General features: G+C 45.4%; 200 protein-coding genes, 4 tRNA genes and 8 pseudogenes (1 of these 212 only partly in view). 138 read left to right on the forward strand and 74 right to left on the reverse strand.

The window, feature by feature from the left end:
- A protein-coding gene (lon, locus tag GWP43_RS02960) for an endopeptidase La (RefSeq protein WP_230977992.1) crosses the window boundary here: on the reverse strand, positions 1-746 show its 5' end (the start). The gene continues 1,690 nt to the left of window position 1, outside the view; only the first 746 of its 2,436 coding nucleotides appear in the window; its start codon is at positions 744-746; its stop codon lies off the left edge, out of view.
- Positions 747-809: 63 nt separating this feature from the next.
- Here lon and GWP43_RS02965 point away from each other — a divergent pair, with 63 nt between their 5' ends.
- From GWP43_RS02965 to GWP43_RS02975, 3 genes are read left to right on the forward strand one after another with little or no spacing between them, the layout of a single operon-like run.
- The gene (locus GWP43_RS02965) at positions 810-1,565 is read left to right on the forward strand and encodes a ParA family protein (protein ID WP_162662597.1); all 756 of its coding nucleotides are present in this window, start codon (positions 810-812) and stop codon (positions 1,563-1,565) included.
- Positions 1,558-2,604, forward strand: coding sequence for a ParB/RepB/Spo0J family partition protein (locus tag GWP43_RS02970; protein WP_230977994.1), 1,047 nt, complete (start codon positions 1,558-1,560; stop codon positions 2,602-2,604). Before GWP43_RS02965 ends, GWP43_RS02970 begins: the two co-directional genes overlap by 8 nt.
- Before the next feature lie 22 nt (positions 2,605-2,626).
- Positions 2,627-3,742, forward strand: a complete 1,116-nt coding sequence (locus GWP43_RS02975; RefSeq protein ID WP_162662599.1) for an Mbeg1-like protein — start codon at positions 2,627-2,629, stop codon at positions 3,740-3,742.
- A 102-nt stretch (positions 3,743-3,844) separates the two neighbouring features.
- Here GWP43_RS02975 and GWP43_RS02980 read toward each other — a convergent pair whose 3' ends face one another.
- On the reverse strand, positions 3,845-5,281 hold the full coding sequence (locus GWP43_RS02980; protein WP_162662601.1) for a sodium:solute symporter family protein: 1,437 nt from the start codon (positions 5,279-5,281) through the stop codon (positions 3,845-3,847).
- A 277-nt stretch (positions 5,282-5,558) separates the two neighbouring features.
- Here GWP43_RS02980 and rny point away from each other — a divergent pair, with 277 nt between their 5' ends.
- Complete coding sequence (rny, locus tag GWP43_RS02985) at positions 5,559-7,100, forward strand: ribonuclease Y (RefSeq protein WP_203232439.1); 1,542 nt, start codon at positions 5,559-5,561, stop codon at positions 7,098-7,100.
- A gap of 288 nt (positions 7,101-7,388) precedes the next feature.
- Here the strand turns inward: rny and GWP43_RS02990 are convergent, their stop codons facing one another.
- From GWP43_RS02990 to GWP43_RS03035, 10 genes are all read right to left on the reverse strand, one after another.
- Complete coding sequence (locus GWP43_RS02990) at positions 7,389-7,952, reverse strand: hypothetical protein (protein WP_162662603.1); 564 nt, start codon at positions 7,950-7,952, stop codon at positions 7,389-7,391.
- An 86-nt stretch (positions 7,953-8,038) separates the two neighbouring features.
- On the reverse strand, positions 8,039-8,644 hold the full coding sequence (locus GWP43_RS02995; RefSeq protein ID WP_162662605.1) for a hypothetical protein: 606 nt from the start codon (positions 8,642-8,644) through the stop codon (positions 8,039-8,041).
- Positions 8,645-8,874: 230 nt separating this feature from the next.
- Positions 8,875-9,819 carry an SNARE-associated domain-containing protein gene (locus GWP43_RS03000; protein WP_162662607.1) on the reverse strand — a complete coding sequence of 315 codons (945 nt, stop codon included), beginning with the start codon at positions 9,817-9,819 and terminating at the stop codon, positions 8,875-8,877.
- A 110-nt stretch (positions 9,820-9,929) separates the two neighbouring features.
- Positions 9,930-10,226, reverse strand: a complete 297-nt coding sequence (locus tag GWP43_RS03005; RefSeq protein WP_162662609.1) for a Txe/YoeB family addiction module toxin — start codon at positions 10,224-10,226, stop codon at positions 9,930-9,932.
- Positions 10,227-10,478, reverse strand: a complete 252-nt coding sequence (locus GWP43_RS03010) for a type II toxin-antitoxin system Phd/YefM family antitoxin (protein ID WP_162662611.1) — start codon at positions 10,476-10,478, stop codon at positions 10,227-10,229.
- Between the two features lie 89 nt (positions 10,479-10,567).
- Positions 10,568-10,933: a hypothetical protein gene (locus GWP43_RS03015; RefSeq protein WP_162662613.1), complete on the reverse strand. Its 366-nt coding sequence runs from the start codon at positions 10,931-10,933 to the stop codon at positions 10,568-10,570.
- Between the two features lie 14 nt (positions 10,934-10,947).
- Positions 10,948-11,115 carry a type II toxin-antitoxin system PemK/MazF family toxin gene (locus GWP43_RS03020; RefSeq protein WP_230977996.1) on the reverse strand — a complete coding sequence of 56 codons (168 nt, stop codon included), beginning with the start codon at positions 11,113-11,115 and terminating at the stop codon, positions 10,948-10,950.
- Positions 11,102-11,299, reverse strand: coding sequence for a hypothetical protein (locus GWP43_RS03025; protein ID WP_016522332.1), 198 nt, complete (start codon positions 11,297-11,299; stop codon positions 11,102-11,104). Before GWP43_RS03025 ends, GWP43_RS03020 begins: the two co-directional genes overlap by 14 nt.
- A gap of 152 nt (positions 11,300-11,451) precedes the next feature.
- Positions 11,452-11,982, reverse strand: a complete 531-nt coding sequence (locus tag GWP43_RS03030; RefSeq protein ID WP_230977997.1) for a GyrI-like domain-containing protein — start codon at positions 11,980-11,982, stop codon at positions 11,452-11,454.
- A 158-nt stretch (positions 11,983-12,140) separates the two neighbouring features.
- Entirely contained in the window at positions 12,141-12,914 is a 774-nt protein-coding gene (locus GWP43_RS03035) for a hypothetical protein (protein ID WP_162662615.1), read from the reverse strand.
- A 578-nt stretch (positions 12,915-13,492) separates the two neighbouring features.
- Here GWP43_RS03035 and GWP43_RS03040 point away from each other — a divergent pair.
- The 9 genes from GWP43_RS03040 to fusA all read left to right on the forward strand — a co-directional run bounded on the left by GWP43_RS03040 (position 13,493) and on the right by fusA (position 25,720).
- Positions 13,493-14,842, forward strand: a complete 1,350-nt coding sequence (locus GWP43_RS03040) for an acetate kinase (protein WP_162662617.1) — start codon at positions 13,493-13,495, stop codon at positions 14,840-14,842.
- A gap of 520 nt (positions 14,843-15,362) precedes the next feature.
- Positions 15,363-16,586, forward strand: coding sequence for a leucine-rich repeat domain-containing protein (locus tag GWP43_RS03045; RefSeq protein ID WP_162662619.1), 1,224 nt, complete (start codon positions 15,363-15,365; stop codon positions 16,584-16,586).
- Positions 16,587-16,825: 239 nt separating this feature from the next.
- Positions 16,826-17,107 (forward strand): type II toxin-antitoxin system RelE/ParE family toxin, encoded by a 282-nt coding sequence (locus tag GWP43_RS03050; protein ID WP_162662621.1) that lies wholly within the window; start codon positions 16,826-16,828, stop codon positions 17,105-17,107.
- A complete protein-coding gene (locus tag GWP43_RS03055; protein ID WP_006189792.1) occupies positions 17,082-17,405 on the forward strand; it encodes a HigA family addiction module antitoxin in 324 nt (107 codons plus the stop codon). The genes GWP43_RS03050 and GWP43_RS03055 overlap by 26 nt, the downstream gene beginning before the upstream one ends.
- Positions 17,406-17,920: 515 nt before the next feature.
- On the forward strand, positions 17,921-18,478 hold the full coding sequence (locus GWP43_RS03060) for a GNAT family N-acetyltransferase (protein ID WP_162662623.1): 558 nt from the start codon (positions 17,921-17,923) through the stop codon (positions 18,476-18,478).
- Positions 18,479-18,674: 196 nt separating this feature from the next.
- A complete protein-coding gene (serS, locus tag GWP43_RS03065) occupies positions 18,675-19,949 on the forward strand; it encodes a serine--tRNA ligase (protein ID WP_162662625.1) in 1,275 nt (424 codons plus the stop codon).
- Positions 19,950-20,030: 81 nt separating this feature from the next.
- The gene (gene secG / locus GWP43_RS03070; protein ID WP_162662626.1) at positions 20,031-20,429 is read left to right on the forward strand and encodes a preprotein translocase subunit SecG; all 399 of its coding nucleotides are present in this window, start codon (positions 20,031-20,033) and stop codon (positions 20,427-20,429) included.
- Positions 20,430-20,557: 128 nt separating this feature from the next.
- Positions 20,558-23,575, forward strand: coding sequence for a ligand-binding sensor domain-containing protein (locus GWP43_RS03075; protein WP_162662628.1), 3,018 nt, complete (start codon positions 20,558-20,560; stop codon positions 23,573-23,575).
- Between the two features lie 93 nt (positions 23,576-23,668).
- Positions 23,669-25,720 (forward strand): elongation factor G, encoded by a 2,052-nt coding sequence (fusA, locus tag GWP43_RS03080; RefSeq protein WP_162664722.1) that lies wholly within the window; start codon positions 23,669-23,671, stop codon positions 25,718-25,720.
- 15 nt (positions 25,721-25,735) lie between these two features.
- Here the strand turns inward: fusA and GWP43_RS03085 are convergent, their stop codons facing one another.
- The gene (locus GWP43_RS03085; RefSeq protein ID WP_162662630.1) at positions 25,736-26,815 is read right to left on the reverse strand and encodes a 6-phosphofructokinase; all 1,080 of its coding nucleotides are present in this window, start codon (positions 26,813-26,815) and stop codon (positions 25,736-25,738) included.
- Positions 26,816-26,893: 78 nt separating this feature from the next.
- Here GWP43_RS03085 and hisS point away from each other — a divergent pair, with 78 nt between their 5' ends.
- The 6 genes from hisS (at position 26,894) to GWP43_RS03115 (ending at position 35,746) form a co-directional block, all read left to right on the forward strand.
- The gene (gene hisS / locus GWP43_RS03090; RefSeq protein ID WP_162662632.1) at positions 26,894-28,267 is read left to right on the forward strand and encodes a histidine--tRNA ligase; all 1,374 of its coding nucleotides are present in this window, start codon (positions 26,894-26,896) and stop codon (positions 28,265-28,267) included.
- Positions 28,264-30,669: a 30S ribosomal protein S1 gene (gene rpsA / locus GWP43_RS03095; RefSeq protein ID WP_162662633.1), complete on the forward strand. Its 2,406-nt coding sequence runs from the start codon at positions 28,264-28,266 to the stop codon at positions 30,667-30,669. Before hisS ends, rpsA begins: the two co-directional genes overlap by 4 nt.
- Positions 30,670-30,689: 20 nt before the next feature.
- Positions 30,690-32,159, forward strand: coding sequence for a sigma 54-interacting transcriptional regulator (locus tag GWP43_RS03100; protein WP_162662635.1), 1,470 nt, complete (start codon positions 30,690-30,692; stop codon positions 32,157-32,159).
- A 12-nt stretch (positions 32,160-32,171) separates the two neighbouring features.
- Positions 32,172-32,843: a tetratricopeptide repeat protein gene (locus GWP43_RS03105; RefSeq protein WP_162662636.1), complete on the forward strand. Its 672-nt coding sequence runs from the start codon at positions 32,172-32,174 to the stop codon at positions 32,841-32,843.
- 91 nt (positions 32,844-32,934) lie between these two features.
- Positions 32,935-33,585: a hypothetical protein gene (locus GWP43_RS03110; protein ID WP_230977998.1), complete on the forward strand. Its 651-nt coding sequence runs from the start codon at positions 32,935-32,937 to the stop codon at positions 33,583-33,585.
- A gap of 67 nt (positions 33,586-33,652) precedes the next feature.
- On the forward strand, positions 33,653-35,746 hold the full coding sequence (locus GWP43_RS03115; RefSeq protein WP_162662640.1) for a methyl-accepting chemotaxis protein: 2,094 nt from the start codon (positions 33,653-33,655) through the stop codon (positions 35,744-35,746).
- 102 nt (positions 35,747-35,848) lie between these two features.
- Here the strand turns inward: GWP43_RS03115 and GWP43_RS03120 are convergent, their stop codons facing one another.
- Together GWP43_RS03120 and GWP43_RS03125 are read right to left on the reverse strand one after the other, a co-directional pair.
- Entirely contained in the window at positions 35,849-36,706 is an 858-nt protein-coding gene (locus GWP43_RS03120) for a methyl-accepting chemotaxis protein (protein ID WP_162662641.1), read from the reverse strand.
- An 11-nt stretch (positions 36,707-36,717) separates the two neighbouring features.
- Positions 36,718-37,497, reverse strand: coding sequence for an oxygen-binding di-iron domain-containing protein (locus GWP43_RS03125; protein ID WP_162662643.1), 780 nt, complete (start codon positions 37,495-37,497; stop codon positions 36,718-36,720).
- Between the two features lie 258 nt (positions 37,498-37,755).
- On the opposite strand from GWP43_RS03125, the gene GWP43_RS03130 reads away from it, so the two are divergent.
- The 14 genes from GWP43_RS03130 to GWP43_RS03195 all read left to right on the forward strand — a co-directional run bounded on the left by GWP43_RS03130 (position 37,756) and on the right by GWP43_RS03195 (position 53,745).
- The gene (locus GWP43_RS03130; RefSeq protein ID WP_162662645.1) at positions 37,756-40,470 is read left to right on the forward strand and encodes an efflux RND transporter permease subunit; all 2,715 of its coding nucleotides are present in this window, start codon (positions 37,756-37,758) and stop codon (positions 40,468-40,470) included.
- Positions 40,471-40,506: 36 nt separating this feature from the next.
- The gene (locus tag GWP43_RS03135; protein ID WP_230978140.1) at positions 40,507-41,268 is read left to right on the forward strand and encodes an outer membrane lipoprotein-sorting protein; all 762 of its coding nucleotides are present in this window, start codon (positions 40,507-40,509) and stop codon (positions 41,266-41,268) included.
- Between the two features lie 139 nt (positions 41,269-41,407).
- A complete protein-coding gene (locus GWP43_RS03140; RefSeq protein ID WP_162662649.1) occupies positions 41,408-43,294 on the forward strand; it encodes a hypothetical protein in 1,887 nt (628 codons plus the stop codon).
- Between the two features lie 117 nt (positions 43,295-43,411).
- Positions 43,412-44,959: a hypothetical protein gene (locus GWP43_RS03145; RefSeq protein ID WP_162662651.1), complete on the forward strand. Its 1,548-nt coding sequence runs from the start codon at positions 43,412-43,414 to the stop codon at positions 44,957-44,959.
- Positions 44,960-45,385: 426 nt separating this feature from the next.
- Positions 45,386-45,880, forward strand: coding sequence for a hypothetical protein (locus tag GWP43_RS03150; protein WP_162662653.1), 495 nt, complete (start codon positions 45,386-45,388; stop codon positions 45,878-45,880).
- 170 nt (positions 45,881-46,050) lie between these two features.
- On the forward strand, positions 46,051-47,928 hold the full coding sequence (gene flgK / locus GWP43_RS03155; protein ID WP_162662655.1) for a flagellar hook-associated protein FlgK: 1,878 nt from the start codon (positions 46,051-46,053) through the stop codon (positions 47,926-47,928).
- A 119-nt stretch (positions 47,929-48,047) separates the two neighbouring features.
- Positions 48,048-48,185, forward strand: coding sequence for a hypothetical protein (locus GWP43_RS03160; RefSeq protein WP_162662657.1), 138 nt, complete (start codon positions 48,048-48,050; stop codon positions 48,183-48,185).
- Entirely contained in the window at positions 48,172-49,416 is a 1,245-nt protein-coding gene (locus tag GWP43_RS03165; RefSeq protein WP_162662658.1) for a flagellar hook-associated protein 3, read from the forward strand. The genes GWP43_RS03160 and GWP43_RS03165 overlap by 14 nt, the downstream gene beginning before the upstream one ends.
- 70 nt (positions 49,417-49,486) lie before the next feature.
- On the forward strand, positions 49,487-49,933 hold the full coding sequence (gene fliW / locus GWP43_RS03170; protein WP_162662660.1) for a flagellar assembly protein FliW: 447 nt from the start codon (positions 49,487-49,489) through the stop codon (positions 49,931-49,933).
- Positions 49,927-50,148 carry a carbon storage regulator CsrA gene (gene csrA / locus GWP43_RS03175; protein WP_006188992.1) on the forward strand — a complete coding sequence of 74 codons (222 nt, stop codon included), beginning with the start codon at positions 49,927-49,929 and terminating at the stop codon, positions 50,146-50,148. Before fliW ends, csrA begins: the two co-directional genes overlap by 7 nt.
- Before the next feature lie 282 nt (positions 50,149-50,430).
- Positions 50,431-51,246, forward strand: coding sequence for a flagellar basal-body rod protein FlgF (flgF, locus tag GWP43_RS03180; protein ID WP_162662662.1), 816 nt, complete (start codon positions 50,431-50,433; stop codon positions 51,244-51,246).
- 14 nt (positions 51,247-51,260) lie between these two features.
- Positions 51,261-52,055 (forward strand): flagellar basal-body rod protein FlgG, encoded by a 795-nt coding sequence (flgG, locus tag GWP43_RS03185; RefSeq protein WP_016524140.1) that lies wholly within the window; start codon positions 51,261-51,263, stop codon positions 52,053-52,055.
- 126 nt (positions 52,056-52,181) lie between these two features.
- Positions 52,182-52,706, forward strand: a complete 525-nt coding sequence (locus GWP43_RS03190; RefSeq protein WP_162662664.1) for a rod-binding protein — start codon at positions 52,182-52,184, stop codon at positions 52,704-52,706.
- 181 nt (positions 52,707-52,887) lie between these two features.
- Positions 52,888-53,745, forward strand: coding sequence for a class I SAM-dependent methyltransferase (locus GWP43_RS03195; RefSeq protein WP_162662666.1), 858 nt, complete (start codon positions 52,888-52,890; stop codon positions 53,743-53,745).
- 56 nt (positions 53,746-53,801) lie between these two features.
- On the opposite strand, the gene GWP43_RS03200 is transcribed toward GWP43_RS03195, so the two are convergent.
- The 3 genes from GWP43_RS03200 to GWP43_RS03210 all read right to left on the reverse strand — a co-directional run bounded on the left by GWP43_RS03200 (position 53,802) and on the right by GWP43_RS03210 (position 57,024).
- Positions 53,802-54,941, reverse strand: coding sequence for an ABC transporter substrate-binding protein (locus GWP43_RS03200; protein WP_162662668.1), 1,140 nt, complete (start codon positions 54,939-54,941; stop codon positions 53,802-53,804).
- Between the two features lie 209 nt (positions 54,942-55,150).
- Positions 55,151-55,984 (reverse strand): ABC transporter ATP-binding protein, encoded by an 834-nt coding sequence (locus tag GWP43_RS03205; RefSeq protein WP_162662670.1) that lies wholly within the window; start codon positions 55,982-55,984, stop codon positions 55,151-55,153.
- Positions 55,981-57,024 (reverse strand): FecCD family ABC transporter permease, encoded by a 1,044-nt coding sequence (locus tag GWP43_RS03210; protein ID WP_230977999.1) that lies wholly within the window; start codon positions 57,022-57,024, stop codon positions 55,981-55,983. The genes GWP43_RS03205 and GWP43_RS03210 overlap by 4 nt, the downstream gene beginning before the upstream one ends.
- A gap of 62 nt (positions 57,025-57,086) precedes the next feature.
- Here GWP43_RS03210 and GWP43_RS03215 point away from each other — a divergent pair, with 62 nt between their 5' ends.
- The 3 genes from GWP43_RS03215 to GWP43_RS03225 are packed head-to-tail and all read left to right on the forward strand — an operon-like array spanning position 57,087 to position 59,470.
- Complete coding sequence (locus GWP43_RS03215) at positions 57,087-57,776, forward strand: Crp/Fnr family transcriptional regulator (protein WP_162662672.1); 690 nt, start codon at positions 57,087-57,089, stop codon at positions 57,774-57,776.
- An 18-nt stretch (positions 57,777-57,794) separates the two neighbouring features.
- Positions 57,795-58,649 (forward strand): Rossmann-like domain-containing protein, encoded by an 855-nt coding sequence (locus GWP43_RS03220; RefSeq protein ID WP_162662674.1) that lies wholly within the window; start codon positions 57,795-57,797, stop codon positions 58,647-58,649.
- 50 nt (positions 58,650-58,699) lie between these two features.
- On the forward strand, positions 58,700-59,470 hold the full coding sequence (locus GWP43_RS03225; RefSeq protein ID WP_203232440.1) for a class I SAM-dependent methyltransferase: 771 nt from the start codon (positions 58,700-58,702) through the stop codon (positions 59,468-59,470).
- 33 nt (positions 59,471-59,503) lie between these two features.
- Here the strand turns inward: GWP43_RS03225 and GWP43_RS03230 are convergent, their stop codons facing one another.
- The 3 genes from GWP43_RS03230 to def are packed head-to-tail and all read right to left on the reverse strand — an operon-like array spanning position 59,504 to position 62,019.
- Positions 59,504-60,505, reverse strand: coding sequence for a PASTA domain-containing protein (locus GWP43_RS03230; protein WP_162662675.1), 1,002 nt, complete (start codon positions 60,503-60,505; stop codon positions 59,504-59,506).
- A gap of 15 nt (positions 60,506-60,520) precedes the next feature.
- Positions 60,521-61,498, reverse strand: a complete 978-nt coding sequence (gene fmt, locus GWP43_RS03235; RefSeq protein WP_162662677.1) for a methionyl-tRNA formyltransferase — start codon at positions 61,496-61,498, stop codon at positions 60,521-60,523.
- Positions 61,498-62,019: a peptide deformylase gene (def, locus tag GWP43_RS03240; protein WP_162662679.1), complete on the reverse strand. Its 522-nt coding sequence runs from the start codon at positions 62,017-62,019 to the stop codon at positions 61,498-61,500. The genes fmt and def overlap by 1 nt, the downstream gene beginning before the upstream one ends.
- A 133-nt stretch (positions 62,020-62,152) precedes the next feature.
- On the opposite strand from def, the gene GWP43_RS03245 reads away from it, so the two are divergent.
- Together GWP43_RS03245 and GWP43_RS03250 are read left to right on the forward strand one after the other, a co-directional pair.
- A tRNA-His gene (locus GWP43_RS03245) sits at positions 62,153-62,224 on the forward strand.
- Between the two features lie 65 nt (positions 62,225-62,289).
- Positions 62,290-62,363: transfer RNA gene (locus tag GWP43_RS03250), tRNA-Arg, on the forward strand.
- Between the two features lie 36 nt (positions 62,364-62,399).
- Here the strand turns inward: GWP43_RS03250 and GWP43_RS03255 are convergent.
- Positions 62,400-63,377 (reverse strand): GNAT family N-acetyltransferase, encoded by a 978-nt coding sequence (locus GWP43_RS03255; protein WP_162662681.1) that lies wholly within the window; start codon positions 63,375-63,377, stop codon positions 62,400-62,402.
- A 113-nt stretch (positions 63,378-63,490) separates the two neighbouring features.
- On the opposite strand from GWP43_RS03255, the gene eno reads away from it, so the two are divergent.
- From eno to GWP43_RS03270, 3 genes are all read left to right on the forward strand, one after another.
- On the forward strand, positions 63,491-64,789 hold the full coding sequence (eno, locus tag GWP43_RS03260; RefSeq protein ID WP_162662683.1) for a phosphopyruvate hydratase: 1,299 nt from the start codon (positions 63,491-63,493) through the stop codon (positions 64,787-64,789).
- A gap of 102 nt (positions 64,790-64,891) precedes the next feature.
- Positions 64,892-65,272, forward strand: coding sequence for a RidA family protein (locus GWP43_RS03265; RefSeq protein ID WP_162662684.1), 381 nt, complete (start codon positions 64,892-64,894; stop codon positions 65,270-65,272).
- A complete protein-coding gene (locus GWP43_RS03270; protein ID WP_230978000.1) occupies positions 65,265-66,422 on the forward strand; it encodes a DUF8086 family protein in 1,158 nt (385 codons plus the stop codon). Before GWP43_RS03265 ends, GWP43_RS03270 begins: the two co-directional genes overlap by 8 nt.
- 104 nt (positions 66,423-66,526) lie before the next feature.
- On the opposite strand, the gene GWP43_RS03275 is transcribed toward GWP43_RS03270, so the two are convergent.
- Both GWP43_RS03275 and GWP43_RS03280 read right to left on the reverse strand, forming a co-directional pair.
- Complete coding sequence (locus tag GWP43_RS03275) at positions 66,527-67,564, reverse strand: Gx transporter family protein (RefSeq protein WP_162662686.1); 1,038 nt, start codon at positions 67,562-67,564, stop codon at positions 66,527-66,529.
- A 12-nt stretch (positions 67,565-67,576) separates the two neighbouring features.
- Positions 67,577-68,095 (reverse strand): FKBP-type peptidyl-prolyl cis-trans isomerase, encoded by a 519-nt coding sequence (locus tag GWP43_RS03280; RefSeq protein WP_162664726.1) that lies wholly within the window; start codon positions 68,093-68,095, stop codon positions 67,577-67,579.
- Positions 68,096-68,331: 236 nt separating this feature from the next.
- Between GWP43_RS03280 and rplU the strand changes: the two genes are divergently transcribed.
- From rplU to GWP43_RS03380, 20 genes and pseudogenes are all read left to right on the forward strand, one after another.
- On the forward strand, positions 68,332-68,646 hold the full coding sequence (gene rplU / locus GWP43_RS03285) for a 50S ribosomal protein L21 (protein WP_016522145.1): 315 nt from the start codon (positions 68,332-68,334) through the stop codon (positions 68,644-68,646).
- 7 nt (positions 68,647-68,653) lie between these two features.
- Positions 68,654-68,977 (forward strand): ribosomal-processing cysteine protease Prp, encoded by a 324-nt coding sequence (locus GWP43_RS03290; RefSeq protein WP_162662687.1) that lies wholly within the window; start codon positions 68,654-68,656, stop codon positions 68,975-68,977.
- Positions 68,978-69,012: 35 nt separating this feature from the next.
- Positions 69,013-69,264: a 50S ribosomal protein L27 gene (gene rpmA, locus GWP43_RS03295; RefSeq protein WP_006187878.1), complete on the forward strand. Its 252-nt coding sequence runs from the start codon at positions 69,013-69,015 to the stop codon at positions 69,262-69,264.
- A 228-nt stretch (positions 69,265-69,492) separates the two neighbouring features.
- Positions 69,493-70,512: pseudogene (gene obgE / locus GWP43_RS03300) on the forward strand (GTPase ObgE); the annotation flags it as partial.
- Between the two features lie 311 nt (positions 70,513-70,823).
- A complete protein-coding gene (nadD, locus tag GWP43_RS03305) occupies positions 70,824-71,414 on the forward strand; it encodes a nicotinate (nicotinamide) nucleotide adenylyltransferase (protein ID WP_162662691.1) in 591 nt (196 codons plus the stop codon).
- Positions 71,407-72,063 carry a bis(5'-nucleosyl)-tetraphosphatase (symmetrical) YqeK gene (gene yqeK, locus GWP43_RS03310; protein ID WP_162662693.1) on the forward strand — a complete coding sequence of 219 codons (657 nt, stop codon included), beginning with the start codon at positions 71,407-71,409 and terminating at the stop codon, positions 72,061-72,063. Before nadD ends, yqeK begins: the two co-directional genes overlap by 8 nt.
- A complete protein-coding gene (locus GWP43_RS03315; protein WP_162662695.1) occupies positions 72,060-73,244 on the forward strand; it encodes an LCP family protein in 1,185 nt (394 codons plus the stop codon). The genes yqeK and GWP43_RS03315 overlap by 4 nt, the downstream gene beginning before the upstream one ends.
- 21 nt (positions 73,245-73,265) lie before the next feature.
- On the forward strand, positions 73,266-73,616 hold the full coding sequence (rsfS, locus tag GWP43_RS03320; RefSeq protein ID WP_016522139.1) for a ribosome silencing factor: 351 nt from the start codon (positions 73,266-73,268) through the stop codon (positions 73,614-73,616).
- 229 nt (positions 73,617-73,845) lie between these two features.
- Positions 73,846-75,303: a HEAT repeat domain-containing protein gene (locus GWP43_RS03325; protein WP_162662697.1), complete on the forward strand. Its 1,458-nt coding sequence runs from the start codon at positions 73,846-73,848 to the stop codon at positions 75,301-75,303.
- 135 nt (positions 75,304-75,438) lie between these two features.
- Positions 75,439-75,888, forward strand: coding sequence for a ribosome maturation factor RimP (rimP, locus tag GWP43_RS03330; RefSeq protein ID WP_162662699.1), 450 nt, complete (start codon positions 75,439-75,441; stop codon positions 75,886-75,888).
- Between the two features lie 9 nt (positions 75,889-75,897).
- Positions 75,898-77,358 carry a transcription termination factor NusA gene (gene nusA / locus GWP43_RS03335; protein ID WP_162662701.1) on the forward strand — a complete coding sequence of 487 codons (1,461 nt, stop codon included), beginning with the start codon at positions 75,898-75,900 and terminating at the stop codon, positions 77,356-77,358.
- A 7-nt stretch (positions 77,359-77,365) separates the two neighbouring features.
- On the forward strand, positions 77,366-80,080 hold the full coding sequence (infB, locus tag GWP43_RS03340; protein ID WP_162662702.1) for a translation initiation factor IF-2: 2,715 nt from the start codon (positions 77,366-77,368) through the stop codon (positions 80,078-80,080).
- Complete coding sequence (gene rbfA, locus GWP43_RS03345; protein ID WP_162662704.1) at positions 80,077-80,454, forward strand: 30S ribosome-binding factor RbfA; 378 nt, start codon at positions 80,077-80,079, stop codon at positions 80,452-80,454. Before infB ends, rbfA begins: the two co-directional genes overlap by 4 nt.
- Positions 80,441-81,526, forward strand: coding sequence for a tRNA pseudouridine(55) synthase TruB (gene truB, locus GWP43_RS03350; RefSeq protein WP_162662706.1), 1,086 nt, complete (start codon positions 80,441-80,443; stop codon positions 81,524-81,526). The genes rbfA and truB overlap by 14 nt, the downstream gene beginning before the upstream one ends.
- A 61-nt stretch (positions 81,527-81,587) precedes the next feature.
- The gene (locus tag GWP43_RS03355) at positions 81,588-82,412 is read left to right on the forward strand and encodes an FAD synthetase family protein (protein ID WP_162662708.1); all 825 of its coding nucleotides are present in this window, start codon (positions 81,588-81,590) and stop codon (positions 82,410-82,412) included.
- A gap of 3 nt (positions 82,413-82,415) precedes the next feature.
- Complete coding sequence (gene rpsO, locus GWP43_RS03360; RefSeq protein WP_162662710.1) at positions 82,416-82,685, forward strand: 30S ribosomal protein S15; 270 nt, start codon at positions 82,416-82,418, stop codon at positions 82,683-82,685.
- 169 nt (positions 82,686-82,854) lie between these two features.
- Positions 82,855-84,958: pseudogene (gene pnp, locus GWP43_RS03365) on the forward strand (polyribonucleotide nucleotidyltransferase).
- A 35-nt stretch (positions 84,959-84,993) separates the two neighbouring features.
- A complete protein-coding gene (gene dut, locus GWP43_RS03370; protein WP_162662712.1) occupies positions 84,994-85,449 on the forward strand; it encodes a dUTP diphosphatase in 456 nt (151 codons plus the stop codon).
- A 30-nt stretch (positions 85,450-85,479) separates the two neighbouring features.
- Positions 85,480-86,589, forward strand: coding sequence for an LptF/LptG family permease (locus tag GWP43_RS03375; protein ID WP_230978001.1), 1,110 nt, complete (start codon positions 85,480-85,482; stop codon positions 86,587-86,589).
- Complete coding sequence (locus GWP43_RS03380; RefSeq protein ID WP_230978002.1) at positions 86,586-87,641, forward strand: LptF/LptG family permease; 1,056 nt, start codon at positions 86,586-86,588, stop codon at positions 87,639-87,641. The genes GWP43_RS03375 and GWP43_RS03380 overlap by 4 nt, the downstream gene beginning before the upstream one ends.
- A gap of 134 nt (positions 87,642-87,775) precedes the next feature.
- Here the strand turns inward: GWP43_RS03380 and GWP43_RS03385 are convergent, their stop codons facing one another.
- The 6 genes from GWP43_RS03385 to GWP43_RS03410 form a co-directional block, all read right to left on the reverse strand.
- The gene (locus GWP43_RS03385) at positions 87,776-89,860 is read right to left on the reverse strand and encodes a methyl-accepting chemotaxis protein (protein WP_414162725.1); all 2,085 of its coding nucleotides are present in this window, start codon (positions 89,858-89,860) and stop codon (positions 87,776-87,778) included.
- 250 nt (positions 89,861-90,110) lie between these two features.
- Complete coding sequence (locus GWP43_RS03390; RefSeq protein ID WP_162662716.1) at positions 90,111-90,836, reverse strand: transporter associated domain-containing protein; 726 nt, start codon at positions 90,834-90,836, stop codon at positions 90,111-90,113.
- 51 nt (positions 90,837-90,887) lie between these two features.
- Positions 90,888-91,361: a flagellar biosynthesis protein FlgN gene (locus GWP43_RS03395; RefSeq protein ID WP_162662718.1), complete on the reverse strand. Its 474-nt coding sequence runs from the start codon at positions 91,359-91,361 to the stop codon at positions 90,888-90,890.
- Positions 91,362-91,365: 4 nt separating this feature from the next.
- Positions 91,366-91,812, reverse strand: a complete 447-nt coding sequence (gene fliS, locus GWP43_RS03400) for a flagellar export chaperone FliS (protein ID WP_162662720.1) — start codon at positions 91,810-91,812, stop codon at positions 91,366-91,368.
- 134 nt (positions 91,813-91,946) lie between these two features.
- Positions 91,947-94,079, reverse strand: a complete 2,133-nt coding sequence (locus GWP43_RS03405) for a methyl-accepting chemotaxis protein (protein WP_162662722.1) — start codon at positions 94,077-94,079, stop codon at positions 91,947-91,949.
- Positions 94,080-94,222: 143 nt separating this feature from the next.
- Positions 94,223-94,294 (reverse strand) — tRNA-Gly (locus GWP43_RS03410).
- 88 nt (positions 94,295-94,382) lie between these two features.
- Here GWP43_RS03410 and GWP43_RS03415 point away from each other — a divergent pair.
- Positions 94,383-95,045, forward strand: coding sequence for an HAD family hydrolase (locus tag GWP43_RS03415; RefSeq protein ID WP_162664728.1), 663 nt, complete (start codon positions 94,383-94,385; stop codon positions 95,043-95,045).
- On the opposite strand, the gene GWP43_RS03420 is transcribed toward GWP43_RS03415, so the two are convergent.
- The gene (locus GWP43_RS03420; RefSeq protein WP_414162726.1) at positions 95,046-95,903 is read right to left on the reverse strand and encodes a DMT family transporter; all 858 of its coding nucleotides are present in this window, start codon (positions 95,901-95,903) and stop codon (positions 95,046-95,048) included. It lies immediately after the preceding gene.
- A gap of 301 nt (positions 95,904-96,204) precedes the next feature.
- On the opposite strand from GWP43_RS03420, the gene GWP43_RS03425 reads away from it, so the two are divergent.
- The 8 genes and pseudogenes from GWP43_RS03425 (at position 96,205) to GWP43_RS03460 (ending at position 108,146) form a co-directional block, all read left to right on the forward strand.
- Positions 96,205-97,461 (forward strand): DUF3798 domain-containing protein, encoded by a 1,257-nt coding sequence (locus tag GWP43_RS03425; RefSeq protein WP_162662726.1) that lies wholly within the window; start codon positions 96,205-96,207, stop codon positions 97,459-97,461.
- Between the two features lie 193 nt (positions 97,462-97,654).
- Positions 97,655-99,237, forward strand: a pseudogene (locus tag GWP43_RS03430) (sugar ABC transporter ATP-binding protein).
- Positions 99,238-100,278 (forward strand): ABC transporter permease subunit, encoded by a 1,041-nt coding sequence (locus GWP43_RS03435; protein ID WP_162662728.1) that lies wholly within the window; start codon positions 99,238-99,240, stop codon positions 100,276-100,278.
- 3 nt (positions 100,279-100,281) lie between these two features.
- Positions 100,282-101,409, forward strand: a complete 1,128-nt coding sequence (locus tag GWP43_RS03440; protein ID WP_162662729.1) for an ABC transporter permease subunit — start codon at positions 100,282-100,284, stop codon at positions 101,407-101,409.
- Positions 101,409-101,810, forward strand: a complete 402-nt coding sequence (locus GWP43_RS03445; protein WP_162662731.1) for a DUF6672 family protein — start codon at positions 101,409-101,411, stop codon at positions 101,808-101,810. Before GWP43_RS03440 ends, GWP43_RS03445 begins: the two co-directional genes overlap by 1 nt.
- A 93-nt stretch (positions 101,811-101,903) precedes the next feature.
- A pseudogene (gene dnaE / locus GWP43_RS03450) lies at positions 101,904-105,336 on the forward strand (DNA polymerase III subunit alpha).
- A gap of 377 nt (positions 105,337-105,713) precedes the next feature.
- Positions 105,714-106,304, forward strand: coding sequence for a YggT family protein (locus GWP43_RS03455; protein WP_162662732.1), 591 nt, complete (start codon positions 105,714-105,716; stop codon positions 106,302-106,304).
- A gap of 84 nt (positions 106,305-106,388) precedes the next feature.
- Positions 106,389-108,146: an ATP-binding protein gene (locus GWP43_RS03460; protein WP_162662734.1), complete on the forward strand. Its 1,758-nt coding sequence runs from the start codon at positions 106,389-106,391 to the stop codon at positions 108,144-108,146.
- Positions 108,147-108,237: 91 nt separating this feature from the next.
- On the opposite strand, the gene GWP43_RS03465 is transcribed toward GWP43_RS03460, so the two are convergent.
- The 6 genes from GWP43_RS03465 to GWP43_RS03490 all read right to left on the reverse strand — a co-directional run bounded on the left by GWP43_RS03465 (position 108,238) and on the right by GWP43_RS03490 (position 115,204).
- Entirely contained in the window at positions 108,238-108,816 is a 579-nt protein-coding gene (locus tag GWP43_RS03465; RefSeq protein WP_162662736.1) for a hypothetical protein, read from the reverse strand.
- Between the two features lie 327 nt (positions 108,817-109,143).
- Positions 109,144-110,886 (reverse strand): ABC transporter permease subunit, encoded by a 1,743-nt coding sequence (locus GWP43_RS03470; RefSeq protein ID WP_162662737.1) that lies wholly within the window; start codon positions 110,884-110,886, stop codon positions 109,144-109,146.
- A gap of 57 nt (positions 110,887-110,943) precedes the next feature.
- The gene (locus GWP43_RS03475; RefSeq protein WP_162662739.1) at positions 110,944-112,437 is read right to left on the reverse strand and encodes a sugar ABC transporter ATP-binding protein; all 1,494 of its coding nucleotides are present in this window, start codon (positions 112,435-112,437) and stop codon (positions 110,944-110,946) included.
- Positions 112,438-112,661: 224 nt separating this feature from the next.
- Positions 112,662-113,255, reverse strand: coding sequence for an Rpn family recombination-promoting nuclease/putative transposase (locus GWP43_RS03480; RefSeq protein WP_230978004.1), 594 nt, complete (start codon positions 113,253-113,255; stop codon positions 112,662-112,664).
- Positions 113,252-113,689: a PD-(D/E)XK nuclease family transposase gene (locus tag GWP43_RS14465; protein ID WP_230978005.1), complete on the reverse strand. Its 438-nt coding sequence runs from the start codon at positions 113,687-113,689 to the stop codon at positions 113,252-113,254. Before GWP43_RS14465 ends, GWP43_RS03480 begins: the two co-directional genes overlap by 4 nt.
- 303 nt (positions 113,690-113,992) lie before the next feature.
- A complete protein-coding gene (locus GWP43_RS03490; protein ID WP_162662741.1) occupies positions 113,993-115,204 on the reverse strand; it encodes a substrate-binding domain-containing protein in 1,212 nt (403 codons plus the stop codon).
- 657 nt (positions 115,205-115,861) lie between these two features.
- Here GWP43_RS03490 and GWP43_RS03495 point away from each other — a divergent pair.
- Together GWP43_RS03495 and recG are read left to right on the forward strand one after the other, a co-directional pair.
- A complete protein-coding gene (locus GWP43_RS03495; RefSeq protein ID WP_162662743.1) occupies positions 115,862-117,805 on the forward strand; it encodes a right-handed parallel beta-helix repeat-containing protein in 1,944 nt (647 codons plus the stop codon).
- A gap of 224 nt (positions 117,806-118,029) precedes the next feature.
- Entirely contained in the window at positions 118,030-120,189 is a 2,160-nt protein-coding gene (recG, locus tag GWP43_RS03500) for an ATP-dependent DNA helicase RecG (protein ID WP_162662745.1), read from the forward strand.
- Between the two features lie 80 nt (positions 120,190-120,269).
- On the opposite strand, the gene GWP43_RS03505 is transcribed toward recG, so the two are convergent.
- The 3 genes from GWP43_RS03505 to GWP43_RS03515 form a co-directional block, all read right to left on the reverse strand.
- On the reverse strand, positions 120,270-121,463 hold the full coding sequence (locus tag GWP43_RS03505; protein WP_162662746.1) for a ZinT/AdcA family metal-binding protein: 1,194 nt from the start codon (positions 121,461-121,463) through the stop codon (positions 120,270-120,272).
- A gap of 84 nt (positions 121,464-121,547) precedes the next feature.
- On the reverse strand, positions 121,548-122,792 hold the full coding sequence (locus GWP43_RS03510) for a peptidase U32 family protein (protein WP_162664730.1): 1,245 nt from the start codon (positions 122,790-122,792) through the stop codon (positions 121,548-121,550).
- Between the two features lie 2 nt (positions 122,793-122,794).
- Complete coding sequence (locus GWP43_RS03515; RefSeq protein ID WP_162662748.1) at positions 122,795-123,700, reverse strand: alpha/beta hydrolase; 906 nt, start codon at positions 123,698-123,700, stop codon at positions 122,795-122,797.
- 247 nt (positions 123,701-123,947) lie between these two features.
- Between GWP43_RS03515 and GWP43_RS15365 the strand changes: the two genes are divergently transcribed.
- The 7 genes and pseudogenes from GWP43_RS15365 to GWP43_RS03540 all read left to right on the forward strand — a co-directional run bounded on the left by GWP43_RS15365 (position 123,948) and on the right by GWP43_RS03540 (position 129,948).
- Positions 123,948-124,688, forward strand: a complete 741-nt coding sequence (locus GWP43_RS15365; RefSeq protein ID WP_330997094.1) for a peptide ABC transporter substrate-binding protein — start codon at positions 123,948-123,950, stop codon at positions 124,686-124,688.
- Entirely contained in the window at positions 124,598-124,786 is a 189-nt protein-coding gene (locus tag GWP43_RS15370) for an ABC transporter substrate-binding protein (protein WP_330997095.1), read from the forward strand. The genes GWP43_RS15365 and GWP43_RS15370 overlap by 91 nt, the downstream gene beginning before the upstream one ends.
- Positions 124,722-125,552 carry a peptide ABC transporter substrate-binding protein gene (locus tag GWP43_RS15375; RefSeq protein WP_330997096.1) on the forward strand — a complete coding sequence of 277 codons (831 nt, stop codon included), beginning with the start codon at positions 124,722-124,724 and terminating at the stop codon, positions 125,550-125,552. The genes GWP43_RS15370 and GWP43_RS15375 overlap by 65 nt, the downstream gene beginning before the upstream one ends.
- A gap of 272 nt (positions 125,553-125,824) precedes the next feature.
- A pseudogene (oppB, locus tag GWP43_RS03525) lies at positions 125,825-126,756 on the forward strand (oligopeptide ABC transporter permease OppB).
- A 7-nt stretch (positions 126,757-126,763) separates the two neighbouring features.
- Positions 126,764-127,864, forward strand: a complete 1,101-nt coding sequence (locus GWP43_RS03530) for an ABC transporter permease (protein ID WP_162662750.1) — start codon at positions 126,764-126,766, stop codon at positions 127,862-127,864.
- A gap of 2 nt (positions 127,865-127,866) precedes the next feature.
- On the forward strand, positions 127,867-128,925 hold the full coding sequence (locus tag GWP43_RS03535) for an ABC transporter ATP-binding protein (RefSeq protein WP_162662752.1): 1,059 nt from the start codon (positions 127,867-127,869) through the stop codon (positions 128,923-128,925).
- 12 nt (positions 128,926-128,937) lie between these two features.
- Entirely contained in the window at positions 128,938-129,948 is a 1,011-nt protein-coding gene (locus GWP43_RS03540; RefSeq protein ID WP_162662754.1) for an ABC transporter ATP-binding protein, read from the forward strand.
- 388 nt (positions 129,949-130,336) lie between these two features.
- Here the strand turns inward: GWP43_RS03540 and sppA are convergent, their stop codons facing one another.
- Both sppA and GWP43_RS03550 read right to left on the reverse strand, forming a co-directional pair.
- Positions 130,337-132,160: a signal peptide peptidase SppA gene (sppA, locus tag GWP43_RS03545; protein WP_162662756.1), complete on the reverse strand. Its 1,824-nt coding sequence runs from the start codon at positions 132,158-132,160 to the stop codon at positions 130,337-130,339.
- A gap of 153 nt (positions 132,161-132,313) precedes the next feature.
- A tRNA-Leu gene (locus tag GWP43_RS03550) sits at positions 132,314-132,397 on the reverse strand.
- 79 nt (positions 132,398-132,476) lie between these two features.
- On the opposite strand from GWP43_RS03550, the gene GWP43_RS03555 reads away from it, so the two are divergent.
- Genes GWP43_RS03555 through GWP43_RS03570 form a run of 4 tightly spaced genes read left to right on the forward strand, consistent with a single transcriptional unit; the run spans position 132,477 to position 134,503 of the window.
- Positions 132,477-132,959, forward strand: a complete 483-nt coding sequence (locus GWP43_RS03555) for a flagellar basal body-associated FliL family protein (protein ID WP_162662758.1) — start codon at positions 132,477-132,479, stop codon at positions 132,957-132,959.
- Between the two features lie 24 nt (positions 132,960-132,983).
- A complete protein-coding gene (locus GWP43_RS03560; protein ID WP_162662760.1) occupies positions 132,984-133,355 on the forward strand; it encodes a hypothetical protein in 372 nt (123 codons plus the stop codon).
- A gap of 3 nt (positions 133,356-133,358) precedes the next feature.
- A complete protein-coding gene (locus tag GWP43_RS03565; protein ID WP_162662762.1) occupies positions 133,359-134,006 on the forward strand; it encodes an RNA polymerase sigma factor in 648 nt (215 codons plus the stop codon).
- Between the two features lie 20 nt (positions 134,007-134,026).
- Positions 134,027-134,503 (forward strand): hypothetical protein, encoded by a 477-nt coding sequence (locus GWP43_RS03570; RefSeq protein ID WP_162662764.1) that lies wholly within the window; start codon positions 134,027-134,029, stop codon positions 134,501-134,503.
- Between the two features lie 131 nt (positions 134,504-134,634).
- On the opposite strand, the gene GWP43_RS03575 is transcribed toward GWP43_RS03570, so the two are convergent.
- The 3 genes from GWP43_RS03575 to rpmB all read right to left on the reverse strand — a co-directional run bounded on the left by GWP43_RS03575 (position 134,635) and on the right by rpmB (position 136,603).
- Positions 134,635-135,603 (reverse strand): HoxN/HupN/NixA family nickel/cobalt transporter, encoded by a 969-nt coding sequence (locus tag GWP43_RS03575; RefSeq protein ID WP_230978006.1) that lies wholly within the window; start codon positions 135,601-135,603, stop codon positions 134,635-134,637.
- 10 nt (positions 135,604-135,613) lie between these two features.
- The gene (locus tag GWP43_RS03580; protein ID WP_162662768.1) at positions 135,614-136,270 is read right to left on the reverse strand and encodes a DUF1007 family protein; all 657 of its coding nucleotides are present in this window, start codon (positions 136,268-136,270) and stop codon (positions 135,614-135,616) included.
- Positions 136,271-136,411: 141 nt separating this feature from the next.
- The gene (rpmB, locus tag GWP43_RS03585) at positions 136,412-136,603 is read right to left on the reverse strand and encodes a 50S ribosomal protein L28 (protein ID WP_006189625.1); all 192 of its coding nucleotides are present in this window, start codon (positions 136,601-136,603) and stop codon (positions 136,412-136,414) included.
- Positions 136,604-136,771: 168 nt separating this feature from the next.
- Between rpmB and GWP43_RS14470 the strand changes: the two genes are divergently transcribed.
- Entirely contained in the window at positions 136,772-136,936 is a 165-nt protein-coding gene (locus GWP43_RS14470) for a hypothetical protein (protein ID WP_230978007.1), read from the forward strand.
- Positions 136,937-137,349: 413 nt separating this feature from the next.
- Positions 137,350-137,967, forward strand: a complete 618-nt coding sequence (locus tag GWP43_RS14475; protein WP_330997105.1) for an integrase catalytic domain-containing protein — start codon at positions 137,350-137,352, stop codon at positions 137,965-137,967.
- Between the two features lie 45 nt (positions 137,968-138,012).
- Here GWP43_RS14475 and GWP43_RS03595 read toward each other — a convergent pair whose 3' ends face one another.
- Positions 138,013-139,026: a DHH family phosphoesterase gene (locus GWP43_RS03595; RefSeq protein WP_162662770.1), complete on the reverse strand. Its 1,014-nt coding sequence runs from the start codon at positions 139,024-139,026 to the stop codon at positions 138,013-138,015.
- 107 nt (positions 139,027-139,133) lie between these two features.
- A complete protein-coding gene (locus GWP43_RS03600) occupies positions 139,134-139,553 on the reverse strand; it encodes a hypothetical protein (protein ID WP_162662772.1) in 420 nt (139 codons plus the stop codon).
- A gap of 122 nt (positions 139,554-139,675) precedes the next feature.
- Here GWP43_RS03600 and GWP43_RS03605 point away from each other — a divergent pair, with 122 nt between their 5' ends.
- On the forward strand, positions 139,676-140,566 hold the full coding sequence (locus GWP43_RS03605; RefSeq protein ID WP_162662774.1) for an RluA family pseudouridine synthase: 891 nt from the start codon (positions 139,676-139,678) through the stop codon (positions 140,564-140,566).
- A gap of 19 nt (positions 140,567-140,585) precedes the next feature.
- On the opposite strand, the gene uvrC is transcribed toward GWP43_RS03605, so the two are convergent.
- Positions 140,586-142,664 carry an excinuclease ABC subunit UvrC gene (gene uvrC, locus GWP43_RS03610; protein WP_162662776.1) on the reverse strand — a complete coding sequence of 693 codons (2,079 nt, stop codon included), beginning with the start codon at positions 142,662-142,664 and terminating at the stop codon, positions 140,586-140,588.
- Positions 142,665-142,839: 175 nt separating this feature from the next.
- On the opposite strand from uvrC, the gene GWP43_RS03615 reads away from it, so the two are divergent.
- The 3 genes from GWP43_RS03615 to GWP43_RS03625 all read left to right on the forward strand — a co-directional run bounded on the left by GWP43_RS03615 (position 142,840) and on the right by GWP43_RS03625 (position 144,678).
- Positions 142,840-143,235: an Rpn family recombination-promoting nuclease/putative transposase gene (locus GWP43_RS03615; RefSeq protein WP_230978009.1), complete on the forward strand. Its 396-nt coding sequence runs from the start codon at positions 142,840-142,842 to the stop codon at positions 143,233-143,235.
- Positions 143,236-143,402: 167 nt separating this feature from the next.
- Complete coding sequence (locus GWP43_RS03620; RefSeq protein ID WP_203232441.1) at positions 143,403-143,711, forward strand: hypothetical protein; 309 nt, start codon at positions 143,403-143,405, stop codon at positions 143,709-143,711.
- Between the two features lie 97 nt (positions 143,712-143,808).
- Complete coding sequence (locus tag GWP43_RS03625) at positions 143,809-144,678, forward strand: alpha/beta hydrolase family protein (RefSeq protein WP_162662778.1); 870 nt, start codon at positions 143,809-143,811, stop codon at positions 144,676-144,678.
- Positions 144,679-144,848: 170 nt separating this feature from the next.
- On the opposite strand, the gene GWP43_RS03630 is transcribed toward GWP43_RS03625, so the two are convergent.
- Positions 144,849-146,120 carry a glucose-1-phosphate adenylyltransferase gene (locus GWP43_RS03630; RefSeq protein WP_162662780.1) on the reverse strand — a complete coding sequence of 424 codons (1,272 nt, stop codon included), beginning with the start codon at positions 146,118-146,120 and terminating at the stop codon, positions 144,849-144,851.
- A gap of 512 nt (positions 146,121-146,632) precedes the next feature.
- Between GWP43_RS03630 and GWP43_RS03635 the strand changes: the two genes are divergently transcribed.
- From GWP43_RS03635 to GWP43_RS03645, 3 genes are all read left to right on the forward strand, one after another.
- Positions 146,633-153,070 (forward strand): hypothetical protein, encoded by a 6,438-nt coding sequence (locus tag GWP43_RS03635; RefSeq protein ID WP_162662782.1) that lies wholly within the window; start codon positions 146,633-146,635, stop codon positions 153,068-153,070.
- A 337-nt stretch (positions 153,071-153,407) separates the two neighbouring features.
- Entirely contained in the window at positions 153,408-153,752 is a 345-nt protein-coding gene (locus tag GWP43_RS03640; protein WP_162662784.1) for a hypothetical protein, read from the forward strand.
- A 199-nt stretch (positions 153,753-153,951) separates the two neighbouring features.
- Complete coding sequence (locus tag GWP43_RS03645; RefSeq protein WP_162662786.1) at positions 153,952-154,206, forward strand: DUF3800 domain-containing protein; 255 nt, start codon at positions 153,952-153,954, stop codon at positions 154,204-154,206.
- 2 nt (positions 154,207-154,208) lie between these two features.
- On the opposite strand, the gene GWP43_RS03650 is transcribed toward GWP43_RS03645, so the two are convergent.
- From GWP43_RS03650 to rpiB, 10 genes are all read right to left on the reverse strand, one after another.
- Complete coding sequence (locus GWP43_RS03650) at positions 154,209-155,009, reverse strand: class I SAM-dependent methyltransferase (RefSeq protein ID WP_162662788.1); 801 nt, start codon at positions 155,007-155,009, stop codon at positions 154,209-154,211.
- 9 nt (positions 155,010-155,018) lie between these two features.
- On the reverse strand, positions 155,019-155,360 hold the full coding sequence (locus tag GWP43_RS03655; RefSeq protein WP_162662790.1) for a PadR family transcriptional regulator: 342 nt from the start codon (positions 155,358-155,360) through the stop codon (positions 155,019-155,021).
- Between the two features lie 72 nt (positions 155,361-155,432).
- The gene (locus tag GWP43_RS03660; protein ID WP_162662792.1) at positions 155,433-155,693 is read right to left on the reverse strand and encodes a Txe/YoeB family addiction module toxin; all 261 of its coding nucleotides are present in this window, start codon (positions 155,691-155,693) and stop codon (positions 155,433-155,435) included.
- Positions 155,686-155,943 (reverse strand): type II toxin-antitoxin system Phd/YefM family antitoxin, encoded by a 258-nt coding sequence (locus GWP43_RS03665; protein WP_162662793.1) that lies wholly within the window; start codon positions 155,941-155,943, stop codon positions 155,686-155,688. The genes GWP43_RS03660 and GWP43_RS03665 overlap by 8 nt, the downstream gene beginning before the upstream one ends.
- 49 nt (positions 155,944-155,992) lie before the next feature.
- Positions 155,993-157,879 carry an ABC transporter ATP-binding protein gene (locus tag GWP43_RS03670; RefSeq protein WP_230978010.1) on the reverse strand — a complete coding sequence of 629 codons (1,887 nt, stop codon included), beginning with the start codon at positions 157,877-157,879 and terminating at the stop codon, positions 155,993-155,995.
- Positions 157,876-158,700, reverse strand: a complete 825-nt coding sequence (locus GWP43_RS03675) for an ABC transporter permease (protein ID WP_162662795.1) — start codon at positions 158,698-158,700, stop codon at positions 157,876-157,878. The genes GWP43_RS03670 and GWP43_RS03675 overlap by 4 nt, the downstream gene beginning before the upstream one ends.
- On the reverse strand, positions 158,697-159,650 hold the full coding sequence (locus GWP43_RS03680) for an ABC transporter permease (RefSeq protein WP_162662797.1): 954 nt from the start codon (positions 159,648-159,650) through the stop codon (positions 158,697-158,699). Before GWP43_RS03680 ends, GWP43_RS03675 begins: the two co-directional genes overlap by 4 nt.
- 35 nt (positions 159,651-159,685) lie before the next feature.
- The gene (locus GWP43_RS03685) at positions 159,686-161,002 is read right to left on the reverse strand and encodes an ABC transporter substrate-binding protein (protein ID WP_230978011.1); all 1,317 of its coding nucleotides are present in this window, start codon (positions 161,000-161,002) and stop codon (positions 159,686-159,688) included.
- 662 nt (positions 161,003-161,664) lie between these two features.
- On the reverse strand, positions 161,665-162,834 hold the full coding sequence (locus GWP43_RS03690) for an ATP-binding protein (RefSeq protein ID WP_162662798.1): 1,170 nt from the start codon (positions 162,832-162,834) through the stop codon (positions 161,665-161,667).
- Between the two features lie 435 nt (positions 162,835-163,269).
- Positions 163,270-163,722, reverse strand: coding sequence for a ribose 5-phosphate isomerase B (rpiB, locus tag GWP43_RS03695; RefSeq protein ID WP_044015656.1), 453 nt, complete (start codon positions 163,720-163,722; stop codon positions 163,270-163,272).
- Between the two features lie 276 nt (positions 163,723-163,998).
- Between rpiB and GWP43_RS03700 the strand changes: the two genes are divergently transcribed.
- The 5 genes from GWP43_RS03700 (at position 163,999) to GWP43_RS03720 (ending at position 169,793) form a co-directional block, all read left to right on the forward strand.
- Entirely contained in the window at positions 163,999-164,607 is a 609-nt protein-coding gene (locus tag GWP43_RS03700) for a TetR/AcrR family transcriptional regulator (protein ID WP_162662800.1), read from the forward strand.
- Between the two features lie 123 nt (positions 164,608-164,730).
- Positions 164,731-166,476 carry an ABC transporter ATP-binding protein gene (locus GWP43_RS03705; RefSeq protein ID WP_162662802.1) on the forward strand — a complete coding sequence of 582 codons (1,746 nt, stop codon included), beginning with the start codon at positions 164,731-164,733 and terminating at the stop codon, positions 166,474-166,476.
- Positions 166,469-168,208: an ABC transporter ATP-binding protein gene (locus GWP43_RS03710; protein WP_162662803.1), complete on the forward strand. Its 1,740-nt coding sequence runs from the start codon at positions 166,469-166,471 to the stop codon at positions 168,206-168,208. Before GWP43_RS03705 ends, GWP43_RS03710 begins: the two co-directional genes overlap by 8 nt.
- Before the next feature lie 575 nt (positions 168,209-168,783).
- Complete coding sequence (locus GWP43_RS03715) at positions 168,784-169,443, forward strand: hypothetical protein (protein ID WP_162662805.1); 660 nt, start codon at positions 168,784-168,786, stop codon at positions 169,441-169,443.
- Between the two features lie 137 nt (positions 169,444-169,580).
- Positions 169,581-169,793, forward strand: coding sequence for a Txe/YoeB family addiction module toxin (locus GWP43_RS03720; RefSeq protein ID WP_162662807.1), 213 nt, complete (start codon positions 169,581-169,583; stop codon positions 169,791-169,793).
- 69 nt (positions 169,794-169,862) lie between these two features.
- Here the strand turns inward: GWP43_RS03720 and GWP43_RS03725 are convergent, their stop codons facing one another.
- Positions 169,863-171,476 carry an ATP-binding protein gene (locus tag GWP43_RS03725; protein WP_162662809.1) on the reverse strand — a complete coding sequence of 538 codons (1,614 nt, stop codon included), beginning with the start codon at positions 171,474-171,476 and terminating at the stop codon, positions 169,863-169,865.
- 206 nt (positions 171,477-171,682) lie between these two features.
- On the opposite strand from GWP43_RS03725, the gene GWP43_RS03730 reads away from it, so the two are divergent.
- The 4 genes and pseudogenes from GWP43_RS03730 to GWP43_RS14480 all read left to right on the forward strand — a co-directional run.
- A complete protein-coding gene (locus GWP43_RS03730) occupies positions 171,683-171,895 on the forward strand; it encodes an AbrB/MazE/SpoVT family DNA-binding domain-containing protein (protein WP_162662810.1) in 213 nt (70 codons plus the stop codon).
- Positions 171,888-172,631: an ABC transporter ATP-binding protein gene (locus tag GWP43_RS03735; protein ID WP_162662812.1), complete on the forward strand. Its 744-nt coding sequence runs from the start codon at positions 171,888-171,890 to the stop codon at positions 172,629-172,631. Before GWP43_RS03730 ends, GWP43_RS03735 begins: the two co-directional genes overlap by 8 nt.
- On the forward strand, positions 172,631-173,281 hold the full coding sequence (locus GWP43_RS03740; RefSeq protein ID WP_162662814.1) for an ABC-2 transporter permease: 651 nt from the start codon (positions 172,631-172,633) through the stop codon (positions 173,279-173,281). Before GWP43_RS03735 ends, GWP43_RS03740 begins: the two co-directional genes overlap by 1 nt.
- A gap of 62 nt (positions 173,282-173,343) precedes the next feature.
- Positions 173,344-173,655, forward strand: a pseudogene (locus GWP43_RS14480) (hypothetical protein); the annotation flags it as partial.
- A 2-nt stretch (positions 173,656-173,657) separates the two neighbouring features.
- On the opposite strand, the gene GWP43_RS03750 reads toward GWP43_RS14480, so the two are convergent.
- Positions 173,658-175,154 (reverse strand): carboxylesterase family protein, encoded by a 1,497-nt coding sequence (locus GWP43_RS03750; protein WP_162662816.1) that lies wholly within the window; start codon positions 175,152-175,154, stop codon positions 173,658-173,660.
- Positions 175,155-175,604: 450 nt separating this feature from the next.
- On the opposite strand from GWP43_RS03750, the gene GWP43_RS14485 reads away from it, so the two are divergent.
- From GWP43_RS14485 to GWP43_RS03770, 4 genes are read left to right on the forward strand one after another with little or no spacing between them, the layout of a single operon-like run.
- The gene (locus tag GWP43_RS14485) at positions 175,605-175,814 is read left to right on the forward strand and encodes a DUF1722 domain-containing protein (protein WP_414162727.1); all 210 of its coding nucleotides are present in this window, start codon (positions 175,605-175,607) and stop codon (positions 175,812-175,814) included.
- Positions 175,807-176,151: a TIGR02328 family protein gene (locus tag GWP43_RS03760; protein ID WP_230978144.1), complete on the forward strand. Its 345-nt coding sequence runs from the start codon at positions 175,807-175,809 to the stop codon at positions 176,149-176,151. Before GWP43_RS14485 ends, GWP43_RS03760 begins: the two co-directional genes overlap by 8 nt.
- 4 nt (positions 176,152-176,155) lie before the next feature.
- A complete protein-coding gene (locus tag GWP43_RS03765; RefSeq protein ID WP_230978013.1) occupies positions 176,156-176,572 on the forward strand; it encodes a hypothetical protein in 417 nt (138 codons plus the stop codon).
- Positions 176,573-176,621: 49 nt separating this feature from the next.
- Positions 176,622-177,161 carry a GrpB family protein gene (locus GWP43_RS03770; RefSeq protein ID WP_203232442.1) on the forward strand — a complete coding sequence of 180 codons (540 nt, stop codon included), beginning with the start codon at positions 176,622-176,624 and terminating at the stop codon, positions 177,159-177,161.
- A gap of 33 nt (positions 177,162-177,194) precedes the next feature.
- Here GWP43_RS03770 and GWP43_RS03775 read toward each other — a convergent pair whose 3' ends face one another.
- On the reverse strand, positions 177,195-178,817 hold the full coding sequence (locus GWP43_RS03775; RefSeq protein ID WP_162662818.1) for an ATP-binding protein: 1,623 nt from the start codon (positions 178,815-178,817) through the stop codon (positions 177,195-177,197).
- Between the two features lie 216 nt (positions 178,818-179,033).
- Here GWP43_RS03775 and GWP43_RS15380 point away from each other — a divergent pair.
- The 4 genes and pseudogenes from GWP43_RS15380 to GWP43_RS03795 form a co-directional block, all read left to right on the forward strand.
- Positions 179,034-179,105 (forward strand): annotated as a pseudogene (locus GWP43_RS15380) (pyrimidine dimer DNA glycosylase/endonuclease V); the annotation flags it as partial.
- Positions 179,106-179,175: 70 nt separating this feature from the next.
- Positions 179,176-179,514, forward strand: a complete 339-nt coding sequence (locus GWP43_RS03785) for a hypothetical protein (RefSeq protein WP_162662820.1) — start codon at positions 179,176-179,178, stop codon at positions 179,512-179,514.
- A 155-nt stretch (positions 179,515-179,669) separates the two neighbouring features.
- Complete coding sequence (locus GWP43_RS03790) at positions 179,670-179,861, forward strand: hypothetical protein (protein ID WP_016523493.1); 192 nt, start codon at positions 179,670-179,672, stop codon at positions 179,859-179,861.
- 3 nt (positions 179,862-179,864) lie between these two features.
- The gene (locus GWP43_RS03795) at positions 179,865-180,554 is read left to right on the forward strand and encodes a flavodoxin family protein (RefSeq protein WP_162662821.1); all 690 of its coding nucleotides are present in this window, start codon (positions 179,865-179,867) and stop codon (positions 180,552-180,554) included.
- A 256-nt stretch (positions 180,555-180,810) separates the two neighbouring features.
- On the opposite strand, the gene GWP43_RS03805 is transcribed toward GWP43_RS03795, so the two are convergent.
- Both GWP43_RS03805 and GWP43_RS03810 read right to left on the reverse strand, forming a co-directional pair.
- Complete coding sequence (locus tag GWP43_RS03805) at positions 180,811-181,596, reverse strand: protein-ADP-ribose hydrolase (protein WP_162662823.1); 786 nt, start codon at positions 181,594-181,596, stop codon at positions 180,811-180,813.
- Positions 181,597-181,660: 64 nt separating this feature from the next.
- A complete protein-coding gene (locus GWP43_RS03810; protein ID WP_162662825.1) occupies positions 181,661-182,944 on the reverse strand; it encodes a hypothetical protein in 1,284 nt (427 codons plus the stop codon).
- 265 nt (positions 182,945-183,209) lie between these two features.
- On the opposite strand from GWP43_RS03810, the gene GWP43_RS03815 reads away from it, so the two are divergent.
- The 26 genes and pseudogenes from GWP43_RS03815 to GWP43_RS03935 all read left to right on the forward strand — a co-directional run bounded on the left by GWP43_RS03815 (position 183,210) and on the right by GWP43_RS03935 (position 214,426).
- Positions 183,210-184,175 (forward strand): hypothetical protein, encoded by a 966-nt coding sequence (locus GWP43_RS03815; RefSeq protein ID WP_230978014.1) that lies wholly within the window; start codon positions 183,210-183,212, stop codon positions 184,173-184,175.
- On the forward strand, positions 184,129-184,545 hold the full coding sequence (locus GWP43_RS14495; protein ID WP_230978015.1) for a flagellar hook-length control protein FliK: 417 nt from the start codon (positions 184,129-184,131) through the stop codon (positions 184,543-184,545). The genes GWP43_RS03815 and GWP43_RS14495 overlap by 47 nt, the downstream gene beginning before the upstream one ends.
- A gap of 16 nt (positions 184,546-184,561) precedes the next feature.
- Positions 184,562-185,041 (forward strand): flagellar hook assembly protein FlgD, encoded by a 480-nt coding sequence (gene flgD, locus GWP43_RS03820; protein WP_162662827.1) that lies wholly within the window; start codon positions 184,562-184,564, stop codon positions 185,039-185,041.
- A 30-nt stretch (positions 185,042-185,071) separates the two neighbouring features.
- Positions 185,072-186,463: a flagellar hook protein FlgE gene (gene flgE, locus GWP43_RS03825; RefSeq protein WP_162662829.1), complete on the forward strand. Its 1,392-nt coding sequence runs from the start codon at positions 185,072-185,074 to the stop codon at positions 186,461-186,463.
- Positions 186,464-186,486: 23 nt separating this feature from the next.
- Entirely contained in the window at positions 186,487-186,684 is a 198-nt protein-coding gene (locus GWP43_RS03830) for a flagellar FlbD family protein (protein ID WP_162662830.1), read from the forward strand.
- A gap of 17 nt (positions 186,685-186,701) precedes the next feature.
- Positions 186,702-187,482 (forward strand): annotated as a pseudogene (locus GWP43_RS03835) (motility protein A).
- A gap of 3 nt (positions 187,483-187,485) precedes the next feature.
- A complete protein-coding gene (motB, locus tag GWP43_RS03840; protein ID WP_162662832.1) occupies positions 187,486-188,202 on the forward strand; it encodes a flagellar motor protein MotB in 717 nt (238 codons plus the stop codon).
- 42 nt (positions 188,203-188,244) lie between these two features.
- Positions 188,245-188,796: a flagellar basal body-associated FliL family protein gene (locus GWP43_RS03845; protein WP_162662834.1), complete on the forward strand. Its 552-nt coding sequence runs from the start codon at positions 188,245-188,247 to the stop codon at positions 188,794-188,796.
- A 7-nt stretch (positions 188,797-188,803) separates the two neighbouring features.
- Entirely contained in the window at positions 188,804-189,838 is a 1,035-nt protein-coding gene (fliM, locus tag GWP43_RS03850) for a flagellar motor switch protein FliM (protein ID WP_016523505.1), read from the forward strand.
- Complete coding sequence (gene fliN / locus GWP43_RS03855; RefSeq protein ID WP_162662836.1) at positions 189,831-190,967, forward strand: flagellar motor switch protein FliN; 1,137 nt, start codon at positions 189,831-189,833, stop codon at positions 190,965-190,967. Before fliM ends, fliN begins: the two co-directional genes overlap by 8 nt.
- Before the next feature lie 85 nt (positions 190,968-191,052).
- Entirely contained in the window at positions 191,053-191,730 is a 678-nt protein-coding gene (locus tag GWP43_RS03860) for a flagellar biosynthetic protein FliO (RefSeq protein WP_162662838.1), read from the forward strand.
- Complete coding sequence (gene fliP / locus GWP43_RS03865; protein ID WP_162662840.1) at positions 191,727-192,536, forward strand: flagellar type III secretion system pore protein FliP; 810 nt, start codon at positions 191,727-191,729, stop codon at positions 192,534-192,536. The genes GWP43_RS03860 and fliP overlap by 4 nt, the downstream gene beginning before the upstream one ends.
- A 70-nt stretch (positions 192,537-192,606) precedes the next feature.
- Positions 192,607-192,879, forward strand: a complete 273-nt coding sequence (gene fliQ / locus GWP43_RS03870) for a flagellar biosynthesis protein FliQ (protein WP_162662842.1) — start codon at positions 192,607-192,609, stop codon at positions 192,877-192,879.
- A gap of 23 nt (positions 192,880-192,902) precedes the next feature.
- Positions 192,903-193,703, forward strand: coding sequence for a flagellar biosynthetic protein FliR (gene fliR, locus GWP43_RS03875; RefSeq protein ID WP_162662843.1), 801 nt, complete (start codon positions 192,903-192,905; stop codon positions 193,701-193,703).
- A gap of 1 nt (position 193,704) precedes the next feature.
- Complete coding sequence (gene flhB / locus GWP43_RS03880) at positions 193,705-194,856, forward strand: flagellar biosynthesis protein FlhB (RefSeq protein WP_162662845.1); 1,152 nt, start codon at positions 193,705-193,707, stop codon at positions 194,854-194,856.
- Positions 194,857-194,858: 2 nt separating this feature from the next.
- Positions 194,859-196,961 carry a flagellar biosynthesis protein FlhA gene (flhA, locus tag GWP43_RS03885; protein WP_162662847.1) on the forward strand — a complete coding sequence of 701 codons (2,103 nt, stop codon included), beginning with the start codon at positions 194,859-194,861 and terminating at the stop codon, positions 196,959-196,961.
- Positions 196,961-198,283, forward strand: coding sequence for a flagellar biosynthesis GTPase FlhF (gene flhF, locus GWP43_RS03890; RefSeq protein WP_162662849.1), 1,323 nt, complete (start codon positions 196,961-196,963; stop codon positions 198,281-198,283). The genes flhA and flhF overlap by 1 nt, the downstream gene beginning before the upstream one ends.
- Before the next feature lie 75 nt (positions 198,284-198,358).
- On the forward strand, positions 198,359-199,258 hold the full coding sequence (locus GWP43_RS03895) for a MinD/ParA family protein (protein WP_162662850.1): 900 nt from the start codon (positions 198,359-198,361) through the stop codon (positions 199,256-199,258).
- Between the two features lie 71 nt (positions 199,259-199,329).
- Positions 199,330-200,700, forward strand: a complete 1,371-nt coding sequence (locus GWP43_RS03900; protein ID WP_162664732.1) for an MATE family efflux transporter — start codon at positions 199,330-199,332, stop codon at positions 200,698-200,700.
- A gap of 319 nt (positions 200,701-201,019) precedes the next feature.
- On the forward strand, positions 201,020-202,864 hold the full coding sequence (locus GWP43_RS03905) for a hypothetical protein (protein ID WP_162662852.1): 1,845 nt from the start codon (positions 201,020-201,022) through the stop codon (positions 202,862-202,864).
- On the forward strand, positions 202,851-204,707 hold the full coding sequence (locus GWP43_RS03910) for an RNB domain-containing ribonuclease (RefSeq protein ID WP_162662854.1): 1,857 nt from the start codon (positions 202,851-202,853) through the stop codon (positions 204,705-204,707). The genes GWP43_RS03905 and GWP43_RS03910 overlap by 14 nt, the downstream gene beginning before the upstream one ends.
- 213 nt (positions 204,708-204,920) lie before the next feature.
- Entirely contained in the window at positions 204,921-206,234 is a 1,314-nt protein-coding gene (locus GWP43_RS03915; protein ID WP_162662856.1) for a M18 family aminopeptidase, read from the forward strand.
- A 148-nt stretch (positions 206,235-206,382) separates the two neighbouring features.
- The gene (flcA, locus tag GWP43_RS03920) at positions 206,383-210,039 is read left to right on the forward strand and encodes a periplasmic flagellar collar protein FlcA (RefSeq protein WP_162662858.1); all 3,657 of its coding nucleotides are present in this window, start codon (positions 206,383-206,385) and stop codon (positions 210,037-210,039) included.
- A gap of 3 nt (positions 210,040-210,042) precedes the next feature.
- Positions 210,043-210,951: an XdhC family protein gene (locus GWP43_RS03925; protein WP_162662860.1), complete on the forward strand. Its 909-nt coding sequence runs from the start codon at positions 210,043-210,045 to the stop codon at positions 210,949-210,951.
- A gap of 164 nt (positions 210,952-211,115) precedes the next feature.
- Complete coding sequence (locus tag GWP43_RS03930; protein WP_162662862.1) at positions 211,116-213,818, forward strand: valine--tRNA ligase; 2,703 nt, start codon at positions 211,116-211,118, stop codon at positions 213,816-213,818.
- 23 nt (positions 213,819-213,841) lie between these two features.
- Positions 213,842-214,426, forward strand: coding sequence for a hypothetical protein (locus GWP43_RS03935; RefSeq protein WP_162662864.1), 585 nt, complete (start codon positions 213,842-213,844; stop codon positions 214,424-214,426).
- A 67-nt stretch (positions 214,427-214,493) separates the two neighbouring features.
- On the opposite strand, the gene GWP43_RS03940 is transcribed toward GWP43_RS03935, so the two are convergent.
- The 5 genes from GWP43_RS03940 to GWP43_RS03960 all read right to left on the reverse strand — a co-directional run bounded on the left by GWP43_RS03940 (position 214,494) and on the right by GWP43_RS03960 (position 221,773).
- Complete coding sequence (locus GWP43_RS03940; protein ID WP_162662866.1) at positions 214,494-214,748, reverse strand: hypothetical protein; 255 nt, start codon at positions 214,746-214,748, stop codon at positions 214,494-214,496.
- Between the two features lie 128 nt (positions 214,749-214,876).
- Positions 214,877-216,523, reverse strand: a complete 1,647-nt coding sequence (locus GWP43_RS03945; RefSeq protein ID WP_162662868.1) for a GGDEF domain-containing protein — start codon at positions 216,521-216,523, stop codon at positions 214,877-214,879.
- Positions 216,520-218,022 (reverse strand): motility associated factor glycosyltransferase family protein, encoded by a 1,503-nt coding sequence (locus GWP43_RS03950; protein WP_162662870.1) that lies wholly within the window; start codon positions 218,020-218,022, stop codon positions 216,520-216,522. Before GWP43_RS03950 ends, GWP43_RS03945 begins: the two co-directional genes overlap by 4 nt.
- Positions 218,019-219,473, reverse strand: a complete 1,455-nt coding sequence (locus tag GWP43_RS03955; protein WP_162662872.1) for a 6-hydroxymethylpterin diphosphokinase MptE-like protein — start codon at positions 219,471-219,473, stop codon at positions 218,019-218,021. Before GWP43_RS03955 ends, GWP43_RS03950 begins: the two co-directional genes overlap by 4 nt.
- A gap of 56 nt (positions 219,474-219,529) precedes the next feature.
- On the reverse strand, positions 219,530-221,773 hold the full coding sequence (locus GWP43_RS03960) for a hypothetical protein (protein WP_162662874.1): 2,244 nt from the start codon (positions 221,771-221,773) through the stop codon (positions 219,530-219,532).
- Between the two features lie 280 nt (positions 221,774-222,053).
- On the opposite strand from GWP43_RS03960, the gene GWP43_RS03965 reads away from it, so the two are divergent.
- Positions 222,054-222,431: a septum formation initiator family protein gene (locus GWP43_RS03965; RefSeq protein ID WP_230978017.1), complete on the forward strand. Its 378-nt coding sequence runs from the start codon at positions 222,054-222,056 to the stop codon at positions 222,429-222,431.
- Positions 222,406-222,960 (forward strand): L-threonylcarbamoyladenylate synthase, encoded by a 555-nt coding sequence (locus GWP43_RS03970; RefSeq protein WP_162662879.1) that lies wholly within the window; start codon positions 222,406-222,408, stop codon positions 222,958-222,960. Before GWP43_RS03965 ends, GWP43_RS03970 begins: the two co-directional genes overlap by 26 nt.
- Positions 222,961-223,018: 58 nt before the next feature.
- On the opposite strand, the gene GWP43_RS03975 is transcribed toward GWP43_RS03970, so the two are convergent.
- From GWP43_RS03975 to GWP43_RS03990, 4 genes are read right to left on the reverse strand one after another with little or no spacing between them, the layout of a single operon-like run.
- Positions 223,019-223,933, reverse strand: coding sequence for a tyrosine-type recombinase/integrase (locus tag GWP43_RS03975; RefSeq protein WP_162662881.1), 915 nt, complete (start codon positions 223,931-223,933; stop codon positions 223,019-223,021).
- A 3-nt stretch (positions 223,934-223,936) separates the two neighbouring features.
- Positions 223,937-226,066, reverse strand: coding sequence for a type I DNA topoisomerase (gene topA / locus GWP43_RS03980; protein ID WP_162662883.1), 2,130 nt, complete (start codon positions 226,064-226,066; stop codon positions 223,937-223,939).
- A complete protein-coding gene (gene dprA, locus GWP43_RS03985) occupies positions 226,067-227,020 on the reverse strand; it encodes a DNA-processing protein DprA (RefSeq protein WP_162662885.1) in 954 nt (317 codons plus the stop codon).
- A gap of 52 nt (positions 227,021-227,072) precedes the next feature.
- Positions 227,073-227,792: a tetratricopeptide repeat protein gene (locus tag GWP43_RS03990; protein ID WP_162662886.1), complete on the reverse strand. Its 720-nt coding sequence runs from the start codon at positions 227,790-227,792 to the stop codon at positions 227,073-227,075.
- A gap of 376 nt (positions 227,793-228,168) precedes the next feature.
- Here GWP43_RS03990 and GWP43_RS03995 point away from each other — a divergent pair, with 376 nt between their 5' ends.
- Positions 228,169-229,425: a cation:proton antiporter gene (locus GWP43_RS03995; protein ID WP_162662888.1), complete on the forward strand. Its 1,257-nt coding sequence runs from the start codon at positions 228,169-228,171 to the stop codon at positions 229,423-229,425.
- Positions 229,426-229,504: 79 nt separating this feature from the next.
- Here GWP43_RS03995 and alr read toward each other — a convergent pair whose 3' ends face one another.
- On the reverse strand, positions 229,505-230,632 hold the full coding sequence (gene alr, locus GWP43_RS04000; RefSeq protein ID WP_162662890.1) for an alanine racemase: 1,128 nt from the start codon (positions 230,630-230,632) through the stop codon (positions 229,505-229,507).
- Positions 230,633-230,686 lie beyond the last annotated feature (54 nt).

Below are 230,686 nucleotides of genomic sequence, written 5' to 3' on the forward strand. Positions count from 1 at the left end.
TTCAGATCGGCTTGAATCTTCCGCTGGACATCCAGCAATTCCTTTTCTTTTTTGATATGCACAAAGACCTTTTCCATCCGTTCGCGGACGTTGATCGTTTCCAGTATTTTTTGCTGATCCTCTTTCGGGATGTTTAAAATGCTGGCAGTAAAGTCCGCAATCTTTCCCGGATGGTCGATGTTGACGATGTTGAGCCGCATCTCTTCCGTAAAAAGCGGGTTATTTTCGGAAAGTTCTTTCATCTCTCCGATAAGCCCGCGGAGCATCGCCTTTACCTCAACCGTATTCTCTTCCTCATCTTCGAGGTACTGAACCGCTACGACAATCGGTTTTTTCTCGTTGACAACTTTGCGGATTTTGAACCGCTTTAAGGTTGAAATAAGAATATTGATCCCGCCGTCAGGCAGGTTGATTTTTTTGATAATCCTCGCCGCAGCTCCGATTTGGTATACATCAGAGGCACCCGGATCTTCCGTCTCGTTTTTTAACAGCGAGAGCCCGATAAAACCGGTACTGCCGTACGCTTCTTCGACAGAGCGGATATCATCGGCGTCGTTTATCAAAAGCGGGGTAAAAATCCCCGGATAAATAGGCCGGCCGTTCAGCGGAATAAGATTGATTTTTTTAGGCAAAAGTTCTTCGATTGGAATAACCGCCTTTGCGTCTTGTTGAGTTGACGTATCTGCCGCGTTCGGCGTATCTAAAGTCTTTGAAGTATCTGAATTCATAGCTTTAAATATCGTCATTATTCAGCGAAAAGTCAATAAATGGCCTTTTATCTCTTTAGAAAATGCGGTATACTGACCCTCATGGGGAAAAGTATCGTTTTTGTTAATCAAAAAGGCGGGGTAGGGAAGACCACTTCAGCCGTCAATATCGGCGCATACTTTGCACAGGCAGGGAAGAAAACGCTGCTTGTGGACTTTGATCCGCAGGGAAATATGTCGTCGGGCGTCGGTATTTCCAAAAAGCAGCCGAGTATTTATGATGCAATTGCCGGAAAAATTCCTATCCAAAAAACGGTCAGACCGACGGCGGTTAAGGACTTGTATGCAATCCCTGCCGATATCAATTTATCGGGTGCGACCATCGAACTGGTTGATCAGCAATCTCGAGAATTTTTTCTCCGTGACAATCTCGCGCTCCTTAAAGAAGAATACGAATATATTTTAATTGATTGCCCTCCGTCATTGGGGATTTTAACGCTGAACGGACTCGCCGCTGCGGATGAGGTATTTATTCCGCTGCAGTGTGAGTATTTTGCGCTTGAGGGCTTAACGCTCCTTTTGCAAACCGTTAAAAGAGTACAGGAAAAAATCAATCCCCGCCTTAAAATCGGCGGTATCTTTTTCACGATGTACGATTCCCGTACAAAGCTCGCGCAGGAAGTTGTGCAGCAGGTTACCGCCTATTTTAAAGACCGCGTATGCAGCACGATTATTCCGCGTAACGTCCGCCTCTCCGAAGCGCCCTCCCACGGGCTTCCCATCTGCAAGTATGACGATTCCTGTATCGGCGCCCGCAGCTATGCAAAACTCGCTCAGGAGGTGCTTGACCGTGCCTAAAGCTGCATTAGGTAAAGGACTCGACTCCTTACTTTCTCCCGACATTACGGATTTGTATTCAAACGATGCTGCTGCACAATCTTCGGATGTACAACCAAGTACCGGACAGTCCGGCGCAGGGCAATCAAACGATGGCCAGCCGTTTGAGAGACACTCGAACAATAAACAAACGAACAACGGACAAACGGGAGTGGTGCAGCTGTCCGATACGCAAGACCATACTGCGGTTTCTGCTCCGGTTGAGCTTGACCCCGCGCTATTAAAACCCAATCCGTTTCAGCCCCGTCGCACCTTTAACGAAGAGAGTTTGCAGGAGCTTGCCGCTTCCATCAAAGAACACGGGATTATTCAGCCGATTATCGCGGAAAAAAACGGCGATGAATACTATATTATTGCGGGAGAGCGGAGAACGAGGGCGGCGCTTTTAGCGGGGCTTACACGGGTTCCGGTTATCTTCCGTGAATTTGAAAATAGCAAAAAGCTTGAAATTGCGCTTATCGAAAATATCCAGCGGGAAAACCTCAATCCGATTGAAGAGGCGAAGGCATATCAGGAGATTATGCAGCTGTCCAACCTCAATCAGGAGGAGACCGCCAAGCGGGTAGGGAAGAGCCGATCGGCTGTTGCCAATGCGATGCGGCTTTTACAGCTGCCCGACGAAATGCAGACAGCGCTGGAAAAAGGCTCCATCACCGCAGGTCATGCACGGGCAATTCTCTCTCTTATCAATCCGGCGGATCAAACGCTGCTGTTTACCCGCATTACGGAGCAGTCGCTTTCGGTGCGTGAAGCGGAAATGCAGGCAGCTCAGTTGAAAAACGGCAGCCGCGCCGGACAGAAAAACACGGCACCGCAGCCGGTAAGTCGGCTGGAAGCGGACGATGCGCAGCTTGCAGTCAAAGATATTGAGCAGCAATTTATCGATGCGCTGGGCACAAAGGTGGAAATTAAAGGCGACCTTGAAAAAGGCATCGTGCATATTTCATACTTTTCGCAGGCGGATCTTGATGCGCTATATAATAAAATTGCTGCAAAATAATATTGCAGGAACATAACATCCGATGGCAAACCTTTCCGATTATGTAGTTTGGCGGGGCGATCTTCCCTTTGAAGTGCGCCCGTTCAATGCGGTAGATACGCTGGTTCTGTGTCAACTTTCTTACCTTAACTTTTCCGATATTGTCCCAGCCCAATTTGACGGCGGTATTACGCTGCGGGAAGCTGCCCGTATCTATGCCGCAGATTCTACGCGCGGAACTCCCGAAGAGTTCGGTGTGTTAATCAACCCGCTCACCGCCGATTTACTTAAAGCCGCTGGGGAAACGGAGCGCTTCGGCTCCATTCTTTTAAAAGGCTTTGTGAATGAGATTGACCGCAGTGCGGATAAGCAGTTTGCAGCGATTACCGCCCTGCTTCCAACGGGGTGCATCTGTGTTGTCTATCGGGGTACGGACGATAGTATAATCGGATGGAAAGAAGACTGCCTTTTGAGCCTTTCCGCCCCCATTCCCTCTCACGCTGCAGCAGCGGATTATCTTTCGGCGGCTGCGGAAGCTGCCGTTGTGTGCGGTACCGAAAAGCTTTACATTGCGGGGCATTCCAAGGGCGGAAACCTTGCGCTCTATGCGGCCGGGAGTGCCGCCGCTTCGGTACGGGAGCGGATTGAGCGGGTGTTCTGTTTTGACAGCCCCGGCTTTGCCTTTGATATTGAACAGCGGAGCGGATTTCAAGCGATTATCCCTAAAACCGCCTCTTTTATTCCGCAGTCGTCCGTTGTCGGTGTGCTGTTATCCTATCTGCCGCATTATACCGTTATTGAAAGCGCCGAAACCAACACTTTTTGGCAGCATGATGCATTTTCTTGGCAAATTAAACGGGATGAGTTTGTAACCTATCAGCAAGGGCGGACAAAGGAAAGCTATTTTGCGGAAAAAACCATGCAAGAATGGCTTTCTCATCTTAACGATACCGAGCGGAAAGAATTTATCGAAACGTTGTTTGCCGTTCTATTCGGCACCGGTGCGGAAACGCTCAGTGAATTAACGGCTAATGGACTGGGTCATTCGCTGCATATTTTAAAAGAGCTGCATACGGTAGATTCCGAGCGGCGGAGAGAGCTGTTTGCCGTTATTAAAGCATTCTTCGGGGCGGTTTATACGCATTTTCCCTATCCGTAAGCCTTTATTCGTGCGAGGGGTTAATACCCCGATGCTTTGCTGATGCGACATCTTCTATCCTGAAGGATGCAAAGCAAATCTAACCGAGTTTTTTCGGATGTCCTAGCCGTTTTCTTCCGCTAAATCAAGGCTTTCAGTATTCGGTTTGAATATCTTACTGCAGATAATAAAGCAGATAAAGCTGAGTGCCAATCCCGGAATGATGGGGTCAAGGCCGAAAAGTGAGGTCTTTGTTTGCTCCAGGATGATGACGACAATACTTCCGGCAATGAGCGAGGCGATAGCGCCGATGTTTGACGCCTGCTTCCAATAGTGTCCCATAACATACGGGAAAAAAGCGCCTGCCGCCCGCAGTGTAAACGAGAATAGCAGCAGTTTAATGATGCTGCCGGTGTTAAACAGTGCAATGAGCATACCGAATATGCCGACTATCAGCATAGTGATTTGCGTAACGCGCATAACTTCTTTGTTTGTCGCATTCGGTTTGATGTAAATTTTGTAAATATCGTTTCCGAATATGGAACCGGCGCCCAGTAAGTCAGAGTCGGCACTCGACATCGTTGCAGAAATAATACCGGAAAAGAGAAGTCCGACAATCAATGCAGGCATTGTTGCCATCGCCAAATGCGGCAGCGCGTATTTCAGTCCTTGGCTCAGTATGATATCTCCGTCTATTTTTTTCATATTGATAAGCGCCAACGTAATGATACCGAGAAGCGTCGGAATGAAGGCATATACAAAGTTCAGTATTGCGGAAATGATTGAGCCCTGTACGGCAGCTTTTTCATCACGGGCGGCATAATAGCGAGAAACCGCTTCTTGCCCCACCGAAAACGATGCAATATACATAACGATCATCGAAATAATCGCGCCGATACCGATTCCCTTAAACGGATTGAATGTGTCGGGCGGAACATTTGCCGCAACTGCTTGCATACCGCCTGCAAGATTGAGAGAGAACGGCAGTGCAAGTGCCATACCGATGATAATCAAGAACACCTGCACAAAGTCGGTAATGGTAACGCTCCATAAACCTCCCATAATCGAATACGCGGTAACGACAATGGCAACAATGATGACCGCTACGGGATAATTGATATTCAGCATAAAAGAAACGATTGTGGCCGAAGCGATAAACTGAGAGGCCGTCAAACCGATCAATGGTAAAATCATAATAATTGCGGTAATGAGTCCTGCCGAACCGCTGTAGCGGCGTCTAAAGTATTCGGGTACGGTTTTAACCATTGTCCGGCGCAGACGGGGTGCGAATACGGCAAGCACGATATACGCAATACCCATCGTTGCAACATACCAAAATGCGCTCAATCCCCAGTTGGTGAAGGACTTCTCAGCCACACCGAGCGAGCTTCCTCCTCCGATTTCCGTCGCGGTTAATGTTCCCGCCATTAAAATCGGCCCCAGCCGCCTTCCGGCTACCATAAAATCTTCATTCGTTTTAATCTTTTTTGAAGATATCCAGCCGATAAAAAGCATCAATAAAAGATATGCGACGACAATGACCAATACCATCGTATTCATGATTCCTCCTATTTACAGACGTCTCGGCAAGTTAACTCACATTCTTAAAACGTCATAAATATATACTACTATAGTTTTTTATAATCCGCTACATTGATATTCGAGGTTTTACATATTAAACCTGCCCGGAAACTTCCGTTTCTGAACAGGGTACCTCTTCAGCCTCTTAACGTATCAATTACTTATTAGTTATCACTAAACAAGAAAATTATTGACATTTTGAGGTATTCAGTATAAAGTTTAAGATGACAGTTATCTACTGTTATAAGGAGCAAACATGTCTGGAATCATGATGGTGATCGTGTGTATTGCTCTCGTAATTATCGGTTTAATTCTTGGATGGACGATTCGCTGGCTGTATGCCAGATTTCAACTATCTGCTTCTGAACAGCGTGCAGAGCGGGTTTTACAGGAGGCTATAAAAGAGGCTGAAGCTCAAAAGAAGGATATCCTTCTTGAGGCAAAAGAACAACTTATTCGGGAAAGAAATCAACAAGAACGAGAGAACCGCGAACGGAGAAGCGACCTTCAACGGATGGAACGCCGCTTAACCCAAAAAGAAGAGCAGCTGGATAAACGGCTGGAATTGGCAGAAAAAAATGAAAAGCAACTCGTTGAGCGGGAGGATGCGCTTGACGAACGTGAAAAAGTCTTGGATGGGGAGGAAGAACGGTATAAGGAAGAGCTGGAGCGGATTTCCGGTTTAACACAGGCGCAGGCCAAGGATTTAATTATCCAGAGCCTTGCAAATGAGGCGAAGAAGGATGCGCAGGTTCTTATCAATAGAATAGAAGAAGAAGCGAACCTTACCGCTGAAAAAAAAGCGCGTGATATCTTGGTTACAACCATTCAGCGGCTGACTACGGAGACAACAAGCGATATAACCGTTTCTACGGTGAGCTTGCCGAGTGATGAAATGAAGGGGCGGATTATCGGGCGTGAGGGGCGCAATATACGTGCGCTGGAAACCTTGACCGGTGTCGATATTATTATCGATGATACGCCCGAGGCGGTGGTTATTTCCTGTTTTGATCCGGTGCGGAAAGAAATTGCCCGTATCGCATTGGAGCGGCTTATCCTAGATGGCCGGATTCACCCTGCGCGAATTGAAGAAATCGTACAGAAGGTTACGCGCGAAATTTCGCAAACCGTGTATGAAGAAGGGGAAAAAGTGCTCTTTGACCTCGGTATTCACGATATGGGACAGGAAATGGTGCGTGCGCTCGGCCGCCTGCATTTTAGAACGAGCTACGGACAGAACGTATTGCAGCATTCCAAAGAGGTTGCTATTTTGGCAGGTACGCTTGCCGCAGAAATCGGCGCGAATGTGGAAATCGCAAAACGCGGCGGTTTACTGCATGATATCGGTAAGGGTGCCGAAGCGGATTCCGACAAGAACCATGCCGAAGTCGGTATGGAGATGACGCGGAAGATGAGCCTCGATCCGCGTATCGTCAATGCGGTCGGTTCGCACCATAATGATATTGAGCCGTCCTGTGTGGAATCCGTACTGGTACAGATTGCCGATGCTATTTCCGCCGCACGGCCGGGCGCCCGCCGCGAAACGATGGACAATTACGTCAGACGGCTTGAAAACCTTGAAGCAATTGCAGAAGGGTTCCAAGGCGTTGAGAAAGCGTATGCAATCCAAGCAGGCCGTGAGCTGCGGGTATTGGTAAACAATGAAAAGATACCCGATCAAGAAGTAAAGGCCTTGGGCAGGGATATTGCGAAAAAGATTGAAAACGATTTGAAGTATCCTGGCCGTATTCGGGTAACGCTCATCCGCGAAACACGTATTATCGAATACGCACGATAGCGGAAATGTTCGGTAAAGCAATTCCATTTACCGGTAATTGGTAATGAGTAGTAAAAAGCCGTCCTTAATAGGGCGGCTTTTTTATTTACTACATAAGTTCTATATAAAGTTTAATCATAAAACCCGTAATAACTATATGACCAATAATAACAATAATAAAATTAATTATTTTGTAGTTTAAGCTCGATTGGAAGTATTTTTCAACGAAATATAAAAAGTGATGTCAGAGTTGTTCGGATTATATACCCCGCAAATTGTGCTTGAGCGCCTATTTTTTGCTTCAAATAATTACAAATCCTTAGCGTCGTGGAAATTTTCTACATAAATTTGAAGATGTATCTCTTTGCTTTCTAATGTTTTCACAAAGATATCATATACCTGCAAATTTCTAAGTTTAGCAAAAGTATTCGTATCCGGTTCTTCTGCAGTTCCTGCCATTTCTGAATCTAAATCCTTTTCGCCAAGTGTATTAAGCAAGGTGGAGAACTTTACTTGATTCTTCTTAACTTGTTTATTCAGTTTGTTGAGTGAAGATTCTTTTACGGTAAATAATGTAACCATATAAGCTACTTCATTATTACTCGCATCCAAGGCTTGTACCATAGAAGTGCATTTCATTCCTGTTATTTCAAATTTTTTTCCTGCCGCAGATGTTATTACAATATCAGCTTTTCCTTGAGGTACGATATTGGTTTGCAATGCTGTTACCCCTGTTCCTTTTGCAACCACGCCTCCCAAATACATTGCAACATCATCATTCACTTCCGTAAGCATTTTTTCAGGTTCATACTCATTGGAAAAACCATAGTTTCCGATAACTACCAATACTAATAATAAAAAAAATTTTCTCATTTTTTCTCCTCCGCGCCGTAAGTGTCAACCTAACATTATTTTAAACCGCATTGCATGAAAGTACAATATCGGCTTTGGAAACGGTGTTAGACGTTTTGTTCTTTAGTAATAATCCATTTATTTTTTGCTTTTGAAGCAACATAGCCTTTTGGCAATATATACATTACTTCATACAATGGATATTTAATAATTATTTCTTCTAATGCCACAACTCTAGCATCTTCAGTATTCAATTGTCTGCCAGATAAAAATTGCCAAGATTCATCTTCATTAGAATATACTACTAATTTTATTTTTTCATTATTTTCGAGAACATATTTATCTGTAAAAGTTATCGAACTTTTTGTTTGTAAAAATTTCCATTCTTTTTTATCGATAATGAAATTATATGTATTAATTAGTAGAATCAGCAAAATCATCCAATAAAGATTATATAGGATGCAAATTGCTTTGTTGCTAAATAATTGACCCTTTAAAATAAAAGAAATTATATTAAGAATAACATAAATTACAATTAAATATATAGAGACTTTATAACTAAAATATTCTCTTTTCTTATTTTTCCATAAATTATTTAAAAGCATTTCATAAATTTCAATATTTTCGTGCGTGAATTCATCAGTCTTTTGAATATTAGATTTTTTTCTTGCATCTAAATTCTTTTTACTCACTTTATTGCACAATATTGTCACACATAATCCAACACATATTAAAACAAACGAAATCAATAGGTAATTTATTGAGGATAACAAATTATGATCTTTAATAAAATAATACATTTTTACCCCTTAACTTTCAGCACAGTGCGTATAACATTCGCTTAATCTGCACTTGCGGTCTGTCTGTAATGTCAGGTTGAAGCGGCGCAAAGCTGCGGAAAGCAACTTTTGTGACAAAGGTTTTATCGGCTTTGAAAACCTTGTTATGCTTTTTTTATTTTTACCTTGCCAGTTGATTTTAATAACTGAATCATATTTAGTAAAATACAAATACCACACAAAAACAACGATAAATATATATTTGTAAGTAATTCTCTTTTGACTTCAGGTTCTCTTACTGATTCAAAAGAAAGCTTTACAATTTCAAATATTGGATACCCTTTTATTTCTGGAAGCTTTAATACTTCTTTTATAATAACAGCAATATAACTTAAATATACTCCAACAGCCGTATATACCAAACTTATTAAAGAAATTATAAGTACACCCATCTTGTTCATTTTGCCTTTTGCCCAAACATAGCCTTTTTGTGAAAGATAAAAATATATTAAACCTGACGCACCTGCGATTCTACCTAACAAAAATAAAATGAATGTTACTAATATTCCAGGAATAGAAAAAACTATTGCTGCTATTGAACCTTGAAGATAATTATTTGGTTGGAGCCTAAAATCTTCATACGCATTGTTAATTTTAGTTTCTAATCTTTTTGTACAAGAAGAACACATTGGAACCGGAATACCATCAACATCAAATATATTAAGTCCATCTGTTGCTGTACAGTTATCTCCACTGCATTTTGATTTTTCTTGTGGGTATTTTTGTTTAATATACCCAGTTATGTCATCGATTACTTCTTTTATTTTTGAAATTTTGAAAGGTAAAAAATATTCTGTAAATACAATATGAACATCAAAAGACTGATCGTCAAAAAAATCTATACTTTTTGCATATCCTTTCCTTTTCCAAGATAAAATTTTCTTTTTATCATCTTCATTTAATTCAATTGGAAATATGAAATTCACATTTTTCTGATTCGCCCCATCTGCAAACATAACATATGTATTATTTATAAATCCATAAAAATATGTTCCGTTATTTTTGAATCCAAATTCTTTGCCCAATTTTTTTAAACCTGGAAAAACCATCCTATTCCCCCTTTTTCTGAAAACCACGCCTATAGCGTGTGAGCATAACATTTGCTTAACCTGCATTTGCGGCTTGTCCGCAATGTCAGCTTTGAAAACGGTGTTATGTGTTATTTCAAATTCTCATAGTGTGACCACATTCTAATAATTTTTACTGTGCCCTCATATTCAATACTATCTTCTACCATTTTTCCAACATAAACTTGATAGACAAATCTATGCTGAATATTTAATCTTCTGGAAAAAAGACCTGACAGATTTCCTACCAAAGCTTCATATGGTGGTGGATTTTGAAAAGGATATTTTCTAACAATTTCTATCAGTTCTTTGGCTTTACTATCCAGTTTTGCTGATTTCAAATTCTGTATATCCTTTATAGCTTGTTTTTCATATACAATTTTATACATTTACCACTCTACATCTTTCTCTGAAACACATTCGCTTAATGGAGTTTCAATTCCACTTTTAAGAGAATCATACATTCCTGGAATCGAGTTTAAATATAAAGTCTCCTGAATCGCATTCCAATCATCTTCGCCAATTAATACAGCATTTTTTCCTTTACTATTTGTAAGAGTAATTGGTTCTGAATTGAAATTTACATTTGCAATAAGCTGAAAAAGCTTTGCCCTCGCTTGAGTTACGTTCATCGCATGCATATAAGACCTCTATCATTAGTATAATGTACACTATTACGTACGTCAATATACTTTTTGTCTATTCTTTAATGTTAAAAACCGAAGTTTCATTAAAATTCAAAGGAATATATCTTTGATGAAATATAATTTCCACTATCATCGAATTTAATTGATAAATAGGTAAAAGGCATTCCAAGGGTAAAAATAGATCCTTGCTTTAAGAAATATGACAATTCATTATCTTGAGTGTATTCCATTTCAACGGCTGTAGTTCCAAGTAACTCTAAAACTTTTTCCTTATTTAGCCTTTTCTTTTCTAATATTTGAATTAAATCATCAGACATTTCAAATCTATGACTTACTTTATCCCATTTATTTTTATCAAATTTAGTTTTTTTATTTGATATATAAAAGATACACAATGAGGCAATAAAAAATACAATTACTGATAAAACAATTTTATTCTTTTTTTCCATAATTCAATAGATAATCAAACGCCGCCACTGGCATTGTACACATAACAAGGAATTACCACAACTGTATTCAGATCTTTTATTCCGAGCAAATCATTTTGCATTACGACGGCAGGACGTATTTTTGACGGCAAGCTGCCTACCGGCTGCCCAAAATCAATTGTCCATATCTCACCATGTGTCATTTTTTAATTCCTCCCACATAGTGTTCATTGAACTTCGGGCAATATCATTTTCCATTTCGGTATAATTTTCTTCATTCCGTTTTGTTTTCAAAGACTCGAGCATTTTCCCCATTAAAATAATTGTCTGTTCATAGGAAAGAGAAAGCACTTGTTCCGTAAAATCTGCGTAAGCGGTATCTGACATATCGCACCTCCAACTTTCATTATACCATATTTCAAACAATTTTTCACAAAATTATGCTTTTTTTATCGGATGCCTAATGACCGTTTTCCATTTTTTAGGAGAACTTTTTCTGGGGTCTGAAAGATAAATTTCATGATGCAACCGTTTTTCCGTCATATCGTTTTCATATCCATTGATCGAATGAAATCATCCATAATTTTTACGCTTGTCGGTTCATCGTCATAAGAACCGTTATGCATTATCTGAACGCACAAGCCTTCTTCAATCGATAGAAATTCCGCAGAGGAGCAATCGATTTTTTTCTTTTCAGCAGCAGTCTTTACAGCCCAATCAAAATCTTTTTTTGTAACAAAATCTGGAATACGAATTACCGAAATCCAATTGAAGCTTGATTTGTCTGAATAGTCTACGCCGTCTATCCCGGTCTGCCACCAAAAACCTTCCAACGGAGGAACAACATATTCAAAAAATTCGTTAATTTTATAATCAGTCTTGTAACTCATTTTTAGAGTATACGCTACCGCATATAATACTCCAACTACCCGCTGATAAGCGCCGCCTGCTTCATTTGGATTTCCTTTTCCCCTAACTGCAATATAATTCATTTTTGGAACTGTTACAATTTCTGGTTTATTTTTGGGAAGATAAAATTCCCGGTATTCTTTCTTGAAATCAAATGCCATTCTTTTCTCCATAATAGCTGCCCGAAGGGCAGTCCACATAACAACTACTTAAACGGTTTTGCGGCTTGACCGCAAAATCCGTTTTGAAGTTTTGTTATGTGATGTTTCAAAATGGACATACTGTATCCGTCAAATAATATAGATCAATGGAATATACATTACAGCAAATCCTCATATCTTATATATCCGCCATAAGGATTTTCGTAAATAATTTTACTAATACAATCGTTCTTATCAAAAATAAAGAACATATCTATTCCATTATCGTGATAGTCAACAGAACAGCGGTAACGTCCGTCAGAATTAACGTAAAGGTCATTCCCTAAAATTTTAAAAAGAGCTTCTTTCTTCATTCCGACTTTTATACCATATAGAAGTTCAAAGTACCTTGTATCAATCTCAAATTCTCTATGATTAAAATATATCTGACCATTATACTTTTCGTATTCTGTTATTATAGAATCAAATCTTTTTATAAGCATATTGATTCTTGCATACTCCAAAGTATACGAATAACTGTCTGCCCGTTTGATTGTTATTTCTTTTCTATTACCAAACTCTTTCTGATACACGCATTTAAAACTATCATCTGACCGGTTATATGAGAATAATGTCAGATACACTTCTCCGTCTAACGGATGGTGGTATTTTACTTTAAAATCTAATTCTGTAATCCAATATGCATTTATCCAAACATTTTCATTTTCTGAAATACATGCCCAATAATCTAAAATACCATCAACAAATTTACCGAACCCTGAATATGAATAAATGTTTATAATTGAATTTTTATCTTTTTTCCCCACTATTTCAGCATTAAGACCGGGACATCTTCTTAATCGTACTCCATTATCAATTACCAATCCTTGTCTATTTTGGGCAAATACGCTGAAATTCAAAATCAAACACAAAAAAAGGATAGCTTTTTTCATTTTTTTTACTCCGCATTTATTTTCTGTGCTCCAGTGCGAGCAGTCCACATAACATTGTTTCAGCCCTTCCTCATAATATCATAAAAACTACTCGTTCGCAATCTAAACTGTTACAAGATAAGAAATTAAATCTTTCTTCCATAGTACCCACCGGAACACATCATCAACAGCCAGATTAGGCCTATCTTCGCTAAATAGAATAAAGACAAATCGCATTCAATCTATAGGATACATAATTAATAATACGCTCGGTACCAAAAGTACAAATTGATAATCTTGCTATGATGTTTGATGGCGAGAAGATGAAATTACACTCCACCTCACCATAAGATTATGTTCGGCATAGAGGTTAAATACTCAGACCAGATATTTATCATATCCATCGCAAGTCACATCTAAAGAAAACTTCTAAAACATGAAGTTTTTAGCAGTTCCCAATACTTTCTTAGAATATATCTTCCTTTTTGACATTCCCCCGATTTCGCTATATACTGAAATCATCATAGATGATAGCGATTCTCTTAAAGAGAGAATATCTATCGGTATTCTACATTTATTATTTCATGATAGGAGTTTTTATGATTATTTTGACATTGAACTGCGGCAGTTCTTCGGTAAAGTATCAGGTGTATGATTGGGACAATAAAAGTGTCCTCGCATCGGGTGTTGTAGAGCGGGTAACCCAACCCGGCAGCGTGATTACCCACGAGGCAAGAGGAAAAGACAAGTATGTGCTGGAAAGTCCTTGTCCAACCCACACGGATGCGGTTCAGCTCATCATTAAAACGTTGACGCATTCGTCCGTAGGTGTTATCACCGATATGAATGTGATTAAGGCTGTCGGGCACCGTGTAACCCATGGCGGAGATAAGTTTATCAAATCGGTTATCGTAACCCCCGAAATTCTCAATACGTTCCGCGAAGTACAGGATTTAGGCCCGCTCCACAACCCTGCCAATATCATGGGTATCGAGGCTGCTCAGAAGATTTTACCGAATGTCCCGCACTGCGCGATTATCGACACGGCATGGCATCAGACGATGCCCGAGACCAGCTTTATGTATGCTATTCCGCATGAATGGTATGAAAAATACTATGCCCGCCGCTACGGATTCCACGGTACCAGCTTTTTATACACAGCAAAGCGGGCGTCCGTCATTCTTGGAAAAAAGCCTGAGGATACCAATATCGTCATCGCCCATATTGGGAACGGCGCTTCGATGTGCTGCGTTAAGCAGGGCAAGAGTTTCGATACCTCGATGGGACTGACACCCTTGGAAGGCTTAGTCATGGGAACCCGCTCCGGCGATTGCGACCCGGCGCTTCCCTTCTATATTATGCGAAAAACCGGCATGACACCGGCGGAAATGGATACTGCCTTGAACAAGAAATCAGGCTTACTCGGTGTTACCGGACAATATGTTGACCGCCGCGATGTTTCAGAAGCTATGGGGGAAGGCGATAAACGGGCACGGCTTGCCTTTAATATGGAAGTATATCGCTTGCAAAAATATTTTGGCGCCTATATTGCTGCGCTTGGTCAAAAACCGGATGCAATCGTCTTCACTGCCGGTGTAGGAGAATTCGGCTTTGACACCCGGCTCGCCGTCTGCGAAGGCTTAACCCATCTCGGTATCAAGATTGATCCCAAAAAGAATGCGCTTGCCCGCACCCGCAATGCAGAAACCTGCATCAGTGCTGATGACTCGCCGGTAAAGATATTTGTTATCCCCACCGACGAAGAGCTCGTTATGACGGAAGACGCATATGCATTGATGAAGGGAACCTACGACGTGCATACCAAGTTCACCTATTCATTCCAATCGCCCGACTATGTCAACAAGGCTCGTGCGGAAGGCTTAAAAAAAGACCTTGAAAAAAAACCGGAGCTTGCAAACATCGTCGTAAAGATTCCGGGCGCACGGTAAACATGGGGCTGTCTAAAAATTTCAGTTTTTGGACAGCTTCCTTAGATTTAGATACGATGTTTAAAATTAAGTCGTTGCTGTATAAAGACTTAATTTTAAATTCGTCGGAGATGTTTCGAAACTAACCAACTTTTGGGACATCCCCATTGTTTCTGACCTACATCCGTGCATGTCGGGAGTTGAAGTTTCGCCTGATGCGTTTATCCTCGGCCGGACGAAAGGCTTACAGCTGATGTGAGGTCGTCGGACATCTCTAAAAAGCTAACCGAGCTTTTAGAGATGTCCATAAACCTTATATCTCGTCTAGGATTGCGTACAGGTACCCGCATCAGGCCGTGTTCTTCCCTCACTCCCCTTGTCTGCAACCATAGTTCTTTTTACATAACCAAGGTTCTTTTTTATTGGAATCGCTTTTTGTATAGAAGATTTTTGATATTATATTCTAATTTCCGCTTCGTTGTCGAGCAGTGTGTATACTGAGTACTGCTCAACGCGTCCAAATCTTTAGGAGGATATATTAATGGATAAAAATGGAAGGACGAACCTGTTTTTAGGCTGGGCAGCGGTGCTGATGCTTGCCGCATCGGTTTTATTTACCGCCTGTCCCAATGCAACAAAGACACCGGAGTCGCCTACACCGATGCCTGAGTACACACCCGTCGCTTACGACAAACTTGCAGAATACCTTGCAAATACTGCTTCAACCACAGAGATAAACAAAATCGAAGTAACCGGTCTTGAGGCAGAGCACTTAAAAGGGGATGATTTCGGATATTCCCCTAAACCGAGTCCGCTCGGAGCAATCCTGCAAGCCCACCCGACTAAAAAGGTTGCACTTAAATTAGGCGGAAGCGTATCAGCTCTTATGGATATGCCCTTCTGCTTTTACGGCTGCAAAAGCCTTGTAAGAGTAACGGCAATACCGAAAGGTGTTAAGGATATGACTGGCTGCTTTGACTCATGTACAAGCCTTACGCAGGCGCCGGTACTGCCGGAAAGCGTTACGAAGGTGACTGGCTGCTTTGACTCATGTACAAGCCTTACGCAGGCGCCGGTACTGCCGGAAAGCGTTACGAAGATGACCGGCTGCTTTCGAGACTGTACAAGCCTTACAAAGGCGCCTGCGATACCGAAAGGCGTTGACGATATGAAAAGTTGCTTTGCCTCATGCATAAATCTTACGCAAGCACCGGCAATACCGGAAGGCGTTAAGGATATGAGCTACTGCTTTCAAAACTGTACAAGTCTTACAAAGGCTCCGGCATCAATACCGGCAAGTGTTGAAAATATGAGTCAATGCTTTGAAAACTGCACAAGTCTTACAGAGGCTCCTGCATCAATACCGGCAAGTGTTAAAGATATGAGCCAATGCTTTCAAAAATGCACAAGTCTTACGCAGGGACCGGCAATATCGGAAGGCGTTGAGGACATGAAAGCCTGCTTTTGGGGCTGCACAAGTCTTACGGAGGTTCCGGCAATACCGGCAAGCGTTACGGAGATGTCAGGCTGCTTTCTCGACTGTGAAGTGCTTACCTCCGTTACGCTTAAATGCAATTATGGTGACGGTAAGTTTGTCAGTGCATTCAAGAGCTGCATTGCCCTCGGCGAAAAGAGCATAAAAGTACCGCAAGCGTATTACGGCAACTACACTACAGCTAAAGCGCTCCATAGTATGGTTGTTCCCGGCACTACCGAAGCCGAAAAAAAAGCAAAGTTTGAAGGGCTGACGCAGCTTAATCCTTAATTCAATGCATAATGGATAATTCCTTTAATTGATAATTGGTAATGGGTAATCGATGTTGGCGGCAGAAGCCAATTATTACCCATTACAAATTGCAAAATTATTTCCATCCCCTTCGCCCCATCCTATCTTCTTTAAACAACGAGCTTAGTCATCTATTTAAGAAAAAGCAAACTGCACTTTTGTATTTTAATATTGGTTTCTTCTTGACAATTACTTCTGTTTAGCATTAGTATAGAAGTATGATAAGAAGTTTTGATGATATAGAAACAGAAGCAATATGCAAAGGTAATAAAAGTAAAAAGTTACCGATGACAATTCAGAATGTTGCAAGAAGAAAACTTCGAATGATTGAAGCTGCAAAAGTGGTAGAAGATTTAAGGATTCCTCTGGGAAATCGTTTAGAAAAACTTGTTGGGAATTTAGACGGATTTTATTCAATCAGAATAAATGATCAATGGAGAATTATATTTAAGTTTGAAAATGGAGGTGCAGAAAATGTTAGAATCACAGATTATCACTGATGAAGATGAAAAATTACCCAATATTCATCCAGGGGAAATTCTTAAAGAAGATTTTTTAGATGCGATGAACATTTCTGCATATCGTCTGGCAAAAGAAATCAATGTTCCTGAAACAAGAATCTCCGAAATAATTCACGGAAAGCGTTCAATTACTGCGGATACCGCTATCAGATTTTCAAAATTCTTTGGAACGACAGCAGAATTCTGGCTCAATCTTCAGAATTTGTATGATTTAGAAGAAGAAAACAATAATCACTCCCGAGAATTTGAAACAATAAAAATGCACGCATATGCATAAATTGTCTAACATCCGCTTCAACGCTGACAAACGGGATTATGCCCATTTGCAGATTAAGCGAATGTTAGCAGCCGAATATGACTATGATACGTTGAGGATTTTCAGTAGCGGCAGGGATAAATAAGTGTTTTTGCAAATAAACTTTACGTAAGTCTTTTAAAAATAGGTGGAGCAGACGCTAGAAGCCTAGCCGAAATAAAACGGATGCACGCCACAGAATGTACGTCCTGTACATTCTGTGGCTACGAGTTTAGCCTTACGTCTAAACTCATTACTGATTTACTCCCCCGTCATCCGTGGCGGTTCTGATACGGTGAGCATTTTCAGAAGCGGCACGGATAAATAAGTGCTTTTGAAAATAAATTTTTCGTAAGCCGTTTGAAAATAGACGATGCAGATACGAGGCGCGAGCACAAATTAACCGCAGGCGTATCTATGATACGTTGAGGATTAATTTGTGCGCAGCAACGAAGTAGATGCGCCGTATATTTTCAAACGGAGAAAAGGAGACTCGTATGTACATAAAAAAATTGATAGGCACCCAATGCTATCTTGCGCCGCTCAATATTGAAGATGCCGAACAGTATGCCGTTTGGCTCAACGATATGGAAGTGACCGAAAATCTGCAATTAATTTCGTCGATTATTCCTGTCGATGGAGAAAGAGAGCTTCTAAAAAAGCTCGCTCAAGATCACAATTACGGTATCATCGACAAAAAGACTAATGAACTGATTGGCAATGTAGGCTTTATCGACATCAATCACCTTCACCGGACGGCGGAAATCGGTATCTTCATCGGCAATAAGGGCTATTGGGGTAAGGGATACGGGCGAGAAGCGCTGTCGCTGCTGCTGGATTACGCTTTTAAAAAGCTCAACTTGCATAATATTCTATTACGAGTGTATGACTTTAATCGGCGTGCCGTTGCCTGCTACGAAAAAGTCGGCTTTAAAAAAATCGGAGAAATCCGCGACGGTTTAACCCGAAATATGGAATATCACAATATCATCCTGATGGATATTCTACCTGCAGATTTTTACGAAGCAAATCCGCAGTATAAAGTTGAAAAATAAGGAAACGCTTGCATAAAGTGTCGGAACTTCATAAAATACCGGAGTAACTTCAGCGGCCACAATAAGGCTGCCTTGTTATCCGTCGAGTTTCGGCAAAGCCGAAACATCGCTTATTAAACATGTGCGCTTTTCGCGCACTAATTCAACAGTTTCCAAAATACACATTTTATTCAACTGTTGAATTTTAAGGAATACCATGCTTGACTATCGATTTATCAAAAATAATTTGGAAGCGGTTAAACAAAATATTATTAACCGTGCGATGCATGCCGATGCGGAAGCTGCCGTCCGCCTCTTTGACGAGCGAACTGAGATGGTAACTGCGTTGCAAGGGCTTCAGGCAAAACGAAATGAAAACTCCCTTGCAATGAAAAAGGCAAAGGACGCCGCAGAACGAAATGCGCTTATCGAAACGGGTAAGGCGATCAAGGCTGAAATTGCAGCTGCCGAAGCAGCATTAAAAGAAAAGGAAGCGGCGCTTGATGCGGCCATGATGCAGATTCCGAATATGGCGCACCCTGATGCTCCGATCGGCAAAGAAGATACGGAGAACTGCGAAGTAAAGCGAGTTGGTACCGTTCCTCAGTTCGATTTTGAGCCTAAGGATCACGTACAACTGGCGGAAGCGCTCGACTTAATCGACTTTGATGCTGCGACAAAGGTCTCCGGTGTAAAGTTTTACTACCTCAAAAATGAAGCAGTGTTTTTGGAACAGGCGCTGGTACTGTATGGCCTGAATATTTTGCGCAAGCACGGATTTACCCCGTTTATTACCCCGGATGTCGCAAAAGAAGAAATTCTCCGCGGTATCGGTTTTAATCCGCGCGGAAGCGAATCGAATGTCTATACTATAGAAGACGAAGGTACCTGCCTTGTCGCCACGGCGGAAATTACGCTTGGTGGCTATCATGCGGACGAAATACTCGAAAAAGCAAAGCTCCCGTTGATGTATTGCGGACTTTCGCACTGTTTTCGGCGCGAGGCTGGAGCTGCGGGGCAGTTCTCCAAGGGATTATACCGCGTACACCAATTTACCAAGCTGGAGATGTTCGTATACTGCACCCCCGAAGAATCGGATGCCATTCACGAAAAACTCCGTCTTATCGAAGAAGAAATCTTTACCGGTTTAGGCATTGCGTTCCGCGTTGTCGACACCTGTACCGGAGACCTCGGCGCTCCCGCCTATCGTAAATGGGATTTGGAAGCATGGATGCCCGGGCGCAACGGCGGGGAATGGGGAGAAGTTACCTCTACCTCAAACTGTACCGACTATCAGGCGCGCCGCCTCAATGTACGGTTTAAAGACGATGACGGAAAAAATAAATATGTGCATATGCTGAACGGTACGGCGATTGCCGTGTCCCGTGCGCTTGTCGCCATCATAGAAAATTATCAGCAGAAGGATGGCAGTATCAAAATTCCCGAAGTACTGGTGCCCTATTGCGGATTTGACGTCATCAAAAAGAGATAGGAGCGTTTGCAAAGTCTTGCATAAACCTCTCTATTTTTATATAATGCGTGATAATTTACTAAATTTCTGGAGTATCTGTCTATGAGCGGAGTGAGCATTGCATTATTGGTATTTTTCATTATAGTTGCTTTTTTAATTGTGGGGTTGGTATTATTACAGAATGAAGAAGGAGACAGCTTAGGCGGTCTTTTTTCGGGTGGATCGAATTCCGCATTCGGCTCACGTTCCGGCAACATTCTGACAAGGGCAACGTATACCCTGATAACACTTTTCTTTGTCGTTACCTTTTTCCTTGCATGGCTGAACAAAAGTCCCGGCGATTCCGGCTTGCAGCAAGACGCTCAAATACAGCAGGCGGAAACAGCAACGGAATGGTGGAAAGAGAAAGATTCCGATTCCGGCAAAACCGATACTACGGAAAATACCGAAACCGATCCTCGATCTTCCGAAGAGGCGGCAGCTAATAATACGTCTCATTAAAAAGAACTGTTGTATTTAATAACTGTTTTTGTTTTTTGGAATATGAATCGAAATAAGTTGCGGCGAGATGAATATATCTCTATTTCATTCTAGGATTGTTCCTCTATAAAAGGAGCGTACAGGTAGGCATGAAATATTTTATTACATTCGTTAGCACACTTTTTTTAATGGCCGGTTTAGTATTCTGTGCGGATATAACACCACTCTCATTCTATACCGAACCGGTGCTATTCCCCTTTAACGAAGTTGTCGGCATTGCAGAAGACAGCCATGATTGTCTGTACTTTGCTACCCGTTCTGGTCTTATTAAGTATAACGGGATTACGTCCGAAAAATATGAACACCTGCCTTTTGATAATACTACGATCCGTTCAAGTCAGATTCAGACAGCCTATATGGACGCCGATGACATACTTTGGCTTGGCACATACAACGGATTAGAGCGTTTCGATATTAAAAATGGAACAATCACCCATTTTCCTGTCAGCGATGATGTGATTACAGCGGTTTTTCGCGATTCAAAGCGGCACTTATGGATAGGGACAATTAATGGATTATATTTTTGCCGCGATGGAGGCTGTAAGAACTTTACCCCTTTCAATAACCATCAATATAACTCTTTTATCGGGAACAACACCATCAGATCAATCAGCGAGGACTCTCGCGGTGTCATTTACGCCTCAACGTATGACGGGGTGTGGCAATACAATGAAACAGAGAGGTCTTTTGAGCCGTGCAGCCTCATACCTGAGGGATGTCCCGGAAAAAACGGTGTTGTTTACCATTTTATCGAAGACATCAGCGGCGTATATTGGCTTTCCGTTTGGGGAGTTGGACTTATCCGTATTGTACCGGACAAAAATAAATATGAAATCTATTCGCTACCGGATGCGCGAATATATACACTCTATAATAATTTTATTACCGACGATTACATTGCGGTAGGTACGTGGGGCGGCGGTCTGTACGTCATCAATAAAAAGACAAAAGAAGTAACCCCATATAAAGCTAATCAGAACCTGGCGGGGGCTCTGACCAATAATGTCGTATATTCACTTTTTATAAACAAATACAATATGCTCTTTGTCGGGACCGCTGATGCGCTCAATATAGCGGATTTGAGCCGCCTTTCAGGCGATATTGCCGTACCGCTCTATGACGAAGGTGCTGCAAGTCAAAAAAAGTTATCGCATCTTGACGATACAATCTCTTGTTTAGCATCCAGTACGAACTATATTTGGGCGGCTTCCAATAACATCCTTGTTCGATACGACCTTGATCAGTTGGAACCGGAAGAGTTCCCGTTCATAGTGAGTAAAGATCAAGTAAACGGTGTGATTATTTATTCTATCAGTGTTATCAGCGATACGGAAGCTTGGATAGGTACTAATAAAGGCCTGTACTTCTTTGATTCAAATACGGCTTCATTTACGCCGATTTCTTTATATAACGGCAGAATATCCGATACTTCAAGTTTTTTGGTGCGTTCTGTTTATCAAGACGCTGATGATACGCTCTGGATCGGTACGTACGGTGCGGGGCTTGTCCATTTTTCACCCATAAAGGGAATACTTTCACAATACCGTCATTCAGACGTTCCCCGTTCGTTAAGTAACGATATTATCTTTTTTACCAATCGAGACAGTCGCGGTACACTGTGGGTAGGTACAAATAGAGGTCTTTGTCGATATGTATCGGAGACAGACGATTTTATTTCGTACCTGTACGACGTAAATAAGCCTACGGGAATTTCTGCCAATCGTATTGATTCTTTTTGCGAAGATTCAAGAGGATTTCTATGGTTTGGCACAAACGACGGCGGTATTTGCCGGTTCGATCCAAAAACAGAACTCTTCCATACCTATACAAAAAGTATCGGTCTCTCCTCTAACCGGATCATCGGTATTACCGATGCGGATGACGGATTTCTATGGATAACAGCACTCAAATATTTAAATTTATTCGATATAGCACATGAAACGGCTCAAGCATATAATATCACCAATATACGCCGATATGGTTATTTCTCATGTGCGCCCATTGCTTTAAAAGACAAGGGATTGTTTTTCTTCGGCACCGATAAGGGTATATTAAAAATATCTCAAGAAAAGCTCTATGCATTCAGACTCCAGTTTGCGCCCATTAAAATACGAGCATTGACTGCAGACGGCCAGTCAATTAACCTTTATACAAGAAAGCAATCAATTACCTTCAGTTACAAAACAAAGGATATTAAAATTTCGTTTGCAGCGCCCTACTTTTCTCAGCATAAAAAGCCAATCGCTGCCTACAAATTGGTAGGCTTTGATAAAGATTGGGTTGTTGCTTCAGATAGGGATTTTGTACGATACACTAACCTTTCCCCCGGTTCGTATACGTTCTTAGTAAAAAATGTAGCAGAGGGACAAGATGCCGTACACGACAGCATTTCGTTCACCATACGGCAGAGTTTTCTTATTTCTCCCGTTATGATTTGGTTTTATATAGTCGTAGTATCTGTGATTGTTTTCCTAGCATATAAGATTCATAAGTTGTATTGGTTGCAGCGATATACCGATCTGCTCGAAGAAAAACAACTAGTGCTCATACAAGATAACTTTACCCTCAAAGAGCTTTCCCTGCTCGATCACTTAACCGGAATAGGCAATCGCCGGTATATCGATATGCTCGGTTTAAAAATATGGCAAATGGCGATAGAGCATAATGTTCCGATAGCGGTTATGATGTTCGATATCGACTTTTTTAAAAATTATAATGATCGCTTCGGCCATCAAGCAGGTGACGAACTGCTGCGTTTGATTGGAGCAGATTTAAAAAAGCGCATTAGAACGGAGACAGACTTGATAGGTCGGTATGGCGGAGAAGAATTCTTGATTGTAATGTATAATTTGCCTCCTGAAAAGGCGATTCATATTGCGGAAGGAATCAGAAAAACAATAGAAACAATGCATGGGCGGTACGCCACAGAAATGGTAGGACAGGCAACTATCAGTATCGGAGTCTTTGCGGGGAAACCTACCGAAAAAGATACTTTTGAACAAATGATCCATAAAGCGGATTGCGCCCTCTATCGCGCAAAACAGACGGGAAGAAATAAAGTTGTATTTTATGATACGACGATGGATCAGATAACAGACTGTAACTGACATACCGGCTATCCCTGATGCGGCTCGATCGAAATAGTGCTCACAGAATATTGGAATATTAAAAAGGAGCAGTGTGTGTGTAACCTTACTACTATGCGAAATATCGGCATCATGGCGCATATCGATGCCGGAAAAACAACGACAACCGAACGTATTCTTTTTTATACCGGAAAAATTCACCGTATCGGAGAAATCGATGACGGGGCTGCGGCAATGGACTGGATGCAGCAGGAACAAGACCGAGGTATCACCATTCAAAGTGCCGCAACGACAACCTATTGGCGTAATCACCAAATCAATATTATTGACACTCCGGGGCACGTCGACTTTACTGCTGAGGTGGAGCGCTCCTTGCGCGTACTCGACGGTGCAGTTGCCGTACTCTGCGCGGTAGGGTGGGTACAGCCGCAGACGGAAACGGTGTGGCGGCAGGCGGATCATTACCATGTACCGCGCATCTGCTTTGTAAACAAAATGGATAGAATCGGCGCCGATTTTTTTGCGGCGATGGAGGATGTTAAAGAAAAATTCAGCTGTACGGTGATGCCGCTAGAAATTCCCATCGGCAGCGCGGAAAGTTTTGAAGGAGTTATCGATCTTATAACAATGGAAGAAATCCGCTGGGATGCGGACACCGAAGGCGAAAAATTTACTCGCAGCCCGCTTTCCGACCAATACCGTGCGGAGGCTGAAAAATATCGTGAAAAAATGCTGGATGTTGTTTCCGCCTACTCTGATGCGGTAACGGATTTAATACTTGAGGGAGAACCCATTCCGGCAGAATTGATCAAAAAAGAAATTCGAGCGGCGGTACTCCGGCGTGATTATATTCCATTTTTGTGCGGAGCTTCGCGGCGCAATATCGGTATTCAGCCGCTCATCGACGCAATTGTGGACTATCTGCCCGCACCCGACGAAGTTGCTCCTGCCGAAGGAATACAGGTCAAAAAAGGTACAGCGGTTTCCGTTCCCTGTAAAAGCGGCGGTGTGCCGCTTGGTTTAGTCTTTAAGATTCAATACGATCGAGAGGCCGGTGCGCTCTGCTATGTCCGTATGTATTCGGGAAAGGTAAAATCCGGTGATCAGATATATAATGTCGGCAAGAAAAAACGGGAGCGGATCGGCCGTATCCTGCGGATGCACTCCAATAAATCCGAGCCGATGGATAGCGTGGAAGCAGGAGATATTGCCGTATTTGTCGGGCTCAAATTGGCGCAAACGGGCGATACGCTCGGCAGCGAAGGGATGCCGATACTCCTTGAATCCATGCAGTTTCCCGAACCGGTTATCTCCGTAGCCATCGAACCGAAAAGTCTTTCGGAAAGCGATAAACTCAAAGAAACACTCGCGATTCTATCACGGGAAGATCCCACCTTTATAAGCCGTGAGGATGCGGAGACGGGACAGCTGATTATCTCCGGTATGGGTGAACTGCACTTGGATGTTCTTACAACCCGTATGCTGCAGGACTTTAAGGTGGAAGCCCGTATCGGCAAGCCTCAGGTAACCTACCGCGAATCCGTTACACAAACGGTAGAACACACCGAGCGATTCAGCAAGGTGCTGGCCGGTAAAGAGCAGGCGGCACAGCTCACGCTCCGTGTAGAGCCGCTTGAACGAGGTTCGGGGAATAGCTTTAAGAACACGGTTAAGGTCTCGACGGGCGGCACTCCGCAGGCGCATTCCCTCCCTGAAGATATTATCGAGGCGGTGGAGCACGCGATCCGCGGCGCCTTTAATTCGGGTATTCAATACGGCTATCCGTGCGTAGACATCGGCGTAACGCTCATCGATGCCGAATACGACGAGCTGACTGCGACAACCTTTGCGTTTGAAGCCGCCGCTGCGATGGGCTTTGACGAGGCGTGCCGAAAAGCCGCTCCCGAACTGCTTGAGCCGGTGATGAATGTTGATATTCTCTGTCCTAAGGAATTTGTCGGAGATGCGATGAGTCAGATGACGCAGCGCGGCGGCATGGTACTCGGCATGGATTCGAAGCCGAATATCGATGTCATTCATGCACAAGCGCCGATGGCGAAACTCTTCGGCTTTTCTACCGATTTACGCTCCGTTACGCAGGGACGCGCCTCTTTTACGATGAGCTTTAGTCATTTTGAAATTAAAAAAGGCGGCCTCGGCAGCTAACCGACCAACAACCGGTTAACCGGCAAAGCAGGTGCCGACATCCCACGCGGCGCGAATCATCGGGTGGTCTTCCGGTACTTTCTTGACCTTATCGGCGACCTTACTGAGGGGTACGGCGGTGATTCCCCCCTGTTGCAGAGCTGTCATAACGCCGTACCGTTCCTCTGCGGCGAACTCGGCAGCAGCAGCGCCGAAGCGCGTTGCCAATATACGGTCATAGCCGGAGGGGGTACCGCCCCTCTGCAAATAGCCGAGCACCGTAACCCGCGCATCGGCACCGGTAGCCGCTTCTATCTCCCCTGCGACCCGATATCCGATCGAACCGACCATAGATTTACGTGCTTCCTTTAAGGCTTTTTTGTTCATATCCTTTTCGCTAAACGATACGGCACCTTCGGCAACAGCAATTACGGAAAAATGTTTTCCTTTTTTACGGCGTTCCAGTAAGTGCTCGGCTATTGCTTCAATCCGGTAGGGGATTTCGGGGATGATAATAACATCGCTGCCGCCGGCAATACCCGCGTAGAGCGCAAGCCATCCCGCCTTATGTCCCATAATTTCTATCACCATAATACGGTTATGACTCGCCGCCGTCGTATGCAGCCGGTCAATAGCATCCGTTGCAATATCAAGCGCGGTGTGGAAGCCGAAGCTCATATCATTATGCACAATATCGTTGTCGATGGTTTTCGGAATACCGATGATATTCAGTCCTTCATTTGCGAGCATATCGGCAGTAGTCTGCGAGCCATTGCCGCCGAGGACGGCGAGACAGTCTAAACGTAAGTCTTTGTAATTTTTTTTAATACAATCAACCGCCCCGCTGCCGTCCGCATTACGCCAACCGCGGTCTTTAAACGGTTTTTCACGGGAAGCCCCCAAAATAGTCCCTCCGCGCGCGAGGATGCCGGAAAGATCTTGCTCCGTCAATATATGATACTTATTTTCGATGAGGCCGCGGTACCCTTGCTCAATACCAACCACTTCCATTCCGTAACGGTTCATCGCTGTCCGAGCTAAAGCTCTGATAGCGGCGTTTAAGCCGGGAGCATCGCCCCCCGATGTTAAAATGCCGAGGCGTTTATGTGCAGTCATATTAAAAGAATACCCTGCTTTCCCCGCTTATGCAAGTGCGCACTGGTAACAGGTATAAAAATTCGCTATACTGAAAAAATGAGTGAATTGATACAACCGAAAGTTCTTAAAGGATTTAGAGATTTTTTACCGCGCGACGAAATACGGCGGGCACTTTTAATCGAAACCGTTACCAATGTATTTAGAAATGCAGGGTTCGTACCCATCGACACCCCTGCTTTGGAATATTCCGAAGTGCTGTTGCGCAAAAGCAACGGGGAAACCGAAAAGCAAGTATTCCGTTTTAACGATAACGGCGGACGCGACATTGCACTCCGTTTTGACCTGACCGTTCCCTTTGCCCGCTTTATTGCGGAGCACTACAGCGAATTATATTTTCCGTTTAAGCGATATCATATTGCAAAAGTCTGGCGCGGCGAAAAACCGCAGGCGGGACGTTACCGCGAGTTTATTCAATGCGATTTTGACAGCGTCGGTTCAGACTGTGCTTATACCGATTTTGAAATCCTGAAAATTATGTATAACGCCCTCAAAGCGCTCGGCGTTACAAACTTCCGTATTCATATTTCGCACCGCGGCATATTCAACCGGTTTTTGGACAGGCTGGAGCTAAAGGATAAAAGCGAAGACATCCTCCGCATTGTCGATAAATTAGCAAAAATCGGCAAAGAAGCAGTAATCGAACAACTCGCGGAAATTGCCGGAGCTGAAAAGACTGAAAAAATCGTGCAATACGGCAGCAGGCTTTCGGCAGACAGCGATTTTGAAACAATCCTCGCGCATATAGAAGCACTTGCGGGAGGCGCTGCCCCCGATACCGGCCGCTTACGGGACGTATATCAGCTCCTATGCGACGCAGGTATCGCGGACAGCTTTGTGCTTGACCCCTCCATTACACGCGGCCTTGACTACTACACCGGCATTGTGTACGAAACCTTTTTAACCGACCTTCCGCAGCTCGGGTCGGTTTGCTCCGGCGGCCGCTACGACAATTTAACGGGACTCTACATGAAAGATACGGTGAGCGGGGTCGGCGCTTCGATCGGACTTGACCGTCTCCTCGCAGGATTGGAGCAGCTCGGCATCGGCTCCAAAGAGGCCTGTTTTATCGATGCAATCGTATTTTACGAAAAAGGCAACTTCATTCGACGAAACAGTGCAGCGGCGAGTTATCTGGAACAATGTGGCTGCCGCGTAGAGGTCTTCCCCGAACCTAAGAAGATACAGCAGCAGTACGGCTATGCCGAAAAGAAAGGCATCGACTGGGGCCTTTTTATCGAGCCGCTGCCGGAAGGTTCCGATAGCAACAGCGAACCGGATGGGGTCTCCGTTTCTCTGGCACTGCAGAACTGTGCCGAAATGCCGGTGCGTCTTAAACACCTGCCGAGCCGTACGGAAACCAATCTGTTATTAAAAGATGTTCCGGCATCTCTAAAAGGTGGTAAAAAATGATTGTTGCAATAGACGGCCCTGCAGGTTCGGGCAAAAGCACCGTTGCAAAGATGATTGCGGCGGATTTGGGCTTCACCTTTATGAACACCGGCAGCTTTTACCGTGCAATGGCACTCGCAGTACTCCGTTCATTAGGCGGAGACGAAAGCGGCGCCGGTGCGAAGAAGCCGGATTTGGAAAACGAAGCAAAGTGGACGGATTTTGCAAAAACCGTCTCGCTTGAATATAAGCGGGATGGAATGTATTTAGATGGCCGCTGCGTGGAACCATATCTTCGCAGTGATGCCGTCGAATCGATAGTCGCCGCTCTCTCCGCGATTGTGCCTATCCGGCACCTTATCAACAAAAAAATCCGTGCCGCTGCAGCAAAACTCAACATCGTCTGCGAAGGCAGGGATATGACCACCGTGGTATTCCCTAATGCCGAATGCAAGGTATACCTCGACGCCTCCGTAGATGCCCGAACACGGCGCCGTTTTGAACAAGGTACCAGCAGCCTTTCTGAAGCCGAAATACGGAAAAATATCGAAGAGCGGGACGCTATCGACCGGAATAAAAAAGAGGGCAGTTTAAAAATTGCCGAAGATGCTTTCTATTTAGATACATCGGACTTGACCATAATGCAGGTTTGTGAGAAAATAAAAGACAAAATACACGATAAAGGGTTATTTATGGAACAAAAGGAAGTGGCAATGGATGCAGTTACAAATTCCGATCAGAGCATCCAAACACAATTACCAGAGGAGTATTTAAATTTTGAATCTCCTGAAGTCGGAACATTAAAAGAAGGCCGTATTATTGCGATAACCGATGATTCGGTTTTTATTGACGTTGGTGGTAAATCAGAGGGACGTGTTGCACGCGAAGAATTTACCGAAGAGCCTCAAATCGGCGATACCGTACAGGTATACATTGAAAAGACAGAGGCGACGGACGGTAAGCTGATTATCTCCAAGCAAAAAGCAGACCGCAGCATTTTACGCAAAGAGCTGCAAAATGCATACCGAAACAAAACTCCTGTAACAGGTACCATCATAAAGCTCGTAAACAAGAGCGGATACGATGTAGATCTCGGTGCGAACATGATTGCATTCTTGCCGATCAGTCAGGCTGCCGCCCAGAAAGTAGATAAGCCTGAATCCCTATTAGGCGAAAAGGGAACTTTCTATATCGAAAAGATGGTTTTTGACCGCAAGGGGAACAGAGATAATATTGTAGTTAATAGAAGAAAATATCTTGAAGATACTCTCGAAAAAAATCGCGAAGCGTTTTTTGAAAATACCAATATCGGAGACGTTGTAAAAGGAACAGTCAAGAGCTTTACCAGTTTCGGAGCCTTTATCGACCTCGGCGGTTTTGACGGTTTGCTTCATATTAATGATATGAGCTGGGGACACGTTACCCGGCCGAAAGATTTTGTAAAAAAGGGTCAGGAAATCGATTTAAAAGTTATCAGACTTGATCCCACCGAAAAACGTATCAATCTTTCATTAAAGCATTTCACCCCCGATCCGTGGCTTGAATTTGAAGATAAATTCCAAGTAAACGATATTGTAAAGGGACATGTTACAAAGATTACCGATTTCGGAGCTTTTGTAGAATTATCGGAAGGTATCGAAGGTCTTGTACACATCAGCGAATTCAGCTGGGTAAAAAAGGTAAGCAAACCGAGCGACATGGTTAAAATCGGTGATGAAGTTGAATGTATGATCCTCGGTTACGATATCCAAGCAGGACGCGTCTCCCTCGGCTTAAAGCAGGTAACGGCAAACCCGTGGGATAATATCGATGAACGCTATCCTGTTGGAACCCGCTTAACCCGCAAAGTGGTTAAATTAACCAATGCCGGTGCGTTTATCGAGCTTGAAGAAGGGATTGACGGCTTCTTGCATGTCGACGATCTTTCGTGGACAAAACGGGTACGCCATCCGAACAGTGAGCTTCAGGCAGGTCAAGATCTCGAAGTAATTGTTATCGAATGCAATCCTGCCGAACACCGAGTTCGCCTTGGTGTAAAGCAGCTAAGTGATGATCCCTGGAAGACCTTTGCAGAGGCATATAAACCCGGTTCAACCGTCGAAGGCGAAGTTACCTCGGTAACCGACTTCGGCATATTCGTAAAAGTACCCGGCGGTATCGAAGGTCTTATTCACAAGCAAAATCTTGTAGAAAATCGTGAAGATAATCCCGACGAAGTATTAAAGAAATATGCCGTCGGCGACAAGGTAAAAGCGGCTGTCCTTGACGTAAATGTTAAAGATAAGAAAACGGCTTTTTCCATCCGCGACTATAAGAAACGTCTTCAGCAAGAAGAGCTTTCCCGCTATATGTCTACCAAACAGGAAGACGGCGAAGGCTCCTTTACGTTGGGCGATTTAATGAAGAATAAAGCATCGGAATAGTGTTGCCGTGAGGGCAGCGTATGTATATCTCAGGCCGTATTTTACCCGAAAGATTAGCTGCTCTCATCAACACACCCTTATTCACCCGCGGTGCTTTGGCTTCGGGTGATACCTTGCTCGAACTTATTCTCCGTTCGACTATGCAAGCAGTGGGCAGTACCGCTGCTTCTCTTTTTTTAGCGGATGAAACACTCCAAAATGCCCGGACGATTGCCTATATATGCGATGACACCTTTTATTGCATTGACGCAAAAAGAGCATTACCGGCAGCAGCGGCATGGGTGTTACGACAAAACGAACCGTTAAGAATGAATACGCCCGATACGGAAAGCCGCTTTACCTCAAACGGTATGGATGAAACTCCTTATTCGGCATCGGGATTTATTGCAGTACCGCTACGTATAGAGGATTTCCGTATAGGAATACTTGAAGCAGTGGATAAAAAAGATGGAGGAAATTTTTCAGAGGCCGATCTTTCGTTATTGAGCCTTATAGCCGGATACGCTGCACCGGTTTATCGTACTTCGTGTGCATACCGACTCTATGTGGATACTGTAAAATACACGGAACAGCGAACAGACCGTGAAGCGAAAGAAACTCCCTTTATAGCGGCCAGTCCGGTAATGCGGGAAAAACTCGCACTCTGTAAACAGCTGGCATTTTCCGATATACCGGTATTTATTATAGGGGAAAACGGAGTAGGAAAGACATCTGTTGCAAAGCAGTTGCATATTTACAGCCGTCGAGCGGATTATCCCTTTATTCGTGTGAATTGTGCCGAACCGGCAGAGGAGCTACTTGCACACCGCTTATTCGGTGCTAAGTCGGACAGCACAGATGTTTCCGATGAAAGCTGTTTTAAACAAGCGGAAGGAGGAACGTTGTTCCTTGATGAAGCAGCCGCCATTCCGCTTTCACTCCAAAAGAGGCTTTTAGACAGGATTTTACAGCTTGAACAAAGCAGCGGAAACATACGGTTGATTGCCTCAACATCCCGCGATATCGAGCAGTTAACCCGCGAAGGAGATTTCCTGTCGGAACTATACGGTAAATTAAACGTATTGCCGCTGTATATACCGCCGCTGCGGCAACGCAAAGAAGATATAGATGCACTCGCTCGGTTTTTTTTGCACCAAGCGGCGCAGGAAATGCGGAAGCCGTTTATTGATTTTTCGCCGGATGCTCACGAAGCGTTACAACAAGCGGAATGGAAGGGAAATATACGGGAGCTAAAAAATACTGTAGAATACGGGTGCTTAAACGGATGTCCGCCGCTTGTTACCGCTGAATATTTATTTCCCCGCTCTACTGTCGCAGTGTCGGCCGGAGACGTTGGCGGCCTTAAATCTGCAACGGATGCGTTTAAGCGGACATATATCAGAACGGTACTTGAAACAACCGGCGGAAATCAAACGGCGGCGGCTTCAATACTCAAAATTCAAAGAACATATCTTTCACGATTGATGAAAGAATTAAACATAAAAAATTAACGGGAGACATATATGACAGAACAAAACGATCAAACGCTTTCTTTTTCGGAACGCTGCGGACAATTTTTAACTCAACATCGGAAACCGATTGTCATTATACTGGGAGTAATTTGTGCCGTTGTCGCTGTCGCTTTGATTGCGTCGGCAATGACGACACGTGCCGCAAAAAGTGCATCCGTAGAAACGGAAGCAATTATCTCCGAATGGGCTGATTTACGGGATAAAAATGCTGAAGATATGACGGCAAAGGAAGATGCCCTTGCCGAAAAATTGGGAAAACAGGCCGTAGCAAACGGCCACACGTATGCCGCATTTCGGGCGTATACGACTCTCGGAGAAATCTATGTGCTCCGCAAGGATTGGGAAAAAGCGCTCGCCTTTTACCAAAAGGCAGGAGAGGCGCTGCCGAAAGCTTATACCGCCGGTATTGCCTATTTTAATGCAGCAGTCTGTGCAGATGAATTACAGCAGCACGATAAAGCATTGGAACTGTATACCTTATCAGCAGCCTTAGAGGACTTTCCGCTGAAGCCCCGAGCATTATTTAACATCGGACGGCTTGAAGAAAGCCTTGCTCATCCGGATAAGGCGATTGAAGCATATACAAAACTTACGGAAGCCTACCCCGATAACGATTGGACACTGCTTGCAAAATCGCGGATTATTGCACTTTCCATCAATTAGCGGGAAGGTACTATAAGGGATTATGCCGCTGTTACGGCTTTTATATCAGCGATACACTTTTCTTTTTTTCTGTTTTACTGGCCTGTTCATAATGGCCTGCGGTATTCCAAGTTTTATCTATCTTGAAAAGCCGCAACGTTCAGGGCATAATCCCAGTAATCTGACCGCCCTAAATGATCGATATTGTGAGTTCAAAACTGCAGATTCTGCAAATACAGCACATGCAGCGGGGTACATTAAGGGAACGGAAATTTACTACCGCATCTATGAACGAAAAAATGACTGCGAAAACGACCGTAGTAGAATCGACCAATATAATGATGATAACCCATTCACAGCAGCAGAGTATTTGGAAAACACTAAGAAATACTATCGCCTAGCGGCGACCGGTATATATACACGCCCGTTGATTGGTACATATCCATCCGATGCCTCTGTTCGTTTCCGTTTACAAGACTACGGCTCACCGGTTAGCGATCCTGCACAGCTTACCGTAAACGGAATTCAACAGGGTATACCGCAAAGGGATGACAGAATTCCCCATGCCAAACGCACCTTTAATAAAGACAATATTACCGTAGGTGATGACGATGTACAGCAGGCTTCCGTATCGGGAGGAACAGAAACATACTGGTGTGTAAATTTTTATGCTGTCAGCTATGGATACACGGCAACGTTTAGTACGCTCCACAGTGCATTGGAATATCTAGGATACATTTTAATAGAGAAAAAAAATCCGTAAAATACTCAATAAGTGCTGATATTTTAACGATATATAAAATATGAGATTAAAATATTAAGGAATGATTATGCTCAAGAGATTTCCGCTTAAAGCACGCTTGTCACTCACTTTCGGTTTATTATTCACCGTTTCAATGGTAACTATTAATTTTATTTCTGTTCGCAGCTCCCGCCTTGCGCTCGAGCGGCAAGCAGCTTCCCATTTAATAACGCTTGCAGAAAATCAAGCTACGATATTTGAGCAAACATATATTGAAAAATTTAGGATACAAATGGAAACATTAGCTCGGGGATCGGTAGTTTCAAATCCAAACACTCCCCTGTCCGAAAAAATAGAAATTTTAAAAAGTGAGGCAGAAATAGCTAAGAAAGACGGATGCTTGCGGATGATTGTAACCGACGCCCAAGGGAATGCTTATAGAACTGATGGTACGACAGCAAATGCTAAGAATTTTGAATGGTTCCAAAAGAGCATACAAGGAGAATTTTTCCTCAGTACGCCATACCCTTCGTATAAAGACGGATCGCTTGTTTGCACTATAGCGGCGCCCATTTACGGAAGAGATAAAGCAATCATCGGTACAATTGCAACCGTATACGATGGGCTCAAAATATATGAGACAATACGGAATATAAAAATTGGAGAGAGCGGTGAAGTCTATATCTTGGACAAAGACGGTGTTACTATTGCCGACCATGATGTCGCACTTATTTATTCACAAGAAAACGCATACGTAAAATCTCAATCGGATAAAGAACTTGAAAGTATAGGCCGTTTTGAGCATACAGCGGTTCAATCGACAACTTCCGGCTCCGGATCTTATAAATATAAAGGGGCGATAAAAGATGCCGCTTATGCAAAGATATCTACGACGGGATGGACGCTTATTACGACGGATTACCGGCAAAAATATATGGTTGCTATTAGGCTTATTATCATTATCGATACGATATTGGTGACCTTGGTTGTTTGCATTATTTTTGTCGTGTCGTTGGGACTTTCCCGAGCGCTACAGAAAACGGCTACTGCCCTAAAAGAGATAGCGCAGGGAACGGGAGACTTAACGGTTTCACTACCGGTAAAGGGAAAAGACGAGCTTACCGATATAGCACGATATTTTAATGAAACAATCGGAAAAATTGCCGATGCAATCCGCTCGATAGAAGCGAATACAGCTGACATGGAAGTAACCGGCACCAATCTTGCAGATAATATGCTTGAAACGGCAAGCGCAATACGGCAAATTACGGCAACGACAGAAACGGTAAAAGAGAAAATGATCAACCAAGCAGCAAGCGTTACCGAAACGGCGGCAACCGTTGAAGAGATTATTAGAACAATCAAGCAATTAAATAGCAGTATCGAAACGCAGGTAGGCAGCGTCGCACAATCTTCGTCTTCAATAGAGCAGATGGTTGCAAATATTGCTTCGATCGGTCAAACACTCGGGAAAACCGATCAAATTATCAAAAACTTTGTTTCGGCTACGGGAGACGGGAAAGCAGCCTTAGTAACTTCTAATGCCGTAACACAGAAGATTGCCGAAGAATCCGGTTCGTTAATGGAAGCCTCTAATGTTATTCAACATATCGCCTCGCAGACCAACCTGCTTGCAATGAATGCCGCAATCGAGGCTGCCCATGCGGGAGAAGCCGGAAAAGGGTTTGCTGTTGTCGCCGATGAAATCCGTAAGCTTTCGGAAGATTCTGCAATGCAGGGAAAGACAATTACAGCAACGCTTAAATCCTTAACTGCGGAAATCGAAACACTGTCCACTTCGTCTAAAATTGTCGAAGGGAAATTCAATTTGATTTTTGAATTGGCGGAACAAGTAAAATCGATGAGCAATCTTTTAACAGCAGCAATGAAAGAGCAAGAACACGGTAGTAAAGAGATTTTATCGGCTATTAAAAACATTAACATCGTAACAACCGAAGTACAAGCCGGCTCAGAAGAAATGCTGAAAGGCGGAGAAGGTGCTGCACACGAAATGCATACACTCGACGAATTAACACGCATTATCACCAATAGTATGAACGAAATGGCTTCCGGCGCCGTGCAAATTAACAACGCTGTACAAGAAGTTAATACGATGACGCAGAAGAATCGAGAAAGTATCGCAAGGCTCGCAAACGAAGTGGGAAAATTTAAGGTCAAATAGGGGATATTTTCCTTTTTTCTCGATAAAAAGATAATACGTTTCAGTACGCCTAAGAATGGACATGGATATTCATTTTTGAGCGAGAACGGAGTAACGTTTCCTCTATTCTTTTTTCTGCAATAAGGTACCTAAATGCTGATGACTGGTCTGTACGACATCCAGTATTGCCCCTGTCTCTTTTAGAAACTCGTTGATAGCCTTAAGCGAGTTGAAGCCTTCGTGTATACTGCCATCTTGCTCTTTAATCGAAGATGAGATTTCTGCTAACGAAAAACCTGCTGCATCCAAGGTTTCCGAATTTTTATCGTAATTGGCAAGAATACCGGTAAAAGATTTTTGAAATTCCGAAAAGAGCGAAATAAAAAGAGACATACTTTCACTGATGCTCTTTACCGATGACTGCAATTCTGCCATTTTCGTTTCGATCATCTTGGCGAAGGTACCGGTTTGGGTAGAAAGATTTCGTACTTCATTTGCAATAATTCTAAAACCGTCACCGGCTTTGCCTGCGTGAGCGGCTTCGATTGAAGCATTAATAGCCAAAATACCGGTTTTTACCGAAATGTTTTGGATGTCAGAGACCATCGCTTTAACTTCTCCGGTGTGTTCCTTGAGTGTTTCAAACGAGGCAGCTGTTATTTGTGCCGTGGATGCCGCTTCATCGATTTCATCAAGTCGTTTATGGATTTCTTTTTGCAGCGTTTTTCTGCTGCCGAGCGCCGTATCCAGCAGATTATCAACACGAACAGCATTCGCAGCAGAAGAACTACTCTCTTTTTGAATTTCTTCAAAGACCGAAAGGATAGTTTCAAACCGTTCTTCCAGCTGCTCCATCGAGCTTTTGATAATTTGAAACGAATGCTGCGTTACAAAGTCTAAGACAACACCTTTGTTGTATTTAACGACAATTTTATCTACTAAATCGGTAAAATTTTGAAGCGCTTCTTGTTCTTCTACCATATAGTCATTTCCTAAAATAACCGGTCAAGATAATCTATGCCGCATTGCAAATGAGAAAGCCAATCTAAGAAGAGCTCTACCTTATCATCGGTGTAAACAGCTCCGTGCTGAGGCGCAATAACAGACGGGTTCAATAGTCGCACTGCTTCAACCCAGCGCTTGACAATCTTATTGGCTGCCATATATCTAACGTGGAAGGGTTCGATCAATGGGATATGCTTTTGGAAATCGTCGATAAAGAGCGTTTCGTCTTCTTCTTTTTCAAATACGGCGGCGCCAATATCACCGCTAAACAAGATACGAGAACGTTCGTCAAAGAGCGAAAACTGTCCCGGCGAATGCATAAAATGGGAAGGTACACATCGCAGCTTATTGCCGGAAGTCAAAGAAATGCTCATACCCTTGTCAGGAATGCCGGTCATACGCGAAACGTCAACAATGCCGAAGTGAGGCATGAAACGGAGCCAAAGAGAAGAAATATAAATCTGTGCCTGTGTAATACCAAGCCACAGGGCAATGCCGGAAGATACATCGGGATCTTGATGAGAGAAAAAGATGATGTCGATTTTATCTACTGATATAAACCTACTGACGGCGGTTACTACCTGCGAGAAAAGATGCACCCCACCCGGATCCAGTAGGATTCCGCGACCGTTATCGATGATCAAGTACTGCATGGTCTGTACGGCGCCCTTCCGGTATTTTGTTTCGCCGCCCAGCCAGATAAACTTATGATTCTCATCTTCGTAAAGAATCTTGCCTTGCACACGTACATTTGCATCAGATGTCATTATTTTCCTACTACCTCGTATCTAAAGACTGTATTCAACATATACTTGCAGTATATCGATAAATCAAATGAGAGGCAAGTCAAGTGGAGAATGATCCCTAATATTAGCAGTTTATCAGTAGATGAATGATCCCGTATGGTATACGACGTTTACTTTTTTTTGAAAATGATATTGACGATTACGGATAATTCAGTAAATTCTATAAGAAGGCATAATAAAATTAACATAAACAAAAAAATACGCCGGAAGGTTACAAATATGAAATATGGAGAGAGGTATGCGTATACGGTAATAGCGGTTATTGCAGTTGTTACCGTATTTTTCGGCTTTATGATTCCGAAAATCAACATGGATAATGAGTTACGTCATTTCTTCCCGGAAGAGCATCCGTCGAATATCAGGTTCAAACAGTTAACAAAGGACTTTGGCGATCAATATGCGATGGATATCGTGCTGGAAACTAATGAAGATACTATTCTTCGCCCTGATTATATCGCTGCAATTAAAAATATCTCCGAAGAGCTTGCGTTACTCGATAATGTCGTAAAGGTACGGTCTTTAACCGATATCGAGTTTATTACCGCTATGGACGGCGCCCTTGTTGTAGAACCATTACTCCCCGAACGGTTTTCGGGAACTGCGGCGGAAATTCAAGCGATAAAGCAGAAAATTTTTGAATGGCCGCACGCCTACCTCGGTACGATTATTTCGGATAGTTTTAAAGGCGTGCAGATTGTCGTAACTATCGCCTCAACGAGTACGCCTACCGAAGTCAGTACGCTCTATAATAATACGGTAGAGATAGTCAAGCGGAATTTGCAAACGGTAAACGGGGTATCGTATAAAATTGCCGGTGATCCGGTACTTGCCGAACATGCAAAGCTTTTTATGTATGCGGATTTACGCAATCTTATCCCGCTGATCACTGCAGTGGTATTACTCTGTCTGTTTTTATCTTTTAAGAATATTGAAGGAACTATTCTGCCGCTGCTTGCGGTGCTTATCAGTACGGTATGGACGATCGGCACGATGGCTCTTATCGGAGAACCGTTGACTATCGTTTCGAGCTGCTTGCCGGTACTGCTGATCGCCGTCGGCTCCGCTTACGGTATTCACATTGTCAATCATTATTATCAGCATCTTGAAACGGAGCCGCCGATCCCCTCACAGGAACGCCATCGCGCCATCGTCGCTGAATCGCTGAAAGGAGTTCGTGCGCCGGTACTGCTTGCAGGTATTACGACAATCGCAGGGTTTATATCCACCATCACCAGCCCGATAAAACCGCTAAAATCCTTTGCAACGTTCAGCGCTTACGGTATTGTAATCGAATTGGTTATAGCATTTCTACTTATCCCTGCATTGTTGATCCTGAAACCCATGAGTCTTGTGCAAAAACAGCAAAAAAAGATGCAGATGCATTCGACAAAGCAAAATGCGCGGCTTGCCGCATTGGGGATAAAGATAGACGAAAAAGGGATGATGCATAGGATTTATCTCTTTTTTAACCGACATCGGGCGGGGTTTATCATCATGCTGCTTGTCATTATCAATCTTTCGATCTGGGGCATCTATCAGTTAAATATTGAGTCGGCTTTTTTGGAGTATTTCCTTAAAAACTCCGAAATACGGGAAGGTGTTTCTTACATCGACAGTCATTATGTCGGCTCTACGGGGTTTAGTCTGGTGATCGACGGTAAAAAGAAAGGTGCGCTTTGCGATCCGGAAATTTTAAAACAAATGGACGGGCTTTCAGGTTTCCTCACGGATAACTACGCCGATATCGGCACGATATTATCGTTTTCCGATTTTATTAAGCGGCTTAATCAGGTGATGCATAAAGATATGCAAACCGAATATTCCGCGACCGCCGAATCCGCCGACAAAGGTTCGCAATCCGGCGAGAGCTTCTTTTCGGATGCCGGAAGTTTCTTTGCCGATTCCGATACCGAACAAGGCAGCAGAATACCGGCTGAGTCTTCACCGGATAGTCTTGCGGTTCAGACTGTATCACGCGCGGCCGACACTTCACCTTCTTTTGCTGCACGGTATCGCGGAAAGGCATTGACAGCCGATGACGTGATGGAGCTTTTTATCGCCGCGTATGCGCAATCGGGAGGAAAGGACGTTACACTCCCCGAATTTATAGCCGCACTGCAAAAGGAACTGAACTACAACGGAGCTGCTTACGATGAAATTCCCTACGACGTTTCAAAATATCCGGTTGCTAATCGTGAGGAATTAAAAAACTTAATTTCGCAATATCTTCTATTGTATTCAGGTTCGCTTGATGATTTGGTGGATGAGCAGCTGGAGCCGTCAAAGACCCGTATGCAGATAATGATGCGCGTTCACGACACCGGTAAGATAAAAGCGGTTATCGATGCTGCGACGCAGTATGCGCAGCAGCATTTTCCCGAAGGCTACACGTTGGAAGCCTCCGGCCTTGGGGAGCTTGAAACTGCAATGACCTCGATGATTATCGGTAGTCAGATATCCAGTTTGCTGCTTGCCATTGTGATTGTGTTTTGCATTTTGTCCCTGTATTACCGTTCTCCGTTTGCAGGGCTTATCGGTGCGGTTCCACTCGGCGTTTCCATTCTGATGAACTTTGGCATTATGGGACTTACCGGTATTAACCTCGATATGGTAACCAGTCTGGTGGCAGCGATTGCCATCGGGATCGGCATCGACTATACCGTTCACTTTATGAATAACTATCATAAGGAGCGGCTAAGAACGGACGATTTAACCGCCGTAACGGTCAATACGTTACAGCTTTCGGGAAAAGCCATTATGGTCAACGCCGCATCGGTCGGGTTCGGCTTTGTCGTGCTGTGCTTTTCCCGCTTTGTGGTGTTGCGGTTTGTCGGGTTTCTAGTCGCGGTTGTTATGCTGACCGGCTCCGTCGCAGCTATGACGATTTTGCCGATGCTGCTCAACATATTTAAACCGCGTTTTATGGCTAAATAGATAGGAGGTGTGAAGATGACACACTTAATAAGAAAGATGGTGTTGATACCGTTGCTCGCTGCCGGTATTGCTGGGGTGCTTGCTGCCGAAGACGGCAAAAGTGTCGTACAAAAGTCGCTCGATGTGCCGCGCCCGCGGTTTACCCATAGCGCCGTAAAAATGGAATTGATCGATTCAAATAATTCCGTCGACGAACGTATGATCGAAGAATGGGCAAAGGATCCCGGAGACAAAACCGGCGCGGCGCTGATTATATTCCGACAGCCTGCTTCGGTAAAGGATACGCGCTTTTTGCAAATTGTGAATAAAGACCGTGCCAACGACAAGTGGATCTATATGCCTGCGCTGCGCACTACCCGCCGTATCGCTTCTGCTGACGGAGCAAAGTCCTTTATGGGCACCGATGCTAGTTATGACGATCTGGAAACGCGCAAAATCGACGAAGATACGCACGAACTGCTTGGAACCGAAACGGTCGGCCCGTATACCTGTTATAAAGTTGAATCAACACCGGTTAATGTAAAGTCAAGCCAGTACCTTAAACGGATTTCATACATCGATCAAGAAACATCCATACCGGTTAAAATCGAAATGTACGATAAAAAAGGCGCACTGCTGAAAGTCTTGGAGATCGAGAAGATCGAAAAACAGGGAGACTATCGGATTCCTATGCAGGGGAAAATGACAAACGTACAGACGAAACATACCACCCGCATCACCATCCTCAAGCTCGAACTGGACAAACCGATCAACGATAAAATGTTTACGCAGAATTTCTTAAACACGGGGAAACTGTAATATAATTGGTAATTCATAATTTGTGATGGGTAATTACGTATTACAAATTGCCAATTACAAATTGATTACGCATTACCAATTATCCATTGAATTGCCGCAGGAGTCCGTCGCTGATGCGATGAATACGGAGAGGTGCGTTATGAAGAAAAAGTATTTGATGTGTGCACTGGTTTCAATTGCGCTGCTGAGAGCGTTGGCTGCACAGGCCTCTTTTTTTGATGATGGGGGCGGAATAGTCCCTGATTCTGCGGAAACAAATTTCAGTTCAGCGGAAACGGATACGAACGGCGTAATGAATTCCGCTTCGATGAGTAAATCGGAGAAAATACTGGAATGGCACGGCTTTGCCAAACTGGATGCGCGGCTTTGGGTACATCCCGATGTAAAGCGCGCTGATGCAATCCCCGTGTTCGGATTGACGGTAAGTCATAGCAGCCCTAAAACGGAGTTGTCCGCCGATTTGCAGTTGAATGTGCGGACAGTAAAGGATTATCCGCTCGATATCCTCAATGAACTGACGATGCGCGCTTATTTAGGCGACTGCGTGCTGTCCGCCGGAAAACTGAAGCTCGTGTGGGGCAAGGGCGATATGATTCACGTGCTCGACGTATTCAATGCGAACGACCTTACCGACTTTACCATCCCCGCCTATATAGACCGCAGAATAGGCGAACCGATGGTGCATTTTGCCTATAATGCCCCGATTCCGCTGCGGCTTGAACTTGCATGGGCTCCGTCTATGACACCCGACCGTATTGCGTTGTCCGGCCCGTGGGTACCGCCTCAGCTGTACCGAGCAAAGCAGAGTGCGCACAATTATCTATTAGGGGCTATAAACGATTCAACTTCGGCTTTTTCACTCTTTTTTGATGAAACAAAACTACAACAAGCGCTTCATGATCCTATTTCAAAGATACTGAAAGAAAATATCCCCGATTCGATTACCATTGATATGAAAGATATTGTAGGGAAACTTAATGAAAGCGCTTTACTTGAGGGCATTACTATTGGAAAAAAAAGTATAAAAAAATTGTTGGAAAATCTTGCAAAACAGAAAATCACCATACCGACTACGGAAATCATTGAAAGGTTTTTGCCTCCCAAACCGGACGGCACCCCCTATACTGAAGCGGAATTGAAAGCGGCGCTGCAAGGGGAGCCGTTTTTAACACAGGCAACAGCCTTTATAGCGAAACAGATCGCCGACACAGCAAAAAAAGCGGAGACGGAATTTATTGCAAGTCTAAAAACAGCCGATGCGGTTATCGGGAGTTTCCGATTTGATGAATTTGTGAAAATCGGCATGAATGCCTTTTTACCCGATATGCATAACATCAAATATGGGCAGTACGGTATACGACTTTCCGGTTCGGCGGGGCCGGTGGATATGGCGGGGCAGTATTATTTCGGACACTATAAGACGCCGTCGATTGACGTAGACGCTATGGTCGCCAATGCGCTTGCCGGAAAAAGCCTTGCCGATTGCGTACACTACGATCCTGTACATATCTTCGGCATCGATCTGGGAACGGCAATCGCAATGTTCAATTTAAAGTCTGAATTTGCCTACTACATGACAGGTGATTTTAAAGGTACCGACCCTGCAGTGCATAACAACAGCATTCAGTGGGTGATGGGATTTGACGTCGATATCCCCTTGAATAACATCAATGTTAATATCCAAAACCTCGGCGCATGGACGCTCGGCTTCAAAAAAGTGAAAGAAAATAATGAGAACGGGAAATTCGACATGGATTGGAATACGGCGGGAAAATCAACCAACAATAAGTTGATCGTCAACATTTCCGATTCGTGGCTGCATGAAAATCTCACCGATTCCCTTACCTGTATCTGGGGCATAGAACATAACGATTTCGTCATAATACCTAAATTGCGCTACCGTATTAAAGATGAACTGTACGTAGAAGGAACAGGCGCTTACATTTATGCCGCAAATAAAAAGAGCGAGTTTTCAAACTGGAAAAACAATCATTTTGTCCAAGCAAGTCTTGAGTATCGATTTTGAAAACTAATTAATTTTTTAGAGATGATATGCTGACACTTTGTAGAAAAAGAGGTATAGTAGGGCGCCCCAGAAATAGAGATTTCTATTATAACGGTGTTTTTTAAAGGAGTATACGGTATGAAACACGGTAAATTATTTGTCTTTAGCCTTATGATTCTTATTTTTATAATATCGTGCGGCAATAAAGACGCAAAGAATATCATAAGCATTAAAAACGCGTCAGCTGAAAAGCTTATCAATTCATTTACGAAATTTGAAAACAATTTTATGCTGCGCAGTGATATTGCCGACAACGGCTATGAACAATTAAATTTTTTTCTTACCGATTATGATATACAGGGGCCGAAAGTCGAAAAGTTTTTGCAATCGGCAGCACCGTTCATTGATTCGGTTATCGAAAATAAAATCGGTGTAACGAGCCGCTTTATAAACGATAAAAAGGCACAAGCATTTAAGTTTTCTTATGCATTCAATAATATTTTACAAAACGAAGAAAAAACCGATGTCATCAATATCGTTATGGGACAAAAAAATATTGAAGCGGCGAGTCCTTCGATATTCAATAAAGCCTTTTCTATTCCTGCACAAGACCTCGGAAAAGCGCTTGCGCTTATTGCCCCTAAAGAAGTTCCTGCAAACCTCAATATCGATTTGACCTATAATACACTCAGAACATTTACTTCCATTCAACCGGATAAGGCGTCGCAAAAGCGTTATGATAAGGCTCAAGGTATTCTCTATAAGCATGCGGTTATCACACGGAATGGCGATACATATTCCATCGTATTCAATAATGATGATATCGTTAAATTCATCCCGGCTCTGGTAAATGCGGTAAAAAACGATAACAGGATAAAAGCTCTCTGGAATTTTTATGAAAACCTTTTTGAAAAAGAATTTAAAGAGATCGAAGAAAAATTCAATACGGAAATAAAAGACAAGATTAAGGAGTGCTCTTTTACAGAAGAATTGATTGTTAAAGACAATCTAGTCATAAAGGATATATGCACCGTCAGTACCAAAGGTAAAGAAATTGTACATCTTGAGACCGGTATTAAAAATTATGAAAACCCGATTGACGGTATGACGTATACGCTCAATATTACCGATCCTAAACTTATCGATAAAGATACAAAAGCGGATATAATATCTTTTGTATTTGCTACCGAAGGTACTATTACCGATACGACAGCCAAAATCGATTATTCGGCATCTATGTCCGTTACAAACGATACCGAAAAATCCTCCCTTTCGGATATTGATATGCATTACTATTTTTATGCCGATACAACGAAGCAGAACGATAACTTTAAAATAGGAATGGATGCAACCGCATATAACGGTCTTGATGGTAAGGACAAAGGTACAAAACAAGTCCTTATGAATATTGCAATGCAGGCATTAGGAACCGTTGAAAAAGCACCGGATATCATTATTTATAAAGTCGACACCATCGGCATGGACTTGAAGACACCGGATACGGAGCAGTATACCGTGCAACTTGAAACCGATGCATCGGTTATATACAGTAAAAATATCCTTGAAGATATTGTGATACCTAACGATACGGTTAAAGTGCTTGAGACAAAGGTCAATGAGTGGCAAGCCATTAAAGACGAAATTACCGCGAACCTCAACGCACTTTCAACCCTCCTCAATCTATAGGGCATCTCTAGTTTTTTAGAGATTCCCTATAAAACACACCTCACACCACGTGCACGAAATTTTCTCCAAAATTTCGTGCATTTTTTTTCTTCGATAAAAGAGGCAAACGCATCAGATGAATAAAGCAACTGCCACAATTATTCTGCGGGCAATGCACCAAAATGTCTGATGCGTTTCCTTCCTTCTGCGTGAAATTTTATCCAAAATTTCACGCACTTTATTCTCTAAAAGAGGCAAACGCATCAGATGAATAAAGCAACTGCCACAGAATAATTGAGGTTGCGAGACCATTTGAATCGCAAAGCGATTCAACTCTGGTTGAACGACCTCAATTATTCTATGGGGGTATAAAAACGTCTGATGCGTTTCCCGATTGTCCTCAAGGTTTTCCGCTAAATTCCGACACTGTAGCAGAAGGGGTATCAGATGGACAAAGTATCCGCTGCAGGGAAAATCGAACAAGTCTTACAGCAGCAAATTAACGTGATGAAAGAAGTATATGCATATCAAAAAGAGCTTTCCGACTCCGTGCGGAACCGCTCATGGGAAGGCATTGAACGCTGCGTGTTGAAAAGTACGCAGGCTTCCAATGAGTTTTTACGGCTTGATAAGCAGTGTTTTTTGCTTCTTAATCAGCTTGATCCGTATAACGAAGAGGTGAGTGATTTTTATGGCTATATTGCATCACTGCCTGCAGAAAATCAAAAAAAGCTATCGTATTTATATCGCCGCCTGCAACAGCAGGTGCAGCTCTCAAAAACTGCAAACGATACGCTTGACGCTTACGTTACTCATGTACAGACGCTGGTACAAGATATGATGGATGCCGCTGAAATCGGTACGAGAACAGCATTTTATACCCGTACCGGTGCGCCGAGCCAATCAAATTACAGCAGTTTGGTTATCGATACGGTATTTTAACGGATAGTATTCAAGAAGGCGAGATAAAAAGCGCTGTCTGAAATAGCGCCATCGCTTTTTATCTCAAGTTTGCGTTGCAAACTCGATTATTTTACGAATGCGCTGATGCGCACGGCTAAAACCTTTTTTGGAAATTTAAATTTCCTGTAAAAGTTTTTATGGGAGAAAAAATGTCTACATTTGCTTCGATTGAATTGGGAAAACGCAGTTTTTTTGCACACCAGCAGTCTATTCAAACAGCCGGTCATAACATATCGAACTCATCCACGGAAGGATATACCCGTCAGCGTGTTCAGCTTGATTCTTACGAGCCGCTGTACCGTCCCGATCTTTCACGGGCGGAAACTCCCGGACAAATCGGACAGGGTGTTGCTGTCAGCTCCATTACCCGCCTGCGCGACGAGTTATTGGATCAGCGGATTGTCGCCCAAACCGATAAGCAGGGATACTGGGAGACACGCGATTCCTACATCTATATGCTGGAACAGCTGTATAACGAGCCGGAGGATACTTCCGTACGGACACGGCTCGATCAATTTTGGGATTCATGGCAGGAGCTGTCAGTCTATCCCGAATCGACGGCGGCGCGCAGTGCGGTTGCAACCCGCGCAAAAACGCTGACCGATGCCGTGCACCACCAGTATCGGGGATTGCAGGGCATCCGCGATATGATCAACGGCGACATTGAAGCGCGGGTTAAGCAGGTAAACTCCTTTACCCGGCAGATTGCGGCGCTCAATGAAGAAATCGTAAAAGTCAAAGCGATGGGCGATAATCCCAACGACTTGATGGATAAGCGCGATGTTTTAACCGAAAAACTTGCCGACCTTATCTCCATCTCTGTAGAGAAGGTAGATGCCGACGAATCCTATATCATTTATTCGGATGGTATGGAGTTGGTACAGGGGCGAACATTCCGTACTTTCGGGCTTAAAAGCGGTACCGCAAACGAAGGGTATGCCAATGTCGTATGGGAAGACTCCGGCAATCTTGCACACTTCGGCGGCGGCAGGCTGGCTGCTCTTATCGAACTGCGCGACGGAGATGTCCGCGACGAAATCAATAAACTCGATACAATGGCGATGAACTTTGTCGACCTGGTTAACGACATTCATCGCAATGCAATGGGCTTAAACGGAAAAACCGGTATTGATTTTTTCAAAGAACAATATTTTATCAACAATACGGTCGGTAATTTCGACCGGAACGGCGACGGTGAATATGATTCTTCATATATCTTCCGTTTGACCGGCGCATATAGTCTTGATCCGCGCGAACAAATCGGATTGGAAGGGACGATCACCCTTTCCGCAGGAACGGGAACGGTTCAAGTACCCTACGCTTCCACCGATATGGTCGCCGACCTTGTAGACCGCATCAATCGTTCCGGGGCAGAAGTCGTCGCGTATCTCGACCAAAACAACAAACTCGTGCTCAAGGGGACGGCGGCGCAGGATACCGAAAATCCCGACTTTGTTATCAGACACGTTGAAGATTCAGGACGCTTTTTAGCGGGATACGCCGGTGTGCTTACCGGCAGCGGTGCAGAAAACGCCTACGACTGGCAGCAGCCCGATGCGGTGAACGTACTGTCGCAGGAAGGCGCACAGTATGCCGTTTCCCCCATTGCGCACCCCTCCGGCTGGATGGAAATCAATCCGGTTGTGGTAAGCGATTTACAGAATATCGCCGCCGGTTACCCCAGTCCTGAAGGTATCCCCTACCCCGGAGACAACCGCGCTGCCGTCGCGATCGCGAAGATACGGAATACGCCGGTTATGGTCGGCAACACTCGCACCTTCGATGAATTCTTCGCCGAAGCTGTTACCGATATGGGCTTAAAGGGTGAACAGTCCGAGCTTGCGTTGAATACGCAAACCGCTATCGGCAAGGAACTCCGTGATATGCGCGACTCGATTTCCGGTGTCAACATCGACGAAGAATTGGCGGATATTATTAAATTCCAGCACGGCTACAATGCGACTGCTCGTTTTGTCGCTACCGTCAACGAGATGCTCGATACCATTATCAACAGAATGGGTGTCTAAGTGACGGTAAATGTATCAGGGAAAAGCTCATCAAAGCGGCAGAATAATAGAGGCAGGGCAACCATTTGAGCCATCTTCAACTGCTGTACATCCGTGTACATCAGTTGAAGGCGAGTTTTGTGGGTGCACAAAACGTCGCTGCTGTATGGAACCACTGCCGTCCATGGCAGTTCCAATTGAACAGCCTCTATTATTCTGCGGGGATCATAGAAATTCCTGATACATTTGCCGAAAGGAGTAAGTATGCAACGGATTAGTTCAAATATGCAGCATTCGGATAGCAGCTATTCGGTGCGGAGGCAGGAAAGTAGGCTGCACAAGGTAAACAGTCAACTCAGTACTCAGCGGCGTATTCAGCAGCTTCGTGATGATCCTGTTGCGGCTGGACACTCGGTACGCTATAAATCGCTTCTGGCACGGCTTGACCGCTTTGAAAAAAATGCCAAGACGCTCAACGACCAATATAAGGTTGCGGAGGCGCCGATGCAGAGTGCGCTCAATATTATGCAGCGGCTCCGCGAACTTTCCGTAGCGGGTGCAACCGGTACCTATACTGCTTCGGATCTTAAAAAGATGGCGCCGGAAGTAGATGAGCTGTTATACGAGCTTGTTCAAACAGCGAACAGTTTTAGCGCGGACGGCACCCGTCTCTTTGCCGGTACGAAAAGTTTTACCGAACCTTTTGAGATTGTGATGGGCGATATCGATGGCGCCGGTTCCGCCGTTATTACCAATGTACGGTACAACGGTTCCATCGACACTAAACAGGTGGAAAGCGATGAGCTTTCGTTTATGGAGGCAAATCAGGCAGGGAACCGTATCTTCTGGGCGGAACGGCAAACGCTCTTTTCTGCAACCGATGCACGGAACTTTATCGTACAGCAGGACAGTGCCATCGAGGTAGACGGCGTTACTATCCCGCTCATCGCAGGCGATAACGTCTATGCAATTATGTCTAAGATCAACAGCTCAGGCGCAGCGGTTAAGGCTTCGCTCGACCCTGTTACCAACGGTATGAATATCGAAACCACCGATGCACGGCAGCTCTGGCTGCGCGATACCGGAGAGGGAAACGTACTTGCCTCGCTCGGCATTGTGAAACCTCAGCAGCGGCCGCCGTACAACCTTGCCGATTCGGTGCGCGTTTCCGGCGGTTCGCTTTTTGATGCGGTAATCGCGATGCGTAATGCGATGTATGCAGGCGACCATGAATCGCTCGGCGGCAAAGTACTCGGCAGTGTGGACGGGGCTATCGACAACCTCGCAGCGCGGCTTGCGGAAAACGGTTCCCGCTATGAACGCGCGGAAGCGGCGCTCGCCCGTTTGAATATGCAGATACCGAACGTAACGGGAGCGGAATCCCGCGAAGCCGATTTGGATTTGACACAAGCGATTTCCGATCTTAAAATGTATGAGTATACTCATCAAGCATCGTTAAGCACGGTCGGCAATTTATATAAAAACACGCTGCTCAATTATTTAAGATAACAAGGTAACCTGTTCCGAAACGGAAGTTTCCGAACAGGTTTAACGGTGACAAAAGAAAGGGAGTTTTAGTATGGAAATAAAAACGAAGGCGTTGGGTACGGTTCAGATTGAAGAAGATCAGATCATCACCCTGTCTGAAGGTTTTTACGGATTTAAAAAATATCATCGCTTTGCCTTGCTCGATGCAAAGCAAAAGCCGTTTATATGGATTCAGTCGCTTGACGATGCAGAGCTTGCGTTTATCGCCATCGATCCTTTTATCTTCCGGCCTGACTATGAACTGGATATCGATGACAGTTTGCTTGAGCCGCTCGGTATTGAGTCTCCGTCAGATGTCCTGGTGTTCGCATTGGTTACCGTTCCGTCAGACGGCTCGGCAATTACGGCAAATTTGCAAGGGCCGCTCATTATCAATAAAAAGAATAAAAAGGCAATGCAGCTGGTCATCGGCGGGGAAAAATGGAAGACTAAGCATGATATCGTCGCTGAAATGAAACGCGGAGGTTCGTCATGTTAATCCTTTCCCGAAAGACAAACCAAAAAATCCGCGTCGGCGATTCAATTGAAATTACCGTTATTGAAGTTCGGGGCGATCAGGTTAAAATCGGCGTTGAAGCCCCCCGCTCCGTCAAGGTATTCCGCGAAGAAATTTACGACGAAATTCAGCGCGAAAATAAAGCGGCACTCGCGACCGGCAATATCGATTCGCTCGCTCAACTGGGGTTGAAGTAAAAAGAAAAATCTTAATCCGTATAAGAAGCGGAGAAAGTCAATTCACAATTAAGAATGCATAATTATGAATTATTACCGGCTATTTTTGCATTCGTGCTGTATAAGAGATGTATACTAACGGAGGCAGAAGATGATAAGAGAATCCCCTGAGTGGAACAATCTTCTCTGCGTACGAATAAAAACCTTTTTAAGATTACTTCATATTTTTCCCTGTTTGCCGATATTGAGTAAAGATGAGCCTCTAAAAACTGTAGTTTGTAGAGGCTCGCCAGAGAGGTTCTTATGATTAGAGGTTGGTACACTGCGGCAAGCGGTATGAACGCTCAGCAAAAACAGTTGGACGTTATCGCTCAGAATTTAGCAAATGCCGATACGACAAGCTATAAACGGGACGTTGCGACTCATAAAAATTTTCCCGAATTGCTGATACGGCGCTTAAATGATGACGGCGTTGTTAAAAATCCCTTTGGTTCGTCAGACATTGCGCCCATTATCGGAAAACTCGGCCTTGGGGTGGAGCTGAATGAAATCTTTACCGAGTTTGAGCAGGGTTCCTTAAAGCAGACCAATGCGGCCTCCGATCTCGCGCTTGAAGGCAAAGGCTTTTTCTGCGTGGAAACCCCTTACGGTGAACGGTATACCCGCAACGGGAACTTTACCGTCGGCGTTGAAGGCTATTTGATGACAAAAGAAGGCTATCCCGTCCTTGGGGAAAACGGACGTATTTTTTTACAGGACAAGGAATATAAGGTAAACCAAAACGGAGAGGTCTATGCGCGGCCGATGACCGAACCTGATTCGGATGCAACGCTGACCGACCGGCTCAAAATCGTTACCTTTGAAAATGACCGGTATCTGAAAAAGCGCGGTTCCAGTTTTTATCTTGACACACCCGTGTCGGGGACTGCTATCGCTGCGGAGGGCGGCGACCGTCCCGTTGTAGTACAGGGCTTTGTCGAAGCTTCAAATATTAAGGTAGTCAACGAGATGGTACGCATGATCGAAGTAAACCGTGCGTATGAGGCAAATCAAAAGACAATTCAATCCGAAGATACAATGATGAGTAAACTTTGGAACGAGGTTGCGAAAGTAAAATAGCGTAGGAGAATAAGATGGTAAGAAGTTTATGGACAGCCGCAACCGGCATGAACAGCCAGCAAGCAAATATCGATACGGTTGCAAACAACCTTGCAAACGTGAATACCAGCGGTTTTAAAAAGCAGCGGGCGGAGTTTGAAGACCTGCTGTATCAGACTATTCGGGCGGCGGGAACCCCTGCAACCGAAGATACGATTACACCTGTCGGCGTTGAGATGGGGCACGGTGCAAAGCTCGCCGCAACGCAGCGGAATTTTGAACAAGGGTCGCTGCAGAACACAGGTGTTTCTACCGATGTGGCTATTGCAGGAGAGGGCTTTTTCCGTGTGCTGCAATATGACGGTACCTATGCCTATACGCGGGACGGTTCCTTTAAAATCGATGCCGACCGGCAGTTGGTAACCTCAAACGGACTCCGCTGTTTGCCGGAAATTATTTTCCCGGAAAACTATCTTCCGCACACAATCGCAATCAGCCAAGACGGCCGGGTGTCGGTGCGGGTAGGGGAGCAGGATGATCCGGTAGAAGTAGGTCAGATTGAGCTGTACCGCTTCCAGAATCCGGTCGGGCTTTCCGCTCAAGGAAGCAATTTGTTCCGGCAAACTCCGGCATCGGGTCAGGCTATCGCAGGGCGCCCCGGCTTTAACGGCTTCGGCAAAACCGAGCATAAATTTTTGGAAATGTCGAACGTCTCTACCGTCAGCGAAATGGTCAACATGATTGTCGCACAGCGTGCCTATGAATTTAACTCAAAAGCCATCCAAACCAGCGACAATATGCTCGGTACCGCAGTCGGCTTAAAGCGGTAGTATTCCTTTTGTACGAAATTTTTCTGAAATTTCGTACATTTTGTTGTAGAAAACGGGCAACCATTATTCTGCGGGCTGTTAAAAAAACAGTCTGGCGCGGTTGCCCTAATTGAAAGGAGCACAACAATGATTAGCGCAGTGCAGCACAACAGCCATACCGCACCGCAGCATCCGGCGAACAAACATGCTGCAAAAAACACGCAGAGCTTTTCTCAGTTGCTCGATTCTTTAAAGACCGAATCCGCTCGTTTTTCTACAGCGAAGGAATCCGCTCATTCAAATCTCTCGACGCGGCTGCCGGGTGAGTATTTAAGCTCATTTGAAATCGTTAATCCTACTGATGCAGATCGTGCGGCTCAACCTAAGGGTATGGGCGCCGTTTCTGCGGCACAGCACTCCGGTACAAAGGCTACTATCGATAAAACCTCTGAACTGTATCAGCAAGCCCTTGAGCTTGAATCCTACTTTGTCAAAATCATGCTCGATTCCATGCGGAGTACGCTCGGCAAAAATAGCCTCACCGGAAAAGACAGCTTTGCCGGTAAAATGTACGACGATATGATGTACGAAGAGCTTTCCCGCACGATGACCAAAAATGCAGGGCTCGGTCTTGCCGATCAAATATATTTACAGCTGAACGGGCAAGCGTAAGGAAATCTCTGTCCCAGCAATTCTTGTTAAAGTCTTGAAACGCCGGTTAATTCAGAAACGAATTAATCGGCATTTTTTTATTCTTGACATTGATAAAAAGTTAGCGTAGGATAACTGTTATTTTTAGATACACGAATGCCTATCTATAGGACATCTCTCAAAACTATAAAAGGATATGATGATGAATGAACAAAAGCATACTCCGCCTCTGCAATTAGGTGCTATACAAGAGACGATGCTGATACCGGTTACGATAAAAGCAACTGAGACTCAGCGGAAAAATGCGAGGATTAAAGATTATACCGCTGTAAAAATTCTTGAGACCTTGCAGTGCGATACTTCAAAATACGACAAATTTATGAGCCATGAGGGAGTTATTGCACGCACGATTATGTTTGACCGGGAAGCTGCCTCTTTTATTGCAGCGCATCCTGATTGTACTGTACTTAATCTTGCGTGCGGACTTGATGACCGATTCTCCCGTGTCGATAACGGAACTATCCGCTGGTTCGATCTTGACCTTGCCGACAGCATGGCGGTACGGCGGCAGTTCTTCTCCGATACCGATCGGAGAAAGATGCTCACCGGATCCGTACTTGATACTGCATGGGTTACCGCGGTAAAGAGTTCCGGTAACTACAAGGAACCCTCTTATGTATTGATCATAATAGAAGGGCTTCTCATGTATCTGACGGAAGCCGAGGTTAAAGAGACCTTTGACATTATTGCAGACTTTTTTCCAGAAGCACAGATTATCACTGAGCTGATGTGTAGAGCCACAGCAGGATTCTCGAAGCACCACGATACCGTTAAACATACCGGTGCGGTATTCCGATGGGGAATCGATAACGGTACTGAGCTTGAAGAGCTGTGCCCAAAGCTGAAGCTGCTTAAAGAAGAAAGCTTTAATCTGGAAATGAGCAAATACACATTCCGCGGCTGGCTATTCGGTAATCTGCCTAAGTTCAAGCGGCTGAATAATAGGCTTGCGGTATTTGGAGTGAAGGCTTACTCTCCTACCCCCACCGTTTCGGTATAGACTTCAATATCCCCCGACACGGAATGCAGGGGGATTAAACGATCCGTACTACTGAATTAAAAATACTGCCGTTTTGCCTCTGCACGGGGATGCAAAATCCATTCTACATCAGCATCGGTAAGCGTCATATTATAGAATCGTTTATAATATTCTTTTATTTTTTGATTCATATCGATATCGCCGAAAAGGTCGGGACGGGCTGTTTTTGCAAACCACCACATAGCAAGCGGAGTATCGGTTGTAGGCGGCCACCAACGGTGCATTCCAAAGGGAAACTTAAATACCTGCCGGTTTTTGACCGCATTTATGCCGCTCCAATCATGTCCGGGAGCTGCAGTGTTGTTGTATAAATTATCCGGTGTCTTATCGGAAAAGGTTAAGATAAAGACCTGATCCGGTTGCCATTCATATATTTGTTCCATATTGATAGCTCCCTGAGTTGCCTTCCCTCCAAGGTTTATTCCGCCCAGCAAGTTCGCCCAGTATTGCCCGAATGATTTTTTTCCGGCAGAGGCGATGGTTGTGTCCGAATACTTACTGATAAACAAAATCTTATTCGGAGAGGGGAGCGGATGTTTTTCAATTCGAGCTTTAATTTCCTTTTCAACTTGTTCGCCGTAGGCAATAATCTGTTGAGCAGGGCTTTCCATTTGCAGCGTTTGAGCCATCGTATCCATCCACGACTTGAGGGTTACAAGCGGGCTTGCATCCCATCCGGTACTCGGATGTGCTAAGGCTACAGCAGCAATCCCGGCTTGCCGGAGCGGTGCGGCAACCGATGCATCCATATAAAAGACAACATCCGGCTTGAGCTTAATCAGCTCTTCCAAGTTGAGCTTTCCGCCGGTATAAAACGCAGAGGAAATATTTTGGAAGTCCGGGGCATATTTTGAAAATATGCTGTACTTTGCTCCGTTGACGGAATCGGGAGAGACCCCGACAATATTGTCGGTCTTACCTTGCTGAAACACGGTTAGAACCGTCGGTGCCGGCAGCAGACCTAATACAACGATTCGTTCGATCTTATTGGGAACCTCTACCGAATTTCCCTTAAAGTCCACAACCGTATGAGTTCCTTCTGCAGCACTCATCGCCGCGGTTCCGGCTGTCTTTGCCGGTTCATCTTTTTTACCGGCGCCGTAGACACCGCCCAACACAATAGAAAAAAACAATACCGTTATTAGTAGTTTTTTCATACCTTACACTCCTTCTGGTAAGTTAATTTTTTATTCGTGCGGAGGCTTTAATACCCGCCGTCCATTTACCGCTACGGATGGCGGTTGTTCCACGCAGTAGCAATGGTGTGACAGGGTCACACCATTGCAGTCAAAACTATACACGGATGTATAGTTTTGACGAACGCTCTGCGTCGCAACAAAGGGTATTAAAGCCGACTGCAACCACCTTATGAGAACAACATACCCCGACGCTCTGTGTCGGGGTATGTTGATTTCGCTAAAGATACCGCCGTTACAGCGCTGTACGGTATCCCTTTATACGAAGCCTGAAGAATATCAACGTGCACCTGAAAAACATCTTCCATTATCTCTGCGCTAATAACCGTCTCCGATTGCCCGAATATGCTTTCTCCGCTGCGGGAGAGAATGAGCGACTTGTCGGAAATACGCAGGGCATGGGCGGGGTAATGCGTATTGAACACACAGCATAAGCCGTCAACTTTTGCAAGCCGGTGAACCGTTTCCAAAATGATAAGCTGGTTGCGGAAATCCAAGTTTGATTCAGGCTCATCCAGCACCAGCATCTCCGGCTTGCTGCATAGCGCCCGGGCGATCAGCACCATTTGCAGCTCCCCGCCGCTTAAACGGTTACAATACTTGCCGCGTAAATGGGAAATGCCTACTGCTTCCATCGCTTCTTCGCAGTATTGTCTATCCTTTTCTCCCGGTACGCCGAACAATCCGATGTGTACACTGCGTCCCAATAGAATCATCTCCTCTACGGTAAAAGCAAAGGGGAGATATTTTGCCTGTGGAACATAGGCAATACGTCTCCACAGCTGTTGTGCAGGAATTTCTACAATATTCTGTCCGTCAATCGTAGTGGTGCCGGAATTCCATTGCAGCATCCCCATCATGCAGCGGAGCAACGTTGTTTTTCCGACACCGTTGGGACCGAGGATGGATAATATCTGCCCGCTCTCTATCGAAAAAGAAACATCCTGTAAAACCGGTGCGCCGCCTTTAAATGTAAATGTCCCATTGTGAACCGCGAATATCACTTCCAGCCGCCTCCCGTCCGTTTTAGCAGTATGATAAAGAAAGGAGCTCCTACAAGGGCTGTCAGAATAGAAAGGGGAATTTCCGACTGCGTTGCACTGCGGGCGACTGTATCTAACAGCAGCATGAACACAGCACCGATGCTGGCGCTTGCAGGAATAACCCGCCGGTTATCGCTTCCGAAGAGCATCCGGCATACATGAGGCACCACGAGCCCTACCCAGCCGATTTGTCCGCACATAGAAACACTGGAAGCAATAACCGCCGCCGATGCGATAATGATCAGTAAGCGTATTTTTCGGAGATCGATCCCCATAGACTTTGCTTCATCATCAGATAAGGTGAGAATATTACATTTCCAGCGTGCGAGGATTAAGATTACCGTTCCTGTTACAATAATCGGCGCTCCTACGGCTAAACCTTTCCATGTGGCATTATTCAGACTCCCAAGCAGCCAATAGGTAATTGTCGGGAGTTTTTCTTCAGAATCTGCCGTGTATTTAATAAGCGATACCATTGCCTGGAATAGCGCAGACACCACAACACCTGCTAACACCAGCATAACAATGGAGTTCTGCTGCTTTATTTTTCCCGCTTGATAGGTAAGGTATAGGGCAAGAATGCCGAAAACAAGGGCACTGAGCTGTACAATCAGCAGGCGTTGATCTGCCAGCAGTGCCAGTGCGGCGCCGAAACTTGCGCCTGAGGCAACTCCAAGCGTATCGGGGGACACAAGCGGATTGGAAAGCAGCGCTTGTAACCCTGCTCCGGCGCTTGCCAATGCACAGCCGCAGAGCAGCCCTAACAGGATGCGGGGCAGTCTGATGCCGATAATAATGTGGGCTTCAACATTATCTTTTGCCAATGCGATATTATTGTGTGTAATGAACTGTATAATTGCGCGAATAGTACTGCTTGCCGGCACCGAATACCGTCCGATAGAGAGGCTGATCATCATTGCAATAAGCGGTGCTAAAAATAAGGCACAGCCAAACAAAACAGGATACTGCCGTCGGTTCTCTTTTTTGATCATTGTTGACATTGAAAAAAAGTTAGCATAAACTAACCATGTATTCTGTTGCCGTTGCAACAAAGAAGGAAAAAATGCTTAATTTTTGCACAGCTTTTTTAGCGCATTCTGCGGTATTTAAAGGTATCCCTGCTCAAGAAATTGATAAAGCTGTTTCCTGCCTTCACGGATTTTACCGGTTACTTGAAAGCGGACAGGAAGTACATCCGATAGCTGATACTATCCCTTACGCAGGCATTGTGATTACCGGCTGCATTCATGTAGAACAAATCGGTGTTGATGGGAAGATCATACTGCTTAAGCGAGTGCAAAGGGGAGACCTGTTCGGCGCAGAACTCAGTTGTCTAGAGCTGACAAATCCGTTTTTACGTATAGTAAGTGCTCAAAAATCAAAGGTGCTGTTTATCAAAGTGCCGTCTGCACAAAATAAGACGTGCCGAACCTGTCCGTATAAGATGACTGTTTTAGAGAATATCCTCAGGGAAGTTGCACGTGATGCAGTATATCTGAATCTGAAAATTCAGCTTCTTTCACAGCCGACACTTCGTGATAAACTGCTGTTTTACTTGAATGTAATGCATGACTCGCAGCACTCTCGTGTTTTTACGATCCCGTTTACGCGGGAAAAACTTGCACAGTTTATTTGCGCGGACAGAAGTGCAGTATCGCGGGAGTTGAGCCGTATGCAGCGCGAAGGTATTATTACAATTGAGGGGAAACAGATCAAGTTTGTGTTGCACCGGCAACAGACGGTAAACGGATAAATCCGGTATAAGTAATGTATGGAAGATTTAAAGGCTATTTTGGATATAAACCGTGCGTTGTATAAAAGATTCGGCTTATCGCTGCCGATTTTTGATGAGCTTATTACAGGCTTCCGCTGGATTATGACGGCTGATACCGACTCACATATAAGCCTTGCACTGCGAGTTGAAGAAAATATAAGCCCTGAACAATATGCGAAAATTGCAGCGGAGCTTTACGGTAAACCGGTAGACGTATGTATCGAACTGCTGCTTAAACAGCATGATCCTCATCTACGGAATCTCATCGTAAGTTTAAGCAGTTTGATGAGTAAACCGCTCAATACGGCAGAACTTCTAGCTCAGCGCAGCATTGTGAGGACGGAAGATCTGCAATTCCGGTATCAAACGGAAGGAAAAAAGGTCGGGCTTATCGGGTTCGGTGTTTATATCAACCGTTTTTTGAACCGCTGTAAAGAATTTCATGTCTTCGATTTACGGAAACCGGAAGCAATTCTAAGTTATCGCTATAAAAACGGACTGCAGCGGTTTCCGGAAGGCATACAGTGGCATCTTGGACACAATGCTGCTGATTTTTGCGATATACTCAGTACGCTTGATATTATTATTATGTCAGGCAGCACTATTGTGAATAATTCATACATGGCATTGCGGCAAGCGGGATCTAATGCGGAAATTGTAGGCTTGTACGGACCGAGCTGTGAGCTCTGTCCCGACTACTTTTTTGAACAAGGGTATAACTATATGTTCAGTACCTCGGTTAGGGACAAGGAAACGTATTTGAAGACTGCCCTCGGCGCAGAGCAGACATACCGGGAATTTGACTACATGGATACTTATGAACTTGAAAGGAAGAGGGTATCTCTCAATTAACAATCGAGGTGTAGAGATGTCCTTCTCTATAAAACTTTCTGTAGGAGATTATGATGTACGAAGCAGGACATGTTTTTTTAGCAAGAATCGGTAAAACGACGCTTCGGCCGGGCGGTATTGAGGCTACCGAATGGCTAATCGATCAGGCTGCTATAACACAGAAGACAAAGGTGCTTGAGGTTGCGTGCAATAGAGGGCGCACCATGATTCAGTTGGCAAAGAAATTCGGTTGTGCCGTTACAGGTGTCGATCTTGATGAAAATGCCTTACAAAATGCGAAAGCCAATATCGAAAAAAATAATCTACAAGATAAACTTACGCTGATACACGGCGATGCAACAGCATTACCGTTTGAAGATAATAGTTTTGATGTTATTATCAATGAAGCAATGCTGACCATGCTGGTGGGCGACCGCAAAGACAAAGCCCTCAAAGAGTATTTCCGTGTGCTTAAACCGGGCGGTAGAGTAGTAACGCAGGATGTTTTTTTTACCGTTAAAGATGCGGCACAGCAAAAGGAACTCAGAATGGGTTTAAGCAAGGCGATTAACGTAAATGTCGAGCCGCTCGATGCCGAAGGGTGGGAGAGCCTTTTTTCCCGGAACGGATTTACCGTAACGCAGAAACGCGGAATGATGACCCTGCTCAGCCCCCGCGGTTTGCTCAGAGATGAAGGCTTGTGGAATACGCTGCATATTATCCGGTGCGCACTCAAGAAAGAAAACAGAGCAATGTTCTCCAAGATGTACCGTTACTTCAACGGACACAAGTATGAACTCGGTTATATCTGCAACGCAGGCGTAAAATCGGCAGCGGTCTAATGCTTAGTGTTCAACTCAAAGCCCCAACACCGCTTATTCCGCTGTATTAGCGCCTACCGTTTCGGTGTAAACTTCTTTGTTGAGTACTTCCAGCGACAGCTTTGTTCCTTCCGGAACGGTGTATGGTACGGAATATGCGCCGCCCGGATGCCGGAATGAGGTAAGGAGATCCTTATCCCCGTTGGGATACGCTGCATAGAGCGAAACGGTAAAGGGGTAGGGGAACTCCGCCAGTGTTGTTTTGAGGATACCGGATATCATGCCGTCTGCTGATTCCGGCAGAGAAACGGTCAGTGTTACCGGAGAAAATACCGGAACTTCACTCTGTGCTGCGGCGCTTTGCTGTTGTACGGTAATATCCGTTCCCGTTGTGCTGCCTGCTGTAAAGGCAAAAGTTACCGCAGCTCTCTGCATTACCTGATAGATTTTTTTTAGATCGGCACCGGCCATATCGGGAACTTGGGTTGTTTCCGCTTGCGTTCCCTTGCTTACCACAAAGGTCAGCTCCATATTATTCGAAATCGGTGTTCCCGCTGCGGGTTCCTGCTCAAGGATGGTTCCTGCGGGTTCGGCGCTGTATTTTGTCAAATACGGCTGTTTAATCTGGATGTATTGCCGGCTGCCGGAGGTAAACAACTCCCGTATCCGATTTTGTACATCTTCGATGTTCTCTCCGATATAGTTCTGTACCGTATCGATAACAGTCCCCTGACTTACCACCAGCTCGATCCGCTTGCCACCTTTGACGATAGCGCCCGGGCTGGGATCCTGTTCAAGGATAAGCCCTTTTTCGTCCGCTTTTTGAGAATAGCGGAGCTGAATGCGCGGATAGAGCTCACGCGCCTGCAAATCGAGCAACGCTTCGGGTAAATCTTTACCGACAACATTCGGCACCATTACTTGCTCAGCGCTTTTTAACGAAATAAAAAAGACCAGCGTCGAAACCGCAATAAAAACGATGAGCATCACCAACGATGTAATAACAATTGTTTTTCCGTTTCCGCTGATATCATCAGCAATATCACCTACACTCATACTTAATCCTTAGATTTATGTTTCCGGAAGTGACCGGAGCGTTGTTCCGATAAAGCCGGCTGCCCCATTTAAAAAATCCTTCCATTGCATTGCTTTTTTTGTTTCCTTCTGGAGTACCTGTACCGCTAAAATACCCTTTCCCGTTTGTACCAATACGCCTTCCCGTTTGTCAATGCCGAGTACCAGTCCCGGCGTTTCGGGAGATTCCGCCGCTGCGGTTCCCGTATACGGATGAGCCTGTATAATAGAAAGTTTTGAACCCATCCAATAGGTAAAGGCTCCCGGCCACGGGGTATAGGCGCGTATTTTCCGGTCTATTGCGGCGGCATCGTCTTGCCAGCACAGTAATCCGCTGCCTTTTTCCAACAGCGTACAATAGGTTGCCGCTGCATGATTTTGCGGCGTTGCAGTGACGGAACCCGTTTCTACCGTTTTAAGCGCTTGCACGATGAGTGAAGCACCGAGTTCTGCACAGCGGGTTAAGAGCGTTTCGGTCGTATCGGACGGTTCAACCGGCAACTCTTTTTGAATGATGATGTCTCCCGCATCCATTTCCTGCGCCATATACTGAACGGTTACACCGGTTATGCTATCTCCTGCAAGGATTGCTGCCGGTACCGGACTCGGCCCTCGCCAGCGGGGCAGTAGGGACGGATGAATATTGAGCGCACCGTGCGGAAATAAAGCTAACGTCTTCGGGCCGAAAATCTTTCCATACGCAAAACATACCATTATATCAGGCCGGAGCGCTGCTACGGCTTCACGGAAGTCTGTGTTTAATTTCTCCGGTGTAAAGACCGGTACCTCTTGAGCGATGATGCCACGTTCTTTTAGTTCGGCAACCGCCTGCGCTATCGCAGCGTCCGCATATTTTTTACCGCGTCCGACACGGGCGGGGGGAGCCGTTAACACGCCGGCAAGAGGATATGCTTTTGCAATTGCCTGTAAAGCGGGAACCGCACATTCGGGGGTTCCTGCAAAAAAAACATTCATTATGCGCGCGCTCGTTTTTTTGCTTCGCGCTGTTTTTTGCGCTCTTGCTGCTGAGCAAACTTTGCGACAAGTTCGTCCCGCTCTTTTTCGGACAACCGGTCTATAAAGAGGATTCCTTCAAGATGATCATACTCATGCTGAATAACCCGTGCCAGCAAACCGGTTGCTTCTATCGTCTTGCGCCGCCCGTTGATATCCTGATATTGGACGGTTACGGATTCGGGGCGGATAACATCCGCGAACATTTTAGGGATGCTTAAACAGCCTTCTTCGTAGCTGCATTGCTTTTCCGAAGTACCGACAATGAGCGGATTAATGAATACCCGTTCAATACCGTCATCGATTTTTACGATAAAAAGTCTTACATTTTTTCCTATTTGAGGCGCTGCCAAACCGATACCTTTGTCAGTATCCATCGTTATAAACATTTCCCGTATCAGTTCATGCAAGGCTTCATCAATATGCTCTACCGGCTTTGAGGGCTGCCGGAGCGTTTCTTCACCTAAATATAGTACCTTCATCGCGCATCATAGTACAAAATTTATGCCGTGCGGTCAATGTGTTTACAAAGTGAACGTACCGGAAATCTCTGTCCCGCACCTATCAGCTACTTGACTTTTTTGGGGTTATTTGGCATTATCGCCTGTATTCACGGTGGGTGTAGTTCAGTGGTAGAGCGCCAGATTGTGGATCTGGTTGTCGTGGGTTCGAACCCCATCACCCACCCTTTTACGTTTATGCTTGATGCGCAGACGTTTATAAATCAGTCTGTTTTGGGCATAACGGAAAATGCGCCTGTAGCTCAGTTGGATAGAGCAACGGACTTCGAATCCGTAGGTCGCACGTTCGAGCCGTGTCGGGCGCACGTTTTTTACTCATTCATATTTTTTTACAAATCCCGTTACTCATCACCGGACAAGTCTTTTATATACAGCAGCCCTTTCTGCTCAAAACCTTCCCGTTCAAGTAGCGCAATCAAATGAGCCGGTGTGCAAAAGTCGGCAAATATCAGTACATCAGCCAAAGATTTAGCATACATACAGGATCGCTGTAGAAGCTCTTTACCGAGTCCAAGCCCCCGATACTCAGGCAATACCCGCAAGAACGGAATGCAAAAACTTTCGTTAAATGGAAAAGCAACGATGGAGCAAACCCCGCACAACCCGTTTTCATTGTATGCAGTGATATACACAGCATTATGCTGAGTTGTGCCGTACTTCTGTCCGGCTGCGGCACAAACATTCGCGTCAAAAAATGATGTGTATCCAAGTAGTCTACCCGCTTCAAATGCTGCCTTTTCATCAAAGTCGTCAAAGGATATTATCTTATCACTGTCCTCGGAAGTTGCTTCCGTTTTACGGATAAAATTCCGCAAAAGTTCGGTATTCAACGCATCGTATTTTTCAATCAGAAACGTAAAATCTTCCTGTAAAAGCTGACTGTCTGTTTCATCTTCAAAACTGATTTTTTCCAATCCCCAAAGTTTTCTCAGATCATTGTACCATTCGTAAACAGCAGCTTTCATCTGCTGATCCTTGAACCGGTACCATTCACGTTCAACGATAGGCGCGGTTTTCAGTACTTCTTTATACCGGCGAAAGACGCCTTTCCGCTGTCCGAGCGCATTGAGCAATGCCTCCCGCAGCAGAGGGTTATGTACCCGCGCCGTAAACTGTTCCATTACATGGAAGCCTTGAGCGGAAGTCCAGTCGGGGAGATCGTAATAGCGTTGATCGTCGATAACTGTCCCATAATCATCATCAATCTCATCCATATCGACACAGATACCTTCGAGCGCATCGAATAAAAGAATTTCCGTTTGATTTTCCATCGCAAATATAATGTCATCGATTATTTCAGGTGATAAAATAAATGTCATACCATTTGATTATATCATAAAATAAGTGTAATATGTAATGAATTATCTCTAGGGCATCTCTAAAAACTCGGTTAGCTTTTTAGAAGTTCCCTCTGAAAGATGGGAGGTCGTATATGAGCGATATTGTGTATATTGAAGGACGTGAGATTCTCGATTCTCGCGGAAATCCTACGGTTGAAGTTGATGTTGCATTGAGCGACGGCAGTTTCGGACGCGCCTGTGTTCCGTCCGGAGCGTCTACCGGCGAGTTTGAAGCGTTGGAGATGCGCGACGGCGATGCAAAACGCTACGGCGGCAAGGGTGTATTAAAGGCTGTCGATAACGTAAATACCATTATTGCGGAAGAGCTTGAGGGAATGGATGCCTTGGAACAGGCTGAAATCGATCAGACTATGCTTAATCTGGATGGGACACCGAATAAGTCAAAACTCGGCGCCAATGCGATGCTCGGCGTTTCGATGGCAGTGGCTCGCGCCGCCGCCGACTATGTCGGTTTACCGTTGTACCGCTACTTGGGCGGTGCACATACCTTGCAAATGCCCGTACCGATGGCAAATATCATCAACGGCGGCAAGCATTCCGACAACAAAATCGACTTTCAGGAATATATGGTGATGCCGATCGGCGCCGAGTCCATTCACGAAGCGGTGCGCATGACGGCGGAAGTTTTCCATGCGTTAAAAGGCCTTTTAAAGGCGGACGGTAAGGCAACCTCCGTCGGAGATGAAGGCGGTTTTGCCCCGGATATCGATAACGAAGCGGCGCTGGAATATATTATGAAGGCAATCGATAAGGCAGGCTACAAGCCACGCACCGATATTGCTATCGCGCTCGACTGCGCTTCTTCCGAATTGTTCGATGAGGGCGGACGCAAGGGCTATAAATTCTGGAAGTCAAATCCTGGCAAGCTGTTCACTGCGGATGAGATGATCGAAATCTATAAAAAGTGGATTAATACCTATCCGATTGTTTCTATCGAAGATCCGCTCGATCAAAATGATTGGGAAGGCTATGCACGTTTAACTAAAGAACTTGGCAGCAAAATTCAGATTGTCGGCGACGACTTCTTTGTTACCAACACCGAACGGTTGCAGCGCGGTATTAAAGAAAAGGCTTGTAACTCTATTCTGATTAAGCTCAATCAGATCGGTACCGTTACCGAAACCATCGATGCGGTACGAATGGCGCAGAATGCAGGCTATACTGCGGTTATCTCTCACCGTTCAGGCGAAACCGAGGATGCGTTTATAGCCGACCTCGCCGTTGCAGTAGAAGCGGGACAGATCAAAACCGGTTCGATGAGCCGCAGTGACCGTATTGCAAAGTACAACCAGCTGATGCGCATTGAAGAAGAACTCGGCTGCCAAGCCCGCTATGCAGGCGCCGCAACCTTCGCACGCTACGGATTTTAACATTTAGTCTCACATTCTTAATTATCCATTCGTAATTGAGAATGTGAGTAATTACCCATTACAAATTACCAATTACTAATTGATTTATAGGAGAAGTTATTTATGAAAAAGATTATTGCAACAGACAAGGCGCCGGCCGCAATCGGACCGTATTCGCAAGGAACAGCCGCAAATGGCTTTATCTTTACCTCCGGCCAGCTGCCGATCGATCCCGTTACGGGCGCTTTTGTTCCGGGCGGCATTGCCGAACAAACTCGCCAATCGCTGATGAACCTGAAAGCGGTACTCGAAGCAGGTGGTAGCAGTTTGGACAAGGTGCTTAAAACAACCGTATTTTTAAGCGATATGAACAACTTTGCGGAAATGAACAAAGTGTACAGTGAGGTATTCGGTACCGGAAATTATCCGGGGCGCTCCGCGGTACAGGTAGCCCGTCTGCCGAAAGACGGACTGGTTGAAATTGAGGCGATCGCTCTTGCGTAAGTCGATGTTGGCGCTGTCGCTTGCGGCAGCGCTTGTTTTTTCCGCTTGTACAAAACAAAAAGCCGAAACTGCCTCGTCGCAAACGCCCAAAAGCGCATCGACGGTACCGGTTGAAGCACAGCCTGCAAATCATTGGAAATATTTTTCCATTGGTGACAACGGTTCCGTGGAATTTAAAAATGCCGATGCCGTTTCCGCAATACCTGCTGTAGTGTTTAAACCGTGGACGGAGGCGGTTCAAGTTTCCGATTTCGGCTTAAATAACGGGGATGCCGTCTTTTTAATCAATAAGTGCGGGCTGTATCCTATTCGATATTTACAATCAAATGCACAGCTTCCCGTTAGGCATGAGCTCTTTCCACACGTCACCGCCGGAGATCTCTATGTGGAGGATGGGCAGTATTTTATCCGTATCTATCAAAATTCGATCTTTTCATCGCGCGATATATCCGAAAATACACACTTCCTATTGCGTACCGATCCTGAATGCAAAGTCTATACACCCGCAGCCGATGTTGCATATCTGCATTTACCGAAAGAGGCACAATGTAAATCGCTTGAGCGGGTAGGCGGCCAATGGTATGCAAGTTTTAAAGCTGATAACGGCAGGGATGTTTCTTTCTTCTATATAAGGTGCGGTAACTTTTCCAGCTTTATGCAAGATGATGCCTATAAACATATCGAACAACTGTCTGCCGAGGGCTTTAGAGCAGCCTGCGAACCTCCGCCTTATAACCGGATGCCGGATATGCTCAAAGTGTTGGCGGACGCAATCGAAAATAATAGGGATTTGTACTTAAATGTATTCACCGAAGATTCGGCGGATGGTACTATTTTCTTTAAGTCCGCACGGAATCAAACGAACGATACGCTGGAGGAGAGGGTACCGGTAAACGTTTACGCAGTTCAGTATTCCCAAAGTGACGGTAAGCAGAATGCAGCAATCCTCTTACCTGACGGAACTTTGCTGCTCAATACGAGCGAGCACGGTATCCGCAAAGTACAACTGCCGTCTCTACCGGAAAACTTCACGTATACCGCGTTTTCCATCTCGGATACGGCGATTACTGCTGCTTGGGAAGAATCGATATTCTATGAAGTCGGCCGTGCGGGAATCTTTACCGCCGAGTTGAGCGAACTGGGGCTGTAAAAACTTCCGGAGTGGTTGCAGTGCACTCGGCTTTAATATCCCTTGTTACGGGCTTAAAGAAGCCAAGAAGCACCGAGGTACTAAATCTCTGCACGGATATTTCTTTATACGTCTTTCGGCTGTTTTACAATAAAGGGAAGACCGAGCAGCAATTCATCGAGGCTTGTGATAAGATGACGGGGACGTATCCTATCTTTATATTCAAGCAATTGCTTGAATATAAAGAGGGATTCATCAAGCATTGTACCGAGCGAACCCGGAAGCTGAATCCGTACCTGTAGTGTCCATCGCGAAATAAAGATCATCGCTTGCAGAACAACTGCTTTTTCCAAACCGTTCAGCAAGGCTCCGCTTGTGAGCGAGAAACTCCCTATCGAGAAAAGCTCTTTTCCTACCGGAATAAAAAGATGACATACGATAATACCGACCGTTGAAATACAGAGCGGTATCCAATATATTTTTTGTTTTTCTGCCAAGCAAAGTGCAAATCCGGCGCAAAAAATAACCGTTTTTGCCGGTAAGCCGGGGATAAAAAGGAGCGCTGTAAGCAAGGCAAAGCCGGTTATCAATCGAAGCTGCGGATGAGCGACGGGGTTCGTATTGTCCGGTAACTGTATATAAAGCGGAGAATCGGCATCCCGTATGTGGGCGTACCATTCGGATTCCGCTTCAAAGCTTTCGCAAAAAATACCGAGAAGCAAGGACGTTACTGAACCGATAAAGAGAAACGGTGGCACCATATAACGGATGCCCTCTCCGAAAATAAAGAAGCGTCCGATAAAAAGTTGTATGCAGTTTGATACAAAGGCGCCTGCCATACTAATTCCGGCAAGCGATAGCGCTTTACGGGGAATCTTATGCAAGGCGTACATCATAAGTGCTGCGCCGCTTGTTCCCGCTGCCGAAAACAGGATGAGATAAGAAAAAAGCGTTCCGCTGATAAAAGCCTGTCCCAGAATTTTTATCACCGTCAGTAATAAAAACGCCGGGAACGACAGCACGTCGAGCGCTAACAGCAGCGGAACATTTGCGAGCCCTATCCGCAGAAACGGAAGCGGCTTGGGAATAACAAACTCAATAGCCGAAAGAAAAAAGCATAAAGCGCCGAAAACCGGCACCAACGCATCCTGTTTTTTGTTCATAACGTAACCGGTTTAATGACAGCCTGAGCACCCGCCGCAGCCGCCCTCTCCCGTACCGCAGCTGCTTCCGCACCCTGCAACAAAGGATTGCTGAACTTCTTCAAGCTCTTCGGGGGTGGCATCCCGCACACCGGTAACTTTTATGTCGAAGTGTAATGTCTTTCCGGCAAGCGGATGGTTCGCATCCAGCGTGATAATATCGCCGTCAATGCCGGTGATTACCACATGATGGCCACTCGTTTCAAATTCCATACCGACTTCCAGCTGTGTGTCGGGTGGAAACTGCGCGCGGCTTACCTCAAAAACGGCGCGTGGATCGATTTCGCCGTAAGCTTGCTGCGGCGATACCGTAAGCGAAAAACTTTCACCTGTTTCGCGTCCTTGAAGCGCTTTTTCCAAACCGGGGATAAGCTGGCGATAACCGTGAACATAGTCCAGCGGTCCCATCTGTTCCGATGAATCCAAAACCTTTTGGTCATCATCTTTTAAGGTATACTCAAGGGTAACCAAACAATCGTCTGCAATTTTCATGCTGAATATGATACCGATTTTTCTACGTTCGAGCAAGGCAAAAACTCGAAATGCGTTTGTCCTGAATCTGTATCTTGACCTCTATAGGCCGTTTATGCTATATTTCGAAATCAACCGTTTAGTTTTGATGGTATGCACCCGTTCATATATCATCATACAAAAATCTAGAAAATACGCGGAGTTATGTATCGTATTTAATGATAGATACTTCCGCAGAAATGTAAACAGAGGTTTTTATGTACGCACTTTTTGAATATAAAGGCAAGCAGTATAAGGCTGAACAAGGTTCCAAGATTCTGGTAGACAAGATCAACGAACCGCAGGGAACGGCTATCGATATCGATACCGTTTTACTGGTTAACAATGACGGTAAAGTGTCTGTTGGAGCTCCCTACGTTGCGGGCGCGAAAATTTCGGCAACGGTTGAAGAGAGTATGCGTGATAAGAAGGTGATCGTATACAAGTACAAGAGTAAGAAAGACTATCACCGCACAATCGGGCATCGCCAGCACTACACCTATTTAACGGTTAATTCGATTACCGGGGTGTAAGCGCGGAATGATACAAGTCCTTTTGGAGCTTGATGAAAAGGAGCGTCTCCTTTCCGTTGAAGCTTCCGGCCATGCGAATAGCGGCATTAAAGGACATGATATTGTGTGTGCAGCCGTAACGATCCTTTTAAGGACGACTGTACAGGCGCTCGGTTCCGTGCAAGCTGATATCAGTGCGGAGCGGCGCGGTTCGCTTTCTTTTCGGGTTCTTAACTATGACGAAACGCAAAGCGAAAAATTACGGTATGCAGCGGAGTTTTTATGGCTTGGGATAGCTTCTTTACAGGAAGAATATCCGCAAGCGGTTCAATGCAAAAAGATACAGCGGTAAGCAAGCAGATGCTTACCTGATACGAGGAGGCTACTATGGCACGGAAACGAGGCGGAAGCGGTGCAAAAAACGGACGAGATTCAAATCCTAAATATTTGGGCGTTAAGGTATACGGCGGACAGACGGTAAAAGCCGGTTCCATTTTAGTCCGTCAGCGCGGAACTCCCATCCATCCGGGCGATAATGTCGGCCGCGGCAAGGATGATACCTTATTTGCAACTGTAGACGGTACGGTTGTGTATCATCACCGCAATGGCAGACATTTAGCATCTGTAACGCAAGCGTAGGGATGGACGAGCGGTTAATTCCGCAATGATATAGAAAACCTCTAAAAACTTCAGTTTTTAGAGGTTTCTCTTAGATTTAAGTTGCGATGTTTTAATTTCAGTCATTATAATATCAAGACTGAAATTAAAACTCGTCGGGCAATTCTAAAAATCTAACCGAGTTTTTAGAATTGCCCAGTTGTAAGCCGGCTCTAATGCCGGCTTTTTTTTCGAGAAGGAAATGAGGCGATGATTCAATTTGCGGATGAAGCTTTAATCGAAGTTTCATCGGGAAAAGGCGGGAACGGATGTATTGCGTTCCGGCGGGAAAAATACGTGCCTAAGGGCGGCCCGGCAGGCGGCGACGGCGGGCGCGGCGGCGATGTGCTGTTTGAGATTAAACGGAATATGCGCACGCTTGTGCATTTACGCCATAAGCGGGTATTCCGGGCAAAAAACGGCTTGGATGGGCAAGGTTCAAAACGGTTCGGTGCGAAAGGTGCTGACTGTATTATTCCGCTTCCGCCGGGTTGCATTATTAAAGACGCCGATACCGATGAGCTTGTCTACGATTTCGGCGACCGGACTGAGGGGCTTATTCCTTTCTTGACCGGCGGTAACGGCGGCTGGGGAAATTGTCATTTTAAAACCTCCACCAATCAAGCGCCGCGCACCGCTTTGCCGGGACAGGAGGGCAAAAACCGCCGGCTTAAAATTGAGCTGAATATCATCGCCGATATCGGACTTGTCGGCTTCCCCAATGCCGGTAAGTCCTCTCTGCTGGACTACTTTACCAATGCTCGCCCTAAGATTGCGCCCTATCCGTTTACCACCAAAATACCGAACCTCGGCGTACTCCGCATCGATGAGGAACAGGATATTATCATCGCGGATATACCGGGGATATTGGAGGGCGCTTCGGAGGGAGTCGGCCTCGGTATCCGGTTCTTAAAGCATATTTCGCGGACGGCGGGGCTGGCCTTTCTGATTGATCTTTCCGATGAAAATTATTTAACCGCGTATGATACCCTCTGCGGAGAGCTTGCAGCCTATTCGGAAGAATTGGCTGCAAAAAAACGGGTTATTATCGCTACTAAACTCGATCTTGAGGGAACAAAAGAGCGGCTCAAAACTCTGCGGGAAAAACTTTCCGATGTGCCCGTACTCGGTATTTCGGTGTTTAACCGATGGGGATTGGACGAAGTCCGCGATGCGTTTGTTGCGCTGGTAGAAGAGCTTGCCGCCGCGGATTCGGATAAGAGCGCTGAAGCTTCGGCAGAGAGTGTCGCCGGCGAATACGTACACGGCACCGCATCCGGTGATGACTTGACAACCAAAGGTTTATCGGCAGATATGGCTGCGGGTGGTGTGTTCGATTTCGATAGCGCTGTTGGCAGCGGTTTTAACGATAGCGCTGCCGGAAGCAACCATTCTAATGCCGCCGGCGGTGTGCAAAAGACTATCGTACCGGCTGCGGCAGACAATAACTTTATGCATGCGGAGCTGGAAGACCCTGTTTACGTGCAGCAGGAAGGCTTCGGCGCAACGGTGAGTTTAAGCCGCAAGCGGAAGGGTAAAAAATGAGGCTCGCCGTATTGGGCGGATCTTACAATCCTATTCATATCGGCCATTTGATGCTTGCCGATGCGGTTGCTCTCCGTTACGGATACGACACCATAGCCTTTGTCCCCGCATTCTTATCACCCTTTAAAGACGGACACTCCGGCTGCACTGCTGACGACAGACTCGCAATGGTGAAACTCGCAATCGCCGATAATCCGGCTTTCTATTGCGAACCCTGCGAGATACAGCGGCAAGGCGTTTCGTATACCATCGATACGTTAAAATTCCTAAAGAAAAAATTTCCTCAATGTGAAGGGAAAATCGGGTTGATTATCGGCGATGATTTACTGGAAGGTTTTGCTGGCTGGCGTGAAGCGGAGCGCATACCCGATTATGCCGATATAATAGTAGGAAACCGCATTATAGACCGGTATTCTACGGAACAAGCCGCTTCTGCTGGCAAAGTTCCTCATTTAAGGGTAGATAATGCCCTGCTGCCGGTGTCTTCAAGCGGAATACGGGCAGCTATACAAGAAAAAAAGAGCTGGCGCTATCTTGTACCTTCAGCCGTATACTCGTATATTAAAGAACATAAACTCTATGAATGATATCCGTATTGAAAAATTCATCACAGCGCTGGACAGGTATGCACGAGCCAATCTTTCCGATTACCGCTATGAACATTCATGCAGGGTTGCCTCTTATGCGGAGGAACTTGCCCGTCGCTACGGTTACGGACACAGGCTGCAACGGCTTTGTTATCTCGCCGGTATTTCTCACGATATGTGCAAAGAAAAACCTATCGGCTTTTTGCTCCGCACGGTACGGACTGATGGGCAGCCTGTTACGCCCGATGAAGCGGCAAATTCCGAGTTACTGCACGGACGGGCTGCAGCGGTTTTATTGCAGGAGCATTACGGGATCCATAAAAAATCGCTTTTAAATGCGGTACGCTATCATACATCCGCTTCTGCGAAGTTTGATGCGTTAGGGCGGATTATCTATATTGCAGATAAAATCGAACCCGGCCGGAAAAATTGCGATTACTTACGGGAAAAGGTTGAGCAGCTGACGCTTGATGAGCTTTTTCTTGAAGTGCTGAAAGAGGTTATCGGCTTTGTGGAGTCAAAAGGAAAAAAAGTGCAGGCGTGTACGTATAAAACATATCGGTTTCTAAAAGAGAAAAATGTTTTACAAGATAGGCAGCAGATACCGGATATGCAGACGAAAACGATCCGTCGGGAGGCAAGGAATTGAAAGAAGGAAAAAACATCATCTTTTTATTGCTCATCTTAGCGATGCTCATTCCTTCGGGGGTGATTGTGGCACGGAATCTCAATGTTGACCCTATCAGTACGTCCCTTTCTGAGGATAATGTGCTCAAGGTGTTGTTTATCATCGAAAACGACAATGTTCCTATTTCTACGAATGTTGTTGCGCACTATTCACAAACACGGCGCGCAGCAATGTTCGATATCCCTGCGAATATCGGGTTGATTTTGCCTCAGCTTGGACGTACCGGAGGTATCGGTTCGCTCTATACGGAAAAGGGCGCGGCTGTCTATAACGAAGAAATTGAAAAACTGATCGGTGTAGACATTCCGTTTTATATTGTCTGTTCGCTGACCGACTTTATGCATTTGACGGATTTGCTCGGCGGTATTTCGGTTTTTATTCCTTCTTCCGTCGATATCGATTCCGAAAAATATGGAAAGATTTTGCTTCCCTCCGGTTCGGTGCTGTTGGATGGCGATAAGGTGCGCGACTATCTGTTGTATGAAGATGAGGCGGATGCCGAAGGTGAAGCGGTAACCCGTAAGCAAAAAGCGGTATTGGCCTTTCTGCGCAGTTTATATGAGCATCCCGAAATGCTCGAAAAAGAACAGTTTAAAGTGTTCAGCCCGTTGCTGCACGGCAATGTTACCGGCGGAAATTTAAAGCAGCTGTTGGAATATCTCTGCAAAATCGATTCGGAGCGATTGGTGCCTCAGCGCTTAACCGGCGCCGTGCGTATTGTCGATTCAAAGGAATTGCTCTTTCCGTTCCGCGACGGTCAGCAAATAAAAGAGATTGTCGGACAGACGCTTGCCGCGCTTGCTTCGAAAGAAGGTACAACGTTGGAACGGGTGTATGCGCTGGAAGTTTTAAACGGAACCGATGTGAACGGGCTTGCGCGGACCGCCTCCGAGCTGTATCAGAGTTTTGGGTATGACGTTATCCGTGTCGGAAATGCGGCACAAACGGGAGTTGAGCATACGGTTTTAATCGATAGAATCGGTAATGAGGCAGTGGCAAAGATTGTCGGACAGGTTGTCCGTTGCGAAAATATCGAATCTGCCCAAATCGGTGACGATCATTCCGGCAGCGAAACGAACGTCGACTTTACGTTGATACTCGGCAAAGATTTTAACGGCTATTCGGTACGGCAAAAAAAATAGAGAAGAGGATAAGAAAATATTATGGAAGTTAATTTTGAACAAGCGGCTTTAACATTCGGAACGATTTTGCGCGATCTTAAAGCGGAATCGGTGGTAGTGCTCGATTTACGGCAGGCGCATATTTGGACGGATTTTTTTGTGATTGCAACTATATCGAGCGGTAAACAAGCCGGCGGCCTTGAAGGCAAGATTATGGAAGCGGCGAAAGAGATGCAGATTGAGGAATATCGGACTATCAGAAAAAGTCCGGATGGCGACGAATGGAAACTGCTCGATTTCGGTTCCATCGTTGTGCATTTAATGAGTCCCACCGCCCGAAAATTTTACGACCTTGAACGTTTGTGGTATGACAGCCCTAATCTGTTAGCGTAGGGGAGTAATTATGGACTGACTGTTAAGTCTCTGACTGAAATAGAACTTGATAATGCATTTTGCGCCAGGGTCTGATAAGTGTGTATAAATGCAACTTGCTTTACTCTATTTTTTACATAATATATAAAGTGCCGGGAATCCCGAAAAAATGAAATTTCTAAAGATTCCTGATCGAGGGTTTTTAAAAGTAAAGTCTTGGAGTTCCGATAATGATTGCAGGAGTATTATAATGAAAAAACTTATTTTTATGATATTAACCGTGCTATCGGTACTCATGGTACCGATGTATGTGGTTGCAGATACATACCCATCGAAAACAACGACCGACAAAACCGTATCGCAGGAGAAACTGCAACCGGAAAATGATACTCAAAAGAGAGAAACAGGACAACCGGAAGAAAAAAAACAAGAGCTGGATGAGATTGAAAAAGCCCGCCAAGCATTACAGTACGGATTGGAATCCGAAATACTTGAGGTAATCAATAAGGTTGATAAGCGAGATTTTGAAACACTGCAAGGCGATTTTAACCGTCTTTTTATGGAGACAAAGAGTCCTGCCGTGCGCGAGGGGCTTTTCGGTTTGTATCAAAAATACAATAATACTCAACTGACAGATGCTGCAGTTGCAGTGTTGGAAGCTTATGAAGCCCAACAACGGACGCTGGTAAAAGCGGTGCTGTCTTACCTCGCAACGGTAAAGCCGGAACTTTCGTCCGGCTTAAACGAGGCGCTGCAAAAAATACTTACCCAAAATGCTGCGGAATACGGTGTAGAAACGGTTTCTGTATTAGGAGAAATCGGTGGTAATGAAGAGGCGTCCTTTTTAGTAGAGTATTTTGACAACTTGACAATTGACGATGCAAAGCAGGAACTTATTTTAAAACAGACAATTATGGCTGCGCTTGAAAAGTTACATAGTGAAGATACCCGTACATTTTTGCTGAATCGGGCGCAGGATGAAAACGAAAATATTTATGTTCGTTCCAGTGCTGTTGCCGGTCTTGCCCAAATGGGAAAACCTGATATTGTGCCTCTGCTGGCCGAATTTTTCGAGCAACCGGAACCGCAGCTACGGGAAGCCGCAATACGAGGGGCTGCCTCTTTCGATACGGATGAAACCCGAAAGCTCATCTTGCAGGGATTCAAAGATAGCTATTATAAAGTTCGGCTCGAAGCCTTAAAGACCGTACAAAAGACAAAGATGCAGGAGGCTGCGTCGTATGTGTTGTACCGTGCGAAGTATGACCCGACGGATGCGGTTCGGTTTGCAGCGATAGAAACGCTGGCGGTATTGAATACGGCAGAAGGCAATACATGGCTTGCCGAAACATTCCGTGATTCTAAAAAGAGCGAAAAACTGCGGGTTACAATCCTGAGCGCAGCGTTGAAGCATAATTCTACGGCGCTCGCAGCCGATTTTGATACGGTGGTGTTGGCAACCGTAGCAGATAAAAAGCAAAAAAAACTGCGATATGAGTTCGGTAAGGAAATTGCAAAAATAGAAAATACTGCAACGGCAGAAATTTGCAAGGCTTTTTTACAAAGCGATGATGTGTTAACCAAGAGTATCGGGCTCGATATGTTTAAGACGAACGCTCCTTCGGATGCCCGCACGTTAGTAGAAGCCATCGCGCGAGACGAAAAACAAGGTGCGTTGCAGCGCCGTGCTCAGCGATTACTGGAATAGCGATGGAGTAGGCATTACCCATGGCTTGCATAATCTTTTTCTTTATGGTACTATTCATAAAGAACTTTATTATCCTTATAAGTCTAGGCAGGAGTCGTTCAAACGGCTCTTTTTTTGTTTACGGGAGTTGATGCAATGGAATATGTGCAAAAAGAAACCGTTCCGTATTTTACCGATTATGAACAGCTTGTTACCGGTCTCGGATATAAATTGGTTGATTTGCAGATTGTTCATCAAAAAACAATGTGGCTGGTAAAAGCCGTTATCTACAGTAAAGATGGAGTTGGGATAGATGATTGCTCAAAGGTACATCGGGCATTATTATCACGTGCAGAAGTTTTGCTCAATTCTCAGGATATTCAAATGGAAGTAAGCTCTCCGGGGCTTAACAGAGTGATAAAAAATGCAGCAGAATTTCAAGCCTTTATCGGAGAGAATATAAAGGTATTGGAAGTTTCCTGTCCCGATTGGGTTGAGGGAGAATTGTTGGCTGCGGATTCGACGGGCATCTGTTTAAGTATTTCCGGCGGGCAAAGAGATATCCGGTATACGGATATAAAAAAAGCGAAATTGAATAAGATCTAAGGAGTCGTGATGGCTGGAGTAAAGATTGAAGATGTCCGTAAATTCGCGTTGGAAAAAGAACTGGATGAAGATCTTGCATTGAAAATTGTTGAACAAACATTGAAAGCTGCATACAAAACAGCTTTTAAAACCGATGTTAATGCGGTTGTCATCACCGGCGATGATGCAGTAAGCATATATGCTCGTAAAAAAATTGTTGATGATGTTGTGAACCCTGTGCTTGAGGTGGATATAGAAGAAGCAACAAAGCTCGCTCCTGACTGTGAACTCGGCGATGAGCTTCTTTTCGAGCTGGATCCTAAGGATTTTAAGCGTGGTTCGATTCAAGCGGGTGTACAGCGCGTGCATCAATCGACGCGAGAAATTCAAAAGGACAGCATTTACTCCGAGTATAAGGCGAAAGAGGGCGAGATTATCATCGGTTATTATCAGCGGAAGAAAAACGATAATATTTATGTCGATCTCGGAAAAGTCGAAGGTCTTTTACCGCGGAAATTTCAGCTTCCCCAAGAGATATATCATCCGAACGATAGAATAAAAGCTCTTATAAAAGAAGTAAAAAAACACCGGCAATCAAATGTCGTGCAGCTTATCCTTTCTCGTACCGATCCCGATTTTGTCCGCCGCTTGATGGAGCTTGAGGTTCCTGAAATTTACGATAATATTGTTGAATTGTACAAAATTGTCCGTGAACCCGGCTACCGAACAAAAGTCGCCGTTATCTCTCATAGAGAGGATGTGGATCCTGTCGGCGCCTGTGTCGGTCCGAAAGGTACTCGTATCCAGACGATTATTACCGAGTTGGAGGGGGAGAAAATCGATGTGCTTGAGTATTCGAGTGATCCGGCAGTATTTATTGCCAATGCCCTCTCTCCGGCCGAAGTATTGGATGTTGTTATCCTTGATACGGAAAAACGTACGGCGCTTGCCGTTGTTGCGGAAAGTCAGCTTTCAATCGCCATTGGAAAACAGGGTTTGAATGTTCGGCTGGCAAACCGGTTGGCGGATTGGAGTATCGATGTAAAGACTGAAAAACAGTTCCAAGAGATGGATATCCATGCTGAAACTCGTAAGGCTGCAGAAGAGCTGTTCAATGATGATGTCGCTTTACTGACAGAGGTTGAAGGCATCGATCCTGATGTTTTGGCGCTCTTGCACGAAAATCATATTGAAACAGTCGAACAGCTCTTGGATACTCCGCGTGAAGAACTCTGTGCACTTCCCGGTATGTCGGAAGAAAAAGTTAATGCTCTTGAGACGTTGATCAGCGAATCATTTGAGATTGTCGATGAAAATCAAGAGCCGGAACAAGAAGTGCAGTCTAAAAATCAGCCAATATCTGCATCTGCTGAAGATGAGGAAGAAGAAGTATACGAATGTCCCGAATGCGGGGCTCCGATTACGATCGATATGACAGTCTGTCCTAACTGTGGTGTCGGTTTAAGTTTTGAATATGAGGACGAAGAATAGGAGTCGTATGGCAGAAGGTATCGAAAATACTCAAGAACAAAAAGTTATTCTCAAAAAGGCAAAGCCCGATTCTGCATCGGTAGCGGCAACCCAGCCTCAAGCACAGCAGACCGCGGAACAGAAACCGGTACGGACGATAAAGCGTAAACTTAAACCTGTAGCGCACCCTACTTCGGCAGCGGCTCCAGCCAATACTGCGGGAAGCCGCCCTTCCGGTGAACAAAGGCGACGTCCTGTTGTATCTTCAACTCCTGCGGACATTTCTACTCAGGCAAAAAAAATACCGGAACGTTCGACTCAGTCACTGGAACGAAAAAACCCCGCCCATACACAGGGAGATGAAACCCGCCGCGTACAAAAGCATAGCGGTGAACGCATAGAGCGTTATGATAGGAACCGGCCTGAAAAATCAATACGGAGAGAAGGTACCGAAGCCCAATCCCAGACTCAACAGGCGCAAGCGGATAGTAAGAATCAAATTCGCTCACTGGATTTAAGCAGTAAACGGCCGGATCGGCGTGCAGGAAATCTTGCCGGTGGTTCCAAACCTACGAGCCGTTTTGGTAGCCAAGGTAACCGGCATAAGCCCGGTTTTGTGGGTGGACAGGGACGGACGCAACAGCAACAGGATGGACGCGGTGATCAGAATAACCGTGGAGGACGTTTGGGAGGCTATTCGTCGGATAGATCGCGGGCAGGTGGTTTTAATAAGCCCGGTTTTCAAGGTGGGCAGAATAGAGGCGGTGGCCGACCAATGGCGAGTCCAATGCCGCTTGAAACCAATAAGCAAAATACCAAAAAAGCGTTTAAAGGTAAAAAGACCTATTCACGCAAGGATCAAGAAAGCGAGTTCTTTGAAGAGAAACTGCTTCAGCAAAGGAAAAAGGCTAAAGAAAAGGTAAGTGCTGTTCCTAAGAGTATCGAGATAATGGAATCTATTTCCGTTGCGGAATTGGCTCGGAAAATGAACCTTAAAGCCTCCGAGCTTATCGGTAAGCTGATGGAAATGGGCATGATGGTAACGATGAATCAGTCCATCGATGCGGATACTGCGACTATTCTTGCTTCGGAATACGAATGCGAGGTAAAAATCGTCAGTCTCTATGATGAAACCATTATCGAAACCGTCAGTGATGAAAATGCCGAATTGCTTACACGTCCGCCGGTCGTTACTATTATGGGGCATGTCGACCACGGTAAAACAAAGACATTGGACGCTATCCGCAGTACCAATGTTACTGCCCATGAGTTCGGTGGTATTACACAACATATTGGCGCTTATATGGTGTCTACTCCCAAAGGTAATATTACCTTCCTCGATACGCCCGGCCACGAAGCCTTTACGATGATGCGTGCGCGCGGCGCCGAGGTTACCGATATTGTCGTATTGGTGGTTGCAGCCGATGACGGCGTTATGCCTCAGACTATCGAAGCGCTGAACCATGCAAAGGACGCAAAGGTTCCGATTATTGTTGCGATTAACAAGATCGATAAACCGGAAGCCAATCCTGATAAGATAAAGACTCGCCTCGGTGAACTTGGCCTTGTTGCCGAAGAATGGGGCGGAGACACGATCTATGTTCCTATTTCAGCCTTGCAGAAGAAAGGTATCGATGACCTGCTTGATGCAATTCTGTTACAAGCGGAAGTATTGGAGCTCAAGGCAAACTATAATTGCCGCGCAGAAGGAAAGGTCGTTGAGTCTAAAATCGATCACGGTCGGGGCGTTGTTGCAACGATAATCGTACAGCGTGGAACGCTCCATACCGGTGACCCCTATGTCGCAGGTGTATATTCGGGGCGTGTTCGCGCTATCTTTAACGATAAAGGTGAGAAGATCGACGAAGCGACGCCGAGTATGCCGGTGGAGATTTTGGGGCTTGAAGGAATGCCCAATGCGGGAGATCCCTTCCAAGTCACCGAATCCGAGCGTATGGCTCGTCAGATTTCGTTAAAACGGCAAGAGCTCAAGCGGTTTGAAGATTCACGTAACGTGAAAAAGGTAACGCTCGATAACCTGTATGAAACGATTACCGACGGCGAAGTACTTGAGTTAAAAGTAATTATCAAGGGTGATGTGCAGGGATCGGTAGAAGCCTTGAAGCAATCGCTCGAAAAGCTGTCTACCAAAGAGATACGCTTAAATGTTATCCATGCGTCTGCCGGTGCTATCAATGACTCCGACGTTATGCTTGCCGCGGCGGATTCCAATGCGATCATTATCGGCTTCAATGTTCGTCCTACGTCGCAGGCAAAGGCGCTGGCAGAGCAGGAGAAAGTCGATATCCGTAAGTATAACGTTATCTATAAAGCGGTTGAAGAAATTCAGCAAGCGATGGAAGGAATGCTTAGCCCCGATATTAAAGAGAATGTTATCGGTATGGCGGAAATCCGCAGCGTTATCAAAGTACCTAAGGTTGGTAATATTGCCGGTTCTTACGTACTTGAGGGTACAGTGAAACGAAATAGTACGGTTCACCTTATCCGCGACGGGATTGTGGTGTTTTCCGGTAAGCTTGCATCCTTGCGCCGGTTTAAGGATGATGTCAAGGAAGTGGCCGCCGGCTATGAATGCGGTATTGCACTTGAGAACTTCAACGACATAAAAGTGGGCGATCAGCTTGAAATTATCGAAACTGTCGAGGTTGCGCGCAAGCTGACTGATACGCAGCATTATGAAGCGCCCGAAGCTCATACCGATAACGGAGAAGCAGCCAAATGAGTGAGTTCCGATTGGATAAACTTGCGGAGCAAATCCGCGAAGAAATTTCCCAGTTGATTTTTTCGGGAAAGATAAAAGATCCGCGCGTTTCCAACTTTCTTTCAATAAACAGGGTGGAGGTGTCCGGCGATCTTGCGTATGCAAAGGTGTATGTTTCCAGCTTTATGGATGCGCATAAGACAAAGCAGGGTGTCCGGGGTTTGGAAAACGCAGCGGGATTTATCCGTACAAGTTTGGCAAAAAAATTGCACATCCATCAATGTCCTCAGTTTACCTTTATCTATGATGAAAGTATCGAAGATGGCTTTAATATGGTAAAAAAACTTGAAGCCTTAGAAGCGTCGTCTAATTCCGGGAACAATGCCCAAGAGTGAACCTCAATTCATTATCCCCTTTGCAAAACTGTCCGGCATCACCAGCTTTACCTCCCTCTGGCAAGTAAAGCATGCGCTCGGCACTAAAAAAGTAGGACACACCGGTACGCTTGACAGCTTTGCTGACGGCTTACTCGTATTGCTTTCCGGAAAGCTGACCAAACTTGTACCGTATATCACGGATTTCGATAAAACTTACCGTGTGTTGTTTTATTTCGGGAAGGAAACCGATACGCTCGACCCCGAAGGCGCCATCATCGCTGAAAAGCCGCTTCCAGTGTATGCCGACTTTATTGCAGCAATTCGGCAGCTGACCGGAACCATCGAGCAAGTACCGCCTGTTTATTCGGCGGTAAAGCAGGCGGGTGAGCGGCTTTCCGATAAAATACGGCGTGGGGAAGCAGTAATCGTACCGCCCCGAATCGTTACCATCTATAACATCGATATCGAAGAAATTTTTTATGCACCGGAAGCTGATACGGGCATTGAACATCTTGAAGCGGATGCAGCCGCATTGAGTATGGCTCAAAAACTGTCAGGCGCCGAAAAATCCGAAATAGGCGCAGCTCAAAAAGTGCTTGGCGCCGTTCTGTGCGTGCACTGTTCTAAAGGAACATATATCCGTTCATTGGTGCGGGATATAGCCCATCGATGCGGTTCCGCTGCATATGTGTATGCGCTCCGTAGGACAGCGGTTGGGACGTTTACCCTTGAACAGGCGGCAGGCTTTTCGGCGTTATCGCCTTTCGGAAGCACTGCGGTGGGTATGGAAAGTGCATCGTATTCGATTACCGAAGAAGAGATAAAGCGGGCGGCTTTGTCTTTAAGCGAAGAACTTGCCCGTGCCATGTGTTTTCAAACAACGGTGCTTCAAGATAAATATTATCCTGCGTTTATAAACGGGAAAACCATCAGCGGGCATTGGTTTACGGAAGTGCAGCCGCTTTCGGACGGCGGAACTATCGCAGTATTTTATCAGAACATCTGTGCAGGTTTGATCACGAAAAACGGTAACCGGTTTCATTATCAAATAGTATTTAATAGGGGCGGGGTAAACGCATCAGATGTGTAAATTGATTCGTGCGGCGTATATCACAAAGAATCTGATACGTTTACCCTGATAGGCTGGACTGATGAAGATTATCTACTGGGATGATTTAATAAAAGGAGAAAACATATATCCGCAAGGTTCCGCTATTTCGATCGGCGGTTTCGACGGGCCTCACCGTGGGCACGAGCGTATCTTATCGGCGGTGTTGAAGGCTGCACGAAAAGACGGCATTCCCGCAGGGATTATCACTTTTTTCCGCTCCCCTCGATCGGTTAAGGCGGGCAACATGTACGCAGGCGATGTGTCGACACTGGAAATGAGGCTGCAAAAATTTGCCGAGCAAGGATTTAGCTTTACGGTGCTGATTGACTTTTCCGCTGATTTCGCTAGAATGAAAGGTACTGTTTTTTTTGACATACTAATAAAAACTATCTGCATAAAATATCTTGCCGTTGGCAGTGATTTTACCTGCGGGTATCGCCACGATACGGGAGTAGGGGACTTACAGCGCCTTGCTCGTGAAAGGGGCTTTTGTTTTGATTCCATCGAACAGCTTTATTCGGCACGGCACGAGCGTATCAGCTCAAGTGCAATACGGCAGGCCGTTGAACAAGCTGATTTCGCCCTTGCAAAAGATCTCCTCGGGTATCCTTTTTTCTTAGATGTCGCAAAAATAGTTCAGCGGACAGAGAACGGTGTATGGGCTGTCGAGAAAGCGGCCGTAACACAGATTCTCCCTCAAAACGGACAGTATTCAGCTCGCGCGTATTTGCAGACGGGAGCGATTATTCCCGTACAGGTGAAAGTTATGGATACTTTGCTTGAAGTTTTCGAAGATACCGCAGCGCCGATTCCGTTTGCCGCAGAAACATTGATACGTAAATTGGAATTTATACGAAAGGAGTAAGAAATGGCACTTACAAAAGAACAGACTGCATCGGTTGTGATGAAATTCGGTGCAAATGAAAAAGATACGGGTAATACCAGAGTTCAGATTGCTTTGCTGACCGATAGGATCCGCCAGCTCACCGAGCACTGCAGAATCAATAAAAAGGATAAGAGCAGTCAGCGGGGGCTTTTGGTATTGGTAGGACAGCGTCGACGCTTGCTGAAATACTACAAGCGGACGAACCTCGAAGGCTACCGTGCCCTTATTAAAGAGTTAGGCTTGCGTAAGTAAGATACATGCTGCTTAATGTGCAGGAAACAGGAGGTGTCCGCAGACTTCGGTTTTTGACAGCTTCCTTGCTTCCTCTTAGATCGCTTTAAGCGGCATACAACGGTTACCTATCGAAAAACGGGTAGGTAGCCGTTTTTTATAAGCAATAGAAATTATGGAAGGAAAGATTATGAGACAGAGAGTAACGTATAAGATCGGAAATGAAGAGTTAATTTTAGAAACTGGCCATTTAGCGAAACAAGCAAACGGCGCAATTTATGCACAGTACGGCGGAACAGCTGTTCTGGCGACGGTGTGTGCGTCATCTACAGCGGTTGAGGGGCTCGACTACGTGCCGGTAACCGTCGATTATAATGAAAAATACTATGCAGCGGGAAAGATACCGGGCGGTTTTATCAAGCGTGAAGGCCGTCCTAAGGATAAAGAGATTTTAGTTTCGCGGCTCATCGATCGTCCGATGCGGCCGTTGTTTGAAAAAAGCCTTTGGGCGGGAAATTCAGATTGTACCGACCTGTATTTCGTCGGATATGATCAATCCGCCGGATATTTTAGCGGTTATTGCAAGTTCGGCTGCGGTTGTTATTTCCGACATTCCCTTTAACGGGCCGGTTGCGGGCGCTCGCGTGGCATACCTCGACGGCGAGTTTGTGATAAACCCGACATTCAGCCAGATTGAAAAGGCTGATATGGAAATCGTCGTCGCAGGCACCGCCGAAGGTATTACGATGGTAGAAGGCGGCGCTCACGAAGTTTCGGAAGAGATCATGCTCAAGGCTTTGGAAAAGGCGCATGAATTTATCAAAGCAATGTGTGCACTCCAAAATGAGCTTCGTGCGGCGTGCGGAAAGGAAAAACTGCCGCTTGCCCCGGTGAACGCAACGCTTGCCAATAAAGATGCTATTTACGCAAAGGCTTACCCCGAACTTTCCAAAGCCCTGTATACAAAAGGAAAGGTAGAGCGCCGCGAAGCCTGCGATGCTATCAGAAAGGCTATCGCCGAAGAATATGCGGAGCAGCTCACCGATGAAACACAGGCGAAGCTCTTTGCCGCTTTATTCGACGACATGGAATACCATATTTTGCGCGAAAACATACTGGAAAAAGGCTTGCGGGTTGACGGACGCGGCTTGGAAGATATCCGCCCCATCACCTGCGAGATCGGTGTGCTGCCGCGGCCGCACGGTTCTGCGGTATTTACCCGCGGGGAAACACAGTCGCTTGCCGTTGTTACGCTCGGTACCGTGTTTGACGAACAAGTCTATGATGATATCGAAGGCGACCGGCGTGAGAATTTTATCCTGCATTATAACTTCCCGCCCTATTCGGTCGGTGAGGTAGGACGGCTTGGAACCGGACGCCGCGAAATCGGGCACGGGCATCTTGCACACCGCTCTTTGATGCCGATGATTCCGTCCAGAGAAGCGTTCCCGTATACCATCCGTGTGGTTTCCGAAATTCTGGAATCCAACGGTTCTTCTTCGATGGCAACCGTATGCGGCGGTACGCTTTCGCTGCTGCACGCCGGCGTTCCGATGAAAAAGCCGGTAGCCGGTATCGCAATGGGACTTATCACCGACGGAAGCCGCTTTGCGGTACTCTCCGATATTCTGGGCGAAGAAGATCACCTCGGCGATATGGACTTTAAAGTCGCCGGTACCGCAGAAGGTATCACCGGTTTCCAGATGGATATTAAAATCGCCGGCGTTTCCGCTGAGATTATGAAAAAAGCGCTTGAACAGGCAAAAAAAGGCCGGCTTCATATTCTTGGCATTATGAATCAGACTATTTCTAAACCTTCATCACAGGTGTCCAAGTATGCGCCGCGGATTGAAACGCTCAAGATTCCGGTTGATAAGATCGGAGCGCTCATCGGGACGGGCGGAAAGATTATCAAGGCGCTGTCTGAACAATACCATGTAACAATCAATACCGAAAACGACGGTACGGTTACCATCTACGGGCGGGATTCTTCGTCCGCGCTCGGCGCCAAGGCTGCGGTTACCGGTATTGTGGAAGACCCTGAGGTCGGCAGAATTTATGAGGGTACCGTTAAGTGCATCAAGGATTTCGGCGCCTTTATCGAAATTCTTCCCGGTAAAGAAGGGCTTTGCCATATTTCCAAACTGTCGCGCAGTCGCATCGAAAAAGTTACCGACGTGCTGCAGGAAGGACAAAGAGTGCCTGTCAAGCTGTTGGAAATTGATAAGCTCGGCCGTTTAAACCTTTCGTATATCGATGCCTGCGAAGAGCAGGAAAAAAACGCGAGCCGTTAAATGGCAGCCGTTAATCCGTTGGCAGAGGAAAGAGAGTGAGTATCGCTGACGGGGCAGTAAGAGTTTTTTCCGTACTCAAGGAAGGAGCCTTACTGCCTGAATATCAAACATCCGGTTCCGCCGGCGCAGATTTACATGCGTATTTGGCTGAACCGGTAACGCTGAAGCCGATGGAGCGTAGGCTTATCCCGACGGGGTTATTTGTTGAATTGCCTGCAGGCTATGAATTGCAGGTACGTCCGCGTTCGGGACTTGCGTTAAAGCATGGCGTCACGGTACTCAATACTCCCGGCACGGTGGATTCCGACTACCGTGGAGAACTGTGTGTGCTGTTGATAAATTTTGGCAGCGAACCCTTTACCGTACAAAACGGCGATAGAATTGCGCAGGCAGTCGTGGCTCAGGCGGTACAGGTGAGCTTTGTGCAAACTGATGCACTTTCAGAAACCGGACGGGGTGTCAATGGATACGGTTCAACCGGCATCGCATAAATTGATATAACGGTATATAAGATGATCGGTATGAGGCAAAAGCAACTTTTTTTGTATATTTTAAAAGAGATGTTGCTGTATTTTTTTGTCTGCTTTTGGTTTTTGTTCTTTATTTTTTTTGTCAATAATATTTTGCTGTTGGCAAGCGATGTCTTATCAAAACATGCGCCTTTTAAGGATGTCGCATTATTGATGTTGTATTCGCTTCCTGCGGTTATCGCAAATGCCGCTCCCTTTGCAGCTCTAATCGGTATATTAATGGGGCTCGGGCGCTTTGTCAGTGATTTGGAATTCCTTTCTATGAACGCGCTTGGTGTGTCGCCTCGCTTTCTGATGTTGCCTGTGTTACTGTTCGGTTTAGTTGTTTCGGTTGTTTCCTTTTTTACCAACGATGTATTGTTGCCTGTCAGTGCCATTAATTTTCGGCGAGTCTATTGGGATATTGCGACTTCAACTCCTGCACTGGAGCTTTCTTCTTATTCTATAAAGCGCAATCATAATGCGGTTGTTGTAACGGGATTAATACAGGATGGTAAAATCCACAATCTTTTGATTGTGGATAAAAATGCAGATAAAGCATTTCGCATACTCGGTACACAGGCTGCAGAGATTGAAAAATCCAATGATCCTTCAATCGTGATGTCGCTCAAAATGCTGCTACCACACCTTCTCATTTTAGATCCTTCCGACAAAAAAAAATATGATGCAGTAAACGGCGAAACGGTAACCTACAACGTGCTTGCAAAGAGTATTAGGTCTTCTTATTTTAATACGATCGGTCCGTCCGAAATGTCTTCATTTGATCTTTATAAGGATATAAAGGAAAAACAAACACAAAACGAAGATAGGAGAACACTCAATTTGTATTGGATGGAGTTCCATAAGAAGTTTTCCTTTCCTTTCGGTGCCTTCTTTTTCGTGCTGCTTGCCTTTGCTATCAGCAGTGCCGGTAAGGTACACAATCAAGGTGCGGGTTTTGTGTTAGGCCTTTTAATTGCTGTTGCATATTGGGCATTGTTTATGGGCGGGCAGACACTTTGTTTACGGCTTGATTGGAATGGGACGGTTGCCATGTGGGTTCCTAATATTATGGTATTTGCCGCTGCTATTGTACTGCTGGGGAAAAAGTTATTCAGATGAAGATTCTTCAACGATATTTAATCCGACTCTTTTTCCCCGTCTTTGTGATAACGATTTTATTTTTTATTTTACTGCTCCAGCTTGGTGATCTATTCCTCAATTTGCCACAGTATTTACAAAATCAAGCACGCTTTATTACGCTGCTTCGGGTGATGTATTTGTATTTTCCAAAATGTGTCTCGTTTGCAATGCCGCTTTCGGTTTTATTTGCGAGTTCGTATACAATGGGGAATATGTACGCAAAAAATGAACTTACCTCGATCTTTGCCTCCGGTATGCCGCTTGCCGTATTGGTGGCGCCGCTTGTATTGTGTGGATTTTTGCTATCGATTGGGATGTTTTATTTTGAGGATCGTATCTTAATCCACTTTCAGCGGCAGAAAATTGCACTGGTAAATTCCATCTTGGAACCTCAACAGAATTTGAATAGCAGCGATTTGGTTATTTTATCCGATTCGGGAAAAATCGTGTATTTTGCCGATTATTATGATGATACTCAAAAGGAGTTGAATAATATATTGATTGTTGTGCGTACCGAATCGGGAGATATTTCTACTGTCATAAAAGGTGAATCTGCACACTGGCAAATCGATCATTGGGAGGTGACGGATAAGGCTGTCTACACTTTTACTGGCGAGAATGGTGTGCTTTATCAAGATTCAATCGATGAGAAACTTTTTTCCGAACCTCCCGAAACCTTTCAACGGAATATTACATCTATTGATGAGATGACTATTGCACAGGCAAAACTCTTTATCGACAATTTAAAAAAAATGGGGTTACCCTACCATGAATACCTTTCGCAATATTACCGTCGTTTTTCATTCCCGTTTACAACGTTCATCGTTTTGTTTTTTTCCGTTTCTATTGGAGGTCGCTTTAAAAAAAATATCCTGCTGATGAGTTTGCTTTTTAGTTTAGCCCTTGCAATTCTCTATTATGTAACCGAGATGATGACCATGCTTTTTGCAAAATGGGAGTATATCTCTCCGCTTGCCGGTGCGTTCCTCCCTCTTTTAATTTTTTACGGTGTTGAGCGTCGCAATGCTTAAAATAGCGCGTACGTAAAAATCATACCTGCTAAACTTCCGTTCCAGAACTAACCCCTAGAATTACGGCGGGTTCTTAGGGTAGAACCCTAAGCCGTTATTTTTCTTTTTAGGGGTCGTAGGGGGCATTTTTCTTTTTATCGGAAAAAAAGAAAAATACCCCCTACTTTGACTTTGAATTTGGAGACTTCTACAACTAAATTCTCAATACTTTGTTTATTCTGCTGCGTAATACCGTTAACTTCCTGTACCGCATTGTTGATTTGTACGGCACCGGAAGCCATTTCGTTCATACTGTCGGTAATAACACGGGTAAGGTTATCCAGTTTTCGCATTTCTTCCGCGACACCTTCGCTGCCCTTCAACATTTCAGCGGAGCCTGCTTGTACCTCCAACGTTACCATATTGATGTTTTTGATCGCGGTAAGTACTTCTCTACTGCCGTGCTCTTGTTCGCGCATTGCTTCGGTAAGGCTGTTACTCATCTCTTTAACCTGTTCGGCAAGGGTAAAGATTGTATTGAATTTTCCTTCGACGATTCTGGAAGAATCTGCAAGCGTTTCAATCTCACCCGATAGCGTTTTAAGCGTTGTTGTTATCGTTTTGCCTTGAGCAGCTGAATCTTCGGCAAGTTTGCGGATTTCATCTGCGACGACAGCAAAGCCTTTACCTGCTTCGCCTGCGTGTGCGGCTTCTATTGCAGCATTCATTGCCAGCAGGTTTGTTTGCGATGCAATATGTTGAATAACGCTTGATGCTTCTATCAGAGACCCCGATTCTTCGGCAATCTTTTTGGTAACCGTATTGGAGGTTATCAATGTGTTTTTCCCGTCTCCCGTAGCACCGGTAAGGCTTCTGATAGCTTCATCGGTTTTACCGAGCGTTTGGCCAATGGATGTGATGTTTGCAACCATTTGTTCTATTGATGAAGAAGATTGCGCAACACTCGCTGCCTGCGTTTCGATACTACCGTTTAGCTGCTTAATGGTGCGGACAATCTCTTCGATAGTCGCTGCCGTTTCGGTAACACTTGCTGCTTGAGTAAGCGTTTGTTGTTTAACGCTTTCGATATTTGCATTTATTTGATGTACAGCGCTTGCCGTTTCGGTCATGTTGCTTGCAAGCTCTTCGCCGACATTTTGCATAACCTCTGAGCTATCTTCGACCGCTTTAACCGATGTACCGATCTTCTCTATTGTCTGATTAAAGTAATTTGAAAGATCCGTTATTTCGTCATGTCCTGCAACCGGTAAGCGTACCGTTAAATCACCTTCTCCTTGCGCTATATCTTTTAACGCTTCTACTGCTGCCTTTATCGGCTTTACTATTTTGTATGCAGTAATATACACGACAATAATTGCGAGTATTAAGATTATGGCCGTAATGGTATACAGCACTTTTTGCATAACCGTTATACTGCCTAAAAATTCATATATAGGAGCGGCAACGATAATCCGCCATCCGGTCTTTGCAATTATTCCGAAAGCAGCTATTTGTTTTTCGCCATCCCAATCATAGAACCCTACATCCGGTTCTGTGGATTGCAATGCTTTTTTTTCGAATGCTGCTATTTCGACAAAGGAAGGATCGCTTTTCGCTTTTTCCATACTGTTTTCTTGGGATTTTACCGCCTCAATGTCGGAATCTCCTATAGTATTGCCGGAAAGTCCTATGACATAGCAGTCGCCTGTCTTTCCAACTACAATATCGGATATCATATTGGAAAGCCCTGCAGCATAGACACGCGCATATAACACTCCGATGATATGCTTTTGGTTGTCATAAATAGGAACGGAAAAAAATACAAAAAGTTCTTTGTCGGCGCGAGAAATAATCGGTTCGGTTACATAAGCTTTGCCGTTGATGGCCGATTGGTAGTATGACCGATCGGAAATATTTAATTGATTGCCGTCAGTGATCCATGCATTTCCTATACGGTCGCAAATGCCGAACGCATTGATTTCCGAATTGCTAAATGCAAGTTCATTGGCAAGGATAGCCGTTTTTTCTTCATACGAAATGTCTTTTCTTAATACTTCCTGCCGCGCAATAGCTGCAAGCGTAGTAAAAAAAGAATTGATACGTTCATCTATCAGTGAGGCAGTATCTTTCGCCTTTTCGGTAAGTTGCAGACGGACTTTTTCCAGTAGCGCCTTTTTTGAAATCGTTATTGTTGTAATACCTAAAATGGAAATTACAAGCAGTATTAGCAACCCGAATATACAGATAAGCTTACGGCGAATTGAAAAATATTTTCGGGGATGATAATGGTTTCTTTCATTTGTGTCAAGCCTCTCAAATAAAGTCTTCCTAAATATCGATTCTTTCGGCTATATATAATTTATATTGATATTTAAGAGGGGGTGATTATATCCGTAAATATACTCTTGTGCAAGAGAGTCGCCATTCTTTTTTAACCGTAAATATTGAGGGTATGCTATAAAGGGAGACTGTTTATAAAGAATGAAGAGTTTACGTTTCTTTCTTTTTTACGGCAATCTGATCGATACGCTGTCCGTTCATGGTGAGTACCGTACAAACGTAGGAGCCGGTATCGATGCTGTCGCCCAGTCGAGGGATGGTGCCGAGCCGCGCAAGCAAATAACCGGCAAGGGTGTAGTATTCTTCGGTAGGGGGGCGTTCAATATCATTTAAAAGTCCGAGTGCCTGTATTTCGTCAAGACTCACCTGTGCATTGATAATAATACTGCCGTCAGCTTGCCTAATGGGTTGTGAGCCTATATGGCTTGCTGTTTGGATGCTTCTATTAAACAAGCCCTCTAACAAACCGCCTTTGGTTATAAAGCCTTCAATGCCACCGTATTCGTCAATAACGCAGGCTGCATTTACCTTACGGTCGTTTAGTAATTCGAGTGTATGTTTAACGTTTTGTGATTCGGGGATGAACAGCGGTTTTGTTAAAATCTTTTGCAGATTCGGAGGCGGTATTTCAAGTCTGCTCTGTAAATAATCCCGTGCACTAACAATGCCGATAACTGAATCAATCTTACCTGCACATACCGGAAAGTAGTCAAAATTTTCGTGTGTCTTTATCAATGTAAGGATATCCTGACTTCTATCCGTAATATCGATCCATACAATATCGGAGCGGTAGGTCATGCAACTACCGATTTTTCGTGTATATGCAGGCTCTCTCTTTCCTTTTTCCTGATACTGCGGCGGTAATGGGATATTCATACGGTATGTGCAGCACAAAAAATGCAAAGCATAAGGTTCGACTAGTATCGATTATAAACTGAGATCGACAAGAGCTGCAGTCCGTGCCGTACTGGCATAGATACTTTCTTTATGCGCATAAGGCCGTTTCAATGATGCTATTTGCTGCCGTAAACCGGTAATATGCGTTTGCAGGAGCTCACGGTTTCTCTTATTCTGAGCCAAAACTCGTTTTTGCAAGTCATCTAAATCCGTTTTAAGATGTGGAATATCAGAATGTTCATTTTTGCAAATATTGGTATACATATATTCCAGCGGATCGATTACTTTTTGAATAGTAAATATTTCGGCAATAATAGATTCTTCCAATTCCGTGTGCTGTAGGACAGCATCGGTATTCTCATCGGAAATACTTTTTTCTTGTTTTTCTAATACTGTAAGATATTCGCGGAATTTAAGCCGCTGTTGCTCTAACAACGACCTGAATCGTTTGAGAACCGCAACCCGTTCGGCAATTTCAGAATCGTTAAGTTTGGCTGTATGCATAACCCTATCCTGCTATATTGACGCCCGAAACTACCGGTTTTATTTCTGTTGCAGCGGCGGCTGTTGAGTTTACAACATGATGCCATGCCTCACGCAGTTCTTCCATCATGCCGCGTACCGTTATAAGCGGTTGCGGATCCTTTTGTATATTCGCTTGAAAAAGCTGTTGGTTGAAAAAGGAGTAAAGCGATAATAGATTTTCAGCAATTTCTCCTCCTTCATCCATATTTAAAGCCGCCATTAGCTCGGTAATAATATCTTGTGCTTTTAATATATACTGGTGGATGCGCTCAATATTCTCCGCTTCGATTTTTCCGCCAGGCATGCCTTCAATGGCAAGGGTAATATTTTTAATACCCTCATCATACAGCATAATGATTAGAGATCCCGGACTCGCCGTCTTTACCCGTGTCTCTTTATATGCCGTTAAGGCTTGACTGTTATAACTCATTTTTAATCCCCCATGCGATCGCGTGTTCCTTCTATCTTATCGGCAAAAGAAACAGTCTGTTGAGTCCCTCCGTGAAAAATCTTTCGCATTCCTTTATGGGAAGCCCCAAATATCGCAGCTTTTAGAAACGCCCCCTATATCTTAAACTTTCTAACCTCAGCAGCAAGATTTTCGATGCTTACTGTGTTTTCTTGCGCAATACCGTTAACTGCTTGTACGGCATCACCAATCCGTTCGGAAGCGGCAACCATACCGTGCATATGTTCGCTGATGCTCAGTGTTATTTGATTTAACCGCTGCATTTCTTGTGCGACCTGCTCTCCGCCGCGCAGCATCTCGGCGGAAGCATCGCGGACACCGCCGGTAACTTCGTTAATATTCCGAATTGCCGCCAACACTTCGCGGCTTGTATTCTCCTGTTCGGCCATTGCGGTAACAATTTGTTCTTCTTGTTGAGAAATTTGGTTGACCGATTCATATACTTCAACAAAGCTTTTTTCTGCTCCGGCTCCGGCGGTGGTTAAGTTGCTGATTATTTGTATTGCATCCTTTATAACGGTACCGATCTGTTTTCCTTGTGTATTTGATTCTTCGGCAAGTTTGCGGATTTCGTCGGCAACAACTGCAAAGCCTTTACCTGTTTCTCCGGCATGGGCAGCTTCGATTGCCGCATTCATAGCCAATAAGTTTGTTTGGCTGGCAATATTTTGGATAACCTGGCTTGCTTCCAAAAGCGCTTCGGTTTTTTCGGCAATTTGCCCGACAACCTCATTAGCATACCTTACTCGGTGTTTACCGTTTTTAGTTTGATCATAAACTGTCTTGATAACCGTATTATTCTTTCCGAGGCGGTCTGAAACGGCGCCGATATTTGCGACCATTTCTTCTATGGCGGCTGATGATTGTGCAACGCTTTCCGCTTGTCTTTCAATACTTTGATCCAGCTGCTTGAGTCTTTTAATGACCTCTTCAATTGTTGCAGCCGTTTCGGTTACGCTCGCGCTTTGGTCTACCGTTTGATTTTGTACTAATGCAACGCTTTTTTCTATTTCTTGTGCCGCCATTTCAGTTTCTGCCATATTTCCGGCAAGTTTTTTGCCGACCGTTTGCATAGTGCCGGTGTTATGTGAAACTGCCTCTATAACCGATCCGATTCTTTCAATGGTTTGTTCAAAGTATTGGGAGAGTTCGGCTATCTCGTCGTTCCCTTCGACCGAAAGATGAACGGTTAAATCGCCCTCCGCTATGGACATGAGCGCATGGATAACTTTTTTGACCGGCTTTATAATAAATTTTCGGGTAAATCCGGTAATTGTTACTACAAAAAGGCAAAGGATTACAATGAGAATAATCGCTGTTTTAAGGAAGAAATCCGTTCTTCTTGTTAAAGTATGTTCGATTGAAAAACAGAATTTTGCATATCCGATTCTTTGTCCAGAAAAGTCTTTTAGCGGATAATAGGCAAAGGCATCGTTTTTTTCAGTGCGAATCATTCCGTCATCGGGCAATGTTTCCGTGATTTGTGCAGCATCCGAATCAACTTTGCTTTCAAAATTGGAACCGATGAGCTGATAGGTATTATCCAAGGTACGAGCAATAACCGCTACTTTTAAGCCGTCTTTTAATACTTCCGGTGTTGTCGTTAGAACGAATTGGTCGATAAATGCCGTATTTACCGCACCGCCGTATTCTACGGTTCCGAGCATTCGTCTTGCCGTATCGAAAAGCGGCCGTACGACTCTAAAACCCAGATCGTTTACCCCAACTTCAAGGCCGTAAATTTCTTTTTTTTGTGTTTGGGCGGCTACGATGGTCGCTCTAAAAGAAGAAAGGTCGTCGCCGAATTTTGCAGGATTCTGAACGCGAAGAAAAGAGACTGCCGACGGCGTATGAAAATGGAATTGCTGCGCTCTATATTTTTGCTTTATATCGGTAAAAATCGGCTGCGTTAACTCCAGCAGCTTTGCTCTGTCCCGTGAAGCAAAGGCTTGAACAATATTTTGATCCCGAGCGATATCGTCTAAAAGGATGCGGCCGACAAGCGAATAACTATTTAATTCGTTATAAAACGCAGAATATTTAAGATCTGCGGTTGCTTTAATTTGATTTTCCGAAAACTGTGTGATGCTCCGCCAATCCTTATAGGCAATAATCCCATACTGAAGCAGTAGCAGCATGATAGTAACAATGAGCAGTTTCGTACCGATGGACCGAACCTGTTTTTTACTGAAATGCAGTCGTTGAAAATGAGCGTTGTTTTTGATCATACTGTGGTGGTCTCCTTTGCAAGACTATTATGTGAACTTTATACGAATAGCGTCAATGTGACAACCGGTATCCGGTATATTAATCAAAGAGAAAGTAGTTGAGATGGAAATATGAGCGGGAAAGAATTGTTGTTGTGTGCTCCAGCGGATGAAGGGAGTCGAACCCTCGTCTCCAGCTTGGAAGGCTGGGGTAATAGCCGTTATACGACATCCGCAAAAAATATGAAGCTACTATACCGGAAAACACCTAATATGTCAATTGGAATCTTTATTTTTACTGCTCGATTTTGTATACTCTATAGTATGATTAAAGCATGTATTTTTGATTTGGATGGAACATTGACCGATACCGTCCGGACACTCGCTTATTTTGTCAATACCGAAACGGCAAAGCACGGATTACCTCCCGCGCCGGTGGAACAGTTTAAGTATTTTGCGGGAAACGGGGCTCGGACGCTTATTCATAGAGTTTTGGCATATCACGGCGTTACGGATGCATCATTGGAAGATACGATTTTACAGGATTACAATGCGGCCTATGATGCCGATTTTTTACACCTCTGCTCTTTGTACGACGGCGTCGCCGATATGATACAAGAGCTGCATAGCAGGGGGATTCAACTCGCGGTTCTTTCGAACAAACCGCAGCCGACTACGCAAAAGATCATCAAAGCTTTTTTTGATGAGGGTACATTTTCTGTTGTTTTTGGGCAGCGGGAAGGGGTTCCGCTCAAACCGAATCCTACCGGCGTATTTGAGATTTTAGGTCTTTTACACCGCCAAAAACAGGAATGCCTCTACATCGGGGACACTGCCGTGGATATAAACACTGGAAAAAACGCAGGCTTGACAACCGTCGGTGTCCTGTGGGGCTTCCGCGACCGTGCCGAACTGGAAGGCGCCGGTGCAGCGAATATAATCGCAAAGCCGCTGGAGCTGCTGCCGCTTGTAACGGCAATCCGGTAATTAGTCTTTTTTCAAAAATAGCACAAGGGCAATCGTGCAGATAATGACATATCCGGCAATGCTGTAACGGTCGGGAACTTCATGGAATAGTAAAAAACCGAACGCTGCGGCAAAGAGGATTTGAGTGTAGTCGAAAACCGCGATATTTTTTGCCGGTGCATAAGAATACGCCGCGGTAACGGTAAATTGCCCTCCTGCGCCTGCTGCACCGGTTGCAATCAGCCAGAAAAGCTGCTGTAAGCTCATCGGCGCAAAACTGTAGAGGAAAAAAGGCAATAGCATCAGCATGGAAGCAGCCGAAAAAAAGAACACTACAAATGTACCGGATGCTTTATGCGTTAACAGATAGCGAACACAGGTATATGCACCGCCTGCACAGAGACCACCGAAACATGCCACTGAGGCTGCAAAGATATGACCCGATCCGGCAAAAGCAGGCTTGATAATTAAGAGGCTTGCGGCAAATGCGCATACCGCTGCGAAAAGTCGGGTAAATCGGATTCGCTCCTTTAAAAACAGAAACGAGAAAAAAATGGTAAAAAACGGCGCAAGCTTTGCCAAGATAGAAGCATCGGCAAGCGCTAAGTGACTGACCGCATAAAAATTGGAAACTAAACCGGCAGTGCCCAATACCGCCCGCAATATAAGGAAGGGAATATTTTTTTTCTGCGGTAGCACAAATTGACGGTTCTTTATCAAAACAAAGAGTGATGTACAACAGGCAATACTGTTCCTAAAAAACGCTTTTTGGATAGACGGTAAATCGCCGGAAAGCTTTGCGCATAAATTCATTACAGTAAAAAAGAAAGCCGAACAAATGATGCACAAGATCCCTTTTTGTGCGGATGTCAATCGAATACTCATAATACCGGTAAAGTATAGCAGAAAGAAAGATAATTGAAAATTGCTTCGCGTGAGTATTTGCATTGTCAGCTGTTTTTAGGTTAAATAATTTTAACACTTTCCTTTTTTGCATAAAAATACTATTTTACTCATAGTTTTTCTCTATTTTTTGTATATTTATGCATATTGTGCTTGACATTTTTTGTATAAGGCCTTAGTATCAAATTAACGGTTGTTTTTAATATACATTTTAAAAGCTGCCGAATGTAGGAGGTATCGCGTTATGATACCCTTACACTATCAAAAGGAGATAACTATGAAAAAAAGAATGTATGCCGCATTTGTTTTGTTGTCTGCCGTACTCTTGAGCCTATCCATCTTAGGGTGTAGCAAAAAAACGGAAACAAAACCGGAGAAAGTCGAGTCGGATGGTAACGGAAAGAATGCTTCGTATCATATCGGTATTGTAACGGGAACCGTCTCCCAATCCGAAGATGATCTCCGCGGCGCCGAAAAACTGATAGAAATGTACGGTTCCGCAAAGACCGGCGGTATGATTCAACATATCACCTATCCTGACGATTTTATGTCGCAGCAGGAAACGACTATTACACAGATTGCCGCTCTTGCGGACGATCCGATGATGAAGGCCATTATCGTCAATCAAGGAATTCCCGGAACTGCAGAGGCGTTTAAGCGCGTTCGAGAAAAACGTCCCGACATATTGTTGTTTGCAGGAGAACCGCATGAAGACCCGCTGGTTATTCAAGCTGCGGCTGATATGGCGATAAGCAATGACTTTGTATCCCGCGGATATACGATTATTTGGGCGGCAAAGGAGCTCGGTGCAAAGACATTTGTGCATATTTCTTTCCCACGGCATATGTCCTATGAAACGCTCGGCCTTCGCCGCCAAATTATGGAAGCCGCATGTAACGATACCGGGGTGAAATTTGTGTTTGAGACCGCTCCCGACCCGACCAGCGATGTCGGCGTTGCGGGCGCTCAGCAATTCATCCTTGAAAAGGTTCCGCAGTGGATTGAAAAATACGGCAAAGAAACTGCATTCTTCTGTACGAACGATGCACATACGGAGCCGCTCTTAAAGCAGCTTTTACAGTACGGCGGCATCTTTGTTGAAGCAGACCTTCCTTCACCGTTAATGGGGTATCCGGGCGCCCTTGGTATCGACCTTACCGAACAGGCAGGGGACTTTGCCGCTATCTTAAAGAAGGTTGAGCAGTCCGTTATCGACAAGGGCGGAGCAGGCCGGTTCGGTACGTGGGCATACTCCTATGGCTTTACCGTCAGTGCCGGTTTGGGTGAATATGCCCGCCGCATTATCGACGGCGAAGCGGAGAAAGGCAGCCTTGCTGATTTGTCAAAAGCGCTGGGTGTCTTTACTCCCAATGCACGGTGGAAGAGCGCATACTATACGGATGCAAATACCGGTGTGCGTGCAAAAAACCAAGCGTTAGTATTTATGGATACTTATATTCTCGGAAAAGGCTTTTTGTCTACAACCGAGCAAGAGGTACCGCAGAAATACTTGAATATGAAATTTAATAAATAGTAGAGAATGGAAACTATTTAAAAAAAGCCTCCTCAGCAGAACGGGTACATGGAAAATTTTGAAGTAAACCTGTTCCGAAACGGAAGTTGCGGAATAGGTTACCTTGAATGCGTGTACCCGTTTTTTTTATCGATAGCAAAGAGGAAACATTGAGATCGGATATCTCTATTGTTTATAAGGATGATAGAAGTTTATGAATAATGATGAAGTTATCTTATCCATCGATCATATTACGAAGGAATTTTCAGGAACGCCCGTTTTGCAGGGGGTGAGTTTTGATGTCCATGCGGGAGAGGTGATTGGGCTGGTAGGAGAAAACGGAGCCGGAAAGACAACGTTGATGAGCATCCTGTTCGGTATGCCGGTGATTGCCGAAACGGGCGGATACGGCGGAACGATTCGGCTGCAGGGCAAAGAGGTCGTGTTCAAAACGCCGTTCGACGCTCTCGGTGCGGGCGTCGGAATGGTGCATCAGGAATTTTCGCTGATTCCGGGTTTTTTCTTCCGGTGAAAATATTATGCTGAACCGCGAGCTCGAACAGGAAAGCATTATCTCCGACCTCTTTGGGCCGCGGCTTACGACGTTAAACCGCAAAGCGATGCGCGAGCGGGGCGCAGCAGCGGCTTAACCAACTCGGGGTTTCGATTAGTGCAAAGACGCTCATTTCCGAAATGCCGGTTGGGCATAAGCAGTTTACCGAAATCGCCCGCGAAATAGACCGCGATAATGTGCGGCTGTTGGTGTTGGATGAACCGACCGCCGTCCTTACCGAATCGGAGGCGGAGGTTCTGCTCAAATCCATCAAGGCGTTGGCGGAGAAGGGCATTGCGGTTATCTTTATTTCTCATCGCTTACACGAAGTTATGGAAATTTGCGACCGGGTTGTCGTATTGCGCGACGGTGTTTCAATCCAAGACACGGAAACCGCAAAAACGGATATGCAGGCGATTGCGGCCGCGATGGTCGGAAGAAAGGTTGAAGGGCAGACGGCCGAAAGAACGGCGCGTCAGTTTGACGAAACCATCCTCGAGGTAAAACACCTGTGGGTGGATATGCCGGGAGAGCTGGTTGATGATGCAAGTTTCTCCGTTAAAAAGGGAGAGATATTCGGTATCGGCGGTTTGGCGGGGCAGGGAAAAATCGGTATCCCCAACGGTATTATGGGGCTGTTCCGTGCGGGCGGTGAGGTTATCTTTAAAGGCAAGCCGCTTGACATCAGCAAAACCTCAAAAGTGCTTTCGGAAGGGATTGCTTTTGTTTCCGAAGATCGGCGCGGCGTCGGTCTTTTACTGGATGAAAGTCTTGACTGGAATATCGCTTTTACCGCTATGCAGGCAAAACATAAATACTTAAAAAAATATCTGGGCGGGTTAATCACCGTCCGCGACGAAAAGGCAATGAAGGCGCTTGCCGACGAGTATATCAAGATGCTGCAAATTAAATGCACCGGTTCCCAGCAAAAGGCGCGGGAGCTTTCCGGCGGTAATCAGCAAAAGCTGTGTTTGGCAAAAGCCTTTTGTCTGGAGCCCGATTTGCTCTTTGTTGCGGAGCCGACGCGGGGTATTGATGTCGGTGCTAAAGCGCTGGTGTTGGAAGCAATCCGCACGTTAAATAAAGAAAAAGGCGTTACCGTTGTGATGATTTCGAGTGAACTTGAAGAGCTGCGGTCTGCGTGCGACCGTATTGCGGTCGTATTCCAGGGTAAGGTTGCGCATATACTGCAGCCGTCCGGAGATCCGGCGGAGTTTGCACTTTATATGGCAGGAGTAAAATAGATGGAACAGTTAAAAAAACAACTTGCGGCATTCGGATGGCCGCGTATTATTATTTTCTTATTCCTCTTGTCGCTGTTTATTGCAGCGCCTTTTGTGAATGTCAGTATCGGCGCATCTCTTTCGGATACAATAAACCGCTTTGGGATGAATGCCCTCTTGGTGCTTGCGATGGTGCCGATGGTGCAGGCAGGCTGCGGTCTTAACTTCGGGTTATCGCTCGGCGTTATCGGCGGACTGCTCGGTGCGACAATCGCGATGGAACTGAACTTAGTTGGATGGGCAGGCTTTTTTTCAGCCGTGTTTTTTACGATATTAATCTGTGCGGTGATCGGCTATGCTTACGGTAAACTCTTGAATCTGATTAAAGGCGAAGAGATGACCATCGCTTTGTATGTCGGCTTTGCTGCGGTTATGTTCATGTCGATTTTGTGGCTGCTGTTGCCGTACACCAATCCGACAATGGTGTGGGGCTATGCGGGAAAAGGCTTACGTACAACCATCACGCTCGAAGGATACTGGCTGAAAATACTGAATAATTTATGGGCGTTTCAAGCAGGTTCATTCGTGTTTCCGACCGGGCTTATTCTCTTTGTCCTTGTCTGCTTTTTTATTATGAAGGTATTTATGAAGACACGGACGGGAACGGCATTGACTGCGGTCGGTTCAAATCCCGAATTTGCGCGGGCGAGCGGTGTGAATATCGATCGAGCGCGGATTATCAGTACGGTGTTGTCCACCGTTATCGGCGGTGTCGGGATTTTGCTGTATCAGCAAAGTTTCGGCTTTATTCAGCTGTATCAAGCGCCGCTCTTTATGGCCTTCCCGGCGGTAGCGGCTATTCTTATCGGCGGCGCATCGGTCAATAAAGCCTCAATTTTAAACGTAATGCTGGGAACATTTCTGTTTCAAGGTATTTTAACAATGACTCCCTCGGTTATTAACAGTGTGCTGCAAACCGATATGTCGGAGGTTATCCGTATTGTGTTGTCAAACGGTATGATTTTGTATGCACTGACGCGGAAGACGCAGGCGGCGAGGTAGATTATGGTATCGTCTAATATGCTTAAAAAGAAGTGGGAAAATTTTTCCGCGGTTGATTTTATTCTGGATAATTTGGTATCCATCATATTTTTGGTTATTTCGTTCCTTGCCATTCCCGTGTCGGGCTTATCGGCGCACCATATTATCGCCGAAATTTTAACGCGGATCGGCAGAAACTCCTTTTTGGTGTTTGCGCTCATCCTGCCGATTATGGCAGGGATGGGGATTAACTTCGGGATGGTGCTCGGCGCGATGGCTGGGCAGATCGGCCTTATTTTTGCAATGGACTGGAGCATCGGCGGTATCTACGGATTGGTATTCGCAGCCTGCATCGGGATGCCGATATCCATCTTGCTTGGGATTGTCGCCGGTTCGGTACTGAACCGTGCCCGCGGGCGGGAAATGGTTACCAGTTATATCCTCGGGTTTTTCTTTAACGGAATTTATCAATTCTTTGTGCTGTACATCCTCGGGTCGGTTATTCCGATGCACAATAAGGCGATTATGCTTTCCCGCGGCTACGGAGTGCGCAATACGCTTGAGTTAGCGCCCGTACGGCAGATGCTCGATACGGCAATCCCGCTCACGATTGCAGGGTTTAAAATTCCGATTCTTTCGTATCTGATTATCATTGCGCTGTGTTTTTTTATCGTGTGGTTTAGAAAGACCAAGCTCGGACAGGATATGCGGGCAATTGGGCAGAATCAGACGGTTGCACTCGCTTCGGGTATTGCAGTTGAACGGACGCGGATTATTTCGATTGTTATTTCTACAGTGCTTGCCTGTATCGGGCAGATTATCTTCTTGCAGAATATGGGAAACATGAGCACTTATAACGCGCATGACCAAACCGGATTCTTTGCCGCTGCGGCAATTCTCGTCGGAGGCGCTTCGGTAAATAAGGCAAATATTAAAAATGTCTTTATCGGCATTATCTTGCTGCACTTTTTGTACATCGTTACGCCGATGGCGGGACAGCACCTTTTTGATTCTGCGATGATCGGTGAATACTTCAGACAGTTTTCCGGCTATGCGGCGATTGCGTTATCGCTTGTTATGCACGCGGCGCGTAATCAAAAGAATGCGGAAAAACAGCGGGCTGCGCTGCGGGCCGAAAGCGGGAGGGCATAATGATTCGGGTACGTTCAAAAAAAGGTCAGCGGCTGGTTAAAATAGGCTTGGTCATTTTTTATTTGCTCATTATGGCGCTTATGTTTTTATTCGGCCGCTCTCATACCGTGCTGATAGACAACAATAGCGATCCGAACGGCGCATATAAAGCGATTGACGGCTGTACCATTTCGTTTAACGGTGAAAAACCTATCGAGATGTTTAAGGGCGACCGCGATAAAATTATGCTGCGGGGTCAGACTCATCATGTAAAGGTTAGCTTCTTTAACGGACAAGAAGATGTTACCGGTACTATCACCATTCCGCTTTTTGAAGATGCGGTGATGGTGTCAATTCCGGCCTTTGTTACAGGCAAAAATGCCGTCAGTCATTTTGAGTTATACGCTCCGACGGAAGAGTAGGGCGGGGATGGGTAACCTAAAATTATGAATTATGATTAGGTGCGCTTTCCGCACCTCTTATCATTGGCCCCCGTTTTTGCTATAGTTTGCGGTATGCCTCAAGATTTTGTTCATTTACACGTGCACTCCGACTATTCGCTGTTGGACGGCGCTTCTTCCATAAAGAAACTGATAACAACCGCCAAAAACCTCGGACAAACAGCCCTCGCGCTGACCGACCACGGCAATATGTTTGCCGCCTTGCGCTTTTTCCGCGAATGTAAGGCGCAGGGGATAAAGCCGGTTATCGGCTGCGAAGTATATGTTGCGAACGGCAGCCGGTTCGCAAAGCCGGAGAATACCAATACCGGCGTCCGCAAATACTTTCACCTTATCCTGCTTGCCGAAACCGAAACCGGCTACCGGAATTTGATGGTGCTGTGCTCCAAAGGCTACACCGAGGGTATGTACTATAAACCGCGCATTGACGAGGAGCTGCTGACACAGTATTCGGAGGGGCTTATCTGCCTTTCAGCCTGTCTTGCGGGAGAATTGCCGTCGCTGCTGTTGCAGGGTAAAAAGGCCGAGGCCGAGGCTCATGTCAGGCGTTACCGCAGCATATTCGGCATCAACAATTACTTTATCGAGCTGCAAAAGCATGGTATCGCCGACGAGGAGAAGGTTGCGCCGATGCTGATTGAGATGGCACGCAAGATAGGCGTGCCGATGGTGGTAACGAACGATGCTCACTATGCGGAGCAAAAGGATGCGGTTGCGCAGGATATTCTCCTCTGTATCGGCACAAAAAAGAACCGTTCCGATACCAACCGCATGAAGTTTGAAACCGATCAATTCTATCTTAAATCGGCAGAGGAGATGGAACAGCTCTTTCCCGGTTATCCCGAAATGTTGTCCAACACCTGCCGCATCGCGGATCGCTGTAATTTTGACATTCCGCAGCCGGGGCCGCTTCTTCCCGTGTATCAAATACCGGAAGATTTTGCGACAAAAGAAGAGTACATCACCCACCTCGTGCACGAGGGATTAAAAAAACGCTACGATCCCGTTACCGAAGAGATGACCCAGCGTGCCGACTATGAACTCGGCATTATCATGAAGATGGATTTTGTCGGGTACTTCCTCATCGTATGGGATTTTATCAACTGGGCGAAGGAGCACGGCATTCCAGTTGGGACGGGGCGCGGTTCCGGGGCGGGTTCCATTGTCGCCTACGCGATGCGGATCACCGATATCGACCCGCTCAAATACAAGCTGCTGTTTGAACGCTTCCTTAATCCCGAACGTATTTCCATGCCGGACTTTGATGTTGACTTCTGCTTCGAACGGCGGCAGGAGGTTATCGACTATGTCCGCAGAAAATACGGCGATGAGAGCGTCGGACAGATTATCACGTTTGGAACCCTAAAGCCGAAAGCCGCGATCAAGGATGTCGGGCGGGTGTTGGAAATTCCGCTCGGCGAGGTCAATGCCATCACTAAAATGATGCCGTCCGATCCCAAGCTCACGTTTGAAAAGGCCTTTGCGGATGTCCCCGAGCTTGCCGAAATGCGCTCCGACCCGCGGTACACGGAGCTTTTTTCCATTGCGGAAAAGCTTGAAGACCTCAACCGGAACACGAGCCTTCATGCGGCGGGTATCGTTATCGGTAAAACGAAGCTGACCGATTATGTACCGCTGTACAAGGATTCCAAAACGGGTAAGACCGCTTCTCAGTTTACGATGGATTTAATAGAAGACTGCGGTTTGGTAAAGATGGACTTCCTCGGGCTTAAGACGCTGACGCTGATTAAGCATACGGAAGATCTCATCAAAAAGCGGGGAGGGGAGTACGCGAACTTCTCCATTGCGCAGATCGATGAGCAGGATGCGGCGACGTTTAAAATGCTCGGCGAAGGAAAGTCCGCCGCGGTCTTTCAGTTTGAAAGTCAGGGAATGCAGAATATTCTGAAACGCGCAAAGCCGGATAAAATAGAAGACCTCATCGCGTTAAATGCCCTCTACCGTCCCGGGCCGATGGCCTATATCGATCAGTTTATCGAATCGAAATTCGATGCATCGAAAATTCAATATCCCGACCCCCTGCCTCGAAGACATATTGTCGGAAACCTACGGCGTTATCGTCTATCAGGAACAGGTTATGCAGGTAGCGCAGCGTATCGGCGGCTACAGCCTCGGTCAAGCGGACTTGCTGCGGCGCGCAATGGGAAAAAGGAAAAAAGAGGTTATGGAGAAGGAGAAAACGCGGTTTATCGAAGGCGCCGTAAAAAACAATTTTAAGGAAAAAGACGCCGACCGTATCTTTGAAATTCTGATTCCCTTTGCCGGTTACGGGTTTAACAAGAGCCATGCCGCCGCCTATTCGGTACTGGCGTATCAAACCGCCTATCTCAAGGCGAATTTCCCTGCGGAATTTATGGCAGCCAACCTCACCAACGAGATTACCTCGACGGATAAGTTGCCGGAGTATATCAGTGAAGCGAACAAGATGGGGCTTGCGCTCCACGCTCCCGATATTAATACCTCGGAAGAATATTTTTCGGTCTATGAAGGAGATATCGTATTCGGGCTGCTCGGTATTAAGGGGGTAGGGGAGCAGGCTGCCCGCGATATTGTCGCTGAACGCACCGCGCACGGCCCCTATAAGTCGTTTATCGATTTTCTTGACCGGCTGGATTTACACACCGTGAATAAAAAGAACTTGGAAGTGCTCATCAAGACGGGGTGCTTCGATAAGCTCGGTCAGAACCGTTCCGAATTGCTGGATAATCTTGAAGCGGCAATGGCGTTCAGCGCGCAGAAAAAAGCGGGCTCGGCAGTCGGTCAAACCAGTCTGTTTGAGGACACCGGCATTAAGGAGTTTTCCGATTTTACCTTTAAGCAGGTCAACGATTTGCCGCAAAAGGAAAAGCTCCGTATCGAAAAGGAGCTGATGGGCTTTTATATTTCCGGCCATCCCCTCGATGAGTACAAAAAGGCGATTGACCGCAGCGCTACCCTGGAGCTGATTAATTTCCGGCGTGCGCAGAAAGAAAAGCTGTATACCATCGTCGGGATGATTACCGGCATCCGCCCCTATCAGACTAAAAACGGCAAATGGATGGGATTCGGCACCTTTGAAGACCGTACCGGCACCATCGATTTAACCTTCTTTTCCAAGGCGTGGGAAGAAAACCGCGCCAATGCGCTGCCTGAAACCGTCTGCGGTCTTATCGGGAAAGTGGACTGCTCGCGCGATACGCCGTCGTTCCTCGTTGAATCGATGGTGAGCATCGACGAGCTGAAAGAGCGTTCGATTAAAGAGGTGCATCTTGAACTTGATCCGCTCATCGAAACCGATTTACAGTTCCAGCCGCTCAAGGATTTCCTCTTCGGCGCACAAGGCACTTGCGATATTTTTATCCATATTACCGATAACGATACCGTCTATCAGGTGAAAGGCTCCTCGCAGCTGAAAGTATCCTCTTCCGATGAATTTATCGAACAGCTGGGGAAGCAATCTGGGGTTCTTCAAGTCTGGAAAGAATAGCTTTTGCAAATATGCGGGGCATCTACTTCGTTGCATCATGAAAAGTGTACGTCCGTGTACACTTTTCATGGCGAATTTCGGCAAAGCCGAAATATCGCTTCTGTTTAAACCAGCGGCATCCGTGCCGCTACTGAAAATCCTCAACGTATCAGAACGGACAAGGATGTCCGTGGATTGAGCAGTAGCGAGTTTTTCGCGAGAAAAACTCGTCGTTGACCAGTGTACAAGGAGGTACACTGGTCAACAGGCTATTAGCAAAAGGCTTACGGAAAAGGCGCAGCTACTTCGTCGCGAGGGCTTTACGGTTTGAATTTTAATCAGTATGTTATACGGAAATGCGATCGGTAAAATTTGCCGATTAATATGAGGAGCCTGCTATGGTGCGTTCGTTATTATTAACTGTTAGGCAGCTTATCAATGTCTATCTCTTTTTATGCTTTATTAAGATTTTGCTGTCGTGGGTTCCCTCTGCGGCATATTCATCATTCGGTCGGATGTTGTCATCCATTTGTGATCCTTATTTGAATTGGTTCAGACGGTTCAGATTTACCCGCATTGGTATGGTTGATTTTTCTCCTGTTTTGTCGCTCGGTATCTTGTCCATTGCGGCGCAGCTTATCACATCCCTTCTGACGACCGGTACCATTTCGCTTTGGGGGCTCTGTGTCAGTATCATAGAACTGGTATGGTCGTTTATCGGCTTTATGTTGAACTTGCTGATCATCTTTTTGATTATCCGGCTGGGGTACGATCTTTTCGGTTCGTCAAGCAGTTCTCCGTTTTGGTATAATTTAGATAGATTTTTAAGTCCCGTTATTGCGAAAGTTACCGGTTTTTTTCCGCAAAAACCGTTGCAGTATCGCACTCGGCTCATATTGACGATTCTCATTATCCTTTTACTCCGTATTGCGCTTGGCCTTTTGGTCGGTTCTCTGTTATTTCAATTTAAAGTGATAAGAATCATCTAAGAACTCCTATATGGATAGCTTCCCTTTTCTATTGTATTTTTACCGGTTTTTGTATATGGTATTATAGAAGAGGGGGATGGGAAATTGTCTTCGGGAAAAAAGCTGATAAAATACAATAGCGAGCTTATCCACGATTTACCGCCGTGGGCACAGGAGCTCGCAACCAAATATTGTACCGAAACGGTCAACCTTTATTTTGTGCACGGCAATATCCGTGACTTTTTACCGCACAACCATCGGGCAAGTGCTCATTTTGTTTTTGTAAAGATATGGGATTATATTTCGGAAGTTATTTTCGGCAATAAAGATATTATCGTATTTTACGATAAATCAAGCGGCGTGTCTTTTTGTATGCAAGAGATGGAGCAAGCCTATATTGCGACGATGCACAGCCGGTATCCCGAAGTCCCCGTCGAAGATTTTTATTCCCGTGATCCCGTCAAAGCCTTTGCGTATCTTGAACGCTATTTTACGCTCAATATGGGCAGCGGCCGCAGAATGGTGCTTATTATCGATTATGCGGAAACGGTTATCCCTGCGGAGGAAATCGGAAACCTCGATGCGGTTGACCGTTACTGCTTGGTTACCCTGAACCGATGGTCGCATGATCCTCAATTTACTAATGAAGATATTTCGGTTGTCATGCTGACCGAGAACCTTGCCGACGTTAACTCCCGGCTTGTTGCCTCTCCGTCAACAGTAAAAGTTGCTATCCCGCTCCCGTCCGAAGCAATCCGTATCCATTTTTTAACGTATTTGCAGAATAAGGAAGAATTGTTGTTGGAGCGGCTTCTCAACGCTGAACGGGTAGGAAAACTGACGTCGGGATTAAATTTATTGAACCTTAATCAGCTGGCAAAAGAGTCGTATAACGAAGACGTACCGATCACGTTTGAATATCTTCGCAAAAAAAAGCAAGAGATTATCGAAAACGAAGCGGGAGGTTTGCTGGAATTTTTGGAAACGGAGCATGACCTCTCGTTTATTGCGGGACATGAATTTGTAAAGAAGCGCTTTAAGTCGATGGCGAAGGCGCTCAAACAAGGAAGAACCGATGTACTTCCGATGGGATATTTAATTTCCGGGCCGATCGGTACGGGGAAGTCCTTCCTTGTTTCGGCATTTGCCGGAGAGATCGGTATCCCGATGGTGCGGCTTAAAAATTTTCATACGCAATGGCAGGGAACAACAGAATCGAACTTGGAAAAAGTGTTGAACATCTTGCGGGCGATGGCACCTGTTGCCGTGATGATCGACGAAGCCGACGCCGTTTTAGGAAACCGTAAAATGCAGGATGGGGCAGGTTCTTCCCGCGTATTTGCGCAAATTGCAAATTTTATGGGCAACACCGATTACCGCGGAAAAATTATCTGGTTTTTGATTACCAGCCGTCCCGATTTGTTGCCGATAGACTTAAAACGGCAGGGGAGAGCAGAGGAGCACTTGGCACTTTTTTACCCCGAAACGCTGGCAGAAAAAGTTGAGATTTTTGAAACGCTGCAACGGAAGCTGAAAATTAAAACAAAAGATATTTCTTTTTCTAATATTATCAACAAAAAACTGAAATTTCCCGTATCCGGTGCGGACATTGAAGCCATTTTGGTTCGGTCGAAAATGAATGCAAGTGCTGACAATCGCATGATGCTGATAACGGAAGATATCGAACAGACAATCGATGATTTTATTCCGCCTTCGTATCCCTATGATATTGAACTACAGAATTTAGTTGCCGTACTCGAATGTACCAGTAAAGAGATGTTACCCAAGCAATATCAAAATATTCCACGTTCAAAACTGGTTGCAGAGATACAGGAATTAAAACAACTCCTTGGAGAAAATTAAAAACCGCTCCGGTCTATTCAAATGGCGAATAGCGTACTCAGAGCGGTTTAAGATGCGTTTCAATAACGCAGCCGTTTGGATTTACATCCAATTATTTACCGGCATTTTGCTCTTCAAGATTCGGCCATGTTAATACTTTTGAACTTAACAATGCGAATTCTTTTGCAGCATTTTTTGCATCGCGAACCGGGATTCCGGCTTCCTTGTTCAATGTCTGTTCAAAGAACAGTTCGATGGATTTAAATACATCCGGGAGTGGGTAAAACAGGAAAGCAAAGTTTATACCTGTAGGTTTTACGATAGTAAATGCAGACAGTGCTTCTTGCGGATCCTTGCTGAAAATAATCTTTGATTGATTCTTTGCAGTGATGATATTTGAATCTTTAAATCGCAGCGGTACCTGAAAGTCACGTTCACGGCAATAGGGTTCCATAGATTTATGCGGATAGTTTTCGGGCTCAACAAACAGGAAAAGCTTTTTCCCGTTTGTTTGGAAAGTTAATCCGTTGCTGGTTAGGTAAATATCCTTTAGGGTCGCATAGGAAACGATCTCGTAAATACTGTACGCAGAATCTTCTTTAAAGAACGATGAAACAATATATCCTTGATCCATCGGCAGTTTCTGTTTTGCATACGCTTCAAAAAGATCCATCGCTTTAACTGTTGCCATACCTGTTCCTCCAAATTATATGCCCTTGTAGATGCAGCATACAATAAAAGTATATGCGATTTTTTTATAAACTGCAACCTTTTGAAAATATGCGATTACGTATCAGACGAGTAAATATAAATCGCAAAATCAGGAGATTGGGCAAGCATTTGAACCGCAGTTAGAACTGCCAAGGATGGCAGGGGTGGTAGCAGAAACCGGTTTTTGGAAAAAACCGGCGGTCAAGGAATTGACACGGATGTCAATTCCTTGACGTTACTCTGGTTGAACAGCCTCATTATTCTGCGGGAATATCAATATAAGCGTCTGGTACGATTTCCCTGTGTTTTACTTCTTCTTCAAATATTTCACGCTGTCGAGGGCGACGGCGGCGATGATGATAAAGCCTTTAAACACGAACTGTAAGTTGGTGTCAATGCCGAGGAAGGTTAAGCAGTACGTCAAACCGGTAAAGATAATAACGCCGAGCACCGCGCCTTCCAGCTTGCCGATACCGCCGTTAAACGAAATACCGCCGACTACGCAGGCTGCGATTGCGTCCAGCTCATACCCCTGTCCGGTACCCGCACTCGCATTCGCCTTAAACGCTTCGAAGAAGGCGCCGAAGCCGTAGAAAATCCCTGCCATAATAAACACGCTCATCGTTACCTTGAATACGCTTATACCGCTCACGCTTGCGGCTTCGGCATTGCCGCCTACCGCGTACATATTCTTGCCGAGTACGGTCTTATTCCAGATAAACCACGCAATCGCGATGGCGATAACCGCAGGGATAATCAGCTTGGGGAAGGTTACCAATTCGCCGCCCACAACACCAAGCTCCCACCGGCCGCCGAAAAAGTCCTTAATACCGGCATCGATGGAACCGACCGGCGTACCGCTCGTCCCGAAGAACAAAAGACCGTAGATAATCAGCTGGGTCGCGAGCGTCGAAATAAAGGGGTGAATTTTCAGCCACGCCGAAAAGAAGCCCGCAAAAGCGCTGAATATCACACAGAGGATGATGGAAATTCCGAGCGAAAGCACTACCCGTATCGGCATCGCCAGCGCGGTAAAATCCCACGGCCCCATACCGAAGAATGTTACGATGTTCGTTCCCGGATGGAGAATTAAACCGGTAACGACGGCACCCATCGCGACCATACGCCCGACGCTCAAGTCCGTACCGGCAAGCAAGATAAGTCCCGCAACGCCCAGCGCGTAGAACATACGCACCGAAGATTGCTCCAAAATCGTTAGAATATTGGAAATTGTCAAGAGATTTCCGCTTCCCGACAGCGGAGCCACGATAATACACACCACAAAGAAAATTGCAATCGCAATGTACAATCCGTTTGCCAAAAAGAACTGCGCGGGGGTAAACTTATAGGCGTAATCCTTTAAGCCGAGTTTAAAATCCTCGGCAAAATTGGTTTTACTGTTGCGCAAATGGATATTTTTCTGTACCCGATCGACATACACCTGATGTTTTGCCGTTTTACATTTTCCGAGCGCTGCCTCATACTGATTTTTCGCATCAAAAAGCGCGGACTTAAACGCATTGTGTGCAGCGGTCAGTTCCTGCTGCGCTTCCCGCCGTTCTTCCTCGGAGGTTTTGCCCGCAAAAGCGGCGGTAATCTCCTTCTTCTTTTTCTCCGCCGCCTCCGTAATGCTTTGCACCTTCTCCGCGTATTCCTGCTTATACCGCGCCGCCTTTGCATTTTCATTCTTTTTTACTTCCTGCTCAAAGGCATCGGAAAGCGCATTCACCCGCTGTATCGCTTTATGCGTCAGCTCTTTTTCTTCATCTTTATGCCGCGCCGCAACGGTCTTAGCATCTTCAATCTCTTTACGATAGGCTGCAATCCGGGTGCTTTTTTCTTCGGCGCTTATCAATTTATTTTTTCGTACGGCGGCAATTTCCTGCGTCAATGCGGAAACCTTGTTCACTCCGTTTTTGCGCAATGCGTCGAGCCGATCCGTATACTCGGCAAGAACGGCATCTTCCTCCAAGAGCTTTGCCGTATCCGCCTGCGCAATTTGCTCCTGCGTGAACGTGTACTGTGTGCTATTTTCGGGTGTATCTTTCATCCTATCCTCCGGTAAATTTCCGTGTTCAATTATATTTAATGATGTTCAGCTGTCCAATTATAAGTACCGAGCGGAAAGCCGCAGCAGCGCTTCCTGATCGGTGGTAGCGGTATCGACAATACCGGCAAGGCGGTAGTTCGACATAACGGCAATGCGGTTCGTAATGCCTAAAATTTCCGGCATCTCACTCGAAACAACGATAATTGTCTTTCCCGCTTTCGCCATATTGATAATAAGCTGATAAATTTCGTACTTAGCTCCGACGTCGATACCGCGGGTCGGTTCATCAAGCAACAGAATATCGGGCTGGCGTTCAAGCCATTTACCGATAATCACCTTCTGCTGATTCCCCCCGCTCAATGCGCTAATCAGCTCATCCGCAGAAACACACTTTGTGTGCATCGTCTTTATTTCACGGTCGGCGGCCTCCTGCATTTTGCGGTTTGACAGCACACCGAATGTTTTATAGGTTTCAATATTCGCAATAACGGTATTAAATTTAATGGTAGCTTTACCGAACATCCCGTTGAACTTCCGCTCCTCGGTTACCAGCGCAAAGTTATAGTCCATCGCCTCCTTCGCATTGGAAAAATGGAGCTTCTTACCGTCCAAGAGCATCTCGCCCGATGCAATAGTGCGAAGGCCGAAGATACTTTCCAAAAGCTCGCTCCGCCCCGCGCCGACCAGCCCGTACAGCCCGAAAATTTCTCCCTTTTTTACCGTAAAAGAAATATCCTTTAGCTGAGGTTCATAGCGGGTCGTAATATTCCGCACCTCAAAATAATCCTCCCCGACCTCATTATCCACATCGGGGAAGCGCTTTTCCAACGAACGCCCGACCATCGCCGAAATCAATTCATTCATATTCGTGTCATTGATATTCTTTGCCAGCGTCAGCCGCCCGTCACGCAGTACCGCAACCTCGCTGCATATCTGAAAAATCTCATCCATTTTATGAGAGATATATACGAAAGACACACCCTTCTTGCTTAACGACCGTACAATAGAAAACAGTTTAATAACTTCCGGTTCCGTCAAAGAAGAAGTCGGCTCATCCAGCACGATAACCTTCGCGTTATACGAAACAGCCTTCGCAATCTCTACCATCTGCCGCTGCGAAACGGACATTGTACGCATAATCGTGCGTGCATTCACATTCATTTTAAGAGACGCAAACAGCGCATCCGCATCCTTTTGCATCTTCACTTCATTCACCGCACCGAACCGGACAGGATACCTTCCTAAAAAGAGATTATCCATCACAGTACGGTCAAGGCATTGGTTCAGCTCTTGATGCACCATCGCTACGCCGTTTTCCAGCGCATCCTTGGGAGACTTAAAATCGATCAAGTTATTCTCAAGGAAAAAGCGTCCTTCGTCCTTCGCATAAATCCCGAACAGACACTTCATCATCGTCGATTTTCCGGCGCCGTTTTCTCCCATCAGTCCGACAACCGCCCCTCTTTTCACCGTCAAACTGATATTTTCCAACACCTTGTTTTTAGCAAAAGACTTTGAAAGATTTTTAATTTCAAGTACCGTGTCTTCCATAGCTATTCCTTACATGGTTTTTTTCGGTTTCGGAGCGCAAAACTCCCTGTGCAGTACATTCAACAACTTTTTTTTCTTCTTTATACTTACTAATCTTATTATTTGATAATCTCTGTCAGTACTGATATTCTGTCAGAGAAGTGAGGTTTTGGCTACAGCCAAGCTTACCTGCCCTCCACGGTTTATTTTATTCACTGCAAGGGCATAAAAACAGCGGAGATACTTTATAATGCTTCTACCTCTGCTTTGGAAAGACCAGTCGCTTGGGCAATATTTTCAATGGATAAGCCGAATTGCAGAAGATTCTTTGCTGTCTCGACTTTTGCTTGTCGGGAACCGCGTATTTCGCCTTCAGCAAGTCCGAGGGATTTACCTTCAGCAAGTCCGAGGGATTTACCTTCAGCAAGTCCATGCGCAACACCCGCTTTCCATCCGTCATTCCGAGCATCTCGTTCAATGGTATTTACTAACATATACTCCCTCCTCAACTCTTCATTTGCTTTTACTTCTTTTATTCGGTGCTCTAACTTTTGGATAAACTCGTCATCGCTGTTCACCTTACCGTTCATGTACTCTAAAAATACTTTCAACTCCTCATTCTTCTCATACGCCGCCGCTTGACTGTTTATAATGATCTTCGTTATTCCATCATCCAATTTTATCAGGTTATCTTCACTACACATCGTTTTAAAGGTATACACCGGTAGCGCTTTTTTGAGATAGTCAAAGGTGCAGAAAAAGAGAATAAACGTATCAGGAAGACTTTCATACGGTTTACTTTTTCCTAATAAGCTCACATCAATCGCCGCTTTCGTCAAAAGTGTACATCCTTGTACACTTTTGACGGCGAGTTTCGATAAATCGAAACATCGCTTCTGCTTAATACGTGCGGCATCCGTGCCGCTACTGAAAATGTATCACAGTACCGCCAAGGATGGCGGTGGTTCCATGCAGTAGCGACGTTTTGCCGAACGGCAAAACTCGTGTTTTCCGATAGACACGGATGTCTATCGGAAAACGACATTTCTATGTCATAAATACGTCCGCTGCAATCTTTAGCCCATACGTCAAACCGGACTCCTTTAGCTCGTCCTGCATCGTCAATTGTCTTTTGCAGCTCTATATCGGTGATTGTTTCTACCTTTCCCTGTAACACTCTATTTAACAGCGTCTTACAGATATCCGTGTCTTCCATTACGCGATAGAACATATAGTCATCCGCTATAGTGAGCTCGTCAAAATCTTTTTCCATTATTTTATTCCCTGTTTTTATTATAGCAAAAAAAGAGGTATGAACAACCTGTTATGCCCCATTATAAAACAAGTAAGCTGGTCAAAAAACGCTCCTACGCCTTGACTTATCGAGTAATCGTTCCTCCGACTATTTTTACGTCAAGTACCTTGCGCGAGTTTTTTGCAAAACAAAAAAACTCGTGTTCGCCACGGATGCCATCGTTCAGAAACGAACGTCCGTGTACACCTGAAAAGGCCGAGTTTTGGCAAAGCCAAAACTCGCGTCAAAGAATTGACACGGCGGTCAATTCTTTGACAATGATTAATACTTCAGCTTGCCGGTGTAGTCTGCGCCGGAGTTGGTCTTTACCATATTGACGGCAAATGCGTCAAAGTTGTTCAGGTTGGTAAAGCGATCCAAGCAGCTGGACTCGTTTTGTCCGTCGCCCTGTACGATGGTCAGGTCGATGTTCAAAAGCGGAGCATAGTATTTGAGCGCCGGAACATACGAAGAAGAAAGGAAGTTATCGGCAGAGTTGTAGATTGTCAATAACACCTTTTTCTTGTCCGCCTGTGTCTGCTTGATGCCCATGTCACGGCTGCCGCCGGAGTAATTCTGCCAGTTTTCGGCATTTACGCCTGAGTTTTCCGCCATAACGGCTTTTACGTCTGCCCAATACTGTACGGGTGCGGTGATCTTATTGCCGTATTTGTCGGCAACGGAGATACCTTTAGTGTATACGTCTTCTCCGGTTAAACCGTCGAGCAAGTTGCGTAATACCTGCAGCGTTGCGGTCGCCTGTGCGTCTACGTTCTGAGAAACGGTTCCCGAGAGTTTGCCGTTTCCGATTGCTTCGATCGCGTCTGCGTTTGCATCATAACCGAAAATCGGAACACCTGCCGGGTAGTTTGAAGCCTGTAAACAGCCCATTGCCATACCGTCGTTGTTGGAAACAACCATGTCGATCTGGTCTGCAAATTTGGTTGCCCAGCCGCCCATTGCTTCAGTTGCGGCGTTTGCGTTCCATGTAGAGCCATCGGTTCCGGTCATTGCCTTTCCTTCAAGCTCAACAACTTTTAAGGTCTTTCCTGCGATGGTGATGGAACCTTCCTGCACAACGCCCGGATCGGTGGAACCCGCCCATGTACCGAGTGCCCGTCTGATACCTTCCGTTCTCGCCTTGGAATCGTTATGGCCAACGTCGCCGATGCACAGTACATAGCCTAACACGCCGTCGCCGTTGCGGTCGATCGAAGCGTCAGCCTTTGCAAGAAACTCCACAATCAATGCCCCCTGAACGGCTCCGCCGCCTGCAGCGTCAAAACCGACATAGTAGGTCTTGTCGTTCCAGTTCATCGTCGTCATATCGATTTCACCGGTTGTCGGATCAGACGGCTGCCGGTTAAAGAATACGAGCGGTTTATCCTTGTTGGCAGTAGCAGCGGTTTTTCCGCCGCAGCCTGCAAGAACCAAGAGGCTGCACGCCAGCACAGCCAATACAACTTTGTGAGATACTTTTGAAACATAGTTCATAGATATCTGCCTCCTCAAAATAAGTCGGTATTTAACTTTAACTGTGCTCTTTAAGCAGCAGAAGTTAAATCTCCGTACAATTGCGTATTATACTATATAAGTATAAAATTTTCAAAACCTTTTTTACTTTTTGCAAATAGACAGGTATCTACTTCGTTGCTGCGCACAAATTAATCCTCAACGTATCATAGATACGCCTGCGGTTAATTTGTGCTCGCGCCTCGTATCTATCCTGTCTATTTGCAAAAAAGCTAACGGTGAAAGGCTTTTCAGAACGGACAGGGATGTCCGTGAAATTGAGCAGTAGCGAGTTTGCTTGCAAACTCGTAGCCCACGAATGTACACGGATGTACACTTCCGGACAGGCTATTTTCAAAAAAGCTAACGGTGAAAGGCTTTTCAGAACGGACAGGGATGTCCGTGAAATTGAGCAGTAGCGAGTTTGCTTGCAAACTCGTAGCCCACAAATGTACACGGATGTACATTCGTGGGCGGGGATGTCCGTGGTTCCATACAGAAGCGAGTTTGCCTACAAACTCGTAGCCCAAGAATGTACAAGGACGGACATTTCTGAACGATGGCATCCCTGTAGCCCCCTGCTCATGATATTGTCTTTTCTTGTAACTTCTGTCATAGTGCGTATTAAGGAGAAACGCTATGCGTAAGTTTATTACTTTTATAACGGTGATCAGTTTCAGCCTTATCTTTGCCTGTTGTCAGCCGTATGCTGCTGATATTGAGGAGTTTTTAAGTTATTGGTCATCGGAAGCCGCCGTTACCGGTTTTAAGATCAATACGAAATACTATAGAAACGATGTAGGCGTTGCGTGTCTCCCTTCGGATCGTGATGCAACGGTCATACTGACGGTGCGAAATCCCAAAAAATTTAAATTTGTCACGCCGACTACTGTCTTGGATGCGGCAGCCGTTATCCGTTTTCCCGGTCTGTCGTCTCCGCCGTCGCCGGGTACGGATTATACACTCATGCAAAGTGCTCCCGATACCTTGGAGTTGAGGTATAAAAGCAGCTTTTTAAAAAAGTATGAATGGGGTACCGCCGATATCGGGACGGTCATTACGCTGAAAAGCGATGACGGAAGACCGTTTACGCAAACTTTCAGCACAAATATAATGGTCAACACCCTGCCGCCTGAGATTACGAAGATAACAATAGCGAAAAGTACGGATCCGACCCCATGTTATGTCGTGTGCTGTGAAATTAACGGTACCAACATACTTGATCCCGTAAACAGCGGCGACAAGCTGCATGGGGATATCGTTGCGCTTCGCGTTACAGAAGACGGCGGAACGGAAAAGACCATTCCGATAAGCGTAAATGGTACGGGTTTTGACATAACGCATTCAGACGGAAAACTGTTATCGCGCGCAAACGTCGATCCTTTGTTTTCAGACTCTTCTTACGCGGTGCCCTCCGGTCAGTGGGTCGTGTACCTTAGAACGGATATAAAGCCGTATGATCTTACAGCCGCGTTACCCCATACCTACCGCATACGGCTCGCCGATAGAAAAAACTTAATGTCGGATGCAAAAGAGACGCATACGCTCGGATATAGTGTGGACACGAGCGGTTCCTCCGAAGCATGGAAAAAGGTACGGAAGGCAGTGACGGATGTTGCTGCCGGCGGCGTGATAACCTTAAGCGGCACTATTAATGCGACAACCGCCTCTGGCAACCACGGCCATATCGAAATATCAAAAAATCTAACCATTCAGGGGGCGCCCGGCAGTAATCAGCCCACCATCCTTGACGCGCGGCATCTTGGGCCGGCATCGAGTCCGAACATTGCAGCTTCGCACCGTATCTTTACGGTAAAGGGCGCTGTTGACGTTACGCTGAAAGACCTTACGTTAAAACGCGGCAAGGATGCTGTAGCTGCCAATAAAGTGGGATCAGGAGGCGGCGGTATTTGGGCGTCGGCAAACGCAAATCTGACGCTTATCAATGTGACGGTTAAAGACTGTATCAGTAAAGCGCACGGCGGAGGAATACGATACGACCATGGCACAGGGAACAAGCACCTTACGATGATAAACTGTAGAATCGAAAATAATACCGTTCAAGATGATGGTGACATTGCAGATTCGTCAGGTGGCGGTATCAGTCTGCCGTGGTGCCCCTATACGGCGGTAATCGACGGCTGTACTATCTCCGATAACGTCATCGATATGAGTGCCAAAACCGGTTCGGAGCTGCGCTTAGAAGCCAAAGGTTGCGGTTTAGCTTGCAGCGCTAAACCCGGTTCTATTACCATTATTAAAGGGCATACGGTAATAGAAAACAATCAATGTGCACCGCATGCGTCGAAATTCTGTGACTGTAGAGGTATGGGGATTTTTTGTGGGGGCGGTCCCTTGACTATCGGAGAAACCGGCAAAAGCAACGACGAAAGCCCCGAAATACTGAATCATGGGAACTCAATACCCGCAAGAGTAGATGTTGCCGGAACCGCGTTGTATATAAATGGCGGCACTGTTAGCTGGCAGAGAGGCAAGATACACAATAACGGCTCCAATCCCAACAATGCTATAAAGAATATCGAGGGGACTCTTTCCAATCTATCGGAAACTAGCCCAAGCTGAACGGGCAGGGATGTCCGTGGGTATAAGCAGTAGCGAGATTTTGCTTTGCAAGAACTCGCCGTTAGCAAATGTACACGGCGGCGTTCATCAAGGTATACTACCAATTGTCGAATATCGTTTACCCCTATAAAGAATCGACACCGATAAAAACACTATGATGCATTTGCTCCCTTATATAACGAAACATCTCGCCGTAAGGCTTTTTCTTGTGGTATACTGCCCCCATGCTGATTGGAGAAATTCAAGCGCCCGTGTCAAATCTGTATGGGGCGGGGAAAACAACTGTTGAACAACTGAACCGGCTGGGAGTCTCGACGGTCGGTGATCTACTGCGGCTCTGGCCGCGCGCATGGGAAGATCGTAGTAGGTATAATACGCTCAGCGAATGGAATAAATTTCATAAATTGAATGTTCCGGTAACGATTATGGATCAGCAATGGTTCGGCTACGGGCGTATGAAAACGCTCAAGTTGATTGTCTGCGATTCGGAAGGAACTCGCGGTGAGTTGGCGTGCTTTAACCGGCCTTTTTTAGAGAAATCGTTTCCGGAAGGTACAAAGGCGCTGGTCTACGGAAGTTTTTCCGTTAAATACGGATCTATCCAATCGAGTTCGTTCGATATAGAACAATACGATACGGCGGAGCGCCGTGTTTTGCCGGTATATCCGCTGACGCAGGGATTAACACAGACAAAACTGCGTAAGCTCATTGAGCAGGCGCTTAATTCGTATGTGCGGGGAATCGATTCCGAGCTTCCCGCCGATGTATTGAATAAATATGGCTACCCCGATAAAAGAACCGTGCTGTTTGCAATGCATCGCCCCGCTTCCATGCAGGAGGCGGAAAACGCCCGCACTGCGCTTATCTTCGAAGAGTTCTTCATCTATGAAGCGGCTGTCGGTATGCGTGCACTTGAGCGGCGCGGTGTGTTGCCGCGTACGCCGGGGGCAAAAGGGCAGGGGAGTGTATTTTCTGCACAGACAGCGAACGGAGACGGTCAAGCAACAGGAGATGGGCAAGCAACAGCGGTGCAGGCTGGCGCTTCGGAAGGTGCGGTTCAATCGGCGGAGCCGTTACAGTACGCTTACAGCCCGCTGCAAAAGGAGCTGCTCTCGCGCCTGCCGTTTACGCTTACCGCAGACCAGCAAGCCGTTACCGCAGAGATTAACGCCGACCTCGACGGAACGGCGCCCGCCGCCCGCCTTATTCAGGGCGATGTCGGTTCGGGAAAAACCCTTGTTGCATTTTTAGCCTGTTTAAAAGTGATAGAAGGCGGCGGACAGGCGGCGCTGATGGCGCCGACTGAGCTGCTGGCACGGCAGCACGCCGATAACGCGGCAAAGCTTTTGGAACCGCTCGGCGTACGGCTCGCCTTTTTAACCGGTAACCTCAAAGCGGCGGGACGCTCTCAGCTGTTACAGCAGCTTGCCTCCGGTAATATCGACCTCATCATCGGTACGCACGCCCTTTTTTCCGCACAGACGCTGTATAAAAACCTGCGTATGGTCGTTATTGACGAGCAACACCGCTTCGGTGTACTCCAGCGCTCTGCAATTATCCAAAAGGGCATCGACAGCGGAAAAAAGGCTCCGCATTTTTTGATGATGAGTGCGACCCCCATTCCGCGGACGCTTGCGCTGTCGATGTTCGGCGACCTCGATATTTCCGTCATCAAAACGATGCCTCCCGGGCGTAAGCCGGTGATTACATACGTTGCTCCCGAGAGCAAGGCCGAAAAAGTGTATTATTTTATCGGGCAGGATATCCTTGCCGGAAAGCAAGCCTATTTTGTGTACCCGATTATTGAAGATTCGGATACGCTCAGCCTAAAATCGGCGGAAGATATGTTCGCAGAGCTGACTCGGGATTTTCCCCATCACCGGCTTGCGCTCCTGCATTCCAAGGTGCCGGAGGACGAAGCGCGGGCTATTATGCAGGACTTTCGTTCAGGCGCTATTCACATCCTTGTGGCTACCAGCGTTATTGAAGTCGGTGTCGATGTGCCGAACGCGACCTGTATGGTCATCGAACACGCCGACCGCTTCGGCCTTTCGGCGTTGCATCAGCTGCGGGGCAGAATCGGGCGGGGCAGCGAGCAATCCTATTGCTTTTTACTCTATGGGAAAAATATCACCGAAACCGGTATGGCGCGGCTCAAGGTGATGGCAAGCACGACTGACGGGTTTGTTATTGCGGAAGAAGATTTAAAGCTGCGGGGGCCGGGAGACATCGGCGGCATTGAGCAGTCCGGCTATTGCGGTTTTGAACTTGCCGATCCCATCCGCGACTTTGCGCTATTGGAAAAAGCTCGCATTGCCGCCTTCGAAATGCTTGCCGCGCAGCGCGGATTAACGCAACGGGAAAGCACAAAGACTGCCGAATAAAAAAAGAGCGGCCTTATGGGGACATATAAGACCGCTCAAAAACTTATTTTGGGAGAAATAAATTCCTACTCTTCATCAGGTTATTTTGTCGCTTCTTTTAAAAGCTTACGGCATGTATCGAGTACGCGCTTTGCAACAAGCTCTTCAGAGCTGTCTGCCGGAATACAGGTCGGCTTTTTACCGTCCGTCTTTTCGATTCCGCTCGGCTTCATACCGTACCATACATGCATGTGCGCGGGACTGCCGTGCGGCGTTGTCATAGACAAAAAGGCGAATTTTCCCGCTTTTTGCCGGTCGGAAGCAACAAATGCATTTGCCGTAGCGCGCAGTTTATTAGCGCCGTCGCGACTGTAAGCAACTCTCGAAACTTCGGTCATACCCTTCCATACAACCATTTCGTTCTTATCGTTTCCGGTAACGAATTCAAGGTGCGTAAAGTCGGAAGCGGTACCGTAGTTTTTCTTTGCCATCATAATGATTTCTTCTTTGGTAAAGTCGCTGCCGTCTTTTTTGCCGGAAAATTCTTTAATGAGCTTTGCATACGCTTCCTGAACGGCAGGACGAGGATCGTCGTAGATCAGCGCAGTGTTGACCCATTTACCCGTATACGGCATAAGAGGCGCTTTCGGTAACATCTCCGCAACTTCCTTAATCGTATCGGTCATTTCTTTTAACAGGTTTTCATGCGAGACTGCCATATCGGCGTAGGTTGGCCACCAGAGCGGATCGCTTTCTACCAGTGACTTAATGTCTCTGCTGCCGAACCGTGCATGCCAGTGCAATAAGCTGTCTTCGGAATCTCGATGCGGAGGTACGATAATAAAATATTGCGCTTCCGCTAAGCCTTGCACCGGTTTGATCGCTTCAAATGCATACCATGAATGGCCTTCAAACCCTTGCATGGGTTTCATTCCGGTATAACGGTATTCGCACGGGATTTGTTTTTCGTTGCCGTCTTTGTCCATTACGGTAAACAGTACGGTGTTGGAACCGTCAAACTTTGCTTTTACGATAGGTGTTGCAAACATATCGGAAACCGCCGCCTTTAATCCGTCTTCGGTATAGTACGGCATCTTTTCCGCCTGCATTCTATATGCGTCGTTCAACTGAGTTGCGCCGGAAATCGCGCTAAAGGATTGCCATTCGCCCTTCCACGCAGAAAGTTCATTTCCCGCTTCGAGCTTTGCAGCTGCAGATGTCGATTTACATCCGGTAAAAAATACGGCAAGCAGCAATACCGCCGCTCCGTATACGATATGTTTTTTAGATAACATCTAAACCTCCTGATGTTTGCCTATACTAACAAGAATTATGAAAAATGTCAATCATTTCTAACAATATCTCACGAATAAAATGGACTATTCTATCGTTTCCGAATTTTCACGGTTTTTCGTACGCACAATAAAGCCGCTGCGCAGCGGGATGTTCGTTTCGATAATGCAGGGATGTCCATGGCATACCCAATCGCGGGCGGTGCCGGTTTCGGGGTCGAGCAGGGTGTAATTGCGGTCTTCGATTGCGCAGATGTCGGGGCCGATGTACTCAAGCGGCATATCTGCGGTAATCTTATTCATCGATATGAATTCGTAGCGATTGTTGCCGAGCTCTTTCCCGATGGTACCGGCCATGATATACGGTGACTTGGATTCCCCACGGGTTGTTTTATTTGCATCATCCTTTGAAAAATAAAAGCCGGTACCGAACGCACGATGCGCCGTATTGTACAACTCTTTCACAAAGGGCTCCGCTTCGGCAGGAGAGATTTTGCCGAATAAGGCGTCAATCCGCTTCCGGTAGGCGCGGGTAACGAGCGCAGTATAATAGAGACTTTTCATTCTTCCTTCTATTTTAAGCGCATCGGCTCCCGCCTTTTTCAGGTCGGTAAGGTAGTCTATCATGCAAAGGTCTTTAGATGAAAAAAGCGCCGTATAGCCGTCGCCCTCTTCTACGGGAAAGTATTCCCCAGGGCGTTCTTTCTCTTCAACGGCGAGCGAATAGTCCCAGCGGCAGGAATGAGTACAGGCGCCGGCATTTGCGCTGCGGCCGGTAAGGTATGCGCTGATAAGGCACCGCCCCGAATACGCAATGCACATCGCGCCGTGCACAAAGCATTCAAGCTCCATCTCCGGTACGTGCGCTTTTATTTCGGCAATATCGGCGAGCGAGGCCTCCCTGCCGAGTACCACACGTTTAAACCCCAGATCGCGGTAGATGCGCACCGCTTCATAGTTGATACAGTTTGCCTGTGTACTGAGGTGGAGCGGCGTATCGGGGAAATGTTTGCGCAGTACGGAAACCATTCCGACATCTTGAACAATAAAGGCGTCGATGGGATAAAGCTTAAAATAATCGGCTTCCGCCAAAAAGGCCTTAATGTCTTCATTATGGAAAGAAATATTCAGTGCGCAGAGCAGTTTCTTTGATTTTCCCTGTTTTGCATAATGCTCTTTCAGTGCGCTGATAGTTTTGTATTCGTCGGTAAAAAAATTATCTGCTTTTACCCGTAACGAAAAGTTTTTGAGACCGATATAGGCGGCATCCGCTCCGTATTCCCATGCGTAGTGCAGTTTTTCCAGATTTCCGGCAGGGGCTACCAATTCCATCATTATTCTTCCTCAATAAAAAGAGACTGCACCCATTGCCCCAGTTTTTCTACCGCTAAGTGAGCTTCTTTTGCCTGTGCGTCCATTGCCTGAAAGAAATGCCACATCTCAGGCCATATATCTAACTGCACCTGTCCACCGGCCGCTTCAATCTTCTGTACGAGCGCTTTCGCATCCGCTAAAAAGAGCTCTTTACCGCCGCACTGAATAAAAACCGGCGGAAAATCGGCGAAGGAACCGTACAGCGGGGATACCAGCGGGTTCTGCAAATTATCAGGTGTCGTATAGCGTCCGGCTGCCGCTTGAAACGATTCCTTTAGCAAGAATTTATCGGATTTTTGTAACGTATGTATTTCTTCGTTTGAGCATGAAACATCCAGCCACGGCGAAATGAGTACGAGTGCGGCAGGCTGCGGCAGCTTTTTCTGTTTTAAATAGTGAACAAGTGCGGCTGCCAAATTTGCTCCCGCCTCGTCCCCTGCAATAACGACCGATTCCGGAGAAAAAGCATATTTTTTCAGCATGCCTCTATATGTAATAAAGATATCTTCCAAGCCGGCAGGAAAAGGATATTCCGGCGCACGGCGGTACTCCGGCAAAAACAATGTGCACGCGCATTCATGAGCAAACGAAGCGCAAAAGTTCCTCGAAGCCTTACACGAACCGTTAACAAAAGCACCTCCGTGCGCATAAAGAATGACACGGTTTGCCGCCGCTACCTCCGGCTTTAATATCTCTACCGGCACCGAACCGATTGTCTCGCGTGTTATATCCGTATTGTTTGGTAGATACGGCGTATAAAAAAAGGAGTCGTATTCTTCTCGAATGGTACTCAATGGTATTTTAGGAGAATAGAGAGCCTTTTTGAATGACTTTTGAATCTGACGTAATGAATTTGTCCCATCCATCGGGGTAGTATATAGAATCTTCCCTTATAATGCTAGTCTATATGGCAATTCCTTGGCGTTATTCTGGTTGAACAGCCTCATTATTCTGTGGGATATTCAAAAAAGTGTCTGATGCGTTTGTCTTGGTAGAAAAATGCAAAAATATACGGTTTTTCCGGATTTATTGTATAAATATACTTGATATATCAGAAAGATTGTGTATAATTAAATAATATCACTCACTATAACTTAAAAGGAGAAGTAGAGTATGAAGCGTAAAATGGTATGCTTATTAACTGCTTTGGTAAGCGTCGCGCTGATTTTAGCAAGCTGCGGCGGGCAGAGCGGTGAAAAAACTTCAGCAGCCGGTTCGTCCGGTGCCGAATTTATTATCGGTAACGGTGCCGAACCGCAGAGTTTGGATCCCGCAAAGATTCAAGGGACGACCGAACACCGCATTAATCTGGCATTGTTTGAAGGTTTGGTAACGTACGATCCCAAAACCGCAAACGCGATACCGGGCGTCGCCGAATCGTGGGATATCAGCGAAGACGGTATGACCTATACCTTCCACCTGCGCAAAGCGGAATGGAGCGATGGTACACCGATTACTGCACAGACTTTTGTTGATTCATGGCTACGGACTCTTGCTCCCGAAACAGGGTCTCAGTATGCTAATATGATTACCTTAATCGTAAAGGGAGCGGGAGACTTCAATACCGGTAAGGCTGATGCATCGGCTGTCGGTATCAGAGCTGTGGACGATATGACATTTGAAGTACAGCTGACCGGTCCTGCACCCTATGCGATCGATGTTATTGCGCACTATGCCTTTAATGCCGTACCGCTTCATGTAATTGAAAAATTCGGCACCGATTGGATTAAACCCGGTAACTTTGTCGGAAACGGCCCCCCTTCGTGCTTGAATCGTGGGTACCGCAGGAAAAGGTTACCGTTGTACCGAACGAAAAGTATTGGAATAAAGAGAACGTCCATCTTTCTCGCATAACATTCTTACCGATCGAAGACAGCAATACGGCGTTTGAAAAAATACAAGGCCGGAGAAATAGATTGGTCTTACGGCGTGCCTGTTCCCCGCATGGATGAGGTAAAGCAGCATCCTGATTATCAAGTTGCGCCTCAACTCGGTACTTATTATTACATCCTTAACGTAAAAAAAGGCCCGCTGCAGGATGCTCGCGTGCGTAAAGCTCTGTCGATGGCATTTGACCGTGAAGAGATCGTGAATAAAGTTACCAAAGGAGGGCAGATTGCAACCCTTTCGATGGTGCCTCCGATGGCAGGTTATACGCCCGCTGCAAGTGCGGGATTCGACCCCGAACAAGCTAAACGGTTGCTTGCAGAAGCAGGTTATCCTGACGGAAAAGGCTTTCCTGTTCTAACGGTTATTTATAACACGCTTGAAAGTCACAAACTTATTGCCGAATATATCCAAGAATCATGGAAGCGGAACCTCGGTATCGACATTAAGATTCAGAACTACGAATGGAAAACGTTCCTCGATATACGCCATCAGCATGATTTTGATATTTCTCGCGCAGGATGGATCGGCGACTATCAGGATCCGAACAACTTCTTGGAGATATTCCAAACCGGTCACGGCATTAACGATGGAGAATACAGCAATCCCAAATTTGATGAATTGGTGCGCAAAGCCGCTACTATGAAAGGTGGGGCGGAACGTTTCCAAGTTCTGCATGATGCGGAAGCAGTGCTTTTGACTGAAGATCAGGGGATGTTGCCGATCTATTCGTATGTCAGCCAGAGTCTTATCGATACGACAAAGTGGGATGGCTGGTACAATAATCCGCAGGATGCTCATCCGTATTTCGGTATTAAGAAAGTAAAATAATGAGACCGCTCTTGGAATCTGAAGTTTCAAGATGTCTCAAGCGCGCCGGTTGATTTTAACGGATCATGCCGGCGCTGCAGGAGCTTGGGGGTGGCGAAAAAGCAACCGGTTTTTGAGACATCCCCGCGCTTCTTTAAATTAAAAAATGTGAGTATGGAGTATTGATATCATTCGCAAGGATACCGGTTTAGCATAATGCATGATGCAATCGGTGTACTCATTTTTTTATCCTATCAATGCTTCCGTAAACATATACAAATTTTGGGGGAAGCATGATTCGATTTATCATACGCCGGTTAATCAGTTTGATTCCGACGCTTTTTTTAATTGTAACATTCAGCTTTTTTATCATGAAAGTTGCGCCCGGCGGCCCTTTTTCCGCTGAACGAAATCCTCCGCCTGAGGTGCTCGCAAACATCAATAAAGTCTATCATTTGGATGAACCGCTGCCCAAGCAGTATGTGCGGTATTTGGGGAATATGCTGCGAGGAGACCTCGGCCCGTCGTTCAGATATAAAGATTACACTGTCAATGACTTAATCGGCAATACGATGCCGAATTCTCTTATTCTCGGTATTACCGCTCTTTGCAGCGCTCTTGTGTTCGGTTTGCTGGTTGGGCTTGTTTCTGCGGTAAAGCGGAATTCCATTGCCGACTATGCGTCGATGTCCATAGCGGTTATCGGTATTTCGGTACCGCTTTTTGTTGTCGGCCCGTTGTTAATGCTCCTTTTTGCGGTAAAATTAAAATGGCTGCCGACCTCCGGCTGGATTACCGGCCGTCAGGGGCTTAAAACGCTTATTATGCCGGCTCTTGCGCTGTCATTACCGTATTTTGCATACATTGCCCGCCTTTCTCGCGCCAGTGTGTTGGGAGGTGCTGCGTTCGGATTATATCCGTACGGCGTATGCAAAGGGTCTTTCGTATCCCGTCGTTCTTTTTAAACACGCCTTAAAGGGGGCAATGCTGCCGGTTATCAGCTATCTCGGCCCCGCGTTCGCCGGTATTATCACCGGTTCCGTTGTTATCGAAAAAAATATTCTTGGTTCCCGGACTCGGTACCTTCTTTGTACAGTCTGCGCTTAACCGCGACTATACGCTGATTATGGGAACGGTGGTTATGTATTCCATCATTTTGATTTTGATGAATTTTGTTGTTGATATTCTCTATGCGGTTATCGATCCCCGCATTTCATATAAGTGAGGTTAAGATGGACGTTAAACAAACGGACGGAACAAACCAAACGCAGGAAGCTACACCGGTTAAAACGAAGGACGGCCTCCCGGTTAATGAATTCAACCAATCGATGAAGCCGATTTCCCTCTGGGATGACGCATGGCGGCGCCTGAAAAAAAATAAAATGGCGCTTACCGGATTGTTTATTGTCGGTTTTTATGCAGCGCTTTCGCTTTTAGCGCCGCTTCTGCCGATTTATTCTTATTCCGAACAGACGATTATCCACCAAAACTTGCCGCCTTCTCTTAGTAAGGCCGGGGATATGATGGTGCGCGTTCTTCGTGCGGATATGATGCGTACGGCAAAAAAAGAAGGACGCGCTGACCTTTCCGAAAAACAAAAGGAAGAACTCGCGGCTTTACAGCAGGAAGTAGCGAATAATCCGGTGCACAACCGCCGCTATCTTTTAGGTACGGATGCGCTCGGGCGGGATATGTTTGCCCGTGTCGTATATGGCGGCCGCATTTCCATTATGATCGGATTGATCGGTACGATTACCTCGCTTTTTATCGGTGTACTGGTCGGCGCGGTGAGCGGTTATTTCGGCGGCTGGCTCGATAACGTATTGATGCGCTTTGTCGATATTATGTACGGTTTGCCGTATATGCTTGTCGTTATCATTATGATGGCGATCTTGGGGCAAAATATCGTCATCCTGTTTGTCGCAATTGCGCTCGTTTCGTGGCTGACCATCGCACGTGTTGTACGCGGACAGGTTATCAGCTTAAAGAATGCCGAATTCGTCGAAGCTGCCCGTTCGATGGGTGCTTCTACGCCGCGTATTATCTTCCGGCACATACTGCCGAATACGCTCGGTATCATCATCATTTACTCAACGCTTTCCATTCCGGGCTTTATTATGAATGAGAGTTTTCTGTCGTTTTTAGGGCTCGGTGTTTCGGCACCCCGTGCTTCATGGGGCTCGCTTGTGTCCGATGGTGTAAACGTAATGACGCTCTATCCGTGGCAGCTGTTGGTTCCGGCAATCGCAATGACGGTTTTCTTATTTGCAATGAACTTTCTCGGCGACGGCCTCCGCGATGCCTTCGATCCTCAGAGTAAAAATAGGGTGTAACGATGAATAATCAAAAATCAGACGAGAAAATCTTACAGGTTAAAAATTTACAAACGTGGTTTTGGACTGATGCCGGTATCGTAAAGGCTGTCGACGGTGTTTCTTTCGATTTGCATAAACGCGAAATGCTGGCGATTGTCGGCGAGTCCGGTTCGGGAAAGAGCGTAACCAACTTAGCGATTATGAACCTTATTCCCAATCCTCCGGGAAAAATCATCGGCGGTGAGGTGTGGTTCGGCGGCAAAGACGTGCTCAAGATGGATAAACAAGAGATTAGGCAGTTGCGGGGAAATAAAATCTCGATGATTTTCCAAGACCCGATGACGAGTCTTAATCCTTTCTTAAAAATTTCGACGCAGATGATAGAAACAATCCGGCTGCATCAGGGCTTATCGAAAAAAGATGCGCGTGACCGGGCAATTGAAATGCTCAAGCTGGTCGGCATCCCCGCAGCGGAAAAGCGGGTTGACTGTTATCCGCACCAGTTTTCCGGCGGTATGCGGCAGCGCGTTATGATTGCGATGGGGCTAAGCTGCGACCCCGAAGTGCTGATTGCCGACGAGCCGACCAGCGCGTTGGACGTTACCATTCAGGCACAGATTTTGGACTTAATCGGGGACTTGAGCGCCCGGCTCGGCACTGCCGTTATTTTGATTACCCACTCGCTCGGATTGGTGGCCGGTATGTGCGACCGCGTATGCGTTATGTATGCGGGTCGCATTGTAGAGCAGGGCGGGGTGGATGAACTGTTTGCAAATCCTGCGCACCCCTATACGCGCGGACTGATTAAATCGGTGCCGCGGATGGATAAGAAAAATACCGGACGTCTGTTCTCTATCAGCGGACAGCCGCCGAATGTTATCGACTTGCCGCCGTGCTGTCCGTTCTATCCGCGCTGTAGTGAAGCGATGCCGCAGTGTAAGACGGAGTATCCCGCTTCATACAGTCTTTCGCCCAGTCACCGCACGAGCTGCTGGCTCTATCAGTCGGGAAACGCTGCCAAGGAATCGGCCGCCGTATCGAATAGTGATGCAGCTGAATCTGCGGGAAATAACGAATAGGAGGCGCTTATCATGGAAGAAAAATATAACGAATCGGAAGCATTATTGACCGTCAAGGATTTAAAGATGCATTTTCCGTTTGCGGAAGGCGGCCTCTTCTCACGTAAGAAAGGTGCTATCCGTGCGGTGGATGGTATCAGTTTTTCGGTCAAAAAGGGTGAAACGCTCGGCCTTGTCGGGGAGTCCGGTTGCGGAAAATCAACCGCAGCCCGCGCCATTGCACAGCTGTATACGCCGACGTCGGGTTCCGTCCTGTTTAAGGGGATGGAGCTTGCGGGCTGTTCACGCCATACACTGATGCAGGCGCGAAAAGATATGCAGATGGTATTCCAAGATCCGTATGCATCGCTGAACCCGCGCATGACGGCAGGAAATATTATCGCGGAACCGATGCGGATTTTAACGAAGCGCGGCATCCTTTCGTATACTAAAAAAGAAATTGACGACCGTGTCGAGGTGTTAATGGAAAAGGTCGGACTTTCCCGCTTTTTCCGCAACCGGTACCCGCATGAGTTTTCAGGCGGGCAGCGGCAGCGTATCGGTATTGCCCGTGCGCTTGCACTTCAGCCGGAGTTAATTCTTGCGGATGAGCCGGTTAGCGCGCTCGACGTATCCATCCAAGCGCAGATTCTTAACCTCTTTAAGGATTTGCAGGATGAGTTCGGGCTTACCTATGTGTTTATCGCGCACGACCTTGCCGTTATCCAGTATATTTCCACGCGGGTTGCGGTTATGTACCTCGGTGTTATCGTAGAAATTGCGAATGCCGAAGAGCTCTACTCAAAGCCGCTGCACCCGTACACGGAAGCGCTCCTTTCCGCAGCTCCTATTCCGGATCCCGAAATCGAGCGTAAGCGCAAGCGCATTATCCTGTCGGGTGACGTACCTTCTCCTGCGGAAAAGCGCACGGGCTGCTATTTTTACGATCGCTGCCCCAAGCGTATGGAGCACTGCAAAAACACTATTCCGCAGCTGAAAGACAAAGGAAACGGCCACCAAGTTGCTTGCTTCCTCTGCGAATAAGCTGCCGCCGTTTTCGGCAAGCAATTGAAAATTGCAATGTTGTAAGTAAAAAAACATTACCAATTACAAATTAAATCGACCGTCCTCAAGTTGGAGAAGATTCCGGCATGGGGGCGTTTTTTTTGTGTGTTCGTAATTAAAATGGAAATTTTTTCTTGAGATTCTTAGCTATTTTTGTATCTGTGCTTCTGCATGAAACCACCGCCATCCATATTGCGGTACTGAAACGAGTTAGTGTTAAAACCATCACTTCTTAGCTTTTATTTTCAGAACTATGTCTTGAAACAAAGGCGGGTTCTTAGGGCAGAGCCCTAAGCCGTTATTTTCCTTTTTAGGGGTCGTAGGGGATATTTTTCTTTTTGTCGGAAAAAAAGAAAAATATCTCCTACTATCTTTCTTCCGTTGGTGCTTTGATTGGGGTATATACATAAAAGCCTTTTTTTGAGTGCAGTCCGAAAAGCTCGTGCAATACTTGCAGATCGGCGGTTTTATAAAATCGGGCATTTTCTGCGAGCAGCGTTTTTAAGATTTCATCGGCTACGGGCGGCTCTTTATATAAAACCTTTAACGAATACGTTTCTTTTATGCCTGCCTTTGTTGCGGCATAATTGACGGCATCGGTAAAACCACCTAATTCATCAGCGAGCTGCAACTCCTTCGCCTGCGCTCCGGAATAAATTTTCCCTTGAGCTAATTCTTCAACGGTTGCACGCGGGAGATTTCTGCCCTGCGCTACCGTATCTAAAAAGATTGAGTATGTATGCATAACTTCCAATTCCGATTGCGTTTTTTCTGCATCGGTCGGATTGCGGAAAATTGAGTAGGGCATACGGCCGGAAACACTGACTCCGTCTGCGCGGATTCCGAAGTATTCTTGTACCGCTTTTTGAATAGATGGTGAAACGGCAAAGACACCGATTGAACCGGTAATGGTATACGGTGAGCAAAAAATATAGTCGGCGGAAGAAGCAATCCAATATGCTCCCGAGGCTGCTATATCACCCATCGACACAACAACAGGCTTTCCGATTTTTTTCGACAATCTATCTAAACTTCTCCGTATATCCTCAGAAGCATTCACCTCTCCGCCGCCCGAATCAATCCGTAATACTACTGCTTTAATTGAATCGTCATCAGCAGCTTCGTCGAATAAATCTACGAGGGTAGGACTGTCCGCATTATCGGCAGTATTGCCGGTAGTTCCCGTAATCGAACCGGTTAAATAAATAACCCCGATCCGATTATCCGTTTCTTTCTTTTTAAAAGACTTATTATAGTTATTGTAGTTGATAAAATCCCGTGAAGAAAGGTTGTATGTTTCCTCATCCAATACACCGAGTTCAACGCCGCATTCTTCGTACGTGCCGATATCGGTGATCAGATTTGCATCAAGTGCCGCTTGGGCGCTGTTTCCGTTTACCTTCCGCAGTGCATCGTTATAGTTCACCGTATAGGCTTCAAAGCTATTCGCGTCGGCGGCTCTGTTTGTGGCTATATCCTGTAAGTATGTGTGCCATAAGTCTTTCAGTACGGATAGATTATTGTTACGCACTCCTTCAGACATTTCGGTACGGGTATAAGTTTCCGCCATCGACTTGAAAGCTCCCGCATGGGCAACATTCCATCGAACGCCGAGTTTATGTTCCATTTCTCCGTAGAAAAGCGATTCGGTGTAAAATCCCGATAAGTCTACCTCACCCATAGGATCAAGGTAGATATGGTCGGCAAAAGAGGCAATGTAATAGCGTCCTAATCCGTAGCTTGTTGAAAAAGCATAGAGTGGTTTATTGGACTCTTTATATTCAAGCAATGCCGTCTTTAATTCGGTAAAATGTCCTGTGGAAATACCGTAGAGACCGGTAAGATCGAGTAAAACTCCCGTTATCCGCCGGTCATGTGCGGCGTGGCGTAATGCATCGGTAATATCCGATAATAACACGGCATCGGAAGTTGTGTCTGACAGCAGGTAATTCCGCCAGACAAATTCATCCGGTTTTTCGGTAAGGCGTCCTGCCGGATTAATCAATAAAAGGGAGTCGGCATAAACCGTAATGCGGGTATTTTTTTGTTTCCCCGTGCCGTCATTGTATTTGTAAATACCTGCAATAAATAGAAAAAGCAAAATGAAAAATATAAGATTAAGAATAATGAGGCGAAGAAGATTAAGACCGCGAAAGATCGAACGAAAAAATCCGCGTTTTTTATCTTTCATAGGAAACTCCTTTGATATAGCGCTTTCTAAAAGATTATTTCGGTAAAACTGTATTATCGGTAAAAAAAGCTTATGCGGTGCGGGTTTGAATGAAAAGGGTCATCGGTTATCCGGAGATATCTATTGTATACATTCCGTATCTGACAGAAGGACTGCCCTGGGGGGGACTTGAACCCCCATGCCCGTGAAAGCACTAGTACCTGAAACTAGCGTGTCTACCAATTCCACCACCGGGGCAAAAGCGCATTGCAATGAACACATTATAGATAAAAAGAGGCTTTTGTCAATCGCTTTTTTTTGGTATACTTCTACAAATATGAGTGTATATCCGTCGGACAAACTATTTAAGCTGTTGCGAGGCATTATCATTGTTCTGATTGCGGCTATCATAATCGGAACAGTTATCGCTGTTGTCAAAAAGACAAAAGAACGGGCTTCCGGCCGGCAGGATGAGGAATCGGATGCGGGCGCCGTTTATATTCCTCCTAAGGAATATGCGTTGTATGGAGACCTTGGTCAGCTTCGCGCCATTACAGCCGATAATCCGCCGATCACTGTTATCCTCAAGCCTTTCCTTGAATATAAGGCTTCGGATACTGCGTTTCAGGAAGAACTGGTTGCACAAAAAGAAGCACTTAAAAAAAGCATACTCGATTGGTTCTCTCTCGAAAGTGCGTATCGGCTCAGCAGTGAATTGCCACAGGATATAAAACGGGCGCTTATGGAACGGATAAATAAGCAGCTCGTATTAGGCTCGATACATAATATCTACTTTGAAGAGTTCGTTATTCTCTATTAGTTAATAAGGAAGGAAGCAGTAAAAATGGTCGCAGTACAGATTATTATCGCCGTTATTCCGATTGTTGGAATTGTGATGGGAAGTGTTTTGGTCTTTTTTTATTTTTTATGGCGGCATAAGCAGATTATGCTTCAAATTAAGACGAACACCTATATCCAACCCGCTGTTAATATCCGCCTTTTTTGCTTGCTGTTAGGTATTATGCTGACCGTTATCGGCAGCGTGTTATTCGGACTATTCTATCTTATTGCCGGTGTCGGTTATATTCTACTTGGCGGGCTTATCCCGCTGGCGCTTGGTATCAGCCTTATTCTTTTTTATACTATTACGCACCGCAGCTGGAATAAAGAAGGGCAAAAATTCGCTGCTTTGCCGGAAGGAAAAACGGAGGGATAGGCGATGAATATGACAACCGATTATGCTGCCGTTTATAAAAAAGAAGGGCTTAATCAAACGCTGCGGGATTACGAGGTGTGCAAAGCGGTATTAAACGGCAATACACAGGCTTTCGCCGTTTTGGCGGCGCAATATCAAAAACGGGTCTATATGCTCGGGTTGAGCTTTTTTGACAACACCGACGATTGTGAAGACTTTGTGCAGGATGTGATGCTAAAGGCATACTCTGCATTGGGAACGTTCCGTGCGGAAGCTTCTTTTGCAACATGGCTGATGCGTATCGCCTATAATACGGCAATTAATTCGGTTAAAAAACGGCGGAGCTATACCTCGCTTGCAGATGGTACTGAAATTGAGTATCGGGGGGATAATCCCGAAGAAAAACATTTGAATGAATGTATCATCTTGTCGGTACGTGAGGCAGTAAGTAATTTACCCGATAGTTACCGTATTTGTATTGACCTCTATTTCTTTTACGATATGAGTTATACCGACATTGCGGCTGTCACCGAACTACCGTTGAACACGATAAAATCCCATATTTTCCGTGCAAAAAAGATTTTACGGGAATATCTTAAAGAAGACCGTGCGGTCTTTGAATACACACATCGGGGATCGAATTTTGCGTATCCGGCCGTTGTACCCCATTAGTAATTATGGATGGAGATTCTATGCATTGTGATATTTTTCAAGATCAGTATCTTTTACTCGATAAACATGAACCGATGCCGACAGGGCTCAAAATGCATCTTTTATGCTGTTCATCGTGTCGGCAAGCCGTTAACCGGATAGCGGCTGCAGAGAATGTTCAACGGCATATACTGCACACACCTATTGCAGCCGATGAGCGGATGCTCAATACTACGATGAGAGCAATACACTTGCTGAATAAACAGAGTGCACCGATTGCTGCCCGACAGGAGCAAAACAAAACAATTCTTCCGTGGATCGCGGTTGGCACATTTCTGATACTCGGATTTATTCTCCTTCCATTCAGCGATATGGGTAAAATCGATTTAAGCCAATTCGGCGATTCTTTTTGGATTCCCTTTGCGCTTTTATGTGCCGGCAGTATTGTTACCTATTCTGCCGTATTCCTTGCAAAGAACTTGGTGTTTTTTACCGAAAAATTTACGCCGCAAATCTAAATCAACACCCCCGATGCGAGCGTTGCCGAGGATGACGGGTATTAAACCCTTGCACGAATCAAGTTTCTTTCTGTTCTTCTTTGTATTACCTACAGAGTAGATGTGGTAAGTTGTTGATAATGGGAGAGGTGTTACCCTATCACACTTTTGATGAAAGGCAGTACTGCGATAAACGAAAAAATAAAGATGGCGCTGTAAGCCGCCAGTGAGAGCACTAATGCGGTGGTTTCGGCATATTTTTGTGTTTTGCCGATTCGCTTAAACAACCGCTGCCGTCCCGTCCATGCGAGGTATGCTGCAACGGTGATGGGAATTGCCATGCCCGCCGATATACCGATAACCGCAATGATACCGATACCCGCCGCATCCAATGTAGAAACCAGTACCAGCACGAGCAAAGCCGCAGGACAGGGATACATACCGCTAAGTAAAAAAGCGCCCCATTGTATATTCTCTGTGCTGCGGTGCTGTGGACGGTAGTTTTTATACCGTGCGGAACCGTAGCTGCCGGTATTGTATGTCGGTTTGCCATTTTGATCGGACGTGAGTGATCGACGGCTGAAACGAAGCCGGGGAAACCGATTGGGGAATGCACCGGACAACAGATGCAAGATGGAAGCTACGGAAAGCAGCAGCAGTAGGATAAACGAAAAACCTTCAAGGTAAATTGCTGCAGAGTCGGTATGTGCGGATAACGCGCCGCTCACATTGCGGAAGATTAACAGTAACAAGAGGCTGGTTATACCGTGCAGCCCCGCTAAGGTGAGGCTGGTTACAGCGGGCTCCCACACGGGGGCTTGCCGAGTCAGATAAAATGAGAACACCAGTGTTTTCCGGTGTCCCGGCCCCAGCGCATGCATAATCCCATAAAAGAAGGCGAGTCCGATAATTGTCCAAAATGCTTGTGCCGAATGTGTCTGCGTCCACTCATAGATGGAATCGCCGAGCTTTGTGTGCAGCTGCGCTTGTCGGTTTACAATAAAATCAGCCGGTTTCTCCGTGCGGACGGGAGCAGGCGTATTTTTTTTGCCGGTAAAGGGGTTTGCCCAGAGAGCGCCGGTTATAATACAGAATACAAACAAGATAACTCCGTATCGCATTCGGTGTTCCTTAGTAGGTAATATGAATTTCTTTTGGGTAGTAGGTTTGCAAACCCGGTTTCCACGAATCATACATGGTTGTCATATCGGCGGTATCGAAAGGGTCGTAGTACACAGGATATTTTTTGTTTTCGGCAATCGTATATCTTGGAGCCGTTTTACCGAAAGACCCGCGAAAGAGTACCGGAGATTTTTCATCATACCGGAAATCACAGAAAAAGCTGTAATCGTATACGGCAAAATAAAAATCACCGCTGTATTTTGACAAATCAACATAAAATCGATACGAAGCGATGCCGTCTTTTTGCCATACGGAAAAATCGCTTACCTTTTCGGGGCTACGGCGCTTATCTCCCTGCCGGATAAAGGTAAAATACGAGTAGTTTTTAGTGTTGATAAAAGCATTGTCATAGACATCTTTTGTTTCAGCTTTATCAAAAAGTCCGTCTCGGTTCAGATCGTAGCCCTGAATAATATCCGCACTGAAGAAACGGTCAAACGTCCACGTTTCATACGCCCCTAAGACTTTTCCTTCATTTAATACAAACTCCGTTTGAGCGGAAATAAAGAGGTGCGGATGGGCTATCAGTTGAAGCGGCGCCGTAAACAGCAAGGTACTTAGCAAAATCGAAATGCATACTATTTTTTTATGTGTATACCGTATCATTCTTTATACCTCAGGTTATATTTTTATACTGGAAAGTCTCACAAAATTTCCATATTTACGTGCTTCTTTTTACACTATAGGGCGGATATAAAAAAAGAGTCCTTACTGAGGACTCTTTTTAGTAAGAATAAAAACGGATATTTAGACTTTCTTAACAACATAGTTGCTCTTTAAGCAGCGGGAACACAGTTTCAATGTTAACGTTCTACCGTCAATTTCCGTTTTTACGTCGATAAGGTTGGGGCGCCATACGCGGCGTTGGTGATTCATCGATTTACTAACCGTATTACCGCTCATCGGCCCTTTCCCACAAATATCGCATCTGCGTGCCATAGTTCACCTTCCTTAGATTTATCTATTCAAAATAAAACGCAGGATAGTATACTGTAAAACGAATGTTATGTCAATCTTGCGCATTGCCTCACGTTAAATCTAACCGAAAAAGAAGCGGTGCATCACGTAAAAATCTAACCCAAAATAGAAGCCCAAAGGAAGGGCGCAATGGGGTTAGACATGAAAACGAAAAAGAAATTAACCGAAGAGACGGCGAAGCGTTACTGTACGGCAAGCAAAAAGAACAAGACGAAAATAATCGATGAGTTCATCGCAACAACCGGTTACAATCGAAAGTATGCCATTCACGTTCTGAAAACAGTGCCTACGTAAAAGTCACGCACTTTAACAATGTCGCAAGACAGAGCGTACAGGTCATTACAAAGACAGGTAAAAGCGGAAGTATGAAAATACTACGGGCAAGACGTACAACAAGAAGTCATCCGGCTGTGGATTTTTTCGATGTATCTGTGTGCAAAACGTCTTGTGCCGTTCATTCGGGATAATATCGATTACTTTGCTCAAAAGTTCAGCTATGATGAAAACTGAAAACAAAACTCACCCGCATATCAAGCGCGACAGTCGGCAGGATTCTCAAACCGGAAATTCCAAAACATTCCATCCGCGGTATTTCAACAACACGACCTGCAAAGAATCTTAACAAGCTCATCCCCATCCGTACCTTTTTCGATTGGGATGAACGTAAGCCGGGTTTTTTTGAGGTTGACACCGTTGCCAACTGCGGCATAAGTACCCAAGGACAGTATATTTGCACGCTTACCCTTACCGATGTCCATTCAGGCTGGACGGAAAACCGAGCCCTTTTAAACAAAGCTCATCGTTGGGTAAAAGAAGCAATAGAAGATGTGAAAGAAAAGCTCCCGTTTCAGATGAAAGGTATTGATAGCGACAACGGAAGTGAGTTCAAAAATACACAGCTGTTGCAATGGTGTAAAAGTAATGAGATTATCTTCACTCGGAGCCGATCGTATAAAAAGAATGATAATTGTTTTGTTGAACAGAAAAATGATAGTGTCGTAAGGCACATTGTCGGTTACTATCGCTTTGAGGGAGAAGCTGCGCGAGCGGTTATGGCTGACCTTTATCAGCAGTATAATACACTGGTCAATTTCTTTTTTCCTTCGATGAAAATTATTTCAAAAAAACGGATAGACGCAAAGGTCACAAAGAAATATGATACGGCAAAGACTCCGTATTGCAGGCTGATGGAAAGCTCTGATGTAAGCGAGGCGGTAAAAGCTGAGCTGTGCCGCAGGAAGAACAACTTGGATTTACAACAACTGCTTGAAACAACGCAATGCTTGCAGAGTAAACTTATCTCTATGGCTCAGTCTTGGTCATAGATAGCTACGGTTAGATTTTTACATGAGTAACCGCAATCCTTTCGGTTAGATTTTTACGTGAGTAAATACGTCTTGAAACTGGGGGGCAAACGCTGCAACGAACTTAGGGATCAACTGTTCGGCAATCCCTTCTATATAAAGTCCTGCGGCCTGCTTATGCCCGCCGCCGCCGAAAGAGGATGCGATAATACTGACATCGATAGTATCGAGAGAGCGAAAACCGACACTACAATGCGTTTCGGTATCCTGTCGGACAATGCAAATTGCCTTTACCCCCGCGATGCTCTGAATAAGCTGATATGCCATATCGGAATCCCTGTTCTCGATGCCGATTTCTTGTTTGTCTTGGTACGTTTCATACGAAACGATGAGTCTCCCGTCATAATACGGCTTCATGCGGGCTAATACACGCGAGATAAGTATCCGTGAACCGAAAGATTTACCGCCGTTAATCGCTGCAAATGTATATTTGGGGTTTGCGCCTGCCTGTACCAGCCGTGCAGTATGAGCAAAAACCTCGCCGCTCCGTTCATCCAAGTGACGGAAAAAGCCGGTATCGGTACAAAGACCGAAGAACAACATCTCCGCTTCCTCCCGTGTTACGGAGCCGGTCATCTTTTCGATAATCGTTTGGATAATAAATGTTGTTGAAGGAGCTTCCGCATATACAAGCGAGCTTGCTTCATTTGTCGTATTGGTGGCATGATGATCGATACAGATCGAAGGAAAATATGTAAGTTCTTCAGCAATATTGCCCGTTCGGTCTATCCCGGAACAGTCAACAATGATGACACCGGTTTTTTCAGGGTTTTTGATGAGTGATTCCGGCACATGAGCGGAAAAAAGCGGTTCATACATCCGAATTTCCGACCGCTGGAACGGTCCGGCAGAGAGCATCTGTGTCTTTTTTCCCAGTCGTTGTAAAAAAAGTGACATTGCGATACTGCTTCCGATACAATCTCCGTCAGGCTCTTTATGGCCGACTATGAGGAACATCGGATAGAAATGTAAAAAATCGATTAACTTTTGCGGAACGGCAGGTGTAATAATATTATTCATGAATAACCTAAGTTTAAATGGGAAACGGGCACATAGTGTTAAGATGACGGGGAGCTCTGAAAATCAATCGAATTTTTAGAGCTCTTTATGCCCACTTTCGGTATAGATTAGAATTCAAGTGCGAGTGTCTCTACCCCGTCAAATTTATCATTGTACTGTTGGGGATTGGGTAATATACCCCATGTTGAAGTATTTAAATCTTGCCGCGGGGCAGAAATTCTAATGTATTCACATTTTCCGTCACGGATAAAGAAAGACAAATACGGATTAATGCGGGTATTAATGAATGAAATATCCGCTTTGCCTTCTTTCGGGCTAAACCATTCAAACGGGATAAAGGCCTCTCCGGTATTTAAACCTGCTCGCCGATAGATAACATAGTATCCTTTTGGATGGGAAAATATTTTTAAAAGCTGGGTATTAACGTAATACACATCAGCTTCTTTTGATTCGGCAGCAAGCGGAAATACGCTTATAGCTCCAAACAGCAAAACGCAGAGAACAAAATAACGGGATATCTTTTTCATAAGGCTCCTCCACAGAGTATGATGACAAAATTATAGCAACGAACATTAAAAATTGCAAGGCAGCGCATTGTCTTCGACAATTCATACTGTACATATGATACCTTTTGTGATTGTATATTTGTATGAATAAAACCGTTCTCCATAAACCAATAGCACACAACGCCCGTTTCTCTTTTTCATATTCCGGCGGAAACGGCGGGCAAAGGGAAAAAGAGAATCCTAGTATGACAGCCGGAACAAGATGTAAAAAGAAACACAAGCGAGATTTCGAGCGGGAAAAAGTTACAATTCTGTATGAAGATGAGTATCTTGCGGTGATTTACAAGCCGGACGGAATGCTTTCCGTGCCGTATCCGGGGAGCCGTGCGCAGACTGCTCTTGAAATTCTTGAGCGAATAATGCGCAAAAAGGGGACGTATTCTCAAGCTCATAGACCGTTTGCGGTTCACCGCCTTGATCGAGAAACATCAGGGGTAATGATGTTTGCAATGACGGAAAAATCCCAAAAAAAGATTATGGATAATTGGCAGACTCTTGTCACGGGGCGTATTTACCGTGCCGTTGCGGAAAACCCTGCGAAGGAAAATTATGCGCGGAGCACGCTCGGCGTAATTAAGAACAGCGGTACGATTAACGATGAAATTGCATACAATGCGCACAATCGGGGGTTTGTTCCGCATGATAAAGCCCGCTTTAAGACGGTAAGCGCTATAACTCATTACAAAATAATTGAGCGCGGTGTGCATCATACGCTTTTTGAATTAAGCCTTGAAACGGGACGAAAGAATCAAATCCGGGCACATTTGGCATCAAAAGGGTATGTTCTTGCCGGAGATGAAAATTACCGAGCAAAGACCAATCCTTTTGGACGGCTTGCCCTTCATGCGCGGACGCTCGAATTTAATCATCCGTTTACGGGAGAACATTTAACATTTGAAATCCCCGAACCCGAAAAATGGCTTTTATGTGTCAAAAGCGGAGATAGACGTAGTACGGCCAAACGCCCAAGATAAACCGCATCGGAAATATTACCTATAGGGCATTTTTAAGAGCCGTTTTCCGGGCGGCGGCAATGACTTCTTCCGCTTGAGCTTGCGTGATCCGCGCCGCGGCGGCAGCCGCTTCCACGGAAGCGGCTGCAAGCTTTTCAATACTTGAAAAGCTGCGCAGCAAACGCGCAGCCCGTTTTTCCCCGATGTGGGGTAGCTGTTCAAATTGTAAGTGCAGTTCCTCTTTTGAGCGTAACCGGTTGTTGCGAGTGTTGGCAAACCGGTGCGTTTCGTCGCGTACCCGCTGGAGAACCCGTAAGGCTGCGCTCCGCCGCGGCAGTACAATCGGCTTGTTGATATGCGGCCGGTAGAGCTCTTCATTTTTTTCTGCAAGCCCCACTAACGGAATGTCAAGCTCCAAGGCATCGAGTACCGCCTTGGCCGCATTCACCTGTCCGATACCGCCGTCTATCATAATCAGGTCGGGCAGCTCCGCCGCCTCGTTCAGCAAACGGGTATACCGCCGCGCCACCGCTTCCCGCATGGAGGCATAGTCGTCGATAATACCGTCCGTAGTGCGTAGCCTGAAAATCCGGTAGTTCTTTTTGTCGGGATTGCCGTCCTTAAACGAGATGAGGCTTGCAACGGTGTACTTGCCGTGCAAATGAGCGATATCGAAACCTTCGATGCGATGGGGCGGCCGGTCAAGCGATAATATTTTTTGGAGTTCTTCCAGGGCAGGGAAGTCTCCCAGCTCCTTTACGCGGCGGGCAGCGTCCTCTTTTGCGTTAAACTGCGCCATTGCAAGCGCCGCTTTATGCCGCCGAAGGACGGAAGGAGGCAGACGGTCTGCTGCCGACCGCTCCGGTATCTCCGACCTATCTACGCTATTTGATGAAGCCGCTGTTTGTTTTGCTGTCTCCGGTTCGCTTGCGCTGCCGGATACCGGTGTGGTATCAGCCTCATCAGGTGTAACGGCGCCATATACCGGCGTTTTTTCGGCGGCTGCCGCTTCGGTGTTATCAATATGATATGAATGTTCGTTCACAGCGGTGAGGCTTTCCGTATCCGTTGCAGAGGCTTGTTTCCGCTCTTCCAACGGAATCGCCGTGATGGTAACTTTAACGCCGAGCTGGTCGGCAAACCATTGCTCTGCGAGTTCATATTCCTGTCCCGCACACACGAAGATATGCGGCGGAGTCTGCTTCGGGTCGGTATAGTATGCAATTAAAAATTCAGGTAATACCTCGGCTTCATCTTTGAGACTTTCCGTTCGGTATAAGTCCCGTCCGACAACCTTGCCACCCCGCATTTTAAAGACCGTAAAGGTGATCAGCGCTCCCTCCGCCGCCCAGCCGATATAGTCGCGAGCTTCCGGATCCATATCTTCAACGGAGTTTTGGCCTCGAAGCGCCCGTACCGCTTGCACCCCGTCTCTGATATGGGCGGCCTTTTCAAATTCACGGGCTGCTGCTGCTGCTTTCATCTTTTCCGTTAATTCGGCGAGCGGTTTTTTCAAGTCTCCTTCAAGCAGCAGCGCAATTTCATCAATATCCTTTCGATAGTCGGTTTCGGAAATTTTATCCGCACAGGGTGCACTGCATCGGCCGATATGAAAATACAGACAGGGTTCACGCTTTTTTAGACGCTTGCATTGCCTCAGTGTATATGTCCGTTTAATGAGCGACAAAAAATCATCAACAGCGGGCACATTGGGAAAGGGGCCGAAATATCGGGCGCCGTCGTTTTGTATCCGCCGCGTCCGGTACAGCCGGGGATAACGTTCATTGGTGATTTTGAGCACGGGATAGGTTTTCCCGTCTTTGAGATTGATGTTGTAGCGCGGCTTGTATTTTTTAATCAGATTATTTTCAAGCAGCAGCGCTTCATACTCATTATCGGTTTGAATATACTCGATACGGCGCGCACGCGAAACGAGGATACGGGTTTTTATATCCCGCTTTGACGCAAAATACGAACTCAGTCTATTCTTGAGCGATTTCGCCTTTCCGACATAAATAACGATATCTTTTTCATCTCGCCACAGATACACGCCGCTGGTTTTAGGCGCCGACAGCGCATATTGATGAAGCGCTTCCCGCACATCCGCTTGTTCACTCATACCGTAAGGATAATACTAAGACCGATGCGTAATGGCAATATTGATAGAGCATAACCGGATATTTTTATCATTCATGAGCTATGCTAAATACTCAGTTAGATTTAATTTAAGAAATGATGAATTTTTCCTGCCATTTTGCTCCAAAAGTCGCATAAGGACTGTAGGAGGTATGAAAATGAGCAAATCCCACAGCAGCTCGATGCGGTTCACCGCTCGAAACGACTACGCATTCAAAAAGCTCTTTGGTACCGAGGAAAACAAAGATATCATGATTGAGTTCCTCTCTTTGGTTACCCTTTTGAGCAAAGATGATTTTGACGATGTTCGCATCGAAAACAGCGAACAGATTCCCCGATTCTACAACGATAAAACCGGGCGGCTCGACATTAAAATCCGCTTACACGACGGCCGTAAAATCGATGTAGAGATGTCGTTTTCCGATAGACATCCGTGTCTATCGGAAAACACGAGTTTTGCCATTCGGCAAAACATCGCTGCTGCGTGGAATCACCGCCATCCTTGGCGGAACAGATGTGGGAAAAAGTCTCTACCGATAAAGGTCAAAAAGTGATAAACTAGCTGTGATTTATCATAACCAGCGCTTTTGAAAAGAGGCAGAGCAGATACGAGGCATGAACAAAAATTACCCGCAGGCGTGCTTTTGCACGTCGAGGACTAATTTTTGTGAAATAACGAAGTAGATGCCTGCATGTTTTCAAAAGATAGGAGGAGAGAGCCATGTTAGCACAAGGGAATCCGGTAATGGCGAAGGCAAACAAAGTGATGGATATTTTTTATCTGGATGAGCAAGAGCGGAAGCGGTATGAGGCAGCGTGGGAATATGAAAGCGACCGGCTCTCGATGATAAACGAGTCTGAACGGAAAGGCCTTGAACGCGGTAGAGCTGAAGGTGAAGCAAGAGGTAAAGCCGAAGGCTCCCGCCAAGCCAAACTTGAAACGGCAAAGAACTTATTGCAATTCGGCTTATCCGTACAAAAAATAGCACAGGCAACCGGGCTTACCAAAGAAGATGTTGAAGCATTGTAATCTACCTTTACCTAGTATTGTACATGGCAGCGCGATATTGTAGAGCGGTAATTAAATGTGCTACAATCCGCGGCAACAATTTTTTATAGGAGATGTTATGAAAAAATTGCTCTGTGTTGTATGTGTATCGGCTGCAATGCTGATACCGGTTTTTGCATCTGCGGGTGCGAAAGAGTATGAATATACCGAACAAGATATATTTATCACCGCAGGAGATCATGAAATTCCTGCTACGCTGACCCTTCCTAAAGGAAAAGCCGACGAAAAGTTTCCCGCAGTGGTGATGCTGCATGGAAACGGTTCAAACCGCCATGAGGCAGGTATGGCCTACGATTACACTGCGCCTGAAATGGCACGTGCCGGTATTGCAACCATTCGGTTCGATTACATCGGAAACGGCGACAGCAAGGGTGATTATATCGACTTTACCTATGATAAAGGCATCGCAGATGCTCTGAGCTGCTATCGATACCTTTGTGCATTGAAGAATATCGATGCAAAAAGAATCGGGATTATGGGATGGAGTCAAGGCGGAAGGCTCGCTCTTTTAGCAGCTGCACGGAATGATGTCTTCAAAAGTGTGCTTACATGGGCAGGTGCCTACGATCAGAAAAGCGGGGAACAAGAACAATACGAAATAGCAAAGAAAAACGGTTATTATGAAGTAACCTATTCATGGCGGCCGCCGCTTAAACAAAGCCCCGCTTATTATGAAAATGCAATGGCAATCAATTATCCGGCGGAACTTGCTGCGATTAAAGCCCCGATTTTAGCCATCGCAGGCTCCAAAGATGATGTAGTGCTGCCTTCCGTAGCACAGACGATAGCAGCCGGCGCCAAGAACAAAAAAAGCCGCGCCCTTATTCTGGAAGGCGCTGATCATACGTTCCTTGTTTTTTCCGGCGACTTAACTATGCTGCATACCCTTACCGGCGAAACGATTGCATGGTTTAAAAAGACTTTATAAACGCATAAAAGCAAAAGGTCGCACAGAATAGGGCAGTCGCATCAGGTAGATTAGATAAGAATCGCAGAATAATTAGGCTGTGAGACCATTTGAACCATCTTCAACGGTTGTACAGCCTCAATTATTCTGCGGGGATATGAAAAACGAGCCTGATGCGGCTGCCCTGTTTGTTAAATGACGGTGTTGTCAGGGATAATTGCGTTTTTGGTGATAACGTAAATGCGGTCAACAACGTGATAATAGCCGTAGTCGCCGTCGGGCGGAATTTCCCCCATACCGATGGATACGTTATGCCCGATTCGTGCATTTTTGTCGATAATCGCTTTTTTAATATGGCAATTTTTCCCGATACCGACACAAGGAATATCGGCTTTTTCATCTCCTGCCTTACTGCTTTCGGATTCGTAGTAGTCCGCTCCCATACAGACAACTCCTTCCAATACGCTGCCGGATTCGATAATGGTTCTAATACCGATTACGGATCGGGTAATTGTCGCATAGGTAATAACACAACCTTCACTACAGGTAACACGATCCAACTGCGCTCCATTAATTTTTGAAGCCGGCAGATTTCGGTAGTGGGTATAAATCGGCGCTTCCGCATCATAAAAGTTAAACTGCGGCGTAATTTCCGTTAAATCGAGGTTTGCTTCGTAGAAGCTGCGAATGGTACCGATGTCTTCCCAATAGCCGTTATGCACAAATGCCGAAACCTTATGATCTTTAATCGAAGCGGGGATAATTTCTTTTCCGAAGTCCGTCATGCTGTTGTTTAAGCAGTCTTCCATCGCCTTTGCATTAAAGATGTAAATACCCATCGAAGCGAGATATTCTTTATCGGGGCTTGCGACCGGAATACCCGACTGTGCAGGAATCTTCCATTCGTCAATATTTTTGTCAGGGCCGGGTTTTTCCATAAAAGCGGTGATATTCGATTGTTTATCGATCTGCATAATACCGAATCCGGAAGCGTCGCGACGGTTGACCGCCGTGCAGGCGATGGTAATGTCTGCTCCGGAAGCTTCGTGCTGCGCTAAGAAATCTTGTAAATTCATACGATATAATTGATCGCCTGAAAGGATGATATAGTATTTCGGATCTTGCGTTTTAAAGTGCGTAAAATTTTTTCTTACTGCGTCCGCGGTACCTTCGTACCAGCCTGAATGTTCAAACGTTTGCTCTGCAGCAAGAATTTCGACAAAACCGTTTGAAAAACTGTCAAAGCGGTATGCCCGCGCAATGTGCAGATGCAGCGATGCGGAGTTAAATTGAGTCAATACATAAATTTGTCTAAGACCGGAATTGATACAGTTGGAGATAGGTATGTCGACGATACGGTGTTTCCCTCCGAACGGTACGGCCGGCTTTGAACGGGATTGAGTAAGTGGGTATAAACGGGTTCCTTTTCCGCCTCCCAAGATAATCGATAATACTTTCGGCATATATCCTCCTTTTATGATATTTGCAGAGGCGTATTCCGCAAAAACCGAGAGAAGTATCTATGAACACACTGAGATATAAGCGTTGTTCTATTACTATAAGTATAAACGAGGTTTTAATTTTTTGCCATAAAAATAAATAAGAATTATTCTTGATCTTTGAGATAGCCATTTTACACCATTTTATATCTTGCTTGACAAAGGTCAGAATTGTCAGTATATATTAGGCAATATTTAGTAATATATGCGGTAATCCACCGCTCCCCTAAAAGTCATTTGTAAAAGTAATCGTATAAAAAAAGTTTATCATTAATAACATTAAAGTTCTGAGCTATTGCTGCCGATACGAGAAGCGGAATAGCAGAAAGTTGTGCCGGTTATGCGTTACCGTTCAGACGGGAAAGCAAGACGGTGAGGTTCTGCCGTAGAGAAGCGCAGAATAAATTATAGTGCGTTTTTACCACCGGAGTATGTGTGGTAAAAACGTTTGCGAAATGGAGCGGAGAAAAAAGCTTATGAAAAAGATGAATCGCGCAGTATCTGTTGTACTGATTATATTAACTGCTATTGTAGGTTTTACCTGTAAACCGGGCTTAGGCAGCCAAATCGACATCCTTCCGCCGAGCGGGGAGATTACCTATCCCAATGCAGGTGAAACGCCGATACGGGGTTCATTTATTTTGAGAGGAACGGCAAAGGACGATGACGGTATCCAATCGATTGCAGTTGTTTTTGAAAACATAGAAACGAAAGACAGAACGCGTTCTTTTCCGGCGATTCTTACCAAGCCGGGCGCCGACGATACAGACTGGACTGCAAACATCGCCAATGAATCCGTGGGAACGGTGCCGGGGCATGAGCTTGTAAAAGAGTATCCTATCCCCGACGGCGAATATACGGCAATTGTCAGCGTTACCGACAAGGGCGGAAAAATTTCTACATTTACAAAGAACTATAAGATAGACAACACACCTCCGGTGTTTATCGTACAGCGGCCGTCGACAATTATCATAAACGATGATAGTACTGCACAGGCCGACCCTTACGGTTCGGTTTTTACAGTCATAGGACAAGCGGAAGATCGAAGCAAAATAGAGGATCTTACTTTAAAAGTTGACGGGACGAATATAAGCGTATCGAAAAAATTTGTCGGAAAAAATATAAACGAAGAAATAGCTACTGCTACAAAAAACGCTTCCGATTTTACCGATCCTTTATATAAATATAACGCCGACCACGCAAGCCCCAAAATTAAAGCCCATATATCTTTAACAGATAATGCGCGTTTTTTTAAAGGCGATGGAAACGAAGGCGAGGGAAATACTTCAGAATGGTATTATTTGCGGGATAGAGATATCAAATCGGTTTTAGAAAAGGGGTATACCGCCGATGTTATAAACGATTATTTCGCAGGTAAAAAAGGCTCGGCTTCTTCGCCGGATAAAACACAGCAGCTTCTGGCAAAATTATATGATGACAATGATACTGAGGGACAGTCTGTAAAGCAGATATTGAAAGATGCCCGCATCATGACCAATGGTAGCTCTGGCGTTCAAAAATTTTCCCTTTTTACGCTCGATCCGAATAAATCACCCGGCTTTAAAGTAACGAATGGAACCAACTTTCCTCAATCCTATCCCGCGACGACTCCCGATGCAGATTTGCCTCGTCCCGGTGTAGAGTTTTTCAGCGGTTCGGTGCGGCCTAAAGTTTCTCTCAAGCTCATTCCGAATAAAAACGGCACCTCATTGGTTAATACTTTCACTTACAATGGATACAGAGCGAGCGGTATTGTCATCAATATGTATAAATGCAACGATGATGTTTCGTATGTTACTTCCGGCGATAAAAAAATATTGAATTTGGTGCAGTCCGCTACCCCTGCTTATTCTTTAAAATTTGCGGATTTATCGACACAAGACGAGCACGATAATGTTGTTACCGGTGCAAATGAATTGACCGTAGAATGGAAGCTGCCGAACCCTGCTACTTTTTCTGCCGGATGTTATGTAATAGAAGTAGAAGGAAAAGATACCCAAAATAATGATTTTGTTGCTTATGACAGAAATAATTCACCTGGAGGTTCTTTCGTTATCAAGTTTGAAGCGGCAGGCGACCACCTCATGATACTTCCCGTTGCTCCTTCCGGGTTTGTAAAAGAAGCTTTTAATGTCATTGCAAATGTTTCTTCCGGACAGCCGGTTACTAAGGTGTGTTATAAATTGGATGGAGCGGCGGGAGAAAGCGATACAGAACTTCCGCACTCCTCTGGAACCGAATGGAAAACCGCTGCGCCTGTTTCAGGAACGCTATTTGATTCATTATCTGAGGGAGAACACAAAGTTCATTTTTGGGCTAAGAATAACGCAGGTCAGACAGCTACAGCTAATATAGCGTTTATTAAAGATACAACAGCTCCCATAGCGGATTTAAAATATCCTCCGGCCAATGCCGAGCAGGCGGGAACCCAAAGGATTATGGGATACGTTACCGATGCCCATGCCGGAGTAAACAAAGACGGTACGAAGTACATCATAGGAAAACAGGTTTCCGTACCGACCCCCGCTACCACCGGTTGGCGCGTCATGGATAAAACCACCCCTGTTTCATGGGAGTTTACGTATAACTTGGATGATTTTTCATCAAATCCCGCCTCTCACGGTTATCCGGTTACGGGGAAGCCGGATGTGTACGATATTCCCGTCTATATTTTGACCGAGGATAACATAGGGAACAAAGCTGTAAAACCATTTACAGTCCGCTATGATTCAGCAGGGGACAAGCCGGTTGTCACAATACTTTCACCGCAGCAAAATCAAACTTTGGGCGGTACCGTCCAAATATTCGGTACGGCAGCTGCCCGACTGGGTACTCCTGCAGATATCGGTAACGTATATATTCAGTTTTCAAAAAACGGCAACTTTAACGATACCGCAAACGGGAATATGACTTTCGGAACATCCGGCGGCGGTTATGATGCCGATTGGCATAAAGGCGGCGACGGCCAGCTTGTACCGGGTACTGAAGGTCCTAACGGAGGATCAAATTGGCAAATTTCAATAAACGGAAACGAAGCATTTAACAATCCAAGCGGGCAAAACTGGAATGTTTATTTCAGAGTCCGTGCCAAAAATAAAACTACTAATAAATACGGTCCGTGGTCAGAGCCTGTAAAAATATTCATAGATAAAGCTTATCCTACGATCGGCAGCCCGGATCCCTTAAAGCTGGTAAATAAATCGGATGGTTTGAACCCGATAAATTACACACCAGGTATGTGGATCACTGACGGGAAAAAACTTATCGGTTCTCTATATGACGACTCGGGAATAAAAACCGTCAAGATTTCATCTCCGGAATTGTTGGGCAACCAAAAATATAATTTGCAGCAGGCGTTATCGCAGGGCTGGATTGCCGAAGATACCGCCCATGCGCCTGCTTCTCCCGGAGCAAAAAATTATGCGCTTCAAATCCCTCTTGATTTAAGTCCGCTCAGCGAAGCGGCAAAACGTAAAGGCGAAATAACGATAAAAATCGAAATAGTTGATGTGGGGCAAAACTTGTTGAGAGAAGAAACCGTAAAGCTGAACTTCGATATTACGCCTCCTGCAGGTGATTTGGGAGACTTTATCTACAGATACAGCGGAAACGTCAGGGTATCTTCCATAGCGGATTCCAATCTTGCACAAAAAGTAAAAGAGTATGCGCCCGGTCCGACTCCCGATTATAGTAAACTGCGTCTTTTAATCAACGATAAGATCCGCACAGTAACAGGCGTTAGTGGAAATACCGTGTCTTTTACCCCCAATCTTGATAGAGCGGGCATGTACAATTGTCTTTTGTATAAAGCGCCGTATATTATACGGAACGACGGTGGAAACTGGATTGTGCGCGGTGTTGCAAACGACGACGGCTCGGGCATAAAAAAGATTGAAGCGACGGTTACCGTTGACGGGGTGTCCGAATCAAGCGGTGAAATTACAGGAAATAAAATAACCAAACATCTCGGCGGGCAAGTCAGCTGGGAAGGAGAAATCAATTTAAGCACCCTAAAGGACGGTAAAGGAAAACTGAGCTGCAAGATTTATGATGATCAGGATAACGTATATACAGTTCCCGATATCGATGTTGTTGTAAAAAACAAGCCGATTGTTGTTTCTAAAGTTACGCTCATGACCGACATAGCAGGCAGCCCTGAGAGCTTCGAAAACAACGCTATAAATAAGGCTCTTAAAAATCCAAAGCAAGACAGCAATCTTGACTTTACCGCAGATTTTGAGAGTACCGAATTTGCTTTTAAGAATAAGAATAATTCAAAGATAAAGGTTGACTTTACCGGCGGATACGGTACGGTAAAATATCAGCTTAAAAAAGAAAACGGTACTCTATTGGGAGGGCTTACCGATATTACAAGCGGCGGTGAAATCGACTTAAAGGATCATTTTGGCACGGCTGCAGACAAAATCAACAATTCAAACGGTACGCCGACAAAAATTATCCTTGAGTTATGGGACGAAACGGCGGGCTATACACAAGGCACGGATTCCGCTTTTGCAAAAGTCAATATTACTACGCTTTTTGAAGCTATCGATACTAAACCGCCGACGGTGGTCATTCTCCCGTTCCATTGGAACAGCGAAAACGATAACTCACTATACGAAAACAAACGCGCCAACGGACATGTGGAAATCGCAAAGATTAACAGTTTAGGTAACGATCACTCTTCCGTTTCGGGTAAAGTTACCCTACGTGGTTTTGCGTATGACAATGTTAAAATCGATTCAATTACGGCTGAGGTATCCGGTAAAACACTGACGGCTACGCTTTCCGGCAGCGGCTCTACTTGGACGGCGGGAACAATAACTTCGGCAGATGGTATCGTATTAACCGTGGAAAAACTCGGTGCCGACTATCTTGGCTATTATGTCGCATGGAAGCTTGATTGGGACACTGAAAAAGCGGGCGTAGGGCTTGCGAAAGACATTAAAGTAACGGCTAACGATGGAACAACGACATTTTCCGATACCGGAGTGACTACAGCAAAAACAACAGGCGTTACCCGGAGCGAAAAAAGATCTGCAGAAAACGCTGTTTTCGCAAATAAGAAGCCGGGACAGTTCGTTGTGTTTACAAAAGGCGAAACGCAGTACCTTACACGTATAAGAAGCGTAACAGGCAATAAGGTAATGCTTGAAGATGACGTCCCCACTGAGGCAAATACGGTTTCTATGTACGCTTATACTGCAAACGAGCCGAAAACAACGGTAAACGTTGTGCCGTATATAACGGAGATAGTAACAGGATTAACAAGTGCAGACAGCGGATTTAAAGGTGCTTTCTCACGTGCATCGACCGGCGAATATCCGGTACGGCAAAAGGAAAAGATTAAGATAACCGGCTTTAATCTGAGCGGGGCTAGCTATAAGCTTAACGGAGTGGCACTAACAGGAACTACAGATTATGAAATTAAGCCTGCGCACTCTACCGGCGAGCTTGTTGCGACGGTCAGTTCCGTAGAATCTATCAACAACAAGGTTAATGTTTCCAAGCCGTATAACATTGAAGCAAACAATATGAATAATGATGTGCTTACGGCAAATCGTAAGCTCTTTGTGTGGGAAACGAAAGAATTGATCAACAATGCCGCATTGGAAAGTCCGCAGTTTGTGATGGATAAAGATTCAAAATACTATTTGACGTATGGTAATTTAAAAAGTTTTGGTAGTAATGGCGATGCTATGAGATTGTCAACTAAGATTAATGGAATAGAAAATAATGACTGGGAAAAGTGTTACAGTAAATACCATAACACTGTCATTGCTTATGACGAAAGCGGAAAACCCTATCTCGGTGCAACAAATACGGATAGAGCTAGCGACAGCACGGCTTTTACGCTCTTTTTCCAAGAAGCGCAAGTAGGAGCATACGCTTATTCTACTAATGGGCAAAAACGTCGTCTTGAAAATTCTAATAATGCAATTAGAGGAGTATATGATGTAAACCGTGTACAAATTCCAAAAATGGCGGTTAGAGGCCGTGGTACATCCTCTAATCCTGCAAGGTTGGCGCTCGTGTATTTTGATAAAAATGTTGCAAATGATGCTCCCGTGAAATTCCGTTACGGTACGGTAAAATCGTCAACCAATGTTACAGGAGGATTGAGCTATAATATTGAACCGGATGGCAGTGGTGCACAGCCGAATAATTCGGGTTCGGCAAAAGGTTATGAAGTCGTTGCAAACAAAAGCTCAACCTATAAGGGAGGCGGATATGCAGCTGTAGGACTTACTTCCAACAATAGGGCTATTGTTGTATGGTACGATGCGTCGCATTCACAATTGATATATAGCTATCGCGATATGGGTACTGGCAGTTATACAGAGCCGACGGATTCTGATAGGTTTACAAGTCAATGGCAGAATCATGCAGTTGTTATCGACAGCGGAGCTCCGCTTTATGTAGACCTCGTTGTCGATGATCAAGATGGTGTTCACATCGGGTACTATTCAGGCAGCAATAACGGCGTTCGTTATGCATACCTTGCACCCGCAAAGGTGAAAGGGTCAAGTAAGCCGAACACCGGCGATTTTAAAATTGCAACGGTTGATACGTATATGAACCCGGGCTCTTACCTTAAAATAGGCGTGCGCAAAGAAAACAACAAGCAAGTGCCATATGTAAGTTACTATCATAACGGCTTTTTTGGATCAGCAAATGCAGCTCGTATTGCCTGGCTTAAAGACGGTATTGCTTCTGCCGCCGATGTTAAAAACGGCGTTGAGAATGGTAAGTTTACCGGTAATTGGGTGGTTATGACCGTGCCGGCAAGTAACGGTATTCAGCAGTATACAATTTGTCAGGGTGTACCTACTGGCGGTATTTATCAGGATAAGGTTATCGCCGCATACTTTACAAATGCGAATTATGAGATGGCGGTGCTGACTAAGAATTGACATTCTTGTCAATTCTTAGACACGAGATTTGTGCACAAGCACAAATCTCGCTACTGCATGGAACCTCCGCCGTCCGTGGCAAGTTCAAAAATTGACCTCCTTGTCAATTTTTGAACGCGAATTTTGGCAAAGCCAAAATATCGCTACTGCTGAGAACCACCGCCATCCGCGGCGGGGATGATTGAAAGCCCGGTAGGCAGCACTTGCCGGCTGTTTTATATGAAAGGTGCAGGGTTCCGAGTCGTTCGGATAAAAGGGTTGGCAAAAGTGAAAAAGTAAGGGATAATACAGGGGGGGTATGATAACGGACGGTGTGTTGTACTGCGAGGAGGAAAAGATGATAGTAAGCGGTAATAATGAGTTACGGGAAGTTTTAGGAATCTCTGCTGATGAAGAAAGAGATATTATAAACTTTCTGCAAGGTGCAGTGTATTGTTGGTGTAAAAATAGAAAAAATGAATGGTTCTCTCTACGTGATTTAATGGGAGGTGATAATTATTACTGGAACGATACACCTATGATTAAATTATGGGAAAAGCATAGTAATTTAAAAAAAGCTGATCCTGTTGATGAAGCCGGAAAAGATGGTGGATGGTTATTAAAAAAAGTAGTGCAGAAAGATAAAAGAAAATTTGAAACAAAAGAAGAAGATAGGATTAGAAAGTATCGGTGGATACAATAAAAAAGCCTCAATACCGATTCAACCTGATGTTAACTTATGGCTTGCTTAGAGAAGATAAGTCTAATCTACCGATTATCTATTTATCCGATTGGTTGTTTTTGATAGAAGCAAAGAGTGTGGCAGGTTGGATGAGAAAATTGGTATGAAATATTGGATGTAACTGCCACAGGGTGGAAAATTAAAACGAAGAAAAGAAATATTGACTTTGTATTTACTATACGCCGATGATTCAGGAGTAACTTCAGACCCAGATGTAAAATACAGTGTTTTGGCAGGTTTTGCAACTTTTGAAAATCAAACATATTGGATTCAGAAAGCTGTAGATGATATTATGCTAAAATATATAGGCAGGGCAGATTTAGAATTACATGTAAGTCCTATAAGAAGCGGAAGAGGTATATGGAGAAGTTTTCCAAAAGAAAATAGGGGATTGGAACGCAGCTCCCATCGCTAACCCTACAGTCTTGTTTCCGTATCCCACAGGATAATTGCTTTTACCACAGACTCTTCCGCAGCAATCATACTGTCTTTTGCTTTTCCAGTTAAAAGCTGCATAACGGCTGTTTTTTCTTCCGGGCTATAATCAATTCCTTGTATATAATCTTCAATAGTATGAGTTGTACTGCGGACTTGCTTATCAAACACAACTTCGGGGCAGTAGCCCATAAGCCAGAGTATATTCCACACACCGTAGACATAGTTTTTATCGTTATGCGGTAACCTAAATAATTTCCGCCCAAGGAGCTGCTCTATCTCTTCTTGAACGGAATCTTTTTCATACACAGTCCGCTCCAGCATGCAGTATTTTTTTGAAATCATATTCATCCGCTGTATATGTTCGATGGAGGCGATAGCAGGCGTCATACAGGCGAATACAAAATCGAATTCATTTTCTGTGTTAAAGGTTTCCATCCAGTTTCCATGAATCAGCTTTGCTTGCGGGATATGCTGCAATTTTTCTTGCGCATACGCAAGCATCTTTGAAGAAATATCGATACCGGTAAGGTGCGGAGTATATGCCGCAAATTCAAGTAAATGCCTTCCTGTTCCGCACCCGATATCCAGAATGCGAGTATCCGCTTTGAGCAGTTGTCGGTCTTTTATGAGCCGGAATACAAAACCATTGGCAAACTGTTTTGGTTTTTTTTCGGTGCGTTCATAAAAGTCTTGACTTTTATTATCCCACATCTGTTCGGCACGGGCTTCGTTTTGGTCTTTGTGAATATACTGTTCAAAATCATACATCGTTAGTTCCATAATTATAAATTACACCTTCCTTTCATTAAATTTTTGTAAAAACACCTCAAAATTATGTTTGCGGATTTCTATATCTTCCTTCCATTCATGTAAATCATCTTTTCCGCTTTGCGTAATCGCATATTTTTTCCGGGCAGCTCCTTCCGGCGGCAATTCCCATTCCATCGTTACCAAGCCTTCTTTTTCCAAACTGCTCAGACAGCGGTACACTGTTGACATATCGATTGTAAAGCCGGGAAAATCTTGCAGTAGGATTGAGTGTATATCCCGCGGATTAAGCGGCTGTTTTGCAAGAATAACTAAGATAAATGCCGTCAAATGTTTAAACTTCGATTTTTCATTGATATTCATTCCTCTGCGTTCCCCTTATAGCGGTTTTACCATCAAACTCAGCAATATACCTCCTCATGATAATCCGCATTATCATTTTTTATAGTGATATCTGAACGAAATAAATACCAGTTGCTTTTCATCCGCCTGATACACTATTCGATGTTCCTGATTGATTCTTCTCGACCAGTATCCCGATAAAGCATGTTTGAGCGGTTCAGGTTTTCCTTTTCCTGTAAACGGCGTTCGTTCTATTTCTTTTATCAGATCGTTTATTTTTTCCAAAATTTTTTTATCGGTATTAAACCAATAGATATAGTCATTCCATGCTTCATCTGTAAAAAGCTTATTCATTTTCTAAAAGCTCATGGCTGTGCAAATTGCCGTTTCTATGCTGTTCAATCGACTTTTTTAGGTGTTCGGCGTTTGCTTCGTTGCGCAGCAGATAATCGGTTTCAACCAGACTGTTGTATTCATGTACCGATAATAGTACAAGATTTTCAGAATTTTTCCGTGCAATCATTAACGGTTCATAATCATAATACACTTTGTCCATATATGTTTTTAAGTTTCGCCGTAAATCGGAATACGTAATAACATCCATAAGTAATGTCTCCTTTATAAGTACAACATATTGTACTTATGGTAAAAAGTCAATTCTCTTTACCAAACACTTTCGTTATGCGGCCTTCTTCCACAATGCGTCCGGCATCCATACGGTACACATAGTCGGCGACTTTTTTTACAAGATCGATGTCGTGTGTAACCAGCAGCATCGAAAAGCCCAGCTCGTATTGCAGCTGTTTTAAAAGCCGCATGATATTCACCTTGGATGAATCGTCGAGCATAGCGTTTATTTCATCTGCAAGCAGCAAGACCGGCTGCATCGAAAGCGCCCGTGCAATCGCCGTTTTTTGCCGCTGTCCGCCGGATAGTTCCCGCGCTTTTTTATTCAGCATTGCAGCATCGGCGGGAAGACCGCATAGCTTTGCATACTTCACCGCTGTTTCCGTAAAGGCAGCGGCTCCTTTATGATAGCGGATGACGGAGGGTTCGGCAATAATTTCCTGTACGGTGAGCGCAGTGTTCATTGAAGAAAAGGCATCCTGTTCTACAATTTGCAGGACATGTTCCCGTGCAAGCAAATCGTTTTTTTCTATTGCTGTGCCGTTAAACACGATGGAACCTGCATCTTTGTTCAAAAGCCCTGCAATGATATGCAGTACGGTCGTTTTCCCCGAACCCGACTTTCCGAGGAGCGCAACAATTTCTCCATGCCGCACCCGCAGAGAGCAGTCTTTGACGGCGACTGTTTTTTCTTTCCCCGTATCAAACGTCTTTGAAATATTCCGGACGCTTAAAATGGTTTGTATGCCGTTTTTTGCACACGTGCATCCTTCGCTGCATTCCGGCGGTAGATACGGCGTATACGATAAACACTCGCTGCTTTTTTGTGTACACCGCTCATAAAACGGACAGCTTTGGCGTTCATCCGCTTCTTTAATGCCCCACAAATCCTTCCATGGATTTAGATAGGTACTTGATTGCAGCAGCGCAGCGGTGTACGGGTGCTTTGCCTCTTCCAAGATGTTTTTCGTTTTACCTTTTTCGATAATATATCCGTGCAGCAGCACCATCAGATTATCAGTAAGGGTTTCAATCACTTCAAGATCATGGGAAACAATCAGCATCGCCGTACCGTATTCACGGTGAATCTTTTGTAAAAGCTGCAATATCTGTTGCTTTGATGCGGGATCCAACGCGGTTGTCGGCTCGTCGATTAACAGGAGCGGCGGATGCAGGCAAATTGCCATTGCGATAAACACCCGCTGCCGCAGACCTCCCGAAAGTTCATGCGGATACCGGCCTTTTACACTCGGTTCCAGTCCGACGGAATGGAGCACTACAGCAAGTTCTTGTTCCAGCAGCGTAGTATCGGTTATTTCTTTGCGCAGAACTTCGGCAATTTGCTCTCCCACGATCAGCGCAGGATTGAGCCGCTCATCCTGATTTTGAAAGACCAAACCGATTTCCTTAAAGCGGAGATTCTTCCATTCGGCTTTTCCGGCACTTTGTATTTCTCTGCCGTTGTAGATGATCTTGCCGGTTACTTCAGCCGCACTACCGGCATTGACAGCTCCGCCGCCGCGCTTTTCCTGCAGTAAGCCCATAATAGCTGAAAGCAATGTGCTTTTCCCGCCGCCGGACTCCCCGATAATGCCGCAAAGTTCTCCCCGCTTTAACGAAAAGCTCACGTTCCGTATGCCGGTTTCGGTTCTATCAGTATCAGCGGCTGCGGTGTTCTGAGTCTCTGTCTTACGGGTATCACCGGCTGTGGTAGTCTGAACCTCTGTCTTACCGGCATCACCTGCTGCGGTAGCCTGAAGCTCTGTCTTATCGGCATCACCGATTGCAGCCGTTTGTGTCTCCGCCTTGCCTGTATTGCCGGCAGCGTTCGGTTCGTGCGTTTTCCGTTTTGAATCTGCGCTGCGGTATCTTACCGTGAGGTTTTCAACCCTGAGTATTTCGTCCGGTATCATGAGCGGGTACGCCCTCCAATACGCAGCTCCATCCATCTGCCGATTGCAGCAACGGAAAGCACGGTACAGACCATAACGGTAGTGGGGAATACGAGCCACCACTTCCAAAAATCCGTGAGGTAAATAGTAGGGAAATCCATTGCGCGGGTAATAGTCATGCCCCAGCTTTTTGACAGCGGATCACCAAGCCCCAAATACGCTAAAGAGGCTTCCGCCAGAATTGCTTTGTTCATAATCTTAATCACGCTCACCAATATAATAGAAAAAAGCGGCTTCCAAAGATGCCACGCAAAGATATGCCAAAAATGTGCGCCGTAGGCTTTTGAAAGCCGGATATAATTTTCCGTTTTTATTTTCAGCACTTCGCTTCTGACAATTTTCGCAGGCATTATCCACGATACAAGAGAAATAGCAAAGATGATATTCGCTAAGCCCGGCCCTAAAAAAACGCCGAGCACCACCATGAGCAGCAGATCGGGAATACCGATAAAAAAATCGATGATACTCACGATCAATGTGTCGATAATACCGCCTGCATAGCCTGCAAGCATTCCGATAATACTACCGCCGATTGCTGCAACCACGGCGCTTCCAACCGATAAGAGCAGACTGCTTTTTGCTCCATAACAAACCGATGCAAAAAGATCGATACCGAGATCATCCGTACCGAACCAATGCTCCTGCGACGGCGGACTGAGCGCTTGTCCGCTGGGTACGGTGCCCGATTTCAAAAATGAGAAATGAGGTAAGCAGGCAGCACACACAACGGCGCATAAAAAAAGACAGGGCACATACGGCAGTGTATTTCGAGGCTTACTCACGCTGCGCTCCTGTCAGTCCGCCGGTACACTGCTTCTCCCAATGCACTGATGCACAAGATAAACACGGTAACAACAAAGAAAATGCCTTGCAGCAACAGATAGTCACGATAAAAGACAGCATCCCTAATCAGTTTGCCGATACCGGGATACTTAAAGACATTTTCTACAATGAGCGCTCCGTTAAACAGCGTTTGCAGGCTGAGTAAAAAACGGGTGATAATCGGATTTGATGCATTTGGTAGGCAGTGCTTTACCGCAATGGTGAAAGCGCCTAATGATTTTGCCTGCGCGGTTTCTACATATTTTTTTTGCAGCTGCCGCAGCATCGCGCTCCGTGTTACAAAATAAAAATCCGGTGTTTTGAGCAAGGATAAGGTCAGCGCAGGCAGCACGGCGTGTTTGATAATATCAATGATCACAGGCAGGGTAAACTCAAGCGGTAAAAACGGTGTTATACCGCCCGATGTCGGCAAAACCCTCCAGTGGATAATAAAAAACATCAGAATAACATTCGCCGTTAAAAACGACGGAATTTCCGAAAGTCCCGTCATCGTATGATACAAAAAACCGTCAAGCCGTTTGCCTGCACACCATGCGCTCATTATTCCAAAGCACAGCCCAAGCATCAAACTAATCAGCAGAGAAGCGCAGACAATTCCCGCCGTCCACACCAGCCGTTTAAAGATAAGGCTCACTACCGTATCTTTAAAGTAAATGCTGTAACCTAAATTGCCGAAAGCAATACCCGCCACGTAATGCAGATACTGCTTCCATAGCGGTTTATCCAGCCCGTAATACGCTTTGTACTTATCGATTTCTTCCTCGCTGTAGCTTGCGACCTCCGTTCCGTCTGAGGAGATGAACACAAAGGGGTCTGTACGCATCAAGCGGGGAAGAAAAAAATGAGCGGTAATCAAAGCAAAGAATAAAACAATATATTTTATCCTCATGGAAAATCCTCAAGTACCGCGCTGCGCCGACGGCATTACCGCTCTATATACGATAACTTGGGGTGATCCAATTTTGCATGATCATACCGCACCGTCCACCGGTCGTACTTCGCCGGGCGGTACACCGTATTATCGATTTTACCATAGAGCAGCAGCATCGGAATTTCGTCCGCAAGAATTTCCTGCACATCATAGATCAGCTGTTTCCGTGTTTCCGCATTCCGTTCTATCGACTGCCGATACAAAAGATCATCCAGCTGGGCATTGGCATATCCGGCAAGGTGCGGCTTTTTCATCTTGGATGAATAAATTTCGCGCAGCATATCCGCATCGCCGCCCATACCGCCCGATTCCACAATCGCAGTCTGATAGGTCTTATCCCGGATCATGCCGTCCCGCGCTTTAGAGTCGACACTGACAACATCCAGCGTAATCCCGATATCCGCCAATCTGATTTTAATCAGCTCCGCCATCTTTACCTCTTTGGGTGAACTGCCCACGGTCAACTGCGCTGAAATCTTTTTACCCTTCATCAGCTCCTTTGCCTTTTCAGGGTTGAACTCGTACTGAGGAAGATTAGGATTGTACATCGGATGCGCGGGGTGCAGATAGCCTTGGCTGCCTTCCAGTCCCGAACCGCGTTCAAGTTTTTCAATAAGCTCATGCCGGTCTATGGCATACGCGATTGCCTGACGGACTTCTTTTTCGCGGAAGGCAGGAACTTTATCAAAATTAAAATAGAAACGGAAATCATGTAAACCGAAATTTTTCACGATTTTAAATTCGCTGTTGTTTTCGTAATTTTTTACAAGGTCGGCAGGCAAGTTGGTAATGTCAATTTCGCCGTTGTTAAATGCCAAAATAGGATCACTGACAGGAATCCATTCTATTGCGGAAACCGCAGGCTTTAATCCCCAAAATTTGTCAAACCGTACCATTTTGTACGCGCCCTGTTCGCTCTGATAGGAAGCTAATTTATACGGCCCCGATCCGACAACATCGCCTTCGCCGGAAAATTTTGCAGGGTCTTCGACTTTTTCCCAGACGTGCTTGGGGATGATGCGCATACTGCCGATTTTTTCCAACGCGGTCGGCGTATATTCCGGTATGTGAATGGTAACCGTATTGCCGTTGACGGTAACGGAATCCATCAGATACTTGCCGTGCAGCATCAGACCTCCGCGCATCGGCGGGTGTGCTTCAAAATACTTGACCGTAAACGCAACGTCTTCCGCCGTCAGCGGCTTTCCGTCATGCCACGTTACATTATCGACAAGTGTAAACGTATAGGTTTGCCCGTCTTCGCTCACCGTCCATTCCTTTGCGAGCCACGGAATCAGCCCTTTTTTCATCCTTTTCCAAAAGCGAATCGTAAATCAATTCCATCTTGAAAAAACCCGGCCCGCGGTTTTGGTGCCGGAACGGGTTCGGATAGCCGAAGTCTCCGCCTGCTTCCCGCAGCACAATCTCTGCATCTTGTTTTGCAGCCGGCTTCTGCATAGTTTGCATATCTGCATTTTTTGTCCTTGCTGCACGAAACCGCCAGCACCGCACATAATGCACACATACCGAGCGTATTGAGTACACTGAACTTTTTATTCATCGTAACGCCTCCAAATATTCAGTAAGTTAATAATAGCTAACTTCGTCGCGCATATTAGTGCATTACGCACTATAGTGTCAAGTATTTTAAATATGTCTTTCAATGTTCTGCTTCATTTTTAGTATCTATTTTAATGTCGTTTTTATCTGGGGGGTGTGCAGGGCAACCGCATTAAAAATATTTTTAGCGGTTGCCTTCCTTCTGTGCGAAATTTTGTTTAAAATTTCGCACATTTTTTCTAGCGGACGGGTAAACGCATTAGGTAGAGTAGATAAAAACCGCGGAAAAATTGAGACTGTGAGACCATTTGAACCGCGAAGAGGTTCAACTCTGGTCGAATAGTCTCAATTTTTCCGCGGGGGTGTTAAACAACCGACCTGATGTGTTTACCCTGACTCCTTGGTGCAAAGCTCACTGTAAATGCTTTTCCCAATCGCGCCAGCTCACATAGGAAGTACCGTTGATGTCCATACTCATATCGGATAAATAAAACACCGCATTTTTTGCCGTTTCATCATTCAGCAGCTGCAAATATTTTTTTGTGCTGCGCGACAGCTTTGCATCCGGGGCATTGGAGCTTTTTATCTCAATCGCAAAAGTGCGGTTCCAATCCGCAATCGTATCTACCTCCAAGCCCTTGCTGTCCCTAAAAAAGGTTAGATTCGCTTTTTTGCCCTGATTCATGCGATATTTCAGTAATTCCGAAACGGCAAAGGTCTCAACCGCTGCTCCCTTGTATCTACTCAAGAGTAAATCCTCTTTTGTTTCCAGCCGCAAAAGATGACACATCAGCCCGGAATCAACAAAATAGAGCTTCGGTGTTTTTACGATACTTCTTCCAAGATTATTGGTGTTCGGTTCAAGGAAGTGGATAATAAACGAAGCCTCTAAAATAGAAAGCCAGCTCTTGACCGTCGGTGCGGAAATGCCGGTATCCCTCGCAATGCTATCCATAGAAAGCAGCTGCCCGCTCTGCACCGCGCAGATTTGAACAAACTTCTTAAACAGAGAAATATTGCCGGAATTGATCTGATCCCGTATATCCAAGTCCAAGTAGGTATCGATATAATTTTCATACCAATCCTCCGGAATAAAGTGCCGGTCAGTATCATAGAGGGGCGGATATTGCCCCGAAAAAATCAGCGTATACGGATTGTCCGGCAGCACACCGCCCGTCTGTAACTCGTGAATAGAAAACGGCAGCAGCTTCAAAAACGCCGCCCGCCCCGCCAAACTGTCCGTCATATTTGCTTTTAACCGGAGCTGACTGGAACCCGTTACGATAAACGTTCCCGGAGCACTGTGTTCCCGATCCACATGCAATTTTATCGCATCAAAGATTTCCGGCACTTTCTGCGCCTCATCAATCACCGCACCATCGGGAAACGCCATAATAAAGTCATTCGGATTCGACGCTGCAAGATCCCGCATTGTTCGGTCATCAAACGTCACATATTTTTTATCAGGGAAAACCGCTTTTGCCAGTGTTGATTTCCCGCTCTGCCGCGGCCCGGTTATCCCAATCACCGGAAACTGAGAAGCCAATCGTCGCAACGCCTCTTCCGCTGTCCTTTTAACCATATCGCCGCTCCTTTTTTAATCCGATTACAAGTAGACCTGTTTACCCCTTCTGTTGCTGAAGAGGTCTAGCATTGGTGGTGATAATCCAAAGTATACTATGGGAGAATCCTAAAGTCAATATTGGGAATAATCCAAAGTTTTATATGGTGATAATCTAAAGTTTTGACGGGTTGTAATCTAAAGTTTTATGCAGTGATAATCTAAGGTCTTGTCTTTATATGGTGGTTCCCCTCACTCCGTTCGAGTCGCTACGTTCGCTGTTTCGCTTTCGCTCCATTCCTCCGCTTCGTTTCTATACGGACAAGGATGTCCATGATGTGAATCAGAAGCTCCCATCGCTAACCCTATTGTAGCGGTATACATTATTTCTCTATAGACTAAGGCTATGGGCAGGGGGCGGAGCGGTTTGTTACATTATACCGCCCGCCTATGATATTATTTACTGTACTTCTTTTCTATATCGCCGATCATATTGACGCGTTTTGTGTAGCTGCCGCCTTCAAACTGTGCATCAAAAAAAGCATCGACAATTGCTTTTGCTATTTCAGGACCTACAATACATACCCCCATAGAAACAATATTGATATCACTGTGCTCAACAGCCAATTTTGCGGTGCACGGTTCACTACACGCGGCAGCGCGGATTCCCGGAACCTTATTTGCGGCGAGGGAAATACCGATACCTGATCCGCAGATCAATATTCCTTTTTCAACCTCCTTCGATTTAATTGCCTCAGCAACCTTTAAACCGAATTCGGGATAATCGACCGGAACCTTCGGATCTGTTGTTCCGTAATCGACACATTCATACCCTTTGTTTCGTACATGTTCCATTAAGATATGTTTTAATCCAACCGATGCATGATCGCATCCAAAACCGACCTTCATAGTATGCTCCCTTTGTATCGTAAGATTTTTGATCATTTTCTACAAACCGGAATCTTATAGAAAAGATCGCAATTATTGCAGCTTCTATTGCAGTGCTACAACATAATAACACATTTATAGCGAAAATAAAAATACTATGGATAGGATATCTCTAAAAAACTCACGTAGATTTGTTTCGCATCCTTCGGAATAGATACCCTCATCCCCTTGACACCCATCCCAATCGGTTGTATGTTTATATACGTTAGCTAACGCTGTACGCCAAAGAAGGAATCCATGCCGAGAGACAAAACCGCCAATCATATAAAAATTATAGCCGCAGCAAAAGCCGAATTTATGGAGATGGGCTTTGATAAGTCTTCCATGCGGAGCATTGCTGAACGCTGCGGTATGACGGCTGCGGGAATATATCGGCATTGTGTAGACAAAGCAGATCTCTTTGATCAAATTGTCGCTCCTGCGGTGGATCGCATAAACGCTTGGTTGGATGCGCACGTTGCGCGGTATGTGGATGCAGTTCATCACGAAGAACGTATACAGTGGCGGGATTCTGAAATCGACATGATGCGTGAGATTATCTATCCGAATATGGAAGAATATCATCTATTGCTGGCAAAATCGCGGGGGAGTAAGTACGAGCATTTTCTCCACGATCTTACAGAGGGGCAGCAAGCGCAACTTTTACAATATATGCCGATGCTGAAAGCGCAAGGCTACGCGGTGAGGGACATTACGCCAAAGGAGCTGCATCTCCTGCTTTCAGCATATACGACCGCTCTCTTTGAACCGGTTATCCATAATTACAGCGTGGAAGAAGCGCTCCGCTGCTTAACAACGGTAGAGGCATTCTTTGTTCCGGGCTGGAAGCAGTTGTTAGGGTTCTGATAGCTTGCATAATTGAATAGTGTTAAAGACACACCGCCTCGTGTGTGAAGAGTGGCGATGAGTTTAAGTAAATGTTAGCTAATACTAACTATTATTTGTTAACTAACAAAAGGAAGTTTGCTTATGAAGGAAAAGGAAAAAAGTCCTTCGCCTATCGCGTGGGCGTTGGGACAAACAGGGGAACACAAAGGACAATATGTTTTGAGTGTTATCCTCGCAGTTATCGGTGTGGCCTTTTCCATCGCACCGTATTTTGTTGTTGCCGGCATCGTACATGGTTTGATGGGCGGAAACAAAGACCTTTCATATTATATGATACGTTGTCTGATTATCGCAGCGTTTTGGTTTTGCCGTGTACTGTTTCATGCGCTTAGCACATCGACAAGTCATAGAGCAACGTTTGCAGTGCTTGCTGAACTCCGAAAACGCTGCACGGAAAAACTGACAAGAATGCCGCTGGGGGCGGTGCTGGAGCAAAGTTCCGGAGTGCTCAAGAATACGCTCATCGAACGTATCGACAGCATTGAAACAACACTGGCGCATATTGTTCCGGAGTTCACCGCAAATTTACTGATCCCCGTCATCATTTTGATCTATATTTTTACTATCGATTGGCGTATGGGGCTGGCTTCGCTTGCAACGATACCGGTGGGCTTTTTCTGTTACGGTCTTATGATGAAGGGCAGTCCTCAATTTTATCAACGCACGGTTACAGCCACAAAGGCGCTCAATGATACGGCGGTTGAATATATCGGCGGTATTCAAGTTATCAAGGTTTTCGGAAATACAAAAAGTTCCTACGACCGCTTCGTGCATGATGCGTATGAAGCCGCTCACAGCTATATCGATTGGATGCGCTCTTGTATTCTCACCTTTACATTCGCCACGGTAATCATGCCCGCTACAATGGTTTCCGTGCTCCCCATCGGCGGTCTTTTGGTAAAGGGAGGATATCTTTCTCCGCAGAATCTGGTAACAATCATTATTTTGTCTGTCGGCATCATCACACCGCTTATAACCTTGATGAGTTATTCGGACGATTTTCGAACCATGGGAACCATCTTCGGTGAGGTTCAAAGTATTCTGTATGCGCCGGAAATGGAGCGCCCGTTAGATGGAGCAGTTCCAATGGAAAACACGTTGAAGCTGCAGGATATTCATTTTTCGTATAAGGAAAAGGAAGTGCTTCATGGCATTTCTATGGAAATCCCGGAGGGCAGCTTTATTGCGCTGGTCGGTCCTTCTGGCAGCGGAAAGAGTACCATTGCTCGTCTTATCGCGTCGCTCTGGGATGTGAGCAGCGGAAAAATTTTGCTGGGGGATACGGACATTCGTGAAATTCCGCAAGAAGCCTATTCGGATAAGATTGCCTTTGTCTCGCAGGATAATTATCTATTCAATATGACGGTCAGGGAAAATATCCGCATTGGACGGGCGGATGCAACTGATGCGGAAGTGGAGGAAGCGGCAAGACAAAGCGGTTGCCATGAATTCATTTTGGAGCTGGAGCACGGTTACGATACCGTGGTAGGCACTTCCGGCGGGCATCTTTCCGGCGGCGAGCGGCAGCGTATTTCCATTGCAAGAGCAATGCTGAAAGCGGCGCCTATTATCATTTTGGATGAGGCAACCGCCTACACCGATCCTGAAAACGAGGCGGTTATTCAGCGCTCTATCTCTAAGCTGACGGAGGGGAAGACGCTCATCGTGATTGCGCACCGGCTCTCGACGATTACCGCTGCCGATTGTATCTATGTCATTAAAGACGGCGCCGTTGCAGACAGCGGAACCCATGATGAGCTTCTTTCTCATCACGGGTTATATGAAACGATGTGGAATGCACATATTGAGGTGAAAGATCATGCTTAAAGTTATTAGAAAGTTTTTTGCGTTCTGCGGTGAAGAAAACCGCCGGAAATTCATCACTTCCATTCGGCTCAATGTTATTCAGGCTCTATTTGAGGCGCTAAAGATTCCGGCGATTGCGGTGATGATTCGGGCGCTGATGAATGGAACGGTAGACACAAAGGATATCCTGCTCTCGTTAGGGATTATGCTGATCAGCATTGCCGGATCGGGATTGCTAAAATCAAAGGCCGTTATGTTGCAGACCGAAGGAGGCTATGACACTTGTGCGAAAAAACGGGTGGAGATTGCGGAGCATCTGCGGTATCTGCCGATGGGATACTTTAACGCCAACAGCCTCGGGCAGATTACGTCTATCACAACTAATATAATGGAAAGTCTTGAAAATATTGCGACTCGTGTGGTAATGCTTGTCTGCGACGGCTTGCTTACAACCTCGCTTATTGTCATCATGTTGTTTTTCTTCGATTGGAGAATCGCCTGTGTGCTGCTCTGCGGTTTTTCGCTGTTTCTTTTTGCAAACAGCCGTCTCCGGATTGCTTCCGAAAAGGTGTCGGGAAAAAAGATACGCGCAGATGAAAGGCTCGTAGAAAAAGTTCTGGAATACCTGCAAGGGATGACCGAGGTTAAGGCTTACCGGTTGACGGGAGTTAAGAGCAAGGAATTAAATGAGGCAATCTCGAAAAACAGTAAGATCAATACCGATATGGAAATGACACTGGTGCCCCGCATAGCATTGCAGAGTTTTATCGCCAAGCTTACCGGTGTGGCAATGGTAGCTTTTTCATGCGTATTTTATTGTGCCGGAAGCATGGATGCGCTGAATGCTGTTGTCATGGTAATCTCCGCATTTATCATCTATACCAGTCTGGAAACGGCAGGACAATACTCGTCACTGCTGCGCGTGGTTGATATGAGTGTTGACCGGGCGCAGGAAATTCTGAACACGCCGCAGATGGATATATCCGGAGAAAATATTACACCGGCAGTGCGTGATATTACTGCGCAGGATATCGCATTTTCTTATGAGAAGCGAAAAATCATCGACGGGATTTCATTGCATATTCCTGAAAAAACCACGACGGCGATTGTCAGTCCTTCCGGCGGAGGCAAAACCACCTTGGTAAATCTGCTTGCACGGTTCTGGGATGTAGACGGGGGTACCGTTATGCTGGGCGGCCGGAATGTGAAGGATTACGATATGGATTCTTTGATGGCGAATTTCAGTTTTGTGTTCCAAGCGGTCTATTTGTTCCACGACACCATCGCCAACAATATCCGCTTTGGGCAGCCCGACGCTTCTATGGAAGACATCATCTCCGCAGCGAAAAAAGCATGCTGCCACGAGTTTATCTCAAGCCTTCCCCAAGGATACGATACGGTTGTCGGCGAAGGCGGTGCAAGTCTTTCCGGCGGTGAAAAGCAGCGTATCTCCATTGCCCGCGCTCTGATGAAAAACGCACCGGTCATCTTTTTGGATGAGGCAACCGCCAATGTCGATCCCGAAAATGAAAACGAACTGATGCACGCCATTCAAGCGCTGACCGCCGAAAAGACCGTCATCATGATTGCCCATCGGCTGAAAACCGTAGAGAGAGCCGATCAGATCATCGTCGTAGACCACGGCAAGATTGTACAGCACGGCACTCATACCCAACTGATGGAGCAGGACGGCATATACCGAAACTTTATCGGCGAACGTCGCGAAGCTGCAAGCTGGAAGGTGCATAAATAATTATATGGAGATTTCCCTCACTGCCTTCGGGTGGGGGAAAAATCTGACAGTGGATGAAAGCCTTAAAAATAGTATAATATCGGCAAATATATAGAGAGAAAACTGTGAAAAAAAAGGTGGTAAGTTCGTTTGCTGAACTCAATAATTGGAACTTAGAAAGCAAAGAAATCAACATACCCCGACGCGAGCGTCGGGGTATGTTGTTCTCATAAGGTGGTTGCAGTCGGCTTTAATACCCTTCGTTACGACGCAAGCGTCGGGGTATTAAACCCTCCGCACGAATAAATCAAGTGTATAAGTTGGCGAATAAATTTATTAGCTGACACATAAGAAGTTGTGGAGGGTGAGTGAGATTGTAAATAAATTGAGATATGGAAATACAAACACTTTTTTAATTAAAGGAGATACCGGTAATCTACTTTTTGATACTGATTATGCGGGCACAATGCGGGCTTTTTATAAGGAAATAAAGAGGCATAAAATTAGTCTTAGTGATATCACGAATTACAGACTTTTTTAACTTCCTAGTTTATCTTGGACAGATGTGATATCAAATAAATGTTAGGGGTGGGCGTTTGAATAAATACAGCCGAATACTAAATAAAGAAGTGAGAATATACAAAGAATGGGTTTATAAGCATTATTCTGAGATGACTGAAGATACTGATAATGGAGAATTTCTAGGTCCTTCTTTTGATAGAATGAGAGAATCTGCAATCTCATTTGTAAAGAATGTAGAAGTAAAAGATGTTACCGAAACTGATTTAGAATCTATACTTTATTGTGTAGCCAGGGACAATGAATGCGAATATTTGGCTGACTTTATTTCGTCATATAAAGAATGGTTTAAATATTTGATTGAAAGATGTATAGATTCAATTTATACAACTGCGAAGTGGCAGCTAGTAAAAAGATTGCCAGTTTATAAAGATGATAGTTCAGTTACTGATTGGGTATTCAAGTATATAAATGTAGATGATGAATATACACAGAGAATGTCTTTAAGTGCTTTAAGTGAGATAGATTATAAAAAAGCAGAACAGTATGCGATTGAATTTTGGGAAAGAGACAAATATAAGGGTGATACCTATGCTGAAGAGTATCAAAAAATAATGGCACTCAGTGTTCTTTATAAAATAAAATCAGATAAATTAAGCGAATATATTGAAGCGGCGAGACAATTAGACTTTGTTTATTTGAAAGAGAATTCAGATGAGATTGCAAATTCTGATTAATTTTCTAATTTTCTCACTAGGAGGTAGATTGAAAAGTAGCTAACTTAATGCAGCATTCAATCTGTGAACTTGTCGAGGCGTAACAAGCGCATAAAGATTTTTCAGATGACGCATGGGCTGATTACACCTATTGAATAATGCAAGATAAAAAAATTCTCAAAAAAATAAATCAATTACTTGCTGATATTGAACGAAATGGCAATGATGGCATAGATCATCCTGAACCCTTAAAAGGAAATCTGAGTGGTTATTGGTCCCGAGCAATAGATGAGAAACATCGTCTCGTTTATAAAATTGAAGATGGACTGATTAAAATTATTCAGTGTAAAAATCATTATAATGATAAATAAAATAGCTTCCTGTATTACACTAGTAAGAACCAAGGGGTACGGTCTGTAAAGCGTTTCTTCAATTTATTTTTAAAGCACCTCGGTTTTCCAATCCTGAATCGTTCTCGTCTCTTCACTAAAGCTCGTCCCAATCAGTACAATCTTTTTCCCATCCGTCTTATACTTTGCAGCATAGTTTTGCTTTTGTATTTGTGCAAGTGCATTTTCCGCATTGCCGTTACCGCTCAGCTTAAACTCGAAGATGTAAACAGTATCGACAGTAATAACCACGCAATCTGCTCTGCCCGCCGAACAATGTACCTCCGTCCGTACAAACTGCCCCATCAGCGCAAAGATGAGGTACACTGCTGTCTGGTAGTTTTGCTCCCGCAATTTCAGCTCTTTACTGCTAAAGTTGTCATACGAGATACCGGCGATAAGCGACTGCATCCGTTCCATAAAAGCATCGACCTTTCCCTTGCGGATATCCTGTACAAAGCGTCCTACCCATACGCCTGTTTGACCAAAGGGGATATCAGAGTATGCTGGCAGCAGATTTTCCAAAAAGCCATATCGTACTTCATCATTCGGAAAGCCGAGCCGGTAGAGCCTCAGATCGCTTATGTAGTCTTTAATCGTCAAATAGCCGGCCTGAAAGAGAATAGGCAATGCATCTTGTGCTACCGCCCGATAGGTCTGTAATCCCGATTCATCCAACTCAACATTTCCATCCAAGTCGGGAATAAAGTAGTGTGCTTCTTTGAGAAAATTCACTAAAAATGTCGGGGTTCCCGTGCTAAACCAAAAGCTTTTGATCTCTTTATAATCAAAAGCATTGAGAAGGCTAAAGGGATTGTACATTCCTTCCCCTGCAGGATGAAACAGATAGCCGTCATACCATCGCTTTAAGGCTGCGATTGCCTGCGGATAATCAAGTTCTTGTCTTTCGGCAAGTGCTTGAATTTCAGGTTCAAAATTATCTTCAAGCTCTTTTTGCGTGATACCGCAGATACCGGCATAGGTTTCATGTAAGCTGATATCTTTCAGATTGTTCAAGTCACTGAAAATACTAATCTTGCTGAATTTAGTAACACCGGTTAAAAAGGCAAAGCGGATATATTCATCGCAGGTTTTAAGAACCGAGTAAAAAGCTTTGAGTTCGTTTCGGTATTGTTCATTCAAGGCTTCATTTACCCTCATCGTTTGTAGGAGCGGTTTATCATATTCGTCTACGAGGATAACTACCTGCTTGCCGGTTTTTTCATACGCACGCTTTAAAAGTCCTTCGAATCGTTTTGGAGGAGTCTCTTCAATAGCTTCTTTCCCATAGATATCTTCAAGCCGCGATAAAAAGATATTGAGATTTTCTTGTAAAGCTTTCATACAATTATAGTTACCGGTATTAAAATCAAGATAGAATACCGGATATTCCTGCCATGCGGTTCTGCTTTCCAATACTGCTTGCTCTTCCTCAGCTTGTTCAAGGTACAAGCCTTTGAACAGCTCTTTTTGTCCGAGAAAGTACGCCGCCAAAGTCGAAAGGAACAAACTCTTGCCAAACCGCCGCGGACGGCTGAGGAAATAAACACGACTGCTTGTTACTAATTGAGTGATATACTTCGTCTTATCTACATAGAGATAACGGTCATTCCGTAATACCTTAAAACTTTGTACGCCGATCGGCAATTTTCTTGGAAAGCTCATGGGGTAAGTATAGCAGGATTTGTTCAATCTGGCAATTTGAAGATATTAGAACCCATGCTCCCGGAATGGCTGAAGATTGGTCTAGTATTATCAGTATTGCATCGTTGTCATAACATTTGTGAAGGGAGTGCTTGTTTTTTTTGATATTAGATAGTATGATAAGTTATACAAATCATATAAATTATACTAAAATGGAGGCGAATATCGTGAAAACACCAAAAGGTAAATATGCTTGGGCAGCTACAGTCGGAGAAAAAGGTCAAATAGTAATACCGAAACAGGCACGGGAAGTATTCAATATCAAACCTGGCGACACACTTTTGCTTCTTGGCGATGAAAAACGAGGTATTGCCATACCGCCAAAGGGCGCATTCGCACACTTGATGGAAACAGCTTTTGAGGAGAAAGAGGATGAATGATATGGAATATATTTTAGAAGTCAATAGTCTTACAAAAATGTATCCGGCTTTTGAACTAAAACCGATTAGCTTCCATATTAAAGCCGGTGAAGTTATGGGCTTCATAGGCAGAAACGGTGCAGGCAAAACAACAACACTTAAATCTATTCTCAATCTCGTACACCCTGATGCGGGCAGTGTTCGTATTCTTGGAATGAACTATCTGGATAATGAGGCTCACATTAAGCAGCAAATCGGTTATGCAGTAGGCGGAATCAATTATTATAAAAGGAAAAAGTTAAAGGATATTGTCGCCATTACTCGCATTTTCTATGACAATTGGGATAATGAGGCGTATCATCATTACCTTGCTGCATTTAAACTTGACGAAAATAAGAAGATCATAGAACTTTCTGAGGGTATGAAGGTAAAATTTTACCTTACCTTAGCCCTTTCTCACCATGCAAAGCTTTTCATTTTGGATGAGCCGACAAGTGGACTTGATCCTGTGTCCAGAGATGAAATGAATGAAATTTTCCGAAAGCTTGCTGAAAAAGGTGCCGCTATTTTATTTTCTACTCATATTACCAGTGATTTAGAGAAATGTGCGGATACAATCACCTACATCAAAAATGGCGAATTGCTTTTATCGGCAGAAAAAGAAGATTTTATCCAGTATTATACAAAAGAAATCGGCGGGGCACCAACACTCGAAGATATTATGGTGCATATCGAAAGAGAGGAGGTGAATCTGTGATGAAAAACCTTTTTTATAAGGAAATGAAGCTATCGGCAAATCCTTTGAGCTATTGGTTTATTATCTTTTCGGATGTGGCAATGCTGCCAAGATATCCTATTCTGGTCGGTTCCTTTTTTATCTGTCTTGGCATTTTCCATACTTACCAGCAGATTCGGGAATACGATGATATTACCTACACGGTCATGCTGCCGGTTAAGAAACAAGACGTAGTTACAGCGAAATATCTCTTTGTTTTATTCATCGAATGTACGGCTTTTATTCTATGCACATTGCTGACGATTATTAGGATGAAGGTGTTAGGGCATGCCGCGCCTTATGTTACCAATCAATTGATGAATGCAAATGCCGCTTATCTTGGCTATGTACTGATTGTATTTGCAGCATTTAACGGCATTTTTCTGGCGGGCTTTTTTAAGACAGCTTACCGGATTGGAAAGCCTTTTATACTATTCTGTGTAGTCGGTTTTATTATCATAATCATCGGGGAGACATTACATCATATTCCTCATTTAGAAAGCTTGAATAATCCTTCAAGTGTGAGCGTACCGCAAGTTGCTATATTGGTAATTGGTATCGCTGTGTTTATGTTATGTACTTGGGTTTCATATCAAAAAGCTGTGAAGGATTTTGAAGCAATTGATTTGTAAAGGAGACTACAAAGATATGATCATATAGATATATTTAAATTTTGAGAGGTTGTGAGATTAAAATGTGTAAAGAATGTTATGTTGACCAAAGCAGAATAACGCCGCTTTTAAATCCTTTGGAATGTTTAGAAAATCATACGCAATACATTTGCGGTACTTGCGGCAGGTGTATTTGCATTGAACATGATCAAAATCGCGGATTACAACGATGGAATTTTCCTTTTAAGTCATTAGAAATTGCAAAGCTCTATTTAAGAACTGCCGACTATACAACAAAAAAGCCATGCGGCATTTATGAATTAAAAAGTGAAAAGGGTATTTCCTATAAAATTTTTGCAAGTAATGAAGATTTGAAGTTATATCTAAAAAAGAATAATTATCTACGGTTCTGTATATATTCTTTTCTGAGCTTATCGGCAATACCGCTCTTTTGAATATGGTGAATAAGATTTGTATGCGGAAACGGTATGGTTTTGATATCTTTATCATATTCTGTAATTTTTCCGGTTTCATTAAAAAGCGGACGCCCTTCTATCTTGCCGAACTTAATAAACTGTATCCAGTCCTTTTGAATTGCAATAACGGCAGCCTTATTTTCATCGGTAATGTGTATATTCATGTTATCTATGGTGCCGAAGAAAAATGCAAGCTCCGCCCCATGATATGAGCCGCGAAGTCCATTATATAGATTAGGGATATAATTCATTCTATATCCGTATACGGGAGATTTTTCTCCGATTTTTTCCATGAGGAACAGTGCACTTGAGTGAAATACAAGCAACTCCATGATTTGAATTTGTAAGTCTACGATTCCGTTCGCTTCCGGTTTTAGTTCGGATTCAAGAGAATCTGCAAATTCTCCGTATTTTTTCAACAGAAATTCTTTTAAATGTTCTTTGTTCTTTGTAATTCCAAGGGCTTTGTAGTACATCGGTAATTCAATCATGGAAAATTCATCTTTATTTGACCCTATCAGTACCGGCATACAAGGGACTGATCCTCGTTCCAACAGATTCATCGGGTGCTCTGTAAAAAACTTGCCGTCAATGATATCATTTTGACCTCCTTTTAGTTTCATCAATTTTTTAGCCGACAATTTTTTCAGGTCTTCAAGTCCGTTTAAATGATTTTTTGACAGCATTTTTTCATATTCATTTTTTGCGAAATCATATTCAGACAGTATCGGGACATTTCCCGCACAAAGCATGAGTTTATGAAACAGATTATTACTCAGCGGATTTAAATAATGATACAGGGCTGCGACTGCGCCTCCGCAATGCCCCATAAGTGTAATGTTTGTATTATCTCCGCCGAATGAGTTGATATTATTATGAATCCAAGTTAAAGCTGCTTGCTGATCAAGGTAGGAAAGCGACCCTCTTACTTCTCCTTTTCCAAAAACAGGCATATAGCCGAAGTTTCCTATTCGATAAGTAATTGTAACCGCTACAATACCTTGCTCGGCAATATGCGCCATTGTGTATATCGGAACCGTTCCCGATCCTTCTCCTCCGCCGTGTAGAAATACAAGCACCGGTTTCTTTTTCGTAAAATTGTCAGGCGCCCATATGTTTACTACAAATGCATTTTCCGTTTGGGTATCTTTTAACGGTTGAAATTCCGGACGCAGCATATGATGTTTCATTAAAATATTTAAAAACAGCGGATATTTTCTCTGCGGAAAGCATACCGTCTCCGTTCGGTTAATTACTGTTTCCGGTGTATAGTCTTTTTTATTAAGAATTTTTGCATATTCAAATCTTTTTCCTTGTGCATAGGGGACGCCCAATATAGAATACACTGTCCTGCCTTCTTCCGTTTTTCCGACTATATCCGCATATACTCTGCCGATTTCTGTCTGTACTGTTTTCATTTTATATCTCCGTTATGCCAATTTTTATCTCTTATTATTTATAAATAGCATATCGTTTTTAAGATACATTTTCTATCAGTCGGCAGATCAACGTCGGATTGCCTATATTCTCAATACTTATATTTTTTTGTATAATCGCAGAGTGTCAATTAAAAGAGATTTTTTCAGGGGATTCTGAATAAGTGATAGGGTGTCTCGAAAACCTGACCTTGGGCGAATTTGTTCGAGATTTAAAGAAACGATATGAGAGAATCAAATCAATTAAAAGAATGTCAGAAACTTTGGGCAGCACATAAGTATTTCGTTCTCAGCAAGTCCGGCTCTATTTATAACGAGATTCGCGAGTATTTAAAGCGGGAGAATGCACAAGTGCGGCATGTGTTGACTCTCATTGATCAGGCGCGCACTTTACCGGAGGATCGAGGACAAGTCTGCAACGCGTTTTAGCATATCTGGGGATATTTTAAGAAGCAGGCTACTCAAGATGAAAAGGCGGAGTTTATGTATTGTTTGGAGCAATATCGCAGCGGTCAGGCGGAACAGGAAATTTTGTTGGGCGCTGTTCGCAAGCTCTTTGCAGCCTACCCTAACAACTATTTGCAGCAATCGCATCTATTATTCGGAGAACAAGATGAGACTGTGGCACCAAGATATGATTAGCAAACTTCCGCGTCAACAGCTGTTAGGACAACATAGGGAGTGTTGTGCCTTGCGCGGAAACGGCTGGGGCAGGCAGCATGCAACTGTCAATTATGTTTTTCGTTATTCACCCTATCTGCTTTATTGTTATCACCGACTCATTATGGCAGAGATGAATCGGCGAGGCTACAGGGTCAGTCCGGAGTGGTTGGACAAAGACTATCGCGGCAGGAGATGTCCGTCATATAACAATTTAGCGGTCATCGAAGTACTCAACCCCATATATACTGAACATGATGATTGCTATTATCGTGAGTGTCTCAAGAATTTGGAAACCAAGGGAATTCATTTGGATTAATATTGTGGGGCTCCGCTATAAAAAGAAAGTCATTGTTCATCGTTTTTTTTCTTCGGAGGTTCCCCTCACTGCGTTCGGGTCGCTACGTTCGCTGTTCCGCTACCGCTCCAGATTAAGAATATGGACGAGCAGACCATATTTCAAAGATAATCCGAATGAAGCTATTAGACGAATTGCTTCATTAAAAGAAGATACGAGTGACTATGTTAGGAAATCAGTAGGAAACGCTTTAAGGGATATTAGCAAAAAATTTCCAGAATTAATTGAAGCTGAACTTAATAATTGGAACTTAGAAAGCAAAGAAATCAACAACCCCGACGCGAGCGTCGGGGTATGTTGTTCTCATAAGGTGGTTGCAGTCGGCTTTAATACCCTTCGTTACGACGCAAGCGTCGGGGTATTAAACCCTCCGCACGAATAAATCAAGTGTATAAGTTGGCGAGTAAATTTATTAGCTGACATATGAGAAGTTGTGGAGGGGTAAACTGGCACGGCATATTATTGTAGTTGCATATGACCCGAGATGGGTCGAGCAATATAATTCAGAAGCATTAAAAATAAAAGGGATCTTGCAAGATAACTGCGTTACAATTCATCATATAGGCAGTACAGCTGTGAAAGGACTTTATGCAAAACCAATCATTGATATTATGCCTGTTGTGCATAGCCTTGAAGAAGTAGATGGGGTCAGCACTGAATTTGAAAAAATCGGCTATGAATATATGGGCGAGTTCGGAATCAAAGGACGACGCTATTTGCGCAAAGGCGGCAACGACAGGACGCATCATATTCATATTTTTCGCGAAGACAATACTGCTGATATAAGCCGCCATTTGGCAGTCAGAGACTATCTCAGAACGCACAAAGATGTTTGTGAAAAGTATTCTGCCTTAAAACGCACGCTTGCCCAAAAATATCCCTACGATATAGACAGCTACTGCGACGGAAAAGATTCTTTTGTTCGACAGATGGAAAAGAATGCTGTAATATGGAAAGAACAGGCAACATAATTATTGTCCGAGCTTTTTAAACGATAAATTCTATCATAGCTGTTCTACTTTCCAATTCTTAATTGTCCGCGTTGCTTCCTCAAATCCTGCACCGATGAGCACAATCTTTTTTCCGTCCGTCTTATACTTTGCAGCGTAGGCATTCTTTTTGATCTGCTCGAGTGCATCTTCCGCATTGCCGTTACCGCTCAGCTTAAACTCGAAGATGTAAACAGTATCGACAGTAATAACCACGCAATCTGCTCTGCCCATCGAACAGTGAACTTCCGTCTGTACAAACTGCCCCATCAGTTTAAAAATCAGATACACTGCTGTCTGGTAGTTTTGTTCCCGCAATTTCAGCTCTTTATTACTAAAGTTGTCATACGAGACGCCGGCGATAAGCGACTGCATCCGTTCCATAAAGCCGTTTACGTTCCCCTTGCGGACATCTTCCACAAACTGCCATACTGATTTTCCCGTCTCACCAAACGGTACCACAGTGTATGCAGGCAACAGATTCTCCAAGAAACCGTACCGGACTTCATCATTGGGAAAGCCCAATCGATAGAGCCGTGCTTCTTTAATGTATTCTTTAATGGTTAAATAGCCCGACTGGAATAAAATGGGGAACGGCTCTTGTGCAATGGCTCGGTATGTTTGCAACTCCGATTCAGTGAGTACAACCTGTCCATCCAAGTCAGGGATAAAGTAGTGGGCTTCTTTGAGGTAATTGACTAAAAACGTCGGCGTTCCCGTTTCAAACCAGTAACTTCCGAATCGCTCTTTTGCAAAGGCATTTAATAAGCTAAAGGGATTATACATCCCTTCCCCTGCAGGTGCAAAACAGTATCCGTCATACCATTGCTGTAAGGCGGTTAATGTTTCTTGATAGGTTAAGTCTTGGCTATCGGCAAGCACTTGTATTTCAGGTTGAAAATTTGCTTCCAATTCTTTTTGGGACATACCGCAAATGCCCGCATAATGTTTTTCCAGTGATATATCCCGGAGATTATTTAAATCGCTAAAAATACTGATCTTACTGAATTTGGTAACGCCGGTTAAAAAGGCAAAACGGATATATTCATCGCAGGTTTTAATGACGGAGTAAAAAGCTTTGAGCTCGTTTCGGTATTGCTCGTTCAAGGCTTCGTTTACGACCATCGTTTGCAGGAGCGGTTTGTCGTATTCGTCAACAAGAATGACTACTTGCTTACCGGTCTGTTGATAGGTAGCCTTTAACAGCCGTTCAAAACGCGAGGCATAAAACGACTCTTCTTCTTTTGCAACGAGTATACCGTATAGGCTTTCCTGTTCCTGTAATAAAGAATCGAGCCGTTCGCTCAAAGCCTCGCTTTCAAGATACTGTCCAATATTAAAATCAAGATAGAATACCGGATATTCCTGCCATGCGGTTCTATTTTCCAACACTGCTTGTTCTTCTTCAGCCTTTTCAAGATAGAGACCTTTGAACAGCTCTTTTTGTCCGAGGAAGTACGCCGCCAATGTTGAAAGAAAGAGACTTTTCCCAAACCGCCGCGGGCGGCTGAGAAAATAAGGACTGGAAGTTTGTACAAGCTTCCAAATAAATGGAGTCTTATCAATATAGAGATATTCATCTCGGCGAAGTTTTTCAAAACTCTGTATACCTATCGGCAATTTTCGTGGAAAGCTCATGGGATAAGTATAGCAGGATTTTTCCTCTCTGACAATTTAGCGACTTTTGAAAATATACGGCGTATACACTGCGCAGCATCATTACAAGTGTACGTTATTATCTAACGATTGACAGTTTGCTGCACGTTATGAGAGAATCCAATCGATTACAAGAGTATCAAAAACTTTGGGCAGCACATAAACGCCTTGCTCTAAGTTATATATTGAGAGAGTTATATGAGACTGTGGCATCAAGATATGATTAACAAACTCCCGCGTCAACAGCTGTTGGGACAACATAGGGAGTGTCTCAAGAATTTGGAAACCAAGGGAATTCATTTGGATTAAGTAGGGTAACATCAAATGTATGGAACTTTGTATGGATAAAAGCGAAAAGCTCATTAAATATACACTGTGGGGCTCCATAGCCCTAGACATCACTCTTTGTGTATGCTTTGTTATCGGTTTTTCACTGGGACTTGGAAGTGTGGAGATCGGCTTTTTTATGGTAGGTCTTGTTTTCCGGTACGGACTAACCATAGCCATCATCAGCATTTTATTGAAGTTTGCTGTTATTGCTTTGAGTTTTCAAAGAGATACAAATATAAAAAGAAAGTCATGGTCCATCGCTTTTCTGTCTCTGGTAAGGCTGTTGATTATAGGCGGAGTAATCTGGGGAATTTACTTTATCGGTAAAGTGATGACTGCCGTAGGATAACCCATCGCTAACCCTTTTAATATCTTTTTTTGCTCATCTCTTACAGCAACAAAGCTCTTCAAACAAGGATCTACCGAATCAATCTTTTAAACATAGATAGTGCTCAATACTTGTGGTATAATAGGGCAGCTGAAAATCGCCGGGGAGTTGTGATTATGGTAAGAGAAGCGGTTAAAGAAGATTTATATGAATTATTGAATCTATCTCTGTTTTTGCACGAAAAAAATATTCCGGAAAATTCAAGCCGCATGGAAAATACATGGAACACAATTATTGAAGATGAGAATCATCATATCATCGTCAATGAAATAAACGGTAAAATCGAAATCCGAGGAGATGATTTTTAGACGATGGAAACAGTGATTATACACGGACAAAATCATAAGGGATCAACATATCATATTGCGAGCAATCTGGCATTGAAAGTCGGAGGAAACATAAAAGAGTTTTTTTTGCCGAAAGATTTCGGTGAGTTTTGTACCGGTTGTACAAAGTGTTTTTTAGAATCGGAAAAACAATGTCCGCATTTTGACAGACTTAACCCTATTACCGAGACGATAGACAAAGCCGATTTGATTATTCTTGCAAGTCCCGTATATGTAATGCACCCAACGGGTTCTATGAAAGCATTTTTAGATCATTACGGATATCGTTGGATGGTACACCGGCCGGAGGAAACAATGTTTTCGAAGCAGGGTGTGTGTATTTCCACTGCCGCGGGTGGGGGTATGAAATTTGCAAATAAAGATATGGCAGACAGTTTGTTTTTTTGGGGAGTTGCTGAAATTTACACATACGGCAAAGCTGTTCGGGCTGTAAAATGGCAAGATGTAAGTGAAAAAATTAAAAAATCCATAGATAAAGCATTAAGCTCTCTTGCAAAAAAAATTACCGATAAGTATGGTAAAGCGAAGCCCGGAATAAAAACAAAACTGATGTTCAATATCATGCGCCTCTTACAAAATAAAGTCCGGAATCGGGCAGATACGGATTATTGGCAGGAAAAGGGATGGCGGGATAAAAACCGTCCGTGGAAATAAGTAAGATTTTCAGCCCTTATAATATCATGAATTTTCAAATTTTCCGTTTAAGAACGACCTATAACAATGAAAGATATTCTATTTGTATAGTGTGCAGAAATCAAGCTTCCCTTCCCGAAATTCAGCTTTCCAATATTCTCCCTATATGGCGTTTTTCAAAGAAGAGATCTTTGTTTGTAAAAACGATAATTGCGGCGGCAAGTGTAACACAGATTGTCTCGACGCATTTTCGCTACTTATAGCAGCAGGGGATGTCTCAAGACATCAATTTGTTATAAATGGCTTCATCCTGTTCGCTGAATACATTAAACACGATTTTCATTGTGCTGTTGTTTTTTGCTTTCCAGTCTTCAACCGTTGAGACGGCAATCTCCGCTGCTTTTTGAGCAGGGAACCGGAATACACCGGTGGAAATACAGCAAAAGGCAATAGATTTTACGCCGTTCTCGGCTGCGAGGTTCAGGCAGGACGTGTAGCAGTTTGCAAGCAGCATGCAGTCGCGGTCGGTAAGTTGACCGCTGATAATCGGCCCTACGGTATGCAGCACATACTTGCACGGTAAATTGAACGCAGGCGTAATCTTTGCGGTTCCGGTCGGCTCTTCGTGTCCTTGTTTTTGCATGATGCCGGCACACACGGCACGTAGCTGCACCCCCGCGAAGGTGTGGATGCAGTTGTCGATGCACGCATGGCAGGGCTGCCAACATCCGGTCATGCCGCTGTTCGCCGCGTTCACAATCGCATCGACCTTAAGCGTTGTAATGTCGCCCCTCCTCACATACCAATCCCCGTTGCCCCGTCCGGTAACCGGTTTTAAATCGGCAAGGCCGGTAATGCCGCGCTGCCGGATCGCCTCCTGTAAATAGCTGTCCTGTATGCGCAGGAACTCTTCGCTTGTATGCTGCGGCGGCCGAATGTTCATCAGAGAGCGGAGCAGGTTCTTCTGTTCATCCTCATCATCCGGCATCTGCACATCGCGATAGTTGGGATTTTCCCTTAAAAGATATTCGATTAAAAAAATACGCCGGTCATTTTGTGTCATCTTTCCCTTCCTTAAAATGCAACAATATTTTGGAAATATACGCCCCTCATTCTACCGCTGCTTACTATCGCCCCATCCGTGCCAATGCCCGTGTATCGGGATCTACATCGCATTGTATTTCTTCATAGAGATTATCGTCAATGCAATGGCGTTCAATCATCTTTTCAACGATTCTGTTGCGGCAGAGGGAGCATTTCATGTTACGATACAGTATCCGGAGAATATCGTTAAACACGGGATCTTCGGCTAACGCCTTTGACTCTAGAGCCGTATATTGTATCTCATGTATATCGAAGATAGTGCACAGCTCAAGCAAGTTAAAAAGCTTGGTCTTTTTGTTTTCAGAGTAATATTTCAAGCAGACTTTTATAAAGGCATTTCTGGTATTGTCGTCATACCGGTCTTTTAAAAAATCATAGACGGCAGGATCATTGAAGGGAACAAGTGCTTCGATAATATCTTGCCGAAACGACTTATTTTCAGTTGCTTCAAAAGAATCGAAGAGTACCTGTGCAGGAATTTTGATTTGCCGTTCTTCGAATAATCGGATAAGTCTTTTTTTCAACGGCAGTTCAGCTTCAAGAAATATATTCGAAAGTTTTTGGATATCGGCTTCGCTTGCACGTCTTCGTACCCATCTCCAAAGGCTGATACGTTCCAGTCGGGTTGGGAAGGGTTTTCTTTTCAACAGTGCAATGGCTGTATCCGCCGTATACTGTTTTGGTTTTTTCCTTCGTGTCTTTCGTTTTATGTGCGCGATTGCGAGATAGCGGTCGATTGCCGCATCATGTTCGTTGCGGAGCTTTTCTGTCAGCTCCTCTTCAGTGTATCCGATATCTTCCGCATATATATCGTAAAAAGTAGAGTTGATAAACTCTTTTTTATTATCTTCTGTAATATGGGTACTGAAATAACGAGCGAGGTATACAACCGCCTCATATTTATCGAGCAGCAGTAAATCGCTCAAGCCGATCATGCCATTATACATATCTTCTTCGGCATACTGTTCGAATTTTTTGTACAGCTCGGTCTTATCGAACCGCCTCGACTCGGCGAGCTTCCGTACAAATCCGAATACCTGCAATTCGCCCCAATCTCTATCGTCCATTGTGTTAAAATATGCGATAACGCGCTCGTCGATTTTTTCTCTGTGCGGATATAATTCCAAGAGATCGTACAGATATTCGGTGCGGCTGCCTTCACATTGCGGATCGTAGGCTTTGTTTTCTATAATGTTAGCATATAAGATTTCTTCAATTTGCTCCGAAGGTTGAATACAGCCTTTTTTCAGCAAAAGATACGGTACACCGGTACCCTTCTCAAGTTCCTGTTCAAAAACGGTAATCATAGTTACTCCTATTTTCAATACTCCAATTGTGTAATAACCCCGACATCAACATTGAGCCCGCGGATTTTCAGTGCATTAAAAATGATATTTTCCACATCTACTGAATATTTTTGCGTAAAAGCGCAAAAAATTCCAGTAGATGTTTTGCTTATTCTATAAAATCTTTCCCATTTTGTCTCTTTTCTTTCTCAATAAGGCTGAAAAAAAGCCGAAAATCATAAAGACGAAAGTTTATCTATATAGAGGCAAATTGGAGGTTCAATATATGCAAGCACTTGATGTCCAGAACGATATGCAGCCGGTCAATTACACGGATGCGGTACAGTCAAGTAATCAGGATAAAAAAAATGCAAAAGAACCTGATGTGAAGGGCTCATCCTTTATTGATATAATAAAAAAGCTGATGGCGGAGGAGACCGACAGCCGTACTGCGGGAGAAGAAAAAATATCCGGCAGCACCGCATTGGCTCAAGAGGCGTCGGAACAGACTGAGCGTAAAAAAAATGCTGCGGCGCAAACCGAATTATCCCGGTTAAAGAACAAAGCCGGGAAACACAGCGATATGCGCGCACAACACCTTGCCGAAGCAGATGCACGGGAAGGGGAAGCTGCCGAAGCGCTTGCAGACGCGGACGTTTTGCTTGCCTTTGAAGACGGGATCGATGTAAAGAATGCGCTTGAAAACGGCGCGGATAAGCAGCTTCAAACTTCGATGTTTGCTCAAGCGGAGCCGGAAATCGGGGCTGAGGGAGCCGCTTTACTATCTGCCGAAGAAGCGCAGCAGTTGAAAAAACAGAAAAACGGCAAAACGGAATCCGGCTTGGCTGTAGGTGTAGCGGCTTCCGGCATGGAAGAACTGTCCGGAAAGCAAAGGAAAAATGCTGATGAGCTCGCCGCGGATAGCACTCTCGAAAAAAGCACAAAGGCACAGCAGGTAAAACAGCACAAGCCGGTGTTTACTATTATAGATGAGCGCACGGTGAATGCCGCTCCGGTTGTTGCGGACGGTTCCGTACACGAAGCGGGCGCCGCCGTGCGGGTTACCAATGCGCCGTCGGTTGATATGGCGGCGGACTTCCGCAGTATGACGGCAGGTTTGGGCACCGCTGCAAATGGTACGCAGGGGGGCACAGGAGAGCGGCGGGCCGAGTTTTGCCTCGTTGGTTGCGCAGCAGGTGCAGGATATGGCGCCCGACTTTGTGCAGGCAGGGCGGATTGTGCTGCAGGATAACAACGCAGGCGTCATCCGCTTGCAGATGCAGCCCGCGCATCTCGGCAACATCAGAATCAATTTGGAATTGGCCGGCGGGAAGAAAATCGTCGGGAAGATTATCACGGGATCAAAAGAAGCATACGAAGCGTTCAAAGAAAGCATTGAACAGCTTGCAAAAGCCTTTGAACAGGGCGGATTCGCGAGTGCGCAATTCGATGTCAGCTGGTCGGGCGAAGGCGGCGGCCGGCAATTTGATGGTGAGAACAGTCAATTTAATGAATTATTTGCACAAAATGACCGGCTTGAGGTAATGCAGGGTAATCGTTATGCCGATACTGAAACTGTCTACGCATTCGGGCAAGATCAAGCGGTGAATGTATTTGCGTAAGCGGAGGTAAGAAACTATGAATATCGGTACGGTAGCGCAGGGAAACGGAATTCCGATGCCTTCTTTTGAAATGAGTCCGGAAGAAAAGGCTCGGCTCAACATGGAAGTAGACACAATCAATAAACAGAATTTTCCGGAGGGGAGAAAGCCGAAGCAGGAGTTGGGAAAAGACGATTTTCTCCAGTTGCTCGTAGCACAGCTGACTCATCAGGATCCTACCAGCCCGCTGGAGGATACTCAGTTTGTCGCTCAGATGGCGCAGTTTACGTCGCTTGAGCAGCTGACAAATATGAACCAGAGCTTCGGCACACTGAATAGACTGATCGGAGATTCTTCGGCGGTCAATGTGGTCGGTAAGCAGGTAGATATCGAGCAAAGCAGCGGTACCGTTTCGGGAACCATTACGGCTGCAACCCGCGGCGAAAACCCGCAGGTACAGGTTAACGGCAAATGGTATGCATGGTCGGATGTACAAACCGTCTATGCAAATAACTAAACTATATAATAGAAGAGAGGAGATACAGATATGATGCGGTCATTATTTTCCGGTGTTTCCGGAATGCAGAATCACCAAACGAGAATGGATGTTATCGGTAACAATATTGCAAACGTAAACACGACTGGTTTTAAGCGCGGACGGGTCAATTTTCAGGATTTGATTTCTCAGCAGTTGAGCGGCGCTTCCCGTCCGAACGAAGAAGTCGGCGGCGTGAACCCGAAAGAAGTCGGGCTTGGCGTTATGGTTGCCAGCATCGACACCGTGCATACGCAGGGCGCCTTGCAGTCAACCGGTATCAATACCGATATCGCGGTACAGGGAAACGGTTTCTTCGTACTCAAGTCGGGTGAAAAGAGCTTTTATACCCGCGCCGGAGCCTTCGGTGTCGATAAAGACGGCACGATGGTGAACCCCGCAAACGGTATGCGCGTGCAGGGCTGGATGGCACAGGAAGTAGACGGTACCCGCCTTATCAACACCTCCGCACAGACGGAAGACCTCATCATCCCGATCGGGCAGAAGATCGACGCTCGTGCAACCACCTCGGTGAACTATGCCTGTAACCTCGACAAGCGACTGCCGGAGCTTCCCGAAAACGCAAACCGCGCTCAAACCTTGGAATCGACATGGACAACCGAGTTTAAAGTATATGATACCTTCGGTGAAACTCATGAACTGAATTTAAGTTTTTCGCGCGTCCCGGGCACTCAGAACCAGTGGCTCGCAACAGTCAATGTTGACCCTGAAAACGCAGAAGCAACGGCAACGCGCACGGGCGTCGGCACTACCGAAGGAACCGGCAACACGTTCACCGTTACCTTCGATAACTACGGACACCTTGCTTCGGTTACCGATACGGCAGGAAACGCCTCCGCCGCAGCAGGACAAGTGCTCGTGCAAGTTTCATATAACGTTCCCGGTGCGACAGCCGGAGAAGACGGTGCTCCCGTCCGCCACACCTTCGATATCAACTTAGGTGAGATCGGTACTTCTCGCAATACGATTACCCAATTCGCCGAACGCAGCACCACCAAGGCCTACGAGCAGGACGGGTATGCAATGGGGTATCTTGAAAATTTTAAGATTGACCAGAGCGGTATTATCACCGGTGTGTACTCCAACGGCGTAAGCAACGAGATCGGTCAGCTTGCGATGGCGGGCTTTGCAAACCAAGGCGGTTTGGAAAAAGCAGGTGAAAATACCTATATTCAGTCGAATAACTCCGGTATCGCCAATATCACTACTTCGGGCGTTATGGGAAAGGGTAAATTGATTGCCGGTACCCTTGAAATGAGCAATGTCGATTTAACCGATCAGTTTACCGATATGATTATTACGCAGCGCGGATTCCAAGCAGGAGCTAAAACCATCCAAACGTCTGATACAATGCTTGAAACCGTATTGAATTTGAAACGGTAATAAGGTAATATGAAGGATACATTATGATAAAGGTTACGCGGCTTAACGGTACACAGTATTGGATAAATCCCCATCAGATTGAAACGATAGACTGTAACCCCGATGTAACGCTGCACATGCTGTCGGGCAAGAGCTTTGTGATAAAAGAAACGCCTGAGGCCTTGCTCGATGCTATTGTCGCGTACCGCAAATGTATCGGTATCTTTAAAAACGAAATGTAAGGGAGCTGTCTTAAGTTATGGATATAGCATCATTTATAGGTATATTCGGCGGTATTGCTGTCGTTATGTTCGGCGCTTTCATGGGAAGCTCGCTCGGCGGACTTATCGACGTGCCTTCGATGTTCATCACAATCGGCGGTTCGTATATGTGTTTATTCTTAACGTACCCGCTTTCTTATGTTATCGGTATCTTTAAAGTTATGGGCAGGGTGTTTAAAGTTGCCGACTATAAAGAAAAAGAAATGGTGCAAAAACTCGTTGCCTTGTCCGAAAAGAGCCGCCGTACCGGTCTTTTAGCGTTGGAAGAAGAAATCCAGGATTTTGAAGATGACTTTCTTCGCACCGGTTTGCGCAATGTTATCGATGGTATCGACGGAGCAGCTATCCGTGTGTCGATGGAAAACGAATTGACGCAGATGGAAGAGCGGCATAATAAATGGATATCATTAATAAACGCATGGGCAACACTTGCCCCCCGGCTTCGGAATGTTGGGAACGGTTATCGGTCTTATCGGTATGTTGCTGAATATCGAAGATAAGAGTTCGTTAGGGCCGAACATGGCAGTTGCGTTGGTTACGACGTTTTACGGCTCTATGATGGCAAACTGGTTGCTTATTCCGATGGCGTCAAAGCTCGCCTATCAGAATAACTTGGAAGTACGGTCAAAGGAAATGATTATAGAGGGAATACTCGGTATCCAATCAGGCGACCACCCACGTATTCTTGCACAGCGATTGCTTACGTATCTTGATCCGAAGGATCGGAAAGTTTTGGAATCCGAGCTGATAAAGGATTAGCCTATGGCACGGAAAAAGAAAGGCGCGAACGCTCCCGGGAGCGGATGGCTGACAACGTACGGCGATATGGTTACGCTGATGCTTTGCTTCTTCGTTATGTTGTATGAACCGAGCGAAGTCGATATTACCCGTCTGCAGGCATTATCGGCGTCTATCAGCGGCGACCCGACCGGCGGTTCAATTTCGTTATCGGCGGGGAAACTTGCTGATCTCGGTAATACTATCAGCTCCATGCCGTCGATGGAAAAAGGGAAACTGCTCGGAACCGCTTTAAAAAAAGCTGTGTCGATTTTCACGCCTGAAATAAAGACCACTAAGATCGCCGTTACCAGCGACGAACGGGGGATTGTTATTTCCCTTGCAGCGGATGCCTTTTTTGCACGGAACAGTGCAGAGCTGAATATTGAAGAAAGTCGCGAAACATTGTTGAAAATTGCGCAATTTTTATCCGATAAAGAATTAGCGGCTCGACGTTTCCGTATTGAAGGACATACCGATTCGAGTGATGCGCTTGCCGGAAAGTGGACAAGCAACTGGGAACTATCAGCTGCCCGCGCAATCAACGTATTACATAATTTGACTGACTTTGGTGTACAGGAAGATAAGTTTTCTATTGCCGGCTATGCAGATACTCGTCCTGTCTATTCCAATGAGACTGCAGAAGGGCGTGCCTACAATAGGCGGGTTGATATTATTATTTTGGATGATGCACATTTTTAGTGTGTCCTGAAAGATTTACTAGGAGAAAGAGGAGTAACCACAATGGCTGACGAGCATACAAATTTGACTGATGAGCATGGAATGGATGAAAACATCGGTGTCGATAATCCGGTAAAGGCTAAAAAGGCGGGGCTTATTCCGACGCTTCTTAAATACATTGCCATTACGCTTGCTGCTTTGATTTTTATCGTAACGGTTGTTGTTATTACGGTTAATCTCATGTCAAAGCGAGGGCAATCTCAGTCCGAATACCCCATTGCGGAAGAATACCGCGATTCGCGTGAAATGCTGCAATATTATTCTGCAATCGGTGCTGTAAAAACATTTACCAAGGATGTTACACCGGGCACCGTTGTCGTCAACGTTGAGCTCGGATATCCGCAAAACGACAAGACAACCTCGCAGGAACTGACGGCACGGCTGGTTGAATTAAAGGATTTTCTTCGCGGTTATTTCCAAAGCAAAACGATTGCGGAACTGAAGCAAGAAGAGAAAATTAAAATTGAGATACGCAATCAAATCAATGACAATATACTATCGAAGTCGAAGATAAAAGCGGTCGCTTTTACTCAATATGATATTATAGAACAATAGGGATTGTATGACTGAAGTATTATCGCAGGACGAAATAGACCAGCTTCTCACTGCAATCAGCTCAGGGGATACCGAGGCGGAGGAGTTTAGACCGGTTAACGATACGCGCAAAATCAAAATTTATGATTTTAAGCGTCCGGATAAATTCTCTAAGGAGCAGATGCGTACCGTTTCAATTATGCATGAAACCTTTGCGCGTTTGACTACTACCGCTCTTTCGGCTCAGCTGCGGAGCATGGCTCACGTACACGTTGCCTCCGTTGATCAGCTGACGTATGAAGAGTTTATCCGTTCAATCCCTACGCCGACTACGCTGGCCGTAATTAACATGGATCCGCTGAAGGGAAATGCCGTTTTGGAAATAGACCCTTCCGTTACCTTCTCCATCATCGACCGACTCTTCGGCGGTACGGGACAGGGCACGATGGTGCAGCGAGAATTAACCGACATCGAAGCCTCTGTTATGGAAGGGGTCATCGTGCGTATTTTGGCGAATATGCGCGAGGCATGGACGCAGGTTATCGACTTACGGCCTCGCTTAGGGCAGATTGAAACGAATCCGCAGTTCGCACAGATTGTACCGCCTTCCGAAATGGTTGTTTTGGTAACGCTCGAAACAAAGGTCGGCGAAGAAGAAGGCATGATGAACTTCTGTATTCCTTACATTACAATTGAGCCGATCATTTCAAAACTTTCCAGCCAGTTCTGGTTCTCGTCGGTACGCAGAAGTTCGACAACGCAGTATATGGGCGTACTGAAAGAAAAGCTTTCTACGGTAGATATGGATGTTGTTGCCGAAGTGGGTTCGCTCAAACTGCCGGTACGGGATGTGCTTAATCTTCGTGCAGGCGATGTGGTACGACTGACTGATACGAGAGTGGGGCATCCGTTTACGCTTAGTGTCGGTAGCAGAAAGAAGTTCTGGTGTCAGCCCGGCGTTGTGGGAAATAAGGTTGCCGTACAAATATTGGAAAAGATTGAGGATATCAATCAGGATGAATTTGAAGAGCTAAGTGCTGATCAGGAGGAATTATATGAGTGATGGGTCCATTTCTCAGAACGAAATAGATGCGTTGTTGTCGGGTATGGGTGGTTCCGGGAGTGCGCCTGCGGACGGAGCGCTTACACCGGCACGTCAAGAAGCCTTACAGAAGTTTTTTGACGGGAATGTTCTCGCACTCTCTGCGAATCTGGATTCAATGACCGGCAAAACCGTCTCCGTGTCCAATCCTGTCATCGAACTGAGTGGTCGTGAAGCCTTTTTGCAGAAAGTGCCGGATATGGCGGTCGCCGTTACCATTGATTTTGACGGAGCGCTGACGGGCGATCACCTGTTCGTATTGGCTCCCGAATTCGCCGAAAAGCTGGTAGGTCTCGTAAACAATGAGGAGAGCGTTACAATTGACGATATGGCTCTTTCCGTTATCAGTGAAACAATTGCGCAATACGTCGGAAAAGAAATCAGTGCGTTTGACGGTCAAGATATTAAAGGTGTTACTAATATGCCTGCTGAGGCTCATCATGTACCTAAAGCAATGGTACGGCTTTCGCAGGACTTTGCACTTTTAACATATTCGGTTACAATTGATGGGACAGCCTTCAATTTATGGGAGATTATCGCAAAAAAAACAGCGGAACAAATTGCTGATAAATTAAATAAAACGGCAAGTGATCCGCAGGTAGCGCCTGTGCAACCTATTCCGGTACAGGCTACTCCTGAGCAAGGAGGCGCAATGGGGGCAATGAATATGCCGATGAATGGAATGCCACAAATGGGGCAGCAACCGATGGGTATGGGAATGCAAATGCAAAGTAGTGCACAGGCTCAGGGCGGAATGGTGATGCCCGGTATGAATCCGAATGTGCAGTCCGTACAGTTTTCCCCTCTCCTTAACGGGGTAACCGAAGCGGAACAGGGAAATATCGGACTGATTATGGACGTGTTCATGGAGATGACCGTCGAACTCGGGCGTACCCGCAAGATGATTAAAGAAATTTTAAGTATGGGTGAAGGTCATATTATCGAATTGGATAAGCTTGCCGGTGAGCCGGTGGATATCTTAGTGAATCATAAACCGATTGCAAAAGGGGAAGTTGTCGTTATCGATGAAAATTTCGGTGTTCGTGTTACCGAAATTTTGTCACCGGCTGAACGTATCAGCGATACATAGTCGATTTATTGCGAACCTCTAAAAGCAAAGTTTTTAGAGGCTTCCTACTATCTTTCAGAACGAAAGCGGGCATTGGGTGGGGGAAATGCATAAAGATTCGTATAAAGTAATACTCTTCTCTTTTCTTTTGATCTGCGGCGCCGTGCGTGCGTTTGCGGATGATGCCGTTGCGGCGGCCGATAATGATTTATCTGTCACACATGGAGAAACCTCAATCGTGTTGCAGACGGATGAAACGGCGCTGCCGGTACAAGATGTTCCCACGCCGCGTACTTCAAGAAGTTCAACTTTTTCTCTGTTATTGCAGCTCATTATATCCTTAGCAGCTGTGTGTATGCTCATTTACGGAGTGCTGTATTTTATTCGCCGTTCAAAGCAATTTACCGCCGGCGATGATCCTTTTTTAAAAAACGTCGCAAATTTGCCGCTCGCACCTAATAAAACTCTGTATATTGTAACCCTTATCGATAAAGCCTATTTGATCGGCGCTTCGGATGCTTCATTGTCGCTGATTGCGGAAATCACCGATAAAGAACTGATCGATGCGATGAATCTGCATGCGGCACAAACGGCCGGTCCGAAGCAAAGCTTCAGTTCATTACTCCATACCTTTTTCCCTGCGGCAAAACCCAAAGAAGCGGATGCTAATCCTTTCGATTCGTTTTTAGCCAAGCAGCGTGGACGTCTGCAAAACTCAAGCGCGGCACAGGAAGGTGAAACCCCGCAAGGAGCGGAATACGACACGGGGAGGGAAGGCCGATGAAAAAACTTGCAATAGGTATTGCCTGCATCTGCCTGTTTTGTATCCCCGCAACGCTGTCCGCACAGAGTAATACCGGTACTTCACAGACCGGCCGTACCGAAATAGATGCAACGCGTGAGACGACCCGCGTGCCTTTTGTCAATCTGAATATCCGCGAACCTCAGAATAATCGGGAAGTAGCGTTTTCCATTCAGCTGCTCCTTTTAATAACGCTGATTACCCTTGCGCCGAGCATTCTCCTTTTGACGACGTCGTTCTTACGGCTCAGTATTGCGCTTGATTTTATTAAACGCGCGCTGTCGCTGCAGCAGGTGCCGCCTACGCAGGTACTCAACGGCATTGCACTCTTTTTGACGATTTTTATTATGTGGCCGACATTTACGGACATATACAATAAGTCCTTTAAACCGATGGCGGACGGGCAAATCAATATCGAAACCGCCTATACCGAAGCGGAAAAACCGTTGCGTCTTTTTATGTATAAGCAGATGGCGCATGATCCCTCTCATATCAGACTCTGTATGTCGCTTGCCCGTATGGAGAAGCCTAATACGCTCGCCGACGTTCCTACGCATGTGTTAATCCCTGCATTTATCCTGCACGAGCTGACTGTCGCTTTCCAGATTGGTATATTCCTCTATCTGCCGTTCATCATCATCGACATGGTTGTCGCGAGTATCCTGATGTCGATGGGTATGATTATGTTGCCGCCGGTACAGATTTCGATGCCGTTTAAGCTGATTTTATTTGTGCTGGTGGACGGTTGGAATTTATTGGTCGGTCAGCTCTTTCAGTCATTCTTGTAGGAGAGTTGGTGCATCCAAAACTCTAACCGGCGTTTTTAGAGACGTTCATTTATAAAAAGGAGGAAAAACGATGAGTATCGGGATGATTGTCAATCTCTTGCGCGAGGGTATTTTCCAGGTATTTATATTAGCCGCCCCCGTTTTGCTGGCGGCATTGGTTGTCGGCTTAATCGTAGCGATTTTTCAGGCGACTACCTCCATTCAGGAACAGACGCTCACCTTTGTGCCGAAGATTTTGACGATTTTGGGTATGCTTGCGCTTTTGGGTGGGTGGATGTTCAGTGTATTACGGGATTATACCGTTCGCCTTTTCGACATTATTCCTCAGCTGGTGCAAGGTTAGGTAACTTATAGGCGGCGCGAGTAATGGATCCTAACCCCTTCTCCTTTTTACTGGTTAAAGCTCCTCTCTTTTTTTTGGTATGCGTGCGGGTATTCGCGATGATTTCCACGACGCCGCTCCTTTCGACGAGGGCGGTACCGCGTATTGCAAAAATTTCGCTGGCGGGCTTAATCGGCTTCTTAGTGATGCCGGTCGCCTACGGTTCCCCGCTGGATATACAGGGCTTCAATCTTGACTATGCGCTGCTGGTTGTCGGCGAAGCGCTGCTCGGAGTGCTGACGGGCTTTTTTATCAGCATTATCTTTGCCTCGTTCAGCACGGCAGGGCAGTTTTTTTCGTATCAGATGGGGTTCGGCGTATCGGAAGTGTATGATGCGCTTGCTCAAATTGAAAACCCGCTGATGGGGCAGTTCTTAAACTTTATCGCTGTGCTGATCTTTTTGCAGATTAAGGGATTCCAGACGCTGTTTTTAGGCGGCGTACTCCGCAGCTTTCAGTCGATCAACTGCTTTATGTTCTTGCAAAAACGAGAATTGATTTCCTCGTTCCTTGTGACGAACCTTAGCAGCCTTTTTTTAAATGCGATGATGATTGCAATGCCGGTGATGGGGACACTCTTTTTAGTGCATGTTTCGATGGGGCTCTTGTCAAAGGCCGCGCCGCAGATGAACCTCTTGTCGGAAGGCTTCCCGATAACGATTTTGCTCACCTTTTTCCTTTTAACCGTGTCGCTGCCGTTTATGGCAAATTTCTTTGTGCGGATTATGGAAAACGGATTTGCGGCCTTTGAAAGCCTGCTTATCCGCGCTGGCGGGGGTATCTAGTATGCAGAAACTCGCGATAGAGGCTGCCAGCGGATATAGTGAGCGGAACTTTTTTATCGACTTGCAGTGGTTTGCCGCAGAGGACGAAGGGCGTACCGAAGATCCAACCGACTATAAAATACGCAAGGCTCGTGAAGAAGGGCGTGTTGCAAAAAGTCAGGATATCAACGCTGCATTGGTACTGCTATTCCCCGCCGGTGCACTGATCTTTCTTTCCTCCTTTTTTTTGGAAGAATGTATGGAAATTCTCCGCTTCTTTTTTTTGCGGAGCACACAGGCGGATATCCGAAGCGGTATGTGGTTCGGTATCTTTGTGCAATATTTTTTAAAGCTTGCCCTTCCACTTGCTCTTATCGCTATGATTGCAGGCGTGATTGCCAATGTTCTTCAAAACAACGGTTTTTTATTTTCTACCAAACCTATTCAGCCTCAATTCAACAAGATTGTCCCCGACTTTATCCGTTTTTTTAAACGGGCGCTTTTTTCTACCGAAGGCTTGTTCAATTTTGCGAAGTCGTTGACAAAGGTTGTCGTGCTGGTGTTCGTTGCCTTTTTAATGATACGGGCAAACCTTCCCCATTTTATTGAGCTGTTGACGGTGAGCTTTCCGCAAGCGATCTTTTTTATTGCAGGAGTCGCGGCAAAACTGCTTGCAACTGCTGCATTGTTACTGCTGATTCTTGCAATTCCCGATTATTTTTTCCAGCGCAAGCAATTTATCGATTCGCTGAAGATGACAAAGCAGGAAATAAAAGAAGAATACAAGGAATTGGAAGGAGACCCGCAGGTCAAAGGGCGAATCAGGCAACAAATGCAGGCAATTCTATCTCAAAATGCAATCCGCAATGTCCCTAAGGCTGATGTCGTTATTACGAACCCGACGCACTTTGCAATCGCAATGCAGTGGGATTCAAAAACAATGGCGGCGCCGATGGTGCTGGCAAAGGGTGCCGATGCGATGGCGCAGAAAATAAAGGCGATTGCCCGCGAGCATAATATTCCTTTAATAGAAAACAAACCGCTTGCCCGTGCGCTCTATGCTAAAGTCCAAATCGGTGATATAATACCGGAGGAATATTATCGGGCGCTCTCATTGGTGTTCGCAGAAGTATATACCCTCAACAACAAAAAACAGGAATTTTATAGAAGATAATCATGGCAGCAAAAAAGTATAATATCGATATCGCAGTTGCATTTACCGTCATTCTCATGGTGCTGATGTTTATCATCCCGCTTCCCACCGTGCTGCTTGATTTTTTTATGGCGCTGAACCTCACGTTCAGTTTGGTCGTATTGTTGATTGTATTATTCACTGCGCGCGCTACCGACTTTTCGGTCTTCCCTTCATTATTGTTGCTTAGTACCATCTTCGGATTAGTATTGAACGTATCCTCCACACGGTTAATCCTTTCCAAGGGGGAAGCCTTTGACGGTGCGATGATACGGGCGTTCAGCTCTTTCGTTATCGGTGCATCGGGTAATCAAGGCCTCGTTATCGGGTTTGTCATCTTTATCATCCTTATTGCAGTGCAGGCCTTTGTTATTACGAAAGGCGCCAAGCGGGTCGCAGAGGTTTCCGCCCGTTTTAAACTCGATTCTCATCCGACCAAGAGTATGTCGATCGACGCCGAATATAACGCAGGCATTATTACCGACGAAGAAGCTCGGCAGAAGAAAGCACAGTTGCAGCGGGAAGATGATTTTTACGGTGCGATGGACGGTGCAAATCAGTTTGTGTCCGGTAACGTAAAAGTCGGTATTTTTATTACGGTTATCAATGTTATTGCCGGTTTGATTATCGGAATGGTGTTCCGGCAGGAGCCTTTTTCCAATGCGCTGCGCACCTATACGACTCTGACGATAGGAGATGGATTGCTGGCGCAGCTGCCTTCGCTCTTTTTGTCGGTAGCGACCGGCTTGCTTGTTACCCGTATGATCGACGAGGGGTCATTCGGGCAGGACATCAAAAAGCAGTTTTCTCAAATCGGTTGGATTTACTTTGTTGCGGCAGGTACACTGGCTATTATGGGTGTGCTCCCCGGCTTTCCCCATGTTGTCTTATTTATTATCGCGTTTGTTTTGGCATTTGTCGGATGGCGAATTCTCAAGGCTGAACAACTGTACAAACAAACTGCAAAAGAAAAACAAGCAACGCAAAAGCAAGGAGGCCAGCAGCGCGGCGGCTCCGGAGGAGAACCTGCGCAGGGAGAAATCGCACCCATTGTACCGCTCGATCCGCTGTCCTTGGAACTGGGCTATGCGTTAATTCCGCTTGTCGATAAGGACAAGGGTGCGGAACTGCTCGAACGTATTACGCGCATCCGTCGGGAAGCTGCGCTTGACCTCGGGTTGGTTGCCCCGCGTATCCGCATTATCGATAATATGCGGCTTGAGCCGAGCGAATACTGCTTTAAAATTAAAGGCGTCGAAGTAGCGCGGGGTAAGATACGCATGGGCTGGTACCTCGGAATAAACCCCGGCGGCGTTTCCGAAGAAATACCCGGCGAACGCACCGTCGACCCAACCTTCGGTTTACCTGCAGTGTGGATATCCGAAGAAAACCGCGACCGAGCAGAGCGCGCCGGCTATACGGTGGTAGATCCGCCTGCGATTATTGCGACGCACCTCACCGAGGTAATTAAAAAGCATGCAGCCGAAATTCTCGGGCGGCAGGAAGTGCAGGGTATTATGGATGCGTTGCGCAAGGATTATCCGGCGGTTATCGATGAAGCGGCAAAAGTGTGCAGCCTTGGCGAGGTACAAAAAGTGCTGCAAGGCCTCTTGCGGGAACAGGTTTCCATCCGCAATACGATCGTTATTTTGGAAACGCTTGCGGATTTCCGACCGATTACTTCCGATGTTTCCCTCCTTGTTGAAAAGGTGCGACAGGCGCTCGGTAGACAGATATGCTTACAGTATGCCGATGAAAATAAAACACTCCATGTGCTGACGATTGAACCGTCACTTGCTCAAAAAATTATCGAAAGCAGAATAGATACGGTAAATGGGCCGATGGCGGCACTTGAACCGTCCGAGCAGCGGATGTGGATACGCTCTCTTATTCAAGCTGTTACAACCGTGCAAAAAAATGGCTTTCTGCCGATTGTATTGGCGCCCGAAGCTTCTGCTCGCATTTTGATTAAAAATTCAACCGATAGGGAGATCCCCGATTTAGTTGTGCTCTCCATTCCCGAGATTTCGAAGGATATACAAGTTGAAGTAATCGGTGAGATTAAGTTGGAACAGGATAAAAACTAATGGAACTTTTTGTTGAGCAAGATTCGACGTATGACAAATGTCTTAAAAAAATTACAAAAAAGCATGGTGATGCCGTTACTATCTGGAGAAGAAAAGATGCCAAGAGCAGTCGACTTTTCGGACTTTTCGAAAAAGATGTAGTTGAAGTAACGTTTACGGTAAACGATAAAATACCTCCGCGGCCATCCCTACTATCGGAACAACAGCCGACGATGAGACCGCCAGCCAGATTGGGTGGTGTGAGTAATCTGAACGATGAAGAAGAACGGCTTAAGATCGTAACGCGATACGCAAATAAAAACCCTGCTGCTGCCGATGAGCTGCGCCAATATGTCGATATAACTTCGAAAAAAAACCTCGGGAAGAAGGCTGCACCCGTTTCTACATCGGATGAGGGGAAATCTGTAGAGAAGCTCGCCGCAACAGTTGAACGCCTCGTTGCGGAAATGAAAAAACAGAATATGTTGCGAGATGATGCCGAGCATGCACATATTGTTAAAGTCCAGAAAATACTTGAAGAAAACGATTTTTCTCCTTCATATATTAAAAAGCTTTCTGCCCGCCTGAAGGATGAGCTGAGCTATACAGAAATCGAAAGCTTTTCGACAATACAGAAAAAACTCTTTGAACTGCTTGCCGAATCGATCAAAATTAAACCTACCAATAATCAGCCTAAAATGCGGGTGGTTTTATTGGTCGGGCCAACGGGTGTCGGAAAAACGACGACATTAGCTAAAATTGCAGCTCAGTATATCGGTAAAAAATCGGGAAAACCTTTACGAGTTAAGGTTATTACGATCGACAACTGGCGCATAGGAGCTAGCTATCAAATGAATCGCTACTGCGAATTGATGGGGATTCCGCTTACAGTTGCTGCGAGCCCTGACGATGTGCGTAAATGCATGGCGCTGTATCGTGAGGAAGCTGATGTTATTTGTATCGATACCATCGGGCGCAGTCCGAAAGACCGTGAAAAAATTTCGATCATGCAAAACTACTTTACCGAACTGGGCGATGATGCAGAAGTCTATTTGACGGTATGTGCCGGAACTCGAATAAACGACATTCGGGAAATTATGAAAGAGTATGCGGTTTTTAAATACAAATCGCTGATTGTTACAAAGTTTGATGAAACCTCATATATCGGCAATTTACTCAGTATCATTTCGGAAACGGATATACCGATAACGTATATAACGGTAGGGCAGGCCGTTCCTCAAGATCTTATGCCCGCAGACATCGGAGCCTTTTTGAGAAAACTGAAGGGTTTTTCAGTCGATGTGGAATATATCAATCAACTTTCTAGTAAAGATAGAAAGTAACTTCCCAAAGTTTCTGCTTTATAGGGGCTCGAAACCTAATCGATTCGATAAAAGCTAAAAGTGTGGAGAAAAAAAATGGGTGATCAAGCTGACGGATTACGTCTTTTAATGAAAGAAATAAATAAAAACGCCGGTAATACTGGAGGCGGCCATGATTCGGCGCAAAAGACTCGGATTATTGCCGTTACTAGCGGCAAAGGCGGAGTAGGAAAGACTAACGTTGCAACCAATATGGGTATTGCGTATGCGCAGATGGGGAAGAAGGTTATCGTTCTTGATGCCGATCTCGGACTCGCGAATGTCAATGTCATTATGAATGTTATTCCGCAGTATAATTTGTATCATGTTATTAAAAAGCAAAAAAAATTGTCGGAAATTATTATCGACACCGAATACGGCATTAAATTGATCGTCGGCGCTTCCGGCTTTGCAAAGATTGCGAATATGGCAGAAGCGGAACGCAATGAATTTATTAACGAAATGTACACGCTTTCCGATGTCGATATTATTATCATCGATACGAGCGCCGGGGTATCCAAGAACGTACTGAGCTTTGTCGCCGCTGCTGACGAAGTGGTTATCATCACAACCTCCGAGCCTACCGCCATCACCGATGCGTACGGTATTATCAAGGTGATTGCAACGGAAGTCGATAACATGAACCTCAACCTTAAAATGATTATCAATAGGGTTGATTCGGCGGCAGAGGGAAAGCGAATTGCAGATCGGATGATCAATATCGCGGCTCAGTTTTTGAATCTTAAAATCGAATATCTCGGCTTTATTTATAATGATCCCTTGGTAACAAAAGCCGTTTTAAAACAGAAGCCCTTCATTATTGCAGAACCGAATGGTAAAGCATCCAGCTGTCTAAAACATATTGTGTCCCGCATGGAAAAAACCGAAATTCCAGAAACCGGCGGTTTTGCCCGTTTTGTAAAAAAGTTATTCGGACGTAGCTGGGAAACGGAATAAGAGAGCGGTATTCATACAAGGGAACCTCTAATGCTCTGCATCGGGGTATGATTGATGGAGATAACACTTATATGACGATGGCTGCGCGGTTTAGGGCAGTGTTTTTCGATAAAAAATTTTTAAGAACATTGTTTACGATTGCCCTACCGATTATGCTGCAAAATTTCCTCAGCGCCTTTGTCAATATCCTTGACACGGTAATGATCGGTAAACTCGGTACCATAGAGCTTGCGGCGGTCGGCTTGGGGAATCAGCTCTTTTTTTTACTCAACTTGATTCTTTATGGCACCGGTTCGGGCAGTATGGTGTTTACGGCGCAGTTCTGGGGCAAAAAAGATTTTAAGGGTTTACAGAAAACGCTCGGTATTTCTATGATAGTGGCTGTGTCGTTCGGTATTTTGTTTACGGTCTGCTGTGTGAGTATGCCGAAAGAAATACTGTCGCTGTATACGAAGGATACTGCCGTTATCGAAACCGGCGTGCAATACCTCAGACTGTCGGCATTGTGCTTTATCCCTTTTGCGATAAATTTTATGCTGATGATTACGCTGCGCTCCATCGAAAAAGTGAAAATCGCGGTCGGTGCTACGCTGGTGTCTTTGGTTGTCAATACGACGCTGAATGCTATTTTAATTTTCGGGTTATTTGGCGCTCCTGCACTGGGTGTGCGCGGAGCAGCTATCGCGACCGTTATTGCCCGCTTTGTCGAGCTCTTTATTACCTTTACGGTAACAAAGTATCGGAAATACCCCGTTTTAGGAACGCTTAAAAATCATTTTACCTTTGATGCTAAATTCTTAAAAGTATATCTCGTAATCGTATTGCCGGTACTGCTAAACGAAACGCTCTGGTCTTTCGGTATTACCTTCCATCATAAAATTTTCGCAAGTATTAACACATTCTCGTATGCCGCGTTTAATATTACCAATACTATTTCGCAGCTGACATGGGTTATCTTTATCGGCTTCGGTAACGGGGTAAGCGTTTTAATTGGAAAGAAAATAGGCGAAAAACACGATAGCGAAGCGCGGCAATATGCCGCTAAAGTGCTGCTATTTATTCCGATTGTTGCGATATTTATCGGAGCGGCGCTGATTCCTATTTCGTATCTGGTGCCCTTTATATTTAATGTGGAGCCGATCGTATTGTCGACAGTTAAAAAGTTATTCATCGTATTGGCCTGCTGTTATCCGCTTAAAGCCTGCAACATGTGTATATTGATAGGGCTGGTGCGGGCGGGTGGCGATACCCGTTTCGGCATGATCTGTGACACCTTTATTATGTGGCTGATCGCTATTCCGCTTGCCTATTCCGTATCGATTCATACCGCGCTTCCGCCGTGGGTTATCTATATGTGCCTCTTTAGCGAAGAGCCGCTCAAGCTGTTATTGGGCTTGTGGCGGATCAAATCCGGTAAATGGCTTCATTCAGTTACCGACTAGTCATTCCTTTTGAAAATAACAAGGCATCTACTGCGTCGTACGGCAAAAAAGTGTCCTCAACGTATCAAAGATACGCCTGCGGTACTTTTTTGCCTATCTCCTTGTATCTACCTCGTTCTTTTCAAAAGGCTTACGGAAGGGCAAACGCATCAGACGAGTAAATATAGATCGCAAAATCAGGAGGTTGGGCAAGCATTTGAACCGCGAAGAGGTTCAACTCTGCTTGAACAGCCTCCTGATTTTGCGGGGTTATCAACAAAACGTCTGATGCGTTTACCGTGGATTGCTATATTTGTCCTGCTATGATATGCTTTAGCGTATGAAAGATATGCGCCGAACGGTTCTTTTTTTACTTTCCTTTTTTTTTATTGTAATTTCCGGTTTTACGGATCCGCTGTCGGAGGGAATGTATACTCGTGAGCGGCTGATGCAGGTGTACCGCAATGAAATAGCGGAGACATCTTCACATGAAATAGCGGCGAGTGAAGTCGGCGAATGGTATGATATTATCGAAACGTCTCTTTTTATGCTGATACGAAGAACTGAACTCTTTCGCGGCTCGATGCGCTTAATCATAACTGACTGGAAAAATGCCCGCTGTATGATGTATCCCGACGGGACGTTTCTTGTAAGTACCGGTCTTTTGGATTATATCGATTCACTCCTTTTTATGGATACATCCGGTTCTACGCGCAAGATACGAAATTTAAACAACGAGCGCGAGAACTTTTTTGCTCCCATTGCTGCAGTGTGTGTGGCGCAGTTTGCGCTCAACTATTACAATACCGCTAAAAACACAGCGCTTTCTCCTGAACAGCTCTACACCGTCGATATAATGGCAAGTGTATTACTCACTATTGCCGGTTATCCTCAAGGGTTATTGGAAACATGGCTCAATCGGCTGGCTGTGCTTTACGCTGATACGGAAACGGCGAAGATATTTGCATCATTCTCAACCGGTTCTGTAAAACCTGCTGCACGGCTTGAGCAGCTGAACGGCAACAGAGATGATATTACGCATCTGTACGAGGAAATTTCCGGGGTGCTGTTTGCATTGCAGAACCGCAGAGGAACTGCTGATGCACGTACCGTGTTGAGTAATTTATTGCAGCTGTTCCCGCAGAGTCTTTATATCAATCGCTTGAATGCTTTGATTGCTCATCAGGCTTGGCTAAACAGCCTTGATAAACGAGATACGGAGATGGCAGCTATTCTTCCTGCTGCAGTGTATGATAATGCATCGGTTTTTACGTTCTTTCAATCGGCTGATTTTATGTTTGAAAATGATGATGATGAACAGTCCGATTACGTTTCAAAGACAATGCCGACACGGAACAACAGCGCTCTATATGAGCAGGCAAAAAAAGCATATAGCGATTATCTTACTATGATATACGAGGCCGGAAGCGCATCGAGTTATGCGTATCTGCTCGCTTCGTCTCCATTGACTCATGAGCGCGATACCGTACTCAGCATTGCGGAACAGGCAGATCTCTTCCATACGGGAGCCGATGATAAAACCGCTCGGGCAAACTATGCTGCGCTGTTGTCTCTACTAAGAAAAGACTATACAAAGGCGCAGCAGCTGCTTGCCGATTGTCTCGATTCATCGGCTCGAAAAACAACCGGTAAAGTGTTGTTTGTAACGACGGGATTTCCTGCTGATGAACGGCTGATCCGCTGTAATTATTTCCGCATCTTAAAAAAATTGAACAACAAAATAGGCGCTGCAAAAGAAAGACAATGGCTAATCGACGTTTTAAAAGCACCGGCAGCTGTTGTCCCGATTGTTCTTCGCAATGTATCTGTTGGCGATACGGTCGATAAACTATTGAGCGCGTGGAACAAACCGTCTACCATTATCTATAATTATTACAGTGAACGTTGGTTGTATCGTCTGCTGAATACCGAGCTCATTATCCGCTCCAAAGATGGGGACGGTACGGTGCTGCAGATGAGTATCGGCTTTCCGTCACCTCTAACTCTTTTTAACGACATCCGCACCGGAGATTCCCGTGAGGCTTTTGAAAAGGTATGTGGAAAACCGATGTACCGCAGCTGCGACGCACTGATATACCACAAACAGGGAAATCTCTTACAGGTGATGTACGGCAATAATAAAATACGAAACATTACAATCCGGAACATAAATGAAAAAAGGTAATCTCGTTCTCTATAAGAATCAGCCCGCACTCATTACCGATGTGCAGGGTGATAAGTTTGAAATTACGCTGGAATCCGGCACAAAGAAAGTACGCGAAAAAGATATTGTGCTGCTTCATAACGGAGAATGCCGAAGTATTAAAGTAGCACTCGATGCCGAAGTACCCGCTGCGGATTTCGGCGAAGCGGCGGATTTCTTTGAAGGGGAAACGCCGTCTTTTGCCGAACTTGCGGAGTTGCTGTGGGGAACGTACACAGCGGAGCAAAGCTGGAAACTCTGGGAAACTCTTTGTGCCTCGCCTTATTTTATCTGTACTTCGCCGGCAGAACCGATCGGTATCCGTACTCAGGCGGAAATAGAACGGCTCAATCAAAAGCAAACGGAAAAAGCGCAGGCTGAAAAACTGCGACAGGATTTTATCGCAGCCCTTCGCGCCTGTATGCAGGGAAAGCCGTTTACAGAAAGTAAAGAATTATATACGCCGTTTTTTCAAGAGCTTGAGGCGCTCGCCTTGGGGAGTTCTTCCGCTTCTAAAATATTAAAAGATGCAAAGTTGGAGCAAACCCCCGAACAGGCACATGATATATTGCTAAAAACAGGTTTTTGGCCTATTGAAAAAAATCCCTATCCGGCACGCTTTGGTCATTCACTCCATTCGTCAAAAGCGGATATTCCCGAGCCGGTGTTGCCCAAAGCGCCGCTCGATTTGACGGCAATCCCTGCCTATGCAATCGACAATTCCAACAGTACCGATCCCGACGATGCGGTTTCTTTTGACGGGACATACTTGTGGATTCACATTGCAAACCCTGCCGACACCATTCAGGCCGATACGCAAAGCGATACCGATGCCTGCGCCCGCGGTGCAACGTTGTACACACCGGAAGGGGCTGCTCGAATGCTCGGCGAAAAAGCGGTTGATTATTTTGCTCTCGGGTTAAAGCCGATATCTTGGGCGCTTTCTTTTAAGCTGCTCCTCGGTGCCGATGGTGCAATCGAAGAAGTAGGTATCCACCGCACGAAGCTTTCGGTTATCAGAATGACGTATGAAGAGGCCGATGCTCAAAAGGACTCGCCCGCATTAGCACCTCTTTTTGCCATAGCGGAGAAAAACCGCATCAGACGGGAGAATGCGGGCGCCGTATCCATCGATTTTCCCGAAGTATCGATTACACTGAAGGAGCAGGACGGCATAAAACGGGTGCAGGTTCAGCCTGTCATCCAGACTGAAGCCGCTGCAATGATTAAAGAAATGATGCTGCTTGCAGGGGAGGCAGCCGCCCGTTTTGCCTTTCAGCACAGTATTCCGTTTCAATACATCAGTCAGGAGGCGCCCGAACTGCCGAATAAGCTGCCGTCCGGCCTTGCCGGGGAATACCGGAAGCGGCGCGCCATGCGTCCGCGCAGCGTGGGCACCATTCCGTCGATGCACGCTGCGCTCGGGCTTGCGATGTACGGACAGGTAACAAGCCCGCTCCGCCGCTACGGGGATTTGGTCAGCCATCGCCAGCTGTTAAACTATATTGACGGTAAACCGCTAACGCCTGCAGCAGATCTCGTCCTTAAAATAGCGGCGGGGGATGTGGCGGGGCGCGCCTGCGTTTCTGCGGAACGGGCATCCCGTCAGCATTGGACGCTCGTGTATCTGCTGCAAAATCCCGATTGGCGCGGTACGGCAGTGGTGCTCGAAGCGATGGGCAGAAAGGCTCATATCTTTATTCCCTCGCTTGGATACGAAGGTGATATGACCTTGGACACCGAACCGGAACTTAATCAGGAACTGACCGTAAAGCTACGCCGTATCCGTCTTGCCTATCTGCAAGCTTCGTTTGAACAGGTATGAGCTTTATAGGCTGAACGTTGATTCGTGCGAGGGTTTAATACCCCGACGCTTGCGTCGGGGTATGTTGATTACACGTTCAACAATACTTTTTCAGATTTTTCTGAAATGGCTCCTTTAGGACACCTTATAATTCCATTCCGCAACCTTCCCAAAATCCTAAAAGACAGGTATACTAAAGAAGATAATATAATGAGCCACTCAAGGAGTATAGATATGGCGATGCAGAAACAATATGCCCGTGAACTGATGCGGTTTATCGATAAAAGTCCGTCGGTTTATCATGTTATTAAAAATGCCGGTACAAAACTTGAAGAGGCCGGCTTTACCCATCTTAATCTTTCGGATGCCTTCAATTTAAAGCCCGCAGGAAAATACTTTGTAACTGCAAACGGGAGTGCTCTTATTGCATGGCAGATGAGCCGCGGGAAAAAAGCACGCGGGTTTAAGCTTGTCGGTAGTCATAGCGACTCTCCCTGCTTGCGCATAAAGCCGCATCCCGAAGTAACGGTGCAGGATCACTACCTAAAGCTCAATACCGAAGTATACGGCGGGGCGATCCTCTCGACATGGTTTGACCGGCCGCTTTCTGCAGCGGGACGTGTCGTTGTGCGAACTGACGACCCTCTTGCACCAAAGGATATGCTGGTTTCGTTTAAAGGAGCCCCGCTCATTATACCGAATCTTGCGATCCACATGAACCGTGAGGTGAACGACGGATATAAAATCGAACGTCAAAAAGATTTGCTGCCCTTGCTCGGCATCATCAATAAAAAGTTTGAAAAAGATGGCTATCTGGTCAGGCTGTTGGCAAAGCAGCTGGGCGTATCTGCGGATACGATTCTCGATTTTGATCTTTATCTGCACGATACGCAGCCGGGGTGTTTTTGCGGTTACTCCGATGAGTTTTTTTCAACGGGGAAAATCGACAATCTCGGTATGGCCTATGCTTCCCTCGATGCGCTCATTGCTCAAGATACTCCGTTAGACTATGTGAAAGCTGCCTGTGTCTTTGATAATGAAGAAGTCGGATCGGAAACCATGCAAGGAGCAGGAAGTCCGTTTTTTGCGGATACGCTCAAGCGAATTACGATTGCTCAGTGTGATGCAGGAGAGCAATGGTTCGAACTGTTCCAACAGCAGTTGAGTCGCTCTTTTCTGATTTCCGCCGATCAAGCGCATGCTTACCATCCGAATTATCCCGAAAAAAACGATATTACTAACTTTCCACTTGTAAACGGCGGGCCGGTTATAAAACTTGCAGCATCGATGAGCTACGCGAGCGACGGCGTTTCGGCAGGAATATTCAGAGACCTTTGCAAAAGAGCCGGTGTCCCCTGCCAAAACTTTGTCAATCGCTCCGATATAAAAGGCGGTACGACCATCGGGCCGATTACGACAACGAATTTGATGATTAAAACGGTCGATGTCGGCAATCCTATTTTATCGATGCATTCTATTCGCGAATTGGGCGGCGTTGCGGATCAAGAATACATTACACAAGTGTTTAATCAGTATTATAAAGAGTAATCAGGCTCCTCATATTTATAATGAGCTTCTAAGGAGGTATCCGAAAAAGTAGCTGTAACTGCTTTGAGACATCCCCTATACGGAGCTTCCTTAAGATGTATGTTAAAAATGCCGAAATTACAAGAGAAAGGGGCTTTTGTGCGCGCTTATGCCGAATTTAAATGAAATTACAAAGTTTAGAGAAGACCTGAAAAATATTGCTCACGAAGATGCAGTAACTGCTCGGTGGGGCGAACGGGTCTATGATGAACTTCCATTGCCGGATCCGGCGGAAGTTCCCGACATCGATCTTGACGCTTTACTGCCGACTGAGAAACCGGCCGACGTGGCAGGTACTGTTGCTGAATCTTCAGAAACTGAGCCCGTATCAAAACGTACGGAACCTGTCTCCGATATGTTTGATACGGTGCCGGTGACAGATGCGCCCGATATATCGATGGACACCCCTTTCTCCACCGAGCTCGGTAATAGTGACACCGATTCTTTTATAACTTCCGGAGCGGATAAGGCAGCCGGCACAGGAATTGCCCAAGAAAATGCCGAGAGTATTCATACAGACGATGCAGCCACTGCCGATCAGCCTCAATCCGGTCGGTTGAGCGCTAAGCCCGATGAGCCCGAAGTCGTTTCGGGCGATGCATATCCTGTTGACGAAGAAGGAATGCCTGACACCTCCGACATGGATGCGTTCCTCTCCTCTTTTAATTTTGACAATATATCTGGAGACGATGCCGAGGTTTCCGATACGGCTGATCTTGAAACTTCGGAGCAAACACCGGATGAAGGCGACAGCTCTTTTGACTTTAATACCGATTTTGACGATACCGATTTTAAGACCGGCTCGGATCCTTTCGACGGTTTAGGAGAATTGAGCGAACTCGATGTTGATAAATTCGGATCATCTGATGACGATATTTTGAGAGATGTACCGGAGGCACCCGAAGCAGGTGAACTCCCTGAGGAGCCACATGGCGATACTGCCTTATCCGGCACTGACGACTCGTCTAATTTTGACAATATGCTTTCTTCCTTTGATTTTGACCCGGAACCGATAAAAGTGAATGAACGCGCAAAAACAGATGATACGATTCCGGAAGATGTGGAAACGCTGGATGAACACGATGAAGTTCCGGGAGATGAAGATACGTTCCAAGAAGAACATACCATTCCCGATATTACTGTTCCCGATATCGATTTGTCGACTCTCGATTCTCTTTCTGATGATACTCCAAGCAATGCTGATGATTCCGCCGATTCGGATAAAACGGAGGATGTCTCCCATTTCGATGCCCCTGATATGGGCGATGATGAAGAGGCTGTCCAATTCCCGATATCCGATGAAACAGCCGCGTCCAATACCCCTGCTGTTGCCAATGCAGCGGAGGGCGACGGTGATACAGAGGAATCCGGTAGCTTGAGCAATATGGATGAACTTTCGCTCTTCTCCGAAAATAGAGATGATCCTGCCTCGTCTAATACTGAAACATCGGATCCCTCTCTATTTGAATTTAGCATGGATGCTCCGAGCACCGAACCTATCGGGATTCAACCGATTTCCCATACAGATACGGGGTTTGATGGTATCGGTATGCCGGAGCATATAACCGATACCTTTTTTAGTCAGCCGGAGGGAGATAGTGGGGATCAAAACGGGTTTTCTTTGGAAGAAAATCCGCTCGACAGTAACATAACCGAAGTAGTTGACGATCAATTCAACCTTCCGGATAACTTTAAAGATTTCTCGGCTGATGCCCACTCGCAGATGTTCGATTCTGTTATCGCTAAGAGTACCGGTTCTTCGGATAACAGCGATGCTCTAACAATCTCGGATGATGATTATTTCAGTTTTTTAAGCAAGCTTGAAACCTTCCCATTTAATGTGCAGCTTGCTATTCAAGACTATATTGCGAACGGTGACGACCGTCCCGAAAATAAGATGAACTTTATCCGTCTTGTATTGGAAAAAGATTCTCTTAAAAAAGTTGTCAATAAACTCGAAAAGATAACCAATAGATCGATTCCTATCCCACGCGGATTTCAGCGGCAGAGTGTTGAAGACTACGAAAAAGAAAAGCAGACCTTTAAATACTGGTTCGTGCATCGATTCTTGCCTGTCGCGGTTATGTCCGCCATTGCGCTTATTTTGGTGTTATGTATTTCGGTCTTATCATGGCAGTTTATTTATAAACCGGTACGCTCGGAATCCCTCTATAAGACAGGATATTCCTATCTGGAGAACGGCCAGTACGAAACTGCAATAGAAAAATTCAATCGGGCAGGCGAATATAAGCGGAAGAGGAAATGGTATTTCTCGTATGCCCGTGCCTTTAGAGCAAAAAAACAATTTGCTGCTGCAGAAAAAATGTATCTTCGCCTAATTTACGACTTTAATAACGATAAAAAGGGTGGATTGGAATATGCGGACATGTTGAGTACTGATCTGCGTAATTACGAAAAAGCCGAAGCTGTTTTGCGTCGACGCGTCCTTGATCAGCATGTCAACGATAAGGATGGAATGCTCGCCCTTGGTGATGTGTTTATGAATTGGGCGGATGAAGATCCTGAAAAGTACAGCGATGCAGTAAAGATTTACAGTCGGTTGATTGAGCTCTATGGTGAAAATGATACCTTTCTTGTGCGGATGATGCGTTATTTTATCCGTACCGATAATCTGGCAGAAGTGTTGAATCTCAAAGATCATTTTTCTTCCCGTATAACAAAAATCGGTGCGGAAAATCTTACCGAGTTAAGCGGGTATTTGCTTGAGAAACGGTATAATCCCAAGCCACTCGATTCGGAAAAGCTCCGCTCAAAAATTGATGATGTTCGTATGTTGTTGGAAAAAGCTGTGCAGGCGGATAAAATGATGCCGGAAGCATATTATCATTTAGGTCGTTTTTTTATCTACAATAATAAGCAGGACGGTGCAATAGAAAATTTAACAGAATCGATTAAGTTATTTAAAACCGCTGCTCCAATGACTGCACGGCGTATCGGTAATTATATTGATGCGATGCGTCTATTGGGAGAGCAGTTAGTAGATCAAAAAAAATACCTTGAAGCTCAAACTCTTTATGCCGATGCGTTGAATATATATCGCGAATATACTGCATTTAAACCGTTGCCACCGAACAAAGCTATTGGTAGACTCTATGCGGATTACGGTGATATCGACTATTTTATTTCGTATAATTTCGACTCAGCGCTTGACAGTTATCAAAATGCGATAAAGGAATCGTATAATACGCCATCGGTAAATTACCGAATCGGCTATATACATTACCAACAGGAGAATTATCGGCAGGCAATAGAAGCAATGAGCCATGCATATGCGGAAAAAGCACACGATAAGAATTTACTGTATGGCTTTGGAAACGCGTTTTTTAAACGGGGTGACTATTTTGCTGCGTTGGCTGCATACGAAGAACTCTTAGGCTTGTTAAATGCACAGCATGCACGAAAAGAACAAGCTTTGTCCAATACTCGGCCTGACGATGCCGCGTTTATTGAGCGTTACATGCATACGGCTAATAATTTGGGTGCGACGCTGAGTAGATTGTCCGAGCGAACGGGCGACTCTCAGAAGAACGGACGTGCGCTTGCACTGTATGCGGAATCTACCCGTGCGTGGGATGCTTTAACCAGAAATCCTCAGACGATGATCCGTGCAAAATCGGTCGGCTTGGCCTATTTGAATACCCAAAATATGCTGAATACAAAGAGTTCGTATCAATCAGAGATTTACACCGATATACCGATGATACTTGAAAACGAGAGAGCGCTGGAACAAAAAGAGGATAAATAGCCTATGGATACCGAGATTTTAAAGTATGTTACAGCCGATACGGCAAACGGTATTACGGGCGTATTATGCACAATTATCGAAGCGCATGGATCTTCGCCGCGGGAAGCCGGGACGTCGATGTGGGTAACTCCGGATCTTGTCCGCGGTACGGTAGGCGGCGGTGTTTCCGAACATGAAGTGATCAAAAAGGCACGTGAAATACTGAAAACGGACGATGCTACCTGTATCATAAAGAAAAATCTTACCGCAGAGGAAGGTCTCGCGTGCGGAGGTTCTATCCAAGTGTATCTTGAAAAGATAGGGAATGATCCTGAACTGTTTATCTTCGGCGGCGGACACGTTGGGCGTGCGCTTGCAAAACTTGCTGCTTTTATCGGATTTCGAGTTACCGTCTGGGATGACCGTGCCGATTGTATTACGGAAGATTTGTTTCCGACAGCGCGGCGGCTCTGTTGTCCGCTGGAACAACTCTTTCTCAAAGAAACGGGTGCATCTATTCAAAATAATAAGGCAGTGCGCGATAATTCGCCGTCTTGCGGTAGCACTGAACCGCAGGAATCCCTACAGGTGTCTCATACCGTCCTACAGTTCCATAAAAATGTGTACTGTGTTGCGGTAACCCGCGGGCATCGCTGCGATGCGGATGTGCTGCGGTATCTGTACGGTAAAAAACTTGCCTATATCGGCATGATCGGCTCATTTGAAAAAAATGCTGCGGTGGTAAAAATGCTTGCAGATGAAGGTCTTAGTAAGGAATACCTCGATTCTATCTATAAGCCGATAGGTCTGCCTATCAGAGCGGAAACTCCGGAAGAAATTGCCGTCTCCATCGCCGCCGAGCTTATCGCAGTGAGACACCACGGAAATCCTGCATTATTGCGCAGCGGCTATGCCGACTCCCGACACGGATAGAATTGTAATTAAATGACACGTTAAATTACCCATTACCCACTGGAATCAACCATTACAAATTATCCATTATCAATTAACCGTACCCTTGAACGATACTCGAAAAATAACTAAAATATCTACTTATTATAGAAAATTATAGAAAAACAGAGCTGGAGGCTGGGGGCATGGAAGACCTATTGCACACGATTGAATTGGAAAAAGCATATAATCCTAAGGATTTTGAAGATAGAATCTATGTGGATTGGGAAAAGCAGGGGCGCTTTAAGCCGGTTAAAAAGACCGCTAATACCGGTAAATATGTCGTAGCCATTCCTCCGCCTAATGTAACCGGTGTTCTCCACATGGGGCACGGCTTAAACAATGTGCTGCAGGATGTCGTTGTCCGCTACCACCGCATGAAGGGTGATGAAACGCTCTGGATACCCGGTACCGACCATGCCGGTATCGCAACGCAAAATGTGGTTGAACGTCAGCTAAAGGCGGAAGGCAAAACACGGCACGACCTTGGGCGGGAAGCCTTTCTTAAACGCACGTGGGAGGTCAAAGAAAAGCACCATTCGATTATCACCAATCAGCTGCGTAAAATCGGCGCTTCCGTCGATTGGTCTCGGGAACGGTTTACGATGGACGAAGGGCTTTCCCATGCCGTCCGCACCGTATTCGTTACTCTCTATGAACGCGGGCTTATCTATCGCGGCAACTATCTGGTTAACTGGTGTCCTTCCTGCGGTACTGCGCTTGCGGATGATGAGGTCGACCATGAGGAGACCAAGGGGGGGATGTACCATATCCTGTACCCCCTTGCGGATAAAAACGGTGCCCCCTCCGCGTCGGAATATATCGAAATAGCGACAACCCGTCCCGAAACGCTTTTGGGCGATACCGCCGTTGCCGTACACCCCGATGATCCCCGCTATACTCATTTGGTAGGGAAGAAACTCGTGCTTCCGCTGGCCGGCCGCTGTATCCCGATTGTTGCAGATAGCTATGTCGATAAGGAATTCGGGACGGGCGCTGTAAAAATAACCCCCGCTCACGACCCCAACGACTGGGAAGTCGGCAAGCGGCACAATCTCGAAGTTATCAATATATTAAATCCCGACGGTACGCTGAATGCGGCGGTACCCGAAAAATACTGCGGCATGACGGTGAAAGCCGCCCGTGAAGCGGTTATCGCCGATTTGGAGGCAATGGGCTTATTTAAAGAGAAAGAAAATATTAAACATGCCGTAGGGCACTGCTACCGCTGTCACAGCGTCGTAGAGCCGTACCTTTCGGAGCAATGGTTTGTCAAAATGAAGCCGCTTGCAGATAAAGCGCTTGCCGCGTGGAAAAAAGGCGAACTCGTGTTCTATCCGCAAAAATGGGAGAATACGTACAGTCATTGGATGGAAAACATTCGCGATTGGTGTATTTCGCGGCAGCTGTGGTGGGGGCACCGGATACCGGTGTGGTATTGCCAAGACTGCGGTAAGATGACCGTTTCGGTAAAAGATGTAACCGAATGCCCTCACTGTAAGAGCGCCGCCCTCAAGCAGGATAGCGATGTGCTCGACACGTGGTTTTCCAGCTGGCTGTGGCCGTTCTCGACGCTCGGCTGGCCTGAAAAAACCGAGGATTTACAGCGCTATTACCCGACATCCGCCGTCATCACCGCGCATGATATTATCTTCTTCTGGGTTGCCCGTATGATTATGGCGGGGCTTGAATTTACCGGTACCGTTCCATTCCGAGATGTTTATCTGCATGACTTAGTGCGCGATAAACAAGGACGCAAGATGTCCAAATCGCTCGGTAACGGTATTGATCCGCTGAATATTATCGACGAGTACGGCGCCGACGCTCTTAAATTTACGCTTACCTTTATGTGCACGCAGGGGCAGGATATTCTTATCGACAACGAATCCTTTAAACTCGGCTCCCGCTTTGCCAATAAAATCTGGAATGCTTCACGTTATATCTTAGGAAATCTCGAAGGGCGGCGCATTGTTCCCGTTTCCGCCTCTGAATTAACCGAGCTTGACCGATGGATTTACCATACCCTCAACGAAACGGTTAAAAACGTGCGGGCAGCCTTTGAAGGGTACCGCTATAACGAGGTAGGGCACGGCATTTATGAATTCTTCTGGAATAATTTTTGCGACTGGTATGTCGAAGGGACAAAGCTTTCCTATAAGAGCGGAGATGATGCGGAAAAGGACCGGATAACCTCGGTACTGCTTGCCGTTTTGGAAGAATCGCTCCGGCTGCTGCATCCTGTGCTTCCCTTCGTTACCGAAGAAATCTACCGAAAACTTCCCGAACACTGCGCCGCCGGAGCTTCACACCGTGCAGAGGCGCTGATAACCGCCGATTATCCCGTCTATTGCGAAGAGCGTATCGATACGGTAGCCTCCGCACGCTTTACTGCGCTACAAAATATCGTACGGCTTATCCGCACGCTCAGAGCGGAATGCGGTATCGATCCTCAGCTCAAGCTGCATATTGCGCTCTATATCGAAGCAGGTTCTCCCGCAGCGGCTGCGTTTGAGAATATCGATTTAATTAAGTTATTGGCGGGACTCGCTGATATTGCCTTTATCGAGACGCCCGCCGATAAACCTGCAAATTCCATCGGAACGGTAGGGCCGGGCTTTGAAGCCTTTATCATTACCGGAACCGAGGTAGACCGCAGTCAATTGGCTGCACGCTTTACGAAAGAACTCGAAAAGGAAAAACAGGCGGTGTCCCGTTTAGCGGCAAAACTTTCTAATGTGAATTTTACGGCTCATGCCCCGGCCGAGGTTGTCAAAGCAGAAAAAGAAAAGCTGCATGAGGCAGAACGGCGGATTGAAAAATTTACGCTGTATTTGAGTGATCTTGTGTAAAGATTCCTCGGAAGGATAAGAAGATGGAACAACATGAAGTAGCACTGTTAAAAGGGATGTATCTTGCGCCCTATATTCATTTGGCAACCAGTTTACGGGGTAAAGCGCGCCATGCCGGCGGTAATATGTTTCGCCATCAACTCGATACGATGGCTACGCTTATCGACTACGGCTATATCGACAGTATTTTGTTGAAGGCGTCGATCGTCCATGACGTATTGGAGGATGTACCTGATTTTAATGTGAATGAACTATTGTCGATCGATTCGGAATCTTCTGCCGTTTATGAATTGGTTATGGAAGTTACCCGCCGTCCGGGGCAGACAAAGCCTGAATATCTACAGCATATTATCAGGCATGGTTCACAGCGTGCAAAGGTTCTTAAATGTGCCGATCGAATCAGTAATATGATCAGTTTAGGGTTTGTAAACGACCCTGAGTTTATTAAACGGTATTGTAATGAAACGGAGGTGTATGTATTCCCGATTGCGCTTGAAGTGAACTTTGATATGTATAACGAATTGCTATATCTTGTACAGTCCCGCTTGCAATATCTTGCTGATTTTGAATTTCTTCACCAACACCGTAGAGATACCGCATCTGTTTAAGAGATAAGGTCTATTAGTGTGTACGGAGCTGCCATTTTTCAGCAGCCCCTTTTCCTATTTTCGTAATTTATTCGTCGAAGTCATCCTCAAAACTGTCATCATCGTCATAGGCGTCATCAAAATCGCCATCGTCAAAATCATCATCGAAGTCGTCATCAAAATCATCATCGAAATCATCATCAAAGTCGTCATCGCTAAAATCATCGTCAAAATCATCATTGCCGAAATCATCATCAAAGTCGTCATCGAAATCATCGCCGTCATCGAAAGGAGCAGCCGATAAAAAATGATTTCCGAAAAAGAAAGAAACCTTGTTACTCATAGTGAACCATCCATTGTATTTTTAGAATATCTTATAAAAATGCCTTAGCGGGAAGGCACCGCCGTTCGGTAAACAGCAAAAGCATAATAATAAGAGTATATAGCTCTGTCAACAGGGCGCATTGCAATTTAGCTTAGTCGTGCGAGGCAACGTCGGTATTTATCCGGATTAACTCTAAAAGCCACAATAGGATCGCTGCCTTCTTCGGTGGCCTTGCTGATTGCTGCCGAAGCTTCTTCGATCATGCGGGGAGCAGGAATTAGCCGTCCTGCTCGTGTCGTGAGCCCAATACTGAGTGACTTTTTGGTAGAATCATCCAACACTGTATAGATTTCATCGTAGAGGGTGCTTGCAATTTGCATTGCCTGATCCAGCGGTGCATAAAAGATGATGACGCCGAGAATGTCTTTATTAAAGGCAAACACCTTATGGATACGATCAAGCGTCGAGCGTAGTAGATGAATAATTTGCTGGTTATGAGGTATATCAGTTGCATGAATAAGCAAAAGCGTTAAGTCCTCTTCGGCAACGGCTGTTTCGGTAATCGCAGTTGTTAATTCTTCTATGAGTGTGGCTTGTTCAAGTGAATGGTCTTCACTGCATGCCTCACCTGAAATCGGTGCATTTTCAAAGGTAGTAACGGATGCTTGTTTTGTATGTTCCTGTGATTCGGTTATAGGTTTCAGTGTTTGTGTGTGATTTTCAAAGGATCCGTAATTTTCTGCACCGAAATTCTGTTTGGTATTCGATTCCGAAGTACCGCTCGTTTTTGAATTATCCGCTTCAACTGTGTTTGAAGATATCGATCGTCCTGCATCGATGCCTTCTTGTTCCTCCGTCACACCGCGTTCGAGCTGTGTGTCTTCTGCGTGTTTCGGATATTCGGGGCGTTTTTGTTGGGACCGTTCATCATCATAGATATGGAGACGGTTGAGCGATTCAAGCTGAACATTTAACGGGAGGGAAGATGCCGTTTCAACCGGTTTCCCGTTATTTTTTTCCGGAGACGGCTGGGCACTGTTATTTTGCATTCTCTTGTGTGGATCAAAATTTTCCCTTTGTTGGAGAGTTGAAGTCTCTGTTCCAGTGAATGGTTTTGCAAACGGTCTGATTGTCTTCTCGTCACTCGTTGCAGTAGAGGGAATTTCGTCAACTTGAACAGCATCGGATTCCGTGGTATCCGTTTTAGAGGTGTGCGCAACACTTTCAAGCACGGTTTTCCTTTCGGAAGGTTTTAGATTTATATATGAGAAGATCAGCACCGAGGCAGTCATCAGTACAATCAACAGAAATAAAAAGAATACTATTTGACCGCGATTAAAGACCGTTTCAAGCGGAAGCATTTGGAGTGCTGCATGGGCGGTAATAGTGTTACTCGTTTTTTCAATAGGGATATGTATTTGAGCTACAGTAAAAAAAAGCGGCAGGTTTTTTACTTCGACCATATATTGTTCATTATATGAAAAAATATCGGTATTTTTCGGCCAGATAAACACGATACCGGTACTATCTCTAAGTAAAACCGCTTTTACATACTTGCTGTAGTTACGGCATAGCTGTTCAAGTTGTACTTGTAGTTGGGTTGGGTTACGCTCCTGAGCGGATTCCGACAAAATTCTGCCGGTATGCTGAGCAAACATCTTAAAGTTCTTCAATGCTTCTGTTTTTCCTGCGGTAGAATCACTGTGAAGGGTGAAAACAAACCATAGTAAACTTCCGATAATAACAAGCAATGCGCATACGGCATAGACCGACATCAGTATTTTTTTCATCATAGATCAGTATACTCCGAAATGAATTCCAATACAAGTTCCATATCGGTCAAATTTCCTTTTCTATGAGCTTTACACCATGCAAGCGCGGGAAGGAGAGTCATTACGGCATTCCGATCGTTTTGTCGCAAGCTTTTTGTAAAGGATGCAAGGAATGCCGTATACGGGAATTGCTGAAAGTCGCTCTGTTTCCAAGAGCTGATATGACGTTTTTCCGCTTCAAAAGCTGCTCTGTAAGAATCCAAAAGTGTTGTCCGATAGTTGAGTCCTTGTGCTGTCTGTTCGCTGTAGGTTTCGGTACGGAACATGAGACGGACAAACGAGTGCTCTTGAGGGCAAATACGCATCGCGATGCCGGCATATTGCGCTGAAAGATAGGTGCCGCGGCTATACGCTTTTCCGCCGGTATAGGCAAAGTCCATTCCGCTGCATTCGATATGCCGGTAACCGAGTGCCTGTGCCGCATGGTAGGCTGCGACGGCAACGGTGCCGGAACTCGTAGCAAGCGCCGGGAAAGGGGAAAAAAGTGCGGCTGCTTGGACAAGCGGATGTCCGCCTGCCGTAAAAAAGAAGGCATTACCGTTTTTGTAAAAGCGGCGCGCGCCGGTGGTCTGTGCCGAAAGGTCGAAAATACCTGTTGTTTCTTTAGATATGGCGCCGATAGTGTGTTGATATGAGATATGCTGCGGATCAATCGCGATGAAGAATTCCGGTGTAATACCGCTTGCGCATACGGTGGGGAAGGCCGTATCGGTACAAAATACGGTGTACTGCCGCCGCTCTTTTTTCAGCAACGATAAGCCGACTTCCAAGCTTGGACCTGCTCCTAATATGAGTGCCGTTCGAGTGGTATCAGTACGTGGGTAAGCCGGCTTGATAGAACCCGCAAGGCGTAAATTTAGAAAGGTATTGCGCAGCCAGATTTTCCCAAAATGTGCTTGAACTGAAAAGTCAGCTTTGATTTTTTCAAGTGCATGCTCGATCTTCTCCGGTAAATCTTTTACCTGAGCTTTATAGTATTCATTCCATGTCCTTAGAATATGATAGCCGAAGGTACCGTGTACAGCCGGTAAATAGGCTGCTGTAAGTGCAATTTCAAAGGTATCATCGGTACATGGTGGCAAAAGAAATACTCTGCTATCGGCGAACAGCTCCGTATAGTCGATGAGCGAAAGTAGTTGTTTGAAGGACTCATAATCGGATTCCGTAATTGCACAAAACGATTGAGGATATTTATTTAAAAAGATTTTGATGTGGATGCCGTTCCCCAAGCCGCAAAAAAGCATAAAACCGGCTCCAGAGGTAATGGTGCGTTCTGCCTCTCGTACAGGATTGTAAAGAGATTGCAGCGCTTGTCCCGATACAAAGAGCGGCACCGGCTCCCCTGTCTTTGCCGGTACGACACCTTTATAGGCAGTGCCTGTATGAGAGCGTTGGAGATTTTCTGCGAGTTCCGGCTGTTTAAGGCGTATTGTCGCGAGGTTCATCTCTAAGACTGTCATGTTTCTATCCTTTTAATGAGTGCGCCGAGTATGCGGCTTACCTGTTCCGCCAAGTTTGTTTGTGCCTTTTTATCTACAGGATTTTTTACCACGTTACAATAAGCGGTATAGTTGCACAAGGCGCATATCTGTTTTTCAAGCGTTGCCGCCTCTTCTGCGAGTCGCGTCGGTTCCGTTGCGATTAATGCAGGCACCTCAGTACGCAGTATGTTTAATAGGGCAAGGGCTATCTGTGTGCGTTCCTGACGGGAAAGCGTGGGGTAAGGGGTTACCGAAAGTCGTGCTTCTGTTTGCACGTTATCGGAGATACCGGTTGGCAGGTCTATGGGTCTGATATTCGCCAGCGGTGCCCCCCCCGTACCGGTGCGAAAAAGTCTCCGGGCGGATTCAGGCGGTAGCTGCAAAAACCATTGTCGGTAGGTTTCAAGTGATTGCGCCGCGAAGTTTTGTACGGCGAGTGCATCAGCAAGCGGATGTACTCTGTTCGTTTCGGCAAACAAGCGTGTGATACTTGCATGCGGCTGTGCATGGATAAAGCCTTTTGCAGCTGTCAAATCGACGCCTGCGAGGATGATATTTCGATTTGTATGCCGCAGCAACAGTTCGCAGGCCGTTCCCGTTACTGTGCCATTTTCACGGGCAACAAGTGGTTGTATATTTGTCGCTGTAAAGAGAGCTGTTTCCAGCGGAGAATTGTAAGAAAGCGGTACACAGAGATGGTTCTCCAGTATTGATGTTGGAACAGCTGCTTCGAGTGGAAAAGTAACGGGAACGCCTTGAGGCAATCGCGTAAAGTGAGACAATGCCCAATAACCGGCATCAGTACCGATGCACAGGTCTATCGGTATATTCCGCGCTGTTAGGGCAGCACATGCCGAGGATACGGCAAGGATAGAGTAGGATGTTGCCTGCACTGCGGTGAGCTGTTCTAAGCTCGGCCCCGCTCCGGCTAAGATAAAATCCTGCGCTCCGAATTGCAACGATGCAGGTTGCTCAAGATTAATAAAGTTACAGATCGTGTTTTTAAGCCACTTATTTCCAAAGAATGAACGGGTATGCATGATGCTCGTCAGCATATCGATTGTATTCCGGATAGTTTTCCAGATTGTATTCGCTGCATCGGGAAAAGCTTTGTCGGCAGCTTTCCAGCTTATAAAACGAGTCCCTGCCAGTTTTTCATCAGGTATATGTGATAGTAAGAAAAAAGGTAAGCTTCCGTTCCCCGGCCGCCAGACAGCATCCCAGAGGTTATCGGAGTCGGAAAAAGCTATTTCGTTGTATCGTACTGCGATACGCTTTGCATATGGAAATTTTGCTTTCAGTACCGATGCAAGGTAGGACTCTCCCGGTTCGGTTATGACGATAATCGACGGAGCACCTTCAATAGTGGAAGCAAACTGCTCAGCTTCTTTATTAGGGTTATATTTTGAATGGAGGCGAAAAGGAGACATGGGGTCGGTCGGCCGCTATGCAGAACTCGCATAGCGGCACTGGGAAGATTCTGTTATCAGGAAATGCCTAATTCTTCGAAAAGATGTTTATAAGTTTCAAAATATTCAGATTTGGCAAACTCTTCAATCTTTTTTTCGGGTAAGGCTTCCAGTAATTGATCCATATAGGAAAGAACCGATTTAATCTCGTTTTTCAGTTCTAATGGGATAGAAATGGTTTCCCGCTTTTTGCTTGCAGCTTGCAGCAATGTTTCCTGTTTCGGTTCTTCGAGAACGCTTTCTTTTTCCGGCTCAAGTTCGGGAATCGCGTCTTCAGCGATTGCGTCTAATTCTTCGATCGTATCTTCAGAGGCTTCAGATTTAGCTTTTTCGGCTTCCGATTTCATAGCAGGAGCTTCTTCGATAAAAGGTTCTTCGATAATTTCTTCCTTCATCTCCGCTTCTGCGGTACTTGATGAGTCTGCAAACGGATTCGGGAAATCTTCATCATTTTGAAGCTCGTGGATAGTACGCTCTCCTTCCATTTCTTCGGAAGACTGCGTCTCATTGTTAACCGATTCCATTTCTGTCGAAGGAACTTCAATCTCCTGTTCCGAAGGTATATCAAAGGCCTCTATATTTATATCTTCAAAGTCGCTTTCGTCATCTACCGACTCTGCTTCTTCGATATCTTCAAGCTTGTCCGCTTCTTGATGATGTTCCGCATCTCCGTCAATAAGCTCCATATCTTCATCCGTAACTTCCGATTGATCGTCAAGGTAGCTAAGATCTTCGGGCAGCGATGTAATGGGGGCGGGTTCTACATTAAAGACAGGATCTGAGGCAAGAAGCTTTTCCCCTTCTACCTCAGGTTTATAACCGTTATTCGTCTCTTCCGGAGAAGGCTCCGCTATACTATCCTCAAAGGAGTGATCGACAGAAGGCTCTTCTTGAATCTCCGGATCAATATCTTTTGTAAGTACAGGCGGCACTTCATAGGTTTCGGTTGCTTCCTTGGGAGTTCCTTCATCGGTAGATGATCGCTCTCCATCTTCAGCGTTCCGTTCTTCGGTAAAGTCCGCAGTAATAAGGATGTTATTTAGCTCATCACCAGTGAGGGCAATCGTTTCGTCCGTGTCATCATCGCTGAAAAATCCAGAACTTTCCGTGTCGGCAGCTTTGTTTTCTGTATGCGCGGCAGTATCTTTTACCGGTATTTCGGAAATTACTTTTGATTGAGCTGTCATACCAGCTTTTAAGCTATTCAACTCTGCCTTCAGATCACTGATTTCGTGAGCAATTTGCATCAGCAGTTCCGTCGCTTTATCTTGTTCAGGGGCAGTGTGTCGGGATGGTTCGGCTGTTGTGTCCATGGTTTCCTTTGAATCCTTTTCCAGAGCGGGTTCTATCGGTTCTTTTTCAGGTTTGACGGCTTGCCGTGTTGAAAGCAGATCCTCTTTAACAGCTTCAACATCGTCAAAGAAGGTTGTGTCCTCCGCATCGGATGATTCGTTGTTTGTCTCCGTGCCGAAAATCGAAATATCGGCATTATCTTCTACAATTTGTGGAGACAGTTCCGAAAGCGGCTGTCCCTTAGCTGCTTCATCATCGGCCGTAACATCAATATCGAAAGCAGCCTCTTCTTTTTGTTCATTGTGTTTGGATTCTTGCTTTTCAGAAGCATCATCTTTGAGAATATCGTTAAAATCATCGACTACCTCAAAGTCATCATCCGATCCGGAGTTTTCAGCCGGAACGGCGTCTTCAAAATCGTCAAGAGAAATTTCGCTGAAGTTTTCGAGTCCTGCCGGTAGTTCATCATTATTCGAATGTTTTTCCGTATCGTCCGTAATTTCGGTAAAAGCAAGGTCTATTGGCTCTTCTTCAACAAATGTGTCGGAATTTTCTTGATGCGTTTCTTCTGCGGGGATGTCATCCGAGAAAAAATCATCAACATCCAGCGACTCAAAACTGTTTTCGTCAAGCGCGACATTGGGAGAATCACTGTCGGTATGCGATGAAGCGGGTGTTTCCAGTGCTATTTCAGTTGAAGTATTTGTGTCGTCCAATTCTTCAAGTTCGGGTATTTCCGTATCGGCAGCCATATCCGAAAAAGAGAAATCATCATCAAAATTCGTGCTGTCTTGCTCTGAGCCTATGTCGGAATTGCTCGTAAATTGAGAATCGTCTGAATCGAGCGGTTCATTAATATCTTTCTTTTTCTTAAGCCATACACCATACATATCCAATTTTTCCGTACTTTTACTGTTTATAGAAAAATTAGGATCATATAAATCATCGGTTTTGTTAAAATTATCCATAAAAATTTCTCCACAAGGGCGGCGTCATTATATCATGTATCGGCATACCCTGTATATAACATGAGTGGAAGTCGTGCCGAGAGTTTCTAAAAACTCAGTATTTGCAGGTACTTCCCTACCGATTTTGTCGGTGTCTTCAACTTTCTATTGTACCTTATTTCAAATAAAATTCAAGAAAATATTTATTTTGCCGTTATTAAAATCGAGTATGAAATTTTATTTGAAAGCTATTACGCCGATCTTCGTATTTGCGTTTTTTTATAGTTTTTTGAGTATTTGTTTGGGGGCACGCGGTTTTTTTGCACGCCAGCAGCTGAAGCGACAACACGAGGCTCTTGTACGGCATGTGCAGCTTCTGTCTGATATCGGAGAAGATCTGAATATCCGTATCGCGAATTTGTCCTCCGATCCTCAGACCATCGTCGTGTACGCGCATGAATTAGGATATGTTCAAAAAAATGAGCGGCTTATCAAATTGATGAACTTTTCCGGGGCGGCGGAGCGTACCGAGGATGCCGGCGTTGTGTATTTGATAGAGGCTCCTCGCTATTTGCCGGATACTGTATGCAAAACGATTGCAGTTTCCATGAGCATTATCGTAATTATATGCGAGATGATTGGAAGTAAAAAAAATGCGCATTCAAAAAAAAGCTCCTGATTCGATGGATGTTGTTGCCGCGGAACTCAGGCGTGGCAATATTGCGGTTATCCCGACAGATACGATTTACGGTTTTTCCGGTTTGATCGGCAAGACTGCCGAAGCAATTGCCCGCATTAAAGGAAGATCGGAAGATAAACCGTTTATCGCCCTCATCGCCGAACCGGCGGATATTTACCGCTATACCGAAATAAAAATTCCCGAACATATTCTGAGCTTGTGGCCTGCGCCGCTGACGCTCATTGTCCCATTAAAAGGGAAAGGGCAGGGGACTCAAGCCTTTCGATGTCCCGCAGATGATTGGTTGCGGAGTGTCGTCGCTGCGGCGGGGGATGCGGTGTATTCGACAAGCGTCAACCGTTCGGGAATGCCGCCCCTTACCGACATAGATGCTATTTGCTGCGAATTTGAAGATTCCGTTTCGTTAATTGTCGATGCCGGTAATCTTGAGGGACTCCCTTCTACTCTTGTGGATTTAAGTTCCGGTACTCCCCGCGTGCTCCGCCAAGGTTCTGTCGTTATTGATTAATAAGGATAATCGCATCAAACTGTTTTGCTGTATTTCCCGCAGAATAAATAGGCTATATCTATCCGTGCGGATGGGCTTTGTGGTACAGCTCTTGGAGCTGGGCTGCCGTGATGTGGGTGTACCGTTGGGTGGTTGTGATATTGCTGTGTCCCAACAGTTCCTGTACGACTCGTATGTCCGCTCCGCGGGTGATGAACATCGAAGCAAAGCTGTGCCGGAAGGCATGCGGCGTCAGTTTTTTATAGTTCGGGAGAAGGGCGGTGTACCGGTTGATGATGTACCGGATGCCCTGCGTTGTAAGCGCGCCGCCGCGGCAGTTTAAAAAAAGCGCGTCTTCCGCAACCGCAGTTTTTAAGCCGTCCTGTTCTTTTAGGTAGGCAATCAGTTCCGCCCGTTCCGTCAAATACTGCTGTACCGCTTCCCGGGCAAAGTCCGCAAAGAACACCTTGCGTTCTTTGCTTCCTTTTCCTTGTACGATTGCCCAGCTGCAATCTCCCTTTAAATCCGTTATTTTGAGCCCTTGCAGCTCCGCCGCGCGGCAGCCGGTAGAGTAGAGCGATGAAAAGATCGCCGCATCGCGGGCGTACCATAAAATGCCCGCTTCTTTAGGAAATTCACAGAAGCGTTCCGCTTCGTCGGGGAAGAGGAAGCGGGGCAACTTGTCCGGCTGTTTGAGGTTGCGGACAACCGCGGCGGGGTTCGTGGTGCAGAGCCCTTTCTGCAGGGCATAGCGGTACAGCCCTCGTACGCAGGAGAGGGTACGGTTAATGCTTGCCGGTGCAAAATGCCGGTTGCCGAGGTCTGCAACAAAGATGCGCACCTGTGTTCTCGTAACCTCGGTAAAGGCAAGCTCATTGTCTGCAAGCCAATCAGAAAAAAGCTTGAGGTCGTTCCGGTAGGCTTCAATGGTTTTTTCCGAAAAATGCCGCACCCCTGCGCTGTAGGCGAGGTAGTCTTCAAAGACCGTATCCATCGGCTAGTCGATATCCCGGTCTTCGATGCCTTCGACAACGCTGTGCAGGTAATCGCAGTCAGGGTTTACACAGGCTTTATAGCTTCCGTTCTTTTTATCGTATTTTTCAACCATGAACCAGCCGCATTTGGGACATAGTGCGTTGATAGGCTTAAAATGAGAGATAAAGTTACACTTCGGAAAGTTGGTGCAACCGAAAAATTCTTTGCCTCGTCCTTTTGCCCGCCGGGATACGATGTCTCCGCCGCAGCCGGGACGCGGGCATTTAGCCAATGGGATGGATTTGGTATTGCGGCATTCGGGGAAACCCTCGCAGGCCAAGAAAAAGCCGAAGCGGCCGAGCTTTTTCATCATTCTTTTGCCGCATTTTTCGCATGTAAAGTTTGTCGGCTCATCGAGGCTGCCTTTCAAACTGCCTAAATGCGCCATCACCGAATCCACCTGCGCGATAAACGGGGTATAAAAGGAGCCGATAATCTTTGACCAGTCGGCATTGTGTTCTTCTATTTCGTCCAGTTTTTGTTCCATACCGGCGGTAAAATTGACGTCGATCACATCTTTGAAGTTTGCGACTAGCAGATCATTGATTATTCTACCGAGCTGGGTAGGAACAAGCTGCTTATTGGAGCGGTTGACGTAGTAGCGGTCGAGCAGTACCGAAATAATCGGTGCATACGTCGAGGGGCGTCCGATGCCTTTTTGTTCCAGCATCTTAACGATACTTGCGTCGGTATAGCGGGCGGGCCCCTGCGTAAAGTGCTGTTCGGGAGTCAGGCTGTCTACCGTCAGGGTATCGCCGGTTTTTAAGGCCGGCAACGCCTTGCCTTTTTCTTCTTTTGAAAGGAGCAGATTGAGCACGGCGTAGAATCCTTTGTCCGTTACCTTGGTAGAAGCCGTTCTAAAGACCGCATCTCCTGCGGAAATCTCATAGCTGAGCGTTTCGGTCTTTGCGCCGGTCATCTGGCTTGCAACAAAGCGCTCCCAGATAAGTGTATAGAGGCGCAACTGGTCGCGGTTGAGGTAGTCTTTCAGATAGTCGGGCGTATAAGTACAATACGTGGGGCGGATACCTTCGTGGGCGTCCTGTGCTTTTGCTCCGACGCTGTAGAAATTGGGTTTTTCCGGTAAAAAAGCGGGATATTGCTCGCCGATCCAGTTGCGCACTTCCGCAAGGGCAACATCGGAGATACGCACCGAGTCGGTACGCATATAGGTGATTAAACCGACGCGGCTTGAGCCGACGGCGATACCTTCGTATAGCTGTTGGGCAATCTGCATCGTTTTACGGGAGGTAAAGCCGAGCCGATTCGCTGCCGTTTGCTGCATTGTAGAGGTCGTAAATGGAGGTTTGGGATGGATGGTCTTTTGGGTACTTTTGATATCGGTAACCGTTGCTTCTTTTCCATTCAATACATCGATGATAGCCTGTACTTCCCGCTCGTTTTTAAGCGTCGGTTTTTCTCCTTTATATAACGCGAGCTGGGCATCGAAGGCTGTTTTTCCTTTTTTAAAGGCTCCTTCCAGCGTCCAAAATTCTTCGGGGATAAAATTTTCTACCTCCGCTTCCCGTTCGCAGATGAGGCGCAGCGCAACCGATTGTACCCGCCCTGCGGAAAGGCCGTTCTTTACTTTTTGCCAGAGCAGGGGAGAAAGGTTATAGCCGACAAGTCGGTCGAGGACGCGGCGGGCTTTTTGCGCATTGACTTTCGCTTCGTCGATATCCATAGGATTTTGCACCGCAGTTTTAATTGCCTGCGGCGTGATTTCGTTAAAGACGATGCGGTTTATCGGAACCTCTTCGCATTTTTCTCGTATCGCATTGCAGAGATGATAGGCAATAGCTTCCCCTTCGCGGTCATTATCACTTGCGAGAAAGACGTGCTTGGCGTTCTTTGCATCTTGTTGCAGTTCCTTCAAAAGTTTTGCGCGGCCGCGTACGGTGATATATTCGGGTTGAAATCCGTGTTCTATATCAATTGCGATACGGGACTTCGGTAAATCGATTAAGTGCCCCATCGATGCCTTAACCGTATAGCCGCTGCCTAAGTATTTTTCGATTGTTTTTGCTTTTGCCGGCGATTCTACGATAATCAAGTTTGTTTTTTTCGTTTTTGTCGCGGTTTTTTTCGCCATTTATCGTGCTCCTTTCTCAAACAAAGGTAGTTGTATCTGCCCGTCTCTCTGCAAATACTGCAAGGTTGGGTTTGCCCATTCGCGTAAAAGGTCGCCGGCATGTTCAACCGGAATTGCTCCGTCCTCAGCGAGCTTTTTGCAGCCGGTATTCTGCACGGAATCCTGTAATCCGGCATATACGCATACGTCGCGTCCTTGCTCGAGGGCAAAGTCCGCAGTAATGAGCGCTCCCGATTTTGCCGGCGCTTCGACGACAACGGTTGCGCGGGCTAACCCTGAAATAATCCGGTTACGCTGCGGAAAGCGATAGGCGAACGGCGGTTCCCCGGGCGCATATTCGCTGAGGATGCAGCCGCCCGTTTCGAGTATCCGGCCTGCGAGCCGTGCATTACTCTGCGGATATAACCGGTCAAGTCCGCATGCCAGTACTGCGGTCGTTAGGCCGCCGCCCTCTAAAGATCCCCTGTGCGCAAAGGTGTCGATGCCTCGTGCCAGCCCCGAAATAACGGGGATACCGGCGTGCCCGCATTCGGTACCCAGCTGCAGTGCCGCTTTAATACCGTTCCCCGTCGGGCGGCGCGTGCCGACAATTGCCACCGCAGGCGTATCGGCTTGCGGTAAGATGCCGCGGTAGTACAGCAAAAAAGGCGCATCGGGAATTTCCCGTAGCAGGGGAGGGAAGTCGGAATCATCGTAGAACGTCATGTTGATTCGGCAATACTTCATCAGCGCCTCGGCTTTTTCTACCGCCTGCGGCAGCTGTTCCGGTTTATAACTGCGTGTACGGAGTGTCCGTCGTATCATCCGGCTGAGCGTATCTATTGAACTTACTGTAAGTGCTTGCAAAGTGTCAAGCGTGCGGGCAAGTAAAAGGCGTTCGCTCCCCTTTAGAAAAGAGCAGTACGAGAGTGCAATGTAGAGTTTCCGCCGTTCGGCATCGGTTTTTGTATTCATTATTATGCGTAGAAGCCTACTATTTGCTCACTGCCTTACAGCCGCCGGATCGTTAGCGCCGGGCATTTTCTACGAAGGCCTTGTTTCGTTCGGCATCGGCGCGCTGTTCGGCGCTTCCGCTCGTTTTGATAATACGGTCGTAGGCGGCAATCGCTTTCTCATATTGACCGGTCATGTAATAAGCGCGCCCAAGGATAAATAGGGAATCCAGCGGTTTTTTTTCGCGGGCTGCTACCGGTTCCATAATCGTGATGGCATCTTCCGGCCGATTCAATTCAAAGACATAGAGAACGGACAGTGCATACACCGCCCGCGTATAGGTGGGGTCAAGCTCCACGGCGCGTTTATAGGCGGAAACCGACAAGTCAAAATATGCCCGCCGTTCGTCAAGGCTCATATTCGGGTAATCGAGGGTACTTTTTGCGATGACGGCAGCACATACGCCGATTTGATAAAATACATGCTGATTTTCGGGGAAATATTCCAATGCGCTGCGGAAGGCTTCCAGCGCTTTTTTGTACATCTTTTTATCCATGTACCGGCGGCCGAGAATTTTGTACCAAATGCCGATTCGCTGTTCCATCGTCAGGATATCATTCACCTTCCCCTGATATTTTTGAATTGCCGATTGTAATTCTTCTATAGAAGAGGGATTCTTGACACCCATCTCCATATCCTGCATCCGCCGTATAAAGGCGTTATCTTTACAGGCAACGCAAAGGAAAAGAACGGAACATAATAACCCGATATACGGAACTTTCTTCGATTTCATGTAAACCTTCCATCTTTGTGCGATATTTTAGCTTTGTCAAAATTTGCCGTCAGCTGATGAATAATGCGATTCATCTCTGGTAAACTATTCTTATATATCTTTGTTTGATTGTCAATATTACCGTTGCGGCAAGGTATCTGGCTCCGCTTGGAGATATCTTCTAAAAATCTAACCGAGTTTTTTTTAGATGCCCTTAACTTCTGCGTAAAATATTGCGATTCCTTTTCTTTTTTACTATAATGGACACTCAAAGTAGGGAAACACCGGTTAATCCGAATGCGAATCAACAACCCCGACGTAGGGCATCGGGATATTAAGCTTTCCGCACGAATCAACACGTTATTAGCGCACCCTCTCAAGTACAAAGGAGTTTTTTATGTCTGCTAAGGAAATACCGATTGAAGAAATCGCACTGCAAATTGTCCTTTCCGTCGGAATTATCATTATCGCTGCGAAGTACCTCGGTCTTCTTGCTAAAAAAATCAATATTCCGCAGGTTGCCGGAGAAATCGTTGCAGGGCTTTTCTTACGTTACCTGCCTTTTTTTCATAATTTCGGCGGTTCCGAACCGAATATTATCTACGCCGAAACCAACCAGTTTATCGAGTATATGTCCGAGATCGGTGTCATCTTGATTATGTTCTCTGCCGGTTTGGGGACTAATTTAAAATCGCTTGTTAAATCCGGCATAAAATCCACCGTGATCGCTGCCTGTGGTGTTATCGTACCGTTGATTTTAGGCACGGCTATGGCATTGGGCTTTTGGGGCTTTGACGGATTTGGGACACCTGTATTTTATCAAGCTCTGTTTATCGGAACTATCTTAACGGCAACGTCGGTCAGTATTACCGTTGTGGCCTTAAAAGAACTGGGAAAGATAAATTCGGAAGTCGGGCAAACAATTATCAGCGCTGCAATCATCGATGATGTCTTCGGCATTATTGCATTAACGGTTGTACTCGGTGCCAGTTCCGGCAAAGGCGACTACCTTGGGCTTATTATAAAAACGGCAGCTTTCTTTGCCGCTTCGTTAGTTGTAGGTTACCTAATTTATCGAATTTTTAAATGGTATGATAATAGGCATCCGCATACCCACCGTATTCCGATTTACGGACTGGGAGTTGCTTTGATTTTTGCCTATTGTACCGAACGGTTCTTCGGCATCGCGGATATTACCGGTGCGTATGTTGCAGGAGTTGTGTTTTGCAACTTGCATGATGCCTCTTATATGGAACAAAAAATAGACATCAATTCATATATGTTTTTTAGTCCTCTCTTTTTTACTGCCATTGGGCTTAAAACGGACTTAAGCGGTCTGAATATGAGCTTGATATGGTTTTCGATAGCCTTTGTGCTTATCGGCTGCTTGGCAAAGATCATCGGCTGCGGCGGTTCGGCATTGGCTTTGGGCTTTAAGCGACGGGAATCGCTCCAGATAGGGCTGGGAATGATGGTACGCGGCGAGGTAGCCCTCATCGTAGCGCAAAAAGGTCTTGCTGTCGGTATGGTTAAGGCCGAATATTTTGCGCCGGTTATTTTACTGATCATTGTTTCTTCTATGATTGTGCCTATTTTACTCGGGAAAGCATTTTCGGAAAAGGATCTGCCGCCTGCAGGGACACCCGCCGTATAGCACATCAGGACGTATCCCATTTTCCTAATCATCGGAAAACGGGACACTAACCGAAGATAAGGCTATAGGGCGCAGTTGCTTATCGGCTTTCGTTCACAAAGACACGCGGAACACGCTTGTGAATGCCGCAGGTAATTTCGTAGGGAATAGTTCCGGCGATATCCGCCAGCGTTTGTGCGCTGTTATCCTGCGGATTCGGGCCGAAAATGCATACTTCGTCCCATCGCTGCACCCATGGGTGCGCGCCGAGGTCAACCATACATTGATCCATACATATTCTACCGACAATGGGGAAAAATTCGTTGCCGATGCGTACCTTCAACCCGGGCGAAAGCGCGCGGCGTAAACCGTCCGCATATCCGATCGGAAGCGTTGCAATATAGGTATCCTGTGGGGCTGTCCAGTTGCGCCCGTAGGAAACGCAGGTGCCGGCGCGTATTTGTTTTATCAGTACCACCTGCGTTACCAGTTCCATAACGGGTTTTACGTCGATAGCTGTTGCTGCGTTCTGTACGGGCAAGTAGCCGTAGGCAAGGAGTCCGGGGCGCACCATATCAAACCGAGCTTCCGGCAACAGCTGTACCGCACCTGAATTGGCAGCATGAACGAGTGGAATGTGTATACCCGTCTGTCTGATTGCTTCAACGGCATCGCTAAAACGTTCGAGCTGACCTTTTGTAAAAGCACGATCGGATTCGGAATCGGAATCCGCAACGGCAAAGTGCGTTGCGACGCCTTGTAGCCGCAAGTGTTTTGCCCGCACAATTTGAGTCGCTAATTTTACAGCTTCCGACGGCCTGCAGCCTATCCTGCTCATGCCGGTGTCCACTTTAAGATGTACCGCGACGGTTTTCTTTTGCACATCGGCTACGCGGTTAAGCTCATTGATAAATTCTTCGTCGATCACGAGCGGTTCCAGTTTATAGTCAATAATGGAGTCTATTTCTTCCAAAATCGGCAGACTGAGCGAAATGATGGGAGCGACAATGCCTGCCTCTCGAAGTTCTATACCTTCCTGCACGGAAGCGACGGCAAGATACGAAACCCCTGCTCGAATAGCTGCAATCGCCGTTCGTACGGCACCGTGTCCGTAGGCATCCGCTTTGACCGGTAAACATATCTTTGTTTCCGGAGCAAGGGTTTGTTTGATTTGGGTAATGTTATGTTTCAGATTATCCAGATGGATAATCGCTTTTGTTGCACGCATGGGCGGCATTGTACTGCAAACGGCAAATAATTGCAATTTATAAAAAAACGCCTT

The sequence above is a fragment of the Treponema vincentii genome, from assembly GCF_010365865.1.
Taxonomy (GTDB): domain Bacteria; phylum Spirochaetota; class Spirochaetia; order Treponematales; family Treponemataceae; genus Treponema.

Coding starts and splice junctions, on each gene's coding strand:
- GWP43_RS02965 (WP_162662597.1), top strand. CDS start 810: ATGGGGAAAAGTATCGTTTTTGTTAATCAAAAAGGCGGGGTAGGGAAG.
- GWP43_RS02975 (WP_162662599.1), top strand. CDS start 2,627: ATGGCAAACCTTTCCGATTATGTAGTTTGGCGGGGCGATCTTCCCTTT.
- GWP43_RS02980 (WP_162662601.1), bottom strand. CDS start 5,281: ATGAATACGATGGTATTGGTCATTGTCGTCGCATATCTTTTATTGATG.
- rny (WP_203232439.1), top strand. CDS start 5,559: ATGTCTGGAATCATGATGGTGATCGTGTGTATTGCTCTCGTAATTATC.
- GWP43_RS02990 (WP_162662603.1), bottom strand. CDS start 7,952: ATGAGAAAATTTTTTTTATTATTAGTATTGGTAGTTATCGGAAACTAT.
- GWP43_RS03000 (WP_162662607.1), bottom strand. CDS start 9,819: ATGGTTTTTCCAGGTTTAAAAAAATTGGGCAAAGAATTTGGATTCAAA.
- GWP43_RS03005 (WP_162662609.1), bottom strand. CDS start 10,226: ATGTATAAAATTGTATATGAAAAACAAGCTATAAAGGATATACAGAAT.
- GWP43_RS03010 (WP_162662611.1), bottom strand. CDS start 10,478: ATGCATGCGATGAACGTAACTCAAGCGAGGGCAAAGCTTTTTCAGCTT.
- GWP43_RS03015 (WP_162662613.1), bottom strand. CDS start 10,933: ATGGAAAAAAAGAATAAAATTGTTTTATCAGTAATTGTATTTTTTATT.
- GWP43_RS03020 (WP_230977996.1), bottom strand. CDS start 11,115: ATGACACATGGTGAGATATGGACAATTGATTTTGGGCAGCCGGTAGGC.
- GWP43_RS03025 (WP_016522332.1), bottom strand. CDS start 11,299: ATGTCAGATACCGCTTACGCAGATTTTACGGAACAAGTGCTTTCTCTT.
- GWP43_RS03030 (WP_230977997.1), bottom strand. CDS start 11,982: ATGGCATTTGATTTCAAGAAAGAATACCGGGAATTTTATCTTCCCAAA.
- GWP43_RS03035 (WP_162662615.1), bottom strand. CDS start 12,914: ATGAAAAAAGCTATCCTTTTTTTGTGTTTGATTTTGAATTTCAGCGTA.
- GWP43_RS03040 (WP_162662617.1), top strand. CDS start 13,493: ATGATTATTTTGACATTGAACTGCGGCAGTTCTTCGGTAAAGTATCAG.
- GWP43_RS03045 (WP_162662619.1), top strand. CDS start 15,363: ATGGATAAAAATGGAAGGACGAACCTGTTTTTAGGCTGGGCAGCGGTG.
- GWP43_RS03050 (WP_162662621.1), top strand. CDS start 16,826: ATGATAAGAAGTTTTGATGATATAGAAACAGAAGCAATATGCAAAGGT.
- GWP43_RS03055 (WP_006189792.1), top strand. CDS start 17,082: ATGTTAGAATCACAGATTATCACTGATGAAGATGAAAAATTACCCAAT.
- GWP43_RS03060 (WP_162662623.1), top strand. CDS start 17,921: ATGTACATAAAAAAATTGATAGGCACCCAATGCTATCTTGCGCCGCTC.
- serS (WP_162662625.1), top strand. CDS start 18,675: ATGCTTGACTATCGATTTATCAAAAATAATTTGGAAGCGGTTAAACAA.
- secG (WP_162662626.1), top strand. CDS start 20,031: ATGAGCGGAGTGAGCATTGCATTATTGGTATTTTTCATTATAGTTGCT.
- GWP43_RS03075 (WP_162662628.1), top strand. CDS start 20,558: ATGAAATATTTTATTACATTCGTTAGCACACTTTTTTTAATGGCCGGT.
- fusA (WP_162664722.1), top strand. CDS start 23,669: ATGCGAAATATCGGCATCATGGCGCATATCGATGCCGGAAAAACAACG.
- GWP43_RS03085 (WP_162662630.1), bottom strand. CDS start 26,815: ATGACTGCACATAAACGCCTCGGCATTTTAACATCGGGGGGCGATGCT.
- hisS (WP_162662632.1), top strand. CDS start 26,894: ATGAGTGAATTGATACAACCGAAAGTTCTTAAAGGATTTAGAGATTTT.
- rpsA (WP_162662633.1), top strand. CDS start 28,264: ATGATTGTTGCAATAGACGGCCCTGCAGGTTCGGGCAAAAGCACCGTT.
- GWP43_RS03100 (WP_162662635.1), top strand. CDS start 30,690: ATGTATATCTCAGGCCGTATTTTACCCGAAAGATTAGCTGCTCTCATC.
- GWP43_RS03105 (WP_162662636.1), top strand. CDS start 32,172: ATGACAGAACAAAACGATCAAACGCTTTCTTTTTCGGAACGCTGCGGA.
- GWP43_RS03110 (WP_230977998.1), top strand. CDS start 32,935: ATGGCCTGCGGTATTCCAAGTTTTATCTATCTTGAAAAGCCGCAACGT.
- GWP43_RS03115 (WP_162662640.1), top strand. CDS start 33,653: ATGCTCAAGAGATTTCCGCTTAAAGCACGCTTGTCACTCACTTTCGGT.
- GWP43_RS03120 (WP_162662641.1), bottom strand. CDS start 36,706: ATGGTAGAAGAACAAGAAGCGCTTCAAAATTTTACCGATTTAGTAGAT.
- GWP43_RS03125 (WP_162662643.1), bottom strand. CDS start 37,497: ATGACATCTGATGCAAATGTACGTGTGCAAGGCAAGATTCTTTACGAA.
- GWP43_RS03130 (WP_162662645.1), top strand. CDS start 37,756: ATGAAATATGGAGAGAGGTATGCGTATACGGTAATAGCGGTTATTGCA.
- GWP43_RS03135 (WP_230978140.1), top strand. CDS start 40,507: ATGGTGTTGATACCGTTGCTCGCTGCCGGTATTGCTGGGGTGCTTGCT.
- GWP43_RS03140 (WP_162662649.1), top strand. CDS start 41,408: ATGAAGAAAAAGTATTTGATGTGTGCACTGGTTTCAATTGCGCTGCTG.
- GWP43_RS03145 (WP_162662651.1), top strand. CDS start 43,412: ATGAAACACGGTAAATTATTTGTCTTTAGCCTTATGATTCTTATTTTT.
- GWP43_RS03150 (WP_162662653.1), top strand. CDS start 45,386: ATGGACAAAGTATCCGCTGCAGGGAAAATCGAACAAGTCTTACAGCAG.
- flgK (WP_162662655.1), top strand. CDS start 46,051: ATGTCTACATTTGCTTCGATTGAATTGGGAAAACGCAGTTTTTTTGCA.
- GWP43_RS03165 (WP_162662658.1), top strand. CDS start 48,172: ATGCAACGGATTAGTTCAAATATGCAGCATTCGGATAGCAGCTATTCG.
- fliW (WP_162662660.1), top strand. CDS start 49,487: ATGGAAATAAAAACGAAGGCGTTGGGTACGGTTCAGATTGAAGAAGAT.
- csrA (WP_006188992.1), top strand. CDS start 49,927: ATGTTAATCCTTTCCCGAAAGACAAACCAAAAAATCCGCGTCGGCGAT.
- flgF (WP_162662662.1), top strand. CDS start 50,431: ATGATTAGAGGTTGGTACACTGCGGCAAGCGGTATGAACGCTCAGCAA.
- flgG (WP_016524140.1), top strand. CDS start 51,261: ATGGTAAGAAGTTTATGGACAGCCGCAACCGGCATGAACAGCCAGCAA.
- GWP43_RS03190 (WP_162662664.1), top strand. CDS start 52,182: ATGATTAGCGCAGTGCAGCACAACAGCCATACCGCACCGCAGCATCCG.
- GWP43_RS03195 (WP_162662666.1), top strand. CDS start 52,888: ATGAATGAACAAAAGCATACTCCGCCTCTGCAATTAGGTGCTATACAA.
- GWP43_RS03200 (WP_162662668.1), bottom strand. CDS start 54,941: ATGAAAAAACTACTAATAACGGTATTGTTTTTTTCTATTGTGTTGGGC.
- GWP43_RS03210 (WP_230977999.1), bottom strand. CDS start 57,024: ATGTCAACAATGATCAAAAAAGAGAACCGACGGCAGTATCCTGTTTTG.
- GWP43_RS03215 (WP_162662672.1), top strand. CDS start 57,087: ATGCTTAATTTTTGCACAGCTTTTTTAGCGCATTCTGCGGTATTTAAA.
- GWP43_RS03220 (WP_162662674.1), top strand. CDS start 57,795: ATGGAAGATTTAAAGGCTATTTTGGATATAAACCGTGCGTTGTATAAA.
- GWP43_RS03225 (WP_203232440.1), top strand. CDS start 58,700: ATGATGTACGAAGCAGGACATGTTTTTTTAGCAAGAATCGGTAAAACG.
- GWP43_RS03230 (WP_162662675.1), bottom strand. CDS start 60,505: ATGAGTGTAGGTGATATTGCTGATGATATCAGCGGAAACGGAAAAACA.
- fmt (WP_162662677.1), bottom strand. CDS start 61,498: ATGAATGTTTTTTTTGCAGGAACCCCCGAATGTGCGGTTCCCGCTTTA.
- def (WP_162662679.1), bottom strand. CDS start 62,019: ATGAAGGTACTATATTTAGGTGAAGAAACGCTCCGGCAGCCCTCAAAG.
- GWP43_RS03255 (WP_162662681.1), bottom strand. CDS start 63,377: ATGACATTTATTTTATCACCTGAAATAATCGATGACATTATATTTGCG.
- eno (WP_162662683.1), top strand. CDS start 63,491: ATGAGCGATATTGTGTATATTGAAGGACGTGAGATTCTCGATTCTCGC.
- GWP43_RS03265 (WP_162662684.1), top strand. CDS start 64,892: ATGAAAAAGATTATTGCAACAGACAAGGCGCCGGCCGCAATCGGACCG.
- GWP43_RS03275 (WP_162662686.1), bottom strand. CDS start 67,564: ATGAACAAAAAACAGGATGCGTTGGTGCCGGTTTTCGGCGCTTTATGC.
- GWP43_RS03280 (WP_162664726.1), bottom strand. CDS start 68,095: ATGAAAATTGCAGACGATTGTTTGGTTACCCTTGAGTATACCTTAAAA.
- rplU (WP_016522145.1), top strand. CDS start 68,332: ATGTACGCACTTTTTGAATATAAAGGCAAGCAGTATAAGGCTGAACAA.
- GWP43_RS03290 (WP_162662687.1), top strand. CDS start 68,654: ATGATACAAGTCCTTTTGGAGCTTGATGAAAAGGAGCGTCTCCTTTCC.
- rpmA (WP_006187878.1), top strand. CDS start 69,013: ATGGCACGGAAACGAGGCGGAAGCGGTGCAAAAAACGGACGAGATTCA.
- nadD (WP_162662691.1), top strand. CDS start 70,824: ATGAGGCTCGCCGTATTGGGCGGATCTTACAATCCTATTCATATCGGC.
- yqeK (WP_162662693.1), top strand. CDS start 71,407: ATGAATGATATCCGTATTGAAAAATTCATCACAGCGCTGGACAGGTAT.
- rsfS (WP_016522139.1), top strand. CDS start 73,266: ATGGAAGTTAATTTTGAACAAGCGGCTTTAACATTCGGAACGATTTTG.
- GWP43_RS03325 (WP_162662697.1), top strand. CDS start 73,846: ATGAAAAAACTTATTTTTATGATATTAACCGTGCTATCGGTACTCATG.
- rimP (WP_162662699.1), top strand. CDS start 75,439: ATGGAATATGTGCAAAAAGAAACCGTTCCGTATTTTACCGATTATGAA.
- nusA (WP_162662701.1), top strand. CDS start 75,898: ATGGCTGGAGTAAAGATTGAAGATGTCCGTAAATTCGCGTTGGAAAAA.
- infB (WP_162662702.1), top strand. CDS start 77,366: ATGGCAGAAGGTATCGAAAATACTCAAGAACAAAAAGTTATTCTCAAA.
- rbfA (WP_162662704.1), top strand. CDS start 80,077: ATGAGTGAGTTCCGATTGGATAAACTTGCGGAGCAAATCCGCGAAGAA.
- truB (WP_162662706.1), top strand. CDS start 80,441: ATGCCCAAGAGTGAACCTCAATTCATTATCCCCTTTGCAAAACTGTCC.
- GWP43_RS03355 (WP_162662708.1), top strand. CDS start 81,588: ATGAAGATTATCTACTGGGATGATTTAATAAAAGGAGAAAACATATAT.
- rpsO (WP_162662710.1), top strand. CDS start 82,416: ATGGCACTTACAAAAGAACAGACTGCATCGGTTGTGATGAAATTCGGT.
- GWP43_RS03375 (WP_230978001.1), top strand. CDS start 85,480: ATGAGGCAAAAGCAACTTTTTTTGTATATTTTAAAAGAGATGTTGCTG.
- GWP43_RS03380 (WP_230978002.1), top strand. CDS start 86,586: ATGAAGATTCTTCAACGATATTTAATCCGACTCTTTTTCCCCGTCTTT.
- GWP43_RS03390 (WP_162662716.1), bottom strand. CDS start 90,836: ATGAATATCCCATTACCGCCGCAGTATCAGGAAAAAGGAAAGAGAGAG.
- GWP43_RS03395 (WP_162662718.1), bottom strand. CDS start 91,361: ATGCATACAGCCAAACTTAACGATTCTGAAATTGCCGAACGGGTTGCG.
- fliS (WP_162662720.1), bottom strand. CDS start 91,812: ATGAGTTATAACAGTCAAGCCTTAACGGCATATAAAGAGACACGGGTA.
- GWP43_RS03405 (WP_162662722.1), bottom strand. CDS start 94,079: ATGATCAAAAACAACGCTCATTTTCAACGACTGCATTTCAGTAAAAAA.
- GWP43_RS03415 (WP_162664728.1), top strand. CDS start 94,383: ATGATTAAAGCATGTATTTTTGATTTGGATGGAACATTGACCGATACC.
- GWP43_RS03425 (WP_162662726.1), top strand. CDS start 96,205: ATGAAAAAAAGAATGTATGCCGCATTTGTTTTGTTGTCTGCCGTACTC.
- GWP43_RS03435 (WP_162662728.1), top strand. CDS start 99,238: ATGGAACAGTTAAAAAAACAACTTGCGGCATTCGGATGGCCGCGTATT.
- GWP43_RS03440 (WP_162662729.1), top strand. CDS start 100,282: ATGGTATCGTCTAATATGCTTAAAAAGAAGTGGGAAAATTTTTCCGCG.
- GWP43_RS03445 (WP_162662731.1), top strand. CDS start 101,409: ATGATTCGGGTACGTTCAAAAAAAGGTCAGCGGCTGGTTAAAATAGGC.
- GWP43_RS03455 (WP_162662732.1), top strand. CDS start 105,714: ATGGTGCGTTCGTTATTATTAACTGTTAGGCAGCTTATCAATGTCTAT.
- GWP43_RS03465 (WP_162662736.1), bottom strand. CDS start 108,816: ATGGCAACAGTTAAAGCGATGGATCTTTTTGAAGCGTATGCAAAACAG.
- GWP43_RS03470 (WP_162662737.1), bottom strand. CDS start 110,886: ATGAAAGATACACCCGAAAATAGCACACAGTACACGTTCACGCAGGAG.
- GWP43_RS03475 (WP_162662739.1), bottom strand. CDS start 112,437: ATGGAAGACACGGTACTTGAAATTAAAAATCTTTCAAAGTCTTTTGCT.
- GWP43_RS14465 (WP_230978005.1), bottom strand. CDS start 113,689: ATGGAAAAAGATTTTGACGAGCTCACTATAGCGGATGACTATATGTTC.
- GWP43_RS03490 (WP_162662741.1), bottom strand. CDS start 115,204: ATGAACTATGTTTCAAAAGTATCTCACAAAGTTGTATTGGCTGTGCTG.
- GWP43_RS03495 (WP_162662743.1), top strand. CDS start 115,862: ATGCGTAAGTTTATTACTTTTATAACGGTGATCAGTTTCAGCCTTATC.
- recG (WP_162662745.1), top strand. CDS start 118,030: ATGCTGATTGGAGAAATTCAAGCGCCCGTGTCAAATCTGTATGGGGCG.
- GWP43_RS03505 (WP_162662746.1), bottom strand. CDS start 121,463: ATGTTATCTAAAAAACATATCGTATACGGAGCGGCGGTATTGCTGCTT.
- GWP43_RS03510 (WP_162664730.1), bottom strand. CDS start 122,792: ATGGAATTGGTAGCCCCTGCCGGAAATCTGGAAAAACTGCACTACGCA.
- GWP43_RS03515 (WP_162662748.1), bottom strand. CDS start 123,700: ATGGATGGGACAAATTCATTACGTCAGATTCAAAAGTCATTCAAAAAG.
- GWP43_RS15365 (WP_330997094.1), top strand. CDS start 123,948: ATGAAGCGTAAAATGGTATGCTTATTAACTGCTTTGGTAAGCGTCGCG.
- GWP43_RS03530 (WP_162662750.1), top strand. CDS start 126,764: ATGGACGTTAAACAAACGGACGGAACAAACCAAACGCAGGAAGCTACA.
- GWP43_RS03535 (WP_162662752.1), top strand. CDS start 127,867: ATGAATAATCAAAAATCAGACGAGAAAATCTTACAGGTTAAAAATTTA.
- GWP43_RS03540 (WP_162662754.1), top strand. CDS start 128,938: ATGGAAGAAAAATATAACGAATCGGAAGCATTATTGACCGTCAAGGAT.
- sppA (WP_162662756.1), bottom strand. CDS start 132,160: ATGAAAGATAAAAAACGCGGATTTTTTCGTTCGATCTTTCGCGGTCTT.
- GWP43_RS03555 (WP_162662758.1), top strand. CDS start 132,477: ATGAGTGTATATCCGTCGGACAAACTATTTAAGCTGTTGCGAGGCATT.
- GWP43_RS03560 (WP_162662760.1), top strand. CDS start 132,984: ATGGTCGCAGTACAGATTATTATCGCCGTTATTCCGATTGTTGGAATT.
- GWP43_RS03565 (WP_162662762.1), top strand. CDS start 133,359: ATGAATATGACAACCGATTATGCTGCCGTTTATAAAAAAGAAGGGCTT.
- GWP43_RS03570 (WP_162662764.1), top strand. CDS start 134,027: ATGCATTGTGATATTTTTCAAGATCAGTATCTTTTACTCGATAAACAT.
- GWP43_RS03575 (WP_230978006.1), bottom strand. CDS start 135,603: ATGCGATACGGAGTTATCTTGTTTGTATTCTGTATTATAACCGGCGCT.
- GWP43_RS03580 (WP_162662768.1), bottom strand. CDS start 136,270: ATGATACGGTATACACATAAAAAAATAGTATGCATTTCGATTTTGCTA.
- rpmB (WP_006189625.1), bottom strand. CDS start 136,603: ATGGCACGCAGATGCGATATTTGTGGGAAAGGGCCGATGAGCGGTAAT.
- GWP43_RS14470 (WP_230978007.1), top strand. CDS start 136,772: ATGGGGTTAGACATGAAAACGAAAAAGAAATTAACCGAAGAGACGGCG.
- GWP43_RS03595 (WP_162662770.1), bottom strand. CDS start 139,026: ATGAATAATATTATTACACCTGCCGTTCCGCAAAAGTTAATCGATTTT.
- GWP43_RS03600 (WP_162662772.1), bottom strand. CDS start 139,553: ATGAAAAAGATATCCCGTTATTTTGTTCTCTGCGTTTTGCTGTTTGGA.
- GWP43_RS03605 (WP_162662774.1), top strand. CDS start 139,676: ATGAATAAAACCGTTCTCCATAAACCAATAGCACACAACGCCCGTTTC.
- uvrC (WP_162662776.1), bottom strand. CDS start 142,664: ATGAGTGAACAAGCGGATGTGCGGGAAGCGCTTCATCAATATGCGCTG.
- GWP43_RS03615 (WP_230978009.1), top strand. CDS start 142,840: ATGAGCAAATCCCACAGCAGCTCGATGCGGTTCACCGCTCGAAACGAC.
- GWP43_RS03620 (WP_203232441.1), top strand. CDS start 143,403: ATGTTAGCACAAGGGAATCCGGTAATGGCGAAGGCAAACAAAGTGATG.
- GWP43_RS03625 (WP_162662778.1), top strand. CDS start 143,809: ATGAAAAAATTGCTCTGTGTTGTATGTGTATCGGCTGCAATGCTGATA.
- GWP43_RS03630 (WP_162662780.1), bottom strand. CDS start 146,120: ATGCCGAAAGTATTATCGATTATCTTGGGAGGCGGAAAAGGAACCCGT.
- GWP43_RS03635 (WP_162662782.1), top strand. CDS start 146,633: ATGAAAAAGATGAATCGCGCAGTATCTGTTGTACTGATTATATTAACT.
- GWP43_RS03640 (WP_162662784.1), top strand. CDS start 153,408: ATGATAGTAAGCGGTAATAATGAGTTACGGGAAGTTTTAGGAATCTCT.
- GWP43_RS03650 (WP_162662788.1), bottom strand. CDS start 155,009: ATGGAACTAACGATGTATGATTTTGAACAGTATATTCACAAAGACCAA.
- GWP43_RS03655 (WP_162662790.1), bottom strand. CDS start 155,360: ATGAATATCAATGAAAAATCGAAGTTTAAACATTTGACGGCATTTATC.
- GWP43_RS03660 (WP_162662792.1), bottom strand. CDS start 155,693: ATGAATAAGCTTTTTACAGATGAAGCATGGAATGACTATATCTATTGG.
- GWP43_RS03665 (WP_162662793.1), bottom strand. CDS start 155,943: ATGGATGTTATTACGTATTCCGATTTACGGCGAAACTTAAAAACATAT.
- GWP43_RS03670 (WP_230978010.1), bottom strand. CDS start 157,879: ATGATACCGGACGAAATACTCAGGGTTGAAAACCTCACGGTAAGATAC.
- GWP43_RS03680 (WP_162662797.1), bottom strand. CDS start 159,650: ATGAGGATAAAATATATTGTTTTATTCTTTGCTTTGATTACCGCTCAT.
- GWP43_RS03685 (WP_230978011.1), bottom strand. CDS start 161,002: ATGAAAAAAGGGCTGATTCCGTGGCTCGCAAAGGAATGGACGGTGAGC.
- GWP43_RS03690 (WP_162662798.1), bottom strand. CDS start 162,834: ATGGTTAAAAGGACAGCGGAAGAGGCGTTGCGACGATTGGCTTCTCAG.
- rpiB (WP_044015656.1), bottom strand. CDS start 163,722: ATGAAGGTCGGTTTTGGATGCGATCATGCATCGGTTGGATTAAAACAT.
- GWP43_RS03700 (WP_162662800.1), top strand. CDS start 163,999: ATGCCGAGAGACAAAACCGCCAATCATATAAAAATTATAGCCGCAGCA.
- GWP43_RS03705 (WP_162662802.1), top strand. CDS start 164,731: ATGAAGGAAAAGGAAAAAAGTCCTTCGCCTATCGCGTGGGCGTTGGGA.
- GWP43_RS03710 (WP_162662803.1), top strand. CDS start 166,469: ATGCTTAAAGTTATTAGAAAGTTTTTTGCGTTCTGCGGTGAAGAAAAC.
- GWP43_RS03720 (WP_162662807.1), top strand. CDS start 169,581: ATGCAAGATAAAAAAATTCTCAAAAAAATAAATCAATTACTTGCTGAT.
- GWP43_RS03725 (WP_162662809.1), bottom strand. CDS start 171,476: ATGAGCTTTCCAAGAAAATTGCCGATCGGCGTACAAAGTTTTAAGGTA.
- GWP43_RS03735 (WP_162662812.1), top strand. CDS start 171,888: ATGAATGATATGGAATATATTTTAGAAGTCAATAGTCTTACAAAAATG.
- GWP43_RS03740 (WP_162662814.1), top strand. CDS start 172,631: ATGAAAAACCTTTTTTATAAGGAAATGAAGCTATCGGCAAATCCTTTG.
- GWP43_RS03750 (WP_162662816.1), bottom strand. CDS start 175,154: ATGAAAACAGTACAGACAGAAATCGGCAGAGTATATGCGGATATAGTC.
- GWP43_RS03760 (WP_230978144.1), top strand. CDS start 175,807: ATGATTAGCAAACTTCCGCGTCAACAGCTGTTAGGACAACATAGGGAG.
- GWP43_RS03775 (WP_162662818.1), bottom strand. CDS start 178,817: ATGAGCTTTCCACGAAAATTGCCGATAGGTATACAGAGTTTTGAAAAA.
- GWP43_RS03785 (WP_162662820.1), top strand. CDS start 179,176: ATGGATAAAAGCGAAAAGCTCATTAAATATACACTGTGGGGCTCCATA.
- GWP43_RS03790 (WP_016523493.1), top strand. CDS start 179,670: ATGGTAAGAGAAGCGGTTAAAGAAGATTTATATGAATTATTGAATCTA.
- GWP43_RS03795 (WP_162662821.1), top strand. CDS start 179,865: ATGGAAACAGTGATTATACACGGACAAAATCATAAGGGATCAACATAT.
- GWP43_RS03805 (WP_162662823.1), bottom strand. CDS start 181,596: ATGACACAAAATGACCGGCGTATTTTTTTAATCGAATATCTTTTAAGG.
- GWP43_RS03810 (WP_162662825.1), bottom strand. CDS start 182,944: ATGATTACCGTTTTTGAACAGGAACTTGAGAAGGGTACCGGTGTACCG.
- GWP43_RS03815 (WP_230978014.1), top strand. CDS start 183,210: ATGCAAGCACTTGATGTCCAGAACGATATGCAGCCGGTCAATTACACG.
- GWP43_RS14495 (WP_230978015.1), top strand. CDS start 184,129: ATGGCGCCCGACTTTGTGCAGGCAGGGCGGATTGTGCTGCAGGATAAC.
- flgD (WP_162662827.1), top strand. CDS start 184,562: ATGAATATCGGTACGGTAGCGCAGGGAAACGGAATTCCGATGCCTTCT.
- flgE (WP_162662829.1), top strand. CDS start 185,072: ATGATGCGGTCATTATTTTCCGGTGTTTCCGGAATGCAGAATCACCAA.
- GWP43_RS03830 (WP_162662830.1), top strand. CDS start 186,487: ATGATAAAGGTTACGCGGCTTAACGGTACACAGTATTGGATAAATCCC.
- motB (WP_162662832.1), top strand. CDS start 187,486: ATGGCACGGAAAAAGAAAGGCGCGAACGCTCCCGGGAGCGGATGGCTG.
- GWP43_RS03845 (WP_162662834.1), top strand. CDS start 188,245: ATGGCTGACGAGCATACAAATTTGACTGATGAGCATGGAATGGATGAA.
- fliM (WP_016523505.1), top strand. CDS start 188,804: ATGACTGAAGTATTATCGCAGGACGAAATAGACCAGCTTCTCACTGCA.
- fliN (WP_162662836.1), top strand. CDS start 189,831: ATGAGTGATGGGTCCATTTCTCAGAACGAAATAGATGCGTTGTTGTCG.
- GWP43_RS03860 (WP_162662838.1), top strand. CDS start 191,053: ATGCATAAAGATTCGTATAAAGTAATACTCTTCTCTTTTCTTTTGATC.
- fliP (WP_162662840.1), top strand. CDS start 191,727: ATGAAAAAACTTGCAATAGGTATTGCCTGCATCTGCCTGTTTTGTATC.
- fliQ (WP_162662842.1), top strand. CDS start 192,607: ATGAGTATCGGGATGATTGTCAATCTCTTGCGCGAGGGTATTTTCCAG.
- fliR (WP_162662843.1), top strand. CDS start 192,903: ATGGATCCTAACCCCTTCTCCTTTTTACTGGTTAAAGCTCCTCTCTTT.
- flhB (WP_162662845.1), top strand. CDS start 193,705: ATGCAGAAACTCGCGATAGAGGCTGCCAGCGGATATAGTGAGCGGAAC.
- flhA (WP_162662847.1), top strand. CDS start 194,859: ATGGCAGCAAAAAAGTATAATATCGATATCGCAGTTGCATTTACCGTC.
- flhF (WP_162662849.1), top strand. CDS start 196,961: ATGGAACTTTTTGTTGAGCAAGATTCGACGTATGACAAATGTCTTAAA.
- GWP43_RS03895 (WP_162662850.1), top strand. CDS start 198,359: ATGGGTGATCAAGCTGACGGATTACGTCTTTTAATGAAAGAAATAAAT.
- GWP43_RS03900 (WP_162664732.1), top strand. CDS start 199,330: ATGACGATGGCTGCGCGGTTTAGGGCAGTGTTTTTCGATAAAAAATTT.
- GWP43_RS03905 (WP_162662852.1), top strand. CDS start 201,020: ATGAAAGATATGCGCCGAACGGTTCTTTTTTTACTTTCCTTTTTTTTT.
- GWP43_RS03910 (WP_162662854.1), top strand. CDS start 202,851: ATGAAAAAAGGTAATCTCGTTCTCTATAAGAATCAGCCCGCACTCATT.
- GWP43_RS03915 (WP_162662856.1), top strand. CDS start 204,921: ATGGCGATGCAGAAACAATATGCCCGTGAACTGATGCGGTTTATCGAT.
- flcA (WP_162662858.1), top strand. CDS start 206,383: ATGCCGAATTTAAATGAAATTACAAAGTTTAGAGAAGACCTGAAAAAT.
- GWP43_RS03925 (WP_162662860.1), top strand. CDS start 210,043: ATGGATACCGAGATTTTAAAGTATGTTACAGCCGATACGGCAAACGGT.
- GWP43_RS03930 (WP_162662862.1), top strand. CDS start 211,116: ATGGAAGACCTATTGCACACGATTGAATTGGAAAAAGCATATAATCCT.
- GWP43_RS03935 (WP_162662864.1), top strand. CDS start 213,842: ATGGAACAACATGAAGTAGCACTGTTAAAAGGGATGTATCTTGCGCCC.
- GWP43_RS03940 (WP_162662866.1), bottom strand. CDS start 214,748: ATGAGTAACAAGGTTTCTTTCTTTTTCGGAAATCATTTTTTATCGGCT.
- GWP43_RS03945 (WP_162662868.1), bottom strand. CDS start 216,523: ATGATGAAAAAAATACTGATGTCGGTCTATGCCGTATGCGCATTGCTT.
- GWP43_RS03950 (WP_162662870.1), bottom strand. CDS start 218,022: ATGACAGTCTTAGAGATGAACCTCGCGACAATACGCCTTAAACAGCCG.
- GWP43_RS03955 (WP_162662872.1), bottom strand. CDS start 219,473: ATGTCTCCTTTTCGCCTCCATTCAAAATATAACCCTAATAAAGAAGCT.
- GWP43_RS03960 (WP_162662874.1), bottom strand. CDS start 221,773: ATGGATAATTTTAACAAAACCGATGATTTATATGATCCTAATTTTTCT.
- GWP43_RS03970 (WP_162662879.1), top strand. CDS start 222,406: ATGCGCATTCAAAAAAAAGCTCCTGATTCGATGGATGTTGTTGCCGCG.
- GWP43_RS03975 (WP_162662881.1), bottom strand. CDS start 223,933: ATGGATACGGTCTTTGAAGACTACCTCGCCTACAGCGCAGGGGTGCGG.
- topA (WP_162662883.1), bottom strand. CDS start 226,066: ATGGCGAAAAAAACCGCGACAAAAACGAAAAAAACAAACTTGATTATC.
- dprA (WP_162662885.1), bottom strand. CDS start 227,020: ATGAATACAAAAACCGATGCCGAACGGCGGAAACTCTACATTGCACTC.
- GWP43_RS03990 (WP_162662886.1), bottom strand. CDS start 227,792: ATGAAATCGAAGAAAGTTCCGTATATCGGGTTATTATGTTCCGTTCTT.
- GWP43_RS03995 (WP_162662888.1), top strand. CDS start 228,169: ATGTCTGCTAAGGAAATACCGATTGAAGAAATCGCACTGCAAATTGTC.
- alr (WP_162662890.1), bottom strand. CDS start 230,632: ATGCGTGCAACAAAAGCGATTATCCATCTGGATAATCTGAAACATAAC.